154 protein-coding genes, 3 pseudogenes and 2 riboswitches are annotated in these 168725 nt (G+C 74.3%); of the genes and pseudogenes, 78 read left to right on the top strand and 79 right to left on the bottom strand.

Annotated elements, in window-relative coordinates:
- Positions 1-222 precede the first annotated feature (222 nt).
- From AC5K6T_RS19110 to AC5K6T_RS19120, 3 genes are read left to right on the top strand one after another with little or no spacing between them, the layout of a single operon-like run.
- Positions 223-1281 carry a type III polyketide synthase gene (locus tag AC5K6T_RS19110; RefSeq protein WP_493210550.1) on the top strand — a complete coding sequence of 353 codons (1059 nt, stop codon included), beginning with the start codon at positions 223-225 and terminating at the stop codon, positions 1279-1281.
- Between the two features lies 1 nt (position 1282).
- A complete protein-coding gene (locus tag AC5K6T_RS19115; protein WP_493210552.1) occupies positions 1283-2497 on the top strand; it encodes a cytochrome P450 in 1215 nt (404 codons plus the stop codon).
- Positions 2498-2504: 7 nt separating this feature from the next.
- Positions 2505-3026 (top strand): cupin domain-containing protein, encoded by a 522-nt coding sequence (locus AC5K6T_RS19120; RefSeq protein WP_493210553.1) that lies wholly within the window; start codon positions 2505-2507, stop codon positions 3024-3026.
- 134 nt (positions 3027-3160) lie between these two features.
- Here the strand turns inward: AC5K6T_RS19120 and AC5K6T_RS19125 are convergent, their stop codons facing one another.
- A complete protein-coding gene (locus AC5K6T_RS19125; protein WP_493210554.1) occupies positions 3161-4387 on the bottom strand; it encodes an acyl-CoA dehydrogenase family protein in 1227 nt (408 codons plus the stop codon).
- A gap of 170 nt (positions 4388-4557) precedes the next feature.
- Here AC5K6T_RS19125 and AC5K6T_RS19130 point away from each other — a divergent pair, with 170 nt between their 5' ends.
- Positions 4558-5202, top strand: coding sequence for a TetR/AcrR family transcriptional regulator (locus AC5K6T_RS19130; RefSeq protein ID WP_493210556.1), 645 nt, complete (start codon positions 4558-4560; stop codon positions 5200-5202).
- A 357-nt stretch (positions 5203-5559) separates the two neighbouring features.
- On the opposite strand, the gene AC5K6T_RS19135 is transcribed toward AC5K6T_RS19130, so the two are convergent.
- Together AC5K6T_RS19135 and def are read right to left on the bottom strand one after the other, a co-directional pair.
- On the bottom strand, positions 5560-7149 hold the full coding sequence (locus AC5K6T_RS19135) for an IS1182 family transposase (RefSeq protein WP_493204997.1): 1590 nt from the start codon (positions 7147-7149) through the stop codon (positions 5560-5562).
- A gap of 93 nt (positions 7150-7242) precedes the next feature.
- Positions 7243-7785, bottom strand: coding sequence for a peptide deformylase (gene def, locus AC5K6T_RS19140; protein WP_493210558.1), 543 nt, complete (start codon positions 7783-7785; stop codon positions 7243-7245).
- A gap of 159 nt (positions 7786-7944) precedes the next feature.
- Between def and AC5K6T_RS19145 the strand changes: the two genes are divergently transcribed.
- The 5 genes from AC5K6T_RS19145 (at position 7945) to AC5K6T_RS19165 (ending at position 12866) form a co-directional block, all read left to right on the top strand.
- Positions 7945-9183 (top strand): Mur ligase family protein, encoded by a 1239-nt coding sequence (locus AC5K6T_RS19145; protein ID WP_493210559.1) that lies wholly within the window; start codon positions 7945-7947, stop codon positions 9181-9183.
- A gap of 23 nt (positions 9184-9206) precedes the next feature.
- Positions 9207-9935, top strand: a complete 729-nt coding sequence (locus tag AC5K6T_RS19150) for a type 1 glutamine amidotransferase (RefSeq protein WP_493210561.1) — start codon at positions 9207-9209, stop codon at positions 9933-9935.
- A 501-nt stretch (positions 9936-10436) separates the two neighbouring features.
- Positions 10437-11462: a 6-phosphofructokinase gene (locus AC5K6T_RS19155; RefSeq protein WP_493210564.1), complete on the top strand. Its 1026-nt coding sequence runs from the start codon at positions 10437-10439 to the stop codon at positions 11460-11462.
- A 158-nt stretch (positions 11463-11620) separates the two neighbouring features.
- On the top strand, positions 11621-12568 hold the full coding sequence (locus AC5K6T_RS19160) for a cytochrome c oxidase assembly protein (protein WP_493210566.1): 948 nt from the start codon (positions 11621-11623) through the stop codon (positions 12566-12568).
- A gap of 94 nt (positions 12569-12662) precedes the next feature.
- Positions 12663-12866 carry a hypothetical protein gene (locus tag AC5K6T_RS19165; protein WP_493210893.1) on the top strand — a complete coding sequence of 68 codons (204 nt, stop codon included), beginning with the start codon at positions 12663-12665 and terminating at the stop codon, positions 12864-12866.
- A gap of 3 nt (positions 12867-12869) precedes the next feature.
- On the opposite strand, the gene AC5K6T_RS19170 is transcribed toward AC5K6T_RS19165, so the two are convergent.
- From AC5K6T_RS19170 to AC5K6T_RS19185, 4 genes are all read right to left on the bottom strand, one after another.
- Complete coding sequence (locus tag AC5K6T_RS19170) at positions 12870-14078, bottom strand: sensor histidine kinase (RefSeq protein WP_493210568.1); 1209 nt, start codon at positions 14076-14078, stop codon at positions 12870-12872.
- 70 nt (positions 14079-14148) lie between these two features.
- Complete coding sequence (locus AC5K6T_RS19175) at positions 14149-15876, bottom strand: sodium/solute symporter (protein WP_493210570.1); 1728 nt, start codon at positions 15874-15876, stop codon at positions 14149-14151.
- 4 nt (positions 15877-15880) lie between these two features.
- Positions 15881-16240 (bottom strand): hypothetical protein, encoded by a 360-nt coding sequence (locus AC5K6T_RS19180; protein ID WP_493210572.1) that lies wholly within the window; start codon positions 16238-16240, stop codon positions 15881-15883.
- Between the two features lies 1 nt (position 16241).
- Entirely contained in the window at positions 16242-17036 is a 795-nt protein-coding gene (locus AC5K6T_RS19185; protein ID WP_493210574.1) for a LytR/AlgR family response regulator transcription factor, read from the bottom strand.
- 522 nt (positions 17037-17558) lie between these two features.
- Here AC5K6T_RS19185 and AC5K6T_RS19190 point away from each other — a divergent pair.
- From AC5K6T_RS19190 to AC5K6T_RS19205, 4 genes are all read left to right on the top strand, one after another.
- Positions 17559-18068 carry an Lrp/AsnC family transcriptional regulator gene (locus AC5K6T_RS19190; RefSeq protein ID WP_493210576.1) on the top strand — a complete coding sequence of 170 codons (510 nt, stop codon included), beginning with the start codon at positions 17559-17561 and terminating at the stop codon, positions 18066-18068.
- 118 nt (positions 18069-18186) lie between these two features.
- Positions 18187-19014, top strand: a complete 828-nt coding sequence (gene ddaH, locus AC5K6T_RS19195) for a dimethylargininase (RefSeq protein WP_493210578.1) — start codon at positions 18187-18189, stop codon at positions 19012-19014.
- The gene (gene rocD / locus AC5K6T_RS19200) at positions 19014-20234 is read left to right on the top strand and encodes an ornithine--oxo-acid transaminase (RefSeq protein WP_493210580.1); all 1221 of its coding nucleotides are present in this window, start codon (positions 19014-19016) and stop codon (positions 20232-20234) included. Before ddaH ends, rocD begins: the two co-directional genes overlap by 1 nt.
- 336 nt (positions 20235-20570) lie before the next feature.
- Positions 20571-21287, top strand: coding sequence for a lysophospholipid acyltransferase family protein (locus AC5K6T_RS19205; protein ID WP_493210582.1), 717 nt, complete (start codon positions 20571-20573; stop codon positions 21285-21287).
- A gap of 90 nt (positions 21288-21377) precedes the next feature.
- Here the strand turns inward: AC5K6T_RS19205 and AC5K6T_RS19210 are convergent, their stop codons facing one another.
- The 6 genes from AC5K6T_RS19210 to AC5K6T_RS19235 form a co-directional block, all read right to left on the bottom strand.
- The gene (locus AC5K6T_RS19210; RefSeq protein ID WP_493210583.1) at positions 21378-22157 is read right to left on the bottom strand and encodes an urease accessory protein UreD; all 780 of its coding nucleotides are present in this window, start codon (positions 22155-22157) and stop codon (positions 21378-21380) included.
- Complete coding sequence (ureG, locus tag AC5K6T_RS19215) at positions 22154-22837, bottom strand: urease accessory protein UreG (protein WP_493210873.1); 684 nt, start codon at positions 22835-22837, stop codon at positions 22154-22156. The genes AC5K6T_RS19210 and ureG overlap by 4 nt, the downstream gene beginning before the upstream one ends.
- Positions 22838-22992: 155 nt before the next feature.
- Positions 22993-23667 (bottom strand): urease accessory protein UreF, encoded by a 675-nt coding sequence (locus tag AC5K6T_RS19220; RefSeq protein WP_493210585.1) that lies wholly within the window; start codon positions 23665-23667, stop codon positions 22993-22995.
- Complete coding sequence (locus AC5K6T_RS19225; protein ID WP_493210586.1) at positions 23667-25388, bottom strand: urease subunit alpha; 1722 nt, start codon at positions 25386-25388, stop codon at positions 23667-23669. Before AC5K6T_RS19225 ends, AC5K6T_RS19220 begins: the two co-directional genes overlap by 1 nt.
- The gene (locus AC5K6T_RS19230) at positions 25381-25692 is read right to left on the bottom strand and encodes an urease subunit beta (RefSeq protein ID WP_493210588.1); all 312 of its coding nucleotides are present in this window, start codon (positions 25690-25692) and stop codon (positions 25381-25383) included. The genes AC5K6T_RS19225 and AC5K6T_RS19230 overlap by 8 nt, the downstream gene beginning before the upstream one ends.
- Positions 25693-25702: 10 nt before the next feature.
- A complete protein-coding gene (locus AC5K6T_RS19235) occupies positions 25703-26005 on the bottom strand; it encodes an urease subunit gamma (RefSeq protein WP_432958149.1) in 303 nt (100 codons plus the stop codon).
- An 899-nt stretch (positions 26006-26904) separates the two neighbouring features.
- A riboswitch (cyclic di-AMP (ydaO/yuaA leader) is annotated at positions 26905-27029 on the top strand.
- Positions 27030-27033: 4 nt separating this feature from the next.
- On the opposite strand from AC5K6T_RS19235, the gene AC5K6T_RS19240 reads away from it, so the two are divergent.
- Entirely contained in the window at positions 27034-27507 is a 474-nt protein-coding gene (locus AC5K6T_RS19240; protein ID WP_493210591.1) for a C40 family peptidase, read from the top strand.
- A 114-nt stretch (positions 27508-27621) separates the two neighbouring features.
- On the opposite strand, the gene AC5K6T_RS19245 is transcribed toward AC5K6T_RS19240, so the two are convergent.
- Positions 27622-28080, bottom strand: coding sequence for an ATP-binding protein (locus AC5K6T_RS19245; protein WP_493210592.1), 459 nt, complete (start codon positions 28078-28080; stop codon positions 27622-27624).
- A gap of 213 nt (positions 28081-28293) precedes the next feature.
- Here AC5K6T_RS19245 and AC5K6T_RS19250 point away from each other — a divergent pair, with 213 nt between their 5' ends.
- Positions 28294-29163 (top strand): helix-turn-helix domain-containing protein, encoded by an 870-nt coding sequence (locus AC5K6T_RS19250; protein WP_493210594.1) that lies wholly within the window; start codon positions 28294-28296, stop codon positions 29161-29163.
- A 9-nt stretch (positions 29164-29172) separates the two neighbouring features.
- Entirely contained in the window at positions 29173-29382 is a 210-nt protein-coding gene (locus tag AC5K6T_RS19255) for a DUF397 domain-containing protein (protein ID WP_493210596.1), read from the top strand.
- A 240-nt stretch (positions 29383-29622) separates the two neighbouring features.
- On the opposite strand, the gene AC5K6T_RS19260 is transcribed toward AC5K6T_RS19255, so the two are convergent.
- The gene (locus tag AC5K6T_RS19260; protein ID WP_493210597.1) at positions 29623-30750 is read right to left on the bottom strand and encodes an 8-amino-7-oxononanoate synthase; all 1128 of its coding nucleotides are present in this window, start codon (positions 30748-30750) and stop codon (positions 29623-29625) included.
- 147 nt (positions 30751-30897) lie between these two features.
- Between AC5K6T_RS19260 and bioB the strand changes: the two genes are divergently transcribed.
- The 4 genes from bioB to AC5K6T_RS19280 all read left to right on the top strand — a co-directional run bounded on the left by bioB (position 30898) and on the right by AC5K6T_RS19280 (position 35318).
- Positions 30898-32145, top strand: coding sequence for a biotin synthase BioB (gene bioB, locus AC5K6T_RS19265; RefSeq protein ID WP_493210599.1), 1248 nt, complete (start codon positions 30898-30900; stop codon positions 32143-32145).
- Positions 32138-33454: an adenosylmethionine--8-amino-7-oxononanoate transaminase gene (locus AC5K6T_RS19270; RefSeq protein WP_493210600.1), complete on the top strand. Its 1317-nt coding sequence runs from the start codon at positions 32138-32140 to the stop codon at positions 33452-33454. The genes bioB and AC5K6T_RS19270 overlap by 8 nt, the downstream gene beginning before the upstream one ends.
- Positions 33455-33527: 73 nt before the next feature.
- Positions 33528-34250 carry a dethiobiotin synthase gene (gene bioD / locus AC5K6T_RS19275; protein ID WP_493210601.1) on the top strand — a complete coding sequence of 241 codons (723 nt, stop codon included), beginning with the start codon at positions 33528-33530 and terminating at the stop codon, positions 34248-34250.
- 372 nt (positions 34251-34622) lie between these two features.
- Positions 34623-35318, top strand: a complete 696-nt coding sequence (locus AC5K6T_RS19280; RefSeq protein ID WP_493210603.1) for a class I SAM-dependent methyltransferase — start codon at positions 34623-34625, stop codon at positions 35316-35318.
- A gap of 254 nt (positions 35319-35572) precedes the next feature.
- Here AC5K6T_RS19280 and AC5K6T_RS19285 read toward each other — a convergent pair whose 3' ends face one another.
- Both AC5K6T_RS19285 and AC5K6T_RS19290 read right to left on the bottom strand, forming a co-directional pair.
- Positions 35573-35947 carry a fic family toxin-antitoxin system, toxin component gene (locus AC5K6T_RS19285; RefSeq protein WP_493210605.1) on the bottom strand — a complete coding sequence of 125 codons (375 nt, stop codon included), beginning with the start codon at positions 35945-35947 and terminating at the stop codon, positions 35573-35575.
- 4 nt (positions 35948-35951) lie between these two features.
- Positions 35952-36182, bottom strand: coding sequence for a toxin-antitoxin system HicB family antitoxin (locus AC5K6T_RS19290; RefSeq protein ID WP_493210606.1), 231 nt, complete (start codon positions 36180-36182; stop codon positions 35952-35954).
- A 206-nt stretch (positions 36183-36388) separates the two neighbouring features.
- Between AC5K6T_RS19290 and AC5K6T_RS19295 the strand changes: the two genes are divergently transcribed.
- The 7 genes from AC5K6T_RS19295 to purB all read left to right on the top strand — a co-directional run bounded on the left by AC5K6T_RS19295 (position 36389) and on the right by purB (position 46006).
- Positions 36389-37399 carry an ABC transporter ATP-binding protein gene (locus AC5K6T_RS19295; RefSeq protein WP_493210875.1) on the top strand — a complete coding sequence of 337 codons (1011 nt, stop codon included), beginning with the start codon at positions 36389-36391 and terminating at the stop codon, positions 37397-37399.
- A gap of 4 nt (positions 37400-37403) precedes the next feature.
- Complete coding sequence (locus AC5K6T_RS19300) at positions 37404-39974, top strand: ABC transporter permease (protein WP_493210608.1); 2571 nt, start codon at positions 37404-37406, stop codon at positions 39972-39974.
- A 297-nt stretch (positions 39975-40271) separates the two neighbouring features.
- Positions 40272-40709, top strand: a complete 438-nt coding sequence (locus tag AC5K6T_RS19305) for a GNAT family N-acetyltransferase (RefSeq protein ID WP_493210610.1) — start codon at positions 40272-40274, stop codon at positions 40707-40709.
- Between the two features lie 258 nt (positions 40710-40967).
- Entirely contained in the window at positions 40968-42350 is a 1383-nt protein-coding gene (locus AC5K6T_RS19310) for a hemolysin family protein (RefSeq protein ID WP_493210612.1), read from the top strand.
- Positions 42347-43360 carry a hemolysin family protein gene (locus AC5K6T_RS19315; RefSeq protein ID WP_493210614.1) on the top strand — a complete coding sequence of 338 codons (1014 nt, stop codon included), beginning with the start codon at positions 42347-42349 and terminating at the stop codon, positions 43358-43360. The genes AC5K6T_RS19310 and AC5K6T_RS19315 overlap by 4 nt, the downstream gene beginning before the upstream one ends.
- 209 nt (positions 43361-43569) lie before the next feature.
- Entirely contained in the window at positions 43570-44352 is a 783-nt protein-coding gene (locus AC5K6T_RS19320; RefSeq protein ID WP_493210616.1) for an SGNH/GDSL hydrolase family protein, read from the top strand.
- A gap of 211 nt (positions 44353-44563) precedes the next feature.
- The gene (gene purB, locus AC5K6T_RS19325) at positions 44564-46006 is read left to right on the top strand and encodes an adenylosuccinate lyase (protein ID WP_493210617.1); all 1443 of its coding nucleotides are present in this window, start codon (positions 44564-44566) and stop codon (positions 46004-46006) included.
- A 587-nt stretch (positions 46007-46593) separates the two neighbouring features.
- Here the strand turns inward: purB and AC5K6T_RS19330 are convergent.
- From AC5K6T_RS19330 to AC5K6T_RS19345, 4 genes are read right to left on the bottom strand one after another with little or no spacing between them, the layout of a single operon-like run.
- The gene (locus AC5K6T_RS19330) at positions 46594-47115 is read right to left on the bottom strand and encodes a DUF6624 domain-containing protein (protein ID WP_493210877.1); all 522 of its coding nucleotides are present in this window, start codon (positions 47113-47115) and stop codon (positions 46594-46596) included.
- Positions 47115-47801 carry a thiopeptide-type bacteriocin biosynthesis protein gene (locus AC5K6T_RS19335; RefSeq protein ID WP_493210619.1) on the bottom strand — a complete coding sequence of 229 codons (687 nt, stop codon included), beginning with the start codon at positions 47799-47801 and terminating at the stop codon, positions 47115-47117. The genes AC5K6T_RS19330 and AC5K6T_RS19335 overlap by 1 nt, the downstream gene beginning before the upstream one ends.
- 14 nt (positions 47802-47815) lie before the next feature.
- Positions 47816-47986: a hypothetical protein gene (locus AC5K6T_RS19340; protein WP_493210621.1), complete on the bottom strand. Its 171-nt coding sequence runs from the start codon at positions 47984-47986 to the stop codon at positions 47816-47818.
- Positions 47983-48369, bottom strand: coding sequence for a hypothetical protein (locus AC5K6T_RS19345; protein ID WP_493210623.1), 387 nt, complete (start codon positions 48367-48369; stop codon positions 47983-47985). The genes AC5K6T_RS19340 and AC5K6T_RS19345 overlap by 4 nt, the downstream gene beginning before the upstream one ends.
- Positions 48370-48540: 171 nt before the next feature.
- On the opposite strand from AC5K6T_RS19345, the gene AC5K6T_RS19350 reads away from it, so the two are divergent.
- Positions 48541-48825, top strand: coding sequence for a GntR family transcriptional regulator (locus tag AC5K6T_RS19350; RefSeq protein ID WP_493210625.1), 285 nt, complete (start codon positions 48541-48543; stop codon positions 48823-48825).
- 92 nt (positions 48826-48917) lie between these two features.
- On the opposite strand, the gene AC5K6T_RS19355 is transcribed toward AC5K6T_RS19350, so the two are convergent.
- Positions 48918-50048: a methyltransferase domain-containing protein gene (locus tag AC5K6T_RS19355; protein WP_493210627.1), complete on the bottom strand. Its 1131-nt coding sequence runs from the start codon at positions 50046-50048 to the stop codon at positions 48918-48920.
- 13 nt (positions 50049-50061) lie between these two features.
- Complete coding sequence (locus AC5K6T_RS19360) at positions 50062-51009, bottom strand: radical SAM/SPASM domain-containing protein (RefSeq protein WP_493210629.1); 948 nt, start codon at positions 51007-51009, stop codon at positions 50062-50064.
- Positions 51010-51474: 465 nt separating this feature from the next.
- Between AC5K6T_RS19360 and AC5K6T_RS19365 the strand changes: the two genes are divergently transcribed.
- From AC5K6T_RS19365 to AC5K6T_RS19375, 3 genes are read left to right on the top strand one after another with little or no spacing between them, the layout of a single operon-like run.
- Positions 51475-52137, top strand: coding sequence for a hypothetical protein (locus AC5K6T_RS19365; protein WP_493210631.1), 663 nt, complete (start codon positions 51475-51477; stop codon positions 52135-52137).
- Entirely contained in the window at positions 52134-52607 is a 474-nt protein-coding gene (locus tag AC5K6T_RS19370) for an NAD(P)-binding domain-containing protein (RefSeq protein ID WP_493210633.1), read from the top strand. The genes AC5K6T_RS19365 and AC5K6T_RS19370 overlap by 4 nt, the downstream gene beginning before the upstream one ends.
- A 27-nt stretch (positions 52608-52634) precedes the next feature.
- Positions 52635-52982, top strand: coding sequence for a DUF1932 domain-containing protein (locus AC5K6T_RS19375; RefSeq protein ID WP_493210635.1), 348 nt, complete (start codon positions 52635-52637; stop codon positions 52980-52982).
- Between the two features lie 137 nt (positions 52983-53119).
- Here the strand turns inward: AC5K6T_RS19375 and AC5K6T_RS19380 are convergent, their stop codons facing one another.
- Both AC5K6T_RS19380 and AC5K6T_RS19385 read right to left on the bottom strand, forming a co-directional pair.
- Entirely contained in the window at positions 53120-53320 is a 201-nt protein-coding gene (locus AC5K6T_RS19380) for a hypothetical protein (protein ID WP_493210636.1), read from the bottom strand.
- Between the two features lie 466 nt (positions 53321-53786).
- Entirely contained in the window at positions 53787-54218 is a 432-nt protein-coding gene (locus AC5K6T_RS19385) for a hypothetical protein (RefSeq protein WP_493210637.1), read from the bottom strand.
- A gap of 289 nt (positions 54219-54507) precedes the next feature.
- Here AC5K6T_RS19385 and AC5K6T_RS19390 point away from each other — a divergent pair, with 289 nt between their 5' ends.
- Positions 54508-55665 carry an ROK family transcriptional regulator gene (locus AC5K6T_RS19390; RefSeq protein ID WP_493210638.1) on the top strand — a complete coding sequence of 386 codons (1158 nt, stop codon included), beginning with the start codon at positions 54508-54510 and terminating at the stop codon, positions 55663-55665.
- Between the two features lie 281 nt (positions 55666-55946).
- Here AC5K6T_RS19390 and AC5K6T_RS19395 read toward each other — a convergent pair whose 3' ends face one another.
- The gene (locus AC5K6T_RS19395; RefSeq protein WP_493210640.1) at positions 55947-56708 is read right to left on the bottom strand and encodes a GntR family transcriptional regulator; all 762 of its coding nucleotides are present in this window, start codon (positions 56706-56708) and stop codon (positions 55947-55949) included.
- A 376-nt stretch (positions 56709-57084) separates the two neighbouring features.
- Between AC5K6T_RS19395 and AC5K6T_RS19400 the strand changes: the two genes are divergently transcribed.
- The 3 genes and pseudogenes from AC5K6T_RS19400 (at position 57085) to AC5K6T_RS19410 (ending at position 60070) form a co-directional block, all read left to right on the top strand.
- Positions 57085-57921 (top strand): alpha/beta fold hydrolase, encoded by an 837-nt coding sequence (locus AC5K6T_RS19400; protein ID WP_493210642.1) that lies wholly within the window; start codon positions 57085-57087, stop codon positions 57919-57921.
- Positions 57922-58112: 191 nt separating this feature from the next.
- Positions 58113-58460: pseudogene (locus AC5K6T_RS19405) on the top strand (alkaline phosphatase D family protein); the annotation flags it as partial.
- Positions 58461-58633: 173 nt separating this feature from the next.
- Positions 58634-60070 carry a GNAT family N-acetyltransferase gene (locus AC5K6T_RS19410; RefSeq protein WP_493210643.1) on the top strand — a complete coding sequence of 479 codons (1437 nt, stop codon included), beginning with the start codon at positions 58634-58636 and terminating at the stop codon, positions 60068-60070.
- A 357-nt stretch (positions 60071-60427) separates the two neighbouring features.
- Here the strand turns inward: AC5K6T_RS19410 and AC5K6T_RS19415 are convergent, their stop codons facing one another.
- Positions 60428-61651: a trans-sulfuration enzyme family protein gene (locus tag AC5K6T_RS19415; protein WP_493210644.1), complete on the bottom strand. Its 1224-nt coding sequence runs from the start codon at positions 61649-61651 to the stop codon at positions 60428-60430.
- A 73-nt stretch (positions 61652-61724) separates the two neighbouring features.
- Here AC5K6T_RS19415 and AC5K6T_RS19420 point away from each other — a divergent pair, with 73 nt between their 5' ends.
- Complete coding sequence (locus AC5K6T_RS19420; RefSeq protein ID WP_493210646.1) at positions 61725-62201, top strand: Lrp/AsnC family transcriptional regulator; 477 nt, start codon at positions 61725-61727, stop codon at positions 62199-62201.
- Between the two features lie 104 nt (positions 62202-62305).
- Positions 62306-63997, top strand: coding sequence for a DUF885 domain-containing protein (locus tag AC5K6T_RS19425; RefSeq protein WP_493210648.1), 1692 nt, complete (start codon positions 62306-62308; stop codon positions 63995-63997).
- Between the two features lie 313 nt (positions 63998-64310).
- Here AC5K6T_RS19425 and AC5K6T_RS19430 read toward each other — a convergent pair whose 3' ends face one another.
- Positions 64311-64787, bottom strand: coding sequence for a rhodanese-like domain-containing protein (locus AC5K6T_RS19430; protein ID WP_493210650.1), 477 nt, complete (start codon positions 64785-64787; stop codon positions 64311-64313).
- A gap of 253 nt (positions 64788-65040) precedes the next feature.
- Between AC5K6T_RS19430 and AC5K6T_RS19435 the strand changes: the two genes are divergently transcribed.
- Complete coding sequence (locus tag AC5K6T_RS19435; RefSeq protein ID WP_493210652.1) at positions 65041-65487, top strand: Lrp/AsnC family transcriptional regulator; 447 nt, start codon at positions 65041-65043, stop codon at positions 65485-65487.
- A 69-nt stretch (positions 65488-65556) separates the two neighbouring features.
- On the opposite strand, the gene AC5K6T_RS19440 is transcribed toward AC5K6T_RS19435, so the two are convergent.
- The 5 genes from AC5K6T_RS19440 to AC5K6T_RS19460 form a co-directional block, all read right to left on the bottom strand.
- Positions 65557-68556 (bottom strand): AAA family ATPase, encoded by a 3000-nt coding sequence (locus AC5K6T_RS19440; protein ID WP_493210654.1) that lies wholly within the window; start codon positions 68554-68556, stop codon positions 65557-65559.
- Positions 68553-69716: an exonuclease SbcCD subunit D gene (locus tag AC5K6T_RS19445; RefSeq protein ID WP_493210656.1), complete on the bottom strand. Its 1164-nt coding sequence runs from the start codon at positions 69714-69716 to the stop codon at positions 68553-68555. The genes AC5K6T_RS19440 and AC5K6T_RS19445 overlap by 4 nt, the downstream gene beginning before the upstream one ends.
- A gap of 223 nt (positions 69717-69939) precedes the next feature.
- Positions 69940-70569 (bottom strand): YigZ family protein, encoded by a 630-nt coding sequence (locus tag AC5K6T_RS19450; RefSeq protein ID WP_493210657.1) that lies wholly within the window; start codon positions 70567-70569, stop codon positions 69940-69942.
- A 161-nt stretch (positions 70570-70730) separates the two neighbouring features.
- Positions 70731-71273 carry a SixA phosphatase family protein gene (locus tag AC5K6T_RS19455; protein WP_493210659.1) on the bottom strand — a complete coding sequence of 181 codons (543 nt, stop codon included), beginning with the start codon at positions 71271-71273 and terminating at the stop codon, positions 70731-70733.
- Entirely contained in the window at positions 71270-72253 is a 984-nt protein-coding gene (locus tag AC5K6T_RS19460) for a hypothetical protein (protein WP_493210661.1), read from the bottom strand. The genes AC5K6T_RS19455 and AC5K6T_RS19460 overlap by 4 nt, the downstream gene beginning before the upstream one ends.
- Positions 72254-72681: 428 nt before the next feature.
- On the opposite strand from AC5K6T_RS19460, the gene AC5K6T_RS19465 reads away from it, so the two are divergent.
- Positions 72682-73089: a CoA-binding protein gene (locus AC5K6T_RS19465; protein WP_493210879.1), complete on the top strand. Its 408-nt coding sequence runs from the start codon at positions 72682-72684 to the stop codon at positions 73087-73089.
- A 67-nt stretch (positions 73090-73156) separates the two neighbouring features.
- On the opposite strand, the gene AC5K6T_RS19470 is transcribed toward AC5K6T_RS19465, so the two are convergent.
- The 4 genes from AC5K6T_RS19470 to AC5K6T_RS19485 are packed head-to-tail and all read right to left on the bottom strand — an operon-like array spanning position 73157 to position 79306.
- Positions 73157-73750 carry a hypothetical protein gene (locus tag AC5K6T_RS19470; protein WP_493210662.1) on the bottom strand — a complete coding sequence of 198 codons (594 nt, stop codon included), beginning with the start codon at positions 73748-73750 and terminating at the stop codon, positions 73157-73159.
- Positions 73747-75180: a hypothetical protein gene (locus tag AC5K6T_RS19475; RefSeq protein ID WP_493210664.1), complete on the bottom strand. Its 1434-nt coding sequence runs from the start codon at positions 75178-75180 to the stop codon at positions 73747-73749. Before AC5K6T_RS19475 ends, AC5K6T_RS19470 begins: the two co-directional genes overlap by 4 nt.
- 20 nt (positions 75181-75200) lie before the next feature.
- Positions 75201-77177 (bottom strand): hypothetical protein, encoded by a 1977-nt coding sequence (locus tag AC5K6T_RS19480; RefSeq protein WP_493210666.1) that lies wholly within the window; start codon positions 77175-77177, stop codon positions 75201-75203.
- Positions 77174-79306, bottom strand: a complete 2133-nt coding sequence (locus tag AC5K6T_RS19485) for a serine/threonine-protein kinase (RefSeq protein ID WP_493210668.1) — start codon at positions 79304-79306, stop codon at positions 77174-77176. The genes AC5K6T_RS19480 and AC5K6T_RS19485 overlap by 4 nt, the downstream gene beginning before the upstream one ends.
- A 385-nt stretch (positions 79307-79691) precedes the next feature.
- Here AC5K6T_RS19485 and AC5K6T_RS19490 point away from each other — a divergent pair, with 385 nt between their 5' ends.
- The 13 genes from AC5K6T_RS19490 (at position 79692) to AC5K6T_RS19550 (ending at position 96452) form a co-directional block, all read left to right on the top strand.
- Complete coding sequence (locus AC5K6T_RS19490) at positions 79692-80546, top strand: effector-associated domain EAD1-containing protein (protein ID WP_493210670.1); 855 nt, start codon at positions 79692-79694, stop codon at positions 80544-80546.
- Complete coding sequence (locus tag AC5K6T_RS19495) at positions 80543-81337, top strand: hypothetical protein (protein WP_493210672.1); 795 nt, start codon at positions 80543-80545, stop codon at positions 81335-81337. Before AC5K6T_RS19490 ends, AC5K6T_RS19495 begins: the two co-directional genes overlap by 4 nt.
- Positions 81334-82551 (top strand): HesA/MoeB/ThiF family protein, encoded by a 1218-nt coding sequence (locus tag AC5K6T_RS19500; RefSeq protein ID WP_493210673.1) that lies wholly within the window; start codon positions 81334-81336, stop codon positions 82549-82551. The genes AC5K6T_RS19495 and AC5K6T_RS19500 overlap by 4 nt, the downstream gene beginning before the upstream one ends.
- The gene (locus AC5K6T_RS19505) at positions 82548-84089 is read left to right on the top strand and encodes an effector-associated domain EAD1-containing protein (RefSeq protein WP_493210675.1); all 1542 of its coding nucleotides are present in this window, start codon (positions 82548-82550) and stop codon (positions 84087-84089) included. The genes AC5K6T_RS19500 and AC5K6T_RS19505 overlap by 4 nt, the downstream gene beginning before the upstream one ends.
- Positions 84079-85122, top strand: coding sequence for a JAB N-terminal domain-containing protein (locus tag AC5K6T_RS19510; RefSeq protein WP_493210676.1), 1044 nt, complete (start codon positions 84079-84081; stop codon positions 85120-85122). Before AC5K6T_RS19505 ends, AC5K6T_RS19510 begins: the two co-directional genes overlap by 11 nt.
- Positions 85070-85951, top strand: a complete 882-nt coding sequence (locus AC5K6T_RS19515) for a hypothetical protein (protein WP_493210678.1) — start codon at positions 85070-85072, stop codon at positions 85949-85951. Before AC5K6T_RS19510 ends, AC5K6T_RS19515 begins: the two co-directional genes overlap by 53 nt.
- Entirely contained in the window at positions 85948-87999 is a 2052-nt protein-coding gene (locus AC5K6T_RS19520; protein WP_493210680.1) for an ATP-binding protein, read from the top strand. Before AC5K6T_RS19515 ends, AC5K6T_RS19520 begins: the two co-directional genes overlap by 4 nt.
- A complete protein-coding gene (locus tag AC5K6T_RS19525) occupies positions 87996-89150 on the top strand; it encodes an AAA family ATPase (RefSeq protein ID WP_493210681.1) in 1155 nt (384 codons plus the stop codon). The genes AC5K6T_RS19520 and AC5K6T_RS19525 overlap by 4 nt, the downstream gene beginning before the upstream one ends.
- A gap of 27 nt (positions 89151-89177) precedes the next feature.
- The gene (locus tag AC5K6T_RS19530) at positions 89178-89972 is read left to right on the top strand and encodes a hypothetical protein (RefSeq protein WP_493210683.1); all 795 of its coding nucleotides are present in this window, start codon (positions 89178-89180) and stop codon (positions 89970-89972) included.
- 2 nt (positions 89973-89974) lie between these two features.
- Complete coding sequence (locus tag AC5K6T_RS19535) at positions 89975-90277, top strand: hypothetical protein (protein WP_493210881.1); 303 nt, start codon at positions 89975-89977, stop codon at positions 90275-90277.
- On the top strand, positions 90274-91098 hold the full coding sequence (locus tag AC5K6T_RS19540; RefSeq protein WP_493210684.1) for a hypothetical protein: 825 nt from the start codon (positions 90274-90276) through the stop codon (positions 91096-91098). Before AC5K6T_RS19535 ends, AC5K6T_RS19540 begins: the two co-directional genes overlap by 4 nt.
- 4 nt (positions 91099-91102) lie before the next feature.
- Entirely contained in the window at positions 91103-93208 is a 2106-nt protein-coding gene (locus tag AC5K6T_RS19545) for a DUF8588 domain-containing protein (protein ID WP_493210686.1), read from the top strand.
- Positions 93209-93326: 118 nt separating this feature from the next.
- On the top strand, positions 93327-96452 hold the full coding sequence (locus AC5K6T_RS19550; protein WP_493210688.1) for a hypothetical protein: 3126 nt from the start codon (positions 93327-93329) through the stop codon (positions 96450-96452).
- A gap of 76 nt (positions 96453-96528) precedes the next feature.
- On the opposite strand, the gene AC5K6T_RS19555 is transcribed toward AC5K6T_RS19550, so the two are convergent.
- Positions 96529-96741: a radical SAM-modified peptide, FtsH ternary system-associated gene (locus tag AC5K6T_RS19555; RefSeq protein WP_493210690.1), complete on the bottom strand. Its 213-nt coding sequence runs from the start codon at positions 96739-96741 to the stop codon at positions 96529-96531.
- A gap of 124 nt (positions 96742-96865) precedes the next feature.
- The gene (gene amrS, locus AC5K6T_RS19560) at positions 96866-98092 is read right to left on the bottom strand and encodes an AmmeMemoRadiSam system radical SAM enzyme (protein ID WP_493210692.1); all 1227 of its coding nucleotides are present in this window, start codon (positions 98090-98092) and stop codon (positions 96866-96868) included.
- Positions 98093-98493: 401 nt separating this feature from the next.
- Here amrS and AC5K6T_RS19565 point away from each other — a divergent pair, with 401 nt between their 5' ends.
- Positions 98494-99036, top strand: a complete 543-nt coding sequence (locus AC5K6T_RS19565) for a DUF1353 domain-containing protein (RefSeq protein WP_493210693.1) — start codon at positions 98494-98496, stop codon at positions 99034-99036.
- 120 nt (positions 99037-99156) lie between these two features.
- Here the strand turns inward: AC5K6T_RS19565 and AC5K6T_RS19570 are convergent, their stop codons facing one another.
- The 3 genes from AC5K6T_RS19570 to AC5K6T_RS19580 all read right to left on the bottom strand — a co-directional run bounded on the left by AC5K6T_RS19570 (position 99157) and on the right by AC5K6T_RS19580 (position 101437).
- Positions 99157-99714 carry a YbaK/EbsC family protein gene (locus tag AC5K6T_RS19570; RefSeq protein ID WP_493210695.1) on the bottom strand — a complete coding sequence of 186 codons (558 nt, stop codon included), beginning with the start codon at positions 99712-99714 and terminating at the stop codon, positions 99157-99159.
- A 34-nt stretch (positions 99715-99748) separates the two neighbouring features.
- Complete coding sequence (locus AC5K6T_RS19575; protein WP_493210697.1) at positions 99749-100351, bottom strand: helix-turn-helix domain-containing protein; 603 nt, start codon at positions 100349-100351, stop codon at positions 99749-99751.
- Positions 100352-100639: 288 nt separating this feature from the next.
- Complete coding sequence (locus AC5K6T_RS19580; protein WP_493210699.1) at positions 100640-101437, bottom strand: acyltransferase; 798 nt, start codon at positions 101435-101437, stop codon at positions 100640-100642.
- A gap of 143 nt (positions 101438-101580) precedes the next feature.
- On the opposite strand from AC5K6T_RS19580, the gene AC5K6T_RS19585 reads away from it, so the two are divergent.
- Complete coding sequence (locus AC5K6T_RS19585; RefSeq protein ID WP_493210701.1) at positions 101581-102117, top strand: gamma carbonic anhydrase family protein; 537 nt, start codon at positions 101581-101583, stop codon at positions 102115-102117.
- Between the two features lie 188 nt (positions 102118-102305).
- Here AC5K6T_RS19585 and AC5K6T_RS19590 read toward each other — a convergent pair whose 3' ends face one another.
- The 3 genes from AC5K6T_RS19590 to AC5K6T_RS19600 form a co-directional block, all read right to left on the bottom strand.
- Complete coding sequence (locus AC5K6T_RS19590; protein ID WP_493210702.1) at positions 102306-102956, bottom strand: DedA family protein; 651 nt, start codon at positions 102954-102956, stop codon at positions 102306-102308.
- Positions 102957-103310: 354 nt separating this feature from the next.
- Positions 103311-105827 (bottom strand): beta-glucosidase family protein, encoded by a 2517-nt coding sequence (locus tag AC5K6T_RS19595; RefSeq protein ID WP_493210704.1) that lies wholly within the window; start codon positions 105825-105827, stop codon positions 103311-103313.
- Positions 105828-106714: 887 nt separating this feature from the next.
- The gene (locus AC5K6T_RS19600) at positions 106715-107152 is read right to left on the bottom strand and encodes a DUF4442 domain-containing protein (RefSeq protein WP_493210883.1); all 438 of its coding nucleotides are present in this window, start codon (positions 107150-107152) and stop codon (positions 106715-106717) included.
- A gap of 165 nt (positions 107153-107317) precedes the next feature.
- On the opposite strand from AC5K6T_RS19600, the gene AC5K6T_RS19605 reads away from it, so the two are divergent.
- Positions 107318-108364 (top strand): DUF8017 domain-containing protein, encoded by a 1047-nt coding sequence (locus AC5K6T_RS19605; RefSeq protein WP_493210705.1) that lies wholly within the window; start codon positions 107318-107320, stop codon positions 108362-108364.
- A 200-nt stretch (positions 108365-108564) separates the two neighbouring features.
- Here the strand turns inward: AC5K6T_RS19605 and AC5K6T_RS19610 are convergent, their stop codons facing one another.
- Together AC5K6T_RS19610 and AC5K6T_RS19615 are read right to left on the bottom strand one after the other, a co-directional pair.
- On the bottom strand, positions 108565-109410 hold the full coding sequence (locus AC5K6T_RS19610) for a spermidine synthase (protein ID WP_493210706.1): 846 nt from the start codon (positions 109408-109410) through the stop codon (positions 108565-108567).
- 149 nt (positions 109411-109559) lie between these two features.
- A pseudogene (locus tag AC5K6T_RS19615) lies at positions 109560-109697 on the bottom strand (undecaprenyl-diphosphatase); the annotation flags it as partial.
- A 690-nt stretch (positions 109698-110387) separates the two neighbouring features.
- On the opposite strand from AC5K6T_RS19615, the gene AC5K6T_RS19620 reads away from it, so the two are divergent.
- Positions 110388-111971, top strand: a complete 1584-nt coding sequence (locus AC5K6T_RS19620) for an ATP-binding protein (RefSeq protein ID WP_493210708.1) — start codon at positions 110388-110390, stop codon at positions 111969-111971.
- Positions 111972-112169: 198 nt separating this feature from the next.
- Here the strand turns inward: AC5K6T_RS19620 and AC5K6T_RS19625 are convergent.
- From AC5K6T_RS19625 to AC5K6T_RS19635, 3 genes and pseudogenes are all read right to left on the bottom strand, one after another.
- Positions 112170-112688 (bottom strand): annotated as a pseudogene (locus tag AC5K6T_RS19625) (IS3 family transposase); the annotation flags it as partial.
- Positions 112689-112873: 185 nt separating this feature from the next.
- Positions 112874-113749, bottom strand: a complete 876-nt coding sequence (locus tag AC5K6T_RS19630) for an undecaprenyl-diphosphate phosphatase (RefSeq protein WP_493210710.1) — start codon at positions 113747-113749, stop codon at positions 112874-112876.
- A 355-nt stretch (positions 113750-114104) separates the two neighbouring features.
- Positions 114105-114869, bottom strand: coding sequence for a TVP38/TMEM64 family protein (locus AC5K6T_RS19635; protein ID WP_493210885.1), 765 nt, complete (start codon positions 114867-114869; stop codon positions 114105-114107).
- 532 nt (positions 114870-115401) lie between these two features.
- On the opposite strand from AC5K6T_RS19635, the gene AC5K6T_RS19640 reads away from it, so the two are divergent.
- The 3 genes from AC5K6T_RS19640 to lnt all read left to right on the top strand — a co-directional run bounded on the left by AC5K6T_RS19640 (position 115402) and on the right by lnt (position 118232).
- Positions 115402-115605, top strand: a complete 204-nt coding sequence (locus tag AC5K6T_RS19640; RefSeq protein ID WP_493210895.1) for a hypothetical protein — start codon at positions 115402-115404, stop codon at positions 115603-115605.
- Between the two features lie 302 nt (positions 115606-115907).
- The gene (locus AC5K6T_RS19645) at positions 115908-116387 is read left to right on the top strand and encodes a nuclear transport factor 2 family protein (protein ID WP_493210712.1); all 480 of its coding nucleotides are present in this window, start codon (positions 115908-115910) and stop codon (positions 116385-116387) included.
- An 81-nt stretch (positions 116388-116468) separates the two neighbouring features.
- On the top strand, positions 116469-118232 hold the full coding sequence (gene lnt / locus AC5K6T_RS19650) for an apolipoprotein N-acyltransferase (RefSeq protein ID WP_493210713.1): 1764 nt from the start codon (positions 116469-116471) through the stop codon (positions 118230-118232).
- Here the strand turns inward: lnt and AC5K6T_RS19655 are convergent.
- On the bottom strand, positions 118150-119061 hold the full coding sequence (locus AC5K6T_RS19655) for a Gfo/Idh/MocA family protein (protein WP_493210715.1): 912 nt from the start codon (positions 119059-119061) through the stop codon (positions 118150-118152). The two genes, lnt and AC5K6T_RS19655, sit on opposite strands and share 83 nt — an antisense overlap.
- A 321-nt stretch (positions 119062-119382) precedes the next feature.
- Here AC5K6T_RS19655 and AC5K6T_RS19660 point away from each other — a divergent pair, with 321 nt between their 5' ends.
- Both AC5K6T_RS19660 and AC5K6T_RS19665 read left to right on the top strand, forming a co-directional pair.
- The gene (locus AC5K6T_RS19660) at positions 119383-119895 is read left to right on the top strand and encodes a DinB family protein (RefSeq protein WP_493210717.1); all 513 of its coding nucleotides are present in this window, start codon (positions 119383-119385) and stop codon (positions 119893-119895) included.
- Between the two features lie 362 nt (positions 119896-120257).
- Positions 120258-120818 (top strand): hypothetical protein, encoded by a 561-nt coding sequence (locus AC5K6T_RS19665; RefSeq protein WP_493210719.1) that lies wholly within the window; start codon positions 120258-120260, stop codon positions 120816-120818.
- 132 nt (positions 120819-120950) lie between these two features.
- Here AC5K6T_RS19665 and AC5K6T_RS19670 read toward each other — a convergent pair whose 3' ends face one another.
- The 7 genes from AC5K6T_RS19670 to AC5K6T_RS19700 form a co-directional block, all read right to left on the bottom strand.
- A complete protein-coding gene (locus tag AC5K6T_RS19670) occupies positions 120951-121478 on the bottom strand; it encodes a hypothetical protein (RefSeq protein WP_493210721.1) in 528 nt (175 codons plus the stop codon).
- Between the two features lie 371 nt (positions 121479-121849).
- Entirely contained in the window at positions 121850-122533 is a 684-nt protein-coding gene (gene ung / locus AC5K6T_RS19675; RefSeq protein WP_493210723.1) for a uracil-DNA glycosylase, read from the bottom strand.
- A gap of 176 nt (positions 122534-122709) precedes the next feature.
- Positions 122710-124287 (bottom strand): ABC transporter substrate-binding protein, encoded by a 1578-nt coding sequence (locus AC5K6T_RS19680; protein WP_493210724.1) that lies wholly within the window; start codon positions 124285-124287, stop codon positions 122710-122712.
- Between the two features lie 262 nt (positions 124288-124549).
- Positions 124550-125302 carry an SDR family oxidoreductase gene (locus AC5K6T_RS19685; protein WP_493210726.1) on the bottom strand — a complete coding sequence of 251 codons (753 nt, stop codon included), beginning with the start codon at positions 125300-125302 and terminating at the stop codon, positions 124550-124552.
- Positions 125303-125319: 17 nt separating this feature from the next.
- A complete protein-coding gene (gene fabG, locus AC5K6T_RS19690; RefSeq protein ID WP_493210727.1) occupies positions 125320-126081 on the bottom strand; it encodes a 3-oxoacyl-ACP reductase FabG in 762 nt (253 codons plus the stop codon).
- Between the two features lie 156 nt (positions 126082-126237).
- Positions 126238-126672 carry a DUF3037 domain-containing protein gene (locus AC5K6T_RS19695; RefSeq protein ID WP_493210887.1) on the bottom strand — a complete coding sequence of 145 codons (435 nt, stop codon included), beginning with the start codon at positions 126670-126672 and terminating at the stop codon, positions 126238-126240.
- Positions 126673-126683: 11 nt separating this feature from the next.
- Positions 126684-127439: a HipA family kinase gene (locus AC5K6T_RS19700; protein ID WP_493210728.1), complete on the bottom strand. Its 756-nt coding sequence runs from the start codon at positions 127437-127439 to the stop codon at positions 126684-126686.
- Between the two features lie 609 nt (positions 127440-128048).
- Between AC5K6T_RS19700 and AC5K6T_RS19705 the strand changes: the two genes are divergently transcribed.
- Positions 128049-128483 (top strand): Rieske (2Fe-2S) protein, encoded by a 435-nt coding sequence (locus AC5K6T_RS19705; protein ID WP_493210729.1) that lies wholly within the window; start codon positions 128049-128051, stop codon positions 128481-128483.
- On the opposite strand, the gene AC5K6T_RS19710 is transcribed toward AC5K6T_RS19705, so the two are convergent.
- Positions 128470-129129, bottom strand: a complete 660-nt coding sequence (locus AC5K6T_RS19710) for a cysteine hydrolase family protein (protein WP_493210731.1) — start codon at positions 129127-129129, stop codon at positions 128470-128472. The genes AC5K6T_RS19705 and AC5K6T_RS19710 overlap by 14 nt on opposite strands.
- A 121-nt stretch (positions 129130-129250) precedes the next feature.
- Between AC5K6T_RS19710 and AC5K6T_RS19715 the strand changes: the two genes are divergently transcribed.
- A complete protein-coding gene (locus tag AC5K6T_RS19715) occupies positions 129251-129736 on the top strand; it encodes a pyridoxamine 5'-phosphate oxidase family protein (protein ID WP_493210733.1) in 486 nt (161 codons plus the stop codon).
- On the opposite strand, the gene AC5K6T_RS19720 is transcribed toward AC5K6T_RS19715, so the two are convergent.
- Entirely contained in the window at positions 129699-130640 is a 942-nt protein-coding gene (locus AC5K6T_RS19720) for a LysR family transcriptional regulator (protein ID WP_493210734.1), read from the bottom strand. The genes AC5K6T_RS19715 and AC5K6T_RS19720 overlap by 38 nt on opposite strands.
- Before the next feature lie 74 nt (positions 130641-130714).
- Between AC5K6T_RS19720 and AC5K6T_RS19725 the strand changes: the two genes are divergently transcribed.
- Positions 130715-131806 (top strand): DMT family transporter, encoded by a 1092-nt coding sequence (locus AC5K6T_RS19725; RefSeq protein WP_493210736.1) that lies wholly within the window; start codon positions 130715-130717, stop codon positions 131804-131806.
- Positions 131807-131898: 92 nt separating this feature from the next.
- Here the strand turns inward: AC5K6T_RS19725 and AC5K6T_RS19730 are convergent, their stop codons facing one another.
- The gene (locus AC5K6T_RS19730) at positions 131899-133230 is read right to left on the bottom strand and encodes an aminotransferase class I/II-fold pyridoxal phosphate-dependent enzyme (RefSeq protein ID WP_493210737.1); all 1332 of its coding nucleotides are present in this window, start codon (positions 133228-133230) and stop codon (positions 131899-131901) included.
- 35 nt (positions 133231-133265) lie between these two features.
- On the opposite strand from AC5K6T_RS19730, the gene AC5K6T_RS19735 reads away from it, so the two are divergent.
- Positions 133266-133949 carry a pyridoxamine 5'-phosphate oxidase family protein gene (locus AC5K6T_RS19735; protein WP_493210738.1) on the top strand — a complete coding sequence of 228 codons (684 nt, stop codon included), beginning with the start codon at positions 133266-133268 and terminating at the stop codon, positions 133947-133949.
- A 218-nt stretch (positions 133950-134167) separates the two neighbouring features.
- Here AC5K6T_RS19735 and AC5K6T_RS19740 read toward each other — a convergent pair whose 3' ends face one another.
- Positions 134168-134494 carry a DUF6422 family protein gene (locus AC5K6T_RS19740; protein WP_493210740.1) on the bottom strand — a complete coding sequence of 109 codons (327 nt, stop codon included), beginning with the start codon at positions 134492-134494 and terminating at the stop codon, positions 134168-134170.
- A gap of 349 nt (positions 134495-134843) precedes the next feature.
- The gene (locus tag AC5K6T_RS19745; protein ID WP_493210742.1) at positions 134844-135320 is read right to left on the bottom strand and encodes a hypothetical protein; all 477 of its coding nucleotides are present in this window, start codon (positions 135318-135320) and stop codon (positions 134844-134846) included.
- 319 nt (positions 135321-135639) lie between these two features.
- Between AC5K6T_RS19745 and AC5K6T_RS19750 the strand changes: the two genes are divergently transcribed.
- The 3 genes from AC5K6T_RS19750 (at position 135640) to AC5K6T_RS19760 (ending at position 138606) form a co-directional block, all read left to right on the top strand.
- Positions 135640-136308, top strand: a complete 669-nt coding sequence (locus AC5K6T_RS19750) for a hypothetical protein (protein WP_493210744.1) — start codon at positions 135640-135642, stop codon at positions 136306-136308.
- Positions 136309-136360: 52 nt separating this feature from the next.
- Positions 136361-136771 carry a hypothetical protein gene (locus AC5K6T_RS19755; RefSeq protein WP_493210746.1) on the top strand — a complete coding sequence of 137 codons (411 nt, stop codon included), beginning with the start codon at positions 136361-136363 and terminating at the stop codon, positions 136769-136771.
- A gap of 137 nt (positions 136772-136908) precedes the next feature.
- Positions 136909-138606, top strand: a complete 1698-nt coding sequence (locus AC5K6T_RS19760; RefSeq protein ID WP_493210747.1) for a M4 family metallopeptidase — start codon at positions 136909-136911, stop codon at positions 138604-138606.
- Positions 138607-138754: 148 nt separating this feature from the next.
- Here AC5K6T_RS19760 and AC5K6T_RS19765 read toward each other — a convergent pair whose 3' ends face one another.
- Entirely contained in the window at positions 138755-139798 is a 1044-nt protein-coding gene (locus AC5K6T_RS19765) for an EamA family transporter (RefSeq protein ID WP_493210748.1), read from the bottom strand.
- Between the two features lie 298 nt (positions 139799-140096).
- Positions 140097-140744, bottom strand: a complete 648-nt coding sequence (locus AC5K6T_RS19770; RefSeq protein WP_493210750.1) for a hypothetical protein — start codon at positions 140742-140744, stop codon at positions 140097-140099.
- A gap of 269 nt (positions 140745-141013) precedes the next feature.
- Here AC5K6T_RS19770 and AC5K6T_RS19775 point away from each other — a divergent pair, with 269 nt between their 5' ends.
- Entirely contained in the window at positions 141014-141442 is a 429-nt protein-coding gene (locus AC5K6T_RS19775; protein WP_493210751.1) for a type II toxin-antitoxin system Rv0910 family toxin, read from the top strand.
- 283 nt (positions 141443-141725) lie between these two features.
- On the opposite strand, the gene AC5K6T_RS19780 is transcribed toward AC5K6T_RS19775, so the two are convergent.
- Positions 141726-142352 (bottom strand): PadR family transcriptional regulator, encoded by a 627-nt coding sequence (locus AC5K6T_RS19780; RefSeq protein ID WP_493210753.1) that lies wholly within the window; start codon positions 142350-142352, stop codon positions 141726-141728.
- Between the two features lie 622 nt (positions 142353-142974).
- Between AC5K6T_RS19780 and AC5K6T_RS19785 the strand changes: the two genes are divergently transcribed.
- Positions 142975-143784: a PhzF family phenazine biosynthesis protein gene (locus AC5K6T_RS19785; protein WP_493210754.1), complete on the top strand. Its 810-nt coding sequence runs from the start codon at positions 142975-142977 to the stop codon at positions 143782-143784.
- Positions 143785-143922: 138 nt separating this feature from the next.
- On the opposite strand, the gene AC5K6T_RS19790 is transcribed toward AC5K6T_RS19785, so the two are convergent.
- Entirely contained in the window at positions 143923-144723 is an 801-nt protein-coding gene (locus tag AC5K6T_RS19790; protein WP_493210889.1) for a CPBP family intramembrane glutamic endopeptidase, read from the bottom strand.
- A gap of 129 nt (positions 144724-144852) precedes the next feature.
- Positions 144853-146376 carry a glutamate-cysteine ligase family protein gene (locus AC5K6T_RS19795; protein WP_493210755.1) on the bottom strand — a complete coding sequence of 508 codons (1524 nt, stop codon included), beginning with the start codon at positions 146374-146376 and terminating at the stop codon, positions 144853-144855.
- A gap of 559 nt (positions 146377-146935) precedes the next feature.
- Here AC5K6T_RS19795 and AC5K6T_RS19800 point away from each other — a divergent pair.
- The 7 genes from AC5K6T_RS19800 to AC5K6T_RS19830 all read left to right on the top strand — a co-directional run bounded on the left by AC5K6T_RS19800 (position 146936) and on the right by AC5K6T_RS19830 (position 153321).
- Positions 146936-147526, top strand: a complete 591-nt coding sequence (locus AC5K6T_RS19800) for a hypothetical protein (protein ID WP_493210757.1) — start codon at positions 146936-146938, stop codon at positions 147524-147526.
- 333 nt (positions 147527-147859) lie between these two features.
- Positions 147860-148813, top strand: coding sequence for an IS481 family transposase (locus AC5K6T_RS19805; RefSeq protein ID WP_493210759.1), 954 nt, complete (start codon positions 147860-147862; stop codon positions 148811-148813).
- 245 nt (positions 148814-149058) lie between these two features.
- Positions 149059-149265 (top strand): DUF5999 family protein, encoded by a 207-nt coding sequence (locus AC5K6T_RS19810; protein ID WP_493210760.1) that lies wholly within the window; start codon positions 149059-149061, stop codon positions 149263-149265.
- Between the two features lie 402 nt (positions 149266-149667).
- Positions 149668-150063, top strand: a complete 396-nt coding sequence (locus tag AC5K6T_RS19815) for a TOBE domain-containing protein (RefSeq protein ID WP_493210761.1) — start codon at positions 149668-149670, stop codon at positions 150061-150063.
- 269 nt (positions 150064-150332) lie between these two features.
- Positions 150333-151142, top strand: a complete 810-nt coding sequence (gene modA, locus AC5K6T_RS19820) for a molybdate ABC transporter substrate-binding protein (RefSeq protein WP_493210762.1) — start codon at positions 150333-150335, stop codon at positions 151140-151142.
- A complete protein-coding gene (locus AC5K6T_RS19825; protein WP_493210764.1) occupies positions 151139-151987 on the top strand; it encodes an ABC transporter permease in 849 nt (282 codons plus the stop codon). The genes modA and AC5K6T_RS19825 overlap by 4 nt, the downstream gene beginning before the upstream one ends.
- Before the next feature lie 269 nt (positions 151988-152256).
- Positions 152257-153321 carry an ABC transporter ATP-binding protein gene (locus AC5K6T_RS19830; RefSeq protein ID WP_493210765.1) on the top strand — a complete coding sequence of 355 codons (1065 nt, stop codon included), beginning with the start codon at positions 152257-152259 and terminating at the stop codon, positions 153319-153321.
- A gap of 159 nt (positions 153322-153480) precedes the next feature.
- Here the strand turns inward: AC5K6T_RS19830 and gcvP are convergent, their stop codons facing one another.
- Complete coding sequence (gene gcvP / locus AC5K6T_RS19835) at positions 153481-156366, bottom strand: aminomethyl-transferring glycine dehydrogenase (RefSeq protein ID WP_493210767.1); 2886 nt, start codon at positions 156364-156366, stop codon at positions 153481-153483.
- A 177-nt stretch (positions 156367-156543) separates the two neighbouring features.
- Positions 156544-156638, bottom strand: a riboswitch (glycine riboswitch).
- A gap of 115 nt (positions 156639-156753) precedes the next feature.
- On the opposite strand from gcvP, the gene AC5K6T_RS19840 reads away from it, so the two are divergent.
- Positions 156754-157128, top strand: a complete 375-nt coding sequence (locus tag AC5K6T_RS19840) for a PRC-barrel domain-containing protein (RefSeq protein WP_493210768.1) — start codon at positions 156754-156756, stop codon at positions 157126-157128.
- Positions 157129-157414: 286 nt separating this feature from the next.
- Here AC5K6T_RS19840 and AC5K6T_RS19845 read toward each other — a convergent pair whose 3' ends face one another.
- From AC5K6T_RS19845 to clsA, 10 genes are all read right to left on the bottom strand, one after another.
- Complete coding sequence (locus AC5K6T_RS19845) at positions 157415-158785, bottom strand: DNA polymerase IV (protein WP_493210769.1); 1371 nt, start codon at positions 158783-158785, stop codon at positions 157415-157417.
- Between the two features lie 640 nt (positions 158786-159425).
- Positions 159426-160109, bottom strand: coding sequence for a MerR family transcriptional regulator (locus AC5K6T_RS19850; protein ID WP_493210770.1), 684 nt, complete (start codon positions 160107-160109; stop codon positions 159426-159428).
- A 263-nt stretch (positions 160110-160372) separates the two neighbouring features.
- Positions 160373-160846, bottom strand: coding sequence for a bifunctional nuclease family protein (locus tag AC5K6T_RS19855; protein WP_004002801.1), 474 nt, complete (start codon positions 160844-160846; stop codon positions 160373-160375).
- Between the two features lie 362 nt (positions 160847-161208).
- Positions 161209-161955: a transcriptional regulator FtsR gene (gene ftsR, locus AC5K6T_RS19860; RefSeq protein WP_493210773.1), complete on the bottom strand. Its 747-nt coding sequence runs from the start codon at positions 161953-161955 to the stop codon at positions 161209-161211.
- A gap of 40 nt (positions 161956-161995) precedes the next feature.
- The gene (locus tag AC5K6T_RS19865; protein WP_493210775.1) at positions 161996-162955 is read right to left on the bottom strand and encodes a zinc-ribbon and FHA domain-containing protein; all 960 of its coding nucleotides are present in this window, start codon (positions 162953-162955) and stop codon (positions 161996-161998) included.
- Between the two features lie 61 nt (positions 162956-163016).
- Positions 163017-163991 carry a DUF881 domain-containing protein gene (locus tag AC5K6T_RS19870; protein WP_493210777.1) on the bottom strand — a complete coding sequence of 325 codons (975 nt, stop codon included), beginning with the start codon at positions 163989-163991 and terminating at the stop codon, positions 163017-163019.
- Between the two features lie 5 nt (positions 163992-163996).
- Positions 163997-164329, bottom strand: coding sequence for a small basic family protein (locus tag AC5K6T_RS19875; RefSeq protein WP_003988855.1), 333 nt, complete (start codon positions 164327-164329; stop codon positions 163997-163999).
- Positions 164326-165249 (bottom strand): DUF881 domain-containing protein, encoded by a 924-nt coding sequence (locus tag AC5K6T_RS19880; RefSeq protein ID WP_493210779.1) that lies wholly within the window; start codon positions 165247-165249, stop codon positions 164326-164328. Before AC5K6T_RS19880 ends, AC5K6T_RS19875 begins: the two co-directional genes overlap by 4 nt.
- 96 nt (positions 165250-165345) lie before the next feature.
- Positions 165346-167841 carry a sugar phosphate nucleotidyltransferase gene (locus tag AC5K6T_RS19885; protein ID WP_493210780.1) on the bottom strand — a complete coding sequence of 832 codons (2496 nt, stop codon included), beginning with the start codon at positions 167839-167841 and terminating at the stop codon, positions 165346-165348.
- A 100-nt stretch (positions 167842-167941) separates the two neighbouring features.
- Positions 167942-168562 carry a cardiolipin synthase ClsA gene (gene clsA / locus AC5K6T_RS19890; protein ID WP_493210782.1) on the bottom strand — a complete coding sequence of 207 codons (621 nt, stop codon included), beginning with the start codon at positions 168560-168562 and terminating at the stop codon, positions 167942-167944.
- Positions 168563-168725 lie beyond the last annotated feature (163 nt).

Genomic DNA, 168725 nt, shown 5'->3' on the forward strand with positions numbered 1-168725 from the left:
TCCTCACCCGGTTCCCGCCGCGGGCGGTCCGGCCGCTCGCCCGGCCGGCCCCGGCCCGCGCGCCCCGTCCGTCGCGCGGCGGACCCGGTGCGGGTCCGGGACCCCGGCCGGGCGGGGCCCGTCCCCGATACGGAGTAGCCCCGCGCGAGATCGCGGTCCTGCCGGGTGATCGTGGGTGGAGCACCCTCTGAGGTGAACCACCTTCGAAAGCAGGCACGGTTCATGGCGACTTTGTGCAGACCCTCGGTGTCCGTTCCCGAACACGTCATCACGATGGAGGAGACGCTGGAGCTGGCCCGCTCGCGTCATCCCGACCACCCCCAACTGCCGCTGGCCCTGAGGCTGATCGAGAACACCGGGGTGCGTACCCGGCACATCGTGCAGCCGATCGGGGACACCCTGAAGCACCCGGGCTTCGAGCAGCGCAACAAGGTCTACGAGGCCGAGGCCAAGGCTCGCGTCCCCGCGGTCGTGCAGCGCGCGCTGGACGACGCCGAGCTGCTCACCAGCGACATCGACGTGATCATCTACGTGTCGTGCACGGGCTTCATGATGCCCTCGCTCACCGCCTGGCTGATCAACGACATGGGTTTCGACTCCACCACCCGCCAGCTGCCCATCGCCCAGCTGGGCTGCGCGGCGGGCGGCGCGGCGATCAACCGGGCCCATGACTTCTGCACGGCCTACCCGGACGCGAACGCACTCATCGTGGCCTGCGAGTTCTGTTCACTGTGCTATCAGCCCACCGACCTCGGTGTGGGGTCGCTGCTGTCCAACGGACTGTTCGGGGACGGCATAGCCGCCGCCGTGGTCCGCGGCCGGGGCGGCACCGGCGTACGGCTGGAGCGCAACGGCTCGTACCTGATCCCCAAGACCGAGGAGTGGATCATGTACGACGTGCGGGCGACCGGTTTCCACTTCCTGCTGGACAAGCGGGTGCCGGCCACCATGGAGCCGCTCGCCCCGGCGCTCCGGGAGCTCGCCGGACAGCACGGGTGGGACGCCGCGGACCTGGACTTCTACGTCGTCCACGCGGGCGGTCCGCGCATCCTGGACGACCTGAGCACGTTCCTCCAGGTCGACCCGCACGCCTTCCGGTTCAGCCGGGCCACCCTCACCGAGTACGGCAACATCGCCAGCGGCGTCGTCCTGGACGCACTGCGCCGGCTGTTCGACGAGGGCGGACCCCGCGAGGACGCGCGCGGGCTGCTCGCCGGGTTCGGGCCCGGCATCACCGCCGAGATGTCCCTGGGCCGCTGGCAGTGCGACGAGACAGGCTGAGATGAGCGACGAGACGATCACCGAGACCGCTCCGCCGGTCCGCGACTGGCCGGCGCCGGACCTGTCCGGCACCGACTTCGACCCGGTCCTCGCCGAACTGATGCGCGAGGGCCCGGTCACCCGGATCCGGCTGCCCAACGGCGAGGGCTGGGCCTGGCTGGTCACCCGCCACGACGACGTGCGGATGGTCACCAACGACCCGCGGTTCGGCCGCGAGGCGGTCATGGACCGGCCGGTCACCCGGCTGGCTCCGCACTTCATCCCGGCCCGCGGCGCCGTCGGCTTCCTCGACCCGCCCGACCACACGAGGCTGCGCCGTGCGGTGGCGCCGGCCTTCACGGCCCGGGGCGTGGAGCGGATCCGCGAGCAGGCCCGCCGGACGCTCGACGCCATGGTCGACGAGCTGCTGCGGGCCGGCCCACCCGCCGACCTGGTCGAGACGGTGCTGGGGCCGTTCCCCATCGCGGTGATCTGCGAGCTGATGGGCGTCCCGGCCGGCGACCGGCACGCCATGCACACCTGGACCCAGCTCATCCTGTCCTCCGCGCACGGCGCCGAGGTCAGCGAGAGGGCCCGCAACGAGATGGGCGCCTGCTTCGCCGACCTGATCGGGCTGCGCCGGGACGGCACCGGCGAGGACGTCGCCTCGCTGCTCGGCGCGGCGGTGGACCGCGGCGAGATCACCCTGGACGAGGCGGTCGGGCTCGCGGTGCTGATCCAGATCGGCGGCGAGGCCGTGACCAACAACAGCGGGCAGATGTTCTACCTGCTGCTGACCCGTCCCGAGCTGGCCGGCCGGCTGCGGGCCGAGCCGGAGTGCCGGCCGCGGGCCATCGACGAGCTGCTGCGCTGGATCCCGCACCGCAACGCCGTCGGCCTGTCCCGGATCGCCCTGGAGGATGTCGACCTGAGGGGCCACCGCATCCGCGCGGGGGACGCCGTCTACGTGTCCTACCTGGCGGCCAACCGCGACCCGGAGGTGTTCGCCGACCCCGACCGGATCGACCTGGACCGCAGCCCCAACCCGCATGTCGCGTTCGGCTTCGGGCCGCACTACTGCGTGGGCGGCATGCTGGCCCGGCTGGAGTCGGAACTGCTGGTCGACGCCCTGCTGGACCGGGTGCCGGGGCTGCGCGCCGCCGTGCCGCCGGAGCAGGTGCCGTTCCGCAAGGGGGCGCTGATCCGCGGCCCCGAGGCACTCCCCGTCACCTGGTGAGGTGCCGATGACCGCGACGGAGGGGCTCCTGGTGCCGCCGGGCCACGGCCGGGTGGTGCGGGCACCCGCCCACGAGGTCACCTTCAAGGTGACCGGCGCCCACTCGCGGACGGCGTCCGCGTTCGAGGTCGTCGTCCCGCCCGGGTTCGACGTCGGCGCGCATGTGCACACCCGCAGCGAGGAACTGTTCTACGTGCTGGAGGGCGAGCTGGACGTGCTCGCCTTCGAGCCGCGGGTGCGCACCCCGGACAACTGGCGGCGCTGGGAGTCGGTCTCGGGCAACCGGGTGGTGCGGGCGAGGCCGGGCACCGTCATCGCCGTACCGCCGGGCTGTCCGCACGCGTTCGCCAACCCGACCGGGGAGCCGGCGAAGATGTTCTTCCAGGCGTCGCCTCCCCCGGACCACGAGCGGTACTTCGAGGAGTTGCTGGAGATCCTGCGCGGCGGCGGTGCGCCGGACCATGCGGCGATCGAGGAGCTGCGCGCACGCTACGACATCGAGCAGCTGACGCCGCTCCGGCACGGCTGACCCGGGCGGCGGCGGGCCACCGGGCCCGCCGCCGTCCCCGGCCGTCCCGTCCCCGGCCGTCCCGCCTTAGGAGCGCACCGGAGGCGGGACGGCGGGGGCGCCGGGGACCGGCCGGGGAGGGCGGGTCCGCCGGGTCAGCGGATGGGCACGCCGGACAGGGTGCGGGCGATCACCAGCCGCTGGATCTCGCTGGTGCCTTCGAAGATGGTGTAGATGGCGGCGTCCCGGTGCATGCGCTCCACCGGGTACTCCCGCGTGTAGCCGTTGCCGCCGAGGATCTGTATCGCCTGCGCCGTCACCTCCTTGGCCGTCTCGGAGGCGAACAGCTTCGACATGGAGCCCTCCGCCGCGGTGAACGGCCTGCCGTTCACCGCCATCCAGGACGCGCGCCAGACCAGCAGCCGCGCCGCGTCGATCCGGGTGCGCATGTCCGCGAGCTGGAAGGCCACGCCCTGGTTGTCGATGACGGGACGGCCGAACTGCTCCCGCGTGCACGCGTAGTCGAGGGCCACCTCGTACGCGGCGCGCGCGGTGCCGACGGCCATCGCGCCGACCGCCGGCCGGGAGGCCTCGAAGGTGGCCATCGCCGCGTTCTTCACGCGCCCGCCGCCCGCGCGGGCCTTCTCCCGGGCACGGGCCAGCCGCTCGTCCAGCTTCTCCTTGCCGCCCAGCAGGCAGGAGCCCGGCACCCGGACGTCGTCGAGGACGACCTCGGCGGTGTGCGAGGCGCGGATGCCGTGCTTCTTGAACTTCTGCCCCTGGGACAGTCCCGCCGTGTGCGGCGGGACGATGAAGGAGGCGTGACCCTTGGAACCGAGGTCGGGGTCGACGACCGCCACGACCACGTGGACGTTGGCGATACCGCCGTTCGTCGCCCAGGTCTTGGTGCCGTTCAGCACCCACTCGTCCCTGGCCTCGTCGTACACCGCGCGGGTCCGCATCGAGGCGACGTCGGAGCCGGCGTCCGGCTCGGAGGAGCAGAAGGCGGCGACCTTCACGTCGCCCGCGTCCCCGTACATCTGGGGGATCCAGGTGCCGACCTGCTCCTGGGTGCCGTTGGCGAGGACGCCCACGGCGGCCAGACCGGTGCCGAGGATCGACAGGGCGATGCCGGCGTCGCCCCAGAACAGCTCCTCGGTGGCCATCGGGATGCCGAGGCCGGTCGGGTCGAAGTACTGCTGCGCGTAGAAGTCCAGGGAGTAGATGCCGACCTTGGCGGCCTCCTGGATGACCGGCCAGGGCGTCTCCTCGCGCTCGTCCCACTCGGCGGCCGCGGGCCGGATGACGTCGGCGGCGAAGCCGTGCAGCCAGTCCCGGACCTCCTTCTGCTCGTCGTTGAGCTCCATGGTGAACTCGGCCATGTCCCCTCCAGCGGCGGCACCTGCATGTTACTTGCGGTAACCGAAGTCTGTTACCGGCGGGTAGAGAAAGTCAACTCGTCCTCCGCCCCCGGCATCCCGTTCGATGCGCGCGGCCTGCCGGGTGTTAGTTTGCGCTGGCGTCACCGAATCAGCACGGGTGGGGAGAACTCATGGACACCACACAGCGGGCCGAGCAGCCGAGGTCCGCCGACCGCCGACGGCGCGAGCTGCTGGAGGCCGCTGACCGGGTGGTGCTCCGGGACGGCCCGCAGGCCTCCATGAACGCGATCGCCGCGGAGGCCGGCATCACCAAGCCGATCCTCTACCGGCACTTCGGCGACAAGGGCGGCCTGTACGCCGCGCTCGCCAAACGCCACACCGACGCGCTGCTGGCCTCGCTGCGGGCCGCGCTGGACGCCCCCGCGGACCGGCGCGAGCGGGTGGAGGCCACACTCGACACCTACCTCGCCGCCATCGAGGCGCGCCCCCAGGTCTACCGCTTCCTGATGCACCCCTCGGAGGGCGGCCAGCCCGGGGACGCGGGCTTCGACGTGGGCCGGCACAGCGCCCCGCTGCTGCGCAGGATGGGCGAGGAACTGGCCACCGTCATCGAGGAGCGCCTCGACCTCGGGCCGGGCACCGGGCAGCTGGCCCGGGTGTGGGGGCACGGCATCGTCGGCATGATGCATGCCGCCGGAGACTGGTGGCTGGGCGAACGGCCCTGCTCCCGCACGGAGTTGGTGCGCAGCCTGGCCGACCTGCTGTGGGGGCGGCTGGCCGCGGCGGGCGACCGCGTGGGCGGGCCGGGGTTCTAGGGCGTGTTTCGAAAGTAGCGTCGTCTGCCCGAAGGGCAGGCCTGGCGGCGTCTGGTGCGTGCGATCGCAAGGCGGAGGGTCGCCCCGATACTGGATGTATCGGGGCGAGCCCGACAACGCGGCGAGCGTGCGTGCCAGACGCCGCCAGGCAGGCGGGACTTTCGAAACACGCCCTAGGTGACTGGTGTTAAGCGGGTCTTCCTGAGTGTGCCGGTTCGCCATGGAGGGTGTCAGGATCGTGTCGGCGGCTGGTGACAGGGCGACTTGTGGACGGTTCGTGTCCGGCCTGATGGCTGTTGAGGGGGTGATGCGACCGCGGTCGAGTCGCTCGCGTGCCTCTGAGCCCCTTCCGGGTGGTCAGCCGGTGGCGATGGCCCAGTTTCCAGCGGCTGTGGACATGATTCCGAGCACGCCGAGCCGCGCGATGTTGGCGGCGGCGGCCAGCAGGGAGAAGTCGGCGGCGACCTTGGCCCGCCCCCGCACCCGGGCCCGGCGTCCGCCGTGTCGCCGCCGCATGAGGTGGGCGATCTTGCGTTCGACCTTGGGCCGGGTGGCCCGGTAGGTAGCCAGCCAGGCCGGGTCGGCGCTGCGTGCCCGGCCGCGTGCCAGGTGTTCCTCGTGCGGGCCGATGGTGATGACGCGTCCGTCCCTGGCGGTCGTGCACTGGGCCGCGAGCGGGCAGGCGGCGCAGGCGGCCTTGAAGCAGGCCGCCCCACGGCCGTCGGACTTCGGGCGGATGGGGACGGTCACCTGGTTCGGGCAGGTGACCTGCCCCGCCCCCAGGTCGACGGTGAAGGCGTCCTTGGAGAACCGTCCGCCGGGCGCGTTGGCGGCCTGCACTTTGACCATCACCTCGACGCCGGCCCCGTCCAGCTCGGCCAGCAGCGGTCCGGTCCCGTAGGCGGCGTCGCCGTAGACCTCGGCCCGCTCACCCGCGGCCCCTTCGTTCGGGGCGGGCGCGTTCAGGACGTCGGCCAGCAGCTCGGCGGCGGGCTCGGCGTCGCCGGCGTTGCCCGCAGTGACTGCGGTTGCGGTGATGACCTCGCTGTCGGGGTCTTCGGCCACGTGCCCCTTGTAGCCGTCGAAGGACCGGTTGACGGTTTTGTGCCCGTGCCGGGCCTCGGGATCGACCGTGGAGATGACCCGGTCCGTGGCCACCTTCCGGGCAATCCGGAACACTCCGTCACCGTCCTGGTCCAGGTCCTGGCCGAGCACGGTGGCCAGCAGGCGCGCGGCCTGGTCCGCCTCCGGCTCCAGCACCCGGCCCTCCAGCACGGCCAAGAGCGCGTACCCGTCCCGGGCCCGCGAATCGATCAGCGCCTCCCGCTCACCGGCGTCCGTCCAGTCGATGACCGGCTTGGCCGTGTCGGTGTAGGCATCGCCGCTGGTCAGTTGCGCCCGCAGCTCGGCCCGCAGCCCGTGATCGGCCGCCCGCAGCAGGCCGCGGACGGCCGAGCGGATCAGCGTGATGGTGTCCTGCGTGGCCACGGCGTCATAGACCGGAGCCGAGTCCAGCACCCGCCGACGACCCACCAGCCCGGCCTGGGCGGCCACGTCCACCGTCCGCTCGAAGATCCGGTCCGGGCGGGCGGACGCGGCCAGCCGCGCGCGCATGTCCACCAAGACGGTGTGCACGAACCCGGGATGATCGAAGTCCAGCCCGCCGGCGGCGTACTTCCAGCGGACATCGAATGCGAACCGCTCGACCGCTTCACGGTCGGACAAGCCTTCCAGGCGCTGCAGGACCATCACGACCGCCACGATCACCGGCGGCACCGACCTGCGGCCGTCCTCGGCGAACAGATCGGCGAACATCTCATCGGGGAACAACGCCCGGCACTCGCGGTGCAGCACCGCGTAGATCGAGTTCGGCGCCAGCCGACCCTCGCAGAAACCCGCCGTGGAGGAGAGCAACCCCGGCTGCATCGGGGTCCGGCCCACTGCCATCGCTCAACCTCTCCCCACACCCAGCGACCAACACCAAGCAGCCTGGCACACGTTGAAGAACCGACGCGAGCTCACACGATTAACACCAGTCACCTAGGGCGTGCTCCAGGGGGCCCGGGCGACCCGGCGCATCAGCCGGCGGTGGCGCAGCCCCGTGACCCGCTCCGGGTAGAGCGTGCCCTCCAGGTGGTCGTACTCGTGCTGGAGGCAGCGCGCGAAGAAGCCCGTGCCGTGGAGAGTCACCGGCTCGCCGGTCAGGGTGCGGCCCTCCAGCACCGCGTGGTCGTGGCGCACCGTGCCCGCCTCCAGGCCCGGCAGGGACAGGCAGCCCTCCGGGCCGCGGATCTCGACGCCGTCCGCCGCCACCAGCCGGGGGTTGACGACATGTCCCCGATGGCGCACGTCCTCGTCGTCGGGGCAGTCGTAGACGAACACCCGCAGCGGCTCGCCCACCTGGTTCGCGGCCAGGCCCACGCCGTTCGCGGCGTACATGGTCGCGAACAAGTCCTCCACGAGGGCGGCGAGTCCGGGGCCGAAGTCGGTGACCTCGGCGCACCGGGCGCCGAGCACCGGGTCACCGAACAGGGTGAGGGGCCGGACGCGCCCGCGGGCGCCCGGGATCGAGCCGTGTCGCATGGCGGCAAGGGTACGGTCTTGCCAGCCGCGTCCCGTGCGGGCCCGGATCGTGACCGTGCCGCGATTCGGGCACCTGAGTGGATCTCGATAGGCTGAGGCCACACCACGTTGCCGTAGAGGCTTTCGGCGCGTCGCGTACGCAAGGAGGATCGAGGAGTGATGGCAGGCAACTCGGACCCGCTCACGCCGCGGGCCAAGCTCGCCGTGACCGCGGGCAAGGCGGTCGCGGCGGCATCCCGGGCCGCAGGACGCGGCAGTGGTTCGGTGATCGGCGGACGGGTGGCCCTCAAGCTCGACCCCGACCTGCTCGCCCGGCTCGCGCAGCACCTGGACGTGATCCTGGTCTCGGCGACCAACGGCAAGACCACCACCACGCGTCTGATCGCCGAGGCGCTCAGGGCGGCCGGGCCGGTGGTGTCCAACGCGCTCGGCGCGAACATGCCCGCGGGCATCACCTCGGCGCTGGCGGGCGGTTCGGACGCGAAGTTCGGCGTCATCGAGGTCGACGAGAAGTACCTCGCGGGCGTCGCCCGGGACACCGACCCGAAGTGCATCGCCCTGCTCAACCTCTCCCGCGACCAGCTCGACCGCGCCGCCGAGACCCGCATGCTCGCGGAGAACTGGCGCGAGGGGCTGGCCGGCGCCAAGGCGGTGATCGTGGCGAACGCCGACGACCCGCTGGTGGTCTGGGCCGCGTCCTCGTCCCCGAACGTGATCTGGGTCGCGGCCGGCCAGATGTGGAAGGACGACGCCTGGTCCTGCCCCTCCTGCGGCGGTGTGATGCAGCGCCCCGGCGAGGACTGGTTCTGCGGCGACTGCGGCTTCCGCCGGCCGACCCCGGCCTGGGCGCTGTCCGGCGACCACGTCCTCGACCCGCACGGCTCCGCCTGGCCGATCCACCTCCAGCTGCCGGGCCGCGCCAACAAGGCCAACGCCACCTCCTCGGCCGCCGTGGCCGCCGTGTTCGGGGTGCCGCCGCAGGTCGCGCTGGAGCGCATGTACCAGGTGCAGGCGGTGGCCGGCCGCTACGACGTGGTGCAGTTCGAGGGTCGTGACCTGAGGCTGCTGCTGGCCAAGAACCCGGCGGGCTGGCTGGAGACCTTCTCCCTCATCGACCCGCCGCCCGCTCCGGTGATCCTGTCGGTGAACGCGCGCGGCGCCGACGGCACCGACACCTCCTGGCTGTGGGACGTGGACTACACGCGGCTGACCGGCCATCCGATCGTCGTGGTCGGGGACCGCAGGCTCGACCTCGCGGTCCGCCTGGAGGTCGCCGACCAGCACTTCCAGGTGTGCGACACGCTGGACCAGGCGGTGCAGCTGTGCCCGCCGGGCAGGATCGAGGTCATCGCCAACTACACCGCCTTCCAGGACCTGCGCCGCCGCGTCGGCAACTGACCAGCGTTAAGGACAGAGACTTCATGAGCGACAACCAGCTGCGGGTCGTCTGGGTCTATCCGGACCTGCTGAGCACCTACGGCGACCAGGGCAACGTCCTCGTCGTGGAGCGGCGGGCGCGGCAGCGGGGCCTGGACGTGGCACGGATCGACGTGCGCAGCGACCAGCCCGTCCCGACCTCCGGCGACATCTACCTCATCGGCGGCGGCGAGGACCGGCCGCAGCGGCTCGCGGCCGAGCGGCTGCGCCGGGACGGGGGCCTGTACCGGGCGGTGGAGAACGGCGCGATCGTGTTCTCGGTGTGCGCCGGCTACCAGATCCTCGGCCACGAGTTCATCAACGACCTCGGCCAGCGGGAGCCCGGCCTCGGCCTGCTGGACGTGGTGTCGACGCGGGGCGAGGGCGCGCGCTGCGTCGGCGACGTGCTCGCCGACATCGACCCTCGGCTCGGGCTGCCGCCGCTGACCGGCTTCGAGAACCACCAGGGCGTCACCCGTCTGGGCCCGACGGCCCGCCCGTTCGCCCGGGTCACCCTCGGCAACGGCAACGGCACGGGCGACGGTACCGAGGGCGCGTACAACGACACCGTGTTCGGCACCTACATGCACGGTCCCGTGCTGGCCCGCAACCCGCTGATCGCCGATCTGCTGCTGAAGCTGGCGCTGGACGTCAACGCGCTGCCGCCGACCGACGACCGCTGGTACGAGGCGCTGCGCAACGAGCGCATCGCCGCCGCGCAGCAGCCGGACTGAGCCGAGCCCGGGGCGGCGCGCCCCGGCCGTCCCCGGTGCCCCGACCGCCTGCGGCCCTGCGGCACCCCGGCCGTCCGGGGATCCGGTTCCATCCCCGGGCGCGCCGGGTGCTCCCGTCGCCCCGGCGGCCGGGCCCGGCGCCGCCGGCCCCCGGGTTCCCGCGCCACCCGCCACCCGGGCTGCGCGGCACCGGCTCTCCCCGGCCTCACGCCGTCGCCCGTCCGGGGCGCTCGCACCGGGCCGGCCGGGGACGCCACGCCCCCGGGCGGCGTCCTTCGGCGCTCCTTCGCCTGCGCGCCGGACGCCCGCAAGGCGGCCGCAACGCGGTTCCCGCACCCTCCTTCGCGGGCCCCTCTGACGGGCCGTCCGCTCACATGTGCGGGCTGGTCCACCAGGCGGACGTCCGGTACAGAGCCACCCCCTCACGCCGGTAGGGTGACCGGGATCAAGCCGGACGACGTGGTCCGGTCCCCGGCCCACGTTGCAAAGGTATCTCGGGCTATGCGCATTGGTGTCCTCACGTCCGGCGGCGACTGCCCCGGCCTGAACGCCGTCATCCGGTCCGTCGTGCACCGCGCCGTCGCCGACCACGGCGACGAGGTCATCGGCTTCCGGGACGGCTGGAAGGGCCTCCTGGAGTGCGACTACATGAAGCTCGACCTGGACGCGGTCGGCGGCATCCTCGCCCGGGGCGGCACCATCCTCGGCTCCTCCCGGGTCCAGCCCTCCCACCTGCGGGACGGCGTCGAGCGGGCCAGGGGCCACGTCGCCGACCTCGGCCTCGACGCGATCATCCCGATCGGCGGCGAGGGCACGCTGAAGGCGGCCCGGCTGATGTCGGACAGCGGCCTGCCCGTGGTGGGCGTGCCGAAGACCATCGACAACGACATCGCCGTCACGGACGTCACGTTCGGCTTCGACACGGCCGTCGGCGTGGCGACCGAGGCCCTGGACCGGCTCAAGACCACCGCCGAGTCCCACCAGCGGGTCCTGGTCGTGGAGGTCATGGGGCGGCACACCGGCTGGATCGCCCTGCACTCGGGCATGGCCGCGGGCGCGCACGCCATCGTGGTGCCCGAGCGGCCCTTCGACATCGAGGAGCTGACCACGGTGGTCGGCGAGCGGTTCGCGGCGGGCAAGCGGTTCGCGATCGTGGTGGCCGCCGAGGGCGCCAAGCCCAGGCCGGGCGGCATGGACTTCGACGAGGGCGGCAAGGACGTCTACGGTCACGAGCGGTTCGCCGGGATAGCGCGACAGCTCTCCGTCGAACTGGAGGACAGGCTCGGCAAGGAGGCCCGGCCGGTGATCCTCGGGCATGTGCAGCGCGGTGGCACGCCCACCGCCTACGACCGGGTGCTCGCCACCCGGTTCGGATGGCACGCGGTGGAGGCGGTGCACCGCGGGGAGTTCGGGATGATGACGGCGCTGCGCGGCACCGACATCGTGATGGTGTCCCTGGCGGAGGCCGTCGAGACGCTGAAGACCGTGCCCGCCGGGCGCTACGCCGAGGCCGAGTGCGTGCTGTGACGCGTCCCGCGAGGTCCGCTCCGCGGAGGTGAGCGCGCCACGCGTCCGCCGCCGCCGGCTGGTGCGCAGGCCGCCCCCGGTGACGTCCGTCGCCGGGGGCGGTTCTACTCTGTGGAGCGGACGTACACGCACAACCCCCACGAAACAGGAGCCGGCGGATGGATCACAGCGGGCACGGCATGATGACGGACCTGCCGCCGTTCACGCTGGGACGGGGCCTGCAGTGGTCGCCGGACTCCTTCTTCCTGGTCGCGTGCCTGCTGGGCGCGGGGCTGTACCTGTGGGGTGTGGTACGGCTCAGGCGGCGCGGGGACGCGTGGTCCTCGGGCCGGACGCTGGCGTTCCTCTCCGGTGTGCTCACCGTCGCCCTGATGATGTGCACCCGGCTGAACGACTACGGCATGGTCATGTTCAGCGTGCACATGGTGCAGCACATGGTGATCAGCATGCTGTCGCCGATCCTGGTCCTGCTGGGCGCGCCCGTCACGCTGGCCCTGCGGGCGCTGCCGGTGGCGGGGCGCGGGCGCAGGGGGCCCCGGGAGGTGCTGCTGGCGCTGCTGCACAGCCGCTACCTGCAGGTGATCACGCATCCGGTGTTCACCATCCCGATGTTCATCGCGAGCCTGTACGGGCTCTACTTCACCCCGCTGTTCGACACGCTGATGGGCTCCCGGACGGGGCACATCGCGATGATGGTGCACTTCTTCGCCGTCGGCCTGGTCTTCTTCTGGCCGATCATGGGTGTGGACCCGGGCCCGCACCGGCCCGGGTACCTGATGCGGATGCTGGAGCTGTTCGCGGGCATGCCGTTCCACGCCTTCTTCGGCATCGCACTGATGATGGGCTCGACCCCCATGGTGGCGACGTACGCGCATCCGGCCGCGTCGCTCGGCATCGACGCGCTCGCCGACCAGAACGCGGCGGGCGGTATCGCCTGGGCGTTCAGCGAGATCCCCTCGGTGCTGGTACTGATCGCGCTGCTGTTCCAGTGGCACGGTTCCGAACAGCGGCAGGCCAAACGCCTGGACCGGGCCGCGGACCGGGACGGCGACAAGGAGCTGGAGGCGTACAACGCCTACCTCGCCTCGCTGAACGCGCGCGGCTGAGCCGCCGCGCTCCGGTCCCCTCGCCCCCTCTTCACCCCGCCGCCCGGCCGCCGGGTTCCGGCGAGCGGCCCGCGGAGCGCCGATCCGGGGCACCATGGAGGGGACGGACGACGAGGAGGGTGTCGCGATGCCCGGTTCCACGGACAGCTCCACGAAGGCCATGGGGGTGCTCACCGTCGGCGGACTCGTCGTGGTGACGGCCTACACGGCGGTGCTCGGCAGCAACGGCTGGCTGTGGTTCGGCTGGGTCGTGCTCGGTCTGATCACCCTCGGCATGGTGGCCACCCGCAGCACCTGAGGCTCACTCCCGGCCCAGCCGGGCCCCCGAGTGCACGCCCGGCTGGTACTTCGGCAGCCGGGCGGTCACCTTCATCCCCGCTCCGGGCGCGGTCTCGATGACGAGGCCGTGGTCGTCGCCGTAGACCTGGCGGAGCCGGTCGTCCACGTTGCACAGGCCGATGCCGCCGGACGGGCTGCCCTCGCCCGCCAGGATGCGGCGCAGCAGCGCGGGGTCCATGCCCGCGCCGTCGTCCTCGATGACCACCAGCGCCTCGGCGCCCGCGTCCTGCGCGGTGATGCCGATGCGGCAGGTGTCCGCCCTGCCTTCCAGGCCGTGCTTGACGGCGTTCTCCACGAGCGGCTGGAGGCAGAGGAACGGCAGCGCCACCGGCAGCACCTCGGGCGCGATCTGGAGGGTGACGGACAGCCGGTCGCCGAAGCGGGCGCGGACCAGCGCCAGGTACTGGTCGATGGCGTGCAGCTCGTCGGCGAGGGTGGTGAAGTCGCCGTGCCGGCGGAACGAGTAGCGGGTGAAGTCGGCGAACTCCAGCAGCAGCTCCCGGGCCCGCTCGGGGTCGGTGCGCACGAAGCTGGCGATCACCGCGAGCGAGTTGAAGACGAAGTGCGGCGAGATCTGCGCCCGCAGGGCCCTGATCTCGGCCTCGATCAGCCGGGTGCGGGACCGGTCGAGGTCGGCGAGCTCCAGCTGGACGGAGACCCAGCGGGCGACCTCGCCCGCCGCCCGGACCAGCACCGCGGACTCGCGGGGCGCGCAGGCGACCAGCGCGCCGTGCACCCGGTCGTCGACGGTGAGCGGCGCGACCACCGCCCAGCGGACCGGGCAGGCGGGGCTGTCGCAGGTCAGCGAGAACGCCTCGCCGCGGCCGGTGTCCAGCGGGCCGGCCAGCCGCTCCATGATCTCCTCTCGGTGGTGGGCGCCCGCACCGTCCCAGGCCAGCACCCGCTCCTCGTCGGTCAGGCACAGCGCGTCGGTGCCCAGCAGCGAGCGCAGCCGCCGCGCGGACCGGCGGGCCGTCTCCTCGGTGAGTCCCGCCCGCAGCGGTGGTGCCGCCAGCGAAGCGGTGTGCAGGGTCCGGAAGGTGGCGTGCTCCACGGGCGTGCCGAGTCCGCCGCCGCGGCGCCCGGGACGGGCGGTGCGGCGGCCCAGCCAGAAGCCGGCGGCGAGGAGCGGCAGGACGGCCACGCACAGGCCCGCGACGAACCCGGTCATTCCGGCGGCTCCGGCCGTGCGCTTGACCCTCTCCGCCTCCGCCGCGGCCGTCCCGGCCGGCCCGGAGGCCTCATGCCCGCACCTGAGGGCGCACCTGCCCGCCGGCCAGCTCCTCCGGCAGGTGGAAGCGGGCCAGGATGCCCGCCGTGCCCGCCGGGACCCGGCCGGGCGTGGCCAGCGACACCACGGTCATGGTCAGGAAGCCCAGCGGCACGGACCACAGCGCGGGCCAGGCCAGCAGGGCGTGCAGTCCGCCCGCGCCGAGCAGGCCGGACATGGTGGCGGTGACGGCGAGGAACGCCGAGCCGCCGCCGGCCAGCATCCCCGCGGCCGCGCCCGGCGGGGTCAGTCTGCGCCACCAGATGCCGAGCACCAGCAGCGGGCAGAACGAGGACGCCGACACCGCGAACGCGAGCCCCACGGCGTCGGCCACCGGCAGCCCCCCGGCCAGGGTGCTCGCGGCGAGCGGCATCAGCATGGCGAGGGCGGTGCCCAGCCGGAAGTGCCGTACGCCGCGGGTGGGCAGCACGTCCTGGGTGAGGACCCCGGCGACGGCCATGGTGAGGCCGGACGCGGTGGACAGGAAGGCGGCGAACGCCCCGCCCGCGACCAGCGCGCCCAGCAGGTCGCCGCCGGCCCCGCCGACGACGCGGCCGGGCAGCAGCAGCACGGCGGCGTCGGCGTCACCGGTGAGCGTCAGTTCGGGGGCGTAGAGGCGGGCCAGGGCGCCGTAGACGGGGGGCAGCAGGTAGAAGGCGCCGACCAGGGCGAGCACGGCGACCGTGGTGCGGCGGGCGGCCACCCCGTTCGGGCTGGTGTAGAAGCGGACGACGACGTGCGGCAGGCCCATGGTGCCGAGGAAGGTGGCGAGGATCAGGCCGTACGTCGCGTACAGCGGCCGTTCGGAGCGGCCCGCCGCGAGTGAGGTGGACATGCCCCCGTTGCCGCCGCGGTCGGCGGCGGGTACGGGCGTGCCGGGCGCGAAGGTCAGGCGGGTGCCGCCGTCGACGCGGTGGGTTCCGGCGGCCAGGGTGGTCTCCTGCCCGTGGTACGGGTTCCCGTCGACGGTGCCGGTGACGGTCGCGGTCAGCGGCCGGTGCAGCCGCAGCCGCAGGGTGTCGTCGACCTGCACGGTGTGCCGGGTGCGGAACGCGGGCGGTTCGTCGAAGGCGCGGCCGGGAGCGCCGTCCTGCTGCCAGGCCAGCACCAGGAAGAGCGCCGGGACGAGGAGCGCGGTGAGCTTGAGCCAGTACTGGAAGGCCTGCACGAACGTGATGCTGCGCATGCCGCCCGCGGCGACGGTGACCGTGACCACGACGGCCACGATCACGCCGCCCAGCCGGTCCGGGGCGCCGGTCAGCACGGCGAGGGTCAGTCCGGCGCCCTGCAGCTGGGGCAGCAGGTACAGCCAGCCGATGCCGACGACGAACACCCCGGCGAGCCGCCGCACGGCCTGGGAGGCGAGGCGGGCCTCGGCGAAGTCGGGCAGCGTGTAGGCGCCCGAGCGGCGCAGCGGGGCGGCGACGAACAGCAGCAGGACGAGGTATCCGGCGGTGTAGCCGACCGGGTACCAGAGCATGTCGGCGCCCTGTACCAGGACCAGTCCGGCGATGCCGAGGAAGGACGCGGCGGAGAGGTACTCGCCGCTGATGGCGGCCGCGTTCAGGCGGGGGCCGACGGTGCGGGAGGCGACGTAGAAGTCGGAGGTGGTGCGGGAGACGCGCAGGCCGAACGCGCCGACGAGGACGGTCGCCACCACGACCAGGGCGACCGCCGGGACGGCGTAGGCGGGGTTCACCGGTTCACCGGTCCCCGACCAGGCGGACCAGGTCCCGCTCGTTGCGTTCGGCGCGGCGCACGTACCAGCGGGCGAGCAGGACCAGCGGGGCGTACAGCCCGAAGCCGAGGACGCCCCACTGCAGGCGGCGGGCGGCGGGTACGGCGGTGAAGAGCAGCGGCAGCGGGCCGGCGAGCAGGACGAGAACCGCGAAGGCGGCGAGCCCGGCGCGCAGCTGGGTGCGCATCAGGGAGCGGACGTAGGTGTGGCCGAGGGTGGTCTGCTCGTCGATCTCGGTGCGCGGCCGGTGCCGGACCGGGGTACGGCGGGCACGGCGGGGCGGGCCGGTGACGGTGACGCGGGCCCCTGCGGGGTCCTGGGGCACGTCAGGTCCTCCTCATCAGCACATCCCGCAGCTCGCGCGCGTGCCGGCGGCTGACCTGGAGTTCCTCGGTGCCGATCAGGACGCTCACCGATCCGGCGCCGAGGCGGAGTTCGGCGATGTGGCGCAGGGCGACGAGGTGGCGGCGGTGGATGCGCAGGAAGCCGCGGGCGCGCCAGCGCTCCTCCAGGGTGGACAGCGGGATGCGGACCAGGTGGCTGCCGCGGGCGGTGTGCAGCCGGGCGTAGTCGCCCTGCGCCTCGACGTGGGTGATGTCGTCGACGGCGACGAAGCGGGTCACTCCCCCGAGTTCGACGGGTATCTGGTCCGGATCGGGTTCGTGCACGGGGATGCGCGGGGCGGCCTGGGCGGCCGGGCCACCGGGCGGCTTTGCGGGGCGGGCGCCGCCGGTGCGCAGGTCCGCGGCCCGCCGTACGGCCTCGGCGAGGCGTTCGCGGCGTACGGGCTTGAGGACGTAGTCGACGGCGTCGAGGTCGAAGGCCTGCACGGCGAAGTCCTCGTGGGCGGTGACGAAGACGACCAGCGGGGGCCGGGCGAAGCCGGTGAGCAGCCGGGCCAGGTCCAGGCCGTCGAGGCCGGGGAGGTTGATGTCGAGGAACACCACGTCGACGGCCTCGGGGCCGTCGGGCCCGGACTCCAGGGCCCGGTTGATGCGGCGCAGTGCCTCGGTGGCGTCGCCGGCGCCCTCCGCGCTGCCGACGCGCGGGTCGGCGTTGAGCAGGTACAGCAGTTCCTCCAGCGAGGGGCGTTCGTCGTCGACGGCCAGGGCGCGCAGCATGAACGTGGAGTGTAGGGGCGAACGGCGCGCCGGGACACGGGCCCGGCACCGGTCGGGCGGCGCCGGCGGGGGTGCCGCCCCGGGCGGGGCGCGGAGGGAGGGCGGCGGCCGCGGTGGAAGGCTGCGGCCGCGGCGGGAGGCTGCGGGCGCGGTGGGAGGCTGCGGGCGCGGTGGGAGGCTGCGGGCGCGGTGGGAGGCTGCGGGCGCGGTGGGAGGCTGCGGGCGCGGTGGGAGGCTGCGGGCGCGGTGGGAGGCTGCGGCCGATGCGGGAGGCTGCGGCCGATGCGGGAGGCTGCGGCCGCGGCGGGCGCGGTGGGAGGCTGCAGGCGCGGCCGGGGGGAGTGCCCCGGACGTGTCCTGCCCGGCACGGACGCCGCCGTGGCCGCCCGCGCGCCGTTGCCCGCTCCCCGTGACAGTCCGGCCGGGCCCTCGCGGGCAGCGGGCGGGGTCCCCGGCCGGGCGGGGAGATGCCGCGGGCCGCGCCGGGACGGCGGGGGCGTTCGCGGTGGCTACAGTGGCGGCGTGAACAGCAGGAACGCCCCGTTCGACGGGCTCGACCGGAAGATCATCACCGCTCTGATGGCGAACGCCAGGACCAGTTTCGCCGAGATCGGTGCGGCGATCGGGCTGTCGGCGACGGCGGTCAAACGGCGCGTGGACCGGCTCCGGGACACCGGGGTGATCACCGGGTTCACCGCGACCGTGCAGCCGTCGGCGCTCGGCTGGCGCACCGAGGCGTACGTCGAGGTGTACTGCGAGGGCGCGGCCCCGCCGCGGCGGCTCGCGGAGGTCGTGCGCAACCATCCGGAGATCACCGCGGCGATGACCGTGACGGGCGGCGCGGACGCGCTGCTGCACGTGCGGGCGCGGGACGTGGAGCACTTCGAGGAGGTGCTGGAGCGGATCCGCACCGAGCCGTTCATCCGCAAGACGATCAGTGTGATGGTGCTGTCCCATCTGCTCCCGGAGAGTCCGGAGGCGAGTGCGTCCCAGCCGGCCCCGCAGAGCGCAGCAGACGTGCGTCTTCCCTGATCAGGACGCAGCGATCCTGCGGGGACACGCAGCTTTCGTTTCTTGTCGCTCGCCGCTGTCGGTCCTTACCTTGGTGTCACCCCTGACCGATCACCGCAGGAAGCGGAGGGACCCCTCTGTGACCGACAGCCGTGTGCCGCGCCGGCGGCGTTACCTCGTCTGCGAGCCCAGACACTTCGCCGTGCAGTACGCGATCAACCCCTGGATGCATCCCGACGTCGAGGTCGACGTCGACCTGGCCCAGGAGCAGTGGCGGGAGATGATCCGCGCCTACCGGACCCACGGGCACTCCGTCGAGGCCGTGGAGCCGGTGGCCGGTCTCCCGGACATGGTCTTCGCCGCGAACTCCGCGGTCGTCGTCGACGGCCGTGTCTTCGGCTCGCTCTTCCACGCGGACGAGCGGCGCCCGGAGTCCGTGCACTACGACATGTGGTTCAAGCAGGCCGGCTACGCCGTGCACCGCCCGGAGTCGGTGTGCGAGGGCGAGGGCGACCTGGTGTGGACGGGCCGGTACCTGCTGGCCGGGCACGGCTTCCGGACCACCCGGGAGGCGCACCGCGAGGCGCAGGAGTTCTTCGGCCGGCCGGTGATCAGTCTGACGCTGGTGGACCCGTACTTCTACCACCTGGACACGGCGCTGTTCGTCCTGAACGACGGGAGCGACGGTGAGCAGAACAACATCGTCTACTACCCGGAGGCGTTCTCCCCGGGCAGCCGCGAGGTGCTGGAACGGCTGTACCCGGACGCGGTGCTCGCCACCCGCGAGGACGCGGAGTCCTTCGGGCTGAACTCCGTGTCCGACGGCCGCCACGTGTTCATCGCGCCGCAGGCCGAGGCCCTCGCCGGGAACCTGGCCGGGCGCGGCTACGTCCCCGTCCCCGTCGACCTGTCGGAGTTCCTCAAGGCCGGCGGGGGCATCAAGTGCTGTACCCAGGAGATCCGCTGATGACCGCACCCGTCCGTACCCGCTCCTCCGCCGAGCTGATCCGCGCCGAGGAGCCGGTCCTCGCCCACAACTACCACCCGCTGCCCGTGGTCGTGGCGCACGCCGAGGGCGTCTGGGTCCAGGACGTGGAGGGCCGGCGCTACCTCGACCTGCTGGCCGGGTACTCGGCGCTGAACTTCGGCCACCGCCACCCCGGCCTCGTCGACGCGGCGCACCGCCAGCTGGACCGGCTGACCCTGACGTCGCGGGCGTTCCACAACGACCGGCTCGCCGGGTTCGCCGAGCGGCTCGCGGAGCTGACCGGGCAACAGATGGTGCTGCCGATGAACACCGGCGCCGAGGCGGTGGAGAGCGGCATCAAGGTGGCCCGCAAGTGGGCCTACGACGTCAAGGGCGTGCCCGCCGACCGGGCGGGGATCGTGGTCGCCGCGGAGAACTTCCACGGCCGGACGACGACCATCGTCGGCTTCTCCACGGACGAGTCGGCACGCGCCGGGTTCGGTCCGTTCACGCCGGGCTTCACGGTCGTGCCGTACAACGACCTGGCGGCGCTGGAGGAGGCCGTCGACGAGACGACCGCGGCGGTGCTGATCGAGCCGGTGCAGGGCGAGGCCGGGGTGATCGTCCCCGACCACGGCTATCTCGCCGGAGTGCGCGAGCTGACCCGCCGCAAGGGCTGTCTGTTCGTCGCCGACGAGATCCAGTCCGGTCTGGGCCGCACCGGGCGCACCCTCGCCGTCGACCACGAGGACGTCGTGCCCGACCTGGTGCTGCTGGGCAAGGCGCTGGGCGGCGGCATCGTGCCGGTGTCGGCGGTGGTCGGTTCCCGGGACGTGCTCGGGGTGCTGGGGCCGGGCGAGCACGGCTCGACCTTCGGCGGCAACCCGCTGGCCGCGGCGGTCGGCACGGCCGTGGTGGAGCTGCTGGAGACCGGCGAGTACCAGCGCCGCGCCTCGGAGCTGGGCGTCGTCCTGCGCGGCGCGCTGACCGACCTGGTCGGCAAGGGCGTGGTCGGCTTCCGCTCGCTTGGTCTGTGGGCGGGTGTCGACGTCGACCCGGCCGTCGGCACCGGGCGGGAGATCAGCGAGCGGCTCCTGCGCGAGGGGGTCCTGGTCAAGGACACCCACGGCTCGACGATCCGGATCGCGCCCCCGCTCACCATCACGGGCGAGGAGCTGGGCCAGGCGCTCCAGACGCTGGAGAAGGTGCTGGCGGGCTGACGGAGGATCACGGGCCGCGGCCGCGCCCCCGCACGCATGCGCGTGCGGGGGCGCGGCCTTCCGTGCGGTGAGCCGCCCGGGGCGGGGTGCGGCGCCGGGACGGCGGCGGACCCGGCCTGCGATGGGCCGGCGAGGCGGCGGACCGGGGCGACGAGGGGCGGCCCGGGCGGGATGTCGCGAGGCGCGGTGGCACGAGGCGGGGCGGCACGAGGCGGGGGGAAGAACGGCCCCGTTCCCGCCGCCCGCCCCCGCGCCTACACTGACTGACCATCAGAACAGGCCGGTCGACCTGCCGGAACGCGGCGCTGCGCGGCCTCGCCGGAGTGAGGAGGGCCCTTGTTCTACCACCTGCTCAAGTACGTACTGCTGGGACCGCTGCTGAGGCTGGTCTTCCGGCCGCGCATCGAGGGTCTGGAGCACGTGCCGGCGTCGGGCGCGGCCATCGTCGCCGGGAACCACCTCTCCTTCTCGGACCACTTCCTGATGCCGGCCGTCCTCAAGCGCCGCATCACCTTCCTCGCGAAGGCCGAGTACTTCACCGGCTCCGGCGTCAAAGGGCGTCTGACGGCGGCGTTCTTCCGCAGCGCGGGGCAGATTCCGGTGGACCGCTCGGGCAGGGAGGCGGGCCGGGCCGCCATCCGGGAGGGCCTGGGCGTGCTGGGCCGGGGCGAGCTGCTCGGCATCTACCCGGAGGGCACCCGCTCGCACGACGGGCGGCTGTACAAGGGCAAGGTCGGTGTGGCCGTGATGGCGCTGACTTCGGGGGTTCCGGTGATCCCCTGCGCCATGATCGGCACCTTCGAGGCGCAACCGCCCGGCCGGGTGGTGCCGCACCCGCACCGGGTGGTCATCCGGTTCGGCCCGCCGCTGGAGTTCTCCCGGTTCGCCGGTCTGGAGCGGGAGAAGACGGTGCTGCGCGCGGTCACCGACGAGATCATGTACGCGATCCTGTCGCTGTCCGAGCAGGAGTACGTCGACATGTACGCGGCGGACGCGAAGGCGCAGGAGGCCGCGGCGAGGGAGCGCAGGTTCCCGCGGCTGCCGCTGAGCTGAGACGCGCGGCCCCACCCGTCAGCCCGTCAGCCCGTCAGCCCGTCAGCCCGTCAGCCCGTCAGCCCGTCAGCCCGTCAGCCCGTCAGCCCGTCAGCCGGACCGTACCCCCTCCTCGTCGCACGCGGCCAGTGCCTCGTCCAGCACCCGGCGCAGTCGCAGCGCGTCCTGGGCGACCGCCGTGACCAGCACCGCCGGCCCGGCCAGCGGCACCAGGGTGGCCGCCCCCTCCCCCAGCGCCCGCGCCGTGGGCGGACGCTCGGCGAACTCCGGCCGGACGACGACCAGCTGACCGACGGCCCGGAGCCCTCCGAGCACGGCCGGCCCGTCCCAGCCGCCCGGCGCCCCCGTCCCGCAGGACAGCTCCTGATCGAGAAGCGTACGGCCCGCGACCCGCACGGTGAGGCGGCTGGTGAGCCGGCCGGGCTCCTCACCGGTCCGCCCGAGCACCAGCTCCTCCCTCAGCACCAGCCGGGCCGTGGCGGCCAGTTCGGCATGTGTGGTGACCCGCAGGTCACTGCCGCGCGCGCTGATCAGCTGCTCGGGGAGCCAGTGCAGTGCGGCACCGTCGGCGACGTCGAGCCGGACCTCGTAGCACGCCTCGGCCTTGGACTGGCCCGGCAGGGCGAGGGTGGCGGCGGCCGAGCCGACCCGCAGCCGGGCGCCCTCGTCGGCCTCCGCGCACACGCTGAGGTGGTCGCCGCCGAGCGGTCCGCTCATGGCACCGACGAGCGTCACGCTCGCCTCGGCCGGAGAGCGCCCGCGGGTGCGCCGCGGGGCCAGCGGGCCCTCGCCGTGCAGGACGGGCAGGGACGTGCCGCCGCGGCCGTCGGACCGGGCGACGACCCGCGCCCGGGCCCGGACGCCGCTCACGCGCGGGCCCGCCAGGCGCCGAGCTGCGCGCGGACCCAGGCGGCCACCTCCGCCACGCCCTCCTCGCCGCGGAGCGACTGGAAGGCGACGGGCCGTTCGCCGCGCTGGGCCTTGGCGTCGGCGGCCATCCGGGCGAGGTCGGAGCCGACATACGGCGCGAGGTCGGTCTTGTTGACCACGAGCAGGTCGGCCGTGGTCACGCCGGGGCCGCCCTTGCGCGGGACGTCGTCCCCGCCGGCCACGTCGATCACGAAGATCTGCGCGTCCACCAGGCCCCTGGAGAAGGTGGCGGTGAGGTTGTCGCCACCGGACTCGACCAGGACGAGATCGAGCGGCCCGGCCTCGTCCTCCAGGTCCTCGACGGCCTGGAGGTTGGCGGAGATGTCGTCCCGGATGGCCGTGTGCGGACAGGCGCCGGTCTCCACCGCGGTGATCCGCTCCGGCGGCAGCACGGCCTCGCGGAGCAGGAACTCGGCGTCCTCGCGGGTGTAGATGTCGTTGGTGACGACGGCCAGGGACAGCTCCTCGCGCAGCGCCCGGCACAGGGCGGCGACGGTGGCGGTCTTCCCGGACCCGACGGGGCCGCCGAGCCCGATGCGCAGGGCGCGGCGGGCTCCGTCGGGCCGGTGGGCGTCCGCGCTGACGGCGCGGGGACCGGGGTGGGAGTGGTCGAGGTGCATGGTCACGGCTCCTGTTCGAGGAGGGCGGTCGGGGGAGAGGCCGGGCGGCGGAGCCGGGCGGCGGAGCCGGGCGGCGGAGCCGGGGCGGCCCGGCCGGACGGTCGGCGGGGACGGGCGGTCGGCGAGGCGGTCGGCGGGGCGGCCGGGGCACGGGCTCAGGACGCGAACAGCCGTACCGGCCAGGCGGCGTGCAGTTCCGCGGAGATCTCCAGCAGCGGCGCGGACGCCGCGGGCAGCGCGTCGACGCCGTCGTCGGCGACCCGCCGGGCCGCCTCGACCGCACGGTCGGCGGCCCGGTCCAGCTCGGGGGCGAGCCGGGCCAGTACGCCCGTGGCGTCGAAGGGGTCGAGACCGAGCAGCCGTACCACGGCGGTCGCCGGTCCGCTGACGCTCTCGTACACCGCGCAGTGCGCCGCGTCCAGCGGCCCGAGTCCGGCCGCGCGGGCGGCGCTCCCCAGCACCACGGGCTGGTGGGCGCCCTTGGGGAACTGCCGTGCCAGGGCGTCCAGTTCGGGCGACGGCCAGGTGGTGCGGGCAGCCCGCAGCAGCTGCCGGCCGAGCCGGCGGGCGGCGGTCCGCAGTGCGGGCGACGGGGTGCGGGCGTCGGCGGCCGCGTCGAGCTCCGCGGCGGCCGCCCCGAGCGCGGCCGCGGCCGCGAGCCCCGCCGCGACCAGTCCGGCCGTGTGCAGCCGGCCCCGGCAGAAGTCGGCCAGGCTCGCCGCGTCGGTGACGCGCCCGGCCCGGACGGCCGCCTCGGCACCGCCGGAGTGGGCGTGCCCTCCGGCGGGGAAGCGGCCGTCGGCGAGGACCAGTAGCGCTGCCCTGGACATCAGAAGAGGAAGTAGCGCTGGGTCATGGGCAGTTCGGCCGCCGGAGTGGCCTCGACGAGTTCGCCGTCGATGTGTACGGCGAAGCTGTCGGGGTCGATGACGACGCGGGGCCGGGCGTCGTTCTCCCTCATGTCGGCCTTGGTCACCGAACGGGTGGACTCGATGGCCGTGAACCGCTTGCCGAGCGCGAGCCGTTCCGGCAGTCCGGCCTCGATCGCCTGGGGGGCCACGAAGTTGAGCGAGTTCGCGGCGGGCGCCCGGCCCAGCGCCCCGAACATGGGGCGGGGCAGGATCGGCTGCGGCGTGGGGATGGAGGCGTTGGCGTCACCCATCTGCGCGTAGGCGATCTGGCCGCCCTTGATGACGAGGAGCGGTTTGACGCCGAAGAACGCCGGCTCCCACAGGACCAGGTCGGCGAGTTTGCCGGTCTCGACGGAGCCGACCTCACGGGCGAGGCCCTGGGCGAGCGCCGGATTGATCGTGTACTTGGCGACGTAGCGGCGCACCCGGTGGTTGTCGGCGCGGCCGTCGCCGGGCAGGGCGCCGCGGCGGCGCTTCATGACGTGGGCGGTCTGCCAGGTGCGCAGGACGACCTCGCCGACCCGGCCCATGGCCTGGGAGTCGGAGGAGATGATCGAGATGGCGCCCAGGTCGTGCAGTATGTCCTCGGCGCCGATCGTGGAGGGCCGGATCCGGGACTCGGCGAAGGCGAGGTCCTCGGGGACGGCCGGGTTGAGATGGTGGCAGACCATCAGCATGTCGAGGTGTTCCTCGACGGTGTTGACGGTGAACGGCCGGGTGGGGTTGGTGGAGCTGGGCAGCACATGCGGCTCGGACACCACGGACATGATGTCCGGGGCGTGCCCGCCGCCGGCTCCCTCGGTGTGGTAGGCGTGGATGCCGCGGCCGGCGATCGCGGCGAGGGTGTCCCCGACGAAGCCCGCCTCGTTGAGGGTGTCCGTGTGGATGGCGACCTGGACGCCGGTCCGCTCGGCCACGGTCAGCGAGGCGTCGATGACGGCCGGGGTGGACCCCCAGTCCTCGTGCAGCTTCAGGCCCACCGCGCCGCCGCGGATCTGGGACAGCATGGCCTCGTGGGAAACCGTGTTCCCCTTGCCGAGGAGGCCGATGTTGAGGGGGTGGGCCTCCATCGCCTCCAGCATCCGGGCCAGGTGCCAGGGGCCGGGGGTGACGGTGGTGGCCTTGGATCCCTCGGCGGGGCCGGTGCCGCCGCCGACCAGCGTGGTGATGCCGGACGACAGCGCCTCGTCGGCGATCTGCGGGCAGACGAAGTGGACGTGCGCGTCGACGGCGCCGGCCGTGAGGATCCGCCCGTTGCCCGCGATGATCTCCGTCTCGGGGCCGATGACCAGGTCGGGATGGACGCCGTCCATGGTGTCCGGGTTGCCGGCCTTGCCGATGCCGCTGATCCGGCCGTCGCGGATGCCGATGTCGGCCTTGACGATCCCCCAGTGGTCGACGACCACGACACCGGTGATCACGGTGTCCGGGGTGCCCTCGGCGCGGGTGGCCCGGGACTGGCCCATGGACTCGCGGATGACCTTGCCCCCGCCGAACACGGCCTCGTCCCCGGCGCGCCCCGGGCCGCCGCAGCGGTCCTCCTCGATCTCGATGAGCAGGTCGGTGTCGGCGAGCCGGACGCGGTCACCGGTGGTGGGACCGAACAGGTCCGCGTAGGCGGGGCGGGCGATCTCAGGCATCGAGGGCACCTCCGGTCCCGCCGCGCAGCCCCGGCACGATCCGCGCCCCGGCGAGCGGGACCAGCTCCACCTCGACGGGAATGCCGGGCTCGAACCGTACGGCCGTGCCCGCGGCGACGTTCAGCCGACGGCCGTGCGCGGCGGTCCGGTCGAAGTCCAGGCCGGGGTTGGCCTCCGCGAAGTGGTAGTGGGAGCCGACCTGGACGGGCCGGTCCGCGGCGTTCAGGACGGTCAGCCGGACCGGCGTGCGGCCCTCGTTGAGAGGGACCGGGCCGTCCGCGAAGAGGATCTCACCGGGGATCATCGCCGCCTCCTCAGACGATCGGGTCGTGGACGGTGACGAGCTTGGTGCCGTCCGGGAACGTCGCCTCGACCTGCACGTCGTGGATCATCTCCGCGATCCCCTCCATGACGTCGTCGCGGGTCAGCAGCTTGCGCCCGGAGGACATCAGCTCGGCGACGGTACGCCCGTCGCGGGCGCCTTCGAGGATGTGCGAGGTGATCAGGGCGACGGCCTCGGGGTGGTTGAGGCGGAGTCCGCGGGCCCGGCGCTTCTCCGCGACGTCGGCCGCCACGTGGATCAGCAGCCTCTCCTGCTCGTGCGGGGTCAGTTGCACGTCCCACCTCACTTCCTCGCTCCGGGCCGTGCGGGGCCCGGCTGCCGCTGCCCCGGGCAAAGTCCCTGGTGGCGTGGAGGGAGGCTAGTTGCGACGCGTTTCGGGCGCGTTAACCGGCCGGTCTCCTGCGGCAGGCGCCTCCGCCCGTCGTTCCCCCCGCGCCCTTCGTTCCCCGTGCCCCCGTGCCCCCGTGCCCCTGTGCCCCTGTGCCCCGCCTCCGTGCCCTTCGCTCCTGCCGAACCTGTCGGTCCCTGGCGGCCGAGGCCCCGGCGAGGCCCCGGCGCGCCGGGGGCGCCTCCTCCGGTGTGCCACCGCACACCGGCCCGGTGCCGGCCCGGCACCGGGCCGGCACCGGGCGCGGGGCGGGCGGCACGGGGCGGCCCCGCGGTCCCCGGGGCGGCCGGCCCGGAGACGTCCGGGGCCCGGGGCCGGCCGGGAGCGGACGCACCACGCACCGGCACCGCACGTCGCGCGAGGGCGGCCTCCGGGGCGCGCTCGCGGCGCCTTCGCCCCGGTCCGCCGCAACCGGCGGACCGGGTGTCAAACGGACCGAACGACGGACCCTCTGTCGGAGTATCGACGGCTCGTCTTGCGTGACCCGAACGGTTGCGTCAGAGGCCGGCCGCCACGGCCCCACAGCGGGTTCCGGTGCTGGTCCGGGGCCGTTCGGTGGCCCCGGCGACACCCGGTTCATCCCCGTGTCCACCCGAACGGGTGAACGGTGAGCAACACCACAAATCGCCGATTCCATTGGGTTTTTCGGACACCGGTGAGTGAAGATCCCTGTCTGACGACAAGACCCCGCCACCGCGGCGGGGCGGTCCGGGCGGACGCCGAGTCCTGCCGCCGCCCGGATGACCGGTCGACAGGAGTGGACCGGCAGGAGTGGAGGACCCGAGCAAGACGGCCCGCCGGAGCACGTTCTCCGAGCGGACCTTGGGGTGAAGCCGCCCTCGGGCGGCCGGGCTACTTCGCCAGCCCGAATCCGACAGGTCATCCTTCTCAGGCGGTTTGACGAAGGGTTGCGCATGACCGCGCAGAATCGTGTCCCCTCCCTCATGGCCCGTGCCGGCACCGTCTCGGCACTCACCATCGTCGCGGTGGGCGGCCCCCTGGTGGTGCCGGGCGCCGCGGCCGGAGCCGCGGCCTCCACGCCCGCCACGACCGCCCTCAAGGTCGCCGCCTCGAAGAAGGGCGCCCCGTATCTGTACGGCGCCGCGGGTCCGCGCCGCTTCGACTGCTCCGGGCTCACGCTCTACTCGTACAAGAAGGCGGGGAAGCGGCTGCCGCGCACCGCGGCCCAGCAGTTCAACAAGACCAGCCGCGTCTCCGCGGGCCGCCGCCGGGCGGGCGACCTGGTCTTCTTCCACTCCGGCTCGAACGTCTACCACGTGGGCATCTACGCGGGCAAAGGCCGGATCTGGCACGCCCCCAAGTCCGGCGACGTGGTGCGGCTCCAGAAGATCTGGACGAACAGCGTCTGGTACGGCCGGGTGAGGTGACCGTCCCCGGCCGGTCCGGACGCCGGGCCGGCCCGACGTCACCCGCCCGGCGCCCCGCACCTCCCCGTGGGGCGCGGTGTCCGGGCGGGCTCCCCGCCCGGACACCCGCGGGCCTCAGGGCTCCTGGAGGCCCGCCGTGGGCATCGGCCGGACGGGGACGGTCCAGGGCAGTTCGATGGAGACGGTCTTGCCGCCCTCCCGGGTGGGCCGCACCCGGAGCCTGCCGCCGCACTCCGCCGTCAGCCAGCGGATGATGACCAGGCCGCGGCCGTTGTCCTGCTGCACGGCCGCCGGGAGCCTCCGGGGGAACCGCGGATGACTGTCGGTGACGCCGATGCTGAGGTGCTCGTCCCGCTCCAGCCGCATGTCCACGGTGAAGGTGGGGGACTGCCCGAAGGTGTGCTGGACGGCGTTGGTGGCGAGCTCGGACACGATCAGCCGGATCGTGTCGGCGAGGTCCGTGTCGGGCGGCAGACCCCACTCCACGAGCGTGTCGGCGACGTAGGCGCGGGCGGCGGACACCGAGGCGGGATCGCTCGGCATCGTGACGGATGCTTCCAGGTGATCTGCCATGGCCACGCCGTCCCTTTCCCACGGGGCCGCGGTCCGACAAGGATCGGATGGTTCGAGTACGGTCCCGGACTGGTGCTTGTCCGCCAGACTGCCACCAGTGCGCCGCTGATGGTGCCGATCCACCAAGATATGCATATATCTGTCGCTCGAAGCGGTGAACTCTGCGACGGCAGCACGTATTTGGGCGGCTCTGAAGGAGTAGGGAGTAGGCCCATGCAGCACGGTCCGGTGGTGCGCCGGCGCAAGCTCGGCGCCGAGCTGCGCGCCCTGCGCGCCCGGACGGGGCTCACCAGCGGTGAGGCGGCCCGTCTGGTGGGCTGGCATCAGTCGAAGGTGAGCCGGATCGAGACGGGCACCAGTGGCGTGAAACCGGCTGACGTGCGGTTACTGCTGGATGTCTACGGCGTTGCCGATACCGGGCTGCGGGAGGTGATGCTGGCCCTCGCGGGCTCCGGTGACGGGGTCGGCCGGCACCACTGGTGGCACGCCTACCGCGGGGTCCTGCCGCCCGCCTACCGGGACTTCATCAGCCTGGAGTCGCAGGCCGGGGCGATGCGCACCCTGGAGACGTCCGTCGTGCCGGGGCTCCTCCAGACGCCCGAGTACGCCCGTGCGGTGACCCGGGCCACCGTCGGTGACCAGCGCGGGGAGCCGGACGAACGTCTCGACGCGCTGGTGCAGGTGCGGCTGGCCCGGCAGGACGTGCTGCGGGCGCGGCCGCCCCTGGAGCTGAGCGCGGTGCTCGACGAGGCGGTGCTGCGCCGTCAGGTGGGCGGCCCGGAGGTGATGCGGGGACAGCTGCTGGGGCTGCTGGCCGCGGCGCGGCTGCCGCAGGTGCGGATCCAGGTGCTGCCGTTCTCGGCCGGGGCCCATATCGGCGTCACCGGGCCTTTCGTTGTTTTCTCATTCCCGCGCACTTCCGATCTGGACGTGGTGGTTCTTGACCATATGACGAGTAGCCTCTATCTCGAACGGAAAGAAGACCTGGAGGCCTACACCGAGGCCTTCGCCACCCTTCAGGAACTCGCCCTGTCCCCCGAGGACTCACTGGACCTGATCGCCAGAACAGTTGACGGCGCGTAAGGAGGCACCATGACCGCACTGCTCCGGCCCGCTCCTTCCAGCATCCCGCCGCCTGTCCCGCGCTGGCGGCGCAGCAGCCACAGCACCGGTGCGAACAACTGCGTGGAGACGGCCCCGTGGGCCGGGCGCCTCGCCGTGCGCGACTCCAAGCGGCCCGACGGACCCGCGCTGCTCTTCTCCCCCGAGAGCTGGGCGGGATTCACGGGCTCGTTCCGCTGACCCCCGGTATCCGACCCGAAACGAACCTCCGCGAATACCGCCGCCCTCCGTCCGCCGTCCGTGAATCCCGGAGGCCGGCAGACGGCCGGCAGAGGGCGGCCCGCAACGGGCGGCCTGCGAAAGGCAGCCCACGAAAGGCAAGCCGCGCAAGGCAACCCGCACAAGGCAACCGTCAGACGGCATATGACGAGCGGCGCATGACGACGGACCGGTTCCACAACCCGGGTGTGATGCGCCGTGTCACGGCCGCGTCCGGCCGATCACCCGCACCGCGCGTGCGATCTCCGCCCCGGACAGGTCGGCGCGGGCGGTCAGCCGCAGCCGGGAGACGCCGTCCGGCACGGACGGGGGCCGGAAGCAGCCCACGGCCACGCCGGCGGCGCGGCAGTCGGCGGCCCAGCGCACGGCCTGCTCCGGGGAGGGGGCACGCACCGAGACCACGGCCGCGTCCGGGCGTACCGCCTCGTGGCCGTCGGCGGTCAGCCGGGCGTGAAGCTCGGCCGCCACCTCCCGGGCCCGCGCCGCCCGCCCCGGCTCGCGCCGCAGCAGCCCCAGCGCCGCCAGCGCGGCACCCGCCGCGGCCGGGGCCAGTCCGGTGTCGAAGATGAAGGTCCGGGCCGTGTTGACGAGGTGCTCGACGACGCGGGCGGGCCCCAGCACGGCGCCGCCCTGGCTGCCCAGCGACTTCGACAGGGTGACCGTGACGACCACGTCGTCGGCGCCGGCCAGGCCCGCCGCGTACGGCGCACCGCGGCCCCCGTCCCCGAGGACGCCGAGGCCGTGCGCGTCGTCCAGGACGAGTCCGGCGCCGTGCGCGCGGCAGGCCTCGGCGAGCGCGGCCAGCGGGGCCGCGTCGCCGTCGACGGAGAAGACCGTGTCGGACACGGCGACCGCCGGACCGTCGTGCCCGCCGAGCGCCTTGCGGACCGCGTCCGGGTCGGCGTGGCCGACGACCTGGGTGGTGCCGCGGGCCAGCCGGCAGCCGTCGATGAGCGAGGCGTGGTTTCCCGCGTCGGAGACGATCAGCGAGCCGTGCGGGGCCAGTGCGGTGACCGCGGCGAGATTGGCGGCGTAGCCGGAGGAGAGGACCAGCGCCGCCTCGAAGCCGCAGAAGCCGGCCAGCTCGCGTTCGAGCTCGGCGTGCAGCTCGGTGGTGCCGGTGACCAGGCGGGAGCCGGTCGCGCCGCCGCCCCAGGCCCGGGCGGAGTCCGCCGCCCCCGCCACCACCTCGGGGTGCCGGGCGAGGCCGAGGTAGTCGTTGCTGGCGAGGTCCAGCAGGGGCGACCGGACGGGGCGCGGGCGCAGAGTCCGTACGAGCCCGGCGCGGCGGCGCAGCCGCGCCTGCTCGTCGATCCAGCTGAACGCCATGGGTCCTCCGCGGTAGGTGTGGGCGGCTGACCGACACTAGCGGGACGAATCGCCACCGGGGGTGTGGCGATACCCACACGGTGAAGCGGCTTCGTTGTACGAAGCCTCCTTGGCCGCGGGTGGTTCCGTACGACAGGATCGGATCTCATGGATCTGCTGAACACGCTGGTGGACAAGGGGCTTCGGCGCGAGCTGCCGACCCGCGGGGAAGCGCTCGCGGTGCTGGCCACCTCCGACGACGAGCTGCTGGACGTGGTGGCCGCGGCGGGCCGGGTGCGGCGGCACTGGTTCGGGCGGCGCGTCAAACTGAACTACCTGGTCAACCTCAAGTCCGGCCTGTGTCCGGAGGACTGCTCGTACTGCTCACAGCGCCTCGGTTCCCAGGCGGGGATCCTCAAGTACACCTGGCTCAAGCCCGAGGAGGCCTCCGAGGCGGCCGCGGCGGGCCTCGCGGGGGGTGCGAAGCGGGTCTGCCTGGTGGCCAGCGGGCGCGGTCCGACCGACCGCGACGTGGACCGGGTCTCGGACACGATCAAGGCGATCAAGGAGCAGAACGAGGGCGTCGAGGTGTGCGCCTGTCTGGGCCTGCTCTCCGACGGCCAGGCCGACCGGCTGCGCGAGGCGGGCGCGGACGCCTACAACCACAACCTCAACACGTCCGAGGGGACGTACGGGGACATCACGACCACACACACCTACGCCGACCGCGTCGACACGGTGCAGAAGGCGCACGCGGCGGGCCTGTCGGCCTGCTCGGGCCTGATCGCGGGCATGGGCGAGTCCGACGAGGACCTCGTCGACGTGGTGTACGCGCTGCGCGAACTGGACCCGGACTCGGTGCCGGTCAACTTCCTCATCCCGTTCGAGGGCACCCCGCTGGCCAAGGAGTGGCACCTCACTCCGCAGCGCTGCCTGCGGATTCTGGCGATGGTCCGGTTCGTCTGCCCGGACGTGGAGGTCCGGATCGCGGGCGGCCGCGAGGTGCACCTGCGGTCGATGCAGCCGCTGGCGCTGCACCTGGCCAACTCGATCTTCCTGGGCGACTACCTCACCAGCGAGGGCCAGGCCGGCAGGGCCGACCTGGAGATGATCGCGGACGCGGGCTTCGAGGTGGAGGGCTCCGACGAGGTGACCCTGCCGGAGCACCGCGCCGCCGGGGGGTGCGGCTCCCACGGGGGCGGCGGCTGCGGCTCGCCCGAGGACGCCGGCCGTACGGCGGCTACGGCGGGCGGCGGCTGCGGCTCGCACGAGGGAGGCGGCGTGTGCGGTACGGCCGCCCCGGCCCCGGCCGCTTCGGCACCTGCCGCCCCGGCCCCGGCCGTGGGTGAGGCGCGTACCGACCTGGTCGCCGTCCGCCGCCGCGGTGCCGGAACGGACCTCGCGCCCAATGCCTGAGCCGAGCGTGCCGGAGCCGCTGGACGTGCCGGAGCTGCTGGACGTGCCGGAGCTGCTGGAACTGGACCGGCGGCACGTCTGGCATCCGTACGGTCCGATGCCCGGCACGGCGCGGCCGCTCGTCGTGGAGTCCGCGAGCGGGGTGCGGCTGCGGCTCGCGGACGGGGCGGGCGAGCTGGTGGACGGCATGTCGTCCTGGTGGGCGGCGGTCCACGGCTACCGGCACCCGGTGCTCGACGAGGCGGTGACCGGCCAGCTCGGCCGGATGAGCCATGTGATGTTCGGCGGGCTCACCCACGAGCCCGCCGTCCGGCTGGCCGGGCGCCTGGTCGAGATCACCCCCGACGGGCTGGAGCACGTGTTCCTCTCCGACTCCGGCTCGGTGTCGGTCGAGGTCGCGGTGAAGATGTGCCTGCAGTACTGGCGCTCGCTGGGCCGCCCGGAGAAGCGCCGGCTGCTGACCTGGCGCGGCGGCTACCACGGGGACACCTGGCAGCCGATGGCCGTGTGCGACCCCGAAGGCGGCATGCACGCGCTGTGGAGCGGACTGCTGCCCCGCCAGGTCTTCGTCGACGCGCCGCCCGCCCGGTACGAGGAGGCGTACGCCGATCTGCTGCGCGCGGCGATCGCCGAGCACGCCGGGGAACTGGCCGCGGTGGTCGTCGAGCCGGTGGTGCAGGGCGCGGGCGGGATGCGCTTCCACTCCCCCGCGTACCTGCGGGTGCTGCGCGAGGCGTGCGACGCGCACGGGGTTCTGCTGGTGTTCGACGAGATCGCCACCGGGTTCGGGCGGACGGGGGCACTCTTCGCGGCGGACCACGCGGCGGTGACCCCCGATGTGATGTGCCTGGGCAAGGCGCTGACCGGCGGCTATCTGAGCATGGCGGCGACGCTGTGCACACCGGAGGTGGCCGAGGGGATCTCGCGGGGCGAGGTGCCGGTGCTGGCGCACGGCCCGACGTTCATGGGCAACCCGCTCGCGTCCGCGGTGGCCTGCGCGTCGGTGGACCTGCTGCTCGGCCAGGACTGGCAGGCCGAGGTCAAGCGGATCGAGACCGGCCTGCGCGAGGGGCTGGCGCCCGCGGCGGAGCTGCCCGGGGTGCGGGACGTGCGGGTGCTCGGCGCGATCGGTGTGGTGCAGCTGGACCATCCGGTCGACATGGCGGCGGCCGGGGCGGCCGCGGTGCGCGAGGGCGTCTGGCTGCGGCCCTTCCGCGACCTCGTGTACACGATGCCGCCGTACGTCACCGGGGACGAGGACGTGGCGCGGATCGCGCGCGCGGTGTGCGCGGCCGCGGCCGCGGGATGAGCCGGCCGGGGCGCGGCACGGTCCGGCCGGCGCGCTCCTCGGCCGCGGAGGCGAACGGGAGGGGACGGACGGCATGCCGGTCCTGGTGATCACGGGTACGGGCACGGACGTCGGCAAGACGGTGGCGACCGCCGCGGTCGCCGCCGCGGCGGTCGCGGCGGGCCGGACGGTGGCGGTCCTCAAGCCCGCGCAGACCGGCGTCCGGCCGGACGAGCGCGGGGACGCCGACGAGGTGGCCCGGCTCGCGGCCGGGGTGACGACGGCCGAACTCGCACGCTATCCGGAGCCGCTGGCCCCGGCGACGGCGGCGCGGCGGGCCGGGCTCGCCCCGGTGCGGCCGCCGGAGATCGCCGAGGCCGCCGGCCGTCTGGCCGACACGCACGATCTGGTGCTGGTGGAGGGCGCCGGCGGACTGCTGGTGCGCTTCGACGAGGAGGGCGCGAACCTGGCCGACGCCGCCGGACTGCTGGGCGCGCCCGTCCTGCTGGTCGCCTCGGCGGGGCTGGGCACGCTCAACACCACCGAGCTGACGGCGCGTGAGCTGCGGCGACGCGGCCTGGAGCTGTGGGGAGCGGTCATCGGCAGCTGGCCCGCCGAGCCGGACCTGGCCTGCCGCTGCAATCTCGCCGACCTTCCCGAGGTGGCAGGGGCCCCGCTGCTGGGTGCGCTGCCGGAGGGCGCGGGCGGCTACGCCCCGGACCGGTTCCGCGCCGAGGCACCGCGCTGGCTCGCCCCGCCCCTGGACGGCCTGTGGGACGCGGCGTCGTTCACGGCCCGGGAGACCGCGCGGGCCTGAGGGGCCGGGCGCCCCGGCGAGCCGCAGGTGCGGGAGCCGCGACGGCGCCGGCGGCGGGGAGACCGCAGGGTCCCCGCACCCCGAGTCCCAGCGGCCCTGACCGGTGGCTGTGCCGGGCGGAAGACCCGGCGGTCCCGGCCGGTACTTCCGACGGGCGGAGGACCGCGGCGCCGCGGGGCCGAAGGCCGGGCCGGACGGCGTCACGTGCAGCGCCCCGTGCCGACTGCCGGACGTCGGCCGTGGGCCTTCGGCTGCGTGCCGCGTGCTGCGTACTGCGTGCCGCCGACGCGCGGGCACGGCCGCGGGACACGGGTGCGCGGGCGGCTTCGGGGGCACAATCGCGGTAAGGCCCGCCCGGTGAAGGAGGTCCCCATGCCGCTGTGGTCGGCCGTGTCGCGCAGGTCCGGGCGCGACCCCGTGCACCACCCGCTGTTCGCCCGCTACTACGCCCGTGTCAGCGTGTCCGCGGAGACCCGGATGGGCATGGCCGGGATGCGCCGGCGACTGCTCGCCGGGCTGTCGGGGCGGGTGCTGGAGGTGGGTGCGGGGAACGGGCTGAACTTCGGCCACTACCCGGGCACCGTCTCCGAGGTGGTCGGTATCGAACCGGAACGGACGCTGCGGCTGCTGGCCGTCGAGGCCGCGGTGCGCGCCGAGGTGCCGGTGGACGTGGTGCCGGGCGTGGCGGAGGCCCTCCCGGTCAAGAGCGAGGCGTACGACGCGGTCGTGCTGTCCCTGGTGATGTGCAGCGTGCGAGACGTGCCGCGGGCCCTGGCCGAGGTGCGGCGGGTGCTGCGGCCGGGCGGGCAGGTGCGGTTCTTCGAGCACGGGCTCGGAGGGGGCCGGGCGATGCGCACCGCGCAGCGCGCGCTGGACCGCACGGTGTGGCCGCTGTGCGCCGGGGGCTGCCACGTGTCCCGCGACCCGGTGGGCTCACTGCGCACCGCGGGGTTCGAGCTGGGGCCGTACCGCTCGCTGCTGATGCCCGAGAAGGGGCCCGCGCTGCCCACGTCGTACTGCGTGCTGGGCACCGCGTGGCGACCCGGAGAGCCGGACCGGGCGGCGTAGGACCGCCGCGCGGGGCCCCGGGGCTGCCGGGAGGCACCGGCGCACGAAGGCCGCCGGGTGCGCCGGGTGCGCCGGGTGCGCCGGGTGTGGAGAGGCCGGGGTGTGGAGGGGCCGGCCCCGCGATGAGGGTCCGGGGCGTGCCCCGGCGGTGACGAGCGGGGCGGGACCGGCAGCACGCCACACCTGTACACCGGGTACACCTGTACACCGGTACACCCGCACCGGCCGGGTGCCGGGGCGCGGGCGGTGTCGCGTCAGGCGCTCCATCCGCGCAGTTCGCGCGTGATGTCGTGGACGGAGGCCTCGCCGGTCTTGACCAGCCGGGCCAGGTCACGGACCTGCTCGGGCGTGGTGACCACCTTCAGCCCGCTGGCGATCAGGTACGCGTAGGCGACGGCGCAGGCGAACAGGGCGTTGGAACGCTCCAGTGCCGGAACATGGATGAGCAGCTGGAGCAGGGCGGCCGCGCGCGCGTGCGGGGTGTCGTACACCGGCACGTCGAATATCTCGGCGCGGTGGCGGGCGACGGCGGCGACCAGGGCGCCCCAGTCGGTGACCTGGGGGTCGCCGGGGGTGTTCTGCTCGGCGAGCATCAGCAGCCAGGCGAGGTCGATTCTGACGTCGTCCAACGGTTCAGCGGCGGCCTTCGTGCCTGCCGTCGCCGAACTCCTCGGCGAAGACGGACTCGTAGTTCTTCATGAAGTCGGCCGCGGCCTCCACGAAGGTGTGGCCCACCTCGCCGGTGTCCTGCCGGACCAGTTCCTCGATGTACCGGTTGACGCTCATGCCGCGGGCCAGGGCGCGCTCGCGGGCCGCGCGGGCCGTGCCCTCGTCCACCCGGACGTTCAGCTGGGTCTTCGCCATGCCTCGAAGCTAGCGTCCAAGCGCTAGCAGCGACAAGGGGCGCACGGGAGCACACCGGGGGCGGCGCCCCGCACAGGCGGCCCGTGCCCCTTACACAGGCCGCGGTGTCCCCGACCTGAGACGGAGACGGGCGGGACGCGAGGGGGATACCGGGCCGGTCCTCGGCCACACTAGGCTCGCCCCGTCGAAGGAGTGGCCGAATGCCCATGCCCGAGGAGGCGGCCTTGTCCATATCCGCTGCGGAGTCCGCCGCAGAGCATGCCCGGGGTCCGGCAACCGACGGGGTCGCCGCGCGGGCCCGGGGCCTGACCAAGGCCTACGGCTCGGGCGAGACCGCCGTCCTGGCCCTAAATTCGGTGGACGTGGACATCGACCGCGGCCGGTTCACCGCGGTCATGGGGCCGTCGGGTTCGGGGAAGTCGACCCTGATGCACTGCCTGGCGGGGCTCGACACCGTCTCGGCCGGGCAGGTGTGGCTCGGCGGCACCGAGATCACCGGGCTGAGGGAGCGGGAGCTGACCCGGCTGCGACGGGACCGGATCGGGTTCATGTTCCAGTCGTTCAACCTGATCCCCACGCTCAACGCGCTGGAGAACATCACCCTGCCGATGGACATCGCCGGACAGAAGCCGGACACCGAGTGGCTGGACCGGGTGATCGACGCGCTGGGGCTGCGGGGCAGGCTCAGGCACCGGCCCGCGCAGTTGTCCGGCGGCCAGCAGCAGCGCGTGGCCTGCGCGCGGGCCCTGGCCTCCCGTCCGGAGCTGATCTTCGCGGACGAGCCGACCGGCAACCTGGACTCGCGCGCCGGGCTGGAGGTGCTGGGCTTTCTGCGCGAGGCGGTCGACACGCTGGGCCAGACCGTGGTCATGGTGACGCACGACCCGGGCGCCGCCGCCCACTCCGACCTGGTGCTCTTCCTGGCGGACGGCCGGATCGTGGACCGGATGGAGCGGCCCACCGCGGAGGCCGTGCTGGAGCGGATGAAACGCTTCGACGTCCACCGCGGCACCGCGGACGACGGCCCCGCGGACGACCGCGCCGAGGACGGCGCGACCGCCGGCGTGAGTTCCGCGGACGGCACCACGGCCCATGACACGTCAGTGCCCGGCGCCACAGCACCCGGCGCGAGGGCAGGCACGGCGAAGACGGACACGACGGCGGGCGGCGCCGCGCCGCAGGGCGGCGACGGCCGGTCCGCCGCCGAGGAGGACTGACCCCGTGCTCAAGGCGACCCTGCGCAGCTTCCTGGCCCACAAGGGGCGGCTGCTGCTGTCCGCGCTGGCGGTCGTGCTGTCCGTCGCGTTCGTCGCGGGCAGCCTCATCTTCTCGGACACGGTCGGCCGCACCTTCGACCGGCTCTTCGCCTCCACGGCCGCCGATGTGACGGTCAGCCCGGCCGAAGGGCTCGACGAGGCCGTGCCCACGGGCTTCACCGCCACTCTGCCGGCCGCCCTCGCGGACCGGATCCGGCAGGCCGACGGCGTCGCCGACGCGCGCGTGGACGTGGACGTGTCCGGCATCACCGTCGTCGACGACCACCACAGGTCGCTCGGCCCGACCAGCGGTGCCCCGACCATCGGCACGGGCTGGAACCCCTCGAAGCGCAGCCCGGTCGAACTCACCTCGGGCCGTGCCCCGCGAGGCTCCGCGGAGGCGCTGCTGGACTCGGAGACCGCCGACCGGGGCGGTGTCGCGATCGGGGACACCCTCACCGTGATCGCCGCGCCCGGCTCCTTCGAGGTGCGGGTCGTCGGGATCGCCACGTTCACCACCACCAACCCCGGCGCGTCCCTGCTGTTCCTGGACCCGCCCGCCGCCCAGGCCGAGCTGCTCGGCGACCCGGACGCGGCCACCAGCATCAACGTGGACGCCGTGGCGGGCGTGAGCGACGACCAGCTCAAGCAGCGGGTGGCCGCGGTGCTCGACGGCGGCGGCAGCTACACGCTGCGCACCGCCGACGAGCAGGCCGAGTCGGACGTGGAGCGGCTCGGCGGCTTCCTGGACGTCATCAAGTACGTCATGCTCGGCTTCGCCGGGGTCGCCGTCCTGGTCGGTGTGTTCCTGATCGTCAACACCTTCTCGATGCTGATCGCGCAGCGCACCCGGGAACTGGGCCTGCTGCGCGCGCTCGGCGCCGACCGGCGGCAGGTGCGCCGCTCCGTGCTCACCGAGGCGCTGCTGCTCGGCGTGGTCGGCTCCACACTGGGCCTGGCCGCGGGCATCGGGCTCGCCGTCGGGCTGCTGGGGCTGATGGGCGCGCTCGGCATGAACATCAAAGCCACCGAGATGGTCATCGGCTGGCCGACCCCCGTCTCGGCGTACGTCGTCGGTGTCGGCGTCACCTTCGTGGCCGCGTACCTCCCGGCCCGCCGGGCGGCCTCGGTGTCCCCGATGGCCGCGCTCTCGGACGCCGAGATCACCGGCGTGGGCCGGCCGATGCGGGTACGTGCCGTGGTGGGCTCGGTCGTCGGGGCTGCCGGAGCTGCGGCCCTGGCCGGCTGCGCGGCGGCGACGAAGGCCGCCACCGCCGCCTCCCTGCTGGGCCTGGGTGTGGTCCTCACCCTGGTGGCCACCGTGATCGTGGGCCCGCTGCTGGTCCGCCCGGTGATCCGGGTGCTCGGCGGCGGCTTCCCCAGGCTGTTCGGGCCGGTCGGGCGGATGAGCCAGCGCAACGCGCTGCGCAACCCGCGCCGGACGGGCGCGACCGCCGCCGCCCTGATGGTGGGGCTGGCGCTGGTGGGCGGCATGTCGGTGGCCAGCGCGTCGATGACGCGGTCCTTCGACCAGCAGATCGACCAGACGCTCGGCGCCGACTTCGTGGTGCAGAACAGCAACTTCGTGCCGTTCCCGGCCGAGGTCACCGACCGGATCCGCGACACCGGGGGCGTCGGCCTGGTCGTGCGCTCGCGCTTCACCCCGGTCGCCGTGCGGCTGCCCGACGGCGAGCGCGTGGAGACCACGGCGGCCGGCTACGACCCGCAGCTCGACGAGGTCGCCAACCTCACCTACGCCCAGGGCGACACCGCGGCGGCGCTGGCCGGCGGGCACCTGGGGATGGACGCCGGCTTCGCCCGCGACCACGGCGTACGGGTCGGCAGCGCGGTCCCCGTGGAGTTCCGTGACGGCCGCACCGCCGACCTCACCGTGGGCGCGCTCACCGACCAGGAGTCCACCGACGGCTTCGGCAGCCGGGGCGGCATCTACTTCGCCCTGTCCACCCTGGAGCGGTACGCACCGGGCGGGCAGGACTCCGTCGTCTACGTCAACGGCGGCGCGGGCACCGGCGACGACGCGCTCCGCGCGGGCCTGGAGCGGACCCTGGAGGCCTACCCGCAGGTCCAGGTGCGCGACATCGCCGACTACAAGAAGCTGATCCACGACCAGATAGCGGTGCTGCTCTACCTGGTGTACGCGCTGCTGGGGCTCGCGATCGTCATCGCCGTGCTCGGCGTGGTCAACACGCTCGCCCTGTCGGTCGTGGAGCGCACCCGCGAGATCGGACTGCTGCGCGCGATCGGCCTCGGCCGCCGGCAGCTGCGGCGGATGATCCGGCTGGAGTCGGTGGTCATCGCGGTGTTCGGAGCACTGCTCGGGCTCGGGCTCGGACTGGTGTGGGGCGTCAGCATGCAACAGGTGCTGGCCCTGCAGGGGATGACCGCGCTGGCGATCCCGTGGGGCACCATCGTCGCCGTGGTGCTCGGATCGGCCGTGGTCGGCGTGGTCGCCGCGCTGCTGCCCGCGGCGCGCGCCTCCCGGATGAACGTGCTGGAGGCCATCGCCCACGACTGAGGGCCGGGTGCCGCCCCGTACACCGGGGATGCCGACCGACAGCCCGGACCCCGGGACCACCGGCGGCCGGCCCGGACCACCGGCGGACCACGGCCCGGCCCACGGCAGGCGGCCCGGTCCGCCGCCGCGTCGCGGCTCCGGCTCCGGCTCCGCAGCCGGTGACCGCGGCCCCCATGGGCGCTGGGACTCCGGGTCGCCTGCCGGGAGGTTCCGGGCACGCCGGACGGGAGGTGGGGCCTCGCGTCCCGCATGCCGGAATCCGCGGCCCCGTCCTGCCGCCCGTGATGTGATCACCGCGTGACCGAGAACCTGCGGATACGGACCGCTGCCCCCGACGACCTCGACGCCGTGCTCGCCTTCTGGCGCACCGCCGCGGAGGGCACCAGCATCAGCGACGACCTCGCCGGGGTGCGGCGCCTGGTGGAGCGCGACCCCGGCGCGCTGCTGCTGGCCGTGCTGGACGGAGAGCTGGCGGGTACCGTCATCGCCGGGTTCGACGGCTGGCGCTGTCATCTGTACCGGCTCGCCGTGCACCCCGCACGGCGGCGGCGCGGGGTCGGCGCGGCCCTGCTGGCGGCCGCCGAGGAACGGTTCGTACGGCTCGGGGGGCGCCGCGGCGACGCGATGGTGCTGACCCGGAACGAGACCGCGCACCACGCCTGGCGGGCTGCCGGATACCTGCCCGAGGAGCACTGGCGGCGCTGGGTGAAGCCGCTCGTCGACGGCTCGGACTGACCCCTCGCGCGCTCGCCGGACGACGCCCCCGGGAGCGCCGAGCCGGCTCACGGGCCGGCCGGTGCGGGCTCCGGACGGGCCCCGGGCGCGCCGGCCGGGACGGGCCCGGGGCCCCGGCCGCTGTGGCCGGTCCGTCACCGTGCGGTGCGTGCCGGGCCGATGAGGCGGGTGTGAGACCGCCGCGGCGGGCCACTCTCCGGGGAGCGGACACCGGGCACTCCCCGCCACTGTGTCCGACCATGGGACGGAGGTGACCCGATGACCGAAGTGCTGCTCCTGCTGGTGGCCATCCTGCTCTCGCTCGCCTGCGGTGGCTTCGTCGCGGCCGAGTTCTCACTCACCACCGTGGAGCGGGGTGAGCTGGAGCGGGCCGCCCGGCGCGGTGAGCGCGGGGCGGCCGGGGCCCTGAAGGCGGTACGGAACCTGACCTTCCAGCTCTCCGGGGCACAGCTCGGCATCACCGTGACGAACCTGGTGGTCGGCATGCTCGCCGAGCCGTCGATCGCCCGGCTGATCGCGGGCCCGCTGCGGTCCGCCGGCATCCAGGCGTCGACGGCGTCGTCCCTGGCGCTGGTGCTGGGTACGGGCCTGTCGACGGTGTTCCTGATGGTGGTGGGCGAGCTGGTGCCCAAGAACTGGGCGATCTCCGCGCCGCTGGCCATGGCCAAGCGGGTCGGCAACGCCCAGCGGCTGTTCAGTGCGCTGTTCCGGCCGTTCATCGCGCATCTGAACAACACGGCCAACCGGGTGGTGCGCCGGTTCGGGATCGAGCCCGCCGAGGAGCTGGCCTCCGCCCGCGGGCCGCAGGAGCTGGCCGCACTGGCCCGGCACTCCGCGCGCAAGGGCGCGCTGGAGCCGGACACGGCCGAGCTGTTCGTGCGGACCCTGAACCTGGCCGGCCTCACGGCGGAGAACGTGATGACGCCGCGGGTGCAGGTGGTGGCCCTGGACGTGCAGGCGACCTGCGAGGACGTCGCCAACGCCACCCGGGCGACGGGCCTGTCCCGGTTCCCCGTCTATCGCGGCAACCTCGACTCGGTCGTCGGCACCGCCCATGTCAAGGACGTGCTGGCGGTGCCCGCCGACCGCCGGCGCCGGGTCCGGGTCGCGGAGCTGATGCGTGAGCCCCTGCTGGTGCCGGAGACCCTCACCGTGGACCGGCTGCTGGACCGGCTGTCCGGGAGGCGGACCATGGCGGTCGTCATCGACGAGTACGGCGGCACCGCGGGAGTGGCCACCCTGGAGGACATCGTCGAGGAGGTGGTGGGCGAGGTCCGCGACGAGCACGACCCGCACGAGACGCCCGACCTCGCCCCGGCGGGCACCGACCGGGACGGTCGTGCGCTCTACTCCGCGGACGGCGCCGCCCGCGTCGATCAGCTCGCCCGGGTCGGCCTGCGCGTGCCGGTGGGACCGTACGAGACGCTCGCCGGGCTGGTGGCCGCCGAACTCGGTCGCATCCCCGCGGAGGGCGACACCCTCCGGGTGGGCGGCTGGCGCCTGGACGTGGTCGACGCGTCCGGCCGCCGCGCCGCCCGCGTGCTGCTGCACGCGCCGCGGCGGACGGCGGCCGGGCGCGGGGGTGCCGGGGGTGCCGGCCGCGGTGACGACGCCGAGCAGGGGGGCGGTGACCGGGCGTGATCGCCGTACAGCTGCTGACCGGTCTGGCCATGCTGGTCGCCAACGCGTTCTTCGTCGGCGCCGAGTTCGCTCTGATCTCCGTACGCCGCTCGCAGATCGAGCCGCACGCGGAGGACGGCGAGCGGCGCGCCCGCAGTGTGCTGTGGGGGCTGGAGCACGTGTCGGCGCTGATGGCCGCCGCACAGCTGGGCATCACACTGAGCACGCTGGTCCTCGGTGTGGTGGCCGAACCGGCGATCGCGCACCTGCTGGAACCGGTCTTCCACGCGCTGGGCGTGCCGGCCGGCGCCGGGCATCTGGTGTCGTTCGTGATCGCGCTGACCCTGGCCACCTACCTGCACATGCTGCTGGGCGAGATGGTGCCGAAGAACATCGCGCTCGCCGAGCCGGTGCGCAGCGCGCTGCTGCTCGGTCCGCCGCTGGTGGCGCTGGCCCGTGCGCTCAGGCCGGTGATCTTCACGATCAACGCCTTCGCGAACGGGCTGCTGAAGCTGATGCGGATCGAGACCAAGGACGAGGTGACGGCGACCTTCTCGGACGACGAGCTGGCCCGTCTGGTGCGCGACTCCGGCGAGGCCGGGCTCATCGACGCCCGCGCGCGCGAACGCCTGAGCGACGCCCTCGAACTGGGCCGCAGGCCGGTACGGGATGTGGTCCTGCCGCTGGAGCGCGTCGTCTACGCGCGCGTGGGGGTCACTCCGGAGGAGCTGGAGCAGTTGTCGGCGGAGTCCGGGTTCTCCCGGTTCCCGGTGGTGGACGAGGGCCGCCGCATCGTGGGCTACCTGCATGTGAAGGACGCGCTGGACGCCTCGCCCCGGGACGAGGCGTTCCGGCTGCGCGACCTGCGGGCCATCGCGCGGGTACGGGAGACCACGCCGCTGGACGACGTGCTGACGGCGATGCGGGGCAGCCGCACCCACCTGGCCGCCGCGCTCGGGGACGACGGACGGCTTGCCGGACTGGTGACCGTGGAGGACGTGCTGCGGGAACTGTTCGAGCAACAGACGTGAGCTCCGGCCCCGGGCCCCTCCGCCGCGGGTCCGGGCGCCCTTCCCGGCACCTTCCGGGTGCCTGCCCCGGCCCCGCTCCACGCGCCTGCCCCGGCCCTGCCCCGGCCCCCTCCGCGCGCCTGTCCGGGCTCCGCTCCGGGTGCCCGTCCGGTCCTGGACGGCAGCCGACCGACCGCTGGGTATGTGCACGGGATACCATCGCTGACGCCATGCAGAAGAACCCCGCGCACACCAGTCTGGTCGCCGTCGGCGACTCCTTCACCGAGGGCATGTCCGACCTGCTGCCCGACGGCTCCTACCGGGGCTGGGCCGATCTCCTGGCGGCCCGGATGGCCGCCCGGTCCCCCGGCTTCCGCTATGCCAACCTGGCCGTGCGGGGCAAGCTGATCGGCCAGATCGTCGACGAGCAGGTGGACGCGGCGGCCGCGATGCGGCCCGACGTGATCACCCTGGTCGGCGGCCTGAACGACGCCCTGCGGCCCAAGTGCGACATGGGGCGCGTGACGGGCCTGCTCACGGAGGCGGTCGAGCGGCTCGCCCCGGCCTGCACACAGCTGGTGCTGATGCGCAGCCCGGGACGCCGGGGTCCGGTCCTGGAGCGGTTCCGGCCGCGCATGGAGGAGCTGTTCGCCTGCGTCGACGAACTGGCCGTCCGGCACGGCGCGGTGGTGGTCGACCTGTACGGGGCGCCCGCGCTGGGCGATCCGCGGATGTGGGACGCCGACCGGCTGCACCTGACGGCGGAGGGCCACCGCCGGGTCGCGGAGGCGGTCTGGCAGGCGCTGGGCCATCCCCACGAGGACCCGCACTGGCACGTGCCGATGCCGCCGTCGGCACCGCCCGGGTGGCTGGCCCGCCGCACCGCCGACGCCCGGTTCGCCCGGCGGTATCTGCTGCCGTGGGTCGGCCGGCGGCTGACCGGCAGGTCCTCGGGGGACGGCCGCCCGCCGAAGCGGCCGGAACTGCGGCCCTACGAGGAGCTCGCCCGGTAGCCGGAGCCGCGGTCCCGGCCGGCCGGAGCCCGGCACCGCCCGGCCCGTCCCGGCGGTCCCGCCCGGCCCGTGCCGGTGCCCGCCCCGGCCTGCGCCGCCCGGAGGAGCGGTGGCCGGCCCTGCGCGCGGGGCGGGTGACCCTCGTCTCGTAGCATCCGCCGAACCGGGCCATGGCGCTGGCCTGCACGTATCGCCAGTAGACTCTGGGACCGTGACTTCTGCGCCCGTCAAGCCCCGCATCCCGAACGTCCTCGCCGGACGGTACGCCTCCGCCGAGCTCGCCACGCTCTGGTCGCCCGAGCAGAAGGTGAGGCTGGAGCGTCAGCTCTGGCTCGCGGTGCTGCGCGCCCAGAAGGACCTCGGCATCGAGGTGCCGGACGCGGCGCTCGCCGACTACGAGCGGGTGCTGGACCAGGTCGACCTGGCGTCGATCGCCGAGCGCGAGAAGGTGACGCGGCACGATGTGAAGGCGCGGATCGAGGAGTTCAACGACCTCGCCGGACACGAGCAGGTCCACAAGGGCATGACCTCCCGCGACCTCACCGAGAACGTGGAGCAGCTCCAGATCCGGCTCTCCCTGGAGCTGGTGCGCGACCGCACGGTGGCCGTGCTGGCCCGCCTCGGGAGGCTGGCCGGGGAGTACGGCGAGCTGGTCATGGCCGGCCGGTCCCACAACGTGGCCGCGCAGGCCACCACCCTGGGCAAGCGCTTCGCGACGGCCGCCGACGAACTGCTCGTCGCCCACGGGCGGCTGGAGGAGCTGCTGGGCCGCTACCCGCTGCGCGGCATCAAGGGCCCGGTCGGCACCGCGCAGGACATGCTCGACCTGCTGGGCGGCGACGCGGCGAAGCTCGCCGAGCTGGAGCGGCGGATCGCCGGCCACCTCGGCTTCGGACAGGCCTTCACCTCGGTGGGCCAGGTCTATCCGCGGTCGCTGGACTACGAGGTGGTCACCGCTCTGGTGCAACTGGCGGCGGCGCCGTCGTCGCTGGCGAAGACGGTCCGGCTGATGGCCGGGCACGAGCTGGTCACCGAGGGCTTCAAGCCGGGCCAGGTCGGCTCCTCGGCGATGCCGCACAAGATGAACACCCGCTCCTGCGAGCGCGTGAACGGCCTGATGGTCATCCTGCGCGGCTACGCCTCGATGACGGGCGAGCTGGCGGGCGACCAGTGGAACGAGGGCGACGTGTCCTGTTCGGTGGTGCGCCGGGTGGCACTGCCGGACGCGTTCTTCGCGCTGGACGGGCTGCTGGAGACGTTCCTGACCGTGCTGGACGAGTTCGGTGCGTTCCCCGCCGTCGTCGCCCGGGAGCTCGACCGCTATCTGCCGTTCCTGGCCACCACCAAGGTGCTCATGGGTGCCGTGCGGGCCGGTGTGGGCCGGGAGATCGCGCACGAGGCCATCAAGGAGAACGCGGTGGCGACCGCGCTGGCCATGCGGGAGCAGGGGGCGGAGCGCAACGACCTGCTGGACAAGCTGGCGGCCGACGAGCGGCTGCCGCTGGACCGCGCCCAGCTGGCGGCCCTGATGGCGGACAAGCTGTCCTTCACGGGCGCGGCCGCCGACCAGGTGGCATCGGTGGCCGGCCGCATCGAGGAGATCGTGAAGCGGCATCCGGAGGCCGCGGGCTACACGCCGGGGGCGATTCTCTGACCCGCCCGGCCCCGGAGGAGCTGGAGGCCGCCCGCGACCGGCTGGTGCCGGACGTCGCCGCGGCCGGCCTCCGCGTGCTGTTCCGCGGCATGTTCCCCTGGACGTTGATGCGTCGCCGACGTGTTGGTGATGCTGGAAGGCGGCCGCTGCTGATGGGTCATGAAGAACGCCAAGAGCATGCGCGAGTGCGGGAACCGGGCACCAGCGAGATCGGGCGGACCTGTAGGAAGCCGGTACCGCACTCGACGAACAGGGGTTCGTCCGCTTCAAGTTGCTGTACGGTGGCGAACTCTTCGTCCCAGATGACTCCGGTTCCGGCGAAGCACCAATCCTTGTCACCTGCGAACAACTGAAGACTCGCGGATCCCCAGGGGGCGTGCTCGTGTGCCCAGTGCGCTGGGGCGTGTTTCGAAAGTCCCGCCTGCCTGGCGGCGTCTGGCACGCACGCTCGCCGCGTTGTCGGGCTCGCCCCGATACATCCAGTATCGGGGCGACCCTCCGCCTTGCGATCGCACGCACCAGACGCCGCCAGGCCTGCCCTTCGGGCAGACGACGCTACTTTCGAAACACGCCCTAGCACGTGCCCCCTATTCCATGGCCTGGAGTCGAAGCACATAGTCCGCGAACGGCTCCATGCCGACGGCAGCCCGACGCTCGTCGAGACCATCGGGGCTGTCGATCGGGTAGGGGCGGAAGCCCCGGCCGTCGCCGTCGTCGAAGAACTGCGTGCCGTACAACTGCGGCTCTCCCTGCGCGACACGACATCGGTCGCTGAGGTACGCCGCGTGCGCAGGCTCAGCATCCCCGGCGGCTACAGCTGCGTCGAGACGCCCCAGCGCCCGTTGCTGAAACTCTGGTTCCAGATCCGCGTGCTGGACCAGGAGCCATGCCGCGGCAGCCGCCTCCGCCCCGACCAAGGCCAGCCCCGGCCAGCCGTGGGCGTCGATGATCCGGCGCATCGCCGCCGTGTTGCCGGCATCCACGTCCCTCACTCTGGCACGGTCCTCATCCGTCCAACGACGTACCGGCACGGAGCGAACCTCCTGGTCAGCGTCCCGCCTCGCCAGCAGCTCTGCGGCCAGAGCAGCGTTCTGCGGTGGGCGCTCCATCACACCCGTCCTCCTGGTCTCCGCACGCCTGCATCCTCTTGGGCCGGTTGGTCTTCCAGGATGGCCGAGCGCGCGGCGCCGGCGAGGATGCCTTGAGCGCGGGCCGACAGCCCCAGCCGGTTCCAGTGGAAGATGCAGTGGTAGGCGAGAACCTGCCGCAGACCGCGTTCCAGCGTACCGTCACGCGCGGCGTCGCCGAGGGCACGACCGGCACGGTGGAAGGCGGCCACCCAGTCCGTGAAGGCGGCCGTGCCTGCCGAAGTGAGAAGGGGGCTCTCGGCGCTCAGGTCGACACGAACCAGGGTTCGCACGTCGCGCACCATCGACCGCATTCGGGCTGCGGTCGCTGCTTCCGGAAGCGGTCTGTCGTCTGCGACTCGCGCCCATGCGTCACCCTGCTCGTACCACTCCAGTCCGGCGCCCCGCATCAGCGCACTACACAGCAGGACCGACAGCTCAGATCGTGCTGATCGCCTCGTGTTGGCCTGGCACGGTGATGCCCTGTCGTGTTGCGTGGGCGAGCAGGAGAAGAGGTCCGGTGATGCCGTGTGCTGCGCCCTGGTTGCTGTGCCCGTGTCGGTAGCGGGCTCCCGTGCGCGTGTGGGGGTCATGGCCGACCCATCAGCCGGGAACCTCGGCGCCTTCGCGGTGAAGGGGCCGGGTAACGGAGCGTCCGGACGGGGCATGGGTGGAGGTCGGGTCAGCCGCGCGGCGGGGCAGTCTCCACAGTCAGGGGGCCAGGGGTGACGAGGGGCGCGCAGTCCGGGCAGGCGTACAGCGTCCACCCCGGGCCGCTCGCCCGCTCGACGTAGCGCACCGCGACGGGGGCGAGGGTCAGCCGCTCGCAGCGGCAGCAGACAGCGGCGCTCACGCTCCCACCGCCGCCCGGACCGTGTGGGTTCCGGCGCCGACGTGCACGCCGTGAATCACACTCGGCCCCACGTCGAAACCGCGTTCCGCCATCTCCAGCGCCCAGCGCCGTTCCGCCTGCGCCCGCCGCTTGGGAGTGTCCGGCCGCTTGCGAGGTTCGGCGAGCACGTACGGGCGCACGGGACTGATCGTGTCCACGAAGGGGCGCCGTTCGGCAGCCTCGCGGGCGTACGGGCTCTTGTGCTCCGGCAGCGAGCGCCGGGGCCGCAGAGACGGGACGGGCGCCGCGTCCGGCGCGGGGGCGGGGGTGGCGCGGTGCTTGCCGCGGGAGGGCAGCAGCAGCGAGCACAGGCACGCGAGGGCGCGCGCGATAAGGTCGGCCATGTTCGTCAGCTCCTATACAGCTGATGGGCGTCCGCCCCGGTGACGACCTTGCCCGTCGTTGCCGGGGCTCTTTCGTAGACGAAGCTATACCAGTGGTCTCTAGTCGTATAGCCCGGAGACTGTACGTAGAGGGTGGAGCGGGTTGGAACCTAGCGCCCTACCCTCTGAGGCATGAGCGACTACGGGCCGGATGACGAGATCGTCCACGGCGGGCCAGTGCCGGTATACGTGCAGATCGCCGGGGTACTGCGCGCCCGCATCAAGCGCGGCGACTGGCAACCCATGCGCCCCCTGCCGGGCGAGCAGCGCCTCGCCGACGAGTTCGGCGTCGCCCGCATGACCGCCCGGAAAGCCGTTCGCGTGCTCGCCGACGAGGGGACCGTGTTCGTCGTTCCGCAGCGCGGCGCGTTCGTCTCCGCCCCCGAGCAGTCCGGCAGTGAGGGCGCGGGCGCGTAGGGGAAGCCCCGCCCGTCCGCCACGGGGGAACGACGGACGGACGGGGCGGCAATGGGGTTGCCGGGGCCGCTCTACCGGTCCGGCGGGGTTGGTCACTCGATGGTGGCTGACCAGGCGCCGCGCTTGAGGTGTGTGGTGCCGTCCGGGTCGATGCGGACGTTTGCACCGTAGACGGGTAGGCCGCCCTCGCGGTTGAGGCGGTGTCGGATGCGTTCGAGTTCATCCCACAGGCGGCGTGGGCCGCTCTGGTGCACCGTGGGCGGGTCGGTCCACTGGCCCTCAGCGCGCGCCCATGAGCCGTCCGGGTGCAACAGCCATACCGTGCGCCGGTCTCCGTCGTCCGTGCGCCTGTGCTCGATGCCCGGCACGGTGAGTTCGAGCATGGACCACACATCCCACGCGTCCGGTACGTACAGCACCGGATACCGGCCGGTGGTCACCTCCTCCCCCTCCGCCGTCTTGGCCTGCTCGTACACCGCGTCGAGGCCGGGCGGGTAGTCGTCGCCGTGGCGGGTGGCCATGAATCCGGCCGCGTCCGGCGCGGTACGGCCGATGGCGCCGCCGTCGGGGGTCTTGTCCGCGGTGACGATCAGGCCCGTGCGGGCGAGCGTCGTCACCAGGCGCCCGCCCGGTCTCAGCGCGGCAAGCCACGAGGCGGGAACAAGCGGTACGGACACGGTGGACACGATCCGGTCGTACAGGCCGGGCAGGGGGCCGGTGATGTCGCAGACGGCCGTCTGCGGGGTCAGGCCGACGGACGCGAGCCGGTCACTGGCCTTCTCCACGAGTGCGGCGTCTACGTCGATGCTCGTCACGCGCTTGTCGCCGAGGCGTCGGCAGGCAAGCGCGGTGCCGTAGCCGGTTCCGGTGGTGACCAACACGTCCGACTCGTCATCGATCACGGCGTGCCGGTACATGGTGATGACCAGACCCGGCAGTGTTGACGATGATGTGGGGTGCCCCGTGGTGATCTCGGCGCAGGACTCGGCTTCGTCGGCGTGCAGCGGACCGACGCGGGTCACGAGCGTGCGGTCGCTGTAGGCCGCCCGCGCCCACGCTTCGGGGTCGCCGGGGCCGTCCCGCAGTACCCACCGGCCGCCGTCCTTCGCCCACCACCGCGGCACGAAGACATGCCGGGGGACGGTGGCGAGCGGCCCGTGCCAGCGGGATTCGGGACGGACGGTGTCGGCCGCCAGACGACGCGCGTGTGTCTCCCAGTCCATGAACAGCCCACTTTCAGTACTTGGGGTTACAGGCTGGGGTTTCCGCCGGCGAGCAGTCCGAACCGTCCTTGTCGGGATTGCACGCCGTCACCACCCCCGGGGAGGGCTGGCACGAGTCCTCTTTCGGGGTGCACGAGTCCGGGACACAGGTGCCCCCGGTCCCCCGGCGGGGAATGACCGCCATACGGTCGGCCCACTCGGCCCCGTTCAGGATCTCGGCAAGGCTCTGTGAACGGACCGACCCAGCCGTAAGCCACCGTGACATGACACACGGGGTCACCACGCCGTCGGGGTTGACGGCTGCGCGGTCGCCGCCGCACCGCCCGCACAGTTCGGCCGGGTCGTGGAAGGTGACGCCCGCGGTGTCTCCGTTGCCGATGGCGCGCACCCGGTCGAGGCGGATTTCCCCAGTGACGCCGAGCTGCCGCAGCTCCGCGCGGGCGCCGTCGACGGCCTGCCCGTCAAGGACGTGCACAAGCGAGGCCCGCAGCGGGATACCGCGGCGGACCGCTTCGGCGATGTTCGCGCGGGTGCGGGCGTAGGACCCGCGCCCGCCGGTGATCTTCTCGTGTTCGGCCGCGTTGTCGCTGTAGTACGAGGTGGCCAGGCTCACCCCGGGCCGGTCGAAGACACGCCACATCGAGGGACGTACATGCACGAGGTTGGAGAACACCTCCACTCGCAGACCGAGGTTCAGCGCGTGGTCGATGAGCTGCGGCAGGTGGGGGTGAAGGGAGGGTTCGCCGCCGATGTACTGAACCATGGTGACTCCGAGCGCGGCAGCCTGGTCCAAGAGGGTGAACCAGTCCTCGCGGCGCATGGTGCCGTGGCTGCCGTGCGGGCCGGACTTGGCGTAGCAGTGTGAGGCACAGGTGTTCTGGCACTGGCCGGTGATTTCCAGCGCAAGCGAACTCAGCCGTTCCACTGGCGTGTTGACGGGGCTGTCCACGATGGCTTTCACGTGGCGCACTCCTTCGCGTCGTGTCGTGTACTGGCGTGCCCCGCCCCGGTCGGCGCTCCACCTGTCCAAGGGTTGCGGGCGGATGATCCAACCGGGGCGGGGGTGGTTCCCGCTCCCCTGCCGGGGGGTGGTGTGGGAGAACCAGTTGACAGGTCATCCCCGGCAGGGGGCGGAGTCTTCACAGGTAGAGCTGTCGTTTGCAGCCCCGGCAGTAGGTCTTGCCGTCGCGCCTCTCGGTCTGCCGGTGCTCACACGTCTTGGTCTTGGTCATCGAGCCACTCCCACCGGCAGGGCCGCGGCGTACAGGTCACGGCCCCGGCGGGGCGCCCGGTGGCGGCCGCCGGAACCCTCCGCGGGCAGGGCACGCGGCGGGGGCACGTGGGCGGGAACGGCAAGCGTGGCGGACTGCGCGGCGCGGTCGCCGTGCCCTCTCTCTCCTCCTGACCTTCATCAAGATCAGGAGGGATGTACCACCACAGAGGGTCAGATTTGATCCGCCGTCAGAGGGTCAGGATTCACCCGTCGCCGACACGGCTCGCTGAGGCCGGCTCCGGATTCACTCCCGAAGAGGGCACAGCACAGATCAGGCTCGCCAGTATCAAGGCGCGGGCGTTCGGCCAGCTCGGGCAGACAGCGGACGCAGTCGCCGCCCTCACCGAAGCTGATCGGCTACGGGATGGGATCACTGCCGGCGATGACGTGCCCGGCGGGATGATGGCCTTCCCCCTGGAGAAGCAGTTGTTCTACAACAGCACCACACACCTGTGGCTGGGCGGCGGACAACAGCTCAGCGACGCCGAGGAGGCAGCAGAAGAAGCGGTGAACCTGTTCGACGCCGCCGAGCCGGAGAGGAAGCGCCTCGGGGAGATGTGCCCGGCACGCATGGACCTGGCCACGGCCCGACTGAACCGGGGCGACCTCGAAGGCGCGGCACAGGAAGTGCATGCTGTGCTCCACGTCAACGCACAGCGAGGAACCGAGAGCGTCCGCAAACGGCTGCGGCACTTCAGGCGTGACCTGGCACTGACCACCGCAGCCAGTACAGCCACGGCCATGGGGCTCCGGGAAGCACTCGTCGTACACGAAGACCGCACGAGTCTCGAACTCTCACCCGGAGATCCACATTGACCACCATCACGCTGCTCCACCCCGGCTCCATGGGCGCCCCGCTCGCCGGCCACGCCGTCTCCGCAGGCCACCGAGTGATGTGGGTGGACCAGGGGCGGAGCACCAGCACACGGCAGCGAGCACATGAGGCCGGGCTCGCAGCGCGCGACGGCCTTGAAGAAGCCCTCGCCGAAAGCCAGATGGTGCTCTCCGTCTGCCCACCTCACGCCGCCGAGGACGTCGCCGACGCAATGTCGCGGCACCGCTTCACCGGCACGTACGTCGACGCCAACGCGATCAGCCCACAGCGTATGCGCCGTATCTCCGAGCGCCTGTCCGCCGAGTGCACCGTGCTCGACGGCTGCATCGTCGGACCACCGCCCGCCCACGGACGAAGCGCCCGGCTCTACCTCTCTGGGCCCAGCGAAGCAGCCAGCGCGGTGGAGAAGCTGTTCGCCGGTAGCGACGTACATGTGCGACGCGCAGGGTAAGAGGTCGGCTCGGCGTCGGCGTTGAAGATGGCCTTCGCCAGCTACCAGAAGGCGGCACGGACACTCGCCGGCGTTGCCCACGCTCTGGCTCATCACCACGGTGTCGCCGACCTCCTCACCGACGAGGCCACGACCATGCCCGCGAACATCCTCTCGGACCCCGACTACCTGCCGAGCGTGGCAGCACGCGCCTGGCGATGGGCACCCGAGATGCGCGAGGTGGCCGAGACACTGCGTGGAGCCGGCCTGCCCGACGACATCGCCAGCGCGACCGCCGAGGTGATGAGGCTCTGGGAGCGCGACAAGGACCGAGCCTATCTACCGCTTCACGAGGCGTTGACACACCTGCACACCAGGGCACGGCCGACGGAGTGACGCCACGGGACGGAATACGCCACTGATCGCTCTCCCACCGCAGGAGGACGGGGGAGCGATCAGTGGGGAGCGACTCGGACAGGCACACGGCCCGCGGCAGCGTGCGAGAACCTCAGGGGACCCGAACCAACAGCGCCTCACGGCGCATGCTCTTCGCCCGCTGGGGCCCGCAGACGCCGGGCGCGTCGCCGTCCCATCTGGTGGTGCGCGCTCTGGTACCCGACGGCAGCCTGCTGACGGTGGTGGTACGTCACGCTGTTCACACGGCGCGGGAAGAAGGTCTTCGGCGCCGCCTGGCAGCACGACGGCAGTGCCGGGGCCGCGACCAGGTCGGTCACGACACCTGCTCCGTCGTCCTCGGCCTGGTCGTGGAGCCACCGCTCCTGCCCCGTCCGGTGTGTCTGCCGGTGGCCGCCCGGCTACACCGCCCCGCAGGCCAGCAGAGCAAGGTGGAACCGGCTGCTTCCGTGATCCGGTTCCTGGCCGTCTGCCACGGGGCCGGCGCATCGACGTGGCCGCGGATGCCGCCTCCCACGGCCCGGCCGGGTTCGTCCCGGCCGGCCGGCTGTCCGGTGGCTCCGCGCCACCCCACGCGGTCGGGCCACCCGTACGTGGTGCCGTCCCGGGCGGCCGGGCCACCGGCCCCGGGGAGGGCGCTCCCGGCGGACGGGCCTGCCGGCGGCGGCGGTGCCGTCCCGGCGGCGGCCTCCGTCGTGTGCCTCGGACCGTCCGGTGCGCCGGACCGCCCCGGACGGCGGCACGGCCCAGGACGGCGGCACGGCCCCGCGATCGGCGCCGCGCGGCTCAGGGCGGGTCGACGTCCGTGACCACGGCGAGCAGCCTGACCGGATCCTCCCCGCCTCCGGCGGCCACGCCGACGGCCACCCAGCGGTCGCTGTCCGGCGCCTGCCACAGCGACACCTCGTCCAGCAGCACCCCCACGCTCCCCCACGGCTCGGGGATGTCCTCGCCCCGCTCCAGGCGGACCCTGAGCGTCACCGTGCTCCAGAGCGGCTGCGGCCCCCAGCGGGCGTCCAGCAGCCGTGCGAGGCTCTCGCCACAGGCCGCGAGGTCCCGGACCGTGCGCCCCTCGTGCGAGCCGTCCCGGTCCGCGGCCGCCAGCTCCGCCAGCCAGTAGCCCGGCCCCGCCCGGCCGATCTCCGACCAGCCGTGCTCCGCCGGGAACGGGCGGGAGCACAGCCGGTCGATCCTGTCCAGGTACCGCGCGATGTCCATATCCCCAGTAAACCGGCCGGCACTGACAATTGGCGGGGCGTCAGCACCTGCCGGGGCGGGCCGGGCGGGCCGTCGGCCGGAGCGGCGCGGCCGTACCCGGCCCGGCCGGCGAGCCGGACCGCAGGCCGCGTCCGGCGGGTCCCGGGCGGCTGCGGCCGGGCCGGCGACCGGGCAGGCGACCGGCAGGCGCCGCGACCCTGAAGCGGAATATGTCACTCCGGCACTCGCCGGGGTCCGCCGTGCCCGAGTACCATCCGGCCATCATGCGCACGAGCTGGGAGGACGGACGGTGGGGCGGCTGACCGGCGGGGATCCCTCGCTGCTGCGAAGGATCAACTCCGCGGTGGTGCTGCACGCGCTGCGTGCCGCCGACTGCGCGACGCTCACGGAGATCACCCGCGTCACGGGCCTGTCCCGGCCGACCGTCGAGGGCGTCGTCGAGGGGCTCATCGAGGCCGGTCTGGTCGTGGAGACCGCGGCCGAGGAGGGCGCGGCACGGCGGCAGGGACGGCCCGCGCGGCGGTTCCGGTTCCGGGCCGAGGCGGGGCATCTGCTGGGCCTGGAGATCGGCGTCCACCGGGTCGCCGCGCTCCTCGCGGACCTGGACGGACGGGTGGTCGGCGCCCAGGCGCGGGAGGTCGACGAGACGGTCGACGCGGACGATCGGCTGGAGCGGCTGCGGGGCGCGGTGGCCGAACTGCTGCGCCGGGCGGGTGTCGCCCGGTCCTCGCTGCGCGCGGTCGGCGTCGGCACGCCCGGGATCGTGGAGGCGGACGGCACGGTACGCCTGGGCACCGCGCTGCCCGGGTGGACCGGGCTGCCGCTGGGCGAGCGGCTCGGCCGGTCCTTCAAGTGCCCGGTCCTGGTGGAGAACGACGCGAACGCGGCCGCGGTCGCCGAGCACTGGAAGGGCGCGGCGACCGACTCCGACGACGTGGTGTTCGTACTGGCCGGGCTGAGCCCGGGAGCGGGTTCGCTGATCGGCGGCCGGCTGCACCGGGGCTACGGCGGAGCGGCCGGGGAGATCGGCGCGCTGCACCTGCTGGGGCGGGAGGTGACGCCGGAGACGCTGTTGTCCACCACGGACGAGCCGCTGCACCCGCTGGACGAGCAGGCGGTCGCCGCGGTGTTCGCCCGGGCGCGCCGGGGCGACCGGAGAGCCCGCGCGGCCGTGGACCGCTTCATCCAGCGGCTCGTGCACGACGTGGCGGCGCTGGCGCTGGCCCTCGATCCGGAGCTGGTCGTGGTCGGCGGCTGGGCGGCCGGCCTGGACGACGTCCTGGAACCGCTGCGGCGCGAACTCGCCCGCTACTGCCTGCGGCCGCCGAGGGTGGCGCTGTCCCTGCTCGGCGAGGCGGCCGTGGCGACGGGCGCGGTACGGCTGGCTCTCGACCATGTCGAGGAGCAGCTCTTCGCGGTGGAGGGCACGGTCACGGCCCGCCGGTGACCCGCCGCGCCCCGGCCCGTGGTCCCGCAGACCGGCGCCGTGGAGCCGCGGGCCGGGGCCCGGGACACCGGCAGGAGTTCGCGGACCCCGGGCCGCGGAACCACGGGCCGGGGTCGTCGGCCGAGGCCGCGGGCCGGAGTCGCGGGCGGGCACCCTGCGGGCCCGGGCGGCCGGTGCGCCGCACCGGGGCGCCGCCGCCCGGCCCGTGGCCCGTGGGGGAGGTCACGGACCGGGCCGGCGTCGCGGGCTCCGACCGGCCGGGGTGGGTGCGCGGGGAGCGGTCAGGAGGCCCGGGGCTGCGGGTCCTGGTGGATCTCGACGCCGCCGGAGTCGCCGAAGGTGAGCCGGCAGGTGTCGGCGCGGTAGGTGGCGACGGACAGCGCGGCGGTGCGGCCCCGGGCGAGGAAGCGGGTGGTGACGATGAGGACCGGGGCGCCGGGCAGGCGGTCCAGCTCCTTCGCGTCGTCGGCGCCCGCCGAGCCCAGCTCCACCGCGTTCTCGTGGCCCTCCAGCTCCAGGTGCTGGAGTTCGCGCAGTACGGCCCGTGCGCGGGCGGCGCCCGAGGGGGCGTCTATCCCGGACAGGTCGGGGACCGAGGACGCGGGGATGTACAGCAGTTCGGCGGCGACCGGCTGCCCGTGGGTCATCCGGAGGCGGCGCACCGTGTGCACGGGTTCCGCGGGGCCGGTCTCCAGTGCGGCGGCCACGGCCGCGGGCGGGGCGCCCAGGCCGCAGTCGGCGGGCCGCCACTCGTCGCCCGGCCCGCCGGGCCAGGCGTGCCGCTCACTGTCCACGGCCACGCCGACGCGCGGCGGGGCGACCGTCGTGCCGACCCCACGGCGGCGCTGGAGCCGGCCCTCCAGTTCGAGCTGCTCCAGAGCCTGGCGGAGGGTGGCCCGGGCGACGCCGAAACGAGCGGCGAGGTCACGCTCGTTGGGCAGGATCTCCCCCACCGCGAACTCGGAGTCCAGTGCCTCGCTGAGCACGGTCCTGAGGTGCCAGTACTTCGGTTCCGGCACCGATTCCAGTTGCTGGGTCCCCACCCTGTCCTCCGCAATCGCCGTGAGCCGGCGGCGTTTTAGCGCCCTTGTTTATTAAAGGTTGTTGCACTTATCTGCGACCATAGGACGGCCCACACCCTTGGTCAAGACCAATCCTCGGCCCTCTCGGCGGCAGGGGAAGCATCCGGAGCCGATCTTCATGGTGCGTTCGCACGAGGTGGCATTCGTGACATGAGGGCAAAAACTTCGTCGGAGCCTTCAACGGACAAGCACCGCACAGGCGTTCCCGCCCGATCCGGCCCCCGTCGGGGCTACCCGCGAGTAGGGATTGCTGACAAGCTGTCCATCGAGCGTCGGCCGGCGCGCCCCCGGGGCCGCTCCCCGGAGAGAGGAAGCGCCCCGGACAAAGGAGCTGCCCATGTCCGCCACCGTGACCTTCGACGTGCCCTCGGCGCAGGGGCGGCGGCCCGCGACCGTCTCCTACGCGCGCGTGGGCGGCGGGGAGCCGCTGCTCCTGCTGCACGGCATCGGCCATCACCGGCAGGCCTGGGACCCGGTGGTCGACATCCTGGCCACCGAGCGGGACGTGATCGCCGTCGATCTGCCCGGGTTCGGCGTGTCGCCACCGCTGCCGGAGGGACTGCCGTACGACCTGCCCACGACGACCGCCACGCTCGCCGCGCTGTGCGAGGCGCTCGGCGTGGACCGGCCCCATGTGGCGGGCAACTCGCTCGGCGGCCTGCTCGCCCTCGAACTGGGCCGGGAGAAGCTGGTGCGCTCGGTGACCGCCCTGTCGCCGGCCGGGTTCTGGACACAGGCCGAGCGGCGCTACGCGTTCGGGGTGCTGCTGGCGATGCGGCACAGCGCACGCCGGCTGCCGCGCCCCCTCGTCGAGCGGCTCGCGCGCACGGCGGCCGGCCGGGCCGTCCTGACGAGCACGATCTACGCGCGCCCCGGCCGGCGTTCTCCGCAGGCCGTGGTCGCCGAGACGCGCGCCCTGGTGGAGGCGACGGGCTTCGAGCAGACGCTGCGCGCGGGAGGATCCGTACAGTTCACGGACGACGTGCCGGGCATGCCCGTGACCGTGGCGTGGGGCACCAGGGACCGTCTGCTGCTGCCCCGGCAGGGAGTGCGCGCCAAGGGGATCGTCCCCCGCGCCCGGCTGGTACGGCTGCCCGGCTGCGGCCACGTCCCGATGAACGACGACCCGGCGCTGGTCGCCCGCGTCCTCCTGGACGGCAGCCGCCCGCGCTGAGCCTCCGCCGACGGGACGGCGACAGGGGTCGGCGGCCGGCGGGACAGCGGGCCGGGGCACCGGCCGGGGCGGCGCAGGGCGACGACCGGACGCCCACGGCGCCGGCGGCCGCGGGCCGCCCGGTCCGACGGAGCGTCTGCTGCGCAGGGCGGGCCGGGAGTTGTTCGTCTGCGGTTCGCAGGTGCGCCGCGCTGGTGGTGCCGGACGGCACCGAGGGCGGGCCGCACCGCTAGGCGATCGCCCGGGGCGACCCGGGCGCGCCGCCCGGCCGCCGGCTGCAACGCGCCGAACTGCCGCGGTGCGTCAGACACCGGCGGATCACGGGCACGGTGTGGCTCACCGCCGTCGTCCGCCACACCTCCGCCCGGCACCACCAGCCCTCGCGGGCGGCGTTCGGCGGCTTCGGGCCGTTCCGGGTGTTCGTGTCCGGTCCGCTGAACGCGGGCGCGTCCCCGGTCGTCACCCTCGACCGGACGCTCGGCCCGGAGCGGGTGGCAGGCGGAGCCCTCCCCGGCGAGGGCGGCGCACGGGCGGGCGGACCCCTCCTCGACGAGGGGAACCGGCCCGGGAACGGGGCACCGACACCGCCGACACCGCCGACAGCGCCGACAGCGAAACGGTCAAAGGAGCAACAAAACGTACGGAAGCATGCTTTACTCATCGGTCACAATGCGTTCGTGATCAGGCAACACCGTTCGGTCACAGTGGGCGCATGAAACGCAGAATGTGTGACGTCACCCGCGCGCGGCACGGCCGCCCCGTCCACCACTGGCGCCGCGACGTGGTCGAACTCGCCGCCCTGTTCACCGCCGTCGCCGTGGCCGACGCCGTGGCGAACCTGATCGGGCACGGGCCCGACGGCCCCGGACTCCTGGTGATCTCGGCGGCCGTGCTGCTCGCCACGGCCGCCTTCCACGTGTGGTGGGCACGCCGCCACGGCCACGCGCCGCCGGCCCTCGATACCGGTGCCCGGCCGCGCTCGGCGGAGCGCCCGGCCGGGCAGCCGGAAGCCTCCCGGACGTCCTCGGGCACCCTCGCGGCGCGCAGCACCCTGTGGCGGATGCGGACCACGGTGCAGGACGCCCCCGGTTCGCTCGCCTCGCTGTGCACCGCCCTGGCCGGACGGCAGGTCGACATCCTCACGCTCCAGACACACCCGCTGGGCGCGGACACCGTCGACGAGTTCCTGCTGCGCTCGCCGGACACGCTCACCGCCACCGAGATCACCCGCGCGGTGTCCGAGGCGGGCGGCACGCACACCTGGATCGAGCGGGCCGATGCCCATGACCTGGTGGACGCACCCACCCGGGTCCTCTCGCTGGCCACCCGCACCGCTCTGGACACCTCCGAACTCCCGCTGGCGCTGCGGCAGCTGCTGGGCAGGTGCACGATCCGCTCGGTGCCCGCCGCCCGGCGGGACACCGCGGAGGGCATCGAAGGGGGCCCGGTCGAGGGAGCGATGGAGGACACCGTGATGCGGCTGCGCGCGCCGGAGGGCGAGGTGATCACCGTGGAGCGGCCGTACCTGCCGTTCACGCCCACCGAGTTCGCCCGCGCCCGGGCGCTGGTGGAGCTGGACGCGCGGCTGGGCCCGCGGATGCCGCGCGGCCGGGACGTGCTGACGCTGCCCGAGGGCGAGTCGATCACCGTGCGCCGGGCCGGGCCGGGTGACGCGGCCGCCGCCAGGGAGATGCACGAGCGCTGCTCGCCGCGCACGCTCGGCATGCGCTACCACGGGCCGGTCAACGACGCCGACCGCTATCTCCGCCACCTGCTGAGCCCCCGCTTCGGACGCACCCTGGCGGCCGAGACGCGCTCGGGAGGGATCGTGGGACTCGGCCACCTGCTGTGGGACGGGGACGAGACGGAGGTCGCCCTCCTCGTCGAGGACGAGTGGCAGCGCCGCGGCATCGGCGGCGAGCTGCTGGGCCGGCTGGTGACGATGGCCGTCGAGGCGGGGTGCGACAGCGTGTACGCCGTGACACAGGCGTCGAACACCGGCATGGTCGCGGCGATGCGGCGGCTCGGCCTGCCGCTGGACTACCAGATCGAGGAGGGCACCCTGGTGATCACGGCGCGGCTGGAGGCGACGCCGGTCGCGTCCCGGCTGCCGTACGACGTGCCCCGGGCCTCGGGCCTGCGGGACTGACCCGGCCGCGGCCGCCCGGGACGGCTCGGAGTGCATGCGCTCCGGGCCGTCCGTTCGCGCTCTCCGGGCCGACGCGCTCTCCGCGGATCCACCGGTCCTCCGGACACGGGCCGGGTCGTCGGAGGTACGTGCCCGGGCGGCCGCCGTCGGTCCGGGGGCAGGACCGCGGCCCGGGCGCCGACCGGGCCCGGGCCCGTACGCCGACCGGCCCGGCCCTCACGTCCGCCGTGCCCGGCGGGCTGGTCGCCGGGCACGGGTGCGGCCGCGGCTCCCCCGGCCTTTCGGGTCCGCACCGGACCGGACGCGGACCGCGGACCGCGACCCGCCGCCCGCCGCCCGGTCGGGCGCGGACCGCCGTCAGGCCCCGGCGGTCGCCGCGACGCGGCTGCCGGTGACGGCGGCCGGGCTCCGCCGTCCGAGCGCCTGGTCCAGGTCGGCCCAGAGGTCGTCGACGTCCTCCAGGCCGACGGACATCCGCAGCAGCCGGTCGGAGACCCCGGCGCCCCGGCGGTCGTCGGCGTCCACGATGCGGTGGCTGATGGACGCCGGGTGCTGGATGAGCGTGTCCACACTGCCCAGGCTCACGGCCGGGGTGATCAGCCGCACGCCCGCGATCACCTCGTGCGGTTCGCCGAGCACCTCGAAGGCGACCATGGCGCCGCCGATGCGCGGGTAGTGGACCCGGGACACGCGCGGGTCGGCGGCCAGCCGGCGGGCCAGCTCGGCCGCGGTCCGCGACGCCGCGCGCACCCGCACCGGCAGCGTCGACAGCCCGCGCAGCAGCAGATAGCCGGCCAGCGGGTGCAGGACACCGCCGGTGGCGAACCGGATCCGCCGCAGCTGTCCGGCGAACTCCTCGTCGCAGGCCACCACGCCGGCCATGACGTCGCCGTGCCCGCCGAGGTACTTCGTGGCGCTGTGCAGCACCATGCGGACGCCGTGCTCGGCCGGGCGCTGGAGCACGGGTGTGGCGAAGGTGTTGTCGGCGAGCAGCGGCACCGGCCCACAGGCCTGTGCGACGGCCCGCAGGTCGACCTCCGCGAGGGTCGGGTTGGCCGGCGACTCCACCATGACCAGGCCGGTGTCGGGCCGCAGGGCCGCGCCGATGCCCGCCGGGTCGGTCCAGGTCACCTCGGAGCCGAGGAGCCCCGCGGTCAGCAGGTGGTCGCTGCACCCGTAGAGCGGCCGCACGGCGACGACGTGACGCAGTCCTTCGGACGCCCGGGCCAGCAGCACCGCGCTCAGCGCGGCCATGCCGCTGGCGAAGGCGACGGCCGACTCGGTGCCCTCCAGCCGGGCCAGGGCCGTCTCGAACCGGGCCGTCGTCGGGTTGCCGAGGCGGGCGTAGACGGGCGGGCCGTCGAGGTCGGCGCCGGTCTCGGCGAACGCGTCGATCCGGGCGGCCTCCCCGCGGCTGTCGTAGGAGGGGTAGGTGGTGGACAGGTCGATCGGCGGAGCGTGCAGCCCCAGGCCGGCGAGGTCGTCGCGGCCGGCGTGCACGGCCTCGGTGGCCAGAGCCCGGGATACGGGGCGGCGGGTCTCGGAAGCCGGGGTGCCGGCCGAGCCCGTGGTCGTGTCCATGTCGGTGTCCATGGACGCAGAGGGTGAACACCGACCGGGACACGGGGGCCGGACCCCGTGCTACGTTCGGCAGGTGGCTGAATCTGTCGTACTGGATCCGGTCGATCTTCAGCTGCTGACCCTTCTGCAGAACGACGCCCGGACGACCTACCGCGACCTCGCCGCCCACGTCGGGGTCGCCCCTTCGACGTGCCTGGACCGGGTCACGCGGCTGCGGCGGGCCGGCGTGATCCTCGGCCACCAGTTGCGGCTGGATCCCGCCAAACTGGGCCGCGGACTGCAGGCACTGCTGTCGGTGCAGGTCCGCCCGCACCGGCGGGAGCTGGTGGGCCCGTTCGTGGAGCGGGTGCGGGCGCTGCCCGAGTCACTGGCCGTCTTCCACCTCACGGGCCCCGACGACTACCTCGTCCACGTCGCCGTCTCCGACATGGCCGACCTCCAGCGGCTGGTGCTGGACGAGTTCACCGCCCACCGGGAGGTCGCCCGGGTCGAGACCCGGCTGATCTTCCAGCGGTGGGACTGCGGACCGCTGCTTCCGCCCTCGCCGTAGCGGCTCCCCGGCACGGGCCCGCGGCGTGCTGCCGACCTTTCCGGCCATCGCACCGGGAGCACCCGGGGTGACGGGCGGCGGGCCGCCGTACGAGGATGGTCCGCATGTCAGACACCACGAGCCCGCTGCCCCGCGAGGTCGCCGACGCCTATGTCGACGACCTCGTCGCCCTCGACCCGATCACCGGCACCTACCTGGGGGTGCCGGAGAGTTCGAGCCGGCTGCCCGATCTCTCACCCGCGGGCGGGCAGGCGCTCGCCGCACTGCAGCGGGCCACCCTCGCCCGGCTCGACGAGGCCGAGCGCAGCCCGGGCGCGGACTCCGACGCCGAGCGCCGCTGCGCCCGGCTGCTGCGGGAGCGGCTGACCGCCGAACTCGCCGTGCACGACGCCGACGAGAGCCTGCGGGCCGTCGGCAACATGGCCACTCCCGCGCACTCCGTGCGGGAGGTCTTCACCGTCATGCCTGCGGACACCGAGGACGACTGGGCGGCGATCGCCGCGCGGCTGCGCGCGGTACCGGACGCGCTGGCGGGCTACCGTGCGTCGCTGACCGCCGGCCTGGAGCGCAAGCTCTTCGCGGGGCCGCGCCCGACGGCCACGTTCGTGGCCCAGCTCGGCGAGTGGGCCGACACCGACGGGGAGGGCCGCGGCTGGTTCGAGGACTTCGCCTCGGCCGGCCCCGAGGCGCTGCGCGCCGAACTGGACGAGGCCGCCCGCGGCGCGACCGCGGCCGTGGCCGGGCTGCGCGACTGGATGCGCGAGGAGTACGTCCCGGCGATCGAGGGCGCCCCGGACGCGGTGGGCCGCGAGCGCTACGCCCGCTGGTCGCGCTACTACAACGGCACCGACCTCGATCTCGACGAGGCGTACGCCTACGGCTGGGCCGAGTACCACCGGCTGCTCGGCGAGATGCGCCGGGAGGCGGAGAAGGTCCTGCCGGGCGCCGAGACGCCGTGGGTGGCGCTGGCCCATCTCGACGAGCACGGGCGGCACATCGAGGGCGTGGACGAGGTCCGTACCTGGCTGCAGGGCCTGATGGACCAGGCGATCGCCGCGCTGGACGGCACCCACTTCGAACTCGCCGAACCGGTGCGGAAGGTGGAGTCCCGGATCGCGCCGCCGGGCAGCGCCGCCGCCCCGTACTACACGCCGCCGTCCGAGGACTTCTCCCGGCCGGGCCGCACCTGGCTGCCGACGATGGGCCTGGACCGGTTCCCGGTCTACGACCTGGTCTCCACCTGGTACCACGAGGGCGTGCCGGGCCATCACCTCCAGCTCGCCCAGTGGACGTACGTGGCCGGGAACCTCTCCCGCTACCAGGCCACCGTCGGCGGGGTCAGCGCCAACGCCGAGGGCTGGGCGCTGTACGCGGAGCGGCTGATGGACGAGCTGGGCTTCCTCGGCGACCCGGAGGAGCGGCTCGGCTACCTGGACGCGCAGATGATGCGGGCGGCCCGGGTGATCGTCGACATCGGCATGCACCTGGAGCTGGAGATCCCGGCGGACTCGCCGTTCCATCCGGGCGAGCGCTGGACGCCCGAGCTGGCGGAGGAGTTCTTCGGCGCGCACAGCAGCCGTCCCGCGGACTACGTGGAGAGCGAGCTGACGCGCTATCTGACCATCCCCGGCCAGGCGATCGGCTACAAACTGGGAGAACGGGCCTGGCTGCTGGGCCGCGAACAGGCCCGCGCCCGGCACGGCGAGGCCTTCGACCTCAAGGCGTGGCACATGGCGGCCCTGTCGCAGGGTTCGCTGGGCCTGGACGACCTGGTGGAGGAGCTGGCCGCCCTCTGAGGGCTCCGGCCGAGCCGGGGGCGGCACGGGTCGCCCCGCACCGCCCCCGGCGCCCCGTCCCGCACCGCTCCCCGGCGCCCGTTCCGCTCCCGGCGCCCGTGCGCCGTCCCCACCCGGGCGCCGTCGGCGCTGCCGCGGCGCGGAGCCCGCGCCGCCCGGTCCGCCCCGGAAGGCTCCGGGTGCCGCGCATGCGGGGCGGGCGGGCGCGGGCGGTTCCGGACGGCGCGGACGGCAGCGGACGAGCGCGGACGCCAACGGACGGACGCGGACGGCAGCGGACGGTGGGGCACGCCGGGGACGGTGGAGCCGGAGGTCAGCAGCCGCAGTCGTCCGCCTCCAGCGGCGCGGTCAGCGGGTCGGCGGTGCGGCGCTCGCTGCCCTCCCAGGTCTCGTAGGCGAAGCCCTCGCGCGCCCAGTACTCGAACCCGCCGAGCATCTCCTTGACCTGGTAACCGAGTTCCGCGAGGGCGAGCGCGGCACGGGTCGCTCCGTTGCAGCCGGGTCCCCAGCAGTACGTCACCACGGGCACGGCCCGGTCGAGCAGCCGCTCCGCCTGCTCCGGTATCAGAGCGGTGGGCAGGTGGACGGCGCCGGGGACGTGGCCCTGGTTCCAGGACTCGGTGGAACGGGAGTCCAGTACCACGAAGCCGGGGTCGCCGTCGACGGCCAGCCCCGCGGCCACGTCGGAGACGTCGGCGTAGAGGGCGAGGCTCGCCCGGAAGTGGGCGGCGGCCTCGGCCGGGGCGGCGGGGGCGACCCGCAGCACGGGGTGGGGCACGGTGGTGGTCATCGCAGGAGCCTTTCGTCCAGGGGTGCCCGGGGGCAGAACGCAGACAGAACGCAGACAGAACGCAGACAGGCCGCAGCAGACGAGCCGCGGGCGGGCCCCGGGCACGTGGCACCCGGGCTCCTGCACGGTGTCCGGCCGGTCCGACGGGCCTGATCCGGTGACCAGAAATCTACGGCCGCCGGGCCGCTTTCTGAAGGGCCGATCCACGGCAGGAGTCTTGAACGACCGGGGATCGCCCTGGTATCCATGCGAGATGACCACGTTTTCCCCGGACGCCACCGACTGGCGCATCCTCGATGTCCTCCAGCGCGACGGACGCGCCAGCTTCGCCGACCTGGCGCGGGCGGTGTCGATGTCCGCGAGCGCGGTCACCGAGCGGGTCCGGCGGCTGGAGGAGGCGGGTGTCATCCAGGGGTACGCGGCGGTCGTGGACCCGGACCGGCTGGGGCTGGCGATCCTCGCGTTCGTCCGGCTGCGCTATCCGACGGGCAACTACAAGCCCTTCCACGACCTGGTCGCCGCCACGCCGGAGATCCTGGAGGCGCACCATGTGACGGGCGACGACTGCTTCGTCATCAAGGTCGCCGCCCGCTCGATGCGGCATCTGGAGGAGGTGTCGGGCCGGATCGGCGCCCTCGGCTCGGTGACGACCAGCGTCGTGTACTCCTCCCCGCTCCCGCGCCGCCCTCTCGCCCAGTGACCGCGCCGCCGCACGGCGGTTCTGAGCGGCGTCCGCGCCCACGGCCGGCGGCGCGAGCCGGTCGCCGGGTCAGCCGCCCGGTGCGGCTGCGTCGGTGTGCTGGCGCAGGGTGGAGCCCGCCCTGCGCTTGACGACCTCCAGTTGGGCGTGGATGCGGCGGCGCAGGTCGGGCACGTGGCTGACGATGCCGACGCTGCGGTCCCGCTCCCGCAGGGAGTCGAGGACGTCGAGGACCTCGTCGAGGGTCTCGTCGTCCAGGCTGCCGAAGCCCTCGTCGATGAAGAGGGTGTCCAGGCGGACCCCGCCCGCCTCGTCGGTGACGACGTCGGCGAGGCCCAGGGCGAGGGCGAGGGAGGCGAAGAAGGTCTCGCCGCCCGACAGGGTGGCGGTGTCCCGTTCGCGTCCGGTCCAGGCGTCGACCACGTGCAGACCCAGCCCGCTGCGGCCGCGCCCGGTGCGGTCGTCGGAGTGGACGAGGGTGTAGCGGCCGGAGGACATCCGCAGCAGCCGGGCGGACGCGGCGGCGGCCACCTGCTCCAGGCGGGCGGCCAGCACATAGGACTCCAGGCGCATCCTGCGTTCGTTGTCGGCGGAGGTGCCGGCCGTGAGCGCGGCGAGCCGGGCCACCCGGTCGTGCTCCGCGCGCAGCGGCGCGAGCCGGCGCACGCCGGTGGCGGCGTGGGCGGACAGCCGGTCGAGTTCGGTGCAGCGGCGGGCGGCGGCGTCCCGGGCGGAGGCGCTCTCGCGCAGCCGCCGGGCGGCGTCGGCCGCGTGCCGCTCGGCGGCGGCGAGGTCGACGGGCGGCTGCCGGACGGCGGCTGCGGTGTCCGGTTCGGCGAGGACGGCGCGGACGGCGGCCTCCTCCTGCTGCCGGGCGTCGAGCCGGTGCTGCAGTTCGCGGTGGGCGGCGGCGTCCAGCAGGGCGTCCGCCGCCGCCCGCGGCGTGTCGAATCCGGCCCGGAAGGCGGCGTCGGCGAGGCGTGCGTCGGCGTCCTTGAGCCGGCGGGCGGCGTCCTCGGCGGCGCGGGCGGCCGTCGCGGCGGCGTCGAGCAGGGCGGCCTGCCGCTCCAGCCGGGCGGCCCGTGCGGCGACGCTGTCCGCGCTGCCGCGCGCCTCGGCCAGTTCCTCTTCGAGGGCGGTGCGTTCGCGCTCCAGGGCGTCGCGGCGGGCGGCCCGGGACGCCGAGCGCAGCGCCGCCTGCTGGGCCGCGTCGCTGCGCCGCAGGTGCTCCTGTTCGGCGTGGCGGAGTTCCTCCAGCGCGGGGTGCAGGGCGGAGGCCTCGTCGCGGGCCCGGGAGTACTGCCGCAGGAGCTGGTCCATCTCCTCGGTGAGGTCGGCGGTGGGGCGGTCGCCCGCCTCGGCGGTGGCGGCGGCCAGGGCCTCGCGGAGGCCGGCCAGGCGGCGTTCCTCCGCGGCGCGGGCCTCCTCGGCGCGCTGGTGGGCGGCCAGCGCCGTCTCCTCCACCGCGCGGTCGACGTGCCCGGCGTCCGGGCGGGCGGGTGCGGGATGCTCGGTGCCGCCGCACACGGCGCAGGGCTCGCCGGTGCGCAGGTTCCCGGCGAGTTCGGCGGCGATGCCGTGGAGCCGCTGCTCCTTCAGGTCGAGCCAGTGGGTGCGGGCGGCGGCGGCGCGCTCCGCGCAGGCGAGGGCCCGGCGGCGCGCGGCGAGGACATCGGTGGTGAGCCGGTCGCGGTGCTCGGCGGCGTCGAGCCGGCGGCGGGCCGGTTCGCGCTGCGCGGCGAGCTGTTCGGCGCGGGCGGCGGCGGCCTGCGCGGCGTCGATCCGGGACTGCAGGGCGGTGCGGGCGGTGTCCCACCCGGCGAGCCAGAGGTCCGCGTCGGCGCGGAGGTCCTCGTCCGCACGCTCCTGCCGGTCGAGTTCGGCGCGTTCGTGGCGCAGGGCGGAGAGCCGCTGTCCGGCGCGCCGGGCGGACTCCAGCTGGCCGAGCTCTTCGGCGGCGCGGCGGGCCGCGGCGGCGAGGCCGTCCGGGCCGGCGTCGGCGAGGTGGCCGGGCAGCGCGGCGCGGGCCTGTGCCTCGGCGGCGGCCGCCCGGCGGTGTTCCGTGCCGGTGGTGTCCCGCAGGGCGAGGGCGGGTGCGACGGTCTCCGCCCTGCGGGAGCGGTCCATCCGCTCCCGGTCGGCACGGTGCGCGCCGGAGCGGTCCTGGAGGTCCTGTGCCCGGCGCCGGGCCTCGGCGGCCCGCCGCTGCAGGCGCGCGGTCTCCCGTACGGCGGCCAGCCGGAGGTCGGCGGCGGCCTGGGCGGACTCGGCGGCGGCGAGGCCGCTGCGGGCGACGGCGAGCTGCTCCCGCGCGGTGCTGCGGGCGACGGCGGCCGCGGCCAGCACGGCCTCGGCGAGGCCCGGTTCGCCCGGGGTGAGGCGCGGCAGGTCCATGGCGTCGCCCGCGGCCTGCTGCATGCGGTGCGCGTCGGCGAGCAGGGCGGCGTCGCCGTCGCGGACCCGGGCCTCGGCGCCGCGGCGGCGTTCGGCGAGGCTCTTCTCCACGTCGGCGAAGCGCCGGGTGTCGAAGAGCCGGCCGAGCAGCTTTCCGCGGGCCTCGGCGTCGGCGCGCAGGAACCGGGCGAAGTCGCCCTGGGGCAGCAGCACGACCTGGCAGAACTGCTCCCGGCTCATGCCGAGCAGCTGGGTGATCTCCTCGCCGATCTCCTGGTGGGACCGGCTCAGGTCGCGCCAGGCGCCGGCGGTGGCGTCGTGTTCGCGCAGCCAGGTCTGGGCCTTGTCGAGGGTGGTGCCGGTGCCGCGCTTCTTCGGGCGTTCCCAGGGCGGCTGCCGGGTGATCTCCAGGCGCCGTCCGGAGACCGTCAGGTCCAGGGTGACGGAGGTGCGGGTGGCGGGTGCGGCGTGGTCGCTGCGCAGGGCGGAGCCGAGGCGGGCGCCGGGCACCGAGCCGTACAGGGCGTAGCAGACGGCGTCGAGGACGGAGGTCTTGCCGGCGCCGGTCGGGCCGTGCAGCAGGAACAGCCCGGCGGCCGAGAGCGCGTCGAAGTCGATGGTGTGGCGGGCGCCGAAGGGGCCGAAGGCCGTCAGGTCCAGGCGGTGCAGCCTCATCGGGTCGCCTCCCGCGCGTCCGTGTCGACGCGGACGGCGTCGAAGGACTCCCGCAGCACGGCCCGCTCCGGCTCGTCGGGGCCGGCGCCGCGGACGTGGGTCACGAAGTCCTCGGCGATCTGTTCGTCGGTCCGCCCGGCCAGGCGCCGGGCGTAGGAGACGTCGGGGCCGCCGGGGGCGCGCTCGGGGTCGAAGACCAGGCTGAGGGTGTGGGCGAACCGCTCGGTGAGCCGGGCCATGGGGTCGGCGGGGCGGACGGCGTCGGTGAGGGTGGCCTCGACCCAGGAGTCCTCGTGCGGGGCGAGGGCGGGGTCGGCGAGCAGGTGCTCCAGGGTGCCCCTGATTCTCGCCAGCGGGCGCGGGACCGGGCAGTCGACGCGTTCGGCGGCGACGGCGCCGGCGGCGTCGAGGTCGACGAGCCACATGCTCTTGCGGTGGGCGGCCTCGGAGAAGGAGTACGGCAGCGGGGAACCCGAGTAGCGCACCCGGTCGGTGAGGGTCTGGCAGCCGTGCAGGTGCCCCAGGGCGGCGTAGTCCACGCCGTCGAAGACCCCCGCGGGCACGGCGGCCACGCCGCCGACCGCGATGTCCCGCTCGCTGTCGCTGGCCTCGCCGCCGGTGACGAAGGCGTGGGCGAGGACGACCGAGCGGGTGCTGGGCGGGCGGGTGGCGAGATCGGCCCGGACCCGGTCCATGGCCGCGCCGAGGACCGCCTCGTGTCCCGGCCGGTCCACCCCGAACTCGTCCTTGACCAGGGCGGGTTCGAGATACGGCAGCCCGTAGAAGGCGACGTCGCCGTGGGCGTCGGACAGCACCACGGGGGTGCCGCAGCCCCGCGGGTCGGTCCGCAGGTGGATGCCGGCCCGGCCGAGCAGCCCGGCACCCACGCCGAGCCGCCGCGCCGAGTCGTGGTTTCCGGAGATCATCACGGTGGGCACGCCCAGCGCGGCGAGGCGGTGCAGGGCGTCGTCGAACAGCTCGACCGCGGCGAGCGGCGGCACCGCGCGGTCGTACACGTCCCCCGACACGACCACGGCGTCGACCTCGCGTTCGCGTGCGGTGTCGACGAGGTGGCCGATGAACTCGGACTGGGCGCCGAGCAGGTTCACCCGGTGGAACGCCCGGCCGAGATGCCAGTCCGACGTGTGCAGGAGCCTCATGATCCTTGAGACTAACGGCCGGGTCCGACAGCACGGGCGGTCACTCCCGAATCGTGCGCCGTCCCCCGCCCCTCGTGGAGGGGTTGCCCCGTCAGTCGGTCGTCGTCGGTCATTGTCAGTCGCCGTCCGCCGTCCGCCGTCCGCCGTCCGCCGTCGGTGGTCGGTGGTCGGTGGTCGGTCGTCGGTCGTCGTCGGTCACCCGTGTCTGCCGGGTGTCGGCCCGCTACGCGTCCCCGTAGGCCTCCCCGCCCGGCTCGAACCGCGCCGTCCCGGCCGTGGCGTCCGCCAGCCACGCGCGGAAGGCGTCCACGTCGGCGTCGGGCAGGCCGATCCCGATGGTGACCGCCTCCTCGCCGTAGGACACCTCGCGCACCTCGCGGCCGGTGGCGCGCAGGTCGTTCTGGACCTTGCCGGCCCGCTGGTGGTCGACGGTCACCGTGGCCAGCCGGAAGCGGCGGCGGGTGATGGCGCCCAGGGTGTCGAGGGCCTCGCCGACCGCGCCGCCGTAGGCCCTGATGAGGCCGCCCGCGCCGAGCTTGACGCCGCCGTAGTAGCGGGTGACGACGGCGACGACGTACCGCATGTCGCGGCGCAGCAGCATCTGCAGCATGGGCACGCCGGCCGTGCCGCCCGGTTCGCCGTCGTCGCTCGCCTTCTGGACGGCGGCGTCGGCGCCGATGACGTACGCGTAGCAGTTGTGGGTGGCGTCGGCGTGCTCCCTGCGGACGGCCGCGACGAAGTCCTGGGCCTCCTGTTCGGTGGCCGCCGGGGCGAGCGCGCAGCGGAAGCGGGAGCGGTTGACCTCGGTCTCGTGCACGCCCGCCCGGGCGACTGTGCGGTACTCGTCCTGCATCCGGACAGCCTATGCGGTCCCCGGCCGAGCAGGCCGGGCCAGGTCCCCCGCGGTCCGGCGGCGTCCCGTGGGGGTGCGGCGGAGCGCGCGCCCCGCCCACGGCGGGGCCGCGGCCGGCGGGACGGCACACCGCGGCCCTGCCCGCGGGGGCTCTCGGGCCGCTACCGCTTCCTGCCCCGGGGCACGGCGAACCACGTCAGCAGCGCACTGCCGGGGGCCAGGGCGCTCCAGGCGGTGCCGCGCCAGGCCAGGACGGCGATCGCGGAGGTGGGGAACTTCACCCGCAGCTCCTCCAGTGCGTCGTCCATGCTGTCCCCGGCCAGTTCGACGACCAGGTCCTCCAGGCCCGGGTTGTGCCCGATCAGCAGCAGGGTCTCGACATGCGACGGCGCCTGGCGCACGGCGGCCAGCAGGTCGGGGACCTCAGCCCCGTAGAGCCGCGGGTCGAGCCGGACCGGGGGCGGTGTGCCCCACTCGGCGGAGGCCAGTTCCCAGGTCCGGCGGGCGCGTACGGCGGTGGAGCACAGCGCGAGGTCGGGCAGCAGGTCGGCCTCGGCCAGGGCGCGCCCCGCGGCCGGCGCGTCCCGGCAGCCCCGCCGCGCCAGCGGGCGCTCGTGGTCGGGGACGCCCTCCGGCCAGGCCGACTTCGCGTGCCGCAGCACCACCAGGCGGCGCAGCGGGCCCGGCCCCGTGCGGGCGTTCACGCGGGCGCCCCGAGGTCGCGGACGAGGTCGAGGCCGAGCAGCCGGTCGGCGTAGGCGTACGTCTCGAAGCGGGCGCCGGCCGGCAGTCCGGGCCCGGCCTCCTCCGTCTGCCGCAGCACCCGCAGGACGGCCGGCGCGTCCAGGTCGTCCTCCCACGCCTCGCGCAGACGCTGCCGTACGTCGGCGGGAACCGGACGGGAGGGCTCGCGGGCCCACCCGGTGACCGCCCGCCGCCAGCGCAGCAGTGTCTCCCGCGCCTGCGCGAGCGCCGGGGCGTCCAGGTGCACGGGGGTGTCGCGCGGCCGGCCGAGCAGGGCGAGCCGCAGCACCGCGGGATCGACGGGACCGACGGGACCCCGGCCGTCGTCGCCGGCAGCGTCGGCGGAAGGGCCGCCGTGAGCCGGGCCGCCGTTGCCTGAGCCGGGCTGACCCGGCCCGCCGCGAGCTGAGCCGGGGTGACCGGGGGCGCCGAGGCCGGAGCGGCCGGGAACCGGGCCGTCGGGGCCGGAGTCGTCGAGAGCGGCCGGACCGGCGTCACCGAGGCCGGGGACGGTCAGGCCGGGAGCCGTGCGGGCGGCGGCGACCGCGAGATGCACCGTCCGGCCGTCCGCGCCGGGCGGCCCGCCCGGGCCCGCCTCCGCCACTCGGATGACCTGCGCCTCCCCCAGTCCGGCGGCGACCTCGCGGCCGTCCTCGAAGGGACGTACGCCCAGGGCCGCCGCAGCCGCACGCAGCCGCGCCTCCTCGGGTCCGGCGGCGAGCAGCGCCCACACGGGGGTGCCGCCCAGCTCCAGCGCGCGGACCAGGAGGTCGGCGACCAGCAGGACGCGCAGCGCCGTCAGGCCGGGGCCGCCGGGGTGGGCCTCGACCCGGGTCAGGCCCCGGCGGACGGGAGCGGCCTCGACGGGCTCGCCGGTACGGGCGTCGGTGATGCGCAGCACGAGGTGAGCGTAGGCGTGCGGGCCGGAGCGCGCAGTCATGTCGTACGCATTCAGGTCACGGTGCCGCGCGCCCCCGGCGCAAAACGTGCGGACGGGCGCGCGGCAGGTGCGCCCCGCGCGGGCGGTGTGAGCGGGAGACGGTGCCGGCCGAGGGGGGAGGTGCCTGGGGACGTCTTGTGCTGCCCGGCGGATCGGCGCGCGGCCCCGGATGCGGTGCATGCACCGCAGGGCGGAGCATCACCCGCGTACGGGGGTGTCACCGGGCGGGCCCGGCCCGGCCCGGGCGGGCCGTGCCGCGCAGCCGGGTGGTGCGGGAACGCGGCGCGGTGCCGTGGCGGCCGTCCCGGCCGCCGCGGACCACGGTGCGGCCCCTGGCCCGGCGCGGGAATCGGGACGCGCCCCGCGCGGTTGCTCTGAGCGGGTGGCGGGTTCCCGCCCTCCGCGACGACGAGGCCGAGGAGGCCATGGTGCACGGCGACACAGCGACCGTCCGCAAGATCCTCACCGAGTCCGGTGACACGTGGGCCGTGGTCGGCCTGTCGCAGAACCGCGACCGCGCCGCCCACGGTGTGGCCGAGGTGCTCCAGCGGTACGGCAAGAGGGTCGTGCCGGTCCACCCCAAGGCGGAGACCGTGCACGGCGAGCAGGGCTACGCCTCGCTCGCGGACATCCCCTTCGCGGTGGACGTCGTGGACGTCTTCGTCAACAGCGACCTCGCCGGGCAGATCGCCGACGAGGCCGTCGCCAAGGGGGCGAAGGCCGTCTGGTTCCAGCTCGGCGTCGTCGACGAGGCCGCCTGTGACCGCACCCGCGCGGCGGGGCTGGACATGGTGATGGACCGCTGCCCGGCGATCGAGATCCCGCGTCTGGGCTGAGCCGGACGCGCCGGGCGCGCGCCCGGCGTCGCGGGCGCCGTCGGGCCGGCCGCTCCCGTCGGGCCGGTCATCCCGGGCTCGCACAGGAGTTGATGTAGTACAGCTCCACCTCCACCCGGTCCGCCGAACCGCCGAACCAGAAGGCGCGGGTGCCTGCCTGGCCGCCGCAGAAGGCCCCGGGCCGGTCCGCGGTGAGCGCCCGGTTGACGTCCTCGGCGAGGTCGGTCGCCGCGCCGAGCATCTGCTGGGGTGCCAGGCCGAAGGTGAGGACCATGCCGATGCGGCGGCCGTCGGCGCTGCGCCGCATCTCCCGGTCCAGCGCGTCGGCGAGCCTCTGGCGGTCGCCGGAGGTCAGGGTGCCGCCGCCCGCGGACCGGCTGGTGGCGCCGCCGCTCAGCGCCACGGCGAAGGTGTGCCGCTGGGGGTCCAGGCCGACCGGGCCCTGCCGGGTGCGCGACGGGGACGGGGTCTGCGACGCCGCCTCGGACGGGGACACCGACGGCGACGCGGTGGGGGACGTGCCGGCCGTGTCCGACGGGGGGCCGTCGGACACGGCCATGCCGATGACCACGAGGAACAGCACGAGGAACAGGTCGGCGAAGAGCCAGCCCGCGAGATGGCGGGGGGCGATGGCGGGCCCGGCGGGCCGCCGGGTCCTCATGTGCGGTCCTCGCCGTACCAGTCGTCGCCGGGGCGCCGGGGCGGCGGTGGAGCGGCCTCGGTGCCGTCACGGGACGGCGCGGCGGGCCGCTCCGGCGGCTGTGCCTCCACCGGGGCGTTCCCCTCCCCCGGGTACGCCGGCTCCTGCGGATGCCTCGGCGCGCCGAACCGGGCGGCGCCCCGTCCGTTCGCGGACCCGGCGAAGCCGCCCGCCCCGGGGCCGCCGTCTGCCCCGAAGCCGCCCGGCCCGGCGGCGCCCGGCCCGCCCGCGGCTCCGGCTCCGTCCGGGCCGCCGTACCACCCGCCGTACTCCGCGTGTCCCGCCTCTCCGTCGGAGTTGGTCATCGCCCCCGCGTACGCGGGATCCGGCCCGCGGCCCGCCTGGAGGACGGCCAGGACCCGCTCCAGCGCGTCCATGTACGCGTACAGGCGCTGGCTGTTGTCGACGAAGAGCAGCATCGCCTCGCCGACCCGGCGCGTGGTCTCCGACACCTCGTCGGCGACGGTGGCGTGGACCCGGTTGGCCTCCTGCGAACTGCCCGCGGCCGAGCGGAGTTCGGCGAGCAGGCGGGTGAGCGCCTGGCGGGTGGCCTCCTCGTCGGCGCGGACCTGCTCGCGCATCGCGGCGAAGTCCCGCAGGAGCTGGTGCGGCACGGTCAGGGAGCGACCCATCTCGCTCAACTCGTGCGCCGAACTGCTCCACTTGTCGATCGCCGTGACGAACCTGCCCTCGGGGCCCGGCTCGAAGATCTTCTCCAGGCGGTCGGTGCTGGTCTGCATGGTGCGGGAGAGCTGGGCGGTGCCGGTGGTGATGTCCCGGGCGATGCCCACCAGCCTGCGGGCGGGCACGGTCGCCGCCTCCAGGACGGCGTGCCGGGACAGCTCCATGGTGAGGACGGCGAGCTCCCCGGCGATCCGGCCGCGCAGCTCCGCGCGGGAGGCCTCCCGCCCGGCGGCCCACTCCAGGCGTTGCAGCCAGAGGGTGGTCACGATGACGGCGGTGATGAGGAGGACGACGAGCAGGACGGCGGTGCCGCCGAAGCCGGACGCCCACACCTGAAGGAAGGTGGTGCCCTTCCGGGCCTCCTCGAAGTCGTCGAACGCCGTCCACAGGGAGAACCAGGTCACCGCGATCGGCAGGAACACGGCGACGTCCCGCACGGCGGACAGCACCGCCGTGAGCCGGCTGCTCCGCGGCTCGGCGTCGGGCACCAGCACCTCGGGCGGGTAGGCGTGCAGCAGGTCGGTGCCGGCCAGGGCGCGCCCTCCGGCCAGGGCGTCCTGCGCGATCCAGGTCAGCACGGTGCGTCCGGCACTGCGCTCCGGCAGCCGGCGGGCGGTGGCCCCGAGCGCGGCGGCCGCGCTGTTCAGGGCGGGTGAGGGCGCGGGCGCCGGAGGCGGTTCGGGGCGCGGGGCGGTGTCGCTGGGCACTGGTTCTCCCTCGGTCCCGGCTAGTCCCGGGTGTCGTACGGGTGCGGTGGCGGGCGGGTGCCGTGTGCGGGCAGGTGGAGGCGGAAGTACGCGTCGACGGCCGTGTCGACGACGGCCCGGCGCGCCCGGCCGCGGCCGCAGCCGGCCAGCAGCGCCCACAGCAGGGCGGGGGACGGATGGGGGCCGGCCGCGTCGAGGACGGCTTCCACCGCGCGCCGGCCCAGTCGGCCCAGTCGGCCCCCCAGGAGCCAGCCCAGCAGCAACTGGTTGAGGTGGACCGCCAGTTCGGGGCTGTCGGGGGCCATGCGGTCCACGGCGTCGGCGAGGAATCCGGTGTGCCGCAGACTGTCGAGGACGTCCCGGCGGTCGCGGCGGCCGGGTGCGCGGGCGTGCCGGGCGCACCGTTCGAGCAGGGCGCGGGCCCGTTCGGGTTCGGTGCGGCTGATCCGGTCGATCTCGCGGATCAGGTCGGTGAGGGTGAAGCGGTCCACCAGTACCTCCGTCAGGTCGTCCAGGCCGGCCCGGGACAGTCCCAGCCGTCCGGCGCAGACCAGCAGCGGCAGCACGTCGAAGACCTCCGCCCGGCGGGCCGCGTGCTCCATCCGGTCCTCCAGCACGGTGCGCACCAGGCGCGGCTCGGGCGGGGCGGCGCGCAGCGTGTCCTCCAGGCCGGAGCGGGCGCCGCGGGCGGAGGCGGCGAGGCAGCGCTGCACGGCGGCCAGGCGGATCTCGTCGCGCACCGCGTGGTAGTGGCCGAGCCCGGGGGCCGGGGCGGACCAGAGGTGGAGGAGGTGGGCGAGGTGGCCGTCGCCCGCGCGGTCCAGTTCCAGCCGGACCCGCGGCAGGGCGGCGGGGCTGTGCAGGTAGGCGGCCTCGGCGGCGGTGAGGTCGCCCTGCGGGGCGGCCTCCAGCAGGCTGGTGAGGTCGCTGAGCAGTCCGGGGGCCATGCTGTGCGCGTCGAGCCAGGTCCGGACCTGTTCGGCGGAGGTCAGCGGATGCGGGGGCCGCAGCCGGGCCAGGGCCTGCGGTCCGCGGCGCCGCCGGAGTCCGACGAGCAGCGCGGCGTACGCGTACAGCGGTCCGCCCCCGCCGTCGGGGCCTGACGTGTCGTCCGGTCCTCCCGTGGGGCCGGGGCCGCCGGCGCCGTGCGGAGCGGCCGCTTCGTGGGAGCCCTCCGTGCCGCCGGGGCCGGCTCCGGCCGGCCGGCCGGAGCACTCCGGTGCCGTCGCGTCGATCCGGCGCCGCGCGCCCTGGAGCCCGGGGGCGTCCCGCCGTACGAAGACGAACTGCGGGAGCTCATGGGCGGCGTCGGTGTCCTCGCGGGTGGCGAACGTCCAGTCGGCCAGTACGACCTGTCCGAGGAGCTCGGCCAGCGCGTGCACCACGACCTCGCCCGGCACCGGGGAGTCCACCACGGTCAGCGGGGCGCGGGGCTGCTCCATGAGGGCTTCGGCGAGCCGGGTCAGCAGGTCGTCGGGCAGACCGAGGGCGGCCCTGTCGAGGTCGTCGAGGAGGTGGTGCTGGTGCAGCAGCAGGCTGCGCACCCGGTCCAGGGGCACGCGTGGCAGCAGCTCGGGGTCGGGGACGGGCGGGGTGCCGTCGTCGAGGAGGGCGGCGAGGCGGGCCCGGGGCGGCAGCCAGTCGTCCCAGTCGCTGCGACAGGCGGCCAGCGCCAGGTGGAGGTCCAGGGCGTCGGCGGGCCCGGTCAGCACATGGGTGAGGGTGGAGCCGGAGCGGCCGTGCCGGTCGCGGGCGGGGAGCTTGCGCAGCAGGGCGGCCTCGTGGCCGTGGCGCAGATACACGAAGCCGGGAGCGGTCTCCGCGGGGTCGGCGCCGTCGTACTGGGCGGCCCACACCATGTGCTCGATCCGGCTGTTCCAGCGCAGCAGCGCCTCGCGTTCCAGGGAGGTGGTGACGGGCCCGACGTCGCCGCGGCCGATGAGGGAGCGCTCGGACCAGCGGTAGACGGTGAGGTCGGCGCGCACGGACCGGATCACCGGACCCGCTCCGGGGTGCGCAGCAGGGCGTCGGCGGCCGGGCCGGTCATGACGCCGCGCATGGCGAACAGGGAGAGCAGGGGCCGCAGGACGCGCTGCTGGCGGAACATCGACTCCTCGAAGAGGCGCGGGCCGGTGCCGCCGGGCCGGTCGCGGGGCCGGGTGCCGGTGGCCGAGGCCAGGTGGAGGGTGGAGTACCCGCACTCACCGGGCAGTTGCAGCCAGTCCGTGCCGCCCCGCGCGCCGAGGAAGGCGTGCACGTCCTCGCTCTCCTGCTCGACGGTGCCCAGATCGCTCTCGGCGTCCGGGGGCTCGTGCAGCCAGCCGTCGATCTCCCGGTAGCCGCGGAAGCGCAGCAGGTCGCACTTGGTGACGACCAGGGCGCACGGCACCGGCAGGAACGGCACGGCAGGGTCGGCGAGCTGCTGGCGCAGCCGCTGCCGCACGTGCTCGAAGGCCGGGTCGCGGCCGGCCGCGCCGCGCTGGCCGGTGAGCCCGGGGACCCGGGTGGGGTCGACCACGCACAGCAGGGCGTTGAGCCGGTTGAGGAAGTCCATGTCGCGGCCGGTGCGCTCCAGGCGGCCGCCCGCCACGTCGAAGAAGATCACGCTGTGCGAGCGGCCGGTGTGCTCGTCGGTGACGACCATGCCGGTGGAGTAGCGCGGGTCGGGCCGGTTGGCGGTGGGGAGGAGTTCCTGGCGGCGGTCGATGAAGGGGGTGACGACCTCGGTGAGGTAGCGGTGGTAGTGCAGCGGGTCGAGTGCCTCGACGCGCAGGCCGTGGCGGGCCATGACGGTGGGTTTGCGGGCCTGGTCGATCATCGCGGCCAGCAGGTGGGACTTTCCGGTGCTGGAGGCGCCGACGAGGCCGATGCGCACCGGTTCGGTGCCGAAGCCCGGGTAGCGGTAGGGGATCTCGTGCTGGGGCACGTCGTCGTTGCCGGGGCAGACGACGTAGGTGCGGGCGAGCTGGGCGTTGCGGGCCTCGCGGCCGCCGGGGGTGCGCTCGGCCTCGGCGACCATGCCGCGGGCCTCGTCGAGGACGACGCGCTCGGCGGCGTTCCAGTCCAGGTCGGTCAGGCACATCGGGCACTCGACGACGAGCCCGCGGACCGCGGCGGGGTCGGTGCGGTGCGGGCGCAGCCGGGCGCGTAACCGCCCCCACCGGCCGGGCGGCGCCGCGGTGTCGGACGCGGCGCGCACCGCGGGGCCGGCGAAGCCGCCGGCGGCCTGCCGCTGGCGGGCCCGCAGCGCGCGGAACTCGGCACGGGCGGACTCCTCGCTGCGCCGGGCGTGTTCGGCGAACGGCAGCTCGAACAGGCCGCCGGGCTCGCCGCCGGTGAGGCCGCGCAGCAGGGAGCGGGCGGGGGCGAAGACCTGGGAGCCGAGCGGGAACGCGGCCCGCATCAGCGCGGCCAGCCACGGCTCGTGGCCCTGGTCGAGCAGGGCGTGGAGGTGTTCGCGGGAGGCGCCGCGCGGGACGGTCTCGCCGGTGGCGATCCAGAACGCCACCAGGGCCGCGCTGTGCACGTCCTGTTCGGCGGTGGCGGCCAGGCCGGGCCGGAAGCCGGGGGCGTCCCAGTCGGTGGGCGTCCGGTCGGGCAGCGGTTCGCCGGCGGCGACGGCGCCGTCGAGCCCGGAGAGCTGGAGACCGCCGGTCTCGTCCCACCACAGGTGCTCGGGGCTGATCCGGCCGTGCACCAGGCGGGGGCCGTGCAGCGCGGCGACCGCCTCGAACAGGTCCTCGACGACATGGCGCAGCCGGGGGCCGTGCAGCAGGTCGGGGGAGGCCAGGTCGGACAGACGCCGCCCGTGCCGGTCCAGCAGCAGTCGGTGGGGGCGGGTGGTGTCGTCGTAGGCGAGGACGCGGGCGAGCTGCCGGGGCAGCCGGGAGCCGTGGAAGTCGGTGAGGCCGCCCAGGAGTTCGAAGTGGCGGCGCATGCGCTGCTCGGCTTCGGGCCGGTGCGCCTCCTGCACCATGACCGGGTGCCGTCCGGGCGTGCGGCGCAGCCGCCGCACCCGGTAGGGGGGTTCCTCGAAGCCGGCCTGAGCGCCGGTCTCGGCCTCCAGCGTGTACCGGACCGGCTCCCTGCCGTCGCCCCCGGGCCGCCGCCCCCGGAACTCCTCCACCCCCGTGCCCCCTCCCCCCGTCGGGGCCGCACCGTCGCGGCGGGTCCCGTCCTGCCCATCAACTATCACAGAACAGGGCGTGCGCGACGGCTTGTTCGGACACTGTGCCGCCTTCCGCGCGCCCGTGCGCGGCGTGTCTGACGTCTGATCAACTCCCGTTCCCTAAACGCCGGTCGGGACCCGGTGCGGGCCGCTAGAGTCGTGGGCACCGAGACCCACAGCGACCCACAGCGACCCACAGCGACCCACGACGACTCACGACGGCCCACGACGGCCCGGGACGGCCCACGGCGACCCGGGACGGCCGGGGCGACCAGGACGACCCAGGACGACCCAGGACGACCCAGGACGACCCAGGACGACCCAGGACGGGGAGGAGGCAGCCGTGGCGGCACTCACCGCGGCGGGGCTGCACCGGGACGGCGTGCTGCGGGTGCTGGCCTCGCTGTACCCGGATCCCGTCGGGGTGCAGGCGCTGTTGCAGGGCCTGGGCGCGGATCTGTCGCGGCTTCCGCACTTCGCGGGGTCGCAGGTGCCGGTCACCAGCTGGTTCCAGGCCTGTCTGACGATCGAGCACGGGGCGTTCGCGTTCACGCTGGAGGACCTGGTGGCGGCAGCCCACCGCGACTTCCCCGGCAACGCCGTGCTCGGCGCCCTGGCGGGCGGTCCCGAGGGGGCGCCGCCGGACGAGCTGACCGTGCTGTGCCTGCTGGCCGGGCCGCAGGAGCCCTCGCGGCTGCAGTTGCGGCGGGAGTTCCGGACGATCGAGGAGGCGGCGCGGCGCGGCCGGCGGCGCACGCTGCGGGTGGCGCTGTCGGCGGCGACCCGCCGCCAGGACCTGCTGCCGGCGCTGAGTGAGCACCGCCCGGACGTGGTGCACTTCGCCGGTCACGGCGCCCCGGACGGCTCTCTGCTGCTGGAGGAGGACGACGGACGGACCGCGCCGGTGAGCGCCGAGGCGCTCGCGGGGGTCCTGAAGTCGGCCGGCGGGGTCTCGGTGGCCGTGCTGACCGCCTGTCACTTCGGCCGCTATCTGGACGTCGTCAGCCCGTACGCCGGGGAGGTCATCGGTTCGGCCCGGGCCCTGACGGACCGGCACGCGCTGGCGTTCTGCCAGGGGTATTACGCGGCGCTGGCGCTGGGCGAGTCGTGGGAGCGGTCCTTCGAGGCGGGAGTGGCGACCGTGGGACTCGGTCCGGGCGACCCGCCGGAGCTGCGGCGGGTGGTGAGCCCGCGATGACCGGGCCGGACACGGACGGGACGGGCGTCCGGGTGCCGCCGGGGGTGGACGTCGCCGAGCGGCGCCGGCGCAGCAGGGAGCGGGAGCGGGCCGACGGGGACGCGCCCGGACCGTCCGGGGAGGGCACCAGCCGGACGGCGTACGAGTTCCTCGTGGGCCAGGCGGGCGGACGGCGCGACGCGGTGGAGCCTCCGGGACCGCCGGAGGACGCGGGCGGGTCCGGCGGCTCCACGACGGCGGGCGTCCGGGGCGAGTCCGGCTCGGAGGTCACGGCCGTCACCGCGCAGCTGCTGCGCAAGCTGGGCCGGGCCGGCACCACCTGCCCGGTGTGCCACCACTCCTTCCGGCTCGGCGAGCAGATCTCCCTGCACCGCACCGGCTCGGGTCCGGGCGTGGTCCTCAAGCACCACAGCAGGCGTCTGGACTGCCTCAACCCGGGGGCGGCCGGGGAGGCGTCGGCGGCCGCAGAACTGTTCCACGCGGGCCTGGACGCGGCCAACCCGCCCCCGCCGGAGCTGCGCACGGTGCGGCTGCACCGCGGCCACCCCCTGCTGCGGCTGGCGCCCGGGCCGGGCGGCGGGCCGCCCACCCGGCACCGCTGCTGGGTGTGCGGGCACACCTTCCGCCCCGGTGAGATGGTCATCCACTGCACCTGCCGTCCCGACGCGCCGGTCTGCGCGTGCGCGGTGCACCGCGACCCGGACCACGGGCTGGTCTGCTACGACGACTGGAAGGCCCAGCATCCGCAGGTGCCCTGCCTGATGCTCAACGCCCGGCGGGACGCGCGGTGAGGGGCCCCGGCGGCCGCTACGCCCGGCACGCCCTGGTCCCCGGCTGGGACCAGCGCCGGCTGGCGGACGCGACCGTGGTGCTGGCCGGAGCGGGGGCGCTGGGCAACGCGGTGGCGCAGTCGCTGGCTCTCGCCGGGGTGGGCCGGCTGGTGGTGGCCGACCCGGACACGGTCGCGGTGAGCAACCTCAGCCGCTGTCCGCTGTTCCGGCCCGGGGACACGGGCCGGAACAAGGCGCGGGTGCTCGCCCGTGCGCTGGCCCCGCTCGCGCCGGACACCCTGGTCGACGCGCGGTCCGCGCCGCACGCGTCGGGGGTGGGGCTGGCCGAACTGCGCGAGGCCGACCTGGTGGTGGGGGCGCTGGACAGCCTGGCGGCGCGGGTGGCGCTGGCCGGCCGGTGCACGCTCGCCGGGACCGGTCTGCTGGACGGCGGCACGCATCCGTGGGGCGGCGAGACCTGGTGGTGTCCGCCCGGCGGGCGCTGCCGGGCGTGCGGGCTGACCCCTGCGGAGCGGGCGGTGCGGGACGACCCCTGGTCGTGCGCGGCACCGGACCCGCTCGCTCCGGCGGGCGCCTCCGCACCGGTGTCCGCGCTGGTCGGAGCGTGGCTGGCGAACTTCGCGGTACGGCTGCTGCTGCGGCTGCCGGTGACGTGCGGGCCCCTGCGCGTCGACGGGGCCGGTTCGGCGCTGCCGCCGGCCGGCGGGTGGACGCCCGAGCCCGCCGCCGACTGCCCGCTGCACGAACGGCTGCCGGATCCGGTGCCGGTGCTGCCGCTGGACCACCACGGCACCACGCGGGAACTGCTCGCCCTGCTGGACGCCGACGAGGAGCCGCTGACCTGGGCGGGGTTCAGCCGTCCGGTGCGAGGCCGGCCCGCGGTGCGGCGGGTGACCACCCGGCTGAGGTCGGCCCCGCCCACCGCCCGCCTGGAGGAGCTGGGGGTCGCTCCGCGCGAGGTCCTCCCGGTCGCCCGGCGCGACGGCTCGGGCCTGCGCTACGTGGAGCTCGCTCCGGCGGCGGACGGCGGCACCCGCCCGGGGAACGGGCCACCGCCCCGGCCGAGCGGGCGGGAGCCGGACGGCGGCGGTCCGCGGCGGCACCGGGCGGGCCGGGCGGGCGCAGCGGGAACGGAGAACGCCGCGAACGCCGCGAACGCCGCGAACGCCGCGGACGCCGCGGACCGGGGGACGACGACGGAGGGTGTCCGGTGAGGGACGAGCTGTACCAGGAGCTGCAGCGGGGCGTGATCACTCCGCACGAGGGCGAGATCATCCTGCGCTCGATGGGCTTCCCCGAGGGGCGCCTGCCGGCCGTGGAGTTGTCCGCCCGGTTCTACTGGTCGGAGGTCCGGCGGCTGATCGACGCCGGGGTGCTGGTGGACGGCGAGGCCCTGCTGAGCCGGGCGGTGCACAACGAGTACCCGGGCAACCCGGTGTTCCGGGCGGCGGTGGAGGCGGTGGAGGCGCTGGAGCCGGTGACCGCTGCTCCGCCGCAGCCGCAACCGCAGCGGCCGGCGCCCACCGTGCCGGCCGCAGCGCCGCCGGGACCGGCCGCACAGGCCGTACCCGCCCCGCAGGCCGCGCCCGCTCGGGCCGCGTCCGCCGGCCGTGCCCCGGCGGCGGAACCCGCCTCCTATCCCACGCTGGTGTTCGTGTGCAGCACCCACCACGCCTCGTTCATCGAGGAGATCCGCCGTCTCGACCCGGGGGCCGAACTGTGCTTCGTCAGCCAGGGCGAGGGCGCCCAGGTCGGCCAGATCGCCCTGTCGCTCTCCTACGAACTGACACCGGAGCAGCTCGACGAGGTGCGGGGCACGCTCGTCGCGGCGGGCGCCCCGCACGACCTGGAGATCCTCCAGGAGGTGTACGACCACCGCGCCTACCTGCTGGAGGCGTTACGGGCCAACGGCCCCGACCAGCAGCCCTACGACCTGGCCGGCGTGCCGTCGATCACTCCGGTGCGGGACATCGCCGCCGCCGTGCTGGCCCACTACGAGGGGCGGATGGGACGGCGCCCGCGCACGGTGGTGGACCACCAGCAGCCCGACGGCAGCTTCCAGCGCCTGGACCCCGCCCGGTCGCTGCACGCGGCCGGGGTCCGTGACGGCGACACCCTGAACGTGTACCCGGAGGCCACCGCGGGCCACGCCGAACTGCGGATGCAGGCCATCATCCGGGTCTGCGAGGAGATGCACCGCTACGCCGACCGCCACGAGGGCTTCGAGATCGTCGACACCGACGACCCGGAGTTCCCCACCGACTACGAGATCCGCTTCACCGCGCCCGGCCTGCGCCTGCCCGAGCACCACACCCCGGGCGGGTTCCCGCACCCCGAGCGGCAGGACCGGCACAACGCGCTGATCCTGCTGGGACCGGACTTCCCGCTGCGGGCACCGGTGGTGTTCTGGCTCAGCCCGGTCTTCCACCCCAACATCAAGGGTCCGGACCCGGCGCTCCCCGAGTCCGAGGGCGCGGTCTGCCTCGGTGTGCTCGCCGACTCCTACCGGCCGACCCTGGACTTCGGCCAACTGTGCCAGATGCTCGTGGACATGGCTGGGTATCGTAACTACGAGATCACGGACAGTTTCAATCCGTTCGCCGCCGCCTGGGCCGTGACGGACGAGGGGAGGGCCATGATCGAGGCCATCGGGGGCAAGCCGCCGGTGGCGGCCCCGCACCCCGGAGCAGGCGCGCTGCGCGTGGACGCCCTGCGGATACAGCCGACGAACAGGGTCGCCGATGGGACTTGACGTCGAGCTGTACCAGGGCGAGGCCCGCCGGCTGGTGCACACCCAGTCGCTGATCGAGCTGCTGCGCCCGGTCTTCGCCGAGGAACTCGCCCCGTACCGGGGCAGCCGGCCCCGCTTCGTGCTGAAGCTGCGCAACGACCCCGGACCCGACACCGTCGACGCGGAGCCCGCGCTGACCAATCTGCGACCCGACTTCGGGTACATCCATGTCGCGATCCATGTGGAGGGACGCGTGGTCCACCAGAAGCCCTTCTCGGTGAACAACCTGGTCGGGCCGGTCCTCGCCCGTCGGGCGCGGGAGATCGCCCCTGCCGAGCGCCAGTGGGCGTTCCGGATCGCCGGGCTGCCGGCCGCACCGGACGACGACTCCGCGCAGCGGCTGCCCCCGGTGGTGGACGGCGTCGACGACATCGACGTCTCCCGGTCCAGCCGGCTGTCCTTCGGCATCCGCCCGGCGGCCGAGCCGCAGGTGCCGCTGCTGGACCTGGCCGCCCACGGTGTCGGGGCCGAGGACGCGGACGCGCAGGTGACGGTGTTGCTGGGGGCGGGCGTGCAGCGGCGGCTGATGGACATGGAGCTGTCGACCGAGGTGGAGGAGGGCGGATTCCTGGTCGGCAGGCCGTTCCGCCGCGCGGACGACACCGGCCGCTACGCGGTGATCGTGGACGAGGTGCTGCCCGCCGAGCACTCGGGGGCGTCACTGATGCACTTCACCTTCACCGGGGACTCCTTCCGGGCGATGAGCCGCACCCTGGGCGAGCACCCTCCCAAACGGCAGCTCGTGGGCTGGTACCACACCCATCTGTTCCAGTCGGAGGAGACGATCGGCCTGTCCCTCACCGATGTCGACCTGCACCGCGACACGTTCCGCCGGCCGTGGCAGGTGGCCGCCCTGATCAACCTGACCGGGACCCGGCGGATCCTCAGCTGCTACGCCGCCGCCGGCGACGGGATGGCGTCCTGTCCGATCCGGAGCCTCGATGACGACACTGACAGACGCCGTAGTGCGCATCCTTCGCTGGGCCATCACTGACCCGGAGGGCGAGGGGCCCGCACCGGCACCGGCCTCCCCGGGGCCGGACCCGGTGCTGCTGCTGGAGCGGCTGGCCCGGGTCACCGCGGCCCGGCTGTACCTGTCCGACCCGCCGCTCGGCGATCCGGGCCCGGTGGGGCTGGAGCCGCTGCTGGTCGCGGCCGCGGTGGCGGTGCGCGCGGACGCGGACGCCGCCCGGACCGCGCTCGACGGGGTGCGGGACCCCGTCTCCGTACGGGAGGTGATGGCGCGTCACGGGCTGGTGTCGTACGCCCTCGCGACCGCTCCGCCCGACGAGCCGCTCCGCGCGGACCTGCTCCGCGCCTCCCCGCTCACGGCACTGTTCGACCGGCCGCCGCCCGGCGGCGAGCAGCGCTGCGACCAGTTGCTGGACCGGCTCCTGGAGCACCCCGAGGGCCGGCGCGCCGCGGTGAGCGGCCTCGCGGCGCCGCCCGCGTCGCCGGAGACCGCCCGGTACCGGGCCGCGGTGCTGCGCCGGTTCCGCTTCACCCCGGAAGAGAGAACGTTCGTGTACGACGTGTACGAGACGGCGCTGCTGCGGCACGCCGACAGCTGTCGCCGGCACACCGACCGGGTGCGGGAGCTGCTGCGGGACAGCCCGGCGCGGCTGCTGGCCGACGACGCCGACGGCCGGTGGGCACGGGCCGTGCTGGACTGGTGGGAGCCGCTCGCCGTGGTGGCCCGGCGCCACCCGGGGGAGCTCCGGGCGCGGCGCATGCTCCAGGGACACCAGGCGGGCGTCGCCCTCCAGCGCGTGTACGGCAGGATCCGGGACTGGGAGGACCTGGGCGAGGTGCTCGGCCGGTGACCCGGCCCCTGCGCCTGGCCGCCCAGGACCACGAGGGCCGGATGACGCTGTACGCGGCGGCGGGCGAGCGGACGCTCCGGGAGGTACTGGCCTCCTGCGAGGTGTGGCTGCTGGATCCGCTGGACGAGGAGCTGCTGGACCTGCCCTGGGCCGAGTTCGCGCCCGACTGCCGCCTGCGCTCCGAACTACCCCCGGGAACCGCCCTGTTCGCGCCGCCGGGAGCGCCACGGGGGGCACGGCCGCAGGCGCCGCCGGAGACGTCCTCCGGGCCCCCGCCGTCCGCCCGGTTGGCACCGTCCGGCACCACTGCGTCCGGCACCGCACCGTCCGGCACCGCTGCGGCGCCGTACGCCGCGCCGGGTGGTCCGGCGCCGTCGGGGGAACCGGCCGGACCGCCCGGCGGCGCCGTCCTCGGCAAGCCGCCGGTCCCGCCGGGGCCCGAGGCGCCGCCCGGCGGTCCGCCGGTCGAGGCCGGCCCGGACACCGGGACGCACCCGGAACGGATCACCGACGCCGAGGCCGTGCGCCGCGCCTACTACCCGCACATCGAGCACGTCGCCTCACTGCTCCGCAGCCGCCTTCCGGTGCTGGTGATCAGCGAGAAGCTGGTGGTCACCCACCTGTGGGAGGAGATGGTCACGCTCGCGGAGTGCCGCGGCATCCGCCTCGACGACGACACGGCCGACGACTCCGCAGGCGACGGCGGCCCGCAGCCCCCGGCGGGCGCGCCGGAGCCCCCGGCGAACCCGCGTCAGCGCCGGCTGGCCCGGCTGCGCGCGCAGTTGGAGGAGCTGAAGGAGGGCGACGTCATCGTGCTGCCGCATCTCGACCTGCTCGCCGGCAGCGCCGATCTGGGCCGGCATGCCGAGGCGCGGGAACTGGTGGAGCTGCTGTACGCCTTTCCCGACCAGCTCGTGCTGGCCTTCGCCGATCCCACCCTGCCGCTGCCGGACGTGCTGGCGGAGCGGTTCAGTGCCCGCGTCACCATCAACGGGCTGCCGCCGGAGGTGTGGGTACCGGGCATGGAGCGGATGCCGCTGGGCCGGGCACTGGTGACGCAGGTGGAGGCGGACACCTTCGAGGAGTTCGCGCCGCGCGAGTTCTACAAGCACGTGGCCGGCATGAACCCGGTGCGGCTGCGCCAGGCCATGCGGTACGCGCACGAGCGGCACCGCTCGCAGCCGGCGCGGGCGACTCTGCAGAACCTGCGCGAGACGCTGCTGACGTTCAAGGCGCAGCAGTCCTCCCACTTCGAGGTGCCGGACGTGACGCTGGCCGACATCGGCGGGTACGAAGAGGTCAAGGACGAGATCCGGCAGACGCTCGCCATCATCAGCGGTGCGCAGAGCCTCCCCGACGACATGGAGGAGGTGCGCTCCGAACTCGTTCCGCGCGGCATCATCTTCTACGGTCCGCCCGGCACCGGCAAGACGCTGTTCGCCAAGGCCATCGCCAACGGCATGAACGCCACCATCCAGGTGGTGTCCGGCCCGGAGGTGACCGACATGTACGTCGGCGAGAGCGAGCGCAAGGTGCGGGAGATCTTCGCGTCGGCCCGGCGCAGCGCACCCGCGGTGATCGTGTTCGACGAGATCGACGCGATCACGATGGAGCGCACCAACCGGCCGGACGGCGGCAGCCGGGCCGGGAACAGCGTGGTGGCGCAGATCCTCACGGAGATGGACGGGTTCCGGCCGGAGGTGCCGATGCTGGTGATCGGCACCACCAACCGCATCGACATCATCGACAAGGCGCTGCTGCGGCCGAGCCGGTTCCGCAGCATCGCGATCTCGCTGCCGGACGTGGCCGCGCGGCGGGCGATCCTGCGCCATCACGCCCGCCGCTACCACATCGAACTGGAGGAGGAGGTGCTGGAGCTGATCGCCGAGGCCACCGCGGGCCGCAACGGCGACGAGCTGCGGGCGCTGATGCGGGACGCGTTCACCGGCCGGCACCTGCACGGCATCGAGCCCGACGCCCGGCGCCTGGGCTGGCTCGTGGGGCGGCTCCAGCAGGGGCGCCTGGAAATGATCTCGGAGGGCCGATGACGAGCGCACCGAGCGCGTGGAGCGACACCGACATCGGGGCGGTGCGCCGGCTGAAGGCGCTGGGCCGCTCGGTGGACCAGCACTTCGTGGGGCGGCGGCTCGCCCTGGACCTGCTGGAGGTGGCGGTGCTCGCGCACGAGCACATGCTGCTGCTCGGCCCGCCGGGCACCGGCAAGACGGACCTGGTGAGCCGGTTCGCGGCCGGCCTCGGCAGCCGGCCGTTCGTGCGGCTGCTGACCCGGTTCACCGAACCGGCCGAACTGTTCGGACCGGTGGACGTGCCCGCGTTCCAGGGTGAGGGCACCTACCGGGTGCGCACCGAGGGGATGCTGCCCGAGGCGCACATCGCGTTCCTCGACGAGGTGTTCCAGAGCGGCAGCCCGATCCTGAACACGCTGCTGACGGTGATGAACGAGCGGGTGTTCCACAACGGCCGGGAGGTGGCGAGGGCGCCGCTGATCAGCCTGGTGGGTGCGGCCAACGGCCTGCCGCAGGACCCGTCCCTGCTGGCGTTCGCGGACCGGTTCCTGCTGCGGCTCACCATCCCCCCGGTCGCCGAGGGGAGGCTGGAGGAGCTGCTGGCGAAGGGCACGGCCGCGGTCCGCGGCCCGGCGGCCGGGGACCAGCACCAGGTGATCGGCACGGACGAGCTGGAGCGGCTGGGCCGTCAGCTCGCGCACGCCGACCTGTCCGCGGTGACCGGGGAGTACGCCGATCTGGTCCGCGAGCTGCTCGTGCAGGGCGTGGCGCTGTCGGACCGGCGGATCATCCGGGGGCTGCGGCTGGTGGCGGCGGCCGCACTGCGCGCGGAGCGGGTTCGGGCCGCTGCGGGTGACCTGTGGCCGCTCGCGCACTTCTGGTCCGACCCGGCGCACGCGCCGGTGGTACAGGACGCGGTGCGCCGGCGGGCCGGTACCACCGGCGAGGACCCCGGAGGGGCCCCGCGCCCGGTGCATCGCCTGCTCACCGAGGCGCGGGTGCTCGCCCGGCAGGTGTCGGCCGACTCACCGCCCGCCTCGGTGGACCGGGTGCTGCGCCAACTGAGTTCGCTGCGCCGTGAGTTGAGGGTGGCGGCTTCCGGAGAACGGGCCGCCGACCAGGAGGTCGCGCGTATCATCGACAGCACTCTGGCCTTGCTGGAGCGGGCCTGACGCACACGTTGGGGGACGGGCAGCTGCATGTGCAATCCGCGCCGAGTCCGCGTCGAGGCGACCCGGGAGGTCGTCGAGGCGTGGGAGCTGGAACTGGAGCGCCGCGCCGGTGCGAGCGGCTCCGTGGTCAGTGAACTGGAGATCGTCCATCCGTTCGGCGGCACGCTCGGCCCGCGCACCCGCGAGGTGTTCGAGCGGGCACTGGCCACGGCCGACGGCTGGGAGCCGGAGAACGGCTCCCATGTGCACGACCTGGCCGACGGCCGGGTCCGCTACACCCCGGCGACCGGTGAACTCGTGGTCACCGCCCGGCTGGAGGACGTGGCGACCGTCGAGGGCAGTGCCTCGGAGCTGCTGCGCGGCACGGTCAGCGACCGGACGACGGGTCGGGGCGAGGGCCGCTACTACGCCGACGGCTTCGGCGGGCACCACCGCGAGGCCGCCGAACGCCAGGCGCAGGCACTCGCGGAGGCCGACGCGCTGCGCCGGGCCCAGGAGCTGACCGGACGGCTGAGGGCGCGGGCCGGCCAGGCCTCGGCGGCGGCCGCGCGGGAGGCCGAGGACCGGGTCCAGCGGGAGGCCGACGCGGACGCGCAGGCCCGGCTCGTGGAGGAACGCCGGCGGGTGCGGGCCGAACTGGACGCCCGCAACCGGGAGCGGCTGGGACAGCTCGGGCAGGACGGCCTCCGCGCGGTCAACACCGTACTGGCCACCGCCTACCGGCAGGCACTGCTCGACTTCGCCCGGCAGCGCGGAGCCACCGGCATCCGCGAGGAGGAGTCGGAGGACGGCATCGACATCGAGTTCGAACTGGAGCTGTGACGATGCGGGTGCGGGTCAGATTCCGGTTCAACACCGACTCCGGTGAGGTCGAGCTGTTCCAGGTGGACGACGTGGGCAGCGGGGCGGGACCCGTGCACGACACCGAACACGACCGGGTCAGCGCGGAACTGGGCGGGCTGCTCGCCCGCCGGCCGGACGTGGAGGAACTGCCGGCCGCGGAGGAGCGGCCGCTGTGGCGGCACGCCCCGCTGCCGGGCGCCGCGCGGCGCGGCGGGCACGCGGTGCACGCCGAGCACGCCGAGCACGCCGAGGACGCCGCGCAGGGCGAGCGGGAGACCTCGTGAGCCGGCGCACCCGGCTGCTGCTGCGGGCCGCGCGCTGCTACTCCGAGGCCCGGGCGCACACCGAAGCGGCCCGCTGCTACGACCTGCTGGGCTGGCGGTGGTCGGCCGCCGACGCCTACCAGCGGGCCGGCGACCTGGAGCACGCGGCGCACACCTACCGGCTGGCCGGGCATCCGGAGCAGGCCGCGCGCTGCTACCGGCTGCTGGGCCGGGCCGACCTCGCGGCCCGCTGCTGGCAGGAGCGCGGGCGCCGGCTGGAGGCCGCCTGGGAGCTGCTGCTGACCGGGGAGACGGAACCCGCCCGGCGGCTGCTGGCCGCCGCCGCACGGGATCCGGGCGCGGGCGTGGGCCGGGGACCGCAGCAGCTGCGGCTGGAGCTGGCGCGGGCCCTCGCGGACCGGTTGGGCGGCGGTGCGGCGGGCCCGCTGCTGGCGCTGCTGCCCCGGGTCGAGCACCGGCTGCCCGTGCTGGCCGCCCGCAGCGAGCGCCGGCTGCTGCTGGAGTGGGCCGTCGAGGCCTCCGACCGCATCGAGCGCTTCGACTGGGGGGCGCGGCTGTTCCGCGCCGCGCACTCCGGGCAGGACGCCGCCGAGGTGCTGCCGCTGTGGCGGGCGTGGGCGTCGGACCGCCTGGGGTCGACGGCGTGGCTGCCGGGGGAGGCCGGAGAGACCGAGGACACTCCGCGTGCGGCGGGGCCGGGCCGGGTCCGGCCGGCGGGCCCCGGCAGCGGCGCTCCGGCGAGCTCCGGGGACACGCGGGCGGAGGGCCGGCGGGGTGCGGGCGGCGGGCCGGCGGGCCCCGGCGAGCCGGGAGGACCGTGAGCAGATGGCGTCGACCGGGGGGCCGCTGCGACGGCTGCTGAACCGCATCGCAGCCGAGAACGAGCGGCACAACGACAACCAGCGGCACAACGACGACGAGCGGCACCACAGCGACGGGCGGGAGAACGGGGACGGGCGGGGCCGGGGCGACGGGCACCCGGCGGAGGGCCGCGCCGCCGCGCGCCGGCCGCCCGGGGGACCGCCGACCCCGCTGGTCGCCCGGCCCGCTCCGAAGGGCTCCCCGCCCCGCGGCCGGCGGAACCCCGGCACGGCGGCCGCCACACCGGTCACGCCACCGGCGGCGGCCCCGGCGGGCGCGAGCCCGCCGGCCACCACGGCCGGCACCGTCCCGGCCACGGCCCCGGGGAGTGCTGCCGCGGCAGGCACCGCCACGACGGGCACGCGCCCGGGGGGCGCTCCCGCACCGGCGGCTCCCCCGGCGGACCCGGCCGCGGCACCGCCGTCCCCCGCGCCGCCCGAGCACCGGGCAGCCCCGTCCGAGCACGGCGTCCGCTTCAGCGTCCGCCCCGCCCACCCCGTCGCGGAGGACCCGCCGGCTCCGCCGCCGAGCCCCTCCCCCACCACCCGGCCCGCGCCGCGCTGGCGGCTCGCCGCCCGGTTCCCGCACGCGCACCGGGCGCTGGGCGCGGTCGGCGCGCTGCACCGGGCGGACGGCGGGGACTGGGCCTGCCACGCCGAGCCCGGCGGCCCGGCGGTGTGGCTGCTCGCCGCCCTCACCCCGTCCCTGGGCGCCGAACTGGCGGTCCTGCACGGCGGCGAGCCCTGGCGGCTGCTCCCGGACGGGGCGCTGGCGCCGCCGCCCGGCCCACCGCACAGCCCCGCGCCCGGCCTCCCCCGGCACCGGGCGCCCCAGGGCGCACCCGCCCGGCTGGCCGACGTCGCCGCGTGGCCCCGGCTGGACGCCGTCGGTCTGCTGGCGCGCGGTCCGCTGGGCCCGCCCGTGCGGACCGGGCAGCCCGCCCTGCGCGTGCTGACGGCACGGCAGTTGCTGGGCTCGGTGCTGCGGCAGGCCGCGGCCTGGGGCGTGGAGGTGGGGGTGCAGGCGGTGCGCGCGAGCCCGCTGGCTCAGAGCCCTGAGGCCGGCGCGGCCGAGACGCTGCTGCTGGAGCTGTCCGCGCCGGAGGCGGTGCCGTACGCGCTGGTCGTGGCGCTGGCCGCGCTGCCGCGCACCGCGGTGTGCCGGCCCGTACGGGACTGCGAGCGGCTGCTGCTCGACGTACGGCTGCACCCGCCGGCCGACGAGGAGGTGCTGTACTCCCCGGTTCCCGAGCGGGAGTTGTGGCTGGTCGGGGACCAACTCGACTGGCCGGTGCTGCGGCTGGAGCCGCTCGGCCGACCGTCGCCGGCCCCGGCCGAACTGGTCGGGGTCGCGCCGGAGCCGCCTGCGCCGGCGGTGCCCCACCGGCTGCCCGACACGGCCCGCGCACCGGCCCCGCCCGTGCGGGTCGTGCCCGACCCGCACGGGGCGGGCGAGATCGACGCGGTGCTGCTGCACGACGACGAGCTGCCGCTGCTGCGCCGCTGGCTGCCCGGCCGGGCGCTGGGCGAGGTGGCGTTCCTGCTGCCCGGTCCCGGCCGCCATCTGCTGATCGAACCGGTGGGGCTGGCCCGGGAACTGCCCTTCGGCGTGCCGTTGCGCCGCGTCGGGCCCGGGGCGCTCTTCCTGGAGTGCGGTCACCGGCTCGACCCGCCGCTGCCGCCGTCGGCGCGGGCCCGGCTGTTCGCACCGGACGACGCCTCCGCGGTGGTCTGCCGGCCGGACGGCCGGGACCGGTTCGCGCTGACCCCGATGGTGCCCGCCTGGACGCTGTGGGCGCCCCCGCATCCGGTCGAGGTGCCGGCGGGCCTGTCCGCGGCCGGCCGCGACCTCCTGGCCGCCCTGGAGCAGGTGGTCGGCCCGGCCCGCGCCGCGGACGCCGCCGGTGCCGCCGCCCGCGAGGACCCCGGGGCGGCGCTGGAGCGGGCCGCCCGGCTGCGCGCCCTCGGCGACAAGGAGGGCGCGGCGGAGGCGTTCCGTGCGGCGGGCGACCTCCTGGAGGCGGCCCGGCTGTTCGAGGAGGCCGCGCTGGCACTCCCGGAGGACGCGTGAGGTCCCGGCCGGGGCCCACGGGGCGGCCGCCCCGGGACACGGACCGTGCGGCGCCGCCGCACGGCACCGGGCGTACGCCACGACCGCCGCACGGCGCGGACCGCACGGCGGCGGCCGCGTGAGCACGCCGCCCCTGCCCGGGCTGCGGCGGCTGCTCGCCCTCGCCGGGGACGGTCCGGGCACCGGGCTGTCCTGGGACGGAACCGCGTTCGTGCAGCTCGGCGAGGAGCGGCTGACCTGCCGGGACGACACCGGCCGGGTGCTGTGGTCGGAGCCCCACGACGGTGTCCCGGCGGCGGTGGCCTGGGGTCCGGACGGCGGGGAGCTGTTCACCCTGCGGGCCGGCCGGGTCGGGGTGCGCGACGGCGACACCGGGTCCGTGGCCGGCGAGGGCTTCGCCGCACCGCCGGAGACGGGCACGCTCGCGGTGTCCCCGGACGGACTGCGGGTGGTGTGCGCGGGCGGCGGGGTGCTGGTCCACCACCGCGCCACGCACGCGTCCGCGGCGCTGCCCGCCGTCGACCCGGTGGTGGCCGCCGCCTGGGACCCGCAGGGCCGTCAGCTGGCCCTGGCCACGGCGACCGCGCTGCAGCTGTGGAGCGTGGCGCCGGTCCGCATGGACTTCGCGCCGTGCACCGGCCGGACCGGGATCACGGCGCTGGCCTGGTCGCCGGACCGGGACGCGCTGGCCTTCGCGGACGCGTCCGGTGTCCACCTGGTGGACCGCGCCACCGGCCGCCTGCCCGCCCGCGCCGCGGTGCCGGGCGTGGTGCTCGGGCTCGGATTCAGCCGGACCGGGCGGTACCTGGTGGCGGGCACGGACCAGGACGGCGTCCTGGTGCTCGACCGCGCGCTGGAGGTGGCGGCACGGCTGCCCGCCCGGCTGGGCACGGCAGGGGACCTCAGCGTCTCGCCGACCGGCCGGCTGCTGTTCCCCGGGCCCGGCGGCACCGAGCTGTGGGAGCTGCCGGACGCGGCACCGTACCCGGCCGAGCGACGGGTCGGGGTCCTGCTGCGCGGCTGGGCGGCCGCCATGTGCCGGTCGGTGGGCCGCTCCCTGCCGGCACCGGGCGGCCAGGCGCCCCGGGCCGGTGCCCCCGCCGTCCTGCACGAGGGCGGGGCGGCGCTGCCCGCCCCGGCGCTCGCCTGGACGTCCGGCGGCGGGCGGTGTGTGCTGGAGACGGCTCCGGGCACTCTCGCCGCGCTGGCACCGGACCGCGCCCGCACTGTGTGGTCGGCGCCCGCCGCGACCGGTCCGGCCGGCGCCCATGACCTCGAACCCGCCCCGGAACCGTACGCGTTGCTGGCTTGCGCGACCCGCGACGGAGGGTCCGGACTGCTCCTGGTGGACGCCGGCTCCGGCGCGCCGCGGGCGGTGCTGAACGGAGGGCAGGCGCCCGCATGGTGCCCGGTTCCGCAGCCGGACGGCGCCCTGCTGGCCGTGCCCGAACCCGGGCCGCGCCCCGCGCACCTGTACGTGTACCGGCTGGACGGGACCGGCACCCCGGTGGGCACCGCGCACAGCCTGCACCTGCCGCACGGCGCGGGCCGCCCGGACTGGGCGCCGGACGGCACCCTCCTCGCGGCCGGGACACACGGCGCGGTCGTCCTGTGGCACATGCCCCGGCTCGCGCGGGCCCGCCGTCTGGAACTGCCCTCCGGCGGGTTCGCCGCCCGCGTCGCGTTCTCCCCGGACGGCAGCCGGCTCGCCGCCGCCCCGGCCGACGGGCACGGCCCGCTGGTGGTGTGGTCGACGCTGACCTGGCGGGTGCTGCGGGAGCTGGGCGCGCCCGGCGGACGGGGCTGGGCCCCGGCGCTGTCCTGGTCGCCGGACGGCTCGCTGCTGGCGGCACCCGGGCCGGGCGGGGCGACGACCGCCGTCCAGGTGTGGGACGTGGCCCGCGGTCTGCTCGCGGCCACGCTGGAGCCCGGCCCGCCCCGGCCCGGACCGCTGTGGTCGGTGCGCTGGTCCCCCGACGGCCGATCCGTCGCCACCACCTACACCGGCGGTCGCACCCTGCTGTGGCCGGTGCGGGACTCCGGTGACGGCTCCGCCGGGCAGCGCTCCCCGCTGCCCGCGCCCGCCGGGTTCCTCGCGCAGACGGGTGCGATGGCGGCCGCCGTCGACGCGTCCGTGCCGCTGTCCGCGCTGGCGGAGGTGGCCGCGCTGCTGGGCCCCGCCGCTCCGGCCGGCCGCCGCCTGCTGCACCGCGGCCCGGCCGCACGCGCCCTGCGCGACCTCGGCTGGCCCCGGCACGCCCGGCCCGCGCTCAGCGCCGTCGTGGCCTCCCGGCTGCGCCCCGACCCGCGGTACGCCCCGCCGCCCGGTGTCGCGCTGCAGGAGCTGCGGGAGACCCTGGAGTGGGGGCTGCGCGGCGGCGGCACGGCCGTGGAAGGGGACACGGTGACCGGGGACGACCTGGCCGCCGCGCTCGACCGCACCCACCGCGAGCTCCTGCCGCTGCTGGCCCTGCTGGGCGCGGAGGCGGTGGCCCAGGACCCGGCGCTGCCGCTGCGGCTGGCGGACGGGCCCTGGGCGCGGGCGGCCGCGCAGGCGACGCGGCGTACGGGGGTGCCGCCCCGGCTGCCGGTGGCCCACGGCGACGGCGTACCCGGCCCGGTGGCCGCGGGCGCACCGGGCCGGTGGACCCGCCACGGCCCGCCGGACCGGCTGGTGCCCGCCCAACTGGCGCTCCCGCCAGAGCTGCTGAACGTGCTGTGGGCGCAGGACGCGCTGCTGTACCGCACCCGGCGGGGCCGGCCGGAGCACCCCGAGCGGGACGCGGTGCTGGTACTGGACACCTCGGCCGCCGCCCACGGCCAGGTCGGCAGCTGTCTGCGGCTGTGCGCGCACCTGCTCGCCACCGCCCTGATGGCGGGCGGGCACACGGTGGCGCTGCTACGGCTCGACGCCCGCGAGGCCCCGGTCCGGCTGACCGCTCCCGGACAACTGCGCCGGCTGTGGGCACCGGTCGGGCCCGAGCCGGGCGACCCGGCCCGGGCCGCGGAGCTGGCCCGTCGCGCGGCGCAGGGCCTGGCGGCCGCGGACGCCGCCGAGCCCCGCACCCTGCTGCTGACCCACCCGCACGAGCCGCCGCTGCCGCTGCCCGGCTCCCTCACCCTGCGCGTGCACTACCCGCGCCGTCCGGTGCCCGCCGACGGGCCGGACTCCTGGGCCCTCGCCCCGGAGCCCGACGGCGCCCACCTGCACCGGGTGCTCACCGCGATCCTCACCCGGCTGTAGGGCCGGGCCGCGCGGTGACCGGGGCGGGCCGCCGGTGACCGGGCCCGGCCCGGGTGCGCGGCGCCCGGGTCCGGGGTCAGCCGCAGAGCATCTGCTCCACCTCGTCCGGCGACATCCGCTCCAGCAGGTCCTCCAGCGCGTCGGGCCGGAACGCGTCGCCGAGCACCTCGACGCCCTGCTCGTCCCAGGTGATGCGCAGGCGGACCAGGTGGCCCCCGGGGTGGGCGTCGTACTCGGAGGCGTCGATGAGGTCGGGCAGGTCGGGCACGAAACGGTAGGCGGCGGTCATGGCGTGCGGGCTCCTTCGGTGGGCGGGCGGCTTACTGCGGCAGGCGGCCGGGCCGCCCGGCGGGTGACGGCCGGGGCGCGGGGCCGCGGCTGTGCGGCCGGGGCGCGGGGCCGCGGCCGAGGGCTCAACTCCACACCCCGGCCGGCCGTGTCCCGCAGTCCGGGCACTCGCCGGCGCGCAGCCGGTTGCCGACCCGCCCCCACAGCTCGCGGGTGACGGCCGCGGTACCGCAGCCGGGGCAGCGGGTGGTGCGGCCCTCCTCGCCCAGGGCGCGTTCGACGTACACATGGCGCAGTCCGGCCTGCCGGCCGAGGGCGACGGCCCGGCGCAGCCGCTGCGGCGGGGTGGGCCGGTGCCGGTCCATGCGGTAGGTCGGGGTGAAGCGCAGCAGGTGCCAGGGGGTGTCGGGGCCGAGTCCGGCGACCCATCCGGCGATCCGGGCGAGCTGTGCGTCGGTGTCGCTGGCGCCCGGCACGAGCGGGGTGCTCACCTCGACCCACACCCCCGCGTCCTTCAGGGTCCGCACGGTGTCCAGCACGGGGCCGAGGGGGGCGCCGGTCAGCGCGCGGTGGGCGGTGTCGTCGGCCGCCTTGACGTCGATGTTGACGGCGGACAGTGCGGGGGCGAGCCGCCCGGCCGCCTCGGGGGTGAGGAACCCGTTGCTCTTCCACACCACCGGCACCCCCAAGGGCGCGGCCCGAGCGGCGAGTTCGAGGGTGAGCTCGGCGGCGAGGGAGGGCTCCGAGTAGGACAGCGCGACCCCGGCTCCGCGGGCCGCGGCCGAACGGACCAGTGCGGCCGGGTCGGTGGGAAGCAGCGGGGCCGTGCCGGCGCCGGGGTCGCGGCCGTACTGGGACAGCCGGTGGTTGACGCAGTAGTCGCAGCGGAAGGAGCAGCCGGGCGGGGCGAGGGTGAGCAGGAGCAGGCCGGGCCGGTAGTGGTAGAGCGGCTTGCGTTCGACGGGTGAGAGGTGCTCGACGGTGGTGGCACGGGTGGCGGTCAGGACACGGTCGCCCTCCCGGCGGCGCACCTTGCAGGCGCCGGTGTCCCCGTCGCGCAGCCGGCAGCGGAACGGGCAGAGCGTGCACTGGAGTCCGCCGTCCCCGACCGGCCGGTAGAAGCCGGCGGGCTGCCAGGCGCCCTCGTCCGCGACGCCGGGGCCGCCGGCCGGTTCGCCGGTGCCGGGCCCGCCCCAACGGCCGCCGGGGCCGCCTCCCCGTGCGTCCGCGGCACCGTCCGTACCGCCTTCCCGGCCGGCCGCACCGCTGCCGCCGGCACCGCTGCCGCCGGCACCGTCGTCGTACGCGCCGTTCTCCGGCCCGCCGGAGTCGGCCGCCTGTGTGCCGGTCATCGTCCACCCCCGTCCGGCCGCACGCGAGGCTCACCACGGTAGCGGTCACCGGCAGCCGTCGCCGGGGATTCGGGCGGCTGGGTGCCGCGGCCGTGCGGGGCTGCCGGGAAGCTCGCGGCGTCCGGTGCCGCGCACGGCACGGCGGAGCATCGCCCCCGTGCCGGACGTACTCCGGTGGTGCGACAGCGCGGCGCGCCGCCGTACCGGACGCCGCGAGCCGACACATCCTTCTTCCGGCCTTCCGGCCTTCCGGCCTTCCGGCCTTCCGGCCTTCCGGCCTTCCGGTCGCGGCACCGGGGCAGACAGGACTCCTCCGCGGCGCTACACCGGGGAGAGGGCGTCCGACGGGGCGTCCGGCCGACGCGCCCCGGGACCGGGCGCGAGGACGCGGGGTGGTCGCCATGCCGTTCGCCGACGGAAACATCACGGTTCGACAGATCGACGCCGAGAGCTGGGAGTTGCGGGAGGAGGTCGTCTACCGGGGACGCGAACAGACCTTCACCGTCCCGGTCGGCTTCCGCACCGACTTCGCCTCGGTGCCCACCGTCTTCGTCTGGTTCGTGCCCCGGTACGGCGTCCACACCAGAGCGGCGGTCCTGCACGACTTCCTGTGCCGCGAGGCGCCGGTGAGCCGGGCGGACGCGGACGGCATCTTCCGGCGCACGCTGCGCGAGCTGGGCGTCTCGACGCTGCGCCGCTGGATCATGTGGGCGGCGGTCCGCGCGGGCGGCGGGCTGGCCGGGGCCGGAGCCGGGGAGTGGCTGCGGTGGCTGCTGGTGACCCTGCCGGCCGCCGCCCTGCTGGCGGTACCCGCGCTGGTGGTGACCGTGTGGCTGGCGCTGTTCTGGGTGCTGGAGTGGGTCACGTACGCCGTATGGGGCCGCGGCGGGGCCGGACGTGCCAACGAACCGCGCTTCACCGGGGCGCCCGCGGCCGACGGCTGACGCCGCCGCCCGGTTCCGCGCACCCGGGCCGGGCCGCGGGAGCCGGGTGCCCGGGCCGGGCGGCGGGAGCCGGGCCGGGGCCCGCGAACGGCGGCCGGGGTCCGGCGGCCGGACCCTGGATCAGGCCGCGCCCAGCCCCTCCAGGACGACCGCGCCCGGGAGTTCGGCGAAGGCCTTGCCCGGCACCAGGAGCTTGCCACGCCGCCGGCCGCTGCCGACCAGCACGTACGGCAGGTCGACGACGGCCGCGTCGACCAGCACCGGCCAGGTCTCGGGCAGCCCGACGGGGGTGATGCCGCCGTACTCCATGCCGGTCTCGCCGGTCGCGGTGTCCATCGACGCGAAGGACGCCTTGCGGGCGCCGAGCTGACGCCGGACGACGCCGTTGACGTCGACCCGCGTGGCGGACGGCACGACGCAGGCGGCGAGGGTGGTCTCCCCGCCGCGCCTGGCGGCCACCACCACACAGTTCGCCGACCGCTCCAGCAGGTCGCGGCCGTAGTGCTCCACGAAGGTGGCGGTGTCGGCCCACTCCGGGTCGGTCTCGACGTACACGATCTGCTCGGCGGGGACGCTGCCGCGCCAGTGGCGTACCGCGTCGGCGACCGGGCGGGTCAGCTCGTCGAGGCAGTCGGGGGCGGGTACGGCCTGGTCGAAGTTCCCGAGAGGTGCGCGCATGCGCGCACCGTAACAGCCGTCGGCCGCGGGCGGCTCAGGCGTCTCGCCGCTCGGGCGGCGGCACGGACGCCACGGGCGGTACGGAGACGCAGAGCACCATCTCCATCGGCTCGGCCCCGGTGTTGGCGTAGGTGTGGGGCGCCCCGGCCTCGAAGGAGGCGCTGGCGCCGGCCGGGACGCGGTGCTCGGCACCGTCCACGGTCAGGGTGAGTTCGCCGGCGGTGATGTGCACGAGTTCGACCGTGCCCGCCGGGTGCGGGTCGGAGGAACTGGACTCGCCGGGCATCAGCCGCCAGTCCCACAGTTCCAGCGGGCCGGGCGACTCGGTCCCGGCGAGGAGCCTGCTGTAGCTGCCGGCCTCGGTGTGCCAGAGCCGGACGGTCTGCTCGGCGGGGACGACCCGGACCCTGGGGCCCTGCTCGTAGTCGAGCAGGGTGGTGATGCTGACACCCAGCGCGTCGCCGATCTTGACGACCGTGCCGAGACTGGGGTTGGTGCGGGCCTGCTCGATCTGGATGAGCATGCCGCGGCTGACCCCGGCCCGGGCGGCCAGCGTGTCCAGGGTGAAGCCGCGTTCGGTCCGCCAGCGCTTGACGTTGCGCGCCAGGGACTGGGTGAGCAGGTCGAGGTCCGCCACGTTCCGTCCAAGGGGTCCGGTCGGGACGGGCACGGGCCGGTGGACCCCTGGCCCGGTCCCACACTCTGCAGGTCGGCGTCCGACCGGCGGCACTGCGGTGGCGTGCACCCGGTCGTTCACCGAACTGTACTGCGGGGACCGGGTGGCGGCGCTCCTCGCCCCGGCCGCCGGCCCGCTCCAAACCTCCCCGGCCCCGCGGCGGACCGCCCGCCGGGCCTCCCGCCCGTCACCGGCGGCCGCGCGTGTGGCGCCGGCCGGGCGCCTGCCACCGCCGGTCCGGCCCGCGCGTCACGCGCCGGCCTCCCACTCCGCCGGCCGCGCCGCCGACTCCCCGTCCAGCGCCGCGAGCCGGGCCACCGTGTCCTCGTCCAGGTCCGACAGGGCGCGCAGCTGGTCCGGGGTGACCCCGTCGGGGATCGGCCGCGGAGCCGGAGTCCGCAGCGGGGGCTGCCAGCCGCCGTCCGGGGTCCAGCGACGGACGACGCGGGCGGGGGCGCCCGCCACCACCGCGTGGTCGGGCACACTGCCGCGGACCACGGCGCCCGCCGCCACCACCACGTTCCGGCCGATGCGGGCGCCGGGCAGGATCACCGCTCCGGTGCCGATCCAGCAGCCGGGGCCGATCTCCACCGGCTCCATCCGGGGCCACTGCCTGCCGATCGGCTCGTGCGGATCGTCGTAGGAGTGATTCGTCGAGGTGACGTACACATACGGGCCGAAGTAGCAGTCGCTGCCGATGGTGACCGTGGTGTCGGCGATGACGTGGCTGCCGCGGCCGAGGACGACGCCGTCGCCGATGCGCAGGATCGGGTCCGGGCCCAGATCGAGGTCCGGCATCAGGCCGGCGGTGAGGGTGACCTGCTCTCCGACGATGCAGTGCGCGCCCAGACGGATCCAGGGTTCGCCGAAGACCGTGCCCAGCGGGAACGCCAGCCGGGTGGCCTCTCCGAGGGCGCCGAAGCGGAAGCGGCCGGGGTGCGCGGCCGTCACCGAGCCGGTGCGCTGCACCCAGGCCCAGCCGGCGTGCACGGCACGCTGCGCCAGTCGGCGCCGCCAGGACGAGAACGTGTTCTTGCTCTTCGGCACGGGGCTCACGGTACTCAGCACGGCCCGCCCCCACCGCGTCGAGGGCCTGTGATCTTCGCCCCACCGCTTGGCGTACCGTGCGGGGTGTCGGCACGGGGTGCCCGTGCGGGTCCGTGCGGGACGGCCGGGACTGGGAGGCGGGTATGGAACAGCGCGCATTGGTCACGGGGATCGGCGGCAAGGAGCCGAGGATCGACGCGGAGGCGTTCGTGGCGCCCACGGCGTCGGTGATCGGCGACGTCACCGTGGGGGCGGCGGCCGGGGTCTGGTACGGGGCCGTACTGCGCGGTGACGTCGAGCGGATCTCCGTCGGGGCGAGCAGCAACGTGCAGGACAACTGCACCCTGCATGCCGATCCGGGGTTCCCGGTGACGGTCGGCGAGCGGGTGTCCATCGGGCACAACGCGGTCGTGCACGGGGCGACCGTCGAGGACGACTGCCTGATCGGGATGGGCGCCACCGTCCTGAACGGGGCCGTGATCGGGGCGGGCTCGCTGGTCGCGGCGCAGGCCCTGGTACCGCAGGGGATGCGGGTGCCGCCCGGGTCCCTGGTCGCCGGTGTGCCCGCGAAGGTGCGGCGGGAGCTGACGGAGGAGGAGCGGCAGGGGGTCTCACTGAACGGCGTGATGTACGCCGGCCTCGGGAAGGCACACCGCGAGGTGCACGAGGGGCGCGGCTAGCCGCGGTTCCGGGCGGGTGCCGCGGGCGCTTTGCGGCGGCCGGCCGAGGCCGGTTCGGTCCGGCCTCCGTGCGACGGGCGCGCCGCGGGCCGGTGCGGTGGGCCGGCGGCACCGGCTCGGCGGACGCCGGCCGCCCGCCGGTCCCTTCCGCCGCGCCCGTTCATTCGCGCCCGTTCATTCGCGCCCGTTCAGTCGCCGGCCGGAACCGGGGCGGCCGCCTGCTCGGCCGCCGCGGCCGTCGCCTTCCGCGCCTTGCGCCGGACGACCAGGACCGAGGTCAGACCAACCAGGACGGCCGCGGCCAGGCCCAGCCAGGAGAACCGCTTCAGCCAGGACTCGGCGACCACACCGACGTAGTAGATGACCGCCGTCGTGCCGCCGGCCCAGAGGATGCCGCCGAAGACGTTGGCGATGAGGAACTTCCAGTACGGCATGTGCAGGACGCCCGCGAGCGGGCCCGCGAAGATCCGCAGGAGCGCGACGAAGCGGCCGAAGAACACCGCCCACATGCCCCACTTCTGGAAGGAGCGCTCGGCGGTCGCGACATGCCCCTCGCTGAAGTGCCGGGGGAACTTCCCGCCGAGCCAGGCCAGCAGGGGCCGGCCGCCCTTGCGTCCGATGGCGTAGCCGATCGAGTCCCCGATGACCGCACCCGCGCTCGCACAGGCGCCCAGCACGAACGGGTCGATCTCGCCGTGCTGGGAGGCGAGCAGCGCGGAGGAGACCAGGATGATCTCGCCGGGCAGCGGGATGCCGAGGCTCTCCAGCCCGATGACCAGGCCCACCAGCAGGTAGATGGCGAGCGGAGGCACCGTTTCGAGCCACTCGTGGACGTGCAACGCCGCTTTCCTCCCATGCCCGTGTCCGGCCTGTGGCCGACACCGCCGTACCGGCCGTGCCGGCCGTACCGCCCGTCCCCTTCGTACCGGCTTCGCCGGTCCTGCCGTCGTGCCGGCCGCACCGGCCGCGACAGGCCCACCGGTCGCACCGGACCTGGCGGGCCCCACCGGCCGTACCCGTCGTACCGGCGGTCGGCGCCCCCGATGCCGGTCGGAGCGACGGCGCCCTGTTCCGGCGCGCGCCCGGCCTGCGGGTGCGCGCCGGTGCAGCCTACCTGGTCAGTGTGACGCTTCCGGAGGCCCGGAGGTTGCCCCGAGGTGCCCGTCCCCGCACGGGCCGGCCGCACGACGGGGTCAGGGGCGGACCTCCGCGCTCGTGCGCAGGCGCAGGTCGCGCGCGGACGCGCCGACCCAGACGGTACGGCGGCCGGTGCCGAGCACCCAGCCGGCTCGGGCGGCGTCCCAGGACGACAGGGTGCGCGGTGCGACCCGCACCGTGACCCGGCGGCGCTCCCCCGCCCGCAGGTCCAGCCGCCGGTATCCGGCGAGCACCCGCACCGGCTGGTCCAGGCGCAGGTCGGGCGACGGCCCGAGGTACACCTGCGGCACGGCCACGCCCGCGCGGCGCCCGGTGTTGCGCACGGTGAAGGACACGTGCAGGCCGTCCGGGTCGCCGCTGCCGCGGCGGACCGACAGGTCCGCGTAGGCGAACGAGGTGTACGACAGCCCGTGTCCGAACGGGAACAGGGGCCGGACCCCCTCCGCGTCGTACCAGCGGTGGCCGGCGTGGACGCCCTCGCCGTACTCCTCGACGCCGTCCACCCCTGGGTAGCGGCGCGGGTCCCCGGCGACGGGGTGGCTGCCGTCGTCGACCGGGAAGGTCTGGGTGAGCCGGCCGCCCGGGTCGCGGTCGCCGAACAGCACGGCGGCGGTGGCGGCCGCGCCCTCCTGGCCCGGGTAGTACATCTGGAGCACCGCTCCGGTGCGCGCCAGCCACGGCATCGCGGTCGCGGAGGAGGTGTTGAGGACGACGGTGGTGCGCGGGTTGACGGCGGTCACGGACTCCACCAGGCCCGCCTGCCCGCCGGGCAGGGCGAGGGTGGCGCGGTCCAGACCCTCGGTGGCGTCCTCGTAGGCGAACAGCACCACGTGCCGGGCCCGGCGCGCGGCGGCGACGGCTTCCGCGACGTCCTGGGCGCGGGTGGCGCCGGTGCTGCGGCGCAGCCGGAACAGCAGCCCGTCGGCGCCGCCCCGGGCGGTGATGCGCAGCCGGTGCGGTCCGGCGCCCAGGGCGAGGGTGCGGCGACGCACCCCGAGCCCGTCGGGAGCCGCGGTGACCAGGCCGCCCATGAGGTACTCGCCCCAGCCCGGGGCGAGCGGGAAGAGCTCCTCGCCGTCCACCAGGACCCGGGGCCGGCCGGCCGGGGCACCCGAGTAGTGCAGGACGAAGGTCCACTCGTCGGCCTCGTCGAGGGTGAGGGTGCCCTCGTACGACCAGGTCCGGCCCGCGTCCACGCCCCGGCTCTCGGTGTCGAGGGCGGGGCTGAGGGCGGCGGCGGGGACGGGTTTGCCGAAGAGGTCCTCACCGAGGGCGTAGGTGACGCGGGTGCCGTGCCCGGCGCGGGCCCGGATGGCGTCCAGGGGGCTGTCGGCATGGGCGGGGACGACGTGCGCGCTGCCGCCGCCGCTGACGAAGGCGGTGGCGCCGGTCGGGCCGATCACCGCGATGTCGCCGCCGGACAGCGGCAGGGTACCGCGTTCGTTGCGCAGCAGGGTGGCGCCCGCCTCGGCGACCTCCCGGGCGAGGGCCGCGCCGGCCTGCGGGTTGTGGCGGGGGCGGGCCGGCCGCCGGTCGTCGAGCAGCCCGAAGCGGTCGAGCACCGACAGCAGCCGGCGCACCGCCCGGTCGACGTAGCGCTCGGGCACACTGCCGTCCCGCACCGCCGTCCTGAGCGCGGTACCGAAGTACCGCCCGTCGGGCATCTCCATGTCGAGCCCCGCGGTGAGGGCCTTGACCGTGCTGTGGGCGGCGAACCAGTCGGTCATCACCCAGCCGTCGAAGCCCCAGCGGTCGCGCAGGACGGTGCTGAGCAGGTCCTTGTTCTCGCAGGCGAACGTACCGTTGACCTTGTTGTAGGCGCCCATGACGGCGCCGGTGCCGGCCGCCACGGCGGCCTCGAAGCCGCGCAGTTCGACCTCGTGCAGGGTGCGTTCACCGGCCCGCACGTCGATGGTGCCGCGGTCCTTCTCCTGGTTGTTCAGCGCGAAGTGCTTGACGGTCGCGATGAGGCCCTGACTCTGGATGCCCTCGATCTCGGCGGCGACCAGGTCGGCGGAGAGCAGCGGGTCCTCGGAGAAGGTCTCGAAGTTGCGGCCCGCGTACGGCGTGCGGATGAGGTTGACCATCGGGGAGAGCAGGACGTCCTGGCCGAGCGCGCGGCCCTCACGGCCGATGACCTCGCCGTAGCGGCGGGCCAGCGCGGGATCGAACGCGGAGGCGAGCAGGACGGGGGCGGGCAGTGCGGTGGCGGCGGCCGGGAGACCGGACTGGTCCGTCCGGGGCCGGGACGGGGTCAGGCGGACCCCGGCCGGACCGTCGGCCAGACGCAGGGGCGGGATGCCCAGGCGGGGGACGCCGGGGAGGTACCCGGCCTGGCCGAGGGAGGCGGGGTCGGTGGAGCCGTGCAGGAGGGAGATCTTCTCGTCGAGGGTGAGCCGGGCGAGCAGGCTCTCGACGCGGCGGCCCGCGCCGCGGTCGGGACGGGCGGCGGCGTGGGCGGGGACCCCGACGCCGGAGGTGGTCGCCGTGGCGACGGCGACGGCGGCGCCGAGCAGGCGCAGGGCGGAACGCCGGCGAACGGTGTCGGACATGGGCCGTCACTCCTCAGGTGTGCTGACACGGCAGGCGGGACGGCGGGCCCGCCCGGCGGCCGGGCTGCGTTCGCCCGGTGCACCCACTGTGCGGCACGGCTCACATGACGGCACGTCAGACACCGCCGGGCGCGGCGGTGGGCCACGACGGCCGATGACCCGTGTCAACGGCATGCACACGCACAGGTCCCCGGCGACGGCCGGAGGGAGGAGGCGGGAAGGCGGAGGGAGGAGGCAGGAGACGGCAGGTGTGGCCGGGCGCGGACACCGGGCGGGCACCGGGCACCCCCGAGAACGGCGGGGAGAACGGCGGGGCCCGGGACCGGGAAGGGGCCGGACCCCGAGGCAGGCGAGGCCACACGGGCGGGCCCCGCCCGGCGGACGGACGCGGAGCGGCACCGCCCGGCAGACGGACGCGGAGCGGCACCATACAGCCGACCGGCACGAAGCGGCACCACAGCCGACCGGCGCGAAGCGGCACCATACAGCCGACGGGTGCTGGGCGGCACCATACAGCCGACGGGTGCTGGGCGGCACCGTACGGCCGACGGGTGCTGGGCGGCGCCGTACGGCCGACGGGTGCTGGAGCGCACCCGGCGGTCTCGCGGGCGCCGCAGAAGCGCGGAGCCGCGCCGCCCGGCCATGTCGGCACGGAGCCGCGGGCCCTCGGCACCGCCGGCACGGAGCAGCGGCTTCGCGACGTCGGGAAGCGGGGTCACGGCCCCGGCCGGCATGACGGGGGAACGCACCCGCCCAGCCGCCCGCGCGGCGGAACCGCCCTGCGGGCGGGGCCGCGGAACGGCGCGCCACCCGCCCGCAGGGACACGGGCCACGCCAGGCGGCCGCCCGCGCGGCGGAACCGCGGGCGCGCGGCGCCCTCAGGCCGCTCAGCCGTTGGGGCGCAGGGTCCAGACGACGGTCATCTCGCTCGTCACCGCGCCGTCCTCACGCTGGATGGCGACGGCCACGGGGAACTCGGGGCGCTTGCCCTCGTCGAGTTCCGCGACGACGTCGGCGACGGGCCGGCCGAGCGTGGCGGTGGCCTTGACCGGGCCGAGCGCGATCTTCCGGAAGGCGATCTCGGCGTGTACCGGCAGCGGCACCGCGCGGGAGAGCTGGTCGCCGAAGGCGGCGAGCACGATCGCGCCGCTCGCCGACTCGCCGAGCGTGAACATCGCGCCCGCGTGCGGTCCGCCGACGTGGTTGCGGTACTCGCCCTGGTCCGGCAGGGCCAGCACGGCCCGCTCCGGCGTGGTCTCCAGGTACTCCAGGTTCAGGGTGCGAACCATCGGCACCGTGGCGGCGAGCAACTCGCCGATGGACATCTGATCTGCGCTCATGGCGAGAATGTTACCCATGAGTAGCCAGGGTGGCCAGAGCGGACCGCAGCCCTGGCCCCGCTGCCGGCACGATCGCCGTTCCACGGCGGTACGTCCCTGGCAAGGACCGGTGACCGCATCGTTTCCAGGGCGGGGCTAGGGTTACGGCACATGTGGCCAGGACAGCAGCCGCCCGGGGGCGAGCAGAACCCGCAGTCGAACACCCCGCAGGGGGACAACCCGTACCGGCAGCCGGGGTACCAGCAGCCGAACCCGTACCAGCAGCCCGGCTACCAGCAGCCGAACCCCTACCAGCAGCCCCGGCAGCAGCCGTGGGGGATGCCGCAGACCGTGGCGACACCGCAGGCCGAGCCCGGCGGCGGGGGCGGCGGGAACCGGACCAGGCTGGTGGCGGTCGTCGCCGCGGGCGCGGTGGTGGTGACCGCCGCGGTGACCGGCTTCCTGGTCCTGAGCGGGGACCGGGACACCGCGGCGGACGGCGGTGCCGGCCAGGGGGCGGCCGGCCCGTCCGCGTCCGGGTCCACCGCGTCCGCCGAGCCGGGTGACGGCGCGTCCGGTCCGGACGACGACCCGCGCGGCGGCGACGGCCTCGAACCCACCGTCGAGGGCTGGAAGGTGGTCGTGAACCCGAAGTGGGGCGTCGCCTTCGACGTGCCCGCGGAGTGGGTGGTGGAGTCGGCCCGGACGACCATCGGCTTCGAGGACCGCAAGTCCGAGGACGGCAAGCCGCTCATCGTGATGTCGGCCCCGGCGTACTTCAAGCCCAAGTGGTGCACCGCCGACGACGACAAGGACGGCCGGACCGAGGACACGTCCCTGGCCGCGGTGGGCACGAAGGGCGCCGACGGCGCGAAGGACACCGACGAGGTCGCGGTCAACCAGGTCCCCTGGTGGGTGTACGGCGGCTACACGCAGCCGGACAAGAAGAGCCTCACGTTCGACGAGAAGGCCAAGCCCTACACCACCGCCTCGGGCATCGAGGGCAGCATCGCCTGGGCCGAGTCGACGAACACCCCGCAGAAGGGGAAGTGCGCCAGCGACGGCAAGGCCGTCACCTTCGGCTTCAAGAACGCCGACGGCGCGTTCGTGGCCTGGAACCTCTACGGTGCCAAGGGCGTCGAGGGCGAGGTGCCGAAGGAGACGATCATGAAGATCCTGAGCACGGTCCGCCTGGAGGGCGAGGCGACCGCCAGCTGATCCGCACCACCGGCCGGAGCGCCGAAGCGGTCGAAGCCCCGCAGAGCCGGCCGAACCGGTCCGGCGGCCGCGCCGCCGGGTGACCGGCGTCTCCGTTCGGCAGACGCGGCCGGCGGCAAGGACGGTCGGTCCGTGAGCTCCGCCGCCCTCCCGCCCCGCCGCCGTCAGCGCGGACCCGGCCGGACCCGGCGCCACCGCACTCACCCGACGCCGAACGCCCCGTCGGGGGGCACGGGTGAGGGTACGGCGTCGGCGTCCCGGACCGCGGCCGCGTCGCCGGTGAACGCGCGCAGGGCACGCCCGTGTTCGACGCGCGCCGGGAAGGCGTCGGCGGCGGTGCGCCGGGTCAGGGCCGCCGTGTCGAGGGGCCGGTGCGCGGCGAGGAGCACCGCGTTGCCGAACCTCCGGCCGCGCAGTACGCCGGGCTCCGCGATCAGCGCCAGTTCCTCGAACACCGCCCGGAACGTGGCCAGCTGGGAGCGCAGGAAGCCGAACGGGGCGCCGTCGGCGAGGTTGGCGGCGTAGACGCCGCCCGGCCGCAGCACCCGATCCGCCTCACGGGCGTAGCCGAGGCAGGCGAGGTGGGCGGGGATCCGGGAGCCGCCGAAGACGTCGGCGACGATCACGTCGGCGGATGCCGCGGGGGCGCCGCTCAGCCAGCCGCGTGCGTCCGCCGCGTGCGTCACGATCCCCGCGTCCCGCGGCAGCGGCAGGTGAGCGGTGACCAGCTCCAGCAGGCCCCGGTCCGCCTCGACCACGTCCTGCCGCGAGCCGGGCCGGGTGGCGGCGAGATAGCGGGGCAGGGTGCACGCCCCTCCTCCCAGGTGCACCACGTCCAGCGCACGGCCCGGATCCGCGACGGTGTCGAGGACGTGCCCGAGCCGGCGCGCGTACTCGAACTCCAGGTGGGTCGGGTCGTCCAGGTCGACGTACGACTGGGGTGCCCCGTCCACGGTCAGCAGCCAGGCCCGGTCCCGGTCGATGTCGGGCAGCAGCCGGGCGGTGCCGTGGTCGACGGCGCGGATGACGGGGATCGGCTCGCTCACGTGCTCATTGTCCCGGACGGGCCGGGGCGCGGACGGGCCGGGCCGGACGGGCCGGGCCGGACGGCGCCTGAGTCACACACCCCGCCGCGGCACGCGGACAGGCCGCGGCACGGCGGGGGCGGCCCGGCCGCCCCGGGGCGCGCAGGGCCTCAGCCGGCCGACTCGGCCGCGTGCGGGCTCAGCACGCCCGCGGTCACCAGCAGGATCAGGACGATGCCGAGGGCGATGCGGTACCAGACGAAGGGCATGAAGCTCTTGGTGGAGATGTACTTCATGAACGGGACTATGTCGACGTGTCCTGAGCGGCTTTGACCTGCTGTTTTCCACCACTTTTCAAGATCGAATGGTAGAGCGGTGGGAGATGGCGCCTTCCAGTGCTCTCCCTCGCCGGCCGCGAAGCGCAGACACCTGCTGTGCAGCAGATCAGCAATCTCCTGCTCCATGGCCAGAGCAACGTGCGAGTAGAGACCGTCCACGCCGGCGACCTCGCGGCCCATGCGGGTCTCCACGGCGATGCGACTGTGTCGATCTTCATCCAGTCACTCCTTGCCGCCGTGACGAAGCAGGTACAGCCGCTTTCCGGCGTTCGTGGTCGCGGGGAACCGGCCCCTGACCCGCGGCCAAACTGTCCGACAAGGCACTGGCCGCAGTGCGCGCCCCGGGTCGCTCACCAGCCCGGATGAGATATTCGGCAAGGTCAGGATGCATGAGGCCGACCGGGACGACAACGGTGCCCCGGATGAGCTGATCGGCACGTGAAGGCTGTGCCGCGGTGACCTGCATGCCCTGGCGGTCGCCGGAGGCGCTCCAGCGGGCGCTGGCCGCGCTTCTGCGCCGCGCTTCTGCGTCTGCCCGCCGGGTGATCCCCGCACCGGGGCACCGCTGCTCTGGCACTCGTGGCCGTACGGGGCGGTGCAGTCGGTGGTCGAGTGCACGGTCGCCTCAGGTTGTCGGTGCCGTCGGCTAGCGTGCGAGGTATGCGCTACTTCAATACGGCCGGGCCGTGCGTCCCCACGCGTCACTACATGGTGCCGGCCCAGGAGCGGCTGCCCAGGGCCCGCGGGTACATCGAGCAGGGCCAGTACTTCGTGGTGCACGCGCCACGGCAGACCGGGAAGACGACAGTGCTGGCGGCGATGGCCCGGGAACTGACGGCCCCGGGCCGGTACGCGGCGCTGCACTTCTCGTGCGAGAGCGCGGAGGTGGCCGGGGAGGACTACGGCCAGGCCGAGCTGCTGGTGCTGGAGGCGATTCGGCGGTCCGCGGAGTCCGCTGAGCTTCCTGATGAGCTCGCGCCCCCCGCCTCCTGGCCCGACGCGGTGCCCGGGTCCCGGCTCAGCCGGGGGCTGACTGAGTGGGTGCGGAGCTGTCCGCGTCCGCTGGTGCTGTTCTTCGACGAGATCGACGCGCTGCGGGGGGAGAGCCTGCGCAGTGTGCTGCGCCAGTTGCGCGATGGCTTCACTGTCAGCCGTGGCGGCTTCCCGCATGCAGTGGTGCTGTGTGGGCTGCGGGATGTGCGTGACTACAAGGCGGCCTCGGGCGGGGATCCGGGGCGCCTTGGTACGTCGAGTCCGTTCAACATCAAGGTGGCGTCGCTGCGGTTGGGTGACTTCGCCGAGGCTGAGGTCGCCGAGTTGTACGGGCAGCACACCACGGAGACGGGCCAGGATTTCACGGTGGATGCGCTGGAGCGTGCCTTCAGCTTTACCCAGGGACAGCCGTGGCTGGTCAACGCGCTGGCCCGGGAGGTCGTCGAGGAGATGGGGGTGCCGTCGGACACGCCGATCACGGCCGAGCACATGGAGGAGGCGAAGGAACGGCTGATCCTGGCGCGTGCGACGCATCTGGACTCGCTGGCCGCCAGGTTGGGCGAGGACCGGGTGCGGCGGGTGATCCAGCCGGTGATCGCCGGCGAGCTGCTCCTGCCGACGGACACGTACGACGACGATCTGGCGTACGTGCGCGACCTGGGGCTGGTCGCTCCGGACGCGCCGGTGCGGGTGGCCAATCCGATCTACCAGGAGGTCATTGTCCGGGTCCTGGGAAACAACACGGAGGGCCAGGTCGTCGCCGCCCCGAGCAGCTTCCGGCTGCCGGACGGCCGGATCGACATGGACAAGCTGCTGTGCTCCTTCGCCGGGTTCTGGCGGGAGAACGGCGAGATCCTGGCCACCGCCTCGACCTACCCGGAGGCCGCAGCACAGCTGGTGATGATGGCCTACCTGCACCGGATCGTGAACCGGGCGGGTTTCATCGACCGGGAGTACGGGGTCGGCCGGCGGCGCGTGGACCTGCTGATTCGCCAGCCGTACACCGCTGCCGACGGTTCGCGGGCGGTGCAGCGCGAGGCGCTGGAGCTGAAGGTGTGGCGCCAGGGCCGCACCGACCCCCTCGCCGAGGGGCTGGCACAGTTGGACGACTACCTGGACCGCATGGAGCTGTCCACGGGCACCCTCGTCGTCTTCGACACCCGCCCGCAGGCAGCCCCGGTCCACGAGCGCACCGCCTTCTCGCAGCAGACCACGCCCTCCGGGCGCACCGTCACCCTGCTGCGCGCCTGACGGCCGGGAGACCTCAGCCAGGAGCGCCCCGGATCTTCCTGCGGGGCTCGAAAGTCATCGCTGCTGCTCAGCCCGCATATCGGTACTCGTTGATGGTGCCGCCCGAGGATACGGGTTCGGAGGAGTCTGCGGTCTTCGAGGTTGTGGACGGGGGTGGTCGGCTCGGTGGCCTCGGGAGGTCGCTGGCGCCGGGCACGGTGCGGTCAGGAAATCGCGCCAGGTCGGGCCGGTGCGGCGTGGGGCCGGGTCGAGGCCGGCGGCGTTGAGGATCTTCCACACGGTGGAGGAGGCAATGGGGTGCCCGAGCCGGGCGAGTTCTCCTTGGATTCTCCGGTGCCCCCACCGCGGGTTCTCGTGTGCCAGTTGCCGCACCAGGCGCTTGAGGGCGGCCGCGGTGGGCGGGCGACCGGTGCGTGCGCGCCGCGCGCTGTAGTCCCACTTCGCAGCGATCAGCTGGCGATGCCAGGCCGGCAGCGTGCCTGGGGTGACAGGGAAGGCCCGGCTCCAGCGGTGACGGGGTACCAGGGCGGACAGCGCCGCAAACCACAGCCGGTCGGAGGGCTCGTAGCGAACCTGGGTCTTCAACTGCCGCCGCAGCACGGCGTTCTCGTGCCGCAGCACCAGCACCTCTGCGTCCTTCGCCGTGTCACGGCGCAGCAGCACGCCGGGGACGGACAGCAGCCTGCGGGCCACCTTGTACAGCAGCGAGACGATCACCGGGTCATCCTGCCAGCCGCAGCCGATCACGGCTCCGACGTGCAGCGACGACTTTACGGGCCCCACAGGGGCGTGTCCCGCCCCCCGGTGGGTGATGAGTGGGAGACAAGTGGGAGATGATCATGGCGCGGTGCTGCAATCAGACGCTAGGGAATGCTTGATAGCGCTACTTGTGTGGCCCGGTTTCAGCCGCCGGATTCGGCCGCGTGCGGGCTCAGCACGCCCGCGGTCACCAGCAGGATCAGGACGATGCCGAGGGCGATGCGGTACCAGACGAAGGGCATGAAGCTCTTGGTGGAGATGTACTTCATGAACCAGGCGATGACCGCGTACCCGGACACGAAGGCGATGATCGTGGCGAAGATCGTCGGGCCCCAGGAGACGTGGTCGGACTCCATGGCGTCCTTCAGCTCGAACAGGCCCGAGGCGAGCACCGCGGGGATGGCGAGCAGGAACGAGTAGCGGGCGGCCGACTCGCGCTGATAGCCCATGAAGAGGCCGCCGGAGATGGTGGCGCCGGAGCGGGAGACACCGGGGATGAGGGCGCAGGCCTGGCAGAGGCCGTAGACGAGGCCGTCGCGCACGCCGAGGTCCTTCAGGGTCTTGCGGGTCCGCGCCGCCCGGTGCCGGCCGCCGGTCTCGTCGCGCGCGGCCAGCCGGTCGGCGACGCCCATGATCACACCGACCACGATCAGCATCGTCGCGGTGATCCGCAGGTCGCGGAAGGGGCCCTCGATCTGGTCCTTGAGGGTCAGGCCGAGCACGCCGATCGGGATCGAGCCGACGATCACCAGCCAGCCGATCTGGGCGTCGTGGTCGTGGCGCCACGCCTTGTCGTACAGCGACCTCGTCCACGCCGCGAGGATGCGGCCGATGTCCTTGCGGAAGTAGATCAGCACCGCCGTCTCCGTGCCGATCTGGGTGATCGCGGTGAACGCCGCTCCCGGGTCCTCCCAGCCGGAGAAGGCCGCGGTCAGCCGCAGGTGCGCGCTGGAGGACACGGGGAGGAACTCGGTCAGCCCCTGGACGAGTCCGAGGATGAGTGATTCGAACCAAGACATGAAGTTACGGAGTCCAAGTGCCGATCGTGCAACGGGCGACGGACGCACCGGACCCCGCGCGGGCGGAGGTCGGGTGCGTTGAGGGGCAGCGTAGCGCCCCATGACGGGGCGCCCTGACGCCGGGGGCGTCCAGATGATCGTCGGACGAACGGGCGGCACTGCGGCCTCCGCGCGGGCCGCACCGGCGGGCGAGACCGGGACGCGGCGGCCCCGGCCGGTCCGGATGCGGCCGGCCGGTCCGGAGCCTCGCGTGACGTCGCCCCCAAGCCCCGGGGCCCGGGGGCGGGCCCTCCGACGCGCCGCCCGCCGGGTCACCGGGCCGTCGTGGCCGGCCCCGCCGCACGGCTGCCGCCGCTCACCGCCCGCGCAGCCGGTGCCGCCTGCGCCAGGCCACCACGAGCCCCGCCGACGCCGGTACGGCGATGCAGGCCAGGGCGGCGAGGAAGGCGGGGGAGGCCGGGGCGCCGGCCCGGGCGCCCGCGACCGCGTAGGCGGCCGTGTTCGGGACCGATCCGAGCCCCGTCGCCAGCAGGAACGGCGCCAGGCCCGTCCGGGACACCGCGGCACAGTAGTTCGCCGCCTGGAACGGCACTCCGGGGAACAGCCGCACGGCCAGCACGGAACGGAAGCCGTGCCGGCTGAGCTGCCCGTCCAGGGAGGTCAGGAGCCGGCCCCGCAGCAGCGGTCGCAGCGCGTCCTGGCCCAGCATCCGCCCGAGGCAGAAGGAGGTCCCCGCCCCGAGCACGGTGCCGGCCACCGCCGCCGCCAGGCCCAGCTGGGCACCGAACAGCGCCCCGGAGGCGAGGTTGAGCAGGGGCCTGGGCACGAACGCCACCGTGCACAGACCGTACGCCGCCGCGAACACCGCGGCGGCCGCGAGACCGCCGAGATGCGGCGGCCACCCGTCGGCCAGCAGGCGCTGCGGCTCGAACAGCAGCACGGCTGTCACAGCGCCCCCCAGCACCGCCACGAGCAGCGAGAACCGGGACCACGGCGACAGCAGCACCCGCGCACAGCGCCCCGCGAGTCCGGCGACGGCCGGGAAGGGCACGGACTCCCCCACGGCGGCCGGCCCGGCGGCGGCCACCGGCCCGGCCGGGGCCGGCTCCGCCACGAGCAGCCCCGCGGCGGCCCGACCCTCGGCGGGTGGCGGATCAGCGGTGGCGAGCGCGGGCACGGCCACGGGCGCGGGCCCGGGCACGGAGGAGGACACGGACGCGGCGGCCGTACGCCCCGGGCGGTTGGTGGCAGCGAGCGGCATCCGGTGACCCTAACCGACAACCGGATGTGATCGCCGTATGGTTCACCTCATGACCGTCACCGGCGACGGCCCGGCCCCGGTGCCCCCTAGCACACCGGCGGACACCCTCCCGGACCGGCTCACCGACGTCTTCCCGGCCGGGCCCTGCGCGAGTTCGCGCGGACCGGCTCCGGCCCGGTGCGTGCCTTCGTCTCCCGCCGGGGCCACCGCTTCGCCCCGCCGACGGTCCGGGAGGCCCTGAAGCACCTCGGCACCTGACGTCCCGCACCGCGCTTCCGGGCGGCCCGGCCGGAGAGCACGGCGGGCGGGCGGGCGCGGGCCTGGCCGATCTCTGCCGCTCGCGTAGTCGGCCGGTAGCGCTCCGTCAGCGCTTGCCCCTAGGCTTGCCGCCATGTCCCCCGGTTCCGAGACCGTCCGTGGTCCCGTGCGCTCCGCTCCCGCCTCCCGGCGCTCCGCCGACGAGGTCAACGAGCGCATCCGCGCGCTGTGGCGGCGCGCCGGGGGCTCGCTCACGGCCCAACAGCGGGCGGAGTACGAGCTGTTGGTCGTCGAATGGGCCGAGGCAGTCCGCGGCGAGGTGGTCGAGGCCGCCTGACGCCGGCCCCTCGTGGACCCCGGACGAGGCGTCCCCGGACGTGGCGTCGCCGGGGGTACCGCACGGCGCCCGGCGCACCGTGCCCGACGTCGGATCGAGACCGGGCCGAGGCCGGGTCGAGGCCGGGTCGAGGAAGAGGCCAGGCCGGGGCGAGACTCCGTCGCAGTCCGCTCGGGAACCACTCGCAGCCGCCGAGCGGATCCGCGCCGCCCCGACCGCACCGCGGCCGCCGGAGTGCGGCCGACCGGACGAAATCCCGCACTCCTCTTGGCTCTCCGTCCCTCACCCGTGACACTGAGTCGATGACGCAGCGCATGGAGCTCGCGACCGTGGTGGACCGGCTGGCCGTGGACGAACTGATCACCGGCTACGCGATCGCCGTCGACGACGGGGACTGGGAGGCGTACCGGGCGCTGTTCGCGCCGGACGGAAGGGTCGACTACCGGTCGGCCGGCGGGGTCCAGGGGCGGGCGGCGGACGCCGCCGCGTGGCTCGCCGAGACCCTGCGGGTGTTTCCGGTGCGCCAGCACCTCATCGTCAACCGGCGGGTGCGGTTCGAGGTGCTGGAACGGGACACCGGAGACACCGCCCTCGTACAGGCCGACTACCTCAACCCCCTGAGCAGGGCCGGCGGCGGCTCGGCGGAGCCCGACCTGGTGTGCGGCGGCCGGTACGCGTTCGCACTGGTCCGGACGTACGACGGATGGCGGATGAGGGAGGTGGTCGTCCGTGAGAAGTGGCGGCGCCTGGCCGGCCGCTCCGCGTCTCCCGCGATCAGCTGAGCCGGCCCGCGCCCGGTGTGCGGCCCCGCCCGGGAACACCGCCGGGTGAGAACGGAGGCTGCACCGGGGTAGGAGGGTCGTATGGGGACGTTCGGACGGTGGCTCACCTCCCCCTGGCGGAGATCGGTGCTGGCCGCGCTCGCCGGGGCGCTGCCCGTGCTCGCCTTCCCCGCTCCGGCCCTGTGGTGGTGCGCGCCCGTCGCGCTGGTCCCGTGGATGCTGCTCACGCGCACCGCGCCGACCGCGCCGAGAGCGGCGTACGACGGCTGGGCGGGCGGCTTCGGCTTCATGCTGGCCGTGCACCACTGGCTGCTGCCGAACCTGCACGTGTTCACGTTCGTCGTGGCGGCCCTGCTGGGCGCGCTGTGGGCTCCGTGGGGGCTGCTGGTGCGGCGCTTCCTGGCGGGCCGTCCCGGGCCCGGCCGGGTGGCCGGCGCGCTGCTCGTGCTGCCCTCGGCATGGCTGGCGGTGGAACTGGTGCGGTCCTGGGAGGGGCTGGGCGGGCCCTGGGGCATGCTCGGGGCCAGTCAGTGGCAGGTGGCGCCCGCGCTGCGGCTGGCGTCGGTGGGCGGCGTGTGGCTGCTGAGCCTGCTGCTGGTGGCGGTGAACACGGCCGTCGCCGCGCTGGTCGTGGGCACGGCCCGGCTGCCCGCGTCCACCTCACGGCCCGCCCCCGCCACCGCTCCGGCTCCGGCTCCGGCTCCGGCTCCGGCTCCGGCTCCGGCTCCGGCTCCGGCTCCGGCCACGATGACCAGTGCCGCGGCCGCGTCGGCCGCCGCCCCGGCCGCGTCGGCCACGCCGGCCCCGCCCACCGCGGCGCGGCCCGGGCCGGCCGCGGTGCCCGCGCTGGCCGCGCTGCTCTCGACGGCCGCCGTCACCTCGGCCGCCTGGGTGTGGGCTCCCACCCCGGATCCCGCCGGCCGGGTGCGTATCGCGGTCGTCCAGCCCGGTGTGGTCCAGGGCGACGGCAGCGGCGACCGCCGCTTCGATCGCGAGGAGCGGCTCACCCGCGCGCTCGCCGACCGGTCCCCGGACCTGGTCGTCTGGGGCGAGAGCAGTGTCGGCTTCGACCTGGGCGACCGGCCCGACCTGGCCGCACGGCTCGCCGAACTGTCCCGGGCGACGGGCGCCGACGTCCTGGTCAACGTGGACGCGCGCCGCTCCGACCGGCCCGGCATCTACAAGAGTTCCGTCCTGGTCGGCCCCGACGGCCCCACCGGTGACCGCTACGACAAGATGCGCCTGGTGCCCTTCGGCGAGTACGTCCCGGCCCGCGCGCTGCTCGGCTGGGCCACGTCGGTGGGCGAGGCCGCGGGTGAGGACCGGCGGCGCGGCACGGAGCAGGTGGTGATGGACGTGGCGGGGCTGCGGATCGGCCCGATGGTGTGCTTCGAGTCGGCGTTCCCGGACCTGAGCCGCGCCCTGGTCCGCGACGGCGCCGAGGTGCTCGTCGCCCAGTCGGCGACCTCGACGTTCCAGCAGAGCTGGGCGCCGTCCCAGCACGCCTCCCTGGCCGCGCTGCGCGCCGCCGAGACCGGCCGTCCGATGGTGCACGCGACGCTGACCGGGGTGTCCGCGGTGTACGGCCCGGACGGCAGCCCCGTCGGCGCGAGGCTGGGGACCGCGGCGAGCGCGGGCCGGGTGTACGAGGTGCCGCTGGCCTCCGGGACCACGCCGTACGTCCGCTTCGGCGACTGGCCGGTGTACGCGGCGCTGCTGGTGCTGGGCGCGCTGGGCGCGGCGGACGGTACGCGGGCCCTGCTCAGGCCGCGGGCGAGTGCTCCCGGACCGCGTGCACGACCCGCTCGCACACCTCGTGAGTCGCCAGCGCGTCCCGCGCGCTGAGCACCCGGCCCGCGCGGACCGAGTCGAGGAAGCCGAGCACGGCCCCCTCGATGCCGCGCTGCCGGGCCACCGGCACCCAGTCGCCGCGCCGCCGCACCGTCGGCTGGCCCTTGTGGTCGATCACCTCGGCCAGGTTGAGCACCTGCCGCTTGGTGTCCTGCCCGGAGACCTCCAGGATCTCCTCGTTCGACCCGCTGAGCCGGTTCATCACGCCGAGTGCGGTGAAGCCGTCGCCGGAGAGCTGGAGCACCACGTGGTGCAGCAACCCGTCCACCACCCGTGCGCGGACCGTGATGTCGTCGACCGGGCCGGGCACCAGGAAGCGCAGGGTGTCGACGACGTGGATGAAGTCGTCGAGGATCATCCCCCGGGCCTCCTCGGGCAGCCCGACGCGGTTCTTCTGCATGAGGATCAGCTCGCGCGGGTGCTCGGCGCACTGCGCGTACGCGGGCGCCCAGCGCCGGTTGAAGCCGACCGCGAGGGACACGCCACGCTCCTCGGCGAGCTCCACCAGCCTTTCGGACTCCGCGAGTTCGTACGCCAGCGGCTTGTCCACGTACGTCGGTACACCCGCCGCCAGCAGCCGGCTGACGATCTCGGGGTGGACCGCGGTGGGCGCGTGCACGAACGCGGCGTCGAGGTCCGCCGCGAGCAGCCCGTCGAGGTCCCGGTGGCGCTGCCCGGCCGACAGGTGCAGACCGTCACCGACCGCGTCGAGGGTGGCCGCGGTGCGGGTCTGCAGATGCAGCTCCACCCCGGGCAGCGCCCCGAGCACCGGCAGATACGCCTTCTGCGCGATGTCGCCCAGTCCGATGCAGCCGACCTTCACAGACACTCCTTCGACGCCGGCCCGGCGCTCGACGGGCGCCGGCCCTCCTGCCCGGCAGCATACGGCGCGCACCCCGGCGGCACCGGCCCGGACCGGGGCGGACCGGGGCAGGGCGGACCGGGGCGGACCGGACCGGGGCAGGGCGGACCGGGGCGGGGCAGGGCGGACCGGGGGCGGACCGGGGCGGGCGCCCGGCACGCCCGCCCGCATCGGCCGGCGCCCGGAGTCGGGGAGCGCCGCCCGGTGCCGTCCTGTCCGTCCCGTTCCTGCTGCGCGGAAAATCGACTGGTCGCCGGGCGGCGGCCGCGCGATCATGAGGGCATGACGAGCCTGCGGGACCTGCCCGCCCCGGACGCCCCCGAGCGCACCATGCTGGAGGGCTGGCTGGACTGCCACCGCGGCACTCTCGCCCGCAAGTGCGCCGGTCTCACCGACGCGCAGTTGCGCACGCCCTCGGCTCCGCCGTCCGACCTGACGCTGATGGGGCTGGTGCGGCACATGGCGGACGTGGAGCGGACCTGGTTCCGGGCCGTCCTGACCGACGACTCCCCCGGCCCCCTCCACCACAGCGACGAGGACCCCGACGCCGAGTTCCACCTCACCGAGGCCGACACCTGGCAGGAGGCGCACACCGCCTGGCAGACCGAGATCGAGGCCGCCCGCCGCAACGCGGCCCGGTTCGGCCTGGACGACCTCTCGCACGGGCACACCCGGCACGGCGACGCCCGTTACAGCCTCCGCTGGATCTACACGCACATGATCGAGGAGTACGCCCGCCACAACGGCCACGCCGACCTCATCCGCGAACGCATCGACGGGGCCACCGGCTACTGACCCCGCCGTCGCGCCACGCCGCCGTGAGCGGCCGACGCGTCGCGTGCAGCCGGCCCGGATCCCCTCGGGGCGCGACCGGGGACACTGCCGGCGCACCTCACCGCGGGCGGCCGGGCGTCACTCCCGGCCATCCTCTCCGCGGGGCGCCCCGCACCACCTCCGGCCCGTCTCACCGCGGGCCCCCGGCCACCGGCGGCGGCCGGCCGCACGACCGGCCCGCGCCTCCTTCACCTCCGAGGCCGGCGCCGCACGTCACCCGCCGGGCCGGCGTGCCCTCCGTACGGGGCCGGAGATCACCCGTGCGGGGCATCCTGCGCCTGTCCGCTGTCCCGGGAGGGGGCCGAGCCACCAGAGTGGCGCGGGTGCATCGAACGACGACGACCGCAACGCTCCTGGTGACCGTGGCCGTCACGGCCCTGTCCGGCTGTGTGACGGTCCAGCGCCCGCCGGTCCCCGGGTCGCCGACGGCCCCGTCCCGGCCGTCCCGGCCGTCCGAGCCGTCGCTGCCCCGCCCGGACGGGCACGGCGAGCCGCAGGTCGTGCAGGCGCCGGCCCGGGAGGCATTGGAGCTGGCCGGGCGCCGCAGCCCCTCGGCGGCACCGCCCCCGTCGTCCGCGCAGCACGGCCCCGCCGCGGAGTCCGGGCCGGCTGCCCGCGACGCGTCGGCCGCGTCCCCGGACGCGCCGGGCGCCCGGCAGCCCGGTCGGCCCGGCTCGATCCCCCGCTCCGGAGACCGGCACCACCCGCACCGTCCCCCGCACCCCCAGCACCCTCCGCACCCGGACGCGCCCGGTGTGACGGTCCCCGACGTGTCGGGCGCCGTCGGCGGGAGCCCCGACGTGTGCGCCCTCGGCAGGACGTACGGCGGCTGGCCGGCGGACAGCCCGCAGGCGGCCGTCTGCGAGCAGGCCTACGGCCGCTGACCCGGCCACGGGGCCGGCGGGCGGAGGCCGGGTTCGAGCGAGCCCGAGCCCGAGGACGCCTGCGCCAGAGGGTGCCGGCGCCAGAGGCTGCCGGCCGGCCGCCGGGCCGGCACCGAAGCGCCCCTGCGCCCCCTACGGCCACTGTCGCGGCGGCCCCCACGGTTCCCTCGCGGGTCCGTCCCCGCGCTGCTCGTCCAGTCGTCGCTCCAGCCGGCCGATGGCCGCGCGGACGCCCGCGCCGTAGCCGTCGTCGGCGAGAGACTCCGCCGCGTCGCGGGCCCGCCTCAGGTGGCTGCGCGCGGCGCCGGGGCGGCCCAGTCCGGCGTAGTCGGCGGCGACGCTGAGATGCAGGGACGGGTACAGAGCCCGTACGGCGGGAACCCCCTCGTGGGCGGCGAGCCGGTCGTCGGTGAGCTCCTCCGCGGCGGTGAGGGCCCGCAGGTCCCAGGCGAGTTCGGCGTCGGGGTCGTCCTGGGTGTCGGCCAGGTAGTGGGCGAGGGTGCAGCGGTGCAGCGGGTCGCCGTCCTCGCCGAGCTCCGCCCACAGCGTGAGGAAGCGCCCCCGGGCCTCCTCGCGGTCGCCCGCGTGGTGCAGCATCACCACCTGGCCGATCCGCGTCATGACGGCGTCCGGTGCCGTCCGTCCCTGTCGCTCCGTCATCAGACCACCCTCCGCGGCCGCTCCAGTCGTCTGCCCGGCACGGGGCGCTCGCCCTGCGCGCCCGCCGTGTCCCGGCTCTGCGAACGCTGGTGCCGCGGCAGGCGACGTCCGCCCCGCCGCGGCACCCGGCACGCACGCGCGCCGCACCGCCCGCAGGCCCGAGCACGTCCCGTACGAGGGCTTCCGGCCGGCAGGCCGGGGGCACGCCCGGCAGGCCGGGGGCACGCCCGGCAGGCCGGGAGCTCGCACCCCACGCCGCTCCTCGACGGGCGAACGCCGCCTGCCGCGACACTAACCGCCGGGCCCGCCGATCCCCGCCAGGCGGGTCCGTACGGCATCCTCGCGCTCCGGACGCGCCCGCGCCGCGGCCGTCAGCCGAGGTCGGGGATGCGCCAGTCGATCGGCGTGTGGCCCTGGGCGGCGACCGCCTCGTCGATCTGCGTGAAGGGGCGCGAGCCGAAGAACTTCTTCGCGGACAGCGGAGAGGGGTGGGCGCCCTTCACCACGACGTGCCGGGAGGTGTCGATCAGCGGCAGCTTCTTCTGGGCGTAGTTGCCCCACAGCACGAACACCGCGGGGTCGGGCCGGTCGGCCACCGCGCGGATCACGGCGTCGGTGAACCGCTCCCAGCCCTTGCCCTTGTGCGAGTTGGCCTCGCCGGAGCGGACCGTGAGCACGGCGTTGAGGAGCAGCACGCCCTGCCGGGCCCAGGGCATCAGGTAGCCGTTGTCCGGGACGGGCAGGTCGAGTTCGTCGCGCAGCTCCTTGTAGATGTTGCGCAGCGAGGGGGGTGTCTTCACGCCCGGCCGTACCGAGAAGCACAGGCCGTGGCCCTGGCCCTCGCCGTGGTACGGGTCCTGTCCGAGGACGAGGACCTTCACCTCGTCGAAGCCGGTCGCCTCCAGCGCGGCGAACACCTCCTCGCGCGGCGGGTAGACGGGCCCCTTCGCCCGTTCCTCCTCGACGAACTCCATCAGCTCCTTGAAGTAGGGCTGCTGGAGCTCGTCGCCCAGGACCCCGCGCCAGGACTCGGGCAGCACGGCGATGTCGGTCACGTCAACTTCCTCACGGTGTGCGGTCGGTTCCGGGTGGCCCGGATCGTGCAGGACTCAGAACCTACCGCCGCCCACTGACAGCGGCCCCGGCAGCGCCGCGCACCCCGTCGTGGGGGCGGACGCCGCCGGGGCCGGGGGCCGCCGGTCGTACGCGTCGGCCGTACGCCGTACGCCGTCTACCAGCTCGTCTTCCGGGACAGCTCCCACATCAGCATGATCGTCGACGGGTCGAGGGCCCGTGCCGCGCCGGCGATCTCCTCGCTGGCCGCGATGTACTGCCGGCCCTGCCACAGCGGCAGCAGCCGCGCGTCCTCGACGAGGATCCGCTGGGCCGCCTCGAAGTCCCGTACGACCTGTCCGCGGTCGCTCTCCCGCCGGGAGCGGGGCAGCAGGGTGCCGGTGATCTCGGGCGCCGGGTAGGGCGTGCCGAGGGCGTTCTGGTCGCCGACGAAGGGCGCGACGAAGTTGTCCGGGTCGGGGAAGTCGGGGGACCAGCCGCGGCCGAACACCGGGTACTCGCCGTTCTGGTAGCCCTCGACGTAGGTCTTCCACGGACGGCTCTTGAGGGTGATCTTGAACAGGCCGGAGGCCTCCAGCTGCCGCTTGAGCTCCTTGAAGAGCACGGACGTCTCGGAGCCGTAGCGGTCGGTGGTGTACCAGAGGGTGAGCGGGACGGTCTCGGTGATGCCCGCTTCGGCCAGGATCTCGGCGGCCTTCTTGGTGGAGGGGTCGCCGTAGTCGTCGAAGAAGCCCGTGGTGTGGCCGGTCACGCCGGTGGGGACCATGGAGTACAGCGGGTCCACGGTGTCCTGGTAGATCTTGTGGGCGATCGCCGGGCGGTCGACGATCTGCGCGACGGCCTTGCGCACGGCGGGCTTGCCGGCCCAGCTGTCCTTGGGGTTGAACACCAGGTAGTTGATGTTGGCGCCGGTGCCCTCCACCAGCTGGAGGTCGTCGTCGGCCTTCTTGCTCTGCAGGTCGACGACGTCGTCGGCGGCGAGTCCGCGGTAGGTGAGGTCGATCTGGTGGTCGCGCAGGGCCTGCACCATGGCGGCCGACTCCTGGAAGTAGCGGATCGTCACCGCGTTGTTGCGCAGCTCCGCGGCGCCCTTGTAGCGCTCGTTGCGGACGAGGACGGCCTTGTCGTTCTCGGTGTAGGACTCCAGCGTGTAGGGGCCGGAGCCGTCGACGTGGCCGTCCTCGCGCAGGGAGTCGGACGGGTAGGCGCTGGGGTCCACGATCGACAGGGCGGGCGTGGCGAGAACGAACGGGAACGTGGCGTCCGGGGTGTTGAGACGGAAGGTGATCTCGCGGTCACCGCGGGTCTCGACGCTCTCCAGGCTGCCGAGCAGGCCGGCCGGGCCCGTCGGTGCCTCGATCTTCAGGATGCGGTCGATGGAGTACTTGACGGCCTCGGCGTCCAGTGCGGCACCGCCGGAGAAGTGCAGCCCGTCCTGCAGGGTGCAGCGGTAGGTGGTGTTGGAGGTGTCCGTGAAGGCACACTCCTCGGCCGCGTCGGGCTGGGGGGTGATGGCGCCGCCGGGATAGCTGAGCAGGGTCTGGTAGACGTTGCGGAACAGCTCCCAGGAGCCGTCCCAGGAAGCGGCCGGATCCAACGTGCTGGGGGCACTGGTGGTCCCCACCACGATCGGGCCCTGGTCGTCGCCGCCGCCGGTGAACAGGCTGCATCCGGTCGCCAGGGATATGGACGCGATCGCCGCGACACTCCGCAGGCATCGGTTCCGGTTGAACACGCGCACGCTCCTCGATCTGCCATACCAAGGGTCGGCAGACCCTACCGCAGCGTCCGCGCCGGTTGGACCGGTCGTCCACAACGTAATTGAACCGTTCAACGACGACTACGTTGTCGGCTCCCGGCACCTGACCACTACGGCACCTTTGCGCGCTATGTACCACGACAAGGGCGCCGTTTCCGTCAACGGGAATGCGTCACAGTCGACGCCCCCGAGGGGAAACGGCGCCCGGGTGTCTCACCTGGCGGCCGGGGTCAGCATCTCAGGCGACGCCGGCGTTGAGGAAGATGCCGCCGTCCACGACGAGCGTCTGCCCGGTGACCCAGGCGGACTGCTCGGAGGTGAGGAACGCGGTGGCGCCGCCGATGTCGGAGGGGACACCGAGCCGGCCCAGCGGGTAGGCCGCGGCGGCCTCCGCCTCCCGGCCCTCGTACAGGGCCTGGGCGAACTTGGTCTTCACCACGGCCGGGGCGATGGCGTTGACCCGCACCTGCGGAGCGTACTCGTGGGCGAGCTGCACGGTCAGGTTGATCATCGCGGCCTTGCTGATGCCGTAGGCACCGATGAAGGGCGAGGGCGACAGGCCCGCGACGGAGGCGATGTTCACGATCGTGCCGCCGTTGTCCTTCTGCCAGGCGTGCCAGGTCTTCTGGGCGAACCCGAGCGCCGAGACCACGTTGGTCTCGAACACCTTGCGCGCCACGTCGAGGTCGAGGTCGGCGATCGGGCCGAACACCGGGTTGGTGCCGGCGTTGTTGACCAGGTGGTCGACGCGGCCGAAGGCCTCCATGGTGCGCTCGACGGCGACGGCCTGGTGGGCCTCGTCGTGCGCCTTGCCGGGGACGCCGATGGCGCGGTCGGGGCCGAGCCGTTCCACGGCCTCCTTCAGCGCGTCCTCGTTGCGCCCGGTGATGCAGACGCGGTCGCCGCGTGCGACGAGCGCCTCGGCCACGCCGTAGCCGATGCCTCGGCTGCCGCCGGTGATCAGAGCGACCTTGCCGGAGAGTTCAGTCATGTCCGTCTTCCTGATCGTCAGTCGAGCGGGCCACCGGCGACGTACAGCACCTGGCCGGAGACGAAGCCGGCCGCGTCGCCCGTGAAGAAGGCGACGGCGTTGGCGATGTCGTCCGGCTCGCCGACGCGCTGCACGGGGATCATCGAGGCGGCCGCGGCCTTGAAGTCCTCGAAGCCCATACCGACGCGGTCCGCGGTGGCGGCGGTCATGTCGGTGGCGATGAAGCCGGGGGCCACGGCGTTGGCGGTGATGCCGAACTTGCCGAGTTCCTTGGCGAGGGTCTTGGTGAAGCCCTGGAGGCCGGCCTTGGCGGCCGAGTAGTTGGCCTGGCCGCGGTTGCCGAGGGCGGAGGACGAGGAGAGGTTGACGACGCGGCCGAACCCGGCGTCGACCATGTGCTTCTGCACCGCCCGGGTCATCAGGAACGAGCCGCGCAGGTGCACGTTCATGACGGTGTCCCAGTCGGACACGCTCATCTTGAACAGCAGGTTGTCGCGCAGCACGCCCGCGTTGTTGACCAGGATCGTGGGTCCGCCCAGCTCCTCGGTGACGCGCGCGACGGCGGCCTCGACCTGCGCCTCGTCGGAGACGTCGGCGCCGACGGCCACGGCCCGGCCGCCTCCGGCGGTGATCTTCTCCACGGTGTCCTTGCAGGCGGCCTCGTCGAGGTCGATCACCGCGACCGCGCGGCCCTCGGCCGCGAGCCGGACGGCCGTGGCCGCGCCGATGCCGCGGGCACCGCCGGTGACCAGTGCGACCCGCTGCTCAGTGGTGGACATGACTGGATCTCCTCGCCCTTGAGAGAACATGACATGCGGTGAGCGACCGCTTAGTACCTTCAGCAGTCGAGACGCTAGAAGCCATGACACTCCGTGTCAACGCCACCCGGCCCCGTGTGATCCATCACCCGCCGGACGTCGGGCGGCACAGGCGGGTCATCGCACCAGCAGGTCGAGCAGGCGTTCCGCCTCGGCGGCCGGGTCGGTGGTGAGGCCGCAGTGGACGGGGCCGGGCTGCACCACGGTGGAGCGGGGCGCCACCAGCCAGCGGAAGCGGCGGCCGGCGTCCTCGGACGCGGCCTGCCCCGCGGCGGCGCCCCCGCCGCACACGGCCTCCACGGCGTGCAGCGCGGCCCGCACCCCCGCCAGGTCCGCCCGCGGGTCCAGGGCGAGCAGCCGGGCCTCGTCGAGATGGGTGCGGGCGCCGACGTAGGACCGGGCACGGCAGTAGAGGAGCACGCCGGCGTTGATGCACTCGCCGCGTTCCACGCGGGGGACCACGCGCAGCAGGGCGTACTCGAAGACGTCGCGGTCGCCGCCCTGCCCGGCCCGGGTGAAATGGCGCTCGGTGACGTGCCCGGCGACGTTGATCCGGCTGTCGCTCACCTGATTCCCCCGATACGTTCGTGGATCACCGCGGCGCGGGCCAGCAGAGGCTCGGTGTAGGCCCGCCGCAGGGCGTCGGCGGAGTCGAAGCCGGGCTCGCCGGCGAGCCACGACTCGGGGATCTCGGCGGCGACCTCGGCCAGCAGGTCCTCGGTGACGGCGGGGGCCAGTGCGGCGGCGGCCGCGGCCACGTCGGGCGCGAAGGAGGCCAGCGCGTGGTCGGTGGCGTCGTAGGGACGGGCGGCGGACGCCGGGGCGGCGGGCCAGTTGTGCTGCCAGATCATGGTCGCGCCGTGGTCGATCAGCCACAACTCGCCGTCGTGCACGAGCAGGTTGGGGTTGCGCCAGGAGCGGTCGACGTTGTTCACCAGGGCGTCGAACCAGACGACACGGCCCGCCTCCTCGGCCCCCACGGGGAAGGCCAGCGGGTCGAAGCCCAGGGCGCCGGAGAGGAAGGCCATGCCCAGGTTGGTGCCGCCACTGGTCCTGAGCAGGTCCTGCACCTGCTGCTCGGGTTCGCCGATGCCGAGCAGCGGGTCCACCTCGACCGTGGCCAGGCGGGGCACCCGGAAGCCGAGCCGGCGGGCCAGTTCGCCCACGACGACCTCGGCGACGAGGGACTTGCGGCCCTGCCCGGCGGAGCGGAACTTCAGGACGTAGGCCTCCCGGTCGTCGCCCTCGACCAGGCCCGGCAGCGAGCCGCCCTCGCGCAGGGGCGTGACGAACCGGGTCGCGATCACTTCCTTGAGCATCGCCCCAGGTTACCGGGGCGTCCCCGGGCGTCCGGGACGCGGTACGGCGGGCGGCGCGGTACGTTCGGGTGACGAGGCGCGCGGCGGCTGAACCGCGGCGCCGCGCGGGCCGTACCTCTGTACGGAACGGACGGGACCACGGAGCGAGGTGACCGGCACGGTCCGAGGCAGTCACCACGGTCCGGCGCGGTCACCACGGTCCGGCGGGGTCGTCACCGTTCGGCGGGATCACCCCGCCCGGAACTGTCACGGCGGCCCGCCGGGACCGCCATGGGCCCGTGCGGACATTACAGTTCGACATGATTCGACACGGTTCGACACAGTTCGACATGGCTTCGACCAGGTCCGAAGGGGTCACCACGGTTCGGGCGGGACGCCGTCCCGCCCGGCGGGCATCGCCGGCACCGCCCGGTGCGCACCGCCGGGGCGGCACTCGGTGCCCGACGCGGCACGACCCGCAGGACCCGCAGGACCCGCAGGACCCGCAGGACCCGCAGGACCCGCAGGACCCGCAACGACGCGTACAGCCCGTACGACGGAGCAGACCAGGCACGAGCGCGCGGCACGGGACACCGGCGGCGCGGCGACGACAGTGAGGGGAACGGCGGCATGACCAGCGAACCGGTGGAGCGCGCGACCGGCCCGGACGAGCACGCGACGGGACCGGCCCGGCGCACCGTCCTCGCGGCGACGGGCGCGGCGGGAGTGGCCGTGGCCCTGACCGCGTGCGGCGGGAGCGGCGACTCGGCTCCCGCGGGGACCGTGCTCGGCAGCACCTCCGAGGTGCCCGAGGGCGGCGGGAAGGTGTTCGCGGACGCGGGAGTGGTGGTGACGCAGCCGTCGGCCGGCGAGTTCAAGGCGTTCTCCTCCGTCTGCACCCACCAGCACTGCACGGTGAAGGACGTCGCGGACGGGGTGATCAGCTGCCCCTGCCACGGCAGCCAGTTCAGCGCGGCGGACGGCAGCGTGCGCAAGGGCCCGGCGACGAAGCCGCTGCCCGCCGAGCAGATCACCGTGTCCGGCGAGACCATCACCCTGGCCTGAACACAGCCTCCCGGCGCGGCCGTCCGAGGTGGTCGAGCACGTCGTCGGTGGTGGTGAGGGTCGCCACCAGGGCGAGCGTGTGCCGGACCATCGCCGCCGTGTACTCGGCGGGCACCCCGGCGATCGCGTCGGTGGGCACCACGGCGGTGTAGCCGAGGTTCACCGCGTCGAACACCGCGTTGGGGACGGCCACGTTGGCCGAGACGCCGGTGACGATCAGGGTGCGGCAGCCGAGGTTGCGCAGCACGGCGTCGGCCCCGGTGCCGTGCAGCGGCGACAGTCCGTGCAGCCGGCTCAGGACCAGGTCCGCCTCCCCCACCCCGATCGGCGGGGCGACCCGCACCGCGGCGGTGCCGGCCGTCTGCCGCACGGGCAGCCGTTCCGCGGCCCGGAACAGGCGCGCGTTGCGGCTGGCCCCGCGTCCGTCCGGGCGGCGTTCGGCGACCGCGTGGACCACCTGGACACCGCTGCCGTGCGCCGCGGCCACCAGCCGGGCGATACGGTCGAGCACACCGGACTCCCGCGCCGCACGGGCCAGTTCGGGCAGCGCCGGGTCGGGTCCCACCACGCCCCGCTGGCACTCCACGGTGAGCAGCGCGGTCGTGGCGGGGTCCAGGATCTCGCGCAGGACGCCGTACCCCGTCATGTCGCTCCCCCTTGCCCGAGGCGGTCCGGCGGGCGAGGGTAGCGGCCGTTGCGTGCGGGCGGAAGACGGACCATGCTCTCCTTTGACGCAGCGTCACCCACGCACGGCCGGAGGGGATCTCATGAGCGCAGCCAGGCCGACGCCCGCGACCCAGCGCCGCGGCCGGAGGATCATGATGACGCCCGAGGAGACCGACGCCTTCCTAGCCGCCGAGCGCACCTGCCGGGTCGCGACCGTGTCCGCGGACGGCGCCCCGCACGTCAGCCCGCTGTGGTTCGTGTGGGACGGCACCGCGCTGTGGCTCTACTCCCTCGTGCGCAGCAGGCGCTTCGCCGAACTGCGTCGCGATCCGCGGGTGGCCGTCACCGTCGACGCCGGGCACGAGTACGGCGAGCTGCGCGGTGTGGAGCTGTCCGGCAGGGCCGAGGTGGTCGGCGAGGTGCCGCGCACCGGGCTGGAGCAGCCCGGACTCGCCGCGGTGGAGGGGCTGTTCGCCCGCAAGTACTTCGCGGTCGAGCAGCTCCCGCACGACGGACGGCACGCGTGGCTGCGGCTGGTGCCGGACGCCGTCACGTCGTGGGACTTCCGGAAGCCGGCGCCGCGGTAGGGGTCGCGACGCGCTCCCCCGCCGCGCGCAGGGCGCGGACCGCGGCCCGGATCGAGGGCCGCCGGTCGGCGTCGGCGCGCCACACCACGTACACGTGCCGCCGCACCCGCTGCCGCAGCGGCACGGTGACGACGCCCCCGGGCATCGGGTGGCGGCCGAGCAGCGGCGCGATGCACACTCCGAGGCCCGCGGCGACCAGCCCGAGCTGGGTGTGCGTCTCTCCGGCCCGGTGGCCGACGATCGGCTCGACGCCCCGGGAGCGCAGGGTGTACATCAGCCACTCGTGGCAGAACTCGCCCTGCGCCCAGGTGATCCACTCGTCCTCGGCGAACTCCCCGAGGTCCACCTCCTCGCGGTCTGCGAGCCGGTGTCCGGCCGGCATGGCCACGTCGGCGGGGTCGTCCAGGATGGGCGCCTTGACCAGCCCGTCCGGCAGCGGCATCGGCTTGTTGTACCAGTCGAGCACGACGGCGAGGTCGAGGTCGCCGCGTACCACGGCCCGGATGCCCTCCTCCGGCTCCAGTTCGCTGGAGCGCAGGCGCAGCCCGGGGTGTTCGGCGCGCAGGGCGGCGAGCGCGGTGGGGAAGAGTCCGCGGGCGGCGGTCGGGAACGCGGACAGCCGGAGCTCCCCGGCGACCTGCCCGCGCTGCGCCTCCAGGTCGGACTGGGCGAGCTGGACCTGCGACAGGATGAGGGCCGCGTGCTCGGCGAGCAGCCGGCCCGCGTCCGTGAGCCGCACGCCCCGCCCGTGCTTGGCGAGGAGCCGCTGCCCCACCTCCCGTTCCAGTTTGGCCAGTTGCTGCGAGACGGCCGAGGTGGTGATGTGCAGCCCGGCGGCGGCGCCGCTGACGGAGCCGTGCCGGGCGACGGCGTCGAGGGTGCGCAGGCGCTCCAGATTCAACATGTAAGCGATACTACGAGATACCTGGAGAGAAATCTCGCTTGTGCTACGAGATCGGCGGGCGGCACGCTGACGCCATGAGCACCGCCGGCACACACGGCCCGACCACCCCTCCCGCGCCCTCCGCGCCTTCCGCGCCTTCGGGACCAGCGGTTCCCCCGCCCCCTCCCACCCCCACCGGCTCACCGGCGTCCGCCGCCTCTGCCGCACCCGGCGCTCCGCGCCCCCGGCCCGGTTCCGACGTTCCCGCCGCTCCGTCACCGGCCCCCGCCCGCCGCACGCGCCGGCGCGTCCTCGACTGGCGGTTGCGCTTCGCCGCCCTCTCGCTGATCTGGGGCTGCAGCTTCCTGCTCATCAAGGTGGGGACGCAGGCCTACGCCCCCTTCCAGGTCACACTCGGGCGGCTGGCCTTCGGTACGGCCGTGCTGGCGGCGGCGATGGCGGTACGGCGCGAGCGGCTGCCGCGGGGGCTGCGGGTCTGGGCGCGTCTGGCGGTGGCCGCGTTCCTGCTGAACGCGCTGCCGTTCTCGCTGTTCGCCTACGCCGAGCTGACCATCCCCTCCACCCTGGCGGGCATCTGCAACGCGACGTCGCCGCTGTGGGGCATGGCACTGTCCCTGGTGGCCCTCTCCGAGGACCGGCCGACCCGCCTGAGGGTGGCCGGGCTCGGGGTCGGCTTCCTCGGCGTGCTGACGGTCCTCGGCGTCTGGCAGGGGTTCACCGGGCTGGACACCAGGGGCACGGTGCTGGCCCTGCTGGCCTCGCTGAGCTACCCGGTCGGCTGGATCTACGTCCGTCGTACGCTGGCCGGTGCCGGACCGTCCCACCTGTCGCTGACCGGCGCCCAGCTGCTGCTCGCCACACTGCAACTCGCGGTCGTGACACCGCTGTTCGCCTCGACGACGGTCCAGCTGTCCTTGGGCCCGCTGCTGGCGGTCGCCGCGCTCGGCACGCTCGGCACCGGCCTCGCCGTGCTGATCCAGTACGGCCTGGTCGCCGAAGTCGGCCCGACGACCGCGCAGATGGTCACCTACTTCATCCCCGTCGTCGCCACGGCCGCCGGAGTCACCCTGCTCGGCGAGTCGCTGACCTGGTCGACGCCGGTCGGCGCGGCGGTCGTACTGGCGGGCGCGGCCCTGACGCAGGCACGCCCCGGAGGACGCCGCTGAAAGGCCGTCACTCCCGCAAGCGGGTGGTGCCCCGGGGGCACGCAGGGAGCGCACGCGTCCCCGTTGCCCCGCCCTCGGTGTCCCGTCACCCTTCAGTCGTACCGGCGTTCGGGGGCCGTACCCGTCGCGGAGGCGACCGCGTCCGCCAGCGGCGCGACGTCGGCGGCGGTCAGGGACGAGACGGTGACCCGGATGCCGGGCGGTGACTTCAGCCGGAAGCGAGCGCCCGGCGCCACAGCCCAGCCGGCGTGCAGCAGGCGGGCGACCGCACCGGTCTCGTCCGGCACCGGCACCCACACGTTCATGCCGCTGCGGCCGTGCCCGGTGACACCCCGGGCCCCGAGCGCCGCGATCAGCGCGTCCCGGCGGCGCCCGTACGCGGCGGCCACGGCGGACGGGTCCACCGCGCCGCCCGACCACAGCGACACGACCGCGCGCTGCAGGATCCGGCTGACCCAGCCGGGCCCGAGCCGCTGGCGCCCACGGACCCGGCCGAGGGTGACGTCGTCCCCGGTGAGCACGGCGAGCCGCAGGTCGGGGCCGTAGGCCTTGGCGACGGAGCGGACCAGGACCCAGTGGCGGGTCGCCCCGGCCAGCGGGTGCAGGGGCTGGGCCACGATCCGGTGCCCGTGGTCGTCCTCGACGAGCAGCGTTCCCGGATGCTCCCCCAGCACGGCACGCAGGTCCCGCGCCCGGGCGGCGCCGATCGCGGCGCCGGTCGGGTTCTGCGCCCGGCAGGTGACGATGAGGGCTCGGGCACCCGCCTCCAGGGCGGCACGGACGTCCGACGGCCGGGGCCCCTCGTCGTCGACGGCGACCGGGTGCACGCGCAGCCCGAGCGCCGGGACGAGGTCGAGGACACTGCCCCAGCCGGGATCCTCCACGGCGACCGTGTCCCCGGGCCTGAGATGGGCGGCCAGCACGCGTTCGATGGCGTCCAGGGCTCCGGAGGTGACGGCCAGCGGTCCGTCCGGGACACCGTCGGCGGCCAGCTCCGCGCCTGCCAGGCGGGCCAGTTCCGGTTCGATCTCGGGGTCGCCGTAGAGGACGGGCTCCGCGTCGCCCCGGGCGGCGGCTTCGGCGAGGGCCGGGGCCAGCGGGGGCAGCAGGTCCCGGTCCGGATTGCCGCTCGCCATGTCGCGTACGCCCTCGGGCACCTCGACACGGGCGTACGCGCGGCCGCTCGTGGCGGGCTTGGGACGCACTCGACTTCCGCGCCGGCCGTGGGTCTCGATGACGCCTCGGTCGCGCAGAATGCGGTAGGCGGCGGCAACGGTGTTCGGGTTCACGCCGAGCCGTTCGGCCAACTCGCGCATGGGCGGCAGGAGTTCTCCGGGCTCCAGCGCACCGGCAGCCACCGCCCGCTCGACGCTCGCGGCGATCTCCGCTGCGCCCCGCCCTCGGATCCGATATTCTTCTAGCACAAACCTTATTATGCACTAGTGCAATGGAGAACGCGATGCAGGGGACCCAGCAGCCGACGGCGCCCGCCGCCTACTCGCCGACCGACCGGACCGTACCCACCCGTTCCGCGGAGCGCGCGGCCTACGACAAGGAGCTGGTGCACGCGATCCTCGACGAGGGGTACGTCTGCCACCTCGGCTTCGTCCGCGACGGCGCGCCCGTGGTGCTGCCGACGCTCTACGCCCGTGCCGGTGAACGGCTCTACGTGCACGGCTCCACCGGTTCGCGTCCGCTGCGGATGACCGGGCAGACCGGCCCGGGGCTGCCGGTGTGCCTGACGGTGACCCACGTCGACGCGCTCGTCCTGGCCCGCTCGGCGTTCCACCACTCGATCAACTACCGCTCCGTGGTGGTGCACGGTGCGGCCCACGACGTCACGGACCCGGAGGAGAAGCTGGCCGCGCTGGACGCGCTGGTGAACCACGTCGTACCGGGCCGCACCGCCGACTCGCGGCCCGCGAACAAGAAGGAGCTGGCCGCCACCGCGGTCATCCGTCTCGACCTGGACGAGGTCTCCGCCAAGCTCCGCACGGGCGGCGTGAACGACGATCCCGAGGACTACGACCTGCCCCACTGGGCGGGCCTCGTCCCGCTCCGCAAGGGCTACCACACCCCCCTCCCCGACGACCGCCTCACCCCCGGCACGGACCTGCCGGACTACCTGGCGGAGCTGGGCTGACGGTCGCCCGCGTGGCCACGGGCAGAGCTGCCGGACCGGGGCCTTCACGAGGGGCACCGGGCGTGGCGACCGCGACGGCTCCCGGTACAGCCGGCCAGGACTCGGGGACAGGGGACATCCGGGCGTCCCTTCGGCTGCACCCGCCGACCCGCTGCGCCCCCCCTGCGGGCCATGACCGCGGCGTTCGCCCGCGGCTGCACCCGGCAACCGGTGACGGGTCACGTCTCGACGTGCTCCGACGGCCGGTGCGAGCAGGGGACGAGGGGGTGCAAGGACCCTGGCCCCGTGTCGGGGACGCGGATCATGGTCATACAGGGCCCACCGTCCCCCTTGTAGCGCCCGCAGCCACAGCGGGGGTAGGGCGGAAAGGGCAGCTGCGCCATACACGGGCTTCCGAACCAGCCCGGGTCGGGGACCGGTTCCACCCCTGATCGCGCAAGGAGCTCCGCAGCCTCGCTCCGTGCGGTGATGACCAGGAGTGCGGCCTTCTCCCAGGCCTGCGACTGCTCATCGGTGAGAACGTCCTGATGGGGAAGATCCGACACTCTTTCACTCCTTGGAACAGGGGCGTGGTCCCGCCCGTCCTATCCCAGGCCCGACGTGCGTCCGACGCGGCGCGCGTGGCCGCCGACGGGCACCGGTCCGTCTTCAGGCGATCGGAGTACCGGGAGCCGGTCTTCGGCAGAGATCGACTCCATGCGTCCGCGCGCGTACGGTGCCCCGCCGGGCGGCCGTCCCGTCACAGGACGACCGGTGCCGAGAGCGCACGCGTACGGCTGCAGGGCCAACTGCGCTTTCCTGCGGAGTCGTTCGCCGTCGGCCCCGGACACCCGACGCCGGGGTCCGGAGAGGTCCTCCGGGGCGGCCCTGTGCATCCGTCCGGCCGCCCGCCCCTCAGCAGGGCGGGCGGACATCGTCCGGGGCTCCGCAGAGCTCGATCCCACGCTGGATGCCTGCCCGCCAGACCTCGCCCGGCGTGGTGACCCGGGCAGCGAGCCGCCAGTAGATCTCCAGCGCCTCCTCCTGTCCGGGGGGAGCCCAATGGCGCCGGGGCCTGGCCCGCGGGTACCGGTCACGCCAGTCGAGCAGAGCGGCGATCGCGTCGGCGGAGGTGTGCCAGCACGCGGCCCGGACGCGATTCTCCACATCAGCCGGGAGCCGCAGCGACAGCCTCTCGGGGAAGCCCCCGTCCCGCGACCCCGGCCATCTTCCGGGTCCCCGGGCCTCCTCGGGACAGTCCGGCCAGGGGCGGTCCCAGTCCCGCGCCTGCAGCTCGCGTCGCACCCCGAGAGCCGCCAGCCGGTCCAGCGAGTCGACCAGCTCGAAGCGGTCGCGGGCCGTGGCGACGTCCAGGCGCTGCAGAGCACGCACGGCCAGAGCCTCCCGCCGGCCGAGCCCGGAGACGTTCCAGCACTCACTCAGCAGACGTTCCGCGCGCAGACGCTTTTCCTGTGACAGCAGACGCTGCACTCTCACCCGGGTGCCGCACGGCAAGCACACCGTGACAGCCACAGCACCTCTCGCATGCATGCTCTGATCATTGCCTTGTTTGTCTGCAAGTTAAAAGTCACTGATATCCACCGGATCGGCAGAATCCTTTCAGCAGGCGGCCGTTCGAGTTTCGTGTGCACGATGAGCGTGGCCGCCGGCGCTCGGATTCCGGTCGGCCGACGAAAGAAAGGAGACGGGAATGACCAGACAACCGGAGATCAGGTCGGAGCAGTTGACGCTGCTGGGCAACGAGCAGGCGCTCAGGGAGTGGGACGCGCTCGGCGTCGACGAGGAACTGCAGGTGACCCAGCTCGTCGAGCAGGCGGCGGGCGTGGCCGGGGTGTCGCCGTCACAGGCGGCCGTCAGCAGCGCCAGCGGAATCGCCTACCGCGTCGAGTTCCTCCGCCCGGTGAAGGACCCCGAGACGGGCGCCACCGTGTCGGAGTTCGGCACGCAACTGCTGTTCGGCGCGCTCGAGAGCGGACACGGGCAGCAGATAGGCGTGATGGCCACCACCATGTCCGCCCTGGCACCGGCGGGGGCCGGAGCCGTGGCCGAGAACAAGGTGGTGAGGGCCCTTCAGCAGGAGCAGCCGGGCGACTGGGCGACCGCCACGGAGTACACCCTGGACGCGGCCGGCGGTCTCGTCGAGGCGGATGGTGTCTGGGACGCGTTCCGGGGCTGCCTCGGCGGCTGCGGCGGCCCGTGTCTGGCCGCCCTCACCAGCTGTCTCGGCGCGGGCGCGCTGCCCGCCGTCGCGGCCTGCGTCGCGGTCAGGTGCGGCGGCTGCGCCCTGCGGTGCGCGGCCTGCGTGGCGTGCGACTGCGGCTGGCTCTGCCGGATCGCCGTCGGTTGCTGTCACCGGTGAGACGGGAGCACCCGACGTGAGATCCGCCATTCACTGGTTGAACGTTCCACTCGTGGAGCGAACGGAAAGCGGCGGGCGGCCGGTACTCAAATACGATGTACCGAACGCCCTTGTCCTTCCCACGGACGGAGCCGCCTATGTCGGAATCGCGGACGGGGAGTTCGCCGAAAGACTCCTCTCGCATCCCGACGTCACCGCCCTGGGCAAGGCGGAACTAAGCGGCATCGAGCCGGTTCCGGGCGTGCCGGCCACATGGGAAACCCTTGAGGCCCAGATCCCCGCTCTCGGCACGACTCACGGCGGGAAGAAGGCCGTCGGTCTCGGCGACGTGATGTCCGCACTGACGCGCCGGGTTCGCATCCACGAATGCGGGAGCTGCCGCCGGCGCAAGCGGGGGCTCAACCGCATCACCGTCTGGGGCTGGTGGCGTGACCGGCAGCCCTCCCTCCAGCCCGAAGGCTGACCCTCGGGCACGGCGCCTCCTCGGCCGCTTCGCTCGGGGAGGCGCCCCTGTCGTCAGCCGGCCCGTCAGAGCGCGGACCCCGGCGACCTGGCGACCGCCACCCTCACCCAGGACCCTCGCCACGGAAGGCGCCCGACATGGATCTGCTCACAACCTACCGCTATCACTTCGACGAGGACCCCCAGGCCGACGGCAGACCTCTGACGCCGGCGGCACTGCTCGGACCGGAAGTCTCGGACCGGTCGGTGGAGTTCAACTCGCCCGAGGCGGCGGGACGTTTCTTCCTGTCCGCGAAGCTTGGGCAGGAGGAGAGCCCGGAGCTGCACAGCCTGGTGACGGACGGCTCCCCCGCCGGGCTCGTGCCCGACCTGCTGTTCCGGGGCCAGCGCCGTCAGCCCGCCACGGGGACCACACTGGTGCGGTACGACCAGACGCACCGGGACATTCCCCTGTGGGGGGCCGAGACCGTCGTCGAGCTCGACGACCAGCACGCACTGGTCTCCGTCAACGGACGGTTCGGCAGGGTGGAGGGGCCCGGTGTGGTGCCCGCCCTGTCGGTCCGGGAGGCGTTCCAGCGAGTGGAGGCTGAGGTCGGTCGTCCGGTCGACGCGGAGGAGCTTCCGCCGGCCACACTCGCCTACTTCGGACGTGCAGACGGCTGGCGCCTTGCCTGGTACCTGCGGGAGGTGCCGGAGCCGCCTGCGGGGATGCGGCGGCCCGCGGGCATGCCGGGGCACGGTATGGACCCCTCCCCGCGCGACGACCAGCCGCTCACCGGCTTCCTCGTCGACGCGCTCACCGGGGAGATCCTGTTCGCCTTCGGCATGGCGCCGACCGCCGCGGCCCCGGCCGACCTGAAGGGCGAGGACGAGGCCGCGGTCGCCCACGACTTCGCCGGCAGCCGACAGGACGGTACCTACTACCTCGAAGAGATCGGTGCACGCCGCATATCCACCTTCGACATGGGCTTCAAGGACCTGAGCAGCACTCCGCCGCCGCCCTTGCCGGTCGGCTCACCGGACGCCGACTTCGGAGCGACGCAACGTGCCGGTGTCTCGGCCCATGTGAACGCCCAACGGGTCGCGGACTTCTACCGTGACCGGCTGCACAGGAACGGCATCGACGACGCCGGTATGGACCTGGCCTCCGCGGTCAACTGCCTGTACCGGAGCACCAGCACGACGCCCCACGCCTGGATCAACGCGATCTGGTGGAAGCGCCGGATGTGGTACGGGCAGAACGTCGTCGACGGCCGACTGGTCAGCCTGGCACGGCACTTGGAGATCATTGCTCATGAGCTCACCCACGGCGTGGTGGAGTTCAGCAGCAACCTCGTCTACCAGGGCCAGTCGGGAGCCCTGAACGAGTCCCTCGCCGACACCATGGGCGTCATCATCGCCAACTGGTACACGGCGCCGGTGCCCACCGACATGTCGGGGTGGAACTGGCAGATCGGCCCGGGCCTGGGGCACAACGGCACACCACTGCGCGACCTGAGCGACCCGCAACTGACCGGCCATCCCGACCATATGCGGGACTACGTGCACATCATCGGCGACAACGGCGGAGTGCACATCAACAGCAACATCCACAACAAGGCCATGCACCACCTGCTCACCTCGGCGGACGAGGCCGGCGAGCCGCTGCTGAGGGTCGCGGACTGGGCCCAGCTCGTGTACCTCGGGATGGTGCGCCTGATCAGGACGTCGACCTTCGCCGACATGCGCCTCGCACTGCGCGACGCCGCCCGGATCTACCTACGGCAGTGGCCCGCCCTGCGCGAGGCGACTCTCGCAGCGATCGACGAGGCCTACCGGAAGGTCGGCGTCATGTGATCCCCGAGCGCGTCCAGGCGGATCGCCCACTCCGGCGCACGCCCGCCCGGTCGCCTGCGGCGGGACACGGCACGAGGTCTTCCTGCATGACCCTCGGACGGCGCGCCGACGCGGGGAGGTGCCGCGCGGCGCGAACCGGTGAACCTCTTCAGTCACGGCGCTGGTCCTGGCGGGCCTCCGCAACCCCCGCGGACGCGGACGGCTCCGCCGGAGGCCGGGGGTCCGGACCGCCGCTCGCCACGACCTCGGCGGAGGGCCTGGCGGGGGTGGCGGACTGGGCGATGAAGGCTCCGGCGAGCACCACGAGGCCGCCCACCACCTGCGGGGCGGACAGGTGCTCCCCGAGCAGCACCCAGGCGAGGACCGTGGCGATGACCGCCTCCAGACAGGCCACCACTCCGGCGACCTGCGGCGACAGACGGCGCACCGACACGACTCCGGTGATGTAGGCGACGACCGTGGCGACCAGCACGGTCCAGGCCAGCAGAGCCGCGGCCGGAACCGGACCGCCGTCCAGCTGCGCACTGCCGCCGAGCACGGACCAGTCCATCCCCCAGGGCCGGGCGATCACGGTCAGGACGGCGGTGCCGATGAGCAGGCCGTACGCGATGACGCCGAGCGGGTCCGGGGCGCTCTCCCCGGAGTCCCCGCCCTGGTCGGACAGCACGAAATAGCCGACCTGGCAGCAGGCGGCGCCCAGCGCGAGGAGCAGCCCGAGCGCGTCGAAGCCCAGACCCGACCAGACCTCGACCACGCAGGCCAGTCCCCCGGCGGCGAGCACCACACCGAGCGCCGCGGCGCGTGTCACCGGGCGACGCTGCACGAACCGCACCCAGCCGAGGACGAGCGCGGGCGCGAGGTACTCCACCAGCAGCGCCACGCCGACCGGGACCCGGGAGATCGCGGCGAAGTAGAAGGCCTGCACACCGGCGACGGCGAGCAGGCCGAACCCGGCGAGCAGCGCCGGGCGGCGACGCAGCAGCGCGCGGTGCCGCACCGCGAGGGGAAGCATCACCAGGGCGGCGCCCGCCACGCGCAGCCAGACCACGTGCAGCGGGTCCAGACCTGCCTCGATGAGCGGCTTGGCCGCGACTCCGGATCCGCCGAAGGCGGCCGCCGATCCGAGGGCGAGGGCGAGGCCCGCACCCCTCCCGCGGACACCCGCGCTGCTGTTCGTCGTATGCACCGGCACATGATGACAGGCAACGACAGCACCGTCACGCCTTATGGCACCTGTCTCAGCGGGTGGACTCCGAGGGTTTCGGAGCGCGGACCGCGTCGAGTCCCGACTCCTTGCCGGCCATCGAGCTCCGCCTCCTCGTCCACCCTGGCGCCATGCGCCGGACTTGGCGCTGTGCGCCGGACTTGGCGCGATCCGCCATCTCCGTCATCGCCCGCAGAGGCGTCCCGCTGCGAGCCCGGTCCGGCCCCGGCCGGAAGCCACGCCCGGTCCGGCCGCCGCGGCGCCCTGCTCCGCCTCGGCATCCGGCTCAGCCCTCGCCGCGGCCGGCCTCCCGCGCGACGACCTGCGTCTCGATCCGCAGGTACAGTTCCCCCGCGTCGGCCCCGGCGCGGGTGAGCACCTCCACCGCCCGGCAGTGCGGGTCCGCGACGACGGCTGCGAGCAGGTCGAGGGCACCGGCCGGACTGCTCCGCCGGACGGCCCGCACGCGGGCCCGCTCCAGCGCGGCCGCGGCCGACGGCGAGTACCCGTCGGCGCCGCCCGGGCCACCACCGCCCGCCGCACCGACCGCACCGGGCACACCGCCCGCACCGGTTCGGCTCACATCGGCCGCGCCGGACACACCGGTCACCACCGGGATCGCCCCGGAGTCCTCCACGGCGCCCTGCCAGCGCAGCCCGTAACCGATGCTGCGCTGGACGAGGTAGCCCAGCAGGCGGGCGACCTCGGCGCCGCCGTCGAAGGCGGCGCGCACCTCGGGCCCCGACTCCAGCAGCGAGTGCAGCAGATGGGCGGTGTCGATCTGGCGGTCCCCGTCACGCAGGGCCCGTCTGCGGGCGCCGGCCAGCACCGGCACCAGCTCGGCGCCGAGTCCGGCGACGGCGTCGTCCGCGACGCGGCGGGCGGCCGGACCGCAGGTCGGCCGGCGGGGAGTACGGGGTAGCACAGGTTCCACCCCATCAGGCCCGGACGCCGAGGTCATCCGCGGCCGGAAGCATTCCGGCATCCCACGGGAAGTGGACACCCCCACCCGGCTTCTCCTCCTTGGGGATGAGATCACGCCACGCCCCCGCAGAGGGCGCGCGGCGGCTCAACCCCACGTCCCCTCGGAAACGACCGCGGCGTTGCCCGGGGGTTTCGCTTCTGACGACCCGTCAGTCTTGAAGGTTCGCGCCTCCGGGGCTACGTTCCGCGGCACCGCAGCCGACACGGAGAGGTGGTCGCATGGCCGAAGTCAGCGCGCAGGCACGGATCGAGGCCCCCGCGGAGAAGGTGTGGGCCCGCCTCACCGACTGGTCGGGGCACGGCGAGTGGAACGCGACCCACACGGACTTCCCCGCCGGCGGGCCCGAGCCCCTGGCCGTGGGCACGACCTTCACCGAGAACATGAAGCTGATGGGCTTCCCCGCCGAGGTCGCATGGACGGTCGCCGAACTGCGTCCGGCCCGGCTGCTAGCCCTGCGCGGGCAGGGCCCGATGGCGGTGACCCTCACCACCCGCTACACCCTCACCCCCGACGGCGAGGGGACCGCGGTGCGGATCGACGGGGAGTTCACGGGCGCGGCGGTCTCCCTGATGGCCGGACGGCTGCGGGACTCGGCGACGGCCGCACTGGAGGAGTCACTGCGCCGGCTCGACGGCCTGGTCACCTGACCCGGTACGGCACCGGCGGGGCGACTCGCCACGCAGCGCCACGGCAGGCTCACGGCACAGGACGACGGCGGGAACACCGAGGAGCACCGAGGCACACCGGGAACGCGAGGAACGCCAAGAGCGTCAAGAGCCCCCAGCGCACCGAGAACACCGACGGCTCCGTCGGCACAGACGGGGCCCACGGGGCCGGCCGCGCAGCCCGGATCGACGGCGCGGACGAGCCGGTTGCCGCGCGGCCCGTGCCGCGGGGCAGCCGGCTCCCGCACCGGCCGAGAGGGGTGGTTCAGTCCTCGTCCGCGAGGATGAGGTACAGCTTCTTGCGGGCCTCGTTGATGACCCCCAGCGCCTTCTCGCGCTGCTCCTTGCTGCCGGTCTTCCAGACCTGGCCGAAGGCCTCCATCAGACCGAACCCGGCCTGACGGATCTCACCGAGAGCCTCCCAGTCGACCCCGCGCCCGGCGTCCTCCCAGGGGGCCTCGGGGCCCTCCTCGGCGGCGGCTCGGCCGGAGTCGGTGAGGGAGAACAGCTTCTTGCCGCCCTCGCTCGCGCTCGCGATCAGGCCTTCGTCCTCCAGCAGCTGGAGGGTGGGGTAGACGGAGCCGGGGCTGGGCCGCCAGGCCCCGCCACTGCGCTCACCGATCTCCTGGATCATCTCGTAGCCGTGCATGGGCCGGTCCCTGAGCAGGGCGAGGATCGAGGCACGTACGTCACCGCGCCGCGCCCTTCCCCGGGGTCCGCCCCGTCCTCCGCGGCCACCCCAGGGGCCCGGCCCGAAGCCCGGCCCGAACCCGGGGCCGCCGGGACCGAACGGGCCGAACGCCCCGCGCTGCCCCTCGAAGCCATGACGGCCACGGCCGTAGGGCCCGTCCTGACGGTGTCCACGCTCGAATCCATGGGTACGCACTGTCATCACTCCATTCCATCGTCGATCAGTCGCGATGCCTCAACGATATATCGGCGAATTCTTCCCGACAACCCCCACCCCGTCGGCTGTCCCGTGTCCCGTCTCCGTCGACCTGGTCCCCGTCTCAGATGACTTGCTCCCGCCGGGCCAGGACGGTTGAGATGCCCTGGTCAGCAGTCGGGCGCACGCGGCGCGTTCGCGGTTCCGGGACCAGATCAGCTGAGATCCCGGGCTGCTTCCGTCTCAGGTGATCTGGTCGTCGCAGGTCACAGCCGTGGTCGTGGACCAGATCGTTTAGGACGGGACATCCCGTCCCGCTCGCGATCCGGCCCCTGTCTCAGGTGATCCGGTCCGCGATGCGCTCACCACGACGTTTCCCGACAGCCCGGTGGCCGAGTTCATGCTGCACATCCACGACGGCGGCACCGCCGGCTGGCCCCGGCCCGACGAGCCCTTCGACGCGGTGAGCCCGTGACGACCCGGGTCCGCTGCTTCTGGGCCACCGCTGCCCGCCGCGCGTCAGGGCTCCTCCCGGGGCGGGACGGGCCCCTGCGCCAGGGGCTCTCCGGTCCAGTGCCTGCGGATTGGCATTGGCCTGCGGCTTCGCCGCCCGTCTACGTTCATGGCCATGCAGATGCGAATCGTCGACGCCTTCACCGACCATGCCTTCGCGGGCAACCCGGCCGGAGTCCTCCTGCTGGACGCCTTCCCGGAGGACGACCGGCTCCAGAAGATCGCGCGGGAGGTGAACCACGCGGAGACCGCCTTCGCGCACCCCCTGCCGGAGGGAGGCGAGGCGGACTGGGCGCTGCGCTGGTTCACGCCGACCACGGAGGTGGCGATGTGCGGCCACGCCACCCTCGCCACGGCTCACGTCCTGAGCAGTACGGGCACGCACGAGGGGCCGGTGCGGTTCGCGACGCGCAGCGGGGTACTCCTCGCCGACCCGGGCGAGGACGGCTGGATCACCCTGGACTTCCCCACCGCCCCGCTCACCCGGGTCGACGTGCCGGACGGCCTCGCCGAGGCGCTCGGCGCCGAACCGCTGAGCTGCCTCGACGCCGGACCGCAGGTCGGTGATCTGGTGATCGAGCTGGCTGACGAGAAGACCGTCCGCGCCCTGAATCCCGATCACCGCGCCCTGGGCAGGTGTTCCTCGCGCGGCGTCATCGCCACCGCCCGCGCCGAGGACGGCGCCCACGCGTACGACTTCGTCTCGCGCTGCTTCCTGCCCAACGTCGGCATCGACGAGGACCCGGTCACCGGCAGCGCCCACACCGCGCTCGCCCCCTTCTGGGCCGAGCGCCTCGGCCGCACCGAGCTGACCGGCCTTCAGGCGTCGTCTCGCTCGGGCCTGGTTCGCACCCGTCTCACGGGTGCCCGCACGCTGCTGACCGGACGCGCCGTCACCACGATCGACGGCGAACTGCTCGTCTGAGCCGCACGGTGGCCGCGTACGGCCCTGGGACCGGGCTCGGCGGCCCGGCCGCGTACGGTGCGCCGTGGCCGAGCACGGCGGTGCGTCCGCTCGGCGGTGCCGTACGCGGCCGTGGCACCGTCGCGGCCCCGCCCGGGTTCACGCGGTCGGCAGCCAGCCGACCTTCCCGGCCAGCAGGGCGTAGCCCACGAACGCGCCGATGTCGAGCAGCGAGTGCGCCACGACCAGCGGGCCGACCCGCCCCCAGCGCCGGTAGAGGTACACGAACACCACGCCCATCACCATGTTGCCGAGGAAGCCGCCGACGCCCTGGTAGAGGTGGTACGAGCCGCGCAGTACGGAACTGGCCATGAGCGAGGAGCCCGTGGACCAGCCGAGCCGGTCGAGGCGGCGCAGCAGGTAGCCGACGACGACGACCTCTTCGAGGACCGCGTTCTGGATCGCGGAGAGGATCAGCACCGGGTACTTCCACCAGACCTCGGGCAGTGCCTCGGGCACGACGGTGAGGTTGACGCCCAGACCGCGGGCGGCCAGGTAGAAGGCGATGCCCGCGCTGCCGATCACGGCGGCGAGCGCGGCGCCGCGGCCCAGATCGGACCAGGGGCGGGTGCGGTCGAAGCCGAGTGCGCGCAGGCTGCTGCCCTCCCGCAGCAGGAGGTGCGCGACCAGGGCGACGGGGACCAGCGCGCTGGCGATCCCGAACAGCTGCCAGGCGAGGTCGAGCCAGGGGCGGCCGGGCGCGGCGGAGGCGTTGAGCGTGGCCGCCTGGTCCTTCAGACCGCCGGGCCGGGTCACCGAACCGACAAAGCTGATCAGCGAGGACACACCGCTCGCGCCGAGCGAGAGGGCCAGCACGAGCAGTGTCTCGTCCCGCAGGATCCGCCGCGGCAGCCCTTCCACCGCCCCGGATCCGCCCACCGCTCCGTCGTCCGCCTGCACCCGTGCCTCCACCTGCTCCGCACCTTGCCTCGCCTCGCCCCATCATCACCCGCCGGGAGCGACGGGAGACGTCAGGGGCGGAGCGTACGGCAGGTGCGCGGGCGGCCGCGCCGGGGACGGGAGGGCGGCTCACCGGGGCGGTACGGGCTCCGGCTCCGGCAGGCCCACCGGCCAGGTGTGCACCGGCTCGCCCCGCTGCATGAGCGCGCTGTACCGGCGGGTCGTGGCGGCCAGCGCCTCGGTGCGGGACAGGCCGGCCTCCAGGGCCTTGTGGAAGGTGGCGGCCTGCCAGGAGGCCCCGTTGACGCGGCGCCGGCAGCGCTCGTCGACCACACCGAGGCAGAGGTCGCGGTCGGCCGGTTCCACGCCCCACGCGTTCAGCCCGGCCTCGGCCAGCGGCAGCAGCTCCTCCCGGACCAGGGTCACGGCGTCGATCTCCGCCAGCCCGCCGTAGCGGCCCCGCCGGGGCCAGCGGAAGCGGGCGTCGATGCCGTGCCGGCAGGCGGCGTCGAAGTTGGCGGCCGCGGTCTCGAACGGCAGCCTGCTCCACAGCGGGCGGGACTCCTCGGCGAGCGCGCGCACCAGCCCGTAGTAGAAGGCGGCGTTGGCGACGATGTCGACGACGGTCGGCCCGGCGGGCAGCACGCGGTTCTCCACCCGCAGATGCGGGACACCGTCGGCGATGCCGTAGACGGGCCGGTTCCAGCGGTAGACGGTGCCGTTGTGCAGGACGAGTTCGGCCAGGCTCGGGATGCCGCCCGCGTCCAGCACGTCCAGCGGGTCCTCCTCGTCGCAGATCGGCAGCAGCGCCGGGAAGAACCGCAGGTTCTCCTCGAACAGCTCGTACACGGAGCTGATCCAGCGCTCGCCGAACCAGGTGCGCGGTCTGACGCCCTGCGCCTGGAGTTCGGGCGGCCGGGTGTCGGTGGACTGCAGGAACAGCGGCGGCCGCGACTCGCGCCACAGCTCCCGTCCGAACAGGAAGGGCGAGTTGGCGCCGACGGCTATCTGCGGCGCACAGGCCACCTGGGCGGCGTTCCACACGTCCGCGAACCGGCCCGGCGTCACCTGGAGGTGCAACTGCACCGAGGTACAGGCCGCTTCGGGCGCGATCGACGTCGCCGTGCACCTCAGATGCTCCACGCCGGCGATGTCGAGGGTGAAGTCCTCCCCACGGGCGGCGATGATCTGCTCGTTGAGCAGGGTGTAGCGGTCCGCCGCGGACAGGTTCGCGGACACCACGTCGTCACGGCCGAGTGTGGGCAGAATGCCGATCATCACGATACCGGCGTCGACCTCGGCCGCTTTCCGGTCGGCATATGCCAGGCCGATGCGGAGTTCCTCGGCCAGCCGGTCGAAAACACGCCCGCCCAGCCGGTGGGGGGCTATGTTGACCTCCAGGTTGAACGTGGCCAGTTCCGTTTGGAAATCGCGGCTCGCGATCCGTTCAAGGACTTGTGCATTCAACATTTTGGGCATGCCGTCGGCACCGGCGAGATTCAATTCGATCTCCACACCCATCAGGTTCCTGGGCCGGTCGAACCGCTTCTCCTCCAGGAGCCGCTCCAGTCCCCGCAGACACCGCCGGAGCTTGTCGCGGTAGCGCTGCCGATCGGACAGGTCGAACGCGCCTGCCACGACCTTCTCCCCCATCGAAGCGTCCCTCCTCGGACGGGTGGACCGGGCGGCCGGCACCGCCGGGCTCCCGGATCAGAAGGGGATGATGCCCAGCGGATGCGATCCATAACGCCTTCGCGGCCCCTCCCCCGCCGCTACTCTGGTCACATCGCGGCACCGTGACCGACGGCACATTCCAGAGGCAACACCCGGATGGTTCCAGGGGTCTTGCGACTCGTGAAAAACGCCGACAAGAATAGGCCGACCGCGGTACCGGAAGCGTCCGAGGTCACCCCTTCGCCGACACGCCGGAATCGGGAGGATTCCCACATCTCCGCGACTGGATTTACCCTTGCCCGGCTTCCCGGTCACCGCTAGACGAAACACCCGCTGAACACTTGTCGTATAAACTCTGCGCACAAGGCAGAGACGGTTGGCGCCCGCGGTCGCACGGAATCGCCCCGAGCCGGCACACGGCGAGACCGCCCGGCCCCTCGTCACGGACCCCGGCCTCCGCCTCTCTGACCTAGTGAGCAGACAGCGCCGTCCGCCCGCCCTCGCGTCACCATGCCTGTCGAATGAGAGGCGACCCACCATGCCGCTGCATGTCCCCGAGGCTCCCTCGCCTGCCCTTCGCTCCGTCCTCACGGCCCTCGGTTCCCCCACCGCCGTCCGCGAGGCCACCACCCCGTCCCTGCGCACCGCACAGGGACCGCTCACACCCCAACTGCCGCTGCCCGTGCACGTCCTGGACCGGTTCACCAGCCAGGGCGCGCCCGTCACACGGCTCGCCGGATGGCGCTTCCTGATCTTCGGCGGCGATCGCCCGCTGGCCGCCGCGGAGACCCGGCTCACGCCCGACGGCTGGACGTTCGCCCACTTCTTCGAAGGGCCCTACATCGCCTCGACCGAGAAGGCGCTGCGCCAGGCCGAGACGCTGCCCCGGGCGCATCAGCCGCGCCTGCTGTCCATCCCCGGCCTCTACATGCTGACCCTGTGGCTGCACGGCGACCCCGCCGCCGACGGGGCGGCCGGCCGCCCCACGCCGACGGACCTGCTCGTGCCGCTGGCCCCGGCACCGCCCGGCATCGCCGCCCACCGTCCCCACGCGGTCGCCGAACTGCTGCCCCTGCTGACCCTTCGGGTGGCGCCCGTCCCGCCGCCCCTGATGGGCTCACCCGCCTGAGCGTACGGACCGACGGCCCCGCCCCGCCCCAGGGCCCGGCGGGGCCGCGGCATGCCGGGCGCCGCACCGGGCCGGTGCGCGGGGACTCGTGTGCGGGACCTCGCCGGCAAGGACCTCCGGTGCGGGACATCGCGTGCGCGGGGGACCCGCGCACACCCCGCACAACAGGGGCCGGAACGCACGGCTCCGGCCTGCGGGCCCATCGTGACTAGCTGTATCGCCCCGGGAGGTTGTGGACGGGTGATGGAGGTCTCGGCTGGGACTGCTTGAACGGGTGAGGGCCTTCCGGGTTCGGTGTGGATTGCGACGTCTACACCGACCAGAAAGGCCCTCGTGCCCCACCGTAATGCACCCCTGACCGAGACCGGACGCCTGCGCCTGGCCCGCTGTGTGGTCGAGGACGGCTGGCCGCTGCGGCGGGCCGCCGAGCGGTTCCAGGTCTCGCCCACCACCGCCCAGCGGTGGGCCGCCCGCTACCGGGCCCTGGGCGAGGCCGGAATGGCCGACCACTCCTCCCGCCCGCACCACAGCCCCCGGCGGACGCCGACCCGCACCGAACGCCGGATCATCAAGATCCGGCTCCTGCGCCGGTGGGGACCGGCCCGCATCGCGCACCTGCTGGACCTGGTGCCCTCCACCGTCCACCGGGTCCTGACCCGCTACGGCCTGGCCCGCCTCACGCACCTGGACCGGGCCACCGGCCGGAACATACGCCGCTACGAACGCGAACGTCCCGGCGAACTGGTGCACGTGGACATCAAGAAGCTCGGCAACATCCCCGACGGCGGCGGCCACAAGACCCTGGGCCGCCAGGCCGGCCGCAAGAACCGCCGGAACGCCGGCTACAGCTACATCCACACCGCCGTCGACGACCACTCCCGCCTCGCCTACAGCGAGATCCTCACCGACGAGAAGAAAGAAACCGCCACCGCCTTCTGGACCCGGGCCCACGCCTACTTCACCGGCGTCGGGATCACCGTCGAGCGCGTCCTGACCGACAACGGCTCCTGCTACAAGTCCCACGCCTGGCGCGACACGCTGACAGCGGCCGGGATCACCCACAAACGAACCCGGCCCTACCGGCCCCAGACCAACGGCAAGGTCGAACGCCTCAACCGCACCCTGCTCGACGAATGGGCCTACGCCCGCCCCTACCGCTCAGAACAGGAACGACGCGACGCCTTCCCCCAGTGGCTGCACACCTACAATCACCACCGCGGACACACCGCGCTGAAGGGCAAACCACCCGCCAGCCGCGTCCCCAACCTCACAGGGCAATACAACTAGCCCGTTGCGGCCAGGACGAACCATCCAAAAGGACGGTGCAGTTGAACTGAACCATCCACCCGGGTGACGCGTCATGATGCTGTAAGAGACGGTGCTGCGAAATCCCTGCGGATCGACGCCCGTGGGGCAACACTTGGTTCCGGACCGACTTATCACAACGGGGGGCGGCCATGAACGACGTTTCACGCCGCGGGACAGACACCACAGAGATCACACACACCACGCCAGAGCGAGAGATCCCACCCATGTGCCAGCACCAGCCACCGTGCCCTTCAGCCGACTCCGCCGACCGGGAGTCCGCCCGCCTCGTGGCGGCCCACCCGGAGCAGGGATGGAGCCTGCTCTGCAACGGCGTCGTCGCCTTCGAGGACACCGGTGAGCTCCTGCCGGACGGCCAGATCATCGCCCCGCACCGCCCGATGGGCGCGGACCGGGTCGTGACGGCCGCCTGACACCGCCGCCGGGCGCCCGCTCACGCGATGCTCCCGAGGGGCCGGTGTGCGGCAGGCCCGCGCACCGGCCCCGACCCGTGGTCACGTCCGGTCACCCCCCGTGCCGCGGGCGGACACGGACCGCGTCCACCACTCCGCCCGTGCCCCGCCGCACCCCGCACGCCCGGGCACGCCCGGGCACGCCCGTCGCGTCCCGAGCGCCGCGCCGACACACCTCGCCCCGCCCCGCCGCCCCACCTCGTCCCGCCCCACCGCCCCACCTCGTCCCGCCCCACCGCCCCACCTCGTCCCGCCCCACCGCCCCACCTCGTCCCGCCCCGCCGCCCCCTGCAAGCGCGCCGCAGCACCCCGGGCGCCGCCCGGAGGCGGTCACCCTCAGGGCGACGTCCTATCGTGACGGGCATGCAGTCCTACACCATCGGACAGGCCGCCCGACTGCTCGGCGTGAGCCCCGACACCGCACGCCGCTGGGCCGACGCCGGCCGCGTGGCCACCCACCGCGACGACAGCGGCCGCCGCCTCATCGCCGGCCGTGACCTCGCCGCCTTCTCCGTGGAACTGGCCGGAGCCGCCCCTCAGGACGAGGAACCCTCGTACACCTCGGCCCGCAACGCCTTCCCCGGCATCGTCACCGCGGTCAGGCTGGGCGACGTCGCCGCCCAGGTCGAGATCCAGGCGGGCCCGCACCGCCTGGTCTCCCTGCTGACCCGCGAGGCCGTGGAGGAACTCGGCCTGGAGGTCGGCATGGAGGCCACCGCCCGGGTGAAGTCGACCAACGTCCACATCGACCGCGCCTGAGCCCGTCCCACCGCACCACCCCATCCCGCCGGCCCCGCCCTGCCCCGCTGCACCACCGCCGGCCGCAGGCGCCGGCCGCAGGCGCCGGCCGCAGGCGCCGGCCGAGCCGTCGGCCACTGTCCGCATGTGCGGTGTGACCAGGCCATCCCGCCTCGCTCATGCGATGCTCCAGCAGACATATGCTCCGCACCTGCGCCACTATGATCGGACGTGTCGGCGGGTGCCACGAGGTGGCGGCCCCGCCCTCCACCGGCGACAGGAGCGAACCCGTGAGCAGACCCTCCGCCGCGCTGCGGGCAGCGGCGCCGACCTGTGCCGCACTGCTGGTGCTGGGCGCCTGCTCGACCTCGCCGGACACGTCCGGGCCGGACGGAGCCGCCGCCTCCGGCTCTCCCGGCAGACTCTCCGGCACGGTCACGGTCTTCGCGGCCGCCTCGCTCACCGAGAGCTTCACGAAGCTGGGCGAGACGTTCGAGAAGCAGCATCCCGGCACCCGGGTCGACTTCAGCTTCGCCGGCAGCGACACCCTCGCCGCGAACATCACGGCCGGGGCTCCCGCCGACGTCTACGCGGCGGCCAGCGCCCGGACCATGAGGGTCGCGACCGACGCGGGGGCCACCGCCGCACCGCCCGCCACGTTCGCCCGCAACCAGCTGGAGATCGCCACCCCGCCCGGCAACCCCGCGGGCATCGCGTCGCTGAAGGACCTCACCCGGCCGGGCCTCAAGGTCGTGCTGTGCGACCGGGACGTCCCCTGCGGCAGCGCCGCCCGGAAGGCACTGACGGCGAGCGGCGTACGGCTCACCCCCGCCTCCTACGAGCAGGACGTCAAGGGCGCCCTGGTGAAGGTGGAGCTGAAAGAAGCCGACGCCGCGCTCGTCTACCGCACGGACGTGACCGCCGCGGGTGACAAGGTGGAGGGCGTGCCCTTCCCCGAGTCCGCCGAAGCCGTCAACGACTACCCGATCGCCCTGCTCGACCACGCCCCCAACGCCCGTGCCGCGCAGGCCTTCATCGACCTGGTGCGGTCCGCCGAGGGCCGGCGGGTGCTGACCTCGGCAGGGTTCCTGCAGCCGTGACCGGCCCCACCGCGCACGGAGAGCCCCTGCAGTACGCCCCCCGGCGCGCCCGCGGGACGGGGGCGCGGCGCGGCGTGCCCCTTCCGCTCCTCCTGCCGGCGCTCCTGGGCCTCGCGTTCCTGCTGGTGCCCCTGCTGGCCCTGCTGATCCGCGCCCCCTGGCGCACCCTCCCGGACCAGCTCACCAGCCCGGAGGTGTGGCAGGCCCTGCGCCTGTCCCTGATCTGCGCGACCTCGGCCACGGCCCTCAGCCTGGTGCTCGGCGTCCCCCTGGCCTGGGTGCTGGCCCGTACGGACTTCCCGGGCCGCGGGCTCGTCCGCGCCCTGGTGACCCTGCCCCTGGTCCTCCCCCCGGTGGTGGGGGGCGTGGCACTGCTGCTGGCCCTCGGCCGCAACGGGGTGGTGGGAAGGTGGCTGGACTCCTGGTTCGGCGTCACGCTGCCGTTCACCACGGCCGGCGTGATCGTCGCCGAGACGTTCGTGGCGCTGCCCTTCCTGGTGATCAGCGTGGAGGGCACACTGCGCGCCGCCGACCCGCGCTACGAGGAGGCGGCCGCCACTCTCGGCGCCTCCCGTTTCACCGCCTTCCGCAGAGTGACCCTTCCCCTGATCGCGCCCGGCGTCGCGGCCGGCGCGGTGCTGGCCTGGGCCCGCGCCCTGGGCGAGTTCGGCGCCACCATCACGTTCGCCGGCAACTTCCCCGGCCGCACCCGGACCATGCCCCTCGCCGTCTACCTGGCCCTGCAGAACGACCCGGCGGCGGCGATCGCCCTCAGCCTGGTCCTCCTCGCGGTCTCGGTGGCCGTCCTCGCGGGCCTGCGGGAGCGCTGGCTGAGAGCCCCGTAGCCACGCCGTGCGCGGCGACAGCCCTGCCGGACCGCGCCCGGCCCCACCGCACCGCCCCACCGCACCGCCCGACCGCACCGCCCGACCGCCCGACGCTCTCCCGCCCGACCGCACCGGCCCCACGGCAGCGCCCCTGCCCCGAGCCACCCGCCTCCGGGACCCGATCTCCGGGACCCGGCCTCCGCACCGGCCCCGCCACGCGTCGCGCCCCGTACCCAGCTGCTCACACGCCCCCGCACCCCGGACGCCCCACACACCCGATGGACCCCATGAGCCCCGCCGCCTCCGCGCCCGCCCAGGGCCTGCACGCCCACCTCGTGGTCGACCACGCGCCCTTCCGCCTGGACATCGCCCTCAGTGCGGCCCCCGGCGACGTCCTGGCCCTCCTCGGTCCCAACGGCGCGGGCAAGACCACCGCCCTGAGAGCCCTGGCCGGTCTGACCCCGCTCACCGGCGGACACCTTCACCTGGACGGCACACCGCTGGACGGCACACCGCCCGAGGCCCGCCCGGTGGGTGTGGTCTTCCAGGACTACCTCCTGTTCCCGCACCTCACCGCGCTGGACAACGTCGCCTTCGGCCCCCGCTGCCAGGGCGCGACCCGCTCCGAGGCCCGGGCGCAGGCGGCCGAGTGGCTGTCCCGGATGGGCCTGTCCGACCACGCCGGCACCCGGCCCCGGCGCCTGTCCGGCGGCCAGGCCCAGCGGGTGGCGCTGGCCCGCGCCCTCGCCGTCCGCCCCCGCCTGCTGCTCCTGGACGAACCCCTGGCCGCCCTGGACGCCCGCACCCGGCTCGACGTGCGGGCCCGGCTCCGCCGCCACCTCGCCGGCTTCGAGGCCGTGGCCGTGCTGGTCACCCACGATCCGCTGGACGCCATGGTGCTGGCCGACCGCCTGGTCGTGATCGAGGACGGCCGCGTCGTGCAGGAGGGCACCCCCACGGAGATCGCCCGCCGCCCCCGCACCGACTACATCGCCCGGCTCGTCGGCCTCAACCTCTACCGGGGCGAGGCCGACGGCCACACGGTCCGCCTGGCGACCGGCCCCGTCCTGACCACCACCGAGCACCTCACCGGCCCGGTCTTCGTCGCGTTCCCGCCGAGCGCCGTCACCCTGTTCCGCGAGCACCCCAGCGGCCTGAGCGCCCGCAACCTGTGGCGGTGCGAGGTGGCGGGACTGGAGACCCACGGCGACCAGATCCGGGTGGCCCTCACCGGGGACGTCCCGCTCGCCGCGGACCTCACCACGGTCGCCGCCGCCGAACTCGGACTGCACACCGGTGCCGAGGTCTGGGCCACGGTCAAAGCCACCCAGACCCACGCCTACCCGGCCTGACCCACGCCTACCCGGCCTGACCCGCCCCGACCGCCGGACCGGCCCGGTCCGCCGTAGCCGCCCGCACGACAAGAGACCCCGCCCGGTACCGGGCGGGGTCTCTCGCGGAGGCTTCTCCCGACGGCTCGGGCGGGCCTGCCCGAGCCGTCGGCCGGCCGGTCAGTCCTCGTACGCGTCCAGGGGCGGGCAGGAGCACACCAGGTTCCGGTCGCCGAACGCCTGGTCGATGCGCCGCACCGGGGGCCAGTACTTGTCCGCCGCCGACACCCCGGCCGGGAACACGGCCTCCTCACGGCTGTACGCGTGGTCCCAGTCCCCGCCGAGGGCGCCCGCGGTGTGCGGGGCGTGCAGCAGCGGGTTGTCCTCGGCCGGCCACGCACCGGTGGCGACCTTCTCGATCTCCGCACGGATGGCGATCATCGCGTCGCAGAAGCGGTCCAGCTCGGTGATGTCCTCGGACTCGGTCGGCTCGATCATCAGCGTGCCGGCCACCGGGAAGGACATGGTCGGCGCGTGGAAGCCGTAGTCGATGAGCCGCTTGGCCACGTCGTCGACGCTCACGCCGGTCGCCTTGGTCAGCGGGCGCAGGTCGATGATGCACTCGTGCGCGACCAGCCCGCCGGGGCCGGTGTACAGCACGGGGTAGTGCGGCTCCAGGCGCTTGGCGATGTAGTTCGCCGACAGGACGGCCACCTGCGTGGCCCGCCTGAGTCCCTCGCCGCCCATGAGACGGACGTACGCCCACGAGATCGGCAGGATGCCCGCGGACCCCCACGGCGCCGCCGAGACCGGGCCGACGCCGGACTCCGGGCCGGCGGACGGCTGCATCGGGTGGTTCGGCAGATACGGGGCGAGGTGCGACCGGACCGCCACGGGGCCCACGCCGGGGCCGCCGCCGCCGTGCGGGATGCAGAACGTCTTGTGCAGGTTCAGGTGCGAGACGTCGCCGCCGAAGTGGCCCGGCTTGGCGAGGCCGACCAGGGCGTTCAGGTTCGCGCCGTCCACGTACACCTGGCCGCCGGCCTCGTGCACGCGGGCGCAGATGTCGGCGACGTGCTCCTCGAACACCCCGTGCGTGGACGGGTACGTGATCATCAGTACGGCCAGCTCGTCGCGGTGCTGGTCGATCCTGGCGCGCAGGTCCTCGACGTCGATCTCGCCGTCCTCGGCGGTCTTCACCACGACGACCTTCATGCCCGCCATCACGGCGCTGGCGGCATTGGTGCCGTGCGCGGAGGACGGGATCAGGCACACGGTGCGCTGCTCGTCACCGCGTGCGCGGTGGTAGCCACGGACGGCGAGCAGACCGGCCAGCTCGCCCTGGGACCCGGCGTTGGGCTGGAGGCTCACCTTGTCGTAGCCGGTGACCTCGGCGAGGCGTTCCTCCAGCTCGTGGATGAGCGTGAGGTAGCCCTCGGCCTGCTCCTGCGGGGCGAAGGGGTGCAGCTGGCCGAACTCGGGCCAGGTCACCGGCTCCATCTCGGTCGTCGCGTTGAGCTTCATGGTGCAGGAGCCCAGCGGGATCATGCCCCGGTCGAGCGCGTAGTCGCGGTCGGAGAGCCGGCGCAGGTAGCGCAGCATCGCCGTCTCGGAGCGGTACTGGTGGAAGACGGGGTGCGTGAGGTACTCGTCGGAGCGCAGCAGTGCCTCGGGCAGCGTGTCCGCACCGGCCGCGTCGAGTGCCTCGATGTCACCCTCGACCCCGAAGGCGGCCCAGACGGCGGTCAGCTGCGCCCGGGTGGTGGTCTCGTCGCAGGCGGCCGAGACGTGGTCCGCGTCGACGAGGTGCAGGTTGACCCCCCTCTCGCGCGCGGCGGCGACGACCTCGGCGGCCCGGCCCTCGACACGGACGGTCAGGGTGTCGAAGAAGGTGCCGTGCACCACGTCCACGCCGCCGGCCGTGAGGCCGGCCGCGAGGACCGCGGCGTACCGGTGGGTGCGCCGGGCGATGGTGCGCAGGCCCTCGGGGCCGTGGTACACCGCGTACATCCCGGCCATCACGGCGAGCAGCACCTGCGCCGTGCAGATGTTGCTGGTGGCCTTCTCGCGGCGGATGTGCTGTTCACGCGTCTGCAGCGCCAGCCGGTAGGCCTTGTTCCCGTCGGCGTCGACGGACACGCCCACCAGGCGGCCGGGCAGGCTGCGGGCGAACTTCTCGTGCACGGCCATGTAGCCGGCGTGCGGGCCGCCGAAGCCCATCGGCACGCCGAACCGCTGCGTGGTGCCGACCGCGATGTCCGCGCCCAGCTCGCCCGGCGAGGTCAGCAGGGTCAGCGCGAGCAGGTCGGCGGCGACCGTGACCAGCGCGCCGAGCCGGTGCGCCTGGTCGATGACCGGCCTGATGTCGCGGACGGCCCCGGAGGCGCCGGGGTACTGGACCAGCACGCCGTTGATGTCGCGGGAGGCGATCTCGGCCGGGATGCCCTGGCTCAGGTCGGCGACGACGACCTCGACTCCGGCGGGCTCCGCGCGGGTCTCGATGACGGCGACGGTCTGCGGCAGCGCGTCCGCGTCGACGAGGAAGAGGCCCTTCTTGTTCTTGCCCATGCGCCGCGACAGCGCCATGGCCTCGGCGGCCGCGGTGCCCTCGTCGAGCAGCGAGGCACCGGAGGTCGGCAGTCCGGTCAGCTCGGCGACGACGGTCTGGAAGTTGAGCAGCGCCTCCAGGCGCCCCTGCGAGATCTCCGGCTGGTACGGCGTGTACGCGGTGTACCAGGCCGGGTTCTCCATGACGTTGCGCAGGATGACGGGCGGGGTGAAGGTGCCGTAGTAGCCCAGCCCGATCATGGACCCGAGGACCTGGTTGCGGTCGGCCAGCGAGCGGAGCTCGGCGAGCACCTCGGCCTCGGTGCGCGCGCCCGGCAGGTCGAGGGCGTCGGCGTTCTTGATGACGTCCGGTACGGCGGCGGCGGTGAGCTCGTCGAGGGAGCCGTAGCCGACCTGCGCGAGCATCTTGGCCCGCGCCTCCTGGTCGGGCCCGATGTGGCGCTGCTCGAACGGGATGCCCTGTTCGAGTACGGAGAGCGGCGTGCGCTGGGCGGTCATGTGCGGAGGCCTCCTGGTCTGACGCGACCTTCGAGGGGTACCACGGCGCGGGTACCCCGACGGCCTCCCCCTCTGTCATCTCGACCTGAGAGCTTCACCGGACCGCCCGAGGGCATCCGGCTTTCACCGTCGGTGAGAGCGGAAGCCGTCGACGCCCGCCCTGCTTTCCAGAGTGACCTCGTCCGTGCGGTACGGGGGCCTGAGAGATTCCGGGGAGGATTTGCTCCTTCGGCGCCTCCGGTGACGCCGGAGGACTCTCCCGCACGGGGTCAGCAGCCGTCTGCAAGACTACCAGCGAGGCTCCCGCACGGGCCTTCGAGTGGCCATGCTCACCATTGTGCCCTTTCGTAGTGCTAACGGATGAGTTGCGACCACGTGGGAGGGCTCGTGCAGACCGACATCGATCCGCGCAACCTGATCGGCCGCAAGGCGTTCGACCGCAACGGTACGAAGATCGGCACCATCGACGAGGTCTACCTCGACGACGCGACCGGCGTGCCGGAATGGGCGGCCATACGCACCGGCCTGTTCTCCAGGGACGCCTTCGTGCCCCTGGAGCCCAGCGAACTGATCGAGGGCACGCTCCACGTCCCGTTCGAGCGGGCCCTGATCAAGGACGCTCCCGACTTCGGTGTGGGCCGGCACCTCTCCCCTGAACAGGAACTCCAGCTCTACCACCACTACGGCCTGGACGTGACCGCGCCTCCACCGCTTCCCGACCACGACTTCGGCAACGTGGCGGGCAAGGACGACCCGCGCTGAAGCGTCCCGCCCCGCGGCGGCCCCGGGGCGGCCGGTTTCCGGCGCGAGGCTCCGGCGGGAGGCTCCGGCGGGAGCCGTTCCGGCCTCCCGCCCGGCCCGATGGCACCCGGCCCGGACCGGGTGCCGCCGGGCCGCAGCGGGCCCCGGAGGCGCCGTCCGGACCGACAGCCTGCCGGGGCCCTGCGGGTCGGGTCCCGGTGTCCGGCCGGGGCCGTGCGGACCGGCCGGCCGGGACGCTGCCCCCACTTCCCCGCCGCGCGGCTCCCCCCGCGTCCCCGGCGGCTCCTCACCCGACGGCGGTCTCCCGGTCCTCCGGCCTGCCCGGCACCAGCGGCAGCGGTTCCGCCTCGGTGAGATCGGGATCCCCGGTGCGGAAGGTCCGCACGCGCCCCGGCGGCGACGTCGGCGTCTCGAACCGTACGGTGACCCGCCCCAGGCCGCTGCCCTGCACCCAGCCGTGCCCGTACACGCGGTGCCGCACATCGTGCCCCGGCGCCCAGTGCCGCTCCCCCGGCTCGGACGGTTCGGCCGGCGCTCCCGCCCTCTCCTCGGTGGTGTCCTCCTCGTCCGGTCCCTCCGCGTCCCCTGCGGCCTGCGCGAACAGATCCTCCTGGGTGAAGTCGGCGAGGCCGCTGACCCCGACGCCGAGCAGCCGGACCCCGCCCGTGGTGTCCACGGCCTCCAGCAGCCTCAGGGCGGCCTCCCGCACCACCGCAGGGTCGTCGGTGGGGCCGCGCAGCGTCTCGGACCGGGTGAGGGTGGAGAAGTCGTACCGCCGCACCTTCAGGACGATCGTGCGGCCGGACAGCCCCGCGCCACGCAGCCTCCGCACACACCGCTCGGCCAGTCTGCGCACCTCCGTCCCGACCCGTACCCGGTCGTGGATGTCGACGTCGTACGTGTCCTCGACGGACACCGACTTGGTCTCCCGCTCGGCCACCACGGGCCGCTCGTCGTGGGCCAGGGCCATCGCGTGCAGGGCGTGCCCGTGCGCCCTGCCCAGCAGCCGCACCAGCTCGTCCTCGCCGGCCTCGGCCAGCTCCTGCACGGTGTGGATGCCGGCCCGTCGCAGGTGGTCGCCGGTGGCCGGACCCACCCCCGGGAGCGTGCGGACCGGCATCGGCCCGAGCATCGCCTGCTCCGTACCCGGCTCGACGAGCACCAGCCCGTCGGGCTTGGCCTGCTCGGAGGCGATCTTCGCCAGCATCTTGGACGCGGCGAGACCGACCGAGCCCGTGAGACCGGTGACGGCCCGTATGTCGGCCCGGAGCCTGCCTCCGGCCCGGCGTGCCGAGTCCGCGTCCCGGGCGGCCCCGGCGGCCTCCAGGTCCACGAAGGCCTCGTCCAGGCTCAGCGGCTCCACCAGCGGCGACAGTGCCCGCAGCAAGCCCATCACCTGGTCGCTGACCGCCCGGTACAACGCGAACCGCGGCACCAGGTACGCGGCGTTCGGGGCGAGCCGTCGCGCCTGGCCCATGGGCATCGCCGAGTGCACCCCGAACACCCGGGCCTCGTACGAGCAGGTCGCCACCACTCCGCGCGGCCCGAGCCCGCCCACGACCACGGCCTTCCCGCGCAGGCTCGGCTTGGACGCCTGCTCCACCGAGGCGAAGAAGGCGTCCATGTCGAGATGCAGGATCGTGGGCGCGTTTCTCACATGTCCGATGCTGCACCACGGCACTGACATCGGTGCCGTCACGCGGGCCCCGGCGGACGCGGCGGGCCCGCGTGACCGCCCGGCACCACCGTGCGCCGTCCGGCACGGGCGGGGTGGGGTCGCCCGCCCGGCCACCGCGCGGCACGGCACCACCCGCCCGACGGCACGGGAGGAGGCTGCACGGTCCCGCCGTCGGGGCCGGACGGGCCCGGCCCGGGTCCGGACGGCGCGTGACGTGGTGCGAGAGGAGCCTGGGACGCCCGCCGGCGGGCGCGCCGCGTCCGGTGCGGCCCATGGCCGGGGCGCCGTGTGCCAGGGAACAGCGGGCGAACCCGACGACGCGGCGCCACCGTGGCGGGCGGGGGAGGCGGACGGCCGTCCGCCTCAGCCCTGGACGAACAGGTCCCCGGTGCGGTGACCGGGAAGGTTCCCCGGCTCGCGGCGGGCCTTCCGGGCGGCAGACCTAGGGCGTGTTTCGAAAGTCCCGCCTGCCTGGCGGCGTCTGGCACGCACGCTCGCCGCGTTGTCGGGCTCGCCCCGATACATCCAGTATCGGGGCGACCCTCCGCCTTGCGATCGCACGCACCAGACGCCGCCAGACCTGCCCTTCGGGCAGACGACGCTACTTTCGAAACACGCCCTAGACGGCGCGGTTGCGGCGGCGGGCCAGTTCGTCACCCGGGTTGTGGCCGACGAGGGTCTCTCCGGTGTCGACGCGCTCCCCGTGCAGCTGCGACAGGGCGCTCTCGACGTCCCGCCAGACCACGCCGACGGCGATGCCGAAGACGCCTTGGCCGCCCTGCAGCAGGGCGTGGACCTCGTCGGGGGAGGTGCACTCGTAGACCGTGGCGCCGTCGCTCATCAGCGTCATGCGCTCCAGGTCGCGAAAGCCCCGCTCGCGCAGGTGCTGGACGGCGCTGCGGATGTTCTGCAGGGACACCCCGGTGTCCAGGAACCGTTTGACGATCTTCAGGACGACGACGTCCCGGAAGCTGTACAGCCGCTGCGTCCCGGACCCGTACGCGGGCCGCACGCTGGGCTCCACGAGCCCGGTCCGGGCCCAGTAGTCGAGCTGCCGGTAGGTGATCCCGGCCGCCGCACAGGCCGTCGGACCGCGGTAGCCGACCTCCTCGGGCTCACCGGACGGGTGCGGCGCGGCGCCGGGCACGGCCACGGGCCGCTGCGAGGCGAGATCGGGCGCGCCGCCGCGCGGGACATGTCCCCTGCCCGCAGGCAGCCGAGAGCCTGGGGGAGGGTACGGGCCGCTCTCCCCCGGACTGCGTTCCGGGGCACCCCCAGCCGTACCGTCGCCGCTGCTTCTCACGCCGACCTCCGTCCTTGACCTGCCCTCTCGACGGTAGGCAGTCACCAAGAGTGCGTCAACGATCGCCACGCTCGGCACGCCGAGTGATAATCACCCCAGGTGTGGTTTCCCGTACCCGACCGCGGGGAAAGGCTAACCGAATGCCCCCGTCGAGGGCCGCAGGACGCTCTCACCCGCCGCGGGCCTGTCGTGCCGTCCGGCGCCGGCCCGGCCTGCGGTCCGCCCGGCCGGACGGCTGCCGCGCCGAGCCGTCCGCAGCGCCCTCACTGGCTGCTGGTGCCGAAGTCCTCGGGGGAGATCTGGTCGAGGAACTCGCGGAACTTCTCCACCTCGTCCTCCTGCTCGTCCGGAATGGCGATGCCCGCATCGTCCAGGACGCCGTCACTGCCGTAGATCGGCGTTCCGGTGCGCAGGGCGAGCGCTATGGCATCGGACGGCCGGGCACTCACTTCCACCCCGCTGGCGAAGACCAGCTCGGCGTAGAAGACGCCCTCACGCAGATCCGTGATGCGCACTTCGGTGAGCTCCTGGCCGACGGCCTCCAGCACGTCCTTGAACAGGTCGTGCGTGAGCGGCCGTGCGGGGGCCATGCCCTGCTGCGCGAAGGCGATCGCCGTCGCCTCCCCCGGTCCGATCCAGATGGGGAGGTAGCGGTCGCCTCCCACTTCGCGCAGGAGCACGATCGGTTGGTTGGAGGGCATCTCGACCCGGACACCTACGACATCGAGCTCGTTCACACAGCAACCCTAGGCCGTGCCCCGGACGTTTGGGTAGTCGGGCCGACCCGTGGAGGCCGATCCCCGGACCCGCCCGGGCCGGTCGACGGCCTGAAATGCGGTCCCCGGGGCCTGCGGGACCCCTCCCGCTCCCCGCTTGCGCCCGCGGCACCGGCCGGACCTCCGCACCACGCCCCTCCGACCCTCCCGGGTGGGCCCGGACGGCCCTGCCACGGCGCCGCTGTCACCCCCCACAGGGATCGCCCGGACTTCGCCCGACCCTCGTCAGCACGCTGTACGGCCCCGGGCCCGCCGCACCAGGACGGCCGAAGCGCGCCCCGTCCCTCCGCGACGGCTCCGGCCGGGCCCTTCCGGTCGCTGCTTCAGGGCAGCCGCAGCCCGAGCGCCGTCTGCACCAGCGCCGTGTGCAGCCGGACCGTGAGCCCCGCCAGTTCTCTGGCGCGCTCCTCCGCGTGGGCCCGGGTCTGCGGGTTGCGGTGCCGTCTGAGCGGCGCCACCACCTGCTCCACCAGCCCGGCCTCGCGGTCGGCGGCGGCCCTCATCACCCGCAGGTGTCGCGGGCCGATTCCGAATCTGCCCAGTTCGGCCACCAGCGACGCCACGGTGACCGCCTCCGCGTCGTACACGCCGTCCCCGCCGGGCAGCGGCGTGATCAGGCCGTAGGACTCCCATTCCGCCAGCTCGGGCTCCTCGACCCCGGCGGCGGCCAGCAGCTCCGCACGCCCGATCCGGGCCACCGTGGGCGTCTCGGACGCGTCCGGCACACCGGGCTCACCGGTCCGCTGCCGGCCGAGGGCCGGAAGCCGCACGTCCTCGCCGCGGGCCACGGCGTCGAGGTACTCGCGGATCACCTTCAGCGGCAGATAGTGGTCCCGCTGCATCCGCAGCACATGACCGAGCCGCTCGACGTCATTCGCGCTGAACTTGCGATACCCCGACGGGGTGCGCTGCGGCTCCACCAGCCCTTCCGCCTCCAGAAACCGGATCTTGGAGATGGTGACCTCGGGGAACTCCTCCCGCAGCACGTTCAGCACCGAGCCGATGCTCATCAGTCCAGTGTCCGCCGCGGCGGTGCCGTTGCCGGCACCGCCACTGGGTGTTCGAAACATGGACCTTCCCTGGGTCCCCCGGACCTGCGTCCGGGGGAGGTCAGATGGCCTGCCGGCTCGCGAAGAAGACGAGCCGGTACTTACCGATCTGCACCTCGTCACCGCTGTGCAGAGAGACCTGGTCGATCCGCTCGCGGTTGACGTACGTGCCGTTCAGACTGCCGACGTCGGCCACGGTGAACGAGCCGTCCGGGCCACGCCGGAACTCCACGTGGCGACGCGAGACGGTCACGTCGTCCAGGAAGATGTCGCTCTGCGGGTGGCGCCCGGCCGTGGTGAGGTCGCTGTCCAGCAGGAACCGGCTGCCCGAGTTCGGGCCGCGGCGCACCACCAGCAGGGCCGATCCCAGCGGCAGCGCGTCCACGGCGGCCTGCGCCTCGGGCGACAGGGCGGGGATCGGCGTCTGGCCGGTCGCCTCCGCGTCGTAGGCTTCGAGCCCGCTGATGGAGATCGTGGACGTCGTCTCGGACGGACGCTCCGCGGCCACACCGGCGCGCAGCGGCGCCCCGCAGTTCGAGCAGAAGCGGCTGTTCTCCGCGTTGCGGTGACCGCACCTCTGACACACCAGGGCCGACATGGAATCCTCCTGCCGCGGCTGCCCCGCCGGAGTGCTGGACGCGTACGGGCCGGCGGAGAACCCTCCACCCGTACCTGAGGTCGACGGTTGCCCGAAACCTATGCCGCCCGCCTGGGCAGGGTCAACCGACGGCGCGCCCTGGCCACCGGAAATGTCACCGCCCGGACCAGCGACCTGGTCGCGGAACAGCGGCCGCTGGCCCTCGGCGTCGGGCTGCGCGCGGTGCCGAGTGGTAGCGCTGCTGTCGCTGCCCTCTCGCGCGCTCTTGCCGAACAACTTCGCAAACAACTTCACGGGCGATTCCCCTTGACCGAAACAGACCCGCCCGTGGGGCAGGACGAACCCTGACTGCACACTCTGGCCGACCCTGACATCTTCACAACGTCCGTGACCACCAGACAGTTTCCACCACGCACCACCCATTCGGTGCGTCGACCCCCCGCAACGTCCTGCCCTCCGCGGTCGCCCCCCATGCACCCCCGGTTCACGGGGAGGACGACCGAGCGTAGTCAGGCCGCTTCGCTGCTCGCAAGGCGTCCACGACGATCTTGTCCGACCGCTCGACCGTCACCGTGGCCTGCTCCTTCTCCAGCGTCTGCACCACGCCTCCGGGGATGTTGAGTGCCGGTTCGAGATCCTGCGGTTTGCCGATGACCTTGAAACGATAGGGGGCGTCGATCTTGTTCCCGTCCACGCGCACGGCGCCGTCCGTATCGGTGAGATACGTCCCCGCCACCACGCGCACGCCGTTCACCTGGATCGCCTCGGCACCGGCCGCGCGCAGCTCCTGGACGGCGTCGAGCAGCATGTCGGCCTCCACCGTGCCCTTCGTGTCGTCGATCGTCATGGTGATCCCGGGCCCCTGTGCGGCCACCGTGCCCGCCAGGATGCCGAGTTGTCTCTCCTTCTCCAGCGTCTGCCTGCGGGCCTCCTCCGCCTGGTCGGAGCTGTTCTCCAGCTCGTCCCGCTGCTTCTCCAGGCCCTGCTTCTCGTCCTCAAGACGCTCAGTGCGGTCATCCAGTTCATCGAGGATGCGCACCAGATCCTCCTGCCGGGCGCCGCGTAGCGCGGAGTCGCCGTCGCTGTTCGACCTGACCTGCACGGCGAGGCCGAAACCGAGGCCGAACAGCAGCAGCGCGACGATCAGTTGGGCCCGGGTGACCCGCGGCGGCCACAGGCCGTCCCGCAGCCGCTGGCGCCCCGTGAGCGCGGGCTGCGCGGACTGCGCCGCGGGACCGCCGGGGCGCGCGGCAGCGGCGCGGGCACCGGGCTCGGCGGCGGGAGGCAGCGGTGCCGCGGCGGGGGCCGGCACCTCGGCGGGCAGCTCCCTGCGGAGCGGGCTCCCGGCAGGCTCGCCCTCGCCGTGCGACGGATTGCGCGAGGGACCGCCGACGGCGTCGTCCGGGTCGTGCGACGGATCGCCCGACGGGCTGCCGAGGCTTTCGTCCTGGTTGCTCATCGGCCTCACGCCCGGAAGACGTGCCGCCGGATCGCGGCGGCGTTGGAGAAGATGCGGATGCCGAGCACGACCACCACTCCGGTGGACAGCTGGGCCCCCACGCCGAGCTTGTCCCCGAGGAAGACGATCAGAGCGGCCACGACGACGTTCGACAGGAACGACACGACGAAGACCTTGTCGTCGAAGATCCCGTCGAGCATGGCGCGCAGACCGCCGAAGACGGCGTCCAGAGCCGCCACGACGGCGATCGGCAGATAAGGCTCGACCACCGCCGGAACCTCAGGCCGGACCAGAAGGCCGGCCACGACTCCCACGACGAGGCCCAGTACGGCGATCACGATGTGCCCTTCTCAGCTTGCGGCTGTGCTGTCTCGGTCAGCGGCTGTGCGGTGCGGACGATCACGGTCGGCGCCGCGGGCAGCCGCAGGTCGTCCTCCGCGGAGAGGGCGGTGCGGATGCCGTAGTTCTCCTTGAGGATGTCCAGGTAGAGCCCGTCCGGGCTGTCCTGGAACCGGCTGCTCAGCCGCGGCCCGTCCCCCAGTGCGAGCACGGTGTACGGGGGCACGAGCGGCCGGTTGTCGACCAGGACCGCGTCTCCGGCGGCCCTGATCGCGGACAGCGCGGTCAGCCGCTGCCCGTTGATGGAGACGGCCTCGGCGCCGGACTGCCACAGCCCGTTGACCACCCGCTGCAGGTCGCGGTCGCGCACCCGGCCGGTGTCGGAGAAGCCCGACGACCCGCGCGGGTTGCCGTCGCCTCCGGAAGCGGTGCCCTTCGCGTCGTCGACGACGAGTCTCACGCCCGGCCCGTGGACCTCGACGGCCCCGGAGAGGACACCCACCAGGTCGGCCACCGAGCTGCCGCCGTGGTGCTTCAGTGCCTCCCGTTGCCGTGCGTCCACGTCGTCGCGCAGGGCGTCCACGGCCTTCTCCAGGTCGTCCGCGGCGTCCGTCTCCTGCTCGATGCGGTCGATCAGCTCTTCGCGCTCCTTCGCCACCACCGGAGCCGCGATCCTGGCCTGCGCCGCACCGACCGTCACCACGAGGGCCGCGAGCACCAGGCCGGCCGCGAGGCCGAGCTTCGCGCGGAGCGTCTTGGGCAGTCCCCCCTCGCCCGTGGCCGCCTTACGGGCCGCGGCCTGCGCGTATCCGTCGTCCAGACTGTGGTCCATGACGTTGGTGAGCAGCGACATGGACGCGTCCGGACGCGGAGGGCGCGGGGTACTGCTCCGAACGGGGGGCTGCGGCATGCCGCACATCGTCGCATGTCGCGGCCGGTACCTCCGAATGGCCCCACGCGCGTACCGGACCGGCCCCCGAAGGGCACGCGTCCGGCACGCGCGTGGGCTGGGCTTTTACCGCCCCGCGCTGTCCACGACGGCCGACCACTCGTCGAGCAGGACCTGCGCGGAGGCGTCGTCGGGCCCTTCCGCCCACAGATGGGTGACCGCCTCGGCCGGATCGGGCAGCACCATCACCCAGCGCCCGTCGGTCTCGACCACCCGGACTCCGTCCGTGGTGTCCACGAAGCGGTCTCCGGCGGCCTCCACGACCCGGCGCATCACCAGGCCCTTCACTGCCCAGGGGGTCGCCAGATCGTGTTTGAGGACGTGCGCGCGCGGGATCCGCGCGTCGATCTGGCTCAGTGTGAGCTGGGTCCGGGCAACCAGCCCGATCAGCCGGACGAAGGCCGCGGTGCCGTCGAAGACGCTGCTGAACTCGGGGACGATGAACCCGCCCCGGCCGTCGCCTCCGAAGATCGTCGACTCCTCCCGGCCGACCCTCGTGAGGTCGTCGGGCGAGGTCGTCGTCCACTCGACCTGCGTGCCGTGGTACGCCGCGACCTGCTCGGCGATCCTCGTGGTGGTCACCGGCAACGCCACCCGTCCACTGCGGCGCTCGGCGGCCACCAGGTCGAGCATCACCAGCAGGGCGCGGTGGTCCTCGACGATCCGGCCCTTCTCGTCGACGAGCGACAGCCGTTCACCGACGGGGTCGAAGCGCACGCCGAACGCGGCGCGCGCGGACGCCACGATCTCGCCGAGCCGCACCAGCCCCGCGCGCCGGGTCTCCGCGGACTCCGTCGGCCGGGACTCGTCCAGACCGGGGTTGATCGTCAGCGAGTCGACGCCGAGCTTGCCGAGCAGGCTGGGCAGCACCAGTCCGGCGCTGCCGTTCGACGCGTCGACGACGACCTTCAGCCCGGACTCGGCGATCCCGCTGGTGTCGACGTTCCGCAGCAGTGATCCCGTGTACGAGTCGAACACGCTGGCGGGGAAGTGCAGGTCTCCGATCTCGCCCGGGAACGCCCTGCGGTACTCCTGTCGCGCGAACACCCGGTCCAGCTTGCGCTGGCCGCCCTGCGAGAGGTCCGCGCCCTGCCCGTCCAGGAACAGGATGTCGACCGAGTCGGGCACCCCGGGCGTGGTACGGATCATGATCCCGCCCGCGCTGCCCCGCGCCGTCTGCTGCCGCGCCACGGGCAGCGGCACGTTCTCTAGGTCCCGTACGTCGATGGCGCTGGCCTGGAGCGCGGAGATGACGGCCCGTTTGAGTGCGCGGGCTCCCCGGGAGTGGTCGCGGGCCGTGGTGACGGTCGAGCCCTTCTTGAGGGTCGTCGCGTACGCACCGGCGAGCCGCACGGCGAGTTCGGGCGTGATCTCCACGTTGAGGATCCCGGAGACGCCGCGGGCGCCGAAGAGATGCGCCTGGCCCCTGGACTCCCAGATCACCGAGGTGTTGACGAACGCTCCGGCCTCGATCGTCTTGAAGGGGTAGACCCGTACGTTCCCCTGAACGATCGATTCCTCACCGATCAGGCACTCGTCCCCGATGACGGCGCCGTCCTCGATGCGGGCCGCGCGCATGATGTCGGTGTTCTTGCCGACGACGCATCCGCGCAGGTTGCTGTGCTGTCCGACGTAGACGTTGTCGTGCACGACCGCCTTGTGCAGGAACGCGCCGCTCTTGACGACGACGTTCGATCCGACGACGGTGTGCTCCCGGATCTCGGCGCCGGCCTCGACCTTGGCGTAGTCGCCGATGTAGAGCGGCCCGCGCAGGACGGCGTCGGGGTGCACCTCGGCTCCCTCGGCAACCCATACGCCCGGGGAGAGTTCGAAGCCGTCGATCTCCACGTCGACCTTGCGCTCGAGCACGTCGGCCTGTGCCTTGACGTAGCTCTCGTGGGTGCCGACGTCCTCCCAGTAGCCCTCGGCGACGAAGCCGTAGACGGGCTTGCCTTCCTTCATCAGCTGCGGGAACACGTCGCCGGACCAGTCGACGGGCACATCGGCTTCGACGTAGTCGAAGACCTCGGGCTCCATCACGTAGATGCCGGTGTTGACGGTGTCCGAGAAGACCTGACCCCAGGTCGGCTTCTCCAGGAAGCGTTCGACCTTGCCCTCGTCGTCGACGATGGTGATGCCGAATTCCAGCGGGTTGGGAACGCGCGTCAGGCAGACGGTGACGAGCGCCCCCTTCTCCTTGTGGAAACGGATCAGCTCGGTGAGGTCGAAGTCGGTGAGGGCGTCGCCGGAGATGACGAGGAAAGCGTCGTCCTTGAGCGCCTCTTCGGCGTTCTTGACGCTTCCGGCGGTACCGAGTGGCTTCTCCTCGTTGGCATAGGTGAGCTCCATTCCGAGCTCTTCACCGTCACCGAAGTAGTTCTTGACCAGTGAGGCCAGGAACTGGACGGTGACCACGGTCTCACTGAGCCCATGCCTTTTGAGCAGCCGCAGAACATGCTCCATGATCGGCCGGTTGGCCACCGGCAGGAGCGGCTTGGGCATGCTTGAGGTCATGGGGCGAAGGCGAGTGCCTTCGCCTCCGGCCATCACGACGGCCTTCATGTCGGAAGCGTCCTCCTCGAAGAGACGACGGTCTGGCCGACTTCACCCGTCCGAATTGTCCCGCACTATTGCGTTGCGGGCCATCGCACCGTTGCGAGCTTCAATCCGCGAGTCGATCGGCCATGGCGTCCGCACGGACGAGACGGCGGACCTGCACCACGTAGAGGACTCCTGCCCACCAGTAGAGCGTTGTACCCCATCCTGCGAACGCCCATCCGAAAATGGCGGCCAGTGACGGGATCCAGCCGCTCCCGTCGCTGAGCAGGAGCAACGGGAACGCGTACATCAAGTTGAATGTAGCCGCCTTCCCCAGGAAGTTCACCTGCGGCGGCGGATAGCCGTGCCGTCGGAGGATCCCCACCATCACCAGCAGGACCAGTTCCCGTGCGAGCAGTACGGCGGTCAGCCAGAGCGGAAGGATCTCGCGCCAGGTGAGGCCGACCAGTGTGGAGAGAATGTAGAGCCGGTCGGCGGCGGGGTCCAGGAGCCGGCCGAGGCTGCTCACCTGGTTCCACCGTCGCGCCAGTTTGCCGTCCAGGTAGTCGCTGATACCGCTCAGCGCGAGGATGAGCAGGGCCCAGCCGTCGCTCTTGGGCCCGCCGAACTCGGGCCTGAGGATCAGCCACAGGAAGAGGGGCACGCCGGCCAGGCGCGCCATGCTGAGGATGTTCGGGATGGTGAGCACCCTGTCCGTCTGGACACGGGTCTCCTGGACCTCCACCCGGGGGCCTCCTGGCGGTGAACGTGCGAACGATGCTCCCTGACCCTACCTCAACGCAAAAAAGCTCCGGCCCTCGGGATATCCACCCAAGGGCCGGAGCTCTAAAAGGAGTTCGGCGGCGTCCTACTCTCCCACAGGGTCCCCCCTGCAGTACCATCGGCGC

It is taken from the genome of Streptomyces sp. B8-7, from assembly GCF_058833805.1.

Coding starts and splice junctions, on each gene's coding strand:
- AC5K6T_RS19110 (WP_493210550.1), top strand. CDS start 223: ATGGCGACTTTGTGCAGACCCTCGGTGTCCGTTCCCGAACACGTCATC.
- AC5K6T_RS19115 (WP_493210552.1), top strand. CDS start 1,283: ATGAGCGACGAGACGATCACCGAGACCGCTCCGCCGGTCCGCGACTGG.
- AC5K6T_RS19120 (WP_493210553.1), top strand. CDS start 2,505: ATGACCGCGACGGAGGGGCTCCTGGTGCCGCCGGGCCACGGCCGGGTG.
- AC5K6T_RS19125 (WP_493210554.1), bottom strand. CDS start 4,387: ATGGCCGAGTTCACCATGGAGCTCAACGACGAGCAGAAGGAGGTCCGG.
- AC5K6T_RS19130 (WP_493210556.1), top strand. CDS start 4,558: ATGGACACCACACAGCGGGCCGAGCAGCCGAGGTCCGCCGACCGCCGA.
- AC5K6T_RS19135 (WP_493204997.1), bottom strand. CDS start 7,149: ATGGCAGTGGGCCGGACCCCGATGCAGCCGGGGTTGCTCTCCTCCACG.
- def (WP_493210558.1), bottom strand. CDS start 7,785: ATGCGACACGGCTCGATCCCGGGCGCCCGCGGGCGCGTCCGGCCCCTC.
- AC5K6T_RS19145 (WP_493210559.1), top strand. CDS start 7,945: ATGGCAGGCAACTCGGACCCGCTCACGCCGCGGGCCAAGCTCGCCGTG.
- AC5K6T_RS19150 (WP_493210561.1), top strand. CDS start 9,207: ATGAGCGACAACCAGCTGCGGGTCGTCTGGGTCTATCCGGACCTGCTG.
- AC5K6T_RS19155 (WP_493210564.1), top strand. CDS start 10,437: ATGCGCATTGGTGTCCTCACGTCCGGCGGCGACTGCCCCGGCCTGAAC.
- AC5K6T_RS19160 (WP_493210566.1), top strand. CDS start 11,621: ATGGATCACAGCGGGCACGGCATGATGACGGACCTGCCGCCGTTCACG.
- AC5K6T_RS19165 (WP_493210893.1), top strand. CDS start 12,663: ATGGAGGGGACGGACGACGAGGAGGGTGTCGCGATGCCCGGTTCCACG.
- AC5K6T_RS19170 (WP_493210568.1), bottom strand. CDS start 14,078: ATGACCGGGTTCGTCGCGGGCCTGTGCGTGGCCGTCCTGCCGCTCCTC.
- AC5K6T_RS19185 (WP_493210574.1), bottom strand. CDS start 17,036: ATGCTGCGCGCCCTGGCCGTCGACGACGAACGCCCCTCGCTGGAGGAA.
- rocD (WP_493210580.1), top strand. CDS start 19,014: ATGACCGCACCCGTCCGTACCCGCTCCTCCGCCGAGCTGATCCGCGCC.
- ureG (WP_493210873.1), bottom strand. CDS start 22,837: ATGCACCTCGACCACTCCCACCCCGGTCCCCGCGCCGTCAGCGCGGAC.
- AC5K6T_RS19220 (WP_493210585.1), bottom strand. CDS start 23,667: ATGTCCAGGGCAGCGCTACTGGTCCTCGCCGACGGCCGCTTCCCCGCC.
- AC5K6T_RS19225 (WP_493210586.1), bottom strand. CDS start 25,388: ATGCCTGAGATCGCCCGCCCCGCCTACGCGGACCTGTTCGGTCCCACC.
- AC5K6T_RS19230 (WP_493210588.1), bottom strand. CDS start 25,692: ATGATCCCCGGTGAGATCCTCTTCGCGGACGGCCCGGTCCCTCTCAAC.
- AC5K6T_RS19240 (WP_493210591.1), top strand. CDS start 27,034: ATGACCGCGCAGAATCGTGTCCCCTCCCTCATGGCCCGTGCCGGCACC.
- AC5K6T_RS19245 (WP_493210592.1), bottom strand. CDS start 28,080: ATGGCAGATCACCTGGAAGCATCCGTCACGATGCCGAGCGATCCCGCC.
- AC5K6T_RS19250 (WP_493210594.1), top strand. CDS start 28,294: ATGCAGCACGGTCCGGTGGTGCGCCGGCGCAAGCTCGGCGCCGAGCTG.
- AC5K6T_RS19255 (WP_493210596.1), top strand. CDS start 29,173: ATGACCGCACTGCTCCGGCCCGCTCCTTCCAGCATCCCGCCGCCTGTC.
- AC5K6T_RS19260 (WP_493210597.1), bottom strand. CDS start 30,750: ATGGCGTTCAGCTGGATCGACGAGCAGGCGCGGCTGCGCCGCCGCGCC.
- bioB (WP_493210599.1), top strand. CDS start 30,898: ATGGATCTGCTGAACACGCTGGTGGACAAGGGGCTTCGGCGCGAGCTG.
- AC5K6T_RS19270 (WP_493210600.1), top strand. CDS start 32,138: ATGCCTGAGCCGAGCGTGCCGGAGCCGCTGGACGTGCCGGAGCTGCTG.
- bioD (WP_493210601.1), top strand. CDS start 33,528: ATGCCGGTCCTGGTGATCACGGGTACGGGCACGGACGTCGGCAAGACG.
- AC5K6T_RS19280 (WP_493210603.1), top strand. CDS start 34,623: ATGCCGCTGTGGTCGGCCGTGTCGCGCAGGTCCGGGCGCGACCCCGTG.
- AC5K6T_RS19290 (WP_493210606.1), bottom strand. CDS start 36,182: ATGGCGAAGACCCAGCTGAACGTCCGGGTGGACGAGGGCACGGCCCGC.
- AC5K6T_RS19295 (WP_493210875.1), top strand. CDS start 36,389: ATGCCCGAGGAGGCGGCCTTGTCCATATCCGCTGCGGAGTCCGCCGCA.
- AC5K6T_RS19310 (WP_493210612.1), top strand. CDS start 40,968: ATGACCGAAGTGCTGCTCCTGCTGGTGGCCATCCTGCTCTCGCTCGCC.
- AC5K6T_RS19320 (WP_493210616.1), top strand. CDS start 43,570: ATGCAGAAGAACCCCGCGCACACCAGTCTGGTCGCCGTCGGCGACTCC.
- AC5K6T_RS19330 (WP_493210877.1), bottom strand. CDS start 47,115: ATGGAGCGCCCACCGCAGAACGCTGCTCTGGCCGCAGAGCTGCTGGCG.
- AC5K6T_RS19335 (WP_493210619.1), bottom strand. CDS start 47,801: ATGCCCCGTCCGGACGCTCCGTTACCCGGCCCCTTCACCGCGAAGGCG.
- AC5K6T_RS19345 (WP_493210623.1), bottom strand. CDS start 48,369: ATGGCCGACCTTATCGCGCGCGCCCTCGCGTGCCTGTGCTCGCTGCTG.
- AC5K6T_RS19350 (WP_493210625.1), top strand. CDS start 48,541: ATGAGCGACTACGGGCCGGATGACGAGATCGTCCACGGCGGGCCAGTG.
- AC5K6T_RS19355 (WP_493210627.1), bottom strand. CDS start 50,048: ATGGACTGGGAGACACACGCGCGTCGTCTGGCGGCCGACACCGTCCGT.
- AC5K6T_RS19365 (WP_493210631.1), top strand. CDS start 51,475: ATGTACCACCACAGAGGGTCAGATTTGATCCGCCGTCAGAGGGTCAGG.
- AC5K6T_RS19375 (WP_493210635.1), top strand. CDS start 52,635: ATGGCCTTCGCCAGCTACCAGAAGGCGGCACGGACACTCGCCGGCGTT.
- AC5K6T_RS19385 (WP_493210637.1), bottom strand. CDS start 54,218: ATGGACATCGCGCGGTACCTGGACAGGATCGACCGGCTGTGCTCCCGC.
- AC5K6T_RS19400 (WP_493210642.1), top strand. CDS start 57,085: ATGTCCGCCACCGTGACCTTCGACGTGCCCTCGGCGCAGGGGCGGCGG.
- AC5K6T_RS19410 (WP_493210643.1), top strand. CDS start 58,634: ATGAAACGCAGAATGTGTGACGTCACCCGCGCGCGGCACGGCCGCCCC.
- AC5K6T_RS19415 (WP_493210644.1), bottom strand. CDS start 61,651: ATGGACACGACCACGGGCTCGGCCGGCACCCCGGCTTCCGAGACCCGC.
- AC5K6T_RS19425 (WP_493210648.1), top strand. CDS start 62,306: ATGTCAGACACCACGAGCCCGCTGCCCCGCGAGGTCGCCGACGCCTAT.
- AC5K6T_RS19430 (WP_493210650.1), bottom strand. CDS start 64,787: ATGACCACCACCGTGCCCCACCCCGTGCTGCGGGTCGCCCCCGCCGCC.
- AC5K6T_RS19435 (WP_493210652.1), top strand. CDS start 65,041: ATGACCACGTTTTCCCCGGACGCCACCGACTGGCGCATCCTCGATGTC.
- AC5K6T_RS19440 (WP_493210654.1), bottom strand. CDS start 68,556: ATGAGGCTGCACCGCCTGGACCTGACGGCCTTCGGCCCCTTCGGCGCC.
- AC5K6T_RS19445 (WP_493210656.1), bottom strand. CDS start 69,716: ATGAGGCTCCTGCACACGTCGGACTGGCATCTCGGCCGGGCGTTCCAC.
- AC5K6T_RS19450 (WP_493210657.1), bottom strand. CDS start 70,569: ATGCAGGACGAGTACCGCACAGTCGCCCGGGCGGGCGTGCACGAGACC.
- AC5K6T_RS19460 (WP_493210661.1), bottom strand. CDS start 72,253: ATGACTGCGCGCTCCGGCCCGCACGCCTACGCTCACCTCGTGCTGCGC.
- AC5K6T_RS19470 (WP_493210662.1), bottom strand. CDS start 73,750: ATGAGGACCCGGCGGCCCGCCGGGCCCGCCATCGCCCCCCGCCATCTC.
- AC5K6T_RS19495 (WP_493210672.1), top strand. CDS start 80,543: ATGACCGGGCCGGACACGGACGGGACGGGCGTCCGGGTGCCGCCGGGG.
- AC5K6T_RS19510 (WP_493210676.1), top strand. CDS start 84,079: ATGGGACTTGACGTCGAGCTGTACCAGGGCGAGGCCCGCCGGCTGGTG.
- AC5K6T_RS19515 (WP_493210678.1), top strand. CDS start 85,070: ATGACGACACTGACAGACGCCGTAGTGCGCATCCTTCGCTGGGCCATC.
- AC5K6T_RS19525 (WP_493210681.1), top strand. CDS start 87,996: ATGACGAGCGCACCGAGCGCGTGGAGCGACACCGACATCGGGGCGGTG.
- AC5K6T_RS19530 (WP_493210683.1), top strand. CDS start 89,178: ATGTGCAATCCGCGCCGAGTCCGCGTCGAGGCGACCCGGGAGGTCGTC.
- AC5K6T_RS19535 (WP_493210881.1), top strand. CDS start 89,975: ATGCGGGTGCGGGTCAGATTCCGGTTCAACACCGACTCCGGTGAGGTC.
- AC5K6T_RS19545 (WP_493210686.1), top strand. CDS start 91,103: ATGGCGTCGACCGGGGGGCCGCTGCGACGGCTGCTGAACCGCATCGCA.
- AC5K6T_RS19555 (WP_493210690.1), bottom strand. CDS start 96,741: ATGACCGCCGCCTACCGTTTCGTGCCCGACCTGCCCGACCTCATCGAC.
- amrS (WP_493210692.1), bottom strand. CDS start 98,092: ATGACCGGCACACAGGCGGCCGACTCCGGCGGGCCGGAGAACGGCGCG.
- AC5K6T_RS19565 (WP_493210693.1), top strand. CDS start 98,494: ATGCCGTTCGCCGACGGAAACATCACGGTTCGACAGATCGACGCCGAG.
- AC5K6T_RS19570 (WP_493210695.1), bottom strand. CDS start 99,714: ATGCGCGCACCTCTCGGGAACTTCGACCAGGCCGTACCCGCCCCCGAC.
- AC5K6T_RS19585 (WP_493210701.1), top strand. CDS start 101,581: ATGGAACAGCGCGCATTGGTCACGGGGATCGGCGGCAAGGAGCCGAGG.
- AC5K6T_RS19595 (WP_493210704.1), bottom strand. CDS start 105,827: ATGTCCGACACCGTTCGCCGGCGTTCCGCCCTGCGCCTGCTCGGCGCC.
- AC5K6T_RS19600 (WP_493210883.1), bottom strand. CDS start 107,152: ATGTCCATCGGCGAGTTGCTCGCCGCCACGGTGCCGATGGTTCGCACC.
- AC5K6T_RS19605 (WP_493210705.1), top strand. CDS start 107,318: ATGTGGCCAGGACAGCAGCCGCCCGGGGGCGAGCAGAACCCGCAGTCG.
- AC5K6T_RS19620 (WP_493210708.1), top strand. CDS start 110,388: ATGCGCTACTTCAATACGGCCGGGCCGTGCGTCCCCACGCGTCACTAC.
- AC5K6T_RS19630 (WP_493210710.1), bottom strand. CDS start 113,749: ATGTCTTGGTTCGAATCACTCATCCTCGGACTCGTCCAGGGGCTGACC.
- AC5K6T_RS19640 (WP_493210895.1), top strand. CDS start 115,402: ATGTCCCCCGGTTCCGAGACCGTCCGTGGTCCCGTGCGCTCCGCTCCC.
- AC5K6T_RS19645 (WP_493210712.1), top strand. CDS start 115,908: ATGACGCAGCGCATGGAGCTCGCGACCGTGGTGGACCGGCTGGCCGTG.
- lnt (WP_493210713.1), top strand. CDS start 116,469: ATGGGGACGTTCGGACGGTGGCTCACCTCCCCCTGGCGGAGATCGGTG.
- AC5K6T_RS19660 (WP_493210717.1), top strand. CDS start 119,383: ATGACGAGCCTGCGGGACCTGCCCGCCCCGGACGCCCCCGAGCGCACC.
- AC5K6T_RS19670 (WP_493210721.1), bottom strand. CDS start 121,478: ATGACGGAGCGACAGGGACGGACGGCACCGGACGCCGTCATGACGCGG.
- AC5K6T_RS19685 (WP_493210726.1), bottom strand. CDS start 125,302: ATGACTGAACTCTCCGGCAAGGTCGCTCTGATCACCGGCGGCAGCCGA.
- fabG (WP_493210727.1), bottom strand. CDS start 126,081: ATGTCCACCACTGAGCAGCGGGTCGCACTGGTCACCGGCGGTGCCCGC.
- AC5K6T_RS19700 (WP_493210728.1), bottom strand. CDS start 127,439: ATGCTCAAGGAAGTGATCGCGACCCGGTTCGTCACGCCCCTGCGCGAG.
- AC5K6T_RS19705 (WP_493210729.1), top strand. CDS start 128,049: ATGACCAGCGAACCGGTGGAGCGCGCGACCGGCCCGGACGAGCACGCG.
- AC5K6T_RS19710 (WP_493210731.1), bottom strand. CDS start 129,129: ATGACGGGGTACGGCGTCCTGCGCGAGATCCTGGACCCCGCCACGACC.
- AC5K6T_RS19715 (WP_493210733.1), top strand. CDS start 129,251: ATGAGCGCAGCCAGGCCGACGCCCGCGACCCAGCGCCGCGGCCGGAGG.
- AC5K6T_RS19720 (WP_493210734.1), bottom strand. CDS start 130,640: ATGTTGAATCTGGAGCGCCTGCGCACCCTCGACGCCGTCGCCCGGCAC.
- AC5K6T_RS19725 (WP_493210736.1), top strand. CDS start 130,715: ATGAGCACCGCCGGCACACACGGCCCGACCACCCCTCCCGCGCCCTCC.
- AC5K6T_RS19735 (WP_493210738.1), top strand. CDS start 133,266: ATGCAGGGGACCCAGCAGCCGACGGCGCCCGCCGCCTACTCGCCGACC.
- AC5K6T_RS19750 (WP_493210744.1), top strand. CDS start 135,640: ATGACCAGACAACCGGAGATCAGGTCGGAGCAGTTGACGCTGCTGGGC.
- AC5K6T_RS19760 (WP_493210747.1), top strand. CDS start 136,909: ATGGATCTGCTCACAACCTACCGCTATCACTTCGACGAGGACCCCCAG.
- AC5K6T_RS19775 (WP_493210751.1), top strand. CDS start 141,014: ATGGCCGAAGTCAGCGCGCAGGCACGGATCGAGGCCCCCGCGGAGAAG.
- AC5K6T_RS19780 (WP_493210753.1), bottom strand. CDS start 142,352: ATGACAGTGCGTACCCATGGATTCGAGCGTGGACACCGTCAGGACGGG.
- AC5K6T_RS19785 (WP_493210754.1), top strand. CDS start 142,975: ATGCAGATGCGAATCGTCGACGCCTTCACCGACCATGCCTTCGCGGGC.
- AC5K6T_RS19795 (WP_493210755.1), bottom strand. CDS start 146,376: ATGGGGGAGAAGGTCGTGGCAGGCGCGTTCGACCTGTCCGATCGGCAG.
- AC5K6T_RS19800 (WP_493210757.1), top strand. CDS start 146,936: ATGCCGCTGCATGTCCCCGAGGCTCCCTCGCCTGCCCTTCGCTCCGTC.
- AC5K6T_RS19810 (WP_493210760.1), top strand. CDS start 149,059: ATGTGCCAGCACCAGCCACCGTGCCCTTCAGCCGACTCCGCCGACCGG.
- AC5K6T_RS19815 (WP_493210761.1), top strand. CDS start 149,668: ATGCAGTCCTACACCATCGGACAGGCCGCCCGACTGCTCGGCGTGAGC.
- AC5K6T_RS19830 (WP_493210765.1), top strand. CDS start 152,257: ATGAGCCCCGCCGCCTCCGCGCCCGCCCAGGGCCTGCACGCCCACCTC.
- gcvP (WP_493210767.1), bottom strand. CDS start 156,366: ATGACCGCCCAGCGCACGCCGCTCTCCGTACTCGAACAGGGCATCCCG.
- ftsR (WP_493210773.1), bottom strand. CDS start 161,955: ATGTTTCGAACACCCAGTGGCGGTGCCGGCAACGGCACCGCCGCGGCG.
- AC5K6T_RS19865 (WP_493210775.1), bottom strand. CDS start 162,955: ATGGGTGGTGCGTGGTGGAAACTGTCTGGTGGTCACGGACGTTGTGAA.
- AC5K6T_RS19870 (WP_493210777.1), bottom strand. CDS start 163,991: ATGAGCAACCAGGACGAAAGCCTCGGCAGCCCGTCGGGCGATCCGTCG.
- AC5K6T_RS19880 (WP_493210779.1), bottom strand. CDS start 165,249: ATGTGCGGCATGCCGCAGCCCCCCGTTCGGAGCAGTACCCCGCGCCCT.
- AC5K6T_RS19885 (WP_493210780.1), bottom strand. CDS start 167,841: ATGAAGGCCGTCGTGATGGCCGGAGGCGAAGGCACTCGCCTTCGCCCC.